Here is a 230686-nt window from a genome sequence, read left to right on the forward strand (position 1 = left end):
TAAGGCATGTTGCTGGCAAAACTCAGTAATAGTTAAATCGCTGGCTTGTTGTTCTTCGATAATGTTACGCCACTGCTCAAGGCTACGTGTTTTTCTCATGGCTATCTCCTAATTGAAATTAAGAAATAGCTTAATCGGTTTGATGAGCTATTGGCAGGTGCACTTTGCTAGACGCTTACAAATAATTCAAGTTGATGAATATTTACAGTTAGATTTAAAAAATGATGCGTACGCCGGTGTATGGATGCCTTATCGACTTAGTAAAAAATACCCAAGCGCTAATAAGTCATTACAATGGCAGTTTCTGTTCCCATCACATAAATTAAGTACAGACCCTGAAACAGGAGAAATAAGACGCCACCACTTAGATCATTCAGGGGTAAGAAAGGCAGTAAAATTGTCTTCGGCAAGAGCACAAATTAATAAACACGTTACTCCGCATACCTTACGCCATTCTTTTGCAACACATTTACTACAAAGTGGTGCTGATATTAGAACGGTTCAAGCGCAACTAGGCCATAGTGATGTGCGAACAACTCAGATATATACGCATGTTTTACAACAAGGTGCAAATGGCGTGATTAGTCCATTCTCTAGGTTATAAAACAGGTAAAAAGGACAGCCGTATATTTTTGTCAAATAAATTTAACGCGTTAAAGCACATTATATGAATGTGCTAGCAAAAGTTTACGAAAAGCTACCTTTTTTCGTCTTCTATTTTAAGTAGTAGCTTTTTAATGTCGTTTTTGGCACCCAATATATGTTTTTTCAAAAAGTCACAGGCTTTTTTAGTATCTTTTGCGCGGCAAAACTCTAGTAAAGTACGGTGCTCTTCTGGCGCTGTGGTTAGGCCACCGGCTAACAATATATGCATACGAACATAACGCTCTGAATTTTTACTATACATGTCAACCAGCTCACGGGTTTGTGGTCTCTCTGCGCGGCTATAGAGTTTGCCATGAAAACGGCTATTTAAATCGCCCGTTGCTAGGTGGGTATCGCCTGCATCCATGGCGCTTTCAAGCTCAGTTAAAATAAGCTCTGCGTCGATTAAATCTTGAGCTGTTAAACCACCTATTGAATGGCTTAGTAGCTCGGCTTCAAGCAACGCTCTTAAATCAAAGATTTCATCAATTTGTGATGCTGAAAGCTCTGTGGCCGTGGCTCCTTTGTGTGCTTCGAAGTTAACAAGCCCTTCGGCTTCAAGCTGCAATAGAGCTTCACGTACAGGAATACGGCTTACGTTCATCTCTGTTGCCAGTGCCGCTTGACGTAAAGGTTCGCCGGCTTTAATTTCACCAGAAAGAATTTTTGCGCGAATTGCTTCTGCGACTAATTGGGTACGGGTTTTGTGCTCGATAGCCATGGTGATCCTCTTATACCAATCGTGTTAAGTTACTGACCAATTATAGCGACAGGTAAATGGAGTGATAACAAGGCATAAATTTTGACATGATGTTGCTCTCGGCAATTGCTCCTGCATCCATGCAGTCGTACATGAAAAATTTATAACGCAGTTAGCGCTTTATTTAGCTCGCTAGAATGGTTAAATATTTAAGTCGATTGGTATTATATTGCATTTGGCATACATTATACTCAAATTCACTCATATGCCAAGTTAGAATCTGCCTGAACCCTCTATAAATAGGGGATAAGCGGGAAAATACAATCTGTAAATCCCGCCCAATAAATCTTATGCTTGATAACAAATTGGTCGCATAAAACGTAACATTGCATTTGTGCCCACAGAGGTGCTGCGTACATCGGTTGAGCTGGGGAATGGCCCACCGTGGTTCATTGAACCGCACACTTCAACACCTGTTGGCATCTGATTTTTTATCAAACGGCCTACTTTATATTGCAGCGCTTCGATAAGGCTATCGGCTTTGTTTAAATCAGCTTCAGTGCCATGAACACTGGCTGTCAGCTGCCCTTGTAATTGGTTTATCAATGTCATGAGCTGGGCTTCACTGTCGTAGCGCACCACTAATGCAGCAGGACCAAACACTTCATCTTGCAAAGCAGGGGTTGTTAAATAATCATCGGCATTGCACGCGAATACATGCGCATTGGCATGAAACGCGTGCTCAAGCTTGCCTTTACCCAATACGCTTAGCTGATCAAGTTGGCAACGTTCTGCTATTTGCTGTTTAAACGTGTTAACAATTCCTGGTGTAAGTAAAGTGTCTGACGCGGCATCATTAATGCTCGTGGTAATGTGTGCTTCAAGCTCATCACATCCGGTTGGTACTAACCAAAGCCCAGGGCTGGTACAAAATTGCCCGTTGCCCATAAGCATTGACTGGCAAAGTGACTGTGCGATTTCTTTGCTGTTTTCAATCGCTTTATTGGGCAAAATAACTTGTGGGTTAATACTGCCTAATTCGCCATAAAATGGGATGGGCTCTTCACGCTTGGCGATCGTTGCTTGTAGTTTACTTGCCACATTAAATGATCCGGTAAAACCCACCGCTTTAATTGCTGATGCTGCAACTAGCTGATGCGACATGTCATACGCTTTGCTTTGTATCATTGCAAATACCCCTAAAGGCATCGCACATTCTTTTATAGCGGCAAACGCTGCACGTGCCATTAGCTCACCTGTACCAGGGTGCGCTGTGTGGTTTTTTACAATCACTGGGCAACCTGCTGCCAGTGCTGCTGCCGTATCGCCACCCAGTGTTGAAAAGGCGTACGGAAAATTAGATGCACCAAATACAGCAACAGGCCCCAGTGGTAAATAGTTAAGCTCAGTGTGTGGTTTAGGCAAAGGCGCTCTTGTGGCATCGGCCTCATCCACTATTTTTAAACCCAGTGGTGATGCAGGGTTTTCGCGCAAGGCACTGGCAAACGCTTTAAGTTGATTTACGGTGCGCATGCGCTCGCCTTGTAAGCGTGCAAGCGGTAGGTTGGTTTCTTGATGTGTTTGCTCAAGTAACTCATCCCCAAGCGCTAGAATGTGATCAGCAATACACGTTAAAAAATCAGCTCGTTGTGCAAAACTGGTTTTACGGTACTCATAAAATGCCGATTGCGCGGCCTCTATGGCACCGTCTAATTCAGTGGCACTGAGATTAAAAAAGCGCGTTGGTAGTGGTTCATTGCGTGCTGGAGAAAATGCGTTAAATTCACCATTCGCTGAATCACCAACCCATTGCCCTGCGACTAAACTTTGTCCTGTTAATGTCATGCTTTGCTCCTCATTAAATTACTTGAAACCCAAATGCGTATGGGTCATCGTCATCCACAGTGATCGCGCTTGTGCCCGTCACCCTAGACCAGCCTTGAATACTTGGTAAAATAGCTGTTATTCCTGCGATTTTTGTTACGTGTTCAATGCAACCAATAAACTGGCTGCCAATATAACTTTCGTGAATAAACTTTTGCCCTTGAGCCAACTGCCCTTTGGCAAATAGCTGTGCCATACGCGCGCTGGTGCCTGTTCCACATGGCGAGCGGTCAATGGCTTTATCGCCATAAAAAACAGCATTTGCTGCATCTGAATTGGCACTTTTTGGTGTGCCTGTCCATAAAACATGGCTTGCACCTTGAACGGTTGGATCAAGCGGGTGAGTACATTGAACTTTCGCGTTTATGGCATCACGCACCAGCGGGCTATACTGCAAAATTTGCCCAGCGGTTAAGTGTTCAATGCCTTTATAATTACACTGTGGCTCAACAATAATGTAGAAGTTGCCGCCATAGGCGATATCTACTGTCAGCTCGCCTAATTCAGGCACTTCAATAACGATCGACTGGTGTGCTAAATAGGCGGGAACATTATAAATTTTTACCCACTGCACTTTGCCATCAGTCATTTCATAATTGATTTGTACACGCCCAGCAGGCGTGTCCAACAGCAGGATTCCGGGTACTTTTGCATGTAATAATCCATGCTCTAAAGCAAACGTGACTATGCCCATTGTGCCGTGGCCACACATGGGTAAACACCCTGATGTTTCAACAAATAAAATGGCTGCATCACCATCTTCTGTGGTGGGTGGATATAAAAATCCTCCCGACATCATGTCATGACCACGAGGCTCAAACATCAGTGCTTGGCGTATCCAATCATGATTTTGCAAAAAATCTTGACGCTTTTCACTCATACTCAGCCCGTTCAATTGTGGATGACCACTGGTTATGAGCCTAACGGGGTTACCACAGGTATGCCCGTCAATACAAAAAAAGGTCCCTTTGAGCATAACTTAGTCCAATTTAAATTTTGTTAAGTTAATAGAGCTTGCCATCACTTGACTATAAAGCGGGACGTCAGCTGCTTGCTCCTTTGCCATTACAATCATGCCGTGAACACCTTCGTTATTAAGTTCATCGATCATTTTTACTGTTGTTGCACAATTAATGGCGTCGTCTGCATAAAACTGAGTCGTTACTGCTGCACAGACACCTTGCCAAGTTACTGTCATTTTAATTACCTGATTGATGTTTAGACTTGATATAGTAAGTATATTGTATACAATAATCAATATCCCGACTTAAAGTTTGTTAGAAGGTTTATCTTTAAAGGCATTTTAAAAGTTGGGAAAAACCATTTAAGCAGCTGAAAAACAATGCTTATTTACTGATTTAAAACAGCAGGATTTTTTTCATAAATCACGGTTTAAAGTGAGATGCAATGTATACGCGCCTGTAAATCAAGTGCTTAGTATTACTTTTATAGAAGAGGTAAGTTATTTTGGCGGATAAAAAAAAACAGCAAGTCGCCGTTATCGGCGCCGGTATTATTGGTATTTGTAGCGCATTACAATTACAGCGCGCAGGTTTTGCAGTCACCTTATATGATGAAAGTGGTTTAGCGCAAGGGTGCTCAAAGGGCAATGCAGGCCACTTTGCTACTGAGCAAGTGTTTCCGCTTGCGCACCCTTCTCTATTAAAAAAGCTACCCGGTATGTTATTCAATCCATTAGGGCCACTTCGGATTGATTGGCGTTATGGGTTTAAAGCCCTGCCTTGGTTTTGGCAATTTGTTAAAAATATGCCAAGTACAACTTACCGTGCTAACACACAGGCACTTAAGGCATTAAACCAACTAGCGATCCCCGCTTATGAGCGCTTACTCAGTGAGTATCATTTAGGCCATTTATTAACTAAAAAAGGCAGCTTATTGACCTTTGAAACCACTCCTCTTAGTAAAATTGAATCCATGCTAGACAGCTATCTTGATCAGGGTATTGCAGTGGAGTTACTTGATGACGAACACGTACGCCTACTAGAGCCCAATTTGGCTAAAACAATTACCTACGCTTTATTATTTAAAGACGTGGCCCACAGTGTTGATCCGCATTTATTTTGCCTGCACTTAGCTGAGCAATTCTGCGCTTTGGGCGGCCAATTTTGCCAACAAAAAATAACCGCGATACAACCAGTAAAGCAAGGTTATACACTCAGTTATCATGATCAAAAAGTCACAGCTGATAAAGTAGTCATCGCCGCAGGCGCATGGAGTAAAACACTCCTTAAACCTTTAGGCTATAAAGTCCCCCTTGATACTGAACGTGGTTACCATTGTATGCTAGCCAGTAATTACGGCCTTTCACGCCCTGTGGCCTCTGCCGAACGTCACTTTATTATGACCCCGATGAGTCAAGGCCTGCGTATTGCAGGCACCGTAGAATTTGCCGGCACCGAGCGTAAAATGAATAACAAACGCGCATTGGCATTATTACCTAATGCTAAAGCACTCCTTAATAAGTCAGCCATTTCATTACATGCTAGCAGTACCTGGATGGGGTGTAGGCCATCGCTACCAGATTCATTACCTATCATTGGCAGCGCTCCAAACCACGATAACCTGTATTTTGCTTTTGGCCACCAGCACTTAGGATTAACGCAAGGCGCTGTAACCGCAGAATTAATAACCGCACTGTGTTTAAACCACCCGCCGCAAATAGATATACACCCTTATTGTGTTAGCCGCTTTTCAACGCAACCCGCTTGCAGTAAAGCACAGCCACACGCACAATAGCCGCATATAAATAAAGGAGAGCACCATGACAACATTCGGTATTGGTACGCAAAATAAAGAACAAGCACTCGCAAGCCTAAGCGATATGACGGGCGATTTAACGCCTATTCAAGCTGATGAACACCTAGCACGTATTGCCAACGCACAAACCTACATGCAAACTAATGGTATTGATGCAATTTACCTAAATGCAGGAACTAACCTAACCTACTTTACCGGCATGCGTTGGTATGCCAGTGAGCGAATGGTGGGTGCAATATTACCGGCTAAAGGCGACGTACAATACATAGCTCCGTTTTTTGAAATTGGCTCACTTAATGGTTTTAAAGTTATTGATGGGCCTATTCGCGGTTGGCAAGAGCACCAAAACCCTTATGCCTTATTTGTTGAAATACTCGCAGAAATGGGCATTGCTGCTAATGGCACTGTTGGCATTGACGAAAGCGCACAGTTCTTTATTTTTGATGGTATAAACAAAGCACAAACCGGCTTAAAACTGGTTAATGCACAACCCGTTACCGCACATTGTCGTATGCATAAATCAGCCAACGAATTAGCATTGATGCAACGCGCTATGGACATGACTTTAGCAGTACACCAAGCAACAGCCAGCATGCTACATGAAGGCATTAGCACGAGCGAAGTAGAAGCTTTTATCAAGCAAGCGCATCAAAAAGTCGGCGCGCCAGGCAATTACTTTTGTATCGTATTATTTGGGCTGGCAACGTCATTTCCTCATGGCGTAAAAGACCCACAAATTCTTAAAAAAGGCGATATGGTATTGATTGATACGGGTTGTAAAGTGCATGACTATCTATCAGACATTACGCGTACCTATGTATTTGGTGAAGCAACGCCGCGCCAACGCCAATTTTGGGATTATGAAAAAGCCGCGCAAATTGCCGCCTTCAACGCCGCAAAAATTGGTGCGCCTTGTGAAGCAGTCGATGCCGCCGCGCGCAGTTACTTGGCTGCCCAAGATTTAGGCCCAGAATATCAAACGCCAGGTTGCCCGCATCGCACTGGTCACGGCATTGGTTTAGACATACATGAATGGCCTTATTTAGTGGGTGGCAATAAAACCCCACTCGCAGCAGGCATGTGTTTTAGTAACGAACCTATGTTAGTTGTACCTGATGAATTTGGCGTACGCTTAGAAGATCATTTTTACATGACTGATAACGGCCCTAAATGGTTTACCCAGCCGAGCCACAGCATAGAAGACCCATTTGGTTTAGCTAATTAATTTACTCTCAACTATCCTATCATTATTCACTGCACGGTAAATTTTTACCGTGCAGTTTACGCACTTATTTTTATAAATTGAAAATCACGCCACTTGAATTAACCCCTTGACGCCTGCATATAGACCTGTACACACTGTAAAAAATAAGCTCACCGATGAAAAAGCTAAAAATCGACATCGTTTCAGACGTAATGTGCCCGTGGTGCATTATTGGTTATAAAAACCTTGAAACAGCCCTTAAGCAATTAAGTGACGAATTTACAGCTGAGATCAGCTGGAAACCATTTGAGTTAAACCCGGATATGCCAATCGAAGGGCAAGATTTAAACGAACATTTAGCACAAAAATACGGCCTGAGCGAAGAGCAAGGCGAGGAAAACCGCAAGCGTATTTTAGAAATGGGCGAACAAGCGGGTTTTGCCTTTAACTTTGATGGTAAACGCATTATGATCAACAGCTTTGATCTGCACCGCTTACTCACTTGGGCTGCCAGTGAAGGCAAACAAACCGAGCTAAAACTGGCATTATTTAAAGCCCACTTTACCGATTTAGTCTTTTTGAACGAGCAAGAAAACCTACTTGATGTAGTACAAAGTGTTGGCCTTGATAGAGCCCGCGCAAAAGAGATTTTAGACTCAGGTGAGTATTTTCAAGACGTTCGCAGCGAGCAAAACGCGCTACAGCAAATGGGTATCACCTCAGTGCCAACGTTTATTATCAACGATCAATTCGCGCTTACTGGCGGCCAACCAAGCGACGCATTTGTGCAAGCATTTAAACAAATAACCGAGCAAGAAGCGCAACAACAGCAGTAAAATAACAAGCCACGTAATTCAGAAGGTCACCTCTTAACTTTACGTGGCTGTTTTAACAAATGATAAATTTTTATTCTAAGTTTTACTTCTTATTATCTCTTTGTAATTACTAAACTCGCTCGGGCTTGGCTCTTCAAAATACTGGGTAACTTGATTAAACACTGCTTTTGTATCAAAGTTAGCTCTTGCGGGCTGCTCAATGCATCGTTGCGCTATTTGCTTAAGACATAACTCATTACTGACTTTTAAATAAGTAAACTCAATTTTCGTATCAGTCGTAGTTGCTAAACTTTTTAACCAAGCTCGCTGCTTTGTGGTATTTGCGGGGAAGTCCATAACGACACTCGCCCCTGTTTGCAAAATATTTTTTACATGGATTGTGAGCAAAGGCCTGAGTAAACGTGAAAATTTCATGTAATCGTTAAACGATTCGATTTGTTCTGGGTAAAGTGCTGCTAACCACTCATCTTCACTGAGTAGTACTGCATTTTGCTCTGCAGCCACTTTTTTAGCGGCAGTCGATTTACCTGCCCCCATTTTTCCACAAAATAAAAATAACTTTCCTTTCACCAGCATAAACGTTCCTTAATTCATTACTGTACTTAAATTCAAGTATTATGTTTGCTGCACACAAAACATAGCATGCACCATAAAATCACAATACAAATTTAAATACCCACTTTAGGCAGTACTTGTTATCAGAATTTAGGCTTCTAGTATGAAGTAATATCATAAGATTAGCTTATCAGCCTAGTGAATAAAACTTTAATTACGCTAATATTAAAGGTTGTATTAAACGCATCACAAAAACACACTCTAACAGCGAACAACTACCTCTAAGTAAAACCAGTAATGCGTGTTCTTTCTTATTTTTAAATAACTTATGAATAGTTATATAAAATGTAAATGAATTAGCAAGTTTACTATTTCTGACTAGACTTAGTTAAAAGTAATGAGTTAAATTTAGTCAAGGCAATCAATGAGTACCAAAAAACAGTCCATCGCCACCCGCATTAATATTTTATTAGCCGTAGTTTCCTTAGTGATTATTACTTTTTCTACGACAGTGATCTATTTAAGTTCTAAAATTAGCAGTGCTACTGAACGAGTCGCTAATAATGACTTACCTGAAGCACTAAATACATTAGCGATGCTTGAAGAGTTAGGAGATATGAACTCCAACTTATTAGAATACTTATTAGGGGAAGAAGAAGAGCAGCAAGAGTATTTTGGTAACTTTGATGAATTTATTCGCTTTCATGCGCTTATCCCAAATACCACAAAAGATTATAATACACTTGAACAAGTCGTTAGGCTTGTTGAGGGTCATAAAAAACAAGCCATATCACAAGTCTTTGAAATATATCATCCTGAAAATGAGCGCCGTGCAACAAAACAAATTAATGATTTAATTATTAATGTGGGTAAACCATTAGAAGCATTGCTTGATGAAATGAAAGAAGAAGAAATTGCTGATGTAGGCTCAGGTGATGACCCAACCGATATTATTAATGATGACTTGCCTGGCGTACAGTATTACCTAGAGCTGGTGGACGAAGCTGGCGATATGCTCGCTGATTTAGATCGCTTTGTATTAGATGATACTGGAGCAAAACGTAGTTTTTATGAAAACGCACTACAATTTGAAAGCTATTTTGCTAGATTAAAACCGTTAGAACAAAAACCACAAGAGTTAATTCGTATCAATGAAATAGAGCGACTATTTTTTGAATTGAAAAATGGTGGTACTGAAATTTTTCGAGTTTATCAAACCAACAGTAAAGACCTGGCAACCAAAGCCATTGACAACTTAGAGCATCAAACTTTCAGCGTCGCTGAAGATTTGCTAGATAAACTCTCAAACAATGCCCGGGCTGAAGTTCAAACATCAATGACTGATTTAGGGGGTATTTCGCAAGAGATTTCACTCGTCTTATTTTTTGCAACATGTTTACTCGTCATGTTAGTCGTCACTGTTATTTTTTATACTCGTAGAACTATTTTCACTCCCTTAACGCAAATAACCACAGCCATAGATAAATTACGTAAAGGTGAGCGTAATTTTGAATTGACCGACTATGGTCGCAATGACGAACTAACCGATGTGTTAACGAGTTTAAAAGAGTTTCAACTCGAGTTAATGGAATTAGATCAGCTGCGTTTAAATGAGCAAAAAATAAAACAAGAGCTACTCATCGAAAGAGATAACGCGAATCAATCTTTAAACCAGTTAAAGGATACGCAATCAAAACTAATAGCAACTGAAAAAATGGCTTCATTAGGTACGTTAGTCGCGGGAGTCGCTCATGAAGTTAATACTCCATTGGGGGTTGGTGTAACTATGTCGAGTGCTTTAGCGAGTAATTTAAAACAGTTTTTAAGTAAAGTGAAAACGGGGGTATTAAGTCGACAAAATTTAGATAGTTTTGAAAAAGAATCAGAACAATCTCTTGATCTACTCGAAAGTTCGTTACAGCATGCAGCAGAATTAATTCATAGCTTTAAACAGGTCGCTGTTGATCAAACGAGCAGTAAACGTAGAGAATTTAATTTACTAGAAACTCTCAATGAAATTGTGTCAACTTTACACCATAAAATTAAACGTACCGGTATTTCTTTATCTGTTGATGGGCCAGAAAACATCAAATTAGATAGCTTTCCTGGGCCTCTGGGGCAAGTGATCACTAACTTATTTAATAATGCAATTTTACACGGTTTTGATAATAGATCCGATGGTGAAATACACATACGCTTTAATCTAGTTGGTAACGAAGTCCGTATATTATTTGCTGATAATGGTGTTGGCGTACCCGAAGAAAATATTAAAAAATTGTTTGATCCCTTCTATACCACTAAGTTAGGTAAAGGAGGTTCGGGATTAGGGTTAAATATCGTACATAATATTGTTTGCGACCTGATGGGTGGCAGTATTCACGTGGAAAGTCGAATTGGCACCACCTTTGACATTAAATTACCGTTAATTGCACCAGCTCAAAAGGAGGAAACCAATGGGTGATTTTTTCTTAAACCTTATTGATGATGACGAGTTAGAAACAGTAGCAGACCAAAATCAGCGTCATTGGTTAATCGCTATTATTGATGATGAGCCATCAGTGCATGATGTGACTAAATTAGCACTTTCAAAAACAAAAATTCAAGGGCGCGATTTAAAATTCATTAGTGCTTTTAGCGGCAAAGAGGGCTATCAGTTATTAAATGATAACCCTGAATGTGCCGTTGTGCTACTTGATGTGGTAATGGAAACAGCCGACGCAGGTTTAGTTTTAGCGAAGAGTATTCGTGACGAAATGCACCGCGCTAATTTACAAATAATACTGCGTACTGGGCAACCAGGTTATGCACCAGAAGAAAAAATCATCTCAGAATACGAGATCAATGACTACAAAACAAAAAGTGAGCTAACTCGAGACAAGCTATTTACCTCGTTAGCAACCGCTATTCGTTCTTTCAGTCATTTGCAGGCATTAGAAGAATCTAGAACGGGGTTAAAAAATGTCATTCATGCTTCTGCTAGCCTGATGAAGGAGCGCTCTATTCATGAATTTGCATGTGGTGTATTACAGCAAATGAATGCACTCTTTAACCTATCATCACAAGGGATTTTTTGCGTTTCACAAAGGCCGCTTAATGGCCCTTTTTCAATAGAAAAATCAAAGAACGACAGCTTTTTAGTGGTTGCTACAACAACTCAATATAATGACTTTTATGGCAAAGACATTTATGACGATCTATCAGGCGTTGCACCAGATATAGCACAGCGAGCACTGGCGGCGAAAGAGCATATATTAGAAACAAATATAAGTGCATTGTATTTAGCTACACCATCACAATGGCAAGGCGTAGTCGTTATTGAAGGTAAATTAAACTTATCCGATATAGATCAAGAGTTATTGAAAGCATTTTGTTTAAATATTGCTATTGGATTAGAAAACGCAAAATTCTTCAGCCATTTGAACCGTTCAGCTTACTACGACTCGCTAACCGAAATGTACAATAGAGAAGGTTTAATCCACTTTGCGCGAGAAATTCGCTCACAAGCAAAGAGATCCCTAAGTTTATACATTATTGATATTGACTACTTCCATGACATTGTTGATAGCCTTGGCTTTGAATTTGGTAATGAAGTGCTCATATCTATGGCATCAGTACTTAAACGAATATTCTTAAAAAATGCCAGTATTGCGCGCTTACATTCAGATGTATTTGCGGTTCTGATTGCTGATTCTCAGTGGCGACTTAAAAACCTCATATTAGAATGCTCTCGCCCTATAACACTCTCAGGCAGCTCCATGCGTTTAGGGGTCACGCTTGGTGAGTCTAATTGTTCTGTTGACGAGGAGTTTGATGTCGAGTTACTTGTACGCCATGCAAAAATGGCATTAAAAGTCGCTAAAGAAAATAAACGCGGTATGGCGCAAGCTTTCGAGCCCAAGTTTGAAGAGGAAACTATTAATCGTTTAGGCATTTTAGCTGAGTTTAGAAATGCACTGGCTAATAATGAACTATTTTTAATGCTACAACCTAAAACATCCATGAAAACTGCCGAAGTCGTCGGTTACGAAGCGTTAATTAGGTGGCAGCACCCTCAAAAAGGTTTAGTTCCTCCTAATGCATTTATCCCTGTTGTAGAGCAGGCTGGATTATATTTTGAGTTAGATATGTATGTGTTTAGAACGGCATTAAACATCATTAAAGAATACCCACAAATAAATAAGCCTATATCTGTAAATATCTCAGCAAACTCACTGCATCATCATGACTTTATCGATGAACTAAAGAAGATAATTAAACAAGAAAAAGCAGATTTAGGCAATATTGAACTAGAAATAACAGAAAACTCATTGGTACGAAGTGATATGGCTATTTTACATTTAAATGCGCTAAAAGATTTAGGTTTTACTTTATGTCTTGATGACTTTGGTGCAGGTTACTCGTCATTAGCGTATTTACTAAAACTGCCTTTAGATGTAATAAAAATAGACCGAGCTTTTATTAACTACATCACGGAAGATAAGAGTGCACGGGTTTTACTCAAAGGCATGTTACAAATATGCAAAGACCTAGATAAAAGAATTGTAGTTGAAGGAGTCGAAACGCAAGAGCAAGTCGATATGCTTACAACGTATGATGTTGATGTTGCACAAGGCTTTTTTTACTACCGGCCTATGCCTATTACACAAATACTTGAAAAAGCATTATAGCCGACATTTACTCTCAATTACGATCGTTAACCTGAATTTTGGGTAATAAACCTCTCTCCACAAGCTGTTTTGACACCGATATAAGTAAATAAAATCCCTTATATCGGTGTCAAAAGTGGCTGTAATTTAATTTTGATCGACTAAAAAGTTTTAATTTAAAATCCTCATAGATATTTTGAGCTAACTTTCTTGGGTATATTAAACGCTTCTCCAACCTCTGCCTCATCATCCGTGTAATAGCGTGTAATAGCGTGTAATAAACATTTTCTTAACATTCTTCTACAGTAGATTGTGAAATACTCAACAGGAGAAAACTATGAAAACATATTTCAAAAGGAAACGTTTTTTAACATCTCAGAATAATTTCATAAAAAACACACACAAAAAATGTAAGCTTGTGTTGCTCGCATTAACTGCGGTTATTGCATCGTCATCGCAGCTGGCAAGTGCGTCTACTTATCAAATGGCGACGCCTGCAAATGATGATGGGCAAGGCAATTTTGTTTTTTTTGATCGACACATTGTCGATTGTGGTAGTGATGCCATCAATTCGCTCCATCTGTTTAGGCCTACAGCAACACAAATTGCGTATGAATACGGATGTACTAACCTCAATAGCGCAATAAATAATGATGTATACACCCCCGCTAATGATGACGGCGGTGGTAACGTTATATTTTTAGATCGCCACACTGTAAATTGCGAAGGAAAGGCACTGCAATATTTGCATTTACAAAGAGCAACCGCCAGCACTGTTCAGTACCATTATCAATGCAGTGACAAGACACTTAGTGACGTAAGCGATTACTTTACTCCTGCCAATGAAGATGGTGGGGGTAATGCCGTTTACCTTGATAGACATCATGTAAACTGCCCAGAAAATGAGGTACTGAGCTACCTTAGACTTGAAAGACCCACGGCAACCACGATGCGCTATCACTACAAATGTGGTACTTACAATGAGGCAACCACCTATGGATTTACAGACTCTTTTGCTGCTAGTAATTGGAGTATAACAGGCGTTGGCACTGCAAATATGTCTGAATCAGCTTTAAGTGCGTCCGTAAATTACGGTGGGGGTGGTGTAACAGCTTCAATCACAATGCCAGTAAGCGGCGTTGTTAACTTTGATTGGGATATTGCTATTAACTCAGCGGGTCAGTATGGCGATGTTATCCGTTACGTTATCAATGGCGTTAACTTCGACTTATCTACAGCAGGGAGTGCCTCAGGTGCTGCGCAAAATATCACAATCAGCGCTGGCGATGTATTTGAATTTTTGACCTGGGGGACAACCAAATCATCAAGTTATAATGCGACGTTTGATAACTTTAGTTTTACCCCTGACAATACGATAATTGCTCCTCAGTGCGCTTTCTCTGGTGATAATCAAGGTCGTAATGATCCAGGCTTTACCGGGCAAACGTTTGTATATCATAACACCAGTTATGGCACAGATAGATTTATGTGGGATGGCGTATCTAAAGGCGAAGTACCGATTGGCACGGGCTCTGTGACCGATGCTGAGGGTAATGTATTTACAGCCGGGGCGCTAGTATCTCATCCATACTCAGATTTATGGTATTACGAAATTTGCGTAAATATGCAGTAACGCTTACATATTTAGTAATGTATTTTTATATATTATTTAAAAAGGTTAACTCATTCGGGTTAACCTTTTTATTTTAATCTGAACTACCTAAATCAATAAAGTAAGCTTGAAACACGCTTAGTGTCTACAAGCCGTTACAATCCTTTACAGATAACTGTCCCTATTATTATCTCGTTTTAAGCAACTCGTGATATTCTTTGGAAAAAAGCAGCACTTCTTTTTTGCTGTGCAAATTACATTTATGGAGAATTTATGAGTAAAACACTCAAAGTCCCTCATACCTTAATTTTACTATTGGGTATGATGGTCACCGCTTTGATTGCTACTTGGTTAGTACCACAAGGTTTTTTTGATACTACATTGTCTGAGTCTGGCCGTGAAATGGTCGTAGCGGGTACCTACCAAACAGTTGCTGAACGCCATTACCTTACCCCATGGGATTTACTTACTGCAATTCCGCGTGCCTTTGCCGCTGCGCAAGATGTGATATTTTTTGTATTAATTGTTGGTGGTGTACTTGCCATAGCGCGTGCAACAGGCACCGTTGATGCGCTAATTGGCCGTTTACTCGAACGCCACGGCAAAAAACCACAACGTTTGATTTTTATGGTGGTCTTTTGTTTCGCATTAGCCTCTAGCAGCATTGGAACGGCGGGTGAATATATTCCGTTTGTGCTAATTTTAGTGGCTTTGTGTAAAGCAATGCGCCTTGATGCAATGACTGCGGTAGGCATGATTGTAGCCGGTTACGGTATTGGTTATGGCGTATCCGCTTTTAACCCCTTTACTGTATTGATTGCGCAACAAATTGCTGAAGTCCCTGTTTATTCTGGTTTATGGTTACGTTTAGCTATATTTGTGCCATTTGTACTAATTGGTTTTCATCATGTGTGGCAATACACTCAAAGAGTTGCAAACGATCCAAGTCAATCAATGATGCTTGATGTGCCTTGTCCGCTCAAAGATAAAGCAACTCCACATTACCCTGAACTTGCAATGCGCCATAAGCTTATCCTTGGTAGTTTCATTGTCACACTAGGTGTTGCTGTCTGGGGCATTGCAACCAAAGGCTGGTACTTATACGAATTAGGCGGTGTATTTATCGCATGGGGCGCATTAATTGCGATACTTGGGCGCCTATCTGCTGATGAAACTGCAAATCGCTTTATTGAAGGTGTTTCAGACTTAGTTACGACTGCTATTTTAATAGGTGTTGCTCGTGGTATAGCATTAATTTTAGAAGATGGACAAATACTTCACAGCTTAGTACACGGTATGTCACTGCCATTATCTTATGTGAGCGCTGAAATATCAGCGATTGGCATGTTAGTAATTCAAACAGTGTTAAATACCTTTATCCCATCAGGTTCTGGTCAAGCCTATGTCACTATGCCACTGATGGCACCACTGGGTGATTTAGTGGGTGTGCCACGCCAAGTTGCAGTACTTGCTTATCAATTTGGTGATGGCTTTTCAAATATGATTATCCCTACCAACGCAGTATTAATGGGTATTTTAGGCATGGCGGGTGTGCCTTATGGGCATTGGTTCCGCTTTTGTTTACCACTATTAATTAAGCTAATGGTTGCCGCATCAATTGTGTTAGTGCTTGCTGTTATGTTTGGTTACGGCTTGGATGTACAACCAAGTGCCGTTGGCAGCTAACTTACTGAATACTTGAACGTAAAAACCACCTTTTTTAGGTGGTTTTTACGTTATAAGCCACTAAAATTGCTAACCGCAGTCGCAAGCTCTTTCGCGCTAAAGCGTGGCCTACAGCGCCATTATCGCTAACTTGCTGCTGGCTGTATTTTTAAGTTCTATAAAGCACTTTTATCACGTGCCAACCAAATTTAGTTTTTACTAAATGTGGTTCTAATATTTCTGCACCAAAGGCTACTTTATCAAATTGAGGAACCATTTGACCGCGCTTAAATTCACCTAAATCACCGCCTTTTTTACCTGATGGACAAGATGAGTGCTTTTTTGCGAGCACTTGAAATTTAGCACCTTTTTTTAACTGCTTGATGATATCTTCGGCTAACTCTTTATGTTTAACCAAAATGTGTAATGCGTGTGCTGTGCTAGCCATTGCTTATCTCTTCTATTTTAACTGCACCAATTTTAACACAACATCATACCCACATTATAGACTGAGGTAACTATATCAAAATGGATTGATATTTTATAAGTAATGCTGATCATAGTCAGCATTGGGTATAAGGCAGTAATCATATTTACCAAATAATGCATAACGATTAAACGCAATGCGATCATACGCCCAATTGCGCACGCGCTTAGGTATTATTCGTAATATTTTAGCCATACGCCACGGCCAACCAAGCTGTATTACAACATCAATAAACGCATCACTTTGCACAGTGCACATACTTTTTTCAATATAGAGCATGGTTTTAAAACTATCCGTTGGATAATTAAAGTACTTAAGTATCGCCTGGCCTTTTGAAGATTGCACACTGCATAATTTAAAACACAGTTTTTTGTCATGCTTTATCATAAAATTACACCACGCACTGCAAAGCTTACACTCTGCATCAAAGAGAATTATTTTATTACTCTCGATTATTTTTTTTGTATCAATTTTAGGCATTACTTACTCCATCTCATCTGAATAAAATGCCTTAAACGTACACATTAAGCAACGCTTTGTTGCTTAATGTAACTCACACCAACGTCCTTGTTGCTGTGTTATTAGTAACAAATGTGCGGCGCTCCACGAGAAATTAGGCGCGCCTTGTTGCTCGCCCGTCAAAGGGTTATAATTTTCACGAATAGGGGCACTTGCCAATAAACCATCTGCATGACTAAGTAACTGTTCACTTAGCTTTTGTGCCTTTTCACAGTAGCCGTAATGGCTCATGCCCACTAAACCAAAATACAGCTGATCAAGCCATACTCGACCTCGCCAATAGATATCAGCACCAAAAGCAGGGTTGCTCAAAGCCGCGCTGCCAAGTGGTACATAGGTATTAAACTCTTGTTCATCAAGCATTACATCAACCACTTGCTGCGCTTGTTCAACACGTGCTACTTGATTAAATAGCGGCGACCAGCCTTCAGGGCCTTTACCGCGCTTAACTAACGGCTTGCCTGCGCAACCATTTGCTAACGGTTGTGGTGCTATTTCAATGTCATAATAATAGCCCGTTGCTTTATCGAACATACATCTATTTATATACGTTCTTAGTTTGGTAGCTTGTTTTAAAAAGTAACTCGCTTGGCGAGGATAATTAAGTACCCGCGCCATTTTACTTAAATAGCGATTATCTGCTGCCATGTATGATGCCTGATCAACGGATTCTTGTAATAATGAATAACCGATCAAACGTCCCGTTTTATCAAAATTTGAGGCAAAGCCTACGTGCCAGTCACTCGCTTTACCGCCTTTTTTTACATACTGCGCCAGTTGTTGACTATCAATAAAGCCAAATACCGCAGCATCATCTCGCCCCGACTCCCAAGATGCCGCCGTTTGTGCAGGGATCTTTATTTGTTTTTGCGGATGGGCCCTAAGCTCATTTTTATAGTTTTCAAGACCGCTTCGCTCAGCCCAACCCGCTGCTGCTAGCACCTCGAAGCGTAATTTACCGTCATCCGTTGTATGGGCTTTATCAACTGTTGCGCCATACTCGGGCACGCCATTGCCATTGTGATCTCGATTAGTTAGCCACCAGTTTCTATAGCCAACCAACTTTGGGAATATTTCAGCAAGCCACTGTTTATCATTGGTATATTTGTATACTTGCCACACAGCCCAGGCCGCTAAACTGGGTTTAGTATTACGTTCGTTCCAGTTAGTACCATCGCCACCACGTTCAGAACTGACATTGTAAGCCACTAAATCAGGAATAAAACCCACATCCCACGGCCTAACTTTATCCGCTGCCGTTATTTGATGCTCAAACACCGCATTTAAGTTCTGTTTTGCAAGCGCTGAGTTAAACGTTGCCAATGCAAATGCCTGTTTATAGCTGTCCCATGGCCAGGTTTGATTGCCCGAAAACCAACGCCCAGTTACCGCAGGGCTTACGGTATCAAAACCAACAGCACCTGCTTTACCTCGCCAATTACCGAGTAACGTTTCAACGCTTTTAACAGCTAACTTTTTATGTGTGTTGTCTGCACTGGCTAACGGGCGCAGTGCGTTATTAATATAGCCCTGCCAACGCGCAGCACTGCTGGCTAAATATTGCTCGGGTTGTTTTAAAATATCTTTTATAATAGCCTGCTCGCTTGCCACTTCTTGGCTATTTAATAAGTACGAATAAGTTGTATAAAACGTGGTGTCGGTATCAATCGTTGTTTGGCTTACATAACTTAATGCATCGTGCGTGGTACTGACTGATAACGTTTTGTGTAATTGTAACTGCGAGCTGCCAGAAGTTAGCAACTGGCCATAAGCGCGTACTTTGCCAAATAATAGCGCGATAGCGTTATTACTCACTTGCCATTGAGGTAGCAGTTGCGGGTGCACTTCAAAAGGTGAACGCGCATCTTTTACAGTACCGTCTTGAGCTGTTAAGTTACTCACCAACCGCCCTTCCCATCGTAAAGTGAGTGGTTGATTGGTTGTGATCTGTGTTTTAACTAACGAAGTGCGATTGCTTACAAAACGTAACTCCATGCGAATACTTACGCCATCCCCCATTAATTCTTGTACTAAAGCGCCCGGCAAGCTGTAACTATTCATGGCGAGTTTAACTTTACGACCTTGGTCTTTATATACACTGAGTTTTTCTAAATAAGGGGCGATAAAATTAAGGTATTCTTCGGTAATAATTGCAGGCCCGGTAAAGCCCCCCATATTATCAACACTTGGTAGTAAATGACCATGCCATGCGCCTAAGTCAAATAATGGACTAAACCGTTGATGCCCGCCTTTAGCAAAATCTTGCATGTAATATGGACTACCAGTACGATCAATTAAGTTTTTATAATGACTATTTGCATCACTCACTGGTTCATTTGCTGTGGCTTGCAAACTCAAAGCCATCATGGCAGCCATTAAAACAAGTCGCTGTTTAAGTTTCACTGTTGGTATCCTTATTATTTCGCGCTAGAAGGTAAAAACCAAAGCCGGTGATAAGCGCAATCACTGCAAATAATAGCCACATGAGTGCCGGACGTTGCAGCTCTTTCACTAAGTAACCATAGCTCCACCCTGATAAAAAACCAGCAAATAAAAAGCCCAGCGCCATAGATACAAAATAGTAACCCATGAACATCGCAGCGCTATTTTTAGGGGCAATACTGGCTACATATTCTTGGCTTTTTGGGGAGGTGAGCATTTCGCCAAAGGCGATCAGTAAAATAACCGTGATCATTACAGCTCCGCCCAGTTGCGTCATTAATAAACCCGCGCTCATTAGCAATAACAATAAAAAGGCACCCGCAGTAACAATCAAGCCACTGATCAAAACCGATATCACCTTAAATCCTTGGCATTTTAAACTAACGATTATTTGTAATAATACAATGGCCGCAAAGTCTAAATTAATCAGGTACTCGGGGTTAACTTGCCGGTAAACCAGCCATTGCTGGGCAAGTTGTTTGCTTTGTTGCTGAGTAAAATCGCTAGTTGCTATTTGCTCAATAAAAAGCGCTATTTCACTCACTGGCACGTTTACTTTTAGATGCACTAATTCAAGGCGTATTGCTTCAAGCTCAGTGCTCGTTAAAGGTGATGAAGATGTATAATTGACTGACAAAAGCTGAATTTTTTCACTCAATGCCCCACTATCAACAAACGCAAAAAAATCCACCGTTGATTGACCAAAATAACTGAGTAAAACAACCAAATCTTGGGTGTTTGTATAATCACGTATAAACAACGGTAAAGTGTAAAATAGCTGATTATACACAGTCCAAAATCCAGTCAATATGGCTAAGTACAAGGCAAAATTACGGTTACTTACCCGCACTGGCTGTAAATACCAGTTATGGCTTTGCTTAGTGCTAACGCTTTTATCCCACAACCAGTTTAATCCTAGCCATATTACAATTAATACAAAAGCTTGCGTATAACTGAGCCAACTCACTCCTGCGGTCATTAGAATAATCACGCAAGTAAATAACAATAGTGCAAAGCGGCTATTGCCCAATACTTGTTGAGCTTGTTGTAATACCTGTTTAAAGCTGGTATTTACTTGTGAAGATGGTGTGGCTTCGCGATAAAACAACAGCGGAATAAAGTTAAGCAATATCCACACGGCCGACATTACAAATACCGCATCCCAGCTGATCGCACGCATATAACCGGCGACTAATGGACCAATAAAACCGCCCAAATTAACCATAGTGTAAAAAATACCAAACCCTAGACCACGGTTAGTATCGTTAGTACTGCGACTAATCGTGCCAACCACGACAGGTTTAAAACACGCTGCGCCAAATGCCACCAACATTAGAATCATAAAGAACGAATTAAAGTCAGTTACTTGACCTAAAAAATAGTAACTAGGTGCCATAATTATAAATGAAATAATAAACAGCTTTTTATAACCATACCTATCGGCCAAAGCCCCGGTTAGCACAGGCAGCAAATATAAAAAGAAGGGAATAATACCTTGCACTGCGCCACGTTGTGCATCATTAAAACCCACCCCACCTTGCTCAACTGGGGTAGTCATATAGACAGATGAAACCGCAAAAAAACCATACCAAGCTAAGCGCTCAAAAATCTCCATAGTATTAGCAATATAAAATGCCAAACCAAAGCCTTTATTAGCTGGGGTTTGCTTACTCTGCTTTGCTGTTGAGTTAGTTGTTATTGGTATTTGATTATTATTCATAGTTTACTTTCACAATTAAACGCAGTATTTTATATTGCATACAATATACATATAAAACAACTATAATTATGAAAAAACTCTCACTCACTTTGTTATTACTGTTACTTGCCGCGTGTCAAAAAGAGCCGCAAGTTGATACTGCGCAGACCGTACAACTACAATCAACAACGTCAAGTGCTATGGTAACTGATCCACAACAGATGCAAGTAGACCTATCAGTACAAGGTTACACCAGTACTTTGCACAAAATGGACATTACATTCTTAGGGCAAACCATCCCCTATACATATAGCGATGGCAAAATTGGTAATAGCCGGGGCTATAATTGGTGGGTAAGTAAACATTTTGCACTGAAGAGCGATTTACCAAAAGAAAAAGTAACGCTGTATCTAGAGCTTTTAGAAATGGCTTACCCACACTATGTTGCGTTATTCGGTATGGAGCCACCTAATATTGAACGCCAGCGTATCGCTGTAGTGTATGGTAGCAGCCGCGATAGAGTGCGCGAGGCCATGCTTGATGATGGCTTTTTACGAGGCGTACATAAAACCGCAGGCGGCGAAACTATGTTTTACAACCGCGCTGGATATAACTTCCCAAGCCATCGTGAGCATCACCAACGCTATATTGTCATTCACGAAACCATGCATGCTTTTCACATGGCTTTAAACGGTCATTCAACCTGGGCGCCTAATTGGATCACCGAAGGCTTAGCCGACTCGGTCGCTCACCATGTTTACGATGCCAAGCAAAAACAACTGACTGTGATGGTGTTTGATCGCGCGCCCATGAATTATATTGAGACCGGTTTAAAGCAATATTACAGTGCCAATAAACCTACTATTGAGCAAATAAACGATGATCCTGCACTTAAACGCGGCCTTAATTTTTTCATCATTCATTACCTTTTAAGCTCCCCAGAACGCGCACAATATTTTGCATATTTTGTGCAGCAGCTTAGACTTGCCAACCCGCACAGTGACGCCACGCTCAGCACAGCCAATTCACTCCTTAAACACACTTTTAAAGATTGGCAGGCAATAGAGCAAGGCTTTGCAGATTTTGTGCAAACTATTAAGCCGAGTTTTCATATTGTATCAGGCCCGTGGGAGCAAGATGGTAATGCTTATTGGCTACGAAATACAGACTCAAATACCTTATCTCGATTGGATATAAACCCAACAAGCAATGCGACTCACCCTGTAATAGACTTTCCCGCGCCGCAACCAAGTGCTTTAATTAACCTAAATAATGAGCACCAAGTGGCTGCTTTAATTAAATTTGAACCAGCACAACTGCAGCGCGGTGAAATAGGCATCGCCATGCAAGGCAAACTCAGTGAACAAACCCAACGATACCGCGCTACGTTTATGGGTAATGAGCAAGCAAATGACGACCAATTACTTAAACTATTAATAGTAGATGCTGAGCGCATATTAATCAGCGAAAATAATATCAGTGGTTTTAACTCGGTGCAGGTTGCCCTAACAACTGAATTAAAAGCAGCTTTGACCACACATAAAGAACTGGGCTTGAATATCACGCTAGATCACAACCAGCTGAGCGTTAACTTAAAAGCAAATAGTGGCACTAAAATAATTACGCAAGTGTTTATCATCCCTTTCTCTGGTGACTTTACACACTTACTCAATACACAAAAAATCAGCTTATTGAGTAAAAATAATAACCATGCAATCACACCCTATTTATTTCCCCATAAAGACGATGATGATTATACATTCGATAAATCTCATACCCAATTACCTAACCCTTGGTTATTCGAAGAATACAGCCTGTTAAGCCGCTTATTTAAGACCTGTCAACAATATGGTGCGCAGTTAGTCGGTTGTGATGAAAAACTCAGTAAGTTGATGAAAAAACTGCCCATAAAGGCTAATCATGCAGCAATTAATTCAGAGCTAATAATACTTCTCAATCGCTACAAAACCCTATTAGGAGATAATGGCTTTAGCGTGCTTTCTGGTATCAGTGCTAGCGTACACTATCATCAAGGCGAGGCTTTTTTAAGAGTGGTCAATCCAACTAATTTTAATCTCACACTTACAGCAAAAGTTAGCTTTAACAATAGTAAAGGCCTATTGCTTCATAACCAACAACTCAACCAAGCTATTAAACCCGGCATTCACAATATTGCTTTATTCAAAATACCCGATACAAAGACTATTACTATTGAGCAGACGCTTAATTGGCAAGGTTTAAATAACATAAGCCAATTACATGCCTCAGCCACCCCATTTAACGGCGTTGAGCTTTCCCTTACACAAAGTAAAGGCAACAACGGACACTGGCTATTTAAGGCACATCTTTCAGGCCCGTACTCAGGTAGAACCAAAGGGGTACTAACGCTTACAACAACACCGTTTACTCAACCTGAGATCATCAAAACACAACAGCATAATGTTGAGATCGCACCTTATGAGCAGAAAATTCATGTATTTGAACTCGCACCAACAAAACAATCACAGCTTATTACTGTAACCGCATTGTTAGATGTCGATGGTGAAGAGATCCGATTAGTGAATAAGATAGTTATGAGGTAGAAAGCTTGCTAAATAAGACTGCCGCACATTGTGTGGCAGTCTGTCATATTTTAAAACTTATAACTTAACGCTAAGTCAACTGAACGAGGTTCGCCCGGCTGTACCCAAATTTGCGTGTATGAGTTAGGGAAATATTTACGGTCAAACAGATTATGGACCTGTAGTTTCACTTCAAATTGCTGCGTTAAATCATATTTAGCAAACATATTTGCCACAGTATACGATGGTAAGTAAAAGTCAGAACCACGTTGACCTAAACGCTCATCCACATAATTAGCGCCAACACCTACCGTTAGTGCACGATCAGCCACTGAGAATTGCTTGCTGATTTGTAAGCTTGCGCTATTTTTTGGAATATTAAGCAGCTCATCTCCTCGTTTTAAAGCAACACCTAAGCCTGTATCTTTTGCATCTTTGTCTACTTGCGCATCAATGTATGCGTAAGAAAACCACATATCAATATCACCTGGTAACTGCCCTGTTACATCAAACTCAAAGCCCTTACTGCTGGCTTGACCAATTGCAGTGTGGAAGCCCGGATTTGCAGCATCTGCGACGATGATATTTTTTTGCGTGCTATCAAAATAAGCAAACGTAACGCCTAGGTTATTATCGAGCAGATTAAATTTAGTACCGATTTCGGCCGATTTTGTTTCATTTGGTTTAAAACCTTGGCCACTTGCATCTGTGCCAAAGTTCAGACGATAACCTTCGCCATAACTTGAGTATAAAGACCAGCTATCGCTTAACTGATAAACCACCCCAGCTTGAGGGCTAAAATGAGTTTCAGATTGTTCAGCATCAAAATTTGTAATTTTATCATCAAGCGTTTGCTTTAAACGATCAATCCGCCCGCCAAGCCTAACATGCAGGTTATCAGTTAAGCGCATTTGATCTTGCAGGTATAATCCAGTTGCGAATTGCTTTTGTACTCTTACAATCGCAGGCACTGGTGTTGGTAATGCATGTTGCCCATAAAGAGGCTGATGAATATCAATTGCATGCAACTGTTCATTCGTTGGATTTGTAGATAACGCTGGGGAGCGGTAAACGCGGTAATCACGGTCATAATCAAACAAATCGTAGTCAATACCCACTATTAGCTCATGCGCAATTGAGCCGGTATCAAACTGCCCTGAGACTTCTGAGCGGATCACAAACTGATCGGTATCGTAGTCACGCTGGCGTCTTTGGCGTGTTAGCGTACGACCATTGTAATACAGCTTTTGTCTCGCGGGAGATACCTCAGCGTCACTCGATGTGCCTGTTAAGCGTGTTGAGCGATAGCTTAAGCCTGAATTTAAGTACCAATCGTTAGAAAACTCATACTGCCATTGTAACTGATGCCCCAGTACTTCTGTTACTGTGGCGCCATCGCCTGGTTCACCTAAAAAGCGTTCAATAGGCATCATGTCAAAATTGCCACCAATCGCAAGAATACCCCGATCGAATGGGATCTCTTGACGTGCAGCTTCTAATTCATATTGCCACACAGAGCGATCGCTTTGCTCAAAGTATACAGAAGCCATTACGCCTTTTTTATTAATTTCTATAGTATCGCGAAAGCTATCACCCGTTTCATAATAGCCTATAACACGCGCAGCTGCTTGCTCAGTTAAACCACCGCTATAGTCAGCCTCAAGGCGGCGTTTATCACGGCTTCCAACTTCTAGAGCTATTTTTCCTTGCTGCTCGAATGTTGGTTTTTTAGTGACTAAATTAATTGTCCCTCCAGGCTCTCCGCGACCATAAAGGGCTGCTTTTGGGCCCTTTAATATTTCAACTCGCTCAATACCAGATAAGTCTCTGGGCCCTGAAAAGCCACGCCCTGCATTAAAACCATTAACTAAATAGCCGCTTGGGACATTTTCATCACCAAAAAAGCCGCGTATAGCAAAGCTGTCCCATAAGCCACCGAGGCTATTTTGTCTCGATACTGAAGCTGATAAATCTAACGCCTCAGTTAACCCTGCCACACCGGTATTTTCGATTAACTGCTGGTTTATCTCCGAGATGGCCTCAGGTGTTTCCAGCACATCAAAGTTACCACGATAAGCCTGTCGCTTTGCAGTAACTTCTATTATTTCGAGTGATTCATCTTTTTTTGCGTAGGCTGCAGTTGAGCATAAGCTAAGTGCAACCCCTAGGTGGATAGAGCAAAGTTGGAATGAGCGAAGAGAAAAGTGCATTGTAGTTCCTTTAACAATATGACATTCAAGATTTGTTATATCATAACACTTACTGTACCCATATTGTAAAGAGCTTATTTATAGATTAATTCTTTCGCTGTTTAAAATTAATATACTTACACTTCATTTTAAAGGCACCATAAAGCTTGCACTGCCAATAAACGCGCCAGATTCAACAATTATTTTTGCATCTTTGTAATACACTAAATCCTCTGATAATTTCTTTTTACAGTGTTTAGGGAAAAAACCTTCAAAACTCACTTGCTCTGTTTTATTAATCGTACGTTTAAACTTAAGATCAATATCTCTCAAATACACTTCACCTGCTTTTGTCTCTAATTGATTATCCCAACAGCCATATATTATCCCTAGCTGCGAAATCCAAATCATTGCGCTTTGCGCACTAAAATGAAACTCGCCATCTCCTGGCATTTGAAAATATTTAACATCTATTAAGCCTTTGATATAACCAGGTTCAAGGTGAACGGATGAAAACTCCATCACTTCTTGTTTCCAGCCTTTTTGCAAGTAATCAGACATCAGAGCCTGTTGTTGCTGTGTATTTAACTGTTGCATAAATTATCCTTTTAAGTGTTGAATGTGTTTAGGGCGTGTTGACCTTTGTGGATTGAAATTTGTTCAATCTAGGGGCGATTTAATCGCGGCGCGAGGTTTGTAACCTAGCGGGCTAAGTAAAAACCGAGCAACAAAGAGTCAATCGCCCCTAGGAAGAACCCTTTGGGCAGCGCATGTTTGGCATTTATACTGCGTTATCGCCTATTTATGGGGAACAACCACACTGCATAGGCGCTGCCTTGCCTAAATACCAAACATACTGCTGCAAAATTAATCACGAAAGGTCAACACGCCCTAGCTTTTCTTCTTTATTTGGCGAGCTTAAATATAAATGTGCAAGTGCGCTTACTCCTCCTATTAAAGCAAATAAATACCAAATTAAGCCCGGTACTTGTTGCTCTAAATCTAAGGCATAACCAGCTAAAGCACTGCCTATGATTAATCCAAAACCTGCAAATAAGTAAAAGAATCCATAGTGAGTAGACACCGTTCCTGGCGGTGCCGAGTTCGCAATTTGTTTCATAATAAGCGGTAAGCTCATTGCAGTTGCTACACTAAAAAATAAGGCTAACAGCCCCAATTGAAGGTATAGCTGCCACTGACTCTGTACTTCAAATAACATGACTAAAAAACCACTCCCCATCAATGTAAGCCCTGCACTAATAAACAGAGCATCTTTATTAATACGCTCGGTCAGCGCCGTAATGGGTAGTTGTACTAGGATTGAAATCAATGCGCACACACTTAATAACCAAGTCACACTATGCAGCGGCATATCTAATTGACCTAAAAAAATGGGCATCGCAAATGAGATTTGGTTGATCAGCATAAAGTAGCCAATCATCACTGCGCAAAGTTGTAAAAATGCACGATTACCCAACACTGTTTTAATTAAATCACGAGTATTAAGTCCTGCACTTTTTTGTGATTTTTTTGCTGTTGGTAAATAATAAATAAACGCGATACCAAAACATAAAAAAGGAAACGCAGCTACGCCGCACAGTAAACCAAAACTCATTGAAATTAATAATAAACCGCACACAGGACCAAGCAGCTCGCCAGCGTTTCTTGCAACACCAACGAGCGCAAACATGTTTGCTTTACTGATCCCTTGCGCATGTGCAAAATAGGCTTGGGCAGCAGGTGTAAACAATGCCCCCGCAAAGCCCGTCAAAAATGCAGCTAAAAACAACACAACAATGTGATCGGCCCATAAAAACAGTAAAAAACCGACTGCTCGTAAAAAACATCCTCCTATTATCAATCGCTTAACACCAAGCTTGTCAGCTAACACACCACCGACTAAAAACAAACCTTGTTGACAAAACGAGCGAACTCCCATGACTACGCCGATCAATGTGGCGCTCAAAAGTAAGTTCTCTGCTAGATAATGGCTCAGTAATGGGATCAACATATAAAAACCTAAGTTAAATACAAATGCAGCAAACAGCATCAATTTGTACTCAGGGGTTAATCCACGAAAAGGTGCTAATGCGTGCATTAAGGTTGCTCTTCAAACGGCTTTTGCGCGATCAAAATAGAATGAAAATTATCGCTATAGGTCTGAATTTTTAATTTAGGAGTAAAAGGCATTAAATCACTCAGCTCAATACTGGGGTAAAGTAGCTGACGTAAATTAAATGCTGTTCTCACGACAACAAAGCTTCCCGCTCGCATGCGCGTAAATAAATGCGATAATATTTGCCTTTTTACATCGCTTGACCCCGCTAATGCAGCCAGCCACACTACATCAAACTGTTCAAGGTCTTCAAATTCACAAATATCTGCACAACTAAATTTTTGATTCTGCTGTGGGTAAACATGTTTTTGCACACGCTCACCAACGGTTAATGCCTGTACGTCAATGTCTAGATTGCTCACCTTCATACCTTGCTGAGAAAGGAGCATTGACGTAATAGGCAGCGGCCCACTGCCAGCCATTAATACGTTTAAATTTTGCTTACCTGATAAGGCATAAATAGCATTTGACTCTAAACCAACCGCTCTTTGGTAATGACTAAACCAAGGGTAATCAGACTCTAAGGTCGAGATAGGTGCGGTAGAGGCAAGTACTTTTTGCGCCCAGTAATGTTCATAGCGCCCCGACGCGGCTGCAAAAAGTGACGCTATATCACTTTTAATTGTATTGAGGCAAGGTTCAGCTAAAACTTGGCTAGCAAATTTTTCATCTTGTTGATTAGACAGTAAAGCCATAAAGCGCTCATACAATGCCATGTTCGGCGCTTCAAAAGAATCCATCTTTATATTTTTGATCATTTGAAATACATCACAAATTTGCGACGCATGTTGATAGGGTGAAATTGTTTGAGACATACATACCTAATTTAGGAAAAATTGTTACACATAATTAACTAAAAATGTTATAACATATCAAAATAGATAATTACAAGCATTTCCCTGTATTTAATAAGGGTCCTTGATAATAAAAAAAGGAATGAATTTTCATGCTCAAAATGTTTTACGGCATCAAAGGACGATGGTTTTTAACACTCTTAATGATTATATTAATCGTGTTGGCTGGCTATTTTATTACACCTTCGTCAAAGGCAAACTCTGAGCCAACTAGCTCTTCAGCTAAGCCTTTGCCACTTATAAGTGTAACGCCCATAACGCCTAAATTGATGAATACTAAGCTTGAATTATCAGGCGTTGTAAAACCAATCGAAAACACTGATATTGCTTTTGAAGTTGCAGGGAAAGTAATCTACTTACATCCGAGCTTTATTGATGGCGGGATCGTTAAAAAAGGCACTGTGTTGATCAAACTTAATCCATTTGATTTAACGGCCGCAGTGACACTTGCAGAGGCTAAAGTTGCAAAAGCCAGCGCAGAGCTTGAAGAAGAAAAAGCCAAAGCAAGCGTTGCCAAAGCCACGCTTTTACTTGCTAACACGCCTTCTACCAACCCCCTTGCAAAACGAGAGCCGCAAGTTAAAAGTGCCAAAGCTTTATTACTTGCCGCACAAACGCAATTGCAAATTGCACAAACAAACCTTGCCCGTAGTGCATATAGGGCACCTTACGACGCACTTGTTCAAAACCGCGCAGTAGGCCTTGGTCAGGTTATCAGTCAAGGGCAAACGCTGGGGCGTTTAGCTAATGTTGCTAAAGCCGAGGTTCATGTTGCCATTGCAGATAATAAATTAAGTGTGTTGCCTAGTTTACCAATAAACAATGTGATTATTAACCATCATCATGTTATTCATACTGGCCGCTTAACACGCAGTATTGGTACGCGCTCTTCTTCAACTCGTAGCGCTATTTATATTGTTGAAATTACGGATCCCTACGGATTACTTAATCAAGGAAAAAGGATCGAATTTGGTGAGTTTGTACACGTCTCTGTACCAACAAGACACTTTAAGAATGCAGCAGTTGTGGCACAACATATGGTTACTAATAGCCGTATATGGGCTTTGTCTGCAAACAATACCTTACAGTCAATCCCCGTTGAAATCTTAAACATGCAAAAACACAATTTAATGATTCAACTACCTAGCGATGAATCAATTATTTTAGTCGATAAACGCCCTGAAATTGTAAGAGAAAACATGGCAGTAAATGTCATTAAATCAGCTCTAGCGACAGCCCCTCTTGAGGGCAACTCACTATGACGACACAGCACACACCAGCAGCACCTTATAAAAACAGTGTGATCGCTTTTTTTTGTCATCGCCCGTTGGTTGCTAACTTATTGATGTTATTTATTATTGCGATGGGATTGTTAAGCTTTAACAGTATTCAAAGACAAATGTTCCCAATAGCTAAAAACCCTGAGATCCATATACAAATTCAATATTTTGGTGCCTCTGCAAAAGAGCTTGAAGAACAGGTCGTAGCCAAAATAGAGCACGCCCTCAATGGCCAAGCGGGCATTAAACGAGTTCAAAGCCAAGCTAGGCAACATAGCGCCAGTATGACCATTGCTTTATACGCAGATCAATCCAGTGAGCAAAGGCTAAATGAAATAAAACACAAATTAGATGCCATCGCTGATTTACCAAAAGCAATGGAACCTATCATTTTACAAAATAAGCCGCAGTTACAAAATGCAGTAAGCTTAGTACTAACCGGGCCAGACGATAAACTCGCTTTAAAGCAGTTTGGCGAACATATTAAAAGAGAGTTGTTAGCACGTGACCTAATTAGTCACGTACAAGCAACAAACTTACCCGATGTTGAGTTTTCAATAGAGGTAACTCGCTATCAATTACAACGCTACGGATTGTCATTACAGGACATTGCTAATCTTATTAGTCAACATTCGCAAAATATCAGCGCTGGTCAAATTGCTACTAAAAATGGCAAAATCAATCTACAAATGCCAGCCCGAAAAGAAACAATAGCGAGCTTAAACTCCCTGCCAATATTGAATACTGAGCATGGCGAATTACTCACATTAGGCAATATTGCCACTATAAAAAAATCACTCACTGAGCAATTGCACCTAGCAAAGTTAAATGGCAAAAATGCTTTTTATATGCGTATTTTAGCCGATGAGTCACAGTCAATTACCGCTGTGGCGCAAAGTGTACAATCTTATTTAGCGTATAAAACCCCTCTGCTGCCTGCGGGGTTTTCTTTGTACCAATTAGTCGACACCACCTACTATTTAGAAGGACGACTTAATATGATGTTAAACAATTTAGCCCAAGGGGCATTGTTAGTTTTTATTGTATTGAGTTTATTTTTACGGGTGCGCTTGGCCATGTGGGTAATGCTTGGCTTGCCAGTTAGCTTTTTAGGCGCTATTTGGTTAATGCCGTTTATCGGCGTAACGCTTAATGTTGTATCACTTTTTGCGTTTATTATGGTGTTAGGCATAGTGGTAGATGATGCCATTGTTATTAGTGAAAGCGCTGCGAACGAAACAACCGATTACGGCCATAATGTTGAAAATATAATCACAGGGGCTAGTAAGGTCGTTGCCCCTGCTACATTCGGTGTACTCACCACAATGGCTGTGTTTATGCCATTTATGTTTAGCACAGGCCCTAACTCAGGGCAATTTATCGCCATTGCGGGCGTTGCTCTACTGTGCTTATTTTTTAGTTTGATAGAATCCAAAATGATTTTGCCCGCACACCTTGCTCATAGCCCTATCAAGCCTCTTTCTAAAACCCACTGGAGAACAAAGTTTGATCACGCCTTTAATCAATGGCTAGCGGATACATTTGTGCCAGTTTTAAAGCATATTATTCACTTTAGGTATCCAGTATTAATGCTCTTTATTGCATTTTTAGCTGGCGCTATTTTACTTGTAAAAACAGGTTTAATTGGCTTTACTGCCGTACCTAAAGTTCCGCATGATTTTCCATCTATTCATATTCAAATGGATAACAATGCGTCGCATCAACAAACATTGCATGCTGTTAAAAGTATAGAACAAATGGTTTTACAAGTAGAGCAACAAACACAGCAAATCTCAGGGCGTTCGCTTGTAAAAGACACCTACATTTGGCTCGATAATGATACCGAGGGCGAAGTGCTCGCCCCCTTGGTTGATGAAGATAAGCGCCCCTTTGATGCATTTGAATTAGCACGTCACTGGCAAGCTGCGATGCCGACGCTACTTGGCGTTAAAGCAATTACCATTGAATCTGATGTTATTGATATTAATCAAAAGCCTGAACTAAGCTATCAATTATATAGCGATAATTTAAGTATGCTAACTGCTGCCACTTTAGATTTGAGTACCGCTTTATCTGAACATGAGGCCATCACACAATTAACATCAAACTTAAACACAAATCAGCAAGAATGGAAAATTCAGCTAACACCTAAAGGACGCCATTTGGGGCTAACTTCAAACCAAGTTGCTAAACAGGTATTTGCCTACTTTTATGGTATTGAGGTACAGCGAGTTGTTACACAACAACAAACCGTCCGATTTATGGTTCGAGGGGATTTAAACGAACGCCAATCTTTTTCATCTTTAAATAACCTACCTATTAGTGTAAATGAGCACTCACAAGTGTTTTTTTCAGAGATAGCAACACTCACTACAACGCAAAGCAGCCATGAAATTCATACAGAACAAGGCAGAAGAACATTTAATGTCTCTGCGTTTATTGTTCCAAGTAAAAAGCCGCAAACAAAAGCGATACATTTAGCAATTGAAACCCAAATATTACCCGCTATAAAAGCCCGCTACCCTGATGTGTCTTTTGATTTAGGTGAACATTTAAAGGAGCAGCAACAAGAACAAAGCCAAGTCACTTCGTTTGCTATAATCGCGTTATTAATGGTGTATAGCTTATTAGCAATACCACTGAAGAGCTATAGCCAACCGTTCCTGATTATTTTTGTTATACCGTTTGCCACGGCAGGCGCGTTGTATGGGCATTTACTGCTGGGGTATACACTAAGTATGATGTCGATTTTTGGCATAGTTGCCGCATCTGGCGTCGTTATAAACGATGCTCTCGTACTATTAACACGAGTCAACCAACTGCGTAATAAAATGCCTCTAAATGAAGCAATTTGCCAAGGTGCTGCCACTCGCTTTAAAGCAATTTTAATAACATCACTCACTACATTCATTGGTTTATTACCCTTGATGTTTGAAAGCAGTTTACAAGCACAGTTTGTGATCCCAATGGCTGTTTCATTAAGTTTTGCTGTGCTATTTGCCACACTAACGTCTTTGATTCTTTTGCCTTGCTTACTTTATATTGCGAATGAGCTTAAAACCATACCGCAGCAAGGTGCAAAAGCAATTAAACTACAGCTATTAAAGGTATTTTAACTATTTAAAAAATCTACAAAAAAGCCCATTTACATGGGCTTTTTGTGGATTTTTATTACATTATTGGTTTCACTTTAACGGCAACCACCGCTGTTAAAGTCAACGACTAGGCTTGCACCTGTGCTATTGCCTGATACTTTTAAATAACCCCAATATTGACTCTGGTTGCTAATGTAAATACATTCGCCATTCCCTGTATTGCTTGACTGTGCTTGTTCATTCACACCATTTGGCCAGCCACTATTTGAATAGCTAAGGCTAATATCACCACTGCCATTTGCGGTCGTGATCGCCACACCATTTTGTCCTTGCACATCGCCAATACTAAACCACATTGGGTCGTTGTTACCTAAACAAATCACATCGCCATCATTTAAACGCCCACTACTGCGGCTCCCTTGTGTTGCACATACATTTGGTACGTTACTCGCAGCGCCAGTGTAAGACGCTGTAAGTTGCACGTTATCAAACATATTATAGCCCCGAACCATGACTTGATATGTACCAACTTGTGCAGGGTTTATTGCACATTGCTCACTGTTACCACCCACATACGGACGACAATCGTAGCTATTTACAGTTGGGGTAGCTTCATAACTGACATATAAATCAGCATCGCCTGTGCCACCATTTAAGTTAAACACTAAATCAGTCGCACCTAGTGGTACATCAAAACTAAAATACAGTAATTCGTTCTGAGCACCACTTATCATTGTTGGCTGACCATTAACTAGTTCACCATCTCCAACACTTGTATCTGCTTCAACACTGGTAAGCGTTGTTACTGTTTGGCTACTACCTTGATTATCAACAACCGTTAGTGACACTGTATATTCACCCGCAGTCGTGTAAATGTGTGCAGGATTTGCTTCATTAGAGCTACTACCATCACCAAAGTCCCACTGGTAGCTTGCAATTGACCCATCGCTATCAACACTGCCATTGCTTGTAAAACTGATTTCACTATTTTGCATGCCAGCATATGGGCCGTTGATCTGTGCTGTTGGTGGATTATTGGTCGGTGTACCTGCAACTAAATCATCACACCATTGCACAAACTCATTTTCGTAACTATTTGCCCATTGAACTGTTTTAGCTTTGTATCCATTCCAATCGCCAACACGAGTATGAGCAAGCATGGCATTGATTTCGCTATTATGGCGCTCAAACATAAAACGCACTGCTAAATAACCCCAGCGATAAATGCGGTCTTGATCAAAACCGTCATAGTTAGTGGCAAACACTTGCGCTAATGTATAACGAGAGCCATCACTAATGGTATTTTTAGCGGCTTCATTATTATCTAAATTAGCAACGTATTCTGCAACGCCTTCAGACCACCAAACAATATCTTGCGTTGGTGAATTAAAGTTACCGTATAAATCAAAGCGGCCATCAAGATAATGTACATATTCATGCTCTAAATTCCACACGTAATGCTCTGCATTGGCGTAACTTGCTTCATAAGCAATAAAATTTGCTTGATTACCCACAACAGAAGGGTCACCTTCTAAATACATCCCACCATTATTTGTATTAATACCAAAAATAGCACCCGCATATTTACCATAATCGTCGCTGCTATCAAATATATTTACTTGTAAAAAACTGTTGTTATCATCAGCTACTGGAGTGTTATTTGTTGCTAGTTTATTATGAAATAAGCCCTCTTCCGCCCCCATTGCATCACATGCCGCAGCGTGTTGGATTGCAGTCATATTTTGCGAGCGAATTTTAATGGTGCTGCTACAACTGTAGCTTTGCGAAAGTGCTTGCTGGGTAAGTTGCTCCACAAACCCACAAATACCATAATCATTACAATCCGCGTAATAGCTGACAGAATCCGCTGTCGCAAGCCATACCGCATCGCCATAACCAAAACTGTTATAGGTGCTGAAAATAGCTTTAATGCCTGTATCTACCGTCGCTTGAATAACAGTGCCTGAATATTTCTTAAGCCGCGCTAGTTCACTTGCCGCATTAACAATTAAGTATTGTGCATCTGATCCAATCATCCATTGCTGTTGCGTAAACGTATTCAGTTTAACTACCAAGTCGGTATCTTTGCCTACAGCAGTAACAAACGCATCATTCCACTGACCACGATAAAGTAAGGTAAATATACCATTTACGGCACTGCGCATATTCCATTTTGCAGCATAACTTTCGTTAAAACGTGTAAGCCACCCCTTAACCACACCTAAGTAGCGGTGCTGTTGTTCTGCACCATCCATAGTAATTATCACTTCTGAAAGTGTTTTACCGTGGCCGTCATTATCATCATAAAAATGGGTATTATTAACAAATGCATCAATTGCACCTACAACCGCTGGCGTAACCCATGTCGCAAAACTAACACTATCGTTATAAAACTCGGCATAAAAGCCTGTGCGAAGGTATAAAAACAGCGCCTCTAACTCAACATTACCACCGCCTGCATAAGTCTGTGAGAGTGACTTTGCATGGTTAGCAACAGCGAACATTTTATCAGACGTAAACACCTGACTTTGTATTGATGCTGAGGCACTAAATAGTTCATTAATGCATTGTGAACCTTGGTTTTTAACTTCAGTAATAATGGTTGATGTACTCGCCGTTGCTAATGCATCCAAATCACATGTAACAGCCGCGGCTTGCATTGTCATCATACGTGCGCTCAAAAGCTGCGGTTGGCTCTGCACTTTAGCAATTGGTGCTTTTTCGTTATGGTTTTGTTCAACACCATGATGATGCACACGCTCAACAGCTGCTGACTTAGGCTTAAATGTACGCTCCCCTACTTCCTCAGCCAATGCCATTGTACTCATGCCCAATATTGGTAACGCCAGAATCAGTGTATTAATTTTCATACTCTACCTTCAATTATTAGTGTGTTCTCAATTCAGAACGGGTTATTGAGGTATGTTTTGTAACATTTTATTATCATTGTATACAATATATTTTATATAACATTAACGAATATTCATATATTGGTTTTAACAAAATATTAAAAGGCAGTTCTTTTGGGTTGTTTTTTTCAAAGGGGTTGAATAAACATAGACAGGAACCCTAAACCGGCGTTTTTCATAGAATTAGTGCTTTGATTTAAAGCCTAGTATGGTAATTTACTCTTTCAATCAACATCCTCGTTTGAGTAGGTTATATGAGTACAAAAAACCATTGGACACTAAAAAGTATTGCAAAAGAATTAGGTGTTTCAAATGCCACAGTGTCAAATGCGTTTAACCGCCCGGATCAATTATCTAAAAATCGCAGAGAATCAATTTTAGCGGCATGTAAAGAGTTGGGATATTTTGGTCCGAACAAAGCCGCTCAGTCTCTACGCCGAGGTAAATTTAATATTATTGCGTTAGTGCTTCCTGATAGCGTTGAATATATGGTGTCAGATCCGGTGGCGAGTAGTTTTATGAGAGGGGTCGCGTCTGTGCTAGAAAAAAGCGGCAATAATCTTTTATTGTTTTCTGGCAATAGTGACAATTTAAACAGTGTGGTTGATTTTGTTGATGGCTTTATTTGCTATGGCCGCCCACGAAACCAGCTCTTAGTAGAACAACTAAAAACTGTGCCTAAACATGTGGTGACTGTTGACTTTGACATAGGCCGCAATGCCTCTGTAAATATAAATAATGAACAAGCTAGCTACGAAGTTGCAAAACATGCCCTGCAACATAAAGATGACCAAGTCGCTATTTTAGGCCTGCGTTTGCTCGATGAAAATGTATTATGCCGCGTATATGAACACCATGAATTTGAAGCTGGGCAATCAATCGCGCACCAACGATTACGCGGCTATCAAAAAGCCTTAGCAGAACAAGATATTACCATTGGGGAAGATCGCATTTGGAATATTCCTGAAAGTACTGAGCGCTATGCAAGTATTGCTGCTAAAGAGGCGCTGAGCTGCCTACCTCGCCCTTCAGTCATGCTGTGTATGAGCGATCTTATCGCCCTTGCGACAATGCGAGAAGCGATTAAAATGGGCCTAACAATTCCTGACGATATAAGAATTGTGGGGTTTGATGGCATTGATGAAGCGCAGCGATTCGTACCCAAGTTAACTACAATCCACCAAAACAGTGAAGAAAAAGGCGCATTAGCTGCTAATTTGTTTATTACCAAAGAAGAAAATAAAGCACTCATTAACCACGAACTGCAATTGGGTCAAAGTGGCTAGGGGTTGTTGACTTTGGCGGATTAAAATTTGCTCAAACTAGGGGCGATTTAACCGCGGCGTCAGGTTCGTAACCTTGTGGGCTACATCAAAACCAAGCAAAGCTTCCGCGTTCTGTTCACGCCTTTTACCACCCTCCATGTAGGCAACAAAGAGTAAATCGCCTTAGGCAAAACCTTTTGAGCAGCGCCTGTTTGACATTAATGCTGTGTTATCGCCTATTTATGGCGAATAACCACACTACATAGGCGCTACCTTGCCTAAAGAACAAACAGACTGCTGTAAATTCAACCTTGAAAGGTCACATACCTTAACCTTTCAAGGTTAACACCTGTTTAATTTTCAAAGGTAACCACACGCACTGTCTGAGCTCTCATTAAGCTAATAAATCATTTAACGAAGTAAGTACTTGCTCTGATGAGGTATGCTCAATGATGAGTGCTTCACGAGTTTCAAAGTTTATTTTGAATTCAATAGCATTGTCATCTTTACGCCATTTTAGGCAACAACTATTTGTGTTTCCTGTAACACTAAACTCGCCATTAAATGCGTTATGTGTATTGCGAATAGTAATCAATTTAAGAAGCCCTTTAACCACTGGCTTTGCTAATGATTCACAGATGATATCGGCATCTAAATACGGGCGGTTAATATCGCGACCCACGTTTGATTCTGCCAATAATGTCATATCATTTTCACAAGCAAACAGTCCGCTATAATAAACTTGGGGCACACCTGGGGCAAAAAACTGGATTGCTCTTGCAACTAAGTAATCAAAATCACTCGCGCCTAAGGCATTATAATAGGTGCAATTAACTTGATATAAATCGACATTACTCGCAGCAGCCCCAGTCGCTTGGCGACTTTGGTTATTACTATTTGCGTGAATAGTCTCGACTAAGTTATCTATTTGCGCCGCATTTAAAAGGCCCGGCTTCTCGCCCATAGGACCGGCATCGATAATGCCAATGCCATCGTGTGTATCAAGCACGGTTAGGCAGTTTCGAGGTGAAATTTTAAGCCATTGCACTAATGCATCGCTATTATTAGTAAATAAGCTATGCAAAATCAGCGGTGGTAATGCAAAGTCATATACCATATTAACGCGTTTAGCGACTTCAACCTGTGTTTGGTAGTGGCTATGAATTTCAGCAATAGTTTCCATGCCTAAATCATTAGCCTGTGCTGATAACTTATCTAAATAATCAAAAGTTTGATCTAGCATAAAACAGTTAGTTCCAGCTTCTTTTATCGCATAACCTGCGGCATCTAAGCGGATGATATTGACATTATTCTGCGAAAACTTTGTCAAAACATTATCTAAATACTCAATACCTGGCGTTGACTTTACATTGATATCTATTTGATTATCAGTAAATGTTGTCCAAAACTCATACGTTTCCCCATCTTCACAGGTAATAGCCGTAAAACAACTCCCTGGACGTGGACGGTAGATTGCTTTTTGCTCTTGTTCACTCATACCACCAGGGAATACATCTTCTTTTGTTAAGAATAGATCCCAGTAATCTGATTTCTTACCATTTTTTAATACATCTTTAAACTGAAAAGACTGTGCTGAAACATGATTTACAATTAAGTCAGCCATTAAATCATAGTGTTCACCTAACGCTTGAATATCTTGCCATGTGCCAATTCGCTCATCAACAGCACTATGGTCTATCGGGTCAAACCCCGCATCACTGCCATCTATTGGATTATAAAAAGGCAGTAGATGTACACCACCAAACACATTTTTTAGCGGGCCATTGAGTAAATCGGATAAAGCATTGATGCCTTGTCCTGTGATGCGATCTGCATAGGTGATCAGTTGAACTTTATTCTTCATCATGTGTAAATACCAAGTTGAATCTTAATCGATTAAGATATATCTTTAACTAGGAAACCAATTTTTACAAGAAGTTTTTACAACTTTGATACAAAAACGGGATGGTTAAACTATCATTTTATAATTAATGTACTGAGTTAATTATAAAAATGCTTAATCACCTAACGAGGATATAAAGATGAATAAAACGCACACTCTCGTTAGCAATACTTCATTGCAACACATACGTTGGCTCACATATATGATGTTCTTTATGTTTGCTATGACCTCAGATGCAGTTGGCATGATCATCCCTGAGCTTATAAAAGAATTTAACCTAACGATGACACAAGCCAGTGCATTTCATTATGCTCCCATGGCTTTAATCGCTCTAAGCGGGCTTTTCCTTGGGTTTTTAGCTGATAGCTTTGGCCGCAAACAAACTATTATGTTGGGCTTATTACTATTTTCTATCAGCTGTTTTTTGTTTGCCGTTAGCAGCAGCTTCATTATTTTTGTATTACTTTTATGCTTAATAGGCTTAGCCATCGGTTTATTTAAAACAGGTGCACTGGCGCTACTTGGCGATATTTCACAAAGTAATAACGAGCATACAAAAACCATGAATAAGGTAGAAGGGTTCTTTGGTATAGGCGCTATTGTTGGCCCAGCTTTAGTGAGCTTTTTACTAACCCAACAAGTAAGTTGGACTTATTTATATGTCATTGCAGGTATTATGTGCTTAATTTTAGCTGTACTTGCTTGGCGTGCTGACTACCCACCCGTCGTAAAAACCACAGCAAAACCAACCTCACTTGCAACCACCATGAAGATGGTGAAAAACCCTTATGCACTGGGCTTTTCATTAGCTATCGCACTGTATGTGGCAACTGAAGTGGCTATTTATGTATGGATGCCGACCTTACTCGCAGATTACACAGGATCATGGACACTGATGGCGACATATGCTCTGACTATCTTTTTTATCCTGCGTGCCGCTGGCCGTTTTATCGCCGTGTGGTTACTTAACCGCTTTAGCTGGCAAAGTGTCATGGTTTGGCTAAGCTTAGGGATAGCTGGTTGTTATATCGGAACATTGATAGGAGGCGTCAATGCAGCAGTCCTGCTGTTGCCTCTTTCAGGCTTGTTCATGTCGATGGTATACCCAACACTAAACTCTAAGGGTATTTCATGCTTTGCGGTGCAACAACATGGTGCCGTTGCGGGTGTTATTTTGTTTTTTACCGCCTTGTCAGCGGCTTTAGCGCCTCTGTTTATGGGTATGATTAGTGACATGTTTGGACATGTAAAATATGGCTTTATTCTAGCAACAGGCTTTGCAATATTGCTCTTTGTCGCTATGTTATATAACTACTTTAAAGACCCTTCAGCGCAGGCATTGCATCACATTAACGCACAACACGATTAATTTGGTGCAAAAAAGTAATATAAAAAGTCGTTTAAAAACAATGAAAGAGCAAAAAACAAACATTTAAATACAAAAATAAGTTGCTTAATGTAAAATCTTTGTTATTTTTACTTAATCGATTAAGTAAAAATAACAAGCCCATTGGGTCAGTAATCAACGAGGCATATTATGACAACACACAACACAACACTTTATTTACTAAGCACACTTGCTTTAGCTGTTAGCCAAGGTTTATATGCGCAAGAAGCACAGCAAGAGACCGAAGCTAAAAAAGGCCTTGAAACCATTGTCGTAACCGGTGTACCAAGACGCACTACTATCATGGCTTCAAGCGTTTCAGTTAGCAGTGTTTCTTTGAATGAGATTCAAGTTGCAACTCCTCGTTCAACAGCAGAAGCCTTTAGAATCATTCCGGGTGTTCGTTCAGAATCGACCGGTGGTGAAGGTAATGCAAATATTGCTGTTCGTGGTTTACCTGTTGCCTCTGGGGGCGCAAAATTTTTGCAACTCCAAGAAGATGGCCTTCCTATTATGCAGTTTGGCGATGTTGCATTTGGTAACGCCGACATTTTTATGCGATTAGACAGCACAGTACAAACGGTGGAGTCAATTCGTGGCGGGTCAGCTTCTACCGCGGCCAGTGATGCCCCTGGCGGTATTATTAATATTATTTCAAAAACAGGTGAAGAAGAGTCTGGCTCTGTTGCGACCACAATTGGACTTGATTATGACTCGTTACGAACTGATTTTGAATACGGTACTTACTTAAACGACAGTGTGCGCTTTCATGTGGGCGGTTTTATTCGTCAAGGTGAAGGCCCTCGTGAAGCGGGTTATACCGCTAACAAAGGCGGTCAAATCAAAGCAAACCTGACAAAAGAATTTGATTCAGGCTATGTTCGCCTTTATTACAAGCATTTAGACGACCAAAGCATTGGCTACTTACCAATGCCAATGTACGCTGATGGTAGCTCAATTAAAGGGTTCGATGCACAAACAGACACGCCACATTCAGCACAGTTTCTATCTACCACTCGCTTAGATGGTAATAACCAAATTAGCCGCGGTGATATGCGCAACGGCATGAACCCGCAAGTCGACGCAGTTGGCTTTGAAGCCGTGTTTGATTTAGACAACGATTGGCGTATTGAAAACCGCTTTAGAAAATCATCCGTTAGCGGTAACTTTACTTCTTTGATCCCCGCAGAAGTTGGTAACGCAGGTGATATTGCCGCAAGTATTGCGGGCAGTGGCGCAACATTAAACTACGCAACGGGCGGTTCAAAAGGGCAAGCCTTTACAGACGACCTTGCAATGCGTATTCATACCTTCGATGTCACCATGAATGACTTTGGCTCAATCGTCAATGACTTAAAACTAACCAAAGAGCTCAGCGACGATACCAGCGTAACCCTTGGCTATTATGCATCGAGCCAAACAATTAGTATGTCGTGGCTTTGGAACTCATACCTTATGGAGCTAAAAGGCGATAATGCAGCGCTCCTTGATGTTTTTGCACAAAATGGCGATAGCTATTCTGATAGTGGATTATATGCCTATGGCACTCCTTTTTGGGGTAATTGCTGCCAACGTAACTACGACACTGATTACGAAACCCGCGCACCGTATGTTGCCTTTTCAACCAAGCTTGGTGATGTAAGCATTGATGCCAGCGCTCGTTATGACAGTGGTGAAGCACGAGGTACTTATGCTGGCGCTGTAACATCAACCGTTGATATGAATCGTGATGGAGCGATTTCAATCCCAGAACAAAATGTTGCCGGTATTGATATCAGTAATCCAAGTATAGTTGATTACGACTGGAGCTACACTTCTTACTCTGTCGGCGCTAATTATCAAATTGACTCAAGTCTTGCTGCATTTGCACGTATTAGCCAAGGTGGCCGCGCCAATGCTGACCGCTTATTGTTTGGTAAAGTTCAAGCAGATGGCTCTGTTGCTGATGAAGACGCCGTTGATGAGGTAAACCAATACGAGTTTGGTGTTAAAAAGCGTTTTGATTCACTCTCAGTATTCGCAACCGCATTCTATGCTGAAACAGAAGAACAAAATTTTGAAGCGACATCACAAAAGTTCTTTGATCGTGAATACGAAGCAAAAGGGATTGAGCTTGAATCCACCTACTTTTTAGATGCGTGGGATTTTCGCGGTAACTTTACGTGGACCGATGCTGAAATTGCAAAAGATGCGCTAACACCTGAAGTTGTGGGTAATACACCACGCCGTCAAGCTGACTTTATTTATTCATTGATGGCCCGTTACAACTTTAACAAAGGTTCTGCTGGCATGAGCTTTATTGGCACCACTGACGCCTATGCTCAGGATAATAATGATCTTAAATTTGACGGCTACACGCAGGTCAATGGCTTTGTAAGCTACGATCTAACTGAAAACCTTAACCTTGCTTTGAACGTAAACAACCTGTTCGATACTGTTGGAATTACTGAAGCTGAGGAAGGCAGCGTTCCAGATAATAATATTATTCGTGCCCGCGCCATCAATGGTCGTACAACGTCATTAACGTTAAAGTACTTATTTAACTAAACGAATACTCTCTCCCTTGTTGAGTGCCCAGCTATTTTGCTGGGCTTTTTAAGGTATTAACACATGAAAAAATTATTGAGCTTTGGCGAACTACTGATAGATATGCTGCCGGTTGATAATGACAATAGTGCCTACGCACCTATCCCTGGCGGAGCACCTGCAAATGTCGCTGTTGGGTATCAAAAATTAGGCGGTAACGCTTATTTTTGTGGTGGCATGGGCGATGATCATTTTGCACGTCAATTGCGACGCTCACTCGATCATTATCAAGTCGATACCGAGTATTTATTTACCATCGAAAAGGCACAAACAGCGCTTGTTATTGTCAGCCTGGACGAAGTGGGTGAACGTAGTTTTAATTTTTATCGTCATAACACTGCGGACTTGTTAGTAACTAAAGCACATATTGATAAAATAAATTGGTCAGCATTGAGTACATTTCATTTTTGTTCTAACACATTGACTCACAGCAACATTAACACGACGACATTGAGCGCATTACAGGCCGCTAATACCAATAACATATTAGTGAGTTTTGATGTTAATTTACGCTACAGTTTGTGGTCAGACACTGCTGATATAGCAGATCGTGTGTTTGCTTGTTACCGTTTTTGCGATGTTGTTAAATTGTCTTATGAGGAATTAACGTTTTTAGCAAAGCAAGCTGCTATTTCGCCATTAGAATACACTCAGTTACTGTTAGATGAAGGCGTCACCTTAGTGTTTTTAACTGACGGTGCTAACCCAGCTAAAGTCTATCATCAAACATTCGTTATCGAACAACCGGCCCCCCAAATTAAGCCTGTTGATACAACTTGCGCAGGCGATGCCTTTATTGCAGGCGTGCTCTATCACTTAAACCATGTCCATACAGCAGTTGAATTAACTGAAAAGTTAAACCACAGTCACTATGTGAAAGAAGCGCTGAGTTTTGGCCTTAAATGTGGCTCGAAAGCCTGTTTAATCAAAGGCGCTTTCCCTGCATTACCCTCTAAGCAGACTTTAATCGACTAAGTTTTTACCTAAAAAGGCCTGATGAGGCCTTTTTAATTACACAACCTTCGTAGTTATACATTCAAAATACAAATCACACCAATCTAAACAATCAATTTTACCGAACGACGTTCATTACATACACTGAGCTCAGTTAAAAAGCTTGCGAGGCGCAAGCGCTAAAAATACATGAGGTCGACTATGAATACTCAATTAAACAAAATTAAAAATAAACCAGCACTAACACTGAGTGCACTTGCTTTAGCCATTGCGCTTCCAACAAGTGCCAGCACAACATTAACCAAAGACAACGGTGCGCCAGTTGGCGATAATCAAAACTCTATCACCGCCGGTGAACACGGCAGCGTATTACTTGAAGACGTTCAGTTAATTCAAAAACTGCAACGTTTTGCTCGTGAACGTATACCTGAACGCGTAGTTCATGCACGTGGCACTGGTGCGCATGGGGTATTTGTTGCGAGTAAAGAATTAGATGATTTAACTATTGCAGCCCCATTTAGTGAAGCGGGTAAAGAAACTGACGTATTTGTACGTTTCTCATCGGTTATTCACTCAAAAGGAAGCCCTGAGACACTGCGTGATCCACGAGGCTTTGCTACCAAATTTTACACTGATGAAGGGAACTGGGATTTAGTGGGTAATAACCTGCCAGTATTCTTTATTCGAGATGCCATTAAATTTCCAGATATGGTGCATTCATTAAAGCCATCTCCTGTTGATAATATTCAGGATCCAAATCGATTTTTTGATTTTTTTTCGTATGAGCCAGGATCAACACACATGCTAACTTGGGTTTACAGTGATTACGGTACGCCAGCAAGCCTGCGTAAAATGGATGGCTGGGGCGTACATGCTTACAAAATGATTAATAAATCGGGCGATGTAAAATACGTTAAATTTCATTGGGTAAGCCAGCAAGGTATTGATAATTTAGACGCTAAAGCCGTGGCAAAAGTACAAAGCCAAGATTTCCAGCATTTAACCCGTGATTTATACACCGAAATAGGCAAAGGTAATTTTCCAAAATGGGATCTTTACATTAAAACATTAGATCCATCACAACTTGATGACTTTGATTACAACCCATTAGACGCCACTAAAATGTGGTTAGATGTCAAAGAAACCAAAGTCGGTACTATGACCTTAAACCGTATGCCAACTAACTTTTTTCAATCTACTGAACAAGTTGCAATGGCCCCTGCCAATATTATTCCGGGTATAGAGCCATCTGAAGACCGTTTATTACAAGGGCGTGTATTTTCGTACTCAGATACACAAATGTACCGCTTGGGTGCTAACCACCAGCAATTGCCAATAAACCGTGCAAAAGTGAATGTAGTTAACTACAACCAAGACGGCGCAATGAACTACGGCAACACAACAAGTAATGTGAACTACCAACCAAGCCACGAAAATGTAGCTGAAAACCCAATTGCCCGTAGAAGCCAAACGCAGCTGAAAGGTTATGTACAACAGGCCGCGATTAAAAAGCAACAAAACTTTGCTCAAGCAGGTGTTTTATACCGTGGTTTTAGTAAACAAGAGCGTACAAATTTAATTAATAACCTAGCAGGCGATTTAGGAAAAGTGCAAAACAGCAGTGTTAAACACAAAATGCTTAGCCACTTCTACAAAGCAGACAGTGAGTACGGTACACGTTTAACAAAAGCTGTAAAAGGCGATATTAAAATGGTTAAACAACTTGCAGCTACCTTGTAAATAGCCTGTTGTTTAAGTTAGTCCCAACTAAACGAACACTTATATAAGCAACCACAACTATGAGGAAGGGAGTAAACTCCCTCCTCTTTTTAAAAGGCGACTGTTATGCGTAATTTATTAATTATAGCAACTGTATTAATAAGCTTTACCAATAGTGTTAATGCTCAAAATACAACAGATACACAAATAACGAGTACGCAAGCTGAAAACCACAACTCGCCACAAGCACAGTACGATAGTTTACTCGCTTACTACTTTGCCGCAGCACGTACCAACGATACCGACGTAATTGAACAATTTGTAGAGGCTGGTATTCCTATCAATAGCTATAACATTAAAGGCTACACCGCGTTGATGATTGCCACTTATCATGGCAATAAAAACACTGTCAACACGCTTTTACACTTAGGCGCTAATGCCTGTTTAGAAGATAACCGTGGTAACACAGCGCTTATGGCTGCAATTTTTAGAGGTGAATTTAGTATCGCTAAAACACTCGTATCACTTGATTGCGACAACGCACACCAAAACAACGCAGGTCAAACAGCTGAACAATTTGCACATACCTTTGGCCAACAACATGTAATTGAACTATTAGCAGCAACTAATGACAAAAGCCAACCATAAAAAAAGCCCAGCGGGGAAACTGGGCTTTGAACAGTTCAAAAGTTTTAGTTAAATGTAACTGTCACTGTGTTCGAACATGCTGACTCAGTAACACATACTTGATAGTCGTAACTATCTAATGTTGCGTTACGCTCAAAATCACGATAGCGACCATTGTCAGATACTGTGTCTAGTAACTCACCATTACGGTATATGCTCACTTGCTCTGCAGCGACTGTTGGCCAAGTAAGATCAACTCGCATCGTACCCAAGCGTGTTTTATTAGCTCGTTTTAGTGACAGCTCAATTTCAACATCAGTTACTACCACTGTTTGTGTGAATGTATCGGTGAGTCCTTCACTGTCAGTGGCTGTCAGTTGCACTTCATAGCTACCAGCTTGTGCAAATGTATGTACAGGGCTGCTGTCTGTTGATGTATCACCGTCACCAAAATCCCATGCCCAACTAACAATATCATTATTGCTGTCAGTACTCGTGTTGTTAAAAGTCACCATCAGGCCTTGTGTGTCAAACTCAAAACCTGCTTGCGGAGGTTGAGGGCTCACTTCACCAATGGCACTAAAAGTAATAGACCAATTGTTTAATGTGCCAGTGTCTGCTGAAAGCGTATCTTCAACATGGAGAGTCCAATCACCTGTTGCTACTTCACCATTAAAATTAGCAAGTGTATAGCTTTGTACTAAGTCATCAGCTCCGCCTCCGGTTTGACTATGAAGCGTTGTTGCAGTACCTGCAGGTGAAGTCAGCGTTACAACCAAATCACCGATATATGTGTGTGAAATATCAATATTCGCTTGCGTTGCAAATACCGTTAATGGGTCAGCAACGGTGATCACGGAATCTATCCCATCAACATTACTATCAGGAATATCAATAGATGTGTCGTTACTGTAAGTAAAGTCATTTAAACCAACAGGATCAACTAATAAACTTACCGATTTTTGCTTCGCCAGTTCGCCTGAAGACGCATTCACAGTAAAGCTATAGCCCCCCCATTGCGTCGACTCTTGAGTAGGTACTGACAATGTAATAGCTTCACCTGGCATAGCAGTATTAGCAGATAAACTGGCACCAGCTAAATCACCCACAAGTTCAAGGTTAACAACACCATCCCACTGCGCGATTGACCCAATCTCAAATGTATAGGTTGCCACATCACCCGCGGTTATTTGCTGAGAACTTGGCGTAACTGATAATTTAAAGCTCGGCGTAGGATCTGCCTGCTCTAACGCTTGGTTCGCGTTTAAGCGTTTACCCGATACGGTTTTACCTTGCAGTTGTGCATTGTCATCACCACTGTCCATTAACAGTTGTTTGAGCTCACTGGTTGAAAGATCTGGATTGATCGATAATACCAATGCAGCCACACCCGCAACATGAGGTGTTGCCATTGACGTACCTGAATAACTTGCGTAACCATTACCTGGGACAGTTGATAGAATGGCGCTACCTGGCGCGCCTAAATCAACAGTAGTTGCACCCCATTGTGAAAAATCAGACATATTATCGCGGCTATCAGTACTAGCTACGGATAACACACTTTCGTGCTCATAATTTGCCGGATAGCTTGGGTTTTGATCGTTATCAACAGCATCATTACCCGCTGCTGCAACAAAAAGGATGTCGGCTTGTTCACTGGCTGTGATCGCATCAGCAAGTGCCTGACTAAAGCCACCACCGCCCCAGCTATTATTAAGCACACGAATATTTACACCGTCATTTTTTAAACCCACCATGTAATCAATACACTTGATTGCATTAGAAGTTGAACCACTACCTTGTGCGTCCAAAAACTTACAACCAACAATTGCAGCATCATGGTTTACACCCACTACCCCGTTATTGTTATTACCTGTGGCACCAATAGTACCTGACACGTGCGTACCATGGCCTTGATCATCCATTGGATCACCTGCACTAGTAATCGCATTAATACCATAAATATCATCAACATAACCGTTATTATCATTATCAATACCATCACCTGCAATTTCACCTGGGTTAACCCACATGTTTGCAGTTAAATCACTGTGACTATAATCAACACCAGTATCAATTACACCCACAACAACATCTTTACCACCCGTGGTAATAGACCATGCCTCTAATGCATCAATATCGGCATCAGCAGTACCACCCGTTTGTCCTTCATTATGGAGGCCCCATAATTGTGAAAAATCAGGATCATTGGGTGTATTAGCAATACTTACACGGTAATCGGGCTCAACATACTCAATCGCGCTATGCGTTTGTAGTAGCTTGATAGCCTCTTTGGTACTCATTCCTGTTACTTCAAACTTAGCTAAACGCCCTGACAAAATAGACGAATAATTATCATCAACTCCATCTTTATTCAAATCACTGATTTTAGCCTTTACCAAACTACGCGCTTGTAACCGAATAGCCTGTGACGTACCTTTTTTATACATGACTAACAATGAGTCTTGGCTCGCTTGAATAGAAGACTGCGCAGAAATATTCGTTACTTGTGCTGCTGCAAGACATGGCAAAATAGCCAAGCTTAAAATAGATAATTTAGTTTTCATTTACTGTATCCATAGTTAGAAAAATTAACTCAATGCAAAAGTGCAACTAAGTTTTGTTAACTTCACTACTTTGAAAAATATTACATGGCAAGATCAATAAATGACCACAAAAAAGAAAACACACAAGAAAAATTATGACCGCAACTGTAAAACCATTCTTTAACATGGGTTTTACCCATAACCTTCAAGAAAACCCATTCATTTTTACTGGTAAATCTATAGCTGCTCGACTACGCCAGTCTCATCATTTTTTACCAGTTACCAACAACAAAAACTTAACAAATTAGCAACATCAAATTAAGTCTTTGAAATTAAATGAAAATAAAAACCCTAAAAAAAGATGATTTAAGTCATTTCGATAACACAATACAGTAAATCGTCAGTTGATTTCGGCTCGCTTTTAAATAACACACAATACAGCACCGCCATCAACATAACTCTTCACCTCTTTGATGAATGAGTATTTTGCTCTTGATATTACAAAACTTAAATCGGCAAGGCATGCCGAACACAATGCAGGAATTGGCGGTATACCCATCAAGTCACTGCGCTAATAATTATAAGTTAAGGAAAAATCATGACATTGAAAAAATCTTTATTAACATGTGCAATCGCAGTTGCGTTGAGCTCAAGCTTTGTTGCACACGCAAATATAGAAGATAAAAATCAATCAACTTCGGTACTAGCAAGCCAAGTCTCAAGTACTGCGGTAGGAAATGTTCTAACAATTGAACAAACATCATTACAAGGTATAGGCAATGATGCCACCGTAACACAACAAGGCGATGGCCTTGAGGCTAACGTAAAAAGTTTAGGCGATAACAACAGTATTGCGGTCGATCAAAAACAAATTCAAAATCTATCACTAACTTATACTGTCGGTGACAACAATACGTTAAGCCACAGCCAAGACGGTGAACTCAATGGCGCATTATCAGACGTAACAGGTAACGACAACACGATTGATGTCGCACAATATGGCAGTGGCTTTTTTGGCATTAATAATGAAGCTATCAACATCATCCAAGGTGATAACAATGATGTTGCAGTTACGCAACAAGACGGTGGCCATTGGTTCTATAATCTAGACTTACAAGGAAACGATAATACTCTTAGCGCATCACAATCAGGGTTATTAAACGAAGCAAAAATTGCATTGATCAGCGGTGATGAAAACTCAGTTGAAGTCAATCAAATTGGTCTGTTTAATGCTTTTGCAATTGACGAGCTTGTTGGCAACGAAAATGAGCTTTCAATCGACCAAGATGGTAATTTCAATGACGTTACAATCACTTCACTGCGTGGTGATGATAACCGCTTAGAAGTAGAGCAAGCCGGTGATTCTAACAAAGCAACTTTCGCTGATGTAGAAGGCGATGACAATAGACTCTCAATAGATCAAGAAGGTAATAACAACGTATTTACTTCTGATTTATTTGCAGGCACTGATAATGAAGTATCAGTAAATCAACAACAAAATGACAACCAAGTTGGCGCTGATGTTGTTGGTGATAATAACGAACTCACCGTTGTACAAAACGGTTCTACAAATGAAACATATTTAGGTGTTATTGGTTCAAATAACGAATTCATGAGTAACCAAATTGGTAATGAAAATAGCGCACACATTGCCAACTTTAATGGCGAAGGTAATGATGTAGACCTCGCTCAAGCGGGTGATATGAATACCGCGTTAATTCAGTCTTCGTACCCAGATACTACAATTGCATCAAATAACAACGACATCAACATTTACCAACTAGGCACTGCGAATGAAGCAGTTGTTACTTTTGGTAGCGTAATTGATAGCAATAACAACAGCGTTGATTTTTCTCAAAACGGTGAACTCAATGCGATTGATTTAGTAATGGAAGGTAATAACCATTCAATCGATATTTCCCAAGAAGGCGACATGAATATGGTGGCTGGAATTGGTAGCGGCGCATTTATTATCGGCGGCGATAATATCAATTTCGAAGTTACTCAAGTAGGTAACGGTAACCTTGTTGAAGGATCAATCATTAACTCAAATAGTTCTGTGATCATCACCCAAGTAGGTGATTTCAACACAGCAACCATTACACAAGAGTAAGGATATAGGGGGGTTATCGCCCCCCTATACGTTATACCATGTTAATTAAAACACTTATGACTTCATTTAGCTTGCTGTGTGTATTGACCTACAGCGCTTTTTCACATGGTACTGATGAATTAGAAATAGATGGTTTGGTACTTGATCGCAGTATTAGCCGCTTTGGTCATCAATTTTATTTTGAATTTTCTAACTTATGGCGCGATCTCCCTTCAACTGCGGGTTTTAACGTCGAAATAAAAGAAACTGTGTTACCTCGCGCTGGCACTCAACTTACCCTTATGATGAATAATCAAACTGTTTACGTAACCTATTTAGGACGTCGACTTGAACCAATTAGTGATCGCGTTGAGCACGCACTCTATGGCGTTATGGATGCAATGGCACGCTCAAATTTACACAAAGCTTCGCCAGATATGGCAAAAAACGGATGGTAAAATGACTCCCAATTTTATGAAATATATAATAACAATTATTACAACGGTTTTTTCTTTCACCTTGTGTGCAACCGAGCTTGTCTATACCCCAATAAACCCTAGTTTTGGCGGTAGCCCATTAAACGCTAATATGTTGCTCAATAAAGCGCAATCACAAAATAAACATAAAGCCCCGATTATAGAGCAAAGTTATGCTGAAAAATTTCAAGATTCCTTAGAGCGTACGTATTTAAATCGTATGGTACGTGAAATCACAGATATTGCTTTTGGCGAGGATATTGATGACAGTATTTTTAATCAAGATTCTATTTTCTTAAGCGGGGATTATGAGATTCAAGTGATCACTAGTACTGTTGATTCAATAACAGTACGTATTACCAACACCACTGATGGCAGCATTGTAGTTATTGAAGTCCCGAGGTTTAGCTAAATGAAAAAATTATCAATTACAGCATTTGCCATTGCATTATCTGCTCTTTTATCAGCATGTAGTAATGTGGGCCACTTGATCCCACCATCTAAAGAGTTAGCCGCTACTTTAGCACCTACTGATACCTTTACAGCACTGCAACAACTCCCTAAGCCAGCAGGTAGCATTGCCGTTTCTGTGTATTCGTTTCGCGATCAAACAGGTCAGTATAAACCACAAGGGAATGTGAGTTCATTTTCTACCGCCGTCACGCAAGGTGCAAATTCAATTTTAATGCAAGCACTGCATGAGTCTAATTGGTTTATCCCTGTTGAACGAGAAGGCTTACAAAATATACTAACAGAGCGAAAAATCATTCGCGCTTCTCAAGCAGATCAACCCAATGCTGTTGAACTCCCACCTTTAACGACGGCAAAAATAATCTTAGAAGGGGGTATTATTAGCTACGACACCAATGTAAAAACAGGTGGATTTGGCATGGAATATTTTGGCATTGGCGCATCAGAGCTATACCGAGAAGATGCAATCTCTATTTATTTACGTGCCGTAGATGTACGTACAGGACAAGTTTTACTTTCGGTTGCTACAAGCAAAAAAGTACTTAGCCAAGAAATGCGGGCAGGCTTTTTCCGTTATGTCAGCTACAAACGTTTAGCCGAAGCTGAAGCAGGCTACAGCGATAACGAGCCAATGAGTATTTGCGTCACTCAGGCAATTGAAAAAGCCCTCAGCGATTTAGTCATTAAAGGCATTGATAAAGGAATATGGGCAACAAAGCGTAGTTAATCTTTCCCCAACAACAGCCTTAGTAAATAGTTAAATCTATTGCCAAGGCTGTATCTAAATAGATAATCTTCGCTAGTAATTATTACCAACTGCAATGCATAATCCTGCGATGCAAAAAAAGAATATCCACGAAAAATGCTTACCTCGGGTAAACGTTAGCGACATAATACCACTTAGGATAAATACCACAGCAATAATGTGCAGAATATCAATGCTATAATTGCCACTTGGGTACAGTATAAAGTAGATGATCGCCGCAAATCCCCACCAAGCAATGGTAGTTAAATGCCAAGCGAAACGTAATACACGCTTTGTAAACCAATCACTGCCAAGTAATTTTGGTAAATTGTCGCGTTTAAATAAGCGGATCAAAATATACTTTTCACCCAAGTATGAGTGAACTATTCCGCAAAATAACAATAAAAGTGCAGCTGCCTCTAACATAATGATCCTTCAGTAATCTAACAACTAAAACGTGGCACATGATCTTAAAGTAACTTGGCTAACACAGCAAGTTCGCTGTCATCAGCACGCTCGTAATCATGAGATGATAAATAGCCTTCATATTTTTCTATAAAGGGCCCGAATGTTGGTTCTATATGATGAAATTCAGATCCACTTCCCGTACCATGCATAGGTGATAATTTACTATGTAGATGATCAATTTCATAGCCTTCTAAAAACATACCTGTTCGCCCTACTCCATCGAGTACAGAGTCTAAAATAAGCGCTACTTTTTTAGTTGCGACTATAAGTTTTTCAAGAACTTGATCCGGTTGTGCAAAGGCATAACTTGAAAGGTGCTGTTTAGGGATCACAACCGTGGCCCCTTTCGTGTTTGGGTAAATAGTTAAAAAAGCCAAATGTTCATCGTCTTCCCACACTTTGTGGCAAGGTTCTTTGCCAGCGACAATATCGCAAAAAATACACGTATTCATGCTATTTCCTATCTACTCAATAACTATAAAAAGCATTTAATCATGCAACGGCAATCTAACCGCCATATAACGCTGTGCCCAATTAGCAAGTTCAATACGATTACGTGAGCTGGTTTTTTTAAACGCACTATACAGGTGCGTTTTCACCGTGTGATCACTGATATTTAATCGATCAGCAATATCATGATTACTGGCACCTTGAGCTAGTAAGTATATAACTGATTTTTCACGTTTAGTTAAATTAACTAATTGCTCGTGTGTGCTATCGATATTGAGGGTATTTGACTGTTCATTATTTGTGACCATCGCGAGGATTTCAATGAAAGTAGATGAAATGATCTTACGGCTAAACCACAATTCATCATTAATTATGCGGACTAATCCTTTAAATACATTTTCTGGTGCGTCATGATCATAAAACACACCTTTAAAATTATTAAGCAATAGGTTTTTTTCACATGTTGCATCAGGATTAGCATTAAAAACAATAACAGGGCGTAATTTTGCTAGCATAATTAAATCAGCGGGCACTAAATCTTGCCAATTACTGCCGGCACTGTCGACTAAATAAAGGTCAAAATCATGGCGCTCACTCGTATGCGGCAAGCAGTCTTCCATTTTAACCTTGCCAAAAAACGCCTCTAGTATTTTTATCAAGTAAGAGTAGCTTTGTGTTTGAGGGCGTACGTTTTGAACTGTTTTTATAAATACAGAAGTCGGTTGAATCATCTGCTTTCGTCCTTGAAATATTTTATTCACAATACCCAATTAAATAACAACATTCAACCGTTATCTATTGATTAATACTATGATATATATAGTGTTTACAAGGATAGACGTCTAGCTATTTAGATTGAGACCGCAAAGTAATATACTCTACAAATATAGTTTATTAAGAACCAGCCAAAAAGACTAACCTATAAAACCGCGAAGTCACGCCATTTGTCCAGCCAAACCTTTGCTGTACACTGTATTCACCGCCACCAGCACGGTTATCTGGTTCGCATAAACTAGACAGCCACTTTAATTGAGTAAATAAAACTGCGCTACTAAGTTTACTCTTTTGGGCTAAAAGTTTATCTCTTCTTGCATTCAAGTATCAAACTTTAGGATGGGTGTCATCTTTGTTTGTTTATTTTCCTGCTCTTTAACGTTAGCGTTTGCATCCATACACGCATTTCGCCAAGCCGATACTTGTTCCACATAAAGACCTTTACTTCGGCAATATTCCGCTAACTCAGCTTGATTTAAAGAGGCTGTTTCCAACACGACTGAAAATTTATTTGCTGATGACCACTGCTCAGCATTCTTTCCATTACCTGGCACTAAATGCCCCTTATCGATTGCTTGTTTTCGCCAATTATACAAGGTTGATTCACCAATACCCATCTCGATAGATAATTGGGCTATTGCTATATTATTTGGAGGCATCATCTTCTGAAGAGCCGACTCTTTGCTTTGCGCTGAATAATGTTTCATTGTTACTCCACACCCTCTATTTAATGGTTAAATATTAAGCGCGACAACTAGTCTGACAGAGAGGGGTATGTACTCTTTAGTATTTTTTAACTAACATTTCGTAAAGCAGGTTATTTTAATCTGATTTGAAAAGTTCTCTGAACATACGGTCTGGATTTTTTAAAAAAGCTTGTGTTATTTGATACGCTTCAGTGTCCTTATAATCAACGCACTCAAAACCGGACTCAGATATTTGATAAATACTAGCTCCTGGATAAGCAAGGAGAATAGGTGAGTGTGTAGCAATAATAAATTGTGAATTATTTTTAACTAGCTCATTTATAATTGCCATAAAAGTCATTTGTCTAGTCGGTGAAAGTGAAGCTTCCGGCTCATCCAAAATAAACATACTATTTCCTGAAAACCTGTTCAATATTAAGCTTAAAAAAGATTCGCCATGAGACTGTTCATGCAATGATTTCCCCCCATAACTAGGTAACAATGATTTCAGACCATACCTATTCAATTCGTCAATATTTGAAGCTACGTTATAGAAACTTTCCGCACGATAAAAAAAACCATCTTTAGGCCTTGAGAGAAAAAATTTTAGTTTTAAATAATCGTGTAATTCTGAGTGCGTATGCTGAGTGGAAAAGTTAAAATTCTTAGTACCACCTTCACTGTTATACCCCAAAGCAATAGCAATAGCTTCTATGATAGTCGATTTCCCACTTCCATTTTCGCCAACTAAGAAGGTTACGTTTGCCCTCTCTGTCAGACTAGTTGTCGCGCTTAATATTTAACCATTAAATAGAGGGTGTGGAGTAACAATGAAACATTATTCAGCGCAAAGCAAAGAGTCGGCTCTTCAGAAGATGATGCCTCCAAATAAATTTTAACCACAAACATAGCGGTATTAAATATATAACCCCTCACCAAAGACATTCTGGGGTGGCAAGTGAAGTGTTGGCAAAGAGAAAAGAAGTGTATCAACGTGCTAAGGAGCAAACGCCTGAGCGATGGAGTGGTGACATCCGCAACTGGGATTTACCAGAAAAAGTGCACCTAAACCCCGAACGTGAAATCGTCAACGTGGAGAGTGCATAACGTAGTGATCGCGACAACTAGTTTGACAAACACCGTTTGACGGAAATGTTAATTTACTAAAATTAGATATTGAAGCAATATTGAATGGATATTGATCCCAGTTTTTGACCTTTTCGCGTTCGAGGATTATTTCATTCAAAAACAACTGTTAAATTCCTATTTTTGTAAAAGCAATGAGCACTTAATATATATCTAAACTATAACATATAATAATTATTCGTAATTAGCGAAAATGCCTTTTTAATACGAAATAAACTAGACCGCCACTTTAATTGAGTAAATAAAACTGCGCTACTAAGTTTACTCTTTTGGGCTAAAAGTTTATCTCTTCTTGCATTCAAGTATCAAACTTTAGGATGGGTGTCATCTTTGTTTATTTCAAAACTGCGCTACTAAGTTTACTCTTTTGGGCTAAAAGTTTATCTCTTCTTGCATTCAAGTATCAAACTTTAGGATGGGTGTCATCTTTGTTTGCAAAAAATACAAACTTTAGGATGGGTGTCCTTTTTATTTTTTTTTTAGGATGAGTACAATCTTTATTTCTCAACGTGAAATGCAGTGATAATACTTTGTATCAACCAAACTTACTTGGCGCTTTCTTGCAGTTGCCATGCATCAACCTGTTCATTTCTAATACTAATTAAAAGCCAGTAAAAAATATGAAAAATACAAACTTTAGGATGGGTGTCATCTTTATTAATTTAGGGCGCGGCAACGAAATAGCCATTAGACGCCGGATATATGTCATAGGACCGTTACCTTTATTAGTAAAAACTCGCTGGCGCGGTGATCATCATGTAATAACAAAAATGTACTGTAAAAGAATAAAAAACCACCTGAAAATTTGACTCAGGCGGAGTGACCATATATGTCATCTTTATTTACATTAAAACTTTTTAAATATTTCACCAAGACATTCGGAAGATACTCCCCTTCCTCCACCAAGGTTTGTAGATTCCCCAGCTTCTACATTGGTTAAAATATACTCAGCCCCCAGAGCAATCTCACCTGAGGACAATTCTGCATAAGAAATATTGTGGATCGTATTATCTCCAATAAAGCTAACTACTTCCCAATTCACCTCTTCTCCAAATCGGTAGTTAGGAATTTTAGTCATTTCTGACAAACAAACTTCAACCTCATCAAGTATAGTTGTATTTCTCGTTGATCTAAGACTATTGCCTTTCATGCTAGCCTTTAAAGCTACTTCTTTTAAGTCCATTTCCTTCAAATCGGAAATAGCAGCATTTTTATCAAATGAACTAGATAATGTTTGATATCCAATTAAGCTTGCAACAGTCAAAGCTCCAACAACCTTTAATATTTTTGTATCTTTATCATTCATACCGAAGTTATTTACATCCCCATATCTATATCTAGTCCTTCTTGAATATTGGTGGCGATAGCACCCATAGTAGACTGTATTGCTTGACCTGCGCTTTGCAAGCCATTACTAACATCTTGCCCAGTTAAGGAACCTACCACTGTGGCTTGCCCTGTACCAGTGTGGATAAACCCGTTAGCTTGCGGTGTTCCTTCTTCGAGAGATAATTGCACACCAACCTCAGGGGTTGGCCCCAATGTTGTGTTACCAGCTACTGTACCAACAGCTCCAGCACCACCTTGTCCTCCTGCAATCATATACTCACCATTTAACGCGGTTTCATATCCACCTGTCATTGCCCCCATTTCAAAACCAGCGCCAGCTGACGGTGTTCCAGTAGAAGAACCTATTTCATGCGAGGTATAAGTTCCAAATTTGATTCCGTCAAACGAAACGTCGAAGAAAACACCACCGGCATTGTCACCGCTAACCCCAGCATTTCCGCCTCCAGTAAATCCAGCATAAATAACAGCTTCCCCATCAGGATCTACGTACTTGTATGGGTTATTATTTGCATATGCGTATCTGTTAAATCCGTGAATACCACCTAACCCAGATAAATGCTCTAAAGTACCAACCGGATCACTACTGTAAAACCGACCTATAACTGGATCATAGTATCGTGCCTGCATATAACTCAACCCTAAGTCGGTGTCGAATTTATGCCCTGTGTACCCTACTTAATCTTTGGGTGCTTCTATCGATTCACCAAATGGGCGGCTGTGCTGACGGCTTTCATTCACTGTTTGCGGTGTTACGTCTCCGTACTTGGCAATCAGTTTTTTACCTAAGTAAATATAGTTAGTGCCGTTGCCTGTTATGGTCTCGCCTTTTTCTCTGTACAGTAATGTACCACCTTGGCTGTACATTGAATAGCTGGTGCCATTGCCATCGCTCTGTTTTACGCGGCGGTTGTGACCATCATATAAATAACTATTACCTTTCGCTGTGGTAAGTTGATTGGCCGCATTAAAATCTAAACTATATGCGCCGTTGTTAGTAATATTTCCGCGGGTATCATAGCCTATTGAGCCATACCGACCACTCACGCCGGTTACACTGCTTAAGCGATTTTATAAAATAACATTTTTAATCAATTGTTTTACTTAAATAAAAATGACAAGTATATATTTTTAGCTGCTAATTACTCATCAGGAATAACATTACCCCTTGCGCGCTGTTAACTGTATTACTCAGAGTTGAGCTATCTAACTGGAATATCAGGCGGATACAAAGCAAACCTAGTTGAGTAATTGAGTCGCAATTCGTATCGCAAATTGCAAAAACATTGATCAGCAATGCCACAACACTTTGAAGTATATAATAAAAAAAGTTGGCTTGAGTAATGCACTTCCAAAGTAGCTTACCCATTGGAGTCTTTATATGAAAACTAAACAACTTTATGTAGCTGTCACTTTGGCTCTATTGAGTTTGGATTTACACGCAGATCCTTTTACGACTTGTCCGTCAAAAGCTTTTTTAGTACAAGAGTCAGTTGCTAAATTATATGGTGTTAACTTAGCAACTGGTAGCAATGCTGTTTTAAGTGATAATTTAGGCACTACTGGCAAAATCAATGGGTTGGGATTTAATCTACATGACCGATATTTATATGGCTGGGGATACGACGCAGCAACCATAGTAAAAATTGGCAACGACTTTCAAATGATTCCATTAGCAGTTGCTAACACACCCGCAAGCACTAACTTTTATGTTGGTGACGTTTCTGTTCAACAAAATTATTACTACAGCTATAGAAAAGGCGCTAGCTATGGCCTTTATCGTACTGATTTAGATGAAAGTAGTAGCGACTACTTAATTATGAATCTGGTTGTTTCTGGAGATTTACTCAATTTAAACATCTTTGATTTAGCATTTCACCCTGATGCAGACTCAAACCCTAACGCAGACCGTGCTTATAGTGTTGATAGTAATGGTAATTTACATAAAATAACTATCCAAAAAGATGGCTCAACCGCAGTATCAACCAATTTAGGTAATGTGGGAGTGTCCGGTACATTTGGTGCAGTTTATTTTGATGTTGATGGTAATTTTTATATCAGCAGAAATAGTGATGGTCATGTTTTCAGAATTGATGTTTCAGCAGCATCACCTAATGCAACGCTGTTTGCTTACGGGCCAAGCTCTTCTAATAACGATGGTGCAAGGTGTGCAACAGCACCGATCATAGATGAAGATGACACCACGATTGATTTTGGTGATGCGCCAACTAGCTATGGCATTTCATTAGCTGATAACGGTGCAAGACATGAATTTGATGAAAATGGCATTTTTCTAGGTGATATTGTCAATGGCGAACCTGTACCTAAATCTACAGATGATAGCGATGATGGCGTTCAATTTGTCACAGCCTTAGAGGCTGGCCTTGATAGTTTAATTATTGTTAAAGCATCAAAAGAAGGTTATTTAAACGCTTGGTTTGATTGGGATAACAATGGCAAGTTTGATGATACGCAAGCGATAAGCCAGCACTTATTGGTTGAAGGGTTAAATGCAATATTAGTAGATATTCCAAGTAATGCATTTGTAGGTGATACATGGTCAAGGTTCAGAGTATCAAAAACAGCTGATATAGGCTCTATTGGCGGGGTATCTGATGGTGAGGTTGAAGATTACCCAATTAGCATATCAGATCCAGGAATTACCAGTATTAGCTATCCAGGGGCAAATGATTGGGTTGCATTGGCTTATGAGGATTTATGGCCTGAAAAGGGTGATTATGACTTTAATGATGTTGTTGTTAATTACCGTACAACCACTGATTTAGTGGGTTCTGATGTTGTGAGATTTACAGTAGAGGGCACGTTAAATGCTGTTGGGGCAAGTTATCATAACGGTTTTGCTGTGCGCTTAGATTCAATATTGTCTAGTAACATCAATGAAGATTTAATTCGTTATGAAATAAACGGTGTGCAGCAAACTAGCTCTGCGATCGAGCCAGGGCGTAGTGAGGCTATCATAATCGTTATGGCTGATACTAAGAGCTGGTTTGAAACCTCAGCGTCATGCACATATTTTAGAACACAATCCGGGTGCGAAAACAGCCCTAAAGTTAGCTTTAAAGTGACAGTGCCTTTAATTACACCTGTGGCAAGTGAAAGCGCTCCATCCGCATTATTTGACCCCTTTATTTTTGCTGTAAATGGTTTTTATCATGGCCCATTTGTCGATGTTAACAATGCTAGAGGTTGGGAAGTACATCTTAAAAACCAATCTCCCACAGAGGCTTTTGCAATCTCATATGGTCAAGCCGATGATAACAGTGGTTCAGAAATGTATTATCAAACAGCACAAGGGTTACCTTGGGCATTAGAAATTGGTGTGAACTGGTCTCATCCTAAAGAGGGCGTTGATCTACTGAGTGCTTACCCTGATTTTTCCGAGTTTACACAATCATCAGGATCAGAAAAAACAACGTGGTTTAATACCTTTAGTGAATCAAAAGTCATCAATAATTAGGAGTTTAATATGAAAAATTTAATCATGACTATTTTGGCGGCAACAGGGTTTATGTTACAAGGCTGTGGTGGTGGATCGGATGATACAAATACATCAACTCCTATTCAAGGAGAAACGCCTGCACCAGTTTCACCACCAGTTGTTACGCCGGTTTCAACAGCTGATTTAGTCGCAACACCCGAATTTGATTTTTCGACGCAATTTGAATTACTAATAGACGTTAAATTGACTGAGATATCTCAACGAGCGTATTTAAATGTATGTGTTAAACCTCAACTTGAGCAACCTGTAGACTATAATAACTGTATTTATAGAAGCCCGATCAGCAGCTTAGGCATTAAACAATCTGTAACAATCGCTAATAGTGAAACAGAGTTAGTCGCATTGATATGGTTTTATGATGGCAGCACTGAACCTCTCACTTACCAATGGATGTATGAATCAGGCCAAACAGAGCAAAGCTTTATTGTTCGATAAACTCTAAGGCGCGTTGCTACTATTTTAATTTAGTCACTAATTAAAACAGCCCGCCTTAAGTAACCTGAGTATTGGTAAATAAGCTCAAATACAGCATTTGCTAGCTTTTTGTGCTCTGTGGCTGGTAAATGAATTCCCTCGTTTTTACAGGGTGTTATTAATGTGTGACCGTCTAAAAAAAGGCAGTTGTGTGCGTGTGCTATACGCCTACACTCGTGAGATAATTGCACGGCTTTAACCTGTGCGCCTGCGTAAATACGTTGGTATTGGCCTACTTCAAACACTGTAAATGGGCTAATAATAACTAAACGCGGTTGAGGTGTTGTTTGATAAAACAACTCAATTTCATTAATAAATTGCGCTAAACCTTCAGCAATTTTCTCTGCTGTTAACGCAAAGCGTGCTTTTAGATCATTCGTACCCAGTTGTATGATGATTACATCAAGCTGATGCGCTTCAAGATAAGGCTTTAAGTACGTAACCCCTGATTTGTTCCCGGTAAATGGTGGGTTATTTACAAGTGTGCGGTTAGGTTGCCCTGCTTCAATTACTTTATGTTCGTCCCCGATCGCTTGTTTAAATAATGTAGGCCAACGTTCAATTTCAGATAAACGCGAGCCATCTATTGCTGAAAGCCCAAAGGTATTTGAATCACCAAAACACAAAACATTCATTTAAAACGGGTTCAAGGTATAACCTTGCTGCTGTAATTTTGCGTGAGCGGTCATTGCTGATAGCGACATTTTAACACCTTGGATAAGCTGCTTTTTAGCTACTTTCATATGCGTTGCCGACTGGCCGCATACATAAATGTCGGTGTTATTAGCAAGTAATTGCTTTATAAGTGATTGGTTTTTGTTACCCACAGCAAAACGCTGCATGTAAAAACTATTTTCAAGCACATCAACACTGGCACTGCCATGAACAACCAAAGCAAGCTTGATATTGTCAGGGTTAACACCATGCGCCACATGCATATTAATAAAACGCGCCAACGAATTTATATGGTTATTTTGCTGACCTTTTTCAGCTCCCTCACCTACATCAAAAGCTATTTTAAACTGCGCCTGCTTTAGATCAGATGTGTGCTCTAGAACATTATAAAAAAAGCCAAAATCTTTAATAACAGGCTCGGGTTCCTGTGCTGATACTGCGAGGCTTGTTAAAAGTAGGCTAAAACCCATAAGTAACGTTTTCATAAATTACCCTTTTTTGTTTTAGCCTACCCTGTTTAAAACAGTTTAACTAGCTTGAATATGTGAATGTGCTTTAAACGTCATGCCTAAATAGTTAAAGGTATGTTTAAACATATCTATAAATGCAGATGGGGCCTCTGCTGAGGCTGCATTTGAGAGTAAAGAGTAATGCTTTTGGCGCAATGTTCTTAACTTTGGCTTTAGCGCCTCATCATCCATGTAATCGGTTATTCTATCCATAAACGCTTTCATTTGTGGGGTCGTGTTGTACCAGTAAACGGGGGATGCAAATACCCAATGTTCATAACGTAACAGCACTTCGAACAAGTTATAAAAGTCGTCATTGTTATATTGCTTATCATATCGGTAAGGGGCAATAACATAATCATCTAAACAAAAAACAATGCCGCTTTTTTGTTTACTGTATGCGTTCACCTGCGCTGTTGTATTACCATTTTTTCGGCCACTTGAATAAATAATCGCTGTATTATGTACTGATTTTTGTTGCATTGGGTTAACTCCTTTTTAATGATGCAACCAAGCATAAAACCTCAAGCTAAGTTAAGGTCAACAACTATTTTTTACCTTTTTAAGGCTCTATTTGTGATCAATTTTTTACTTTGATGTACCTATATTAACTATTAGCGTATTGTATTTACGAGAATTATAGATAAACTGGCGCTATTAACCTTATTCCACATTAGTAATGTAGTAGGCGTTTTATCATGGAAGTATCCGACACGCTCGTGCAAGAGTTGGCACCCGATCAGCCATCAATTAATGCCGCAAAAAAATTACTCAAACCCGCCAAGTGGCCAGTGCTTGGGCAAGCCCAAGACGTAAATACAATTTGGGGAGAGTGTCAGGGCTCAGGCTCCACACCCTACTACACTATGGCTGATGTGAGCGATCACGGCTATAAATGTACATGCCCGTCGCGTAAGTTTCCGTGTAAACATGTGCTTGCGCTATTTTGGCAGTTTTCTGACTTGCCTGATAACTTCGCTAAAACGGCACCGCCACAATGGGTGAATGACTGGTTAGGCAGACGCAAACGCTCCACCAGCACAACAGACGAAGCCTCTGCGCAGGACAACGCAGCAAAAATAAGTAAATCCGCCGCCCCCCTTTCATTGCATAAAACCAATGTTGAGAAAGTACTCACCGATGAAGAGCTCGCTAAACGTGAAGAAGATAAAGCTAAACGCGCAGCGCAAAATCGAGCCAAAACTCTCGATTCAGTGGCACAAGGGCTGACTGAGTTACAACAGTGGATAAACGATCAACTTAGCAGTGGCATTGTACAGTTTTTAAAAGACAGCCGAGATAAGTGCCGCCAAATAGCGGCGCGTTTAGTTGATGCCAAAGCAGCAAACTTGGCAGCAAGAATTGACGAATTACCAGCAAAAATACTGGCTCACCCGGTGCAACATCAACCCAGCGCGGCGCTCCAAGAGCTCGCTAAATTAGCGTTACTCAGCGAAGCATGGCTAAGTAACCCGCAAGACATTGATGCCTATCGCAGTGTTGTTAGCAGCGAAAATCGTGAACAAGTACTCAGCCCCAATACTGATGAAAATAGCACTCAACCGCTCACTATCAATGGTACGTGGCAAGTTATTGGTGAAAAATCACAAATGCGCCGTAATGGCTTACTAACGTCTATGCGCTGGTTAAAGTTACTCTCGCCAAGCGATGAACAAACATCGACTCCTGCAACTGCGATTGCTATGTTGCTCGATTTTATTCCTGTAAAAAGTGGCAGTAGTAAAACGCAAAGTGCGCTGGGGAAAACCCTAAAAGGTAAAGTAACTTTTTATGCTAGTCGTATGCCATACAGGGCTATTTTAGGTGAGCATGAATACATACCCCAAAGCCCAACTAATCAGCAAATGAGCCACACACAAGAACCACTTCAAGATTGGCGACTACATTTTTTGCAGCATCATGCCCAATTGCCATGGCTTGAAGAAGTGCCTTTTATTACCCCTGCAGGGCGTATTAGCCAAGACAAGTCAGGTCAATACTGGTGGCAAAATAACACTAAAACAGTGCATTTGCCTTTAATAAATGAAGTGCTAGATCCTTTAATATTGGGAAGCCAGCTTGATACGGCCTTTGTATTACTCGATGGACAATTTGCTGAGTTAATAAGTGTTGAAACAGCATCATGGGGCGTTATTTTATGTCAGTAACTATCATCGACACTCATGCTAACGAAATCGAAGCGCGTAATGAGCAGCTTAATAACGCATTGCAAGCAGCTCAAAAGCTCGAGAAAAAATGGCTCGTTGGGCATGATCAAATCAACCTAGCTGAACTCCCCGATGATTGGCAAACATTACTAAGTGCGATCACACCGAGCAAACAAAACATGTATGCGCTGATACTTTCTCAGCAACAACAATTGATTATGCACTACCCATCACCCGAGGCGGAGTTAGTATCAGCACCTGATATTCCAACACTTGCACTCCCGTGTATTACAACCTCATTGCGGCCTCTATTTAGCCGTGTAATGACATTTTGTAAACAACAAACAAGCTCAGGGTTTGATGCCGTACTTAATTTACTTGCTAGTCGTGGCGTATGTGCCCATCCAGCCGATTGGATGCCAACAAAACACTCAGACTCTGTGCCCAGTATTTATTTACCTTGGGTATATTGGTCTAATGATCAATTATGCCAATGGCAAGCGCAGCAAAATACAGCACTTGAACAACTACAGTGGGACGACCTTTACCCAGCAGAAAAACGTGCCCGCTTAACCCAACTTAGGCATACAAACCCACAACTAGCAGCGCAGTATATTCATCAGGTTGCGAAAACTGAGTTAGCAGAAAATCGGCTGCGTTTGTATCACATTTTAAGCATTCATTTAAGCCATCAAGATCAACCCCAATTACAAGAATATTTGACCGATAAATCAAAAAAGGTGGTGGCCTTTGCCAAACAATTACTCGCACGTTTAGCTGTGGATGTTGACGATACCCAAAGTGATCAACACGCACAAGAGTTAGCACCTTGGCTAGAAGTAAAAACCAAAGGTTTGTTTAAAAAAACCACCATAGTATTGCCCGCAAAACTCAAAAGTAAAACACAACAGGCCATGCGAACCGAGTTTATTGCTGAGGTTTCATTAGCAGCATTAGCAAAAACACTTAACATTTCGGTTACACAGCTATGCAACGGCTGGCAATTTGATCAATACCGTGAGCAAGATAATATTGGCTTTATTAACAATGCGTTTGATTCCCTGCCAGAAACAACACTCAATGACTTTATAACCCGCAGTTGTGATGAACTCTTCACGCACAGCTTGTTATGGTATGTACTGCGTGGCGTTAAATCTCGTTTATCACCGCAACATGTTGCCACTGTTATTTATACGCTGCTTGAAAAAAAGCATATGCACTTCAATTTTGGCAATTTGCTGTCGCTCATTGATTCGCCATTAACAGAGCTAACTTGGCAACAACTAAGCCACACTCAAGCTTGGGCACAATTACAGCAAGATATTAAACAGGAGCTCACTGATAAACATTACCTTGAGCATTACGCCATAATGAGTGAGTTATTAGCACTTGGGCTATTTTTACCCCAAGCACTGGCACAGCGAATTTACGATGGCGTGATTGCATTAGGTGTGATGCCTGCAGATCCCATGCTAGACGCACTTAAACTTAATGTTTGCTTAGTCGCTGTAAAGGCACAAACACCATGAAATTTAATAAAAGCCAAGCCGCACAGTCATTTTACAACCCTTTATTAGCCGCCCTAAATATAAACAGGACGCGCAACACACATTATTCAAGGACACTATAATGAGCGATATCCTTCGTTTACCCGTTGAGCAAGTATACCAAAGTGAATTAGATGCATTAAAAGCGGACGACACCGGTAATAAACCCTATAACTGGGCAATGTCGCCACAAGCAGTGGTTACTTATTTAATGGGTGGTAAAACTGCATCGGGCGTTGATATTTCAGCAAAATACATTGGCCACCGCCGCATTATAGAAACCGCCGTTGCCACGTTGGCGACCGATCGCGCATTATTACTTTTGGGCGTACCTGGTACAGCCAAATCATGGGTGTCTGAACATTTAAGCGCAGCCATCTGTGGCTGTAGTACCCAAGTTATCCAATGTACCGCTGGCACAGACGAAAACCAAATTCGCTACGGCTGGAACTATGCGCAGCTATTAGCACATGGCCCGAGTAAAGAAGCCCTCGTTGCAACGCCACTATTGCGTGCAATGGAAAATGGCAGCTTGTGCCGCTTAGAAGAGCTAACCCGTATGGGCTCTGACGTTCAAGATACCTTGATCACCGTACTATCAGAAAAAATGCTCCCAGTACCAGAGCTAAACGATGCCATATTTGCACAGCGCGGTTTTAATATTATTGCCACCGCGAATAACCGCGATAAAGGCGTTAATGAACTATCATCAGCGTTAAAACGTCGCTTTAATGTTGTGGTACTGCCGCTGCCAGATTCGGTTGATCAAGAAGTCGAAATTATTAATAAGCGTGTTGCTGAAATGGGCCAATCGTTAGATTTACCAGTACCGAAAAACACCGCTGACGAAATTGCCAAGGTTGTTGCCATTTTTAGAGAGCTACGTGGCGGCGAAACGCTCGACGGTAAACTCACATTAAAAACCCCAACCGGGAACCTATCAACCGCAGAGGCTATTGCCGTTATGGTTGGCGGGCTCAGCCAAGCAAACTGGTTTAGCCAAGGCCAGTTAACCGCTGCCGAAATTAGCCAAAGTATGCTTGGTGCAATTGTGAAAGACCCCGTTCAAGATCGCGCCGTATTAGAGGAATACCTTGAAACTGTGCTCAAAAAGCGTAAAGGCTATGAAGACTATTACCACCATTTAAATCAGGTGCTATAAGGTTAACTAATGGCACATTCTGATATTCATTATTTTGGTATTCGACATCATGGTCCGGGCTCAAGTAAACGATTACTTGCCGCCCTTGAGCAGCTGCAACCGCAGTATATATTGATAGAAGGCCCCGCTGATTGCAGTGATCTTTTACCTTTATTAGCGCATCAGCAAATGAAACCACCCGTGGCATTGCTAAACTATGCGGTAGAGCATGCACAAAGCAGCATTTTTTATCCCTTTGCTGAGTATTCCCCTGAATACCAAGCCAGTGTCTGGGCAAAGCAACAGCAAATACCCAGCGCGTTTATTGATTTACCCATTGCAGTGCGCTTAGCACAAATGCAAGCTGAGCAACTACACAGTGAAGATGAAGAACACACCAACGCTGAGCAACTCACACCAAATAATAATCAAAGCGATGGCAAAAGCGATGATCAAAGCAATAACCAAGAAAATACACCACAGTTAACCGCACTCTTACGCGATCCCATTGGTGTCTTGGCAAACATTGCAGGCTATCAAGATGCAGAGGCTTGGTGGAATGACCTTATCGAGCAAAATCGCGATGACAGCTTAGCTATTTTTGAACAAGTTGAACATGCAATGACTGCACTAAGGCAGCCTGTCGCACAAGATTCGCCAGAGCTGGCACATGATCATCAACGCGAAGCATTTATGCGCTTAGAAATAGCCAAAATAGCTAAACTATGCGACGGCCCCATTGCCGTAATTTGTGGTGCTTGGCATGTACCCGCACTTAAAGCCAAGCATAGCGCTAAAGATGATCGGGCATTAATAAAAGCCCTCCCTAAAAAGCTTGCAGCCAGTAAACATAAATCCACTTGGATCCCGTGGACTTCAGCACGTTTAGCCACGCAAACAGGCTACGGCGCAGGTGTTGCTGCACCTATGTGGTATCAGCATTTATGGCAACATCGCCAACAGGATGATCATATTGCGCCTTGGTTAGTGTTTATTGCACAAAATTTACGAGAGCAAGGGGCGGTTATTTCAACTGCATCAGTCATTGAAGCCCAGCGACTTTGCCTAAGCTTAGCCGCAGTAAGAGACAGGCCACAACCAAGTTTTGAAGAAATCACTGATGCAGTTATAAGCTGCATGTGTTTTGGTGAACACGCCTTGTGGGAACAAATACATAACACTGTTTTACTGGGTCAACAGGTTGGGCAAATTCCTGATGATACTGATTTGGTGCCACTGCTTGAAGATTTACAAAAGCGCCAAAAAAAATACAAACTCAAACCCGAAGCCCTCGCACGCGAACATTCACTCGACTTGCGCAGTGATATTGGCCAAAACAAATCTATTTTATTACATCAACTGCAGTTGTTAAATGTGCCATGGGGCGAGCTACTTGACTCAGGTAGCAGCCGAGGTACGTTTAGAGAAAAATGGCGCTTAACCTGGCAGCCTGAATTTGCTATTAAACTCGTTGAACATATTGTTTACGGCAGCACCATAGAGCAAGCCGCCAATAACAAAGTGATGGCGTCACTAGCAAAAGAGCAAAACTTAGCCGTGCTCGCCGACTCAGTGCTTAACTGTTTAACTGCCAACCTTTCGCAAGCCACTGAGTTTGGTTTAACCCAGTTAACACTGCGCGCCGGCCAAGTCAGTGACTGCAATGATTTACTTACCAGCATTGCGCCCCTTATTGATATAAGCCGTTATGGCAGCGCTCGTACGCTTTCTTTGAGTCAAATAGATGCACTGATCGAGCGTTTAGCAATTCAAGCAGCGCTTGCTTTGCCTTACGCGTGCCGTAACTTAAATGATGAAGAAGCGCAGCACGTTCAGCAAAATATTAACAGCGCACATCGTGCCTTAGTGCTGCACCTTGGTGATACCGACATTTTAGCTAAATGGTGGCAAGCAATAGAGGCTATTGCTCACAGCGATCAATCCAGCTATTTACTCATTGGTTTATGTGCACGATTACTTTATCAAAATGAGCGTTTAAGCCGTGAGCAACTAAGCACCATGCTTGATAAAATGCTCTCCCCTGCGTTGCCACCGGCTCAAGCTGCACGATTTTTTGATGGCTTTTTTACAGATTCGGTCGACCAACTACTATACGACTCACTGTTACTCAACGCCATAAATAATTGGTTACTCCAATTAGAAGAAACCACCTTTGTTGAGTTTTTGCCTTTGTTTAGGCGGGTATTTTCAAACCTTGATGCAATGGAGCGTAAACGCTTGTTCGATACGCTTTTTAATAACAAAGCACACGCCGAGATAGTTCAAAACATCGATACAAATCAACATACATATTGGCAGCAACACATGGAAAAACTGGCTAAACTCGCTCAACGCAATAAGGATTGGTTGGCATGAACGATAAAACAACCTTAACCGAGCCAAACTCAGTGACAGAACAATCATCAACTACATTGATAGATGAAAAATCACGCCGCTGGCAATTAGCACTGGGGGTTGATGACGATCAACAAGGCACATTAAACGACAGAGATAAGCGTTTATCTGGCGCACTTTCAGCCCTTTATAACGCAGAGCAAAGTACAGCGCGTGGGCGCGGGAGTTTAAGCCGCTCAGCCCCTAAAATTTCAAAATGGCTTGGGGATATTCGTGAGTTTTTCCCAGTTCCCATAGTCCAAGTGGTACAACGCGATGCATTTGAGCGACTCGGCCTAAAAGAAATGTTAATGGAGCCTGAGTTTCTTGCCGCCATTGAAGCTGATGTGCATTTAGTGGCTGATTTAGTAAGCTTACGCTCAGTCATGCCTGAAAAAACCCTTGATACAGCGCGTCACGTGATCGATAAAGTGGTTAATCAATTACTCGCCAAGCTTGAACAAAAAACAACCGAAGCTATTCGTGGTGCAGTTAATAAATCCAAGCGCAGCTTTCGCCCTCGTTTTAGTGACATAGACTGGCCGCGCACTATTAACGCTAATTTGCGTCACTATCAACCAAAATACAACACTATAGTCCCTGATAAACTCATTGGATTTATGCGCCAACAACGTCGTTTAGCCGATCTTGATGAAGTGATTTTATGTGTTGATCAATCAGGCTCTATGGCAACGTCTGTGGTGTACAGCTCAATTTTTGCCGCTGTTATGGCCTCTATCCCTGCGGTCAAAACAAAACTGATTTGTTTTGATACCAGTATTTTAGATTTAACTGAAGACTTGGCCGATCCCGTTAGCGTATTATTTGGTGTGCAATTAGGCGGCGGGACCGATATAAATCAAGCTATTGCTTACTGCGAAAAACAAATTGAACACCCCAGTAAAACGCATTTGCTGCTTATTTCTGATTTATATGAAGGCGGCGACGCAAGTCAATTAAAACAACGTATTGCTCAATTAATAAAACAAGATGTTAATGTCATCACCCTACTTGCCTTAAGTGATGACGGGCGGCCCGCGTACGATAGCGACATGGCAAGCGAGTTTGCAACATTAGGTAGCCCGGTATTTGCCTGTACGCCAGATCAATTTCCTGATCTAATGGCCACCGCCTTAAAGCGCGAAGATGTTATGGCATGGGCGGCAGAGCAAGATATTAAAGCCATTAGGCCACACGAATAGCAATACACTGTGTTTAATTTGAACCAATAATGAGTAAAAACACGATGCCAACAACGACCACCACAAAAAAAATCGTCGACGCCAATTTAAGCGTTGGCTTTGTTGCCAAACGCAGCGGTGTTAATGTCTCAGCCCTACATTTCTATGAATCGAAAGGGCTAATTCGTAGTTGGCGTAATAACGGCAACCAACGCCGTTACAAGCCAGATGTATTACGCCGTGTTGCGGTGATCAAAGCCGCTCAAACTATGGGCATTACACTTGATGACATTAAAAGCACACTTGACACGTTGCCAGAGCAACGTACTCCTACAAAAAAAGATTGGTCTGCCCTGTCTAAGAAATGGCAAGCTCAGCTTGATGAACGAATTGCCTATATGCAGCGTCTTCGCGATAAAGTTGATGGCTGCATTGGTTGCGGTTGCTTATCAATGAACAACTGCCCAATTTACAATAAAGATGATCATCTAGGCGACGAACAAAGCGGTGCTGTGCTTTTAAATACCCCTCAAAAATAATTCCTCCAATAACATCAATACGCTCAATATTAAAAATACCTAGCACGCGTAATTGCACTAAAAAACAAGCGCGCGTTAGGCTCATGATAAAGCGACAGAAAAACCTAAAACAGTCACACTTGTTTACATATCTTTACATTTAAGTTAAATAAAGGTTAATGGAATGTTTACTTATTGCTATTCAGGGCTATCTTTTGGAGTGCGTTTCAAACAGTAACCATCCAAAAAGGATTAAACAATGCGTAAATTAAGTACTCTAAGTTTTGCTGTATTAGTCGGTTTATCAGCTGGGCAAGTTCATGCCGCAGAACTTATGTCTGTCGACACAAGCCGTGCGATTGAAGGTAAATATATCGTTGTATTTAAAACTCCCTCGGTTTTAAATATTCAAAGTAGTGACGCAATAGCAGACTTTGCCAGTTCACAATCGGCCAGTTTAAGTAACCTATACAACATCGACGTGGCTCAGGAATTTGGCGGCGTTTTAAATGGTGTTGTTGTCAATGCATCGGATAAAACAATTCAACAAATGCTTAGCAATCCGAATATTGACTATATTGAGCAAGATCAAATGATGTCGGTTAACCCTTTAGCACAAACAAACGCAAATCAACCAAATGCAATCTGGGGCTTAGACCGTATTGATCAGCAAGATCTTCCTCTCAATTCAAATTACTATTATGACTTTGATGGATCTGGGGTAACAGCCTATGTCATTGATACTGGTGTACGTATAAATCACAATGAATTTGGCAATCGCGCATCTCATGGTTATGACTTTATCGATAATGACTCAGATGCAACAGACTGTAATGGACATGGTACGCATGTAGCAGGCACGATTGGTGGTGGCGCTTACGGGGTTGCTAAAAATGTAAACATTGTTGGCGTGCGTGTACTGGGCTGTAATGGTTCTGGCTCAAACTCAGGGGTTATTGCAGGTATTAACTGGGTTAAAAATAATGCATCGGGTCCTTCTGTAGCCAATATGAGCTTAGGCGGTGGAGCTTCGCAAGCAACTGATGATGCTGTAAATAATGCCGTAGCCGCAGGAATTAGTTTTGTTGTAGCTGCCGGTAATGACAACAGTAATGCCTGTAATTATTCACCAGCTCGCGCAGCTAATGCCATAACGGTTGGCTCAACAACCAGCGGCGATAGCCGTTCAAGTTTTTCAAACTATGGTAACTGTTTAGATATCTATGCACCTGGTTCAAGTATTAAATCAGCGTGGTATAACTCAAATACAGCAACAAATACCATCAGTGGTACATCAATGGCCTCACCTCATGTTGCTGGTGCCGTTGCACTATACCTTGATGAAACACCTTCTTTAAGCCCATCACAAATCGAAACCATGCTCAGCCAACGTAGTACTAAAAACAAAGTATCCGATGCAAAATCTGGCTCACCAAATGAGTTACTTTACACATTAGAAGGTGGCATTATTGTACCGCCAGAAGAAAATGAACTCACCAATGGACAAAGTGTTACCGTATCAGGTGCTCAAGGTACAAACACCTTTTATAAGCTAGTTGTACCTGCGGGCTCTGAATCGTTGTCATTTGATACAAATGGTGGTTCTGGCGATGTTGACATGTATGTACAGGTAGGGCAAAAACCTTCAACGAGTAGCTACAACTGTCGACCATATAAAGATGGCAACACAGAAAACTGCACGTTCACCAACCCACAAGCTGGCGATTGGTGGGTGATGCTCAATGGCTACAGCCAATACAATGGAGTAAGTTTAACTGGCACTATTGGCGGCGGCACTAGTTGTGGCAGTAATTGCTTAACAAATGGTGTACCAGCCACAGGGCTTTCTGGCGCACGTAATCAAGAACTCGTTTACACTATTGATGTACCCGCAAATGCCACGTTAAATGTCAGTATGTCTGGTGGCACGGGCGACGCTGATCTATATGTTCGTAAAGACGCTCAAGCTACAACGAGCGTGTATGACTGTCGTCCATATGCAAACGGTAATAATGAAAGCTGCAACCTAAACTCAGGGCAAGGCGGTAAATACTACATTACATTAAGAGGATATAATACATTCTCTGGCGTTAGCATTGTCGCATCTTACTAATTTGCAATAACCATTGAGTAAAAACACGGCCTATTTTTATAGGCCGTATTGTTTATTGTTACCCTGAGCACTTATGTTATTAATAAAACGGCTATAAATAGAGAAAATGAATTGAGCTGAAAAATAATAAGAATATTTAACTAATATCTAACTGCACGCGTCAAAACGTTCAATCCTGGTTTTATTTTTGCCGCTGTAATACTGTTGAGTACCCGCCAGCTAAACATTTTTCCATTGCAAGATTGGGGTTTGCTTGGCTTTGAAAACCAAATTGTTGATAAAGTGAATGAGCGTCTTTTGTTGCTAGTGTAAAACGGCGCAACGATTGCAATTCAGGGTGACTCATTACATGATCCATCAGCTTTTTACCCAGCCCTCGCCCTCTAAATGCCTCTAACACAAATACATCCAGTAAGTTTGCAAAAGTGGCTTGGTCAGTCACCACTCGTGCAAATGCCAATAGCTGGTTATTTTCAATTAATGCAAAGCACAGCGAATGTGCGAACGCTTTTTCTAACCGTTCGCGACTAATGCCTTGACTCCAATAACTTCGCTCAGATAAAAACTCAAACGCTTGGGTAAATTGTTGTGGTGACAATTGGTGAGTAAATTTCATTTTATACCCAAACCACCTCAATATACGAGTTTCAGTTGGAATTAAAAGCGATTTAGGCAAGGCATTGATTGCAAGTAATAGTGGTTCTATTATTAAAATCAATAACGCAGTATAAATCGCTTTTAAACCAACCCGTTGGGCGTTTCACAGAGACTTACTCTCATCGTTGTTCCTTCTTAAAAGGGACGGCCATTCCTACAAAGTAACGCCTTGATATTAAGCCTCTGTGAAACGCTGAATTCTGCATCTTGAGGTGGCTTGGGTATATTCCCCTACTGGATGCTTGTATTGGAAAGAAAAACTAAAGGAATTGATGCCGCAAGAAACAGTGACATAATCAAATTAAAACGTTTAAAGGTATTTGGCCTATTTAAAAATTGGCGCATGTATTTACCAAAATTCACCCAAAACAAGCCTGAGCAAGCCGCAACAAGGTTAAAAATAATCACGCCCAAAATTGCAGAAGGCCAATAAGCACCTTCAGGTAAAGTAAGTGCAGTACAAAGTGTCATTAACACCGCATATGACTTAGGATTGATCAACTGAAAAAGCATGCCTTGAAAAAAACTCAAAGGCTTCACCTTGGCATTTACGCCGTCTACTTGGGTTGAATTAGCCACTTTATACGCCAGATATAAAATATAACCACTGGCACAAAGTTGTAGAAAAAAATGCAGTTTTGGCTGCATTAAAAACAATTTCCCTAACCCCAATAACATTGCCAAATGCATTATCGTCATGCCAACACGAATACCTAATAAGTGCGGTAGGGTTTTGATCACGCCAAAATGTGTGCCTGAGTGAGTAAGCAAAATATTATTAGGCCCAGGCGTAATTGACGCCGCAAAACAAAATAAAATGAGAGCCGGGGCAAGCTCAAAAACAGTAACTGTATTCATAATGGTTAATTGTATTGATACAATATTGTGGTTGTTTAATAACTATTAATTGTCATACTTATACAAAATCATCAATATTTTTATTGTTATGGATACAATTTACAAACCTGATCGGGCTCTGTTTAGCAACTTATGTGACACACAACCCAAATACCGTGCATTAGCTGCTTTGATTGAGCATGCTATCGACAACAAAATGCTGGGTTTTAAGCAAAAGTTACCAGCCCAACGACTACTCGCTGACAGCCTAAGTGTTACACATGGTACGGTAACGCGTGCATACGCTTTACTTGAGCAGCGAGGGTTGGTTACTGCAAAACTAGGGGCTGGTACCTTTGTAAGTAAAGTTATTGAGTTAAGTCACTTTGAGGGCGACACCGACTTTGCTTCGAGCATGCAACCTATGATGGGGCAACAACATGTTATGACCAACGCCCTGCAATCGCTATCAAAGGATCAAAGTGCATTAAAAGATGTGATGATTTATAAACTCAACGGGCTTACCTCACATCAACATTTTTTTAAGCAATGGCTAGCGGATAAGGGCATTGATTGCTTAAACCATCCGTTGATATTTACCCAAGGCGCTCAGCAAGGAATATTCACTACGTTAGCAACCTTGTGTGAAAGTGGCGATACTGTCATTGCAGAGTCGATGTGTTACCCCGGTTTTTATCATGCGTGTCATTCGCTTAAACTTTCATTAGCGCAAGTAAACGTGTATAGCGAAGGGATTGATCTTGCGCAAATTGAAGCTCTGTGCAAGTCACGGACAATCAAAGCAGTGTATATCACGCCAAACTGTCAAAACCCGACCAATATTTGCTACAGCAGTGACAATTTAGATGCTCTACTGGCGCTGAGTCGCCGATATAATTTTTTCATTATTGAAGATGACGTAAATTACTGTTTGCCAGAGCATTGGCGATTACCATTATGGCAACAAGCTCCCGATCGCGTTTTTTATATCTCAAGTTTTTCAAAATACTTTGCCGGCGGGCTACGAGCGGGTTACTTATTACCTCCACGACTTTGGGAACAACCAATTTTAAAACAACTGCATAGTGAATGTTGGGCGGTGTCCTCAATGAACTTTGAGTTAATAATGCACGCTATTAAAAGTAACGAGTTTGCTTATAATCAAACCAAGCTTGCCGATGAAATCAGATATCGCATTGAAGAAACTAAAAAACGACTCAAAGCCTACGAAATAGACGCACATTTTGCCAGTTTAAACGTGTATATCCCCCTAGCTCCGTCGCAAAATATGTTTGAATTTTGCGGCGTATTAAAAGCACATAAAGTAATAGTGAGGACATTAGACGCTTTTGTCCTCGACGATCCCACCAGCAAAGCGAATTGCCAAAATGGTGTACGCCTCACCCTAGGCGGACCAGCAACTCGGGCTGAATTCGATTTAGGCATAACTCGCGTAGAAGCCGCATTAAAGCAATTTAATCAAACTTTTGAGGTAGTTATTTAAATAATTAGATATACATAAGTTTCATCAGCTTTAGGTCAGTTTATTGTGAGGGGTTGGGGTTGGTTTTAATGATAATTAATTGCCCCCCCGAAGCGCCAGATAGCACCACTTATCAAAAGTAAACTATTTACCTATTCCCGACAATGTAAATAACCACTGTATTCGGGTAACATAATACCTCTAAACAATATAAATAAACCTATATCCCTTGTATTTCCTTCTAATTCAAAACACATTACATAAAATATGAAACAAATTAACAACAACTGATTGTTAAAACCAAAAAATTCAAGTAGCCTATCGCGCTCAAAAAGGAAGCAATCGCATAAGGAATAAACACGTGGAACCAACACAACCTACCTCTGAAGATAGAGCACCAACACCTAAACCTAAATTGGCTGAAGCATTAAAAACGGTTGATAATAAAGAATTAAAAAGTACCGGTTTTTGGCTAAATCAGGTATTTCTTGTGCTTTCAACAATTTTTGGGGTTTACCTAGCCGCGCAAAGTGGTTTAGAGCAAGCGCTTAAATTTGATACATATAGTAAAATGGAAGATAATTTTTATCTTCGCACCTCACTTTATGACGAAGTAAAAGACAACGCAGCAAATGTACGTGCTTATGCAGAGCGACTCGCTAAAAGCCCACCGAGTTCAGAAATGCAATATCACAAACCAAATCTTGAGCAATATATTTGGCAAACAATGCAATACTCACCCACAACACTTGAAACGCCGAGCATATTTTTAACTCAAATACGCCGCTTTTATAGCCGTGCTGAATTTGTGATTGAAGCGGCGTTAAAACGTCAAATGTCTGCGCGTCAAGCTTCGCTAGAACTCAATAAAATTGCTGATATTATTGAGTTACAAACACTGCCTAAGCTTCAGGCGAGTGCATTAAACTTGCAAAAAGAATTAAAGAAAAACGATATAATTATTGGTTCATTAAAGGACACTAATAATGCCAACTAAGCGCTGTCCACATTGTATTACCCATCCATTAGAAGTGACGCATTATCAAGGTGAAGAAATTGATATTTGTCGTGAATGTGGTGGACTATGGTTTGAAAAAAACGAAGTTAATAGAATGATTGCCGAGATCAATGAAGGCCCTATCGGCGATAAATACGAAACTCATTTTGGTGAGTCGTTGGGGATCTCCAAACTAGATTGCCCTGATTGTAATAAAAATTTAGAGCGTTTTCATTTACTCGAAGATTTCCATACAGAAATTGATGTGTGCCGTCATTGTGATGGTAGTTGGATTGAAAAAGATCAATTAGAAAGCGTTGAAAATAGCCCTGAACTTAAAGCGAGCTTAGACAAGCTAAATCAAAAAGTTAGTTGGAAAACTTACCTGTTTCAATTTTTAACGCAAATGCCGGTTGAATATAACCTAAAACCAAAACAAACGCCGTGGGTAACACGCAGTTTAATTGCTCTCAATGCCATTATTTTTGCCTTGTATTTTTTTAATACCACCGCATTCAGCACCACACTCGAACTGTTTGCCATGAACCCAAGTAAGATTTCTCAAGGCGAACATTTATGGAGCGTGATTACCTGTGTGTTTTTACATGGCTCAGTAATGCACCTTATCGGTAATATGTACTTTTTATACATTATTGGCGATAACCTAGAAGACGTATTAGGCCATAAAAAGTTTTTAATGTGGTATATGGTCTGTGGCTTGGCGGCGTCTTTTGCTAGCTTTATCGTTGATCCAAGTTCAGCAATTCCAAGTGTAGGAGCAAGCGGCGCTATCGCAGGTTTATTTGGTATGTATTTAATGTGGTTTAGGCACGCAAGCTTAACCTTTATGATCATCATTTATCAGAAAAAGTTATCTGCGGTTTGGTTTTTTGTAATTTGGTTAGGGATCAATATTTTTGGCATGATCTCTGCGCCAGATGGTGTTGACTATGGCGCTCATATTGGTGGCTTTATTGCAGGCTTAATTATTGGCTTTGCCTTAAAATCAAAAATAATTGAACAAAATCCAGTTATTAATTTACTAAACCAGCCTGAGGCTCAGCTAAGACGTTGATTTAATTTCGTAAATTCGTTCCTGCAATTTTCTCTTGCAGGAACGACGCTTCTTGCCAAACTCATACGCTTAAAGCCTATTACTGACTTGATTGCTGAGTTAATTGCAGAACAATTGCTTCACATTGTGAATGACTCATAAATACTGGCACGGGATAATCTGGATGCGCTTCTTTCATTGCCGCTTGTGAAATACCCGATATATCGTTTACTTTTATCTCAGGTAACATTTTCGGTATGGCTAAAGATGCTAATAAATCATCAAACGTTTTAAGTAATAACAACGCCTTTTGCTCAGTACTTTGCTGGGGCTGTGTCAACTTACAATAATCCGCAATCTCAGCCAGTTTAGGGTATATTACTTTGCCATAAAACCTCAAAACAGGCATTAATAGTACACTATTAGCTAAACCATGTGCGGTGCCATATTGCGCGCCAAATTGATGCGCGATAGCATGTACATACCCTACCGATGTACGGGTAAATGCCTGTCCAGCGTAAAAAGAGGCCAGTAACATTTGCTCTCTGGCAACTAAGTTATCACCTTCGTTATAAGCAACTTTAAGGTTTTTTAAAATAAGATCTATCGCCTGGAGTGATTTTTCATTGCTAAATGCTAAGCCAATAGTCCCTATATACGCCTCGATGGCATGCGTTAACGCGTCGATACCCGTTGCAGCTGTAATAAAGTCAGGCACACTTTGTGTCAGTTCGCCAATTAAAACCGCATCACTTGGCACCAATGAAAAATCAGTTACGGCATACTTTGTTTTGGTATTAGGGTCGTTAACAACGGCTGCAACAGTGGTTTCTGAGCCTGTTCCTGCTGTTGTTGGAATAGCACACAAAGGCGGTAAAGATTTAAGTACTTTAAAAAGCCCTTTTAATTGTTTTACCGATTTACTAGGCCTCACGGCACGTGCTCCAATCAATTTAGCGCAGTCCATTACCGAGCCCCCACCAATGGCAATAATGCCTGTGCAATGATGTTCTATATACATTTCAAGGCCATGCTCAACATTGTCTATGGTAGGATTTGGAGCAACATCAGTATATAAATGCCAAGTTATTTTTTTCTCGTCAAGTTGCGCTAGTGTCTGCTTAAGCACGCCAAGCTTTTGTAAGGTCGCGTCACTGACGACTAACACAGGTTTTTCGCTATTCCATTGGGCTGCCCATTGCTCTAGCCCCGAATAACCTTGATATAAACGTGGGTGAGGTATACCAATGAAAATGACAATACATTTTAAAATAAAGTGATAACAGCGGTAAAAAACATGCATAATATTTAGCTTTTTTATTTTTATATAACCTGATAATGCAGCAATTTAAATAAATTGCCAGTAATACGCCGCACCTAACACACTAATATTTAGAAAAATGGTTAGCCACAGCACAACAATAAATGAACGCTTTTGTGATTTATGCCGAAACCATTGCTGTGCAATCAATGCCCCTGGCCAGCCGCAAACTAACGCTAAAATATGCAAACTACGTTCAGGTACTCTTGTTGATTGCTTTGGCTTTGCCATAGCTAAATGCTTATCCCATTTATAAACACAAATAGTTATAACCGTCATTAGAACATACGCACAGCTTATAATTGCAGCCCAATAGCCAAGCAAGCCGCCTAGTACTAACACACACAAAAAACTACTCGAAAAAATAACTAAGATTTTTTTAATCAATGAACTATCGCCTATACTATGCAAAGAATAACAACTAAAGGCGCTAATTATGTCATATATAAAAACACTTACCTTAACCTTTCTTCTCACTTTGGCGTTTTTTGCTCACGCCCAACCTAGCGAGCTAGCCCATGAGCTAGCAGTATTTAAACCTTACCTTGGTACATGGCAAGCTGATTTCAAGGTTGCTGATAACAAACCAAAAATTCAAGATGTAGGTATATGGGAACGTGCGTTAAATGGGCAAGCAATTCATACCAAGCACTCGATAAACGAAGGTGAGTACGGTGGCGAGTCGATGATTTTTTGGGATCGTGAGCAACAGTCACTGGTATTTTATTATTTCACTACTGCAGGCTTTTACACTAAAGGTACTATGAAGGTATTGAGCCCAACACAGTTTGTTGCATACGAAACTGTAACAGGATCAAAAGAAGGGATTACTAAAGTTAAATCTATTAGTGACTATAAAGACGGCGAGTTTATAGTGTCGACTTCTTATTTAAAAAAAGGTGAGTGGACTAAACCTGAAAAGCGTATATACACGCGTAGTGATAAGCAGGTTATTTTTAAATAACTTTAAATACTACACCCAAGCCACCTCAAGATACAGCGCAGGAAAGTCTGCGCTGTAAAAGCAACTGATTATTTTACAAACTTTTTGAATGGTGCATCGATTGGGGTATCTGCCAGATGATTTGTGTAATTACTCATTACTTTTTGTGATAAACCTACAATAATTTCCAATAACTGTTGCTTAGCATAACCTGCAGCAAAAAAGGCAGCTATTTGCTCATCACTTATTACGCCACGACTACGCGTCATTGCCAACGTTGTCTCGCGAAGTGCTTCAAGTTTAGTGTCTGCTAACGGTGTTTTATTTACCAATGCATCAACAATACTTTGATCAACTTTCATGCCCGCAGCAATCGCACTGTGTGCTGGTACGCAATAATGGCAATCATGTTCGACATTTATAGATTGCCAAACCACGGTTAACTCTTCAGCATTAAACGACGTATTTTGAAATAGTTCATGCAGTACTTGGTAGCCCTCAAGCAAAGTTGGCGCCTCTGCCATGACAGCATGTAAATTAGGTAACATACCAAATGCAGCGACTGATTTAGTCAGTAAAGGTTTTGCGGCTTCAGGTGCGTTATCTTGAGTATATAAAGTAAAATCGGTCATTATTTAACTCCAAAGTTGTCATTTAAATGTATTTACCTGATCTAGACTATTTGATTTTGAGCGATTGTTCAAGTTAAAATTGAGCATTCGTTCAAGAAGGTGATGATGATGGTCAATAAAGTAAAATTCGAGCGTGATGCGGTTGTCCGCACTGCCAGCCAATTATTTTGGCAAAAAGGCTTTAACACCACTTCAACCCGTGATCTACAAGATGCAATAAACATGCGCCCAGGTAGTATTTATGCTGCGTTTGGTTCTAAAGAGGGTCTATACTGCGAAGCATTAAAAGACTACGCATTGCAAATGCAAAACAAGTTAAATACCTGTTTAGCTGCACACTCAAAAGTGCTTGATGGGTTGACAATGTTTGTAACGCAGGTATTGATTGAAGACCAGCATCATGCTCCTAGCAACTTATGCATGCTTATTAAAGCAAATAGCGAATTTGGTGACGATCAACCAACGCTAAAAACATTAAGTCAAAATTTGTTAGGTCAATTCGAAGAGTTCTTAAGTATTATTTTTACAAAAGCACAGCGCCAAGGTGAGCTCGCTGAGGATTTAACAGCACTTGAATATGCGCGTTTTTTTCAAATACAATTTACTGGCTTGCGTAGTTATTTAAATAGACCAAATTCAAATAGGCTAGCTGCGGGACTAATAGCGCAAATGTTTCTATCTTTACAGCTGTTAAAATAGCATAAAAGCAGTGTGTTTTAGATCTCAACATTTTTGTATTAAGATCTAAAACACCTGTTGGCGGGTTTAAGTCTTTAATTTATTCAATGCATCATCTTGCTGTGCAACGAGTTGATTCAGCATTTGACTACCGTCTCCCGCTTGCGTTGATAAATCAGCTAATTGTGATGCTGCATCAGATATAAGCGTTAAATTCCGATTGATTTCTTCAGTCACAGAGCTTTGCTCTTCTGCAGCTGTCGCTATTTGTGTAATTTGGTTGGTTATTTCTTCAACCTTAACAACAACACTGTGCAATGCATCAAATGCGACTGTCGTTTCATCAACTGCCGTTTGGGCACGAATTACCCCTTTTTCAATTACGGTTGATGCATTACCCACCTCTAACTGTAGGTTATCAATTAGGCCACTTATGTCATCTGTTGATGCACGCGTTTTCGATGCTAGCGCACGAACCTCATCTGCAACTACAGCAAACCCTCGGCCTTGTTCACCAGCACGTGCAGCTTCAATTGCGGCATTAAGAGCAAGTAAGTTTGTTTGCTCCGAAATAGTCCGAATAACATCTAAAATTTGTGTAATATCGTTACTTCTTGCCGCTACTTTTTCAACTGCTTGGTTAGCCTGCTTGATTTCTTCAGACATTGTTTTAACTTGCGTTACTGCAGACGACAAACTTGTTTCACTGCTAACAACTAAGCTATTAATCTCATCAGCTTGCTGAGCCGATTGCTCAGATGCACGGGCCACTTCCAATGCCGTGGCGCTCATTTCATTCATGGCAGTCACTACGCTTTCAATTTCTTGAAATTGCGCTTGTACATTTTGCTTTGTATCTACGGCAACATGCGCTGCAATTTGTGCTTGATCTTTTGTTTGGCCTGACACATCTTTGAGCTGAGCAATCATATCGCGTAGCTTTTCTAAAAATGCATTAAAGCCAGTTGCTAAGGCCATTAACTCAGCATGAGTATCGACAGATAATGTTTGCGTTAAATCGCCCTCAGCGCTGGCTAAATTATCAACTCGCTGTTGAATTTGCTTAAGTGGCGCAACAATACTTTTGATCACTAACGTCATGATAATAAATGCAGCCCCAGCAATCACTAAACCAGACACGAGTATAAGCCCGCCTAACGTATTAGCATTATCTTGCATACTTGCGCTAAGCGCTTGCGGCCCTTCTAAGGCAAGCTCTATGGGTACTTCAACAAGCAATGTCCACTGGCTACCCGCAAGCTTAATGTCAATTGGGTAGTTAACTAAATATTCATCACCTGACTTTAGTACGCCTGCATTCTTTTTCAGCGCAACGTAATCATCTAAAATATTCCCAGGAACCGCTTCTTTAAGTGGACGACCTAACTTGTCTTTGTAGTGACTACTGCCCACAATCAAATCGAGTGAACTTAACAAAGTAACCCGAGCTTGACCGTTATACAGTTCTTTTGATAATTGCTCTGTCATGGTTTGAAAAACAGGTAAGGTAATATCCACCCCACTGATCCCAATAAACTTGCCCGAGCGCAGGATAGGTACCGTTAACGAAGTCATCATTTCAGAATAACCCGGTGATATTTCGTATAGGTATGGTTCCATTATGCAAGCTTTTCGATTGTCTTTTGCACACAAGTACCATTCAGCTTCACGTAGGCCAAATTCATTTTTAGTTGTGACGTATTTTTCTGATGCGTCATCGACAATTTGTTGATCAATCACGCCTTCACGGCTGCGAGTAAAATATATCTCTAAAGTACCTGAACCTGCGACCGAATGATCAAAACCGTTTTTAAATTGCTGATCATTACCATCAAAACCGTTCGCCTCAAATTGCGAATAAATTGATGAAAGTATTGAATTACCAGCAATAATGGAACGGTTAAGTTGTACAACAGAATCACGGGTTAGTGTTTCGTCTGCCGCTTCGTTACCAAGCGTAGCAGCCAATGAAAAAGGGACACGATAAGCCTCATTAATAAAACCGGCTATTTTTTCGCCGTATGCAGCTGCATTTGTTGCTAGCTTTTCTTCTACTTCAGCCACTATTAACGTCTCAGCCTGTGCTGAAAGTACCTTATTACTACTTGAAAGTTGCCACCAAAGCACACTTGATAGCACTAAAACGGTTATAAAAATACTGCCTAAAGTAAGCCATAGTAACTTTTTCGCCAACGCTAATTGCCGCATTCCACTTATCCTTTAATTAAAACTACGTCTATATTCTAGTCTAATTACAAATAATTTAACTACATTTATTGGGAAGATAGTATTAATTAATGATTTCATACCATAAATTAGTAAATATTTTATATTAAATCGTGGATAACGGCTTAGGTAATGCCCATACGCTGTCTTTAGGCCCGTACAGAGCACGATGTTTTGTAATTTTATAAAAATACATAAACGCAAACCCCGCTAAAAGCGCAACAATATCAACACCGATACTCGTAAAGTTAATTACAACGTATAAACCTAGTTGTGGCAGTAACATTGCTACAAGTGACGTAGCAGTGATTGCAAAACAACTAAACATACATACTTTTAATAATGTAATTGCCGCTTTGGCAGCTCCTTTGTAAAAGCTGTAAAACACAAATGAAAAAAATACACCGTAGTAACTGTATAAATACGCATGGTTTATATTATCTACCAACGGATACAACCACTTTGCTACCACCATCGTGATTGCTACACCCGCTATCGATCCTAAACACATCCCCACAGTAGCTGCAGCCATTAATCTACAAGCACGTGTTTGTTTTACATTTTCAGCACTTTGTTGTTTAACACGACGTTTTTCAAGCCACAATAAGTTACCACTGTAAAATAAAAATGCGCCGCCCAAACCAAGTATAAAATAGCTCCAACGGCCAATATCACCACCAAAGCTACCAAAGTGCAGCGCATAAAAACTGGCTACAATGCGATTCCATATTGCATCATCCGCTGTACTGGCTGAATTATTACTTACTTCAAGTGTAAAAGGATGCATAAAAATATAGTCGGTGGTTGGCCCGCGCATCAACGCTGTTGGGTTATAAATCCCCAGCTGTGCAAATGGCCATGCTGTATCAAGACCAACAAAACGAAGCTCTTTGATAATATAGCCAGGGGCTTGCTCATCTACAATTGCTTGAAATTTCGCTACCGGTGGTAACTCTGTAAATGGATAAACGTGAGCTACGGTGTTGCTCCTTGGAAATAATGGCTGATCGCCATATACCGCTGTACCTAAGCTTGCATAGATCTGGCTATTAAAAGTAAAGACCACAACCGTTAAACTAATAACAAGATGAAACGGTAAGCTGGTTATACCCACTAAATTATGGGTATCAAGCCAAAAACGTTTTTCGCTTTTATCTTTACGGATCGCAAAAAATTTTTTAGTTAAACTGGGTAGTAAAAATATGATGCCTGACACAATTGCCAAAAAATACACGATTGCGGCAGTGCCTAATACGTATTCTCCCGCTATACGGTAACCAATAGCTCCTGCTATTCCTGCACTACGGTGTAATTGATCAATAAGCTCAGCCAATACGCCTTGCTCTGCTCGGTGTGTTATCAGTTGTCCTTGTGCATTTAAACTTGCATGCTGTCGTTGTTTATCTAACGCTAAACCTCGTGCAGTACCCTTCTCGTACCACATCATTGGCGAACGAGTTGTATCATTTAAATAGAGGCTAAACCCGCTACGGGCTTTGTCGTGGCTGCTGGTTGCCTGACTGATCAAGCTGTCTAACTGCGTAAACTTTACTGGCGCTAATACATGATGAGGCGGGGTAGCCCATTGCGCTATCTGATCTTTAAACATAGTTAATGAGCCCGCAAAAAAACCAATAAACAGTATGATCCCTGCGAATATGCCAGTCCAACTATGGATTAATTGATAAATGCGCAAAACATCGCTGCGTATCTTCATCTACATACCTTAATAAATAAACTATTTAAATAAATACAGCGCGCCATACACCACACAATTACTTGCCGATAGCCATAAAAAAGCACGTAAACCACTTTTAAACAAAAAGCTAAAACTTACAATTAATAACCATATTAGTGGCGTTAGCCATACATTAAATTGTACTTTACTCTTTGCGTCTATTCCTCCGGGACCAAACCAAGCAAATAGGCCAACTAACCCCAGTGCTAATAAATACCCTAGTAATGTGGCGGCAATGGTTTTTGTCCACCAATCAGGTGCAATTCTGTTGCTTTTTTTTATACGCACTTATTTTGCCTTACTACTACGGTTTATTAGCAATGGCGCACAACCCAGTGTGACCATATTAATTACAACCCAAGTAAAAATTGCGTTACTAATCGTAAACAACCAAAGCCACCCCAGTAGTGATACGAATAGAAAAAAATAACCTAAAATTCGCCACGGTTTAACAGCCAATGTATTAATTAAAGCACCTTGATGTTTATTCGTTAAGTAGAGAAAGCAACACCCAAGGATTGAAAAAATCAAAAAAACACACTGCCACATGGCTACCACCCTTTATTTGTTGTACGTAAAACGCCCTGGATTATAAACTAACGGTCGTAAAAAAGGCGCATTTTGATTTAAAATGCGCCTTTTTAAAATTAATTTAACAAAACTTAGATCACCGATAATTCAATTGCGATATTACCACGAGTGGCATTTGAGTATGGGCAAACTTCGTGCGCTTTAGCGACTAATTCTTCAGCGATGGTTTTATCTAAATCACCAACAAATACAGCCAGTTTTACAGCAATCCCAAAGCCCCCTTCGATTGGACCAATTGATACTTCTGAATCAATACGGGTATCAGCAGGTAATTTAATTTTAGCCTGGCCCGCTACTAATTTTAATGCACCAATGAAGCATGCGGCATAGCCTGCTGCAAACAATTGCTCAGGGTTAGTACCTTGACCATCATCGCCACCTAAGCCTTTAGGGGTTGAAAGCGCGACATTTAAACGGCCATCGTCTGATTTTGCAGACCCTTCACGGCCACCTGTTGCAGTTGCTTTAGCTGTATATGCGACTTGTAGTAATTCTTTCATGGTCTTTTCCTTATTTAAGGTTAAACGTTAAAGTATTTTGTATGCAAAATAATAAAGCAGAAAAATCATGATTGCAAATACTTTGTGTGCAAATTAAAATGTATTGTCTAGCCGTATAGAGAGCATTCATGAAATACCCACAATTAAAATTAGAGAACCAAATTTGTCATCGCTTGTATATGGCGTCAAATTCAGTGGTACGTGCTTATCGAGATGCATTAAATCAACTGGATCTCACTTATCCTCAATATGTGGTTATGATGGCGCTTTGGGAAGAAGACAAAGTCAGTATTGCGCAACTATTAGAAAAAACGATGGTCGATGGTGGCGCAATGACACAAATTCTTAAAAAAATGGCCGATAAACAGCTCTTAGCGGTGGTCAAAGGTGAAACTGATAAACGTAAGCGAGTCGTTAAGCTGCAACCTCACGGCCTACAACTACAACAACAGGCTGCTGATATTCCTGAAAAAATTCGCTGCCAATTCCCATCTATTAATGAGCAAGAAGCAGCCCTGCTAATCAGTTTGCTTGATAAACTCAATACTGACTTAAGCTAACTATCAAAAAATATTTGATAGTGTTTTAGATACAACCCTCTTTTTCATATAAATTAATTAGCTATAGTAGGTTCATAAACACATTAAGGAGTTACCTCATGAAAGCCATTGGATATCTAGCAGCAACAAAAACACTTAACGAACAATCTTTTGAAATTATCGAGTTACCGACACCAATGGCGCATGACCACGATTTGCTAGTCGAAGTAAAAGCCATTTCGGTCAACCCTGTGGATGCAAAAATTCGCGCTAATGTAAGTCCTGATGAAGGTCATAAAGTCATTGGTTGGGATGCGGTGGGTATTGTAAGAGCAGTCGGCGATAAAGTGAGTTTATTTAATATTGGCGACCGTGTTTATTACGCCGGTGATTTAACTCGTTCAGGCAGTAATGCAGAGTTTCAACTGGTTGATGAGCGCATTGTTGGTCGTGCGCCTACCACTTTAAATGATGCCCAAACCGCAGCATTGCCACTGACCAGTATTACTGCATGGGAATTGTTGTTCGATCGCTTACAAATACCTCGCTCCAGTGATGCAAAACCCGCATCTTTATTAGTAATTGGTGCTGCTGGTGGTGTAGGTTCTATCTTAGTGCAACTAGCTAAAAAGTTGACCAATTTAACTGTTGTAGGCACCGCAGCACGCGCACAAAGTGTTACTTGGTTGCAAGAATTAGGTGTTGATCAGGTACTTGATCATTCACAAAGTTTAGATACACAAAGAGCGCAATTAAAGCTTACTGAATTTGATTATGTAATAAGCCTTACCCATACAGAGCAACACCTTGATGAAATTATTCAAGTGCTAAAACCGCAAGGTAAATTAGCGTTAATTGATGATCCAGCCAGTTTTGATATTTTAAAACTTAAACGTAAAAGTATCTCGCTACATTGGGAGTTTATGTACACCCGTTCGATGTACCAAACCGACGACATGATTGCGCAACATCAGCTACTTACTGAATTAGCAGAGCTAGTTGATAACGGCACCATTAAAACTACCTTAGGCCAACATCTAGGGAAAATCAGCGTTGAGAACTTAATGAAAGCGCACCAAATTTTAGAGTCTCATCAATCACGCGGTAAACTAGTACTCGAAGGGTTTTAAGCAAATTTCTTTTTGCACGAAAGCCGGCCATTTCGTGCAAAAACCCCCACACAATTTAAATTCTAATGCTCCAGTATTGTGCAATTTAGTCATTACTTTTCACTATATTAGTGCTTACACTCAAACATTTACTCTCCAAAAAACCTAATTATTTGATTTTAATATCATAAAAATAATTTTCCGTACTGGCATAGATCTTCCTTATATAAAATTAACTCACATAAAGTGTGAGATTTAACTTTATCACCTCGTTAACAAGGAGCGGGCTATGAGTAACTTTTTGTATTTATTATGGCACTTAGACATCAGCGTTTGGCATGTTCATGATGCTAATGATGCACACACTATGTCAGAAAAGGAGCGTAGAGATGTTAAATAACTATCCGCACTTAGACTAAGCGCTAAAAAGCTATCGGTACATCAATTAACGATCAGTGAAGCATCTGAACACTATGATTAACCTGAGCGCGTTATTTATAAAGCATAAAATTAGCTCATTTTAATTAAACTATTACTGGCTATTTTATGTATAGTTTTAATACACAAGATATTAAAATTACGAGATGACAATGAAATCAGTAGAAGTGAATTTTGACGGCCTTGTTGGCCCAACTCATAATTATGCCGGTTTATCATATGGTAACGTAGCTTCGCTCAATAATGCAGCTAGTTACTCAAACCCAAAAGAGGCTGTGTTACAAGGCCTTGCAAAAATGAAAGCAATGCATGATTTAGGGCTGACCCAAGGCGTATTTGCACCGCATGCCCGCCCTGATATCAATGTGCTGCGCCGTTTAGGATTTACAGGCACTGCTGAACAAGTGATCAGTAAAGCATTCAAAGCTGATCCGGTGTTAGTTCGTGCATGTTATTCAGCATCATCAATGTGGACAGCCAATGCCGGTACAGTGTCTCCATCAGCCGATACACTTGACGGCAAAGTGCATTTTACGGCCGCTAATTTAAATAATAAATTTCATCGCTCTCTTGAGCCCCAAACTACTACTCGCTTGCTTAAAGCCATGTTTAATAACGATGATTATTTTAGTCACCACACTCACTTGCCCGATCAAGGTTTTTTTGGCGATGAAGGCGCAGCTAATCACACACGCTTAGGCGATGAGCATGGCGAACAAGGACTTGAGTTATTTGTGTATGGTGCCAGCGCATTTAACAACGCATTACCAAAACCAAGTAAGTTTCCGGCACGCCAAACTCTCGAAGCATCACAAGCAATTTGTCGACTGCATCAGCTAAAACCATCTAGCCAATTGATGATCCAACAAAATCCTGACGTGATTGATCAAGGTGTATTTCATAATGATGTGATTGCAGTTGGTAATGCCAATGTTCTGCTATGCCATCAACAAGCTTTTTTAAATCAATCGCATGCATTACAACAAATAAAAAATGCCTATATGGGGAATAAAACGCTGCATATTATAGAAGTACCCACCGCCAAAGTAAGCGTGCAAGACGCCGTTACCAGCTATTTATTTAATAGCCAACTCGTTAGTCTAAAAAACGGAAAAATGTTATTAGTCGCCCCACATGAATGTAAAAATAACCAAGCCGTTAACTCCTATATTGAAGAAATGATCATGGCTGACAACCCCGTTGATCAAGTGCAATTTTTTGACTTAAAACAAAGCATGCAAAATGGTGGTGGCCCTGCTTGCTTGCGTTTGCGTGTTGCGTTAAATCAACCAGAACTTGCGGCCGTCAACCCTGCTGTCATTTTAAATGATAGCAAGTACCAACAATTATGTGATTGGGCTAATAAACACTACCGCGACAAACTCAGCAATGATGACTTTGCGGATCCTAATTTACTTATCGAAAGCTATAATGCACTTGATGAGCTTACCCAGCACCTTGAATTAGGCGCTGTTTACCCATTTCAACTAGAAGGTTAAGCAATGCACGATGTCGCCGCTGGCTACTCTCAAGTTTATAAAATAAATTCACTGCATGAATTTAAAGATTCGCTGAGTAATTTACTCATTGATAGTGTTAACTGAGGGGCATCAATTGGTTTTATCGCGCCATTAACCCACAAAAATGCTGATCAATATTGGTACAGTATTGAAAACGATTTACTAGGGCGTGCTGACCTTTGTGGATTGAAATTTGTTCAACCTAGGGGCGATTTAATCGCGGCGCGAGGTTTGTAACCTAGTGGGCTAAGTAAAAATCGAGCAAAGCTTGTGCGTCCTGCTCACGCCCCTTACCTACATCCGTGTAGGTAACAAAGAGTTAATCGCCCCTAGGAAGAACCCTTTGGGCAGCGCCTGTTTGGCATTTATACTGCGTTATCAACTATTTATGGGGAACATCACACACCATAGGCGCTGCCTTGCCTAAATACCAAACATACTGCTGCAAAATCAATCACGGAAGGTCAACACGCCCTAAACAACAACCGTGAGTTATTTATTATCACGGTTGGAACTGAGGTGATTGGTGCTGTGCAATTATCGTTATGTAGTAAAGCCAATGGCACACATCGTGGTGAAATTGAAGAACTCATGGTGCACAGCCAACATCAAGGTCAAGGGTTTGCCAAACAACTGATGAATACCCTTGAGCAAAGCGCGTTACAGCAACAACTAACACTGCTGGTGCTTGATACTCGTTTAGGTGATGTAGCCTCACGTTTATATCATAAATTAAATTATATAGAAGCTGGGCAAATACCACAGTTTGCACTGAGTTCATCAGGTGAACTTAACGCTACTGTGTATTTTTATAAACCGCTACTTTAAAATGCCATCCACTTTAAAATCATTGCGTTTAAAATAGCAACGCAATGATTTACAAACAAACGTAACCTATTCCTCATTAAGTCCCTATTGCCCACACCCTAAGCGTGCTTTCTTTAAACGGTTAATTGATGCGATAACTTGGGGAATAGTGCCGTTGTTATTTTTCACTAAATGCTGCTTAGTCAGCTTATCGTGTTGCTTGAGTGCAAGGAGTATTGCCGAGTAACTTGCTTGCCATTGTTGAACCGCTAAAAACAGCGGCTGCTCGCGTTCTAGTAATTGTTGCCACTTTAGTAGTTTGCTGTGTAGTAACAATAATTGCTGATCGTCACACGATTGCTGATAGTCATCCACCGCATAGTCAAATTGTTTTAACGTCAGGCTCTCTACGGGCAGTACATCCACAAGTTTATCCAGTGGCGCTAATTGATGATATTCATCACGTAAAAACGCTAAATGATGCAAAGTATAATAGTGCGCAGGTTCGATCAGCTGGCTAAAAGTAACGAGTGCATTAAGATCGTCTTTTGAACTAATTGGTAATTGCTTTAAACGCTGAATAAATTGTTGCTGATGTTGTAAACCAATTTTTTCAATCGCATAACGGTTCATAACATCAAGCCTGTTATACATATCGCGCTCATCTATTACACTCGCAGGTGACCAGAAACGCTCACCTATGGCATAAAGCCTTGGCCAAATGCGTGAATCTAGATTATCAGTGGTGATCAGTTCAGCCCAGATTGTCGCTTCACCACCGAGTACATTGCCTGATTTAACCCGTTGCTGCTCATGTATTAACTGCTGGTTTAACTGTATAAGCGATACCTTATCTGCGCCATGACTGGTAAACGCATAAGGCGTGTTGCCCACATATGCCGAGATACTAGCAGTATTTGATAAATTAAAGGTCAGTTGCGTAGGGCCAAGCCAAGTGTCGATTAACAGCTGATAGTTATCTGCCGTTTTAGTCACGTTATCGGTAATAAATGCCCCTTTACCAACAATGTTTACAATTGCGTGTATGCCGGCATGATCATCGTCACTTTCAAATACGGTAATGTCGCCCGTTACCGCACTGCCTTTTAAACGTGTTAGCGTAAAATCAACATGTCCTATCACAGCGTTTGCCGTTACGCTGGGCTTAACCGGTTGCTGCGGGTGGTTGCGATAGTGATAGCTACTCCACTGCGGTTGATCAATATAAAAACCACTCGATAGCAACCCGTCGTAGCCTGCTTGGGTGATCGCCGCGAGTGAATGGTGCCCGCGCCATGATTGCACTAAGGTATTTTTAGGTAAGCTTGGGTGCAGTACTTCATCCCAGCCAATCATTTTTTTATTGTACTTTGCTAATATTTTCGCAACCCGCTGATTAAAATAAGCATGTAGTGCATGGCTGTCAGCCAATTTTTGCTCGCGCATAAAAGCCTGTATTTTGCTGTTTGCTTGCCAATCTGTGTCGTCAATTTCATCGCCACCAATATGTAAATACGGATCAGGAAACAACCCCGCAAGCTCTGCCACTATTTCATCAACAAATTTATACACCTTAGGATTACTTGGATCGAGTAGCGGTTTAAATACCCCCCAACGTCGCTCCAGCTCAGTTAAAGTTGTACCGCTACCAAGCTCTGGATACGCCATTACAATGCTGCTGGCATGCCCTGGCACATCAAACTCTGGCACCACACGAATACCTAACATTGCAGCATACGCAACCACGTCTTTGATTTGCGCTTGGCTATAATACAAACCATCTGAAGCCTGTTGATGCAACTTGGGGTAGCTATTTAGCGCTATTCGCCAACCTTGATCATCAGTTAAATGCCAGTGAAATACATTGAATTTTGCTGAGGCCAAGCCACGTAACGTGCGTTTTACGTCTTCGATGGGCAAAAAGTGGCGCACACTATCAAATAATAAACCACGCCATGGATAAGTAGGCGCATCCGTTATAACTAAATTGGTCAGTTCGCGGGGCTTTTCGGCACTAAATATTAACTGCGATAAACTCGCAAGGCCACGTAAAACGCCATACTGATTACGACTGCTGAGTTTAATTGAGTTATCTGCAATCACAATTTTATAGCTTTCATCCATACCCAAATAAGGCAGAGCTGAAGCGCGTTGGCTGATACTTATTTGTAACTGTGCGTTTTTAACATCACGCCAATCAAGCTTAGTAAACTGCTGCGCAAACGTTGAATTCAACACCAATGGCGTTAATAACGCTTGATGCTGTTTACTAATATGCACACCAAGCTCAGCATTTAATTGGGTTTTACCTGTCATCATGATTACCTTTGCAGGCTTTGGCATGAGCGCAGGTTGAGCGCTTGCAGTTCTGGGCAGCACTACGATGAGCATGATTATGCCAATCAAATAAATAAACTTATTCATAATCAGTGTCCTGTTCGGTGGTGCTAAGTAGATTACTCGTTACTGTTGTAAGTGTTGTGCTCACAATTGCGCCGTTTGCAGCAATAACCTGTGCAGCAAGTTGTTGCGCCGTATCAACCGCAGCATCACACTGTTGCGATATTAAGTATTCAGCCAAAAACCCTGCGGCAAACGCATCTCCAGCGCCAGTAGTATCAACAATACGTTTTACAGGCTGCACGGGGTAACGCCTTAACAGCTGCTGTTGTATTACCAAGGTATCGTTAACCCCTTGTTTAATAATCACCAAGGTATGTGCGTATGCTTGATAAAAATTTACCAGTTGCTGATGCGAAACAAGCCCAAAAACACCAAAGTGATCATCATCCGTGACCAATAAAATATCGGCACACGCGTAGGCTTGCTTATAACTACTTTGCGCTTTGGCTTTATTTTGCCAAAGTACTGCACGGTAATTGCTGTCAAAAATAACCTTGCCACCCGCATTTTTATAAACCGCAATCGCGGCCATAAATAGCTGCCTACTTTGATCGTCCAAAATAGCGAGACTAATCGCCGAAAAGTACACGTAATCAAATTGTTTATCCTCAAGATCCGCTAAAAAAGCCTGCTGTTGATCTAGTTTAAAATATTCTCTGGCAGCACTATTTTTACGGTCGTAATGAAAGGTCCGCTCGCCGCTATCATCAAGAGAAATGCCATATGAGCCTAAAGTACGTGCATCACTGCGTAATAAGTACTGTAAATTAAGCCCTTGGTTTTGCCAGCGAGTGTAAGCCTGTTTACTTAATTCATCATTGCCGATTGCCGATGCAAAATATACCTCAGCGCGACTCATTAATAACCGCTTTAAATACACCGCACTGTTATAGGTATCACCACCAAAACACAGTGTATTATTTAGCGATAACTCGCGCATCGCTTCACCAAAAAACGCTATTTTAATCATGCTGCATTTCCTCGCGTTGCGCTTGTAAAATAGCCAAAGCTTGTGCTGATGTACACGTTTGTACAGGAGTGAGTAAAGTGACGATTGCCGCTAACGCAGCGGATGCTAAGGTAGCTGGAATAATAGGATTACTCCAATAAGCCAGCCAATTGGGCATTAAGATAATCGCCAGCGATACACACAGCGAAACAACCAAAGCGGTGATCGCGCCTTGCCAATTAAAACGCGGCCAAAAATGGCCAAATAACACACAGACACATAAGCCGGACATCAAAGTAGCGATCATATTGGTAATGTAACCAATCACGTCGTTAGTCAGTAGCGCCAATAATAAAGCAATACCTATGGTCATCACTAAACCGATACGCGACAGCATCACCACGTCTTTGGCGTGGGGCATACGTTTAAACACTAAACTATAAAGGTCGCGTATTAATACACTCACTGCGGCAATGGCATCAGAGCTAGCACTGGAAATTGTCGCCGACAGGCCCGCAATAATGACCAGAGCCGCTAAGCCAAACGGTAATAATTCAAACGCCATATACGGGAACGAAAAGGCGCTGTTTTCTAATGCGGGGTTAAGTGCATAGGCCACCATGCCAATAATGGCAGGCACAATAGCAAACACTAAATACAACCCGCCTGATAAATAAAACGATTGGCGAATACTTTTTACATGTTTGCCTGAGTAAATTCGCTGGCGAAATGATGGCGCCACTAACACACCAATCAATACCGCAAAAAATAATGATAAACCATGTACGTAACCAATTTTATCGAGTGATAAAAAGCTTTGATTAACAGCTGGCTGCGCACTTGCCATCTCTGCTAAACCGCCTATCTCGTACAGCGCGACTCCCGCCATCAAGAAAAATCCAACAAATAATATCAACGCCTGAATCGAGTCAGTCCATACCACTGCAACATAGCCACCAATCACCACATAAATACTAAAACCTAAGGCAATAATCAGTTTGGCTGAAAACGGTGATAGCCCAGTCAGCCACGCTAAATACATACCACCGCCAAGAATATGTGCCCCTAACCAGCCAATACTGGCGACAAAAATAAACACGGCAATGGTATTTTTGACTAATGGGTGGGCTCCAACATAGTAAGAAACTTCTTCACTCATGGTCATAAATTGATGCTCGCGCACCGGCGCAAATAACTTGGCCAGCAGCAAAATGCCACACGCGCCGCCAAGGCCGTAAATCATCCCTGCCCAGCCATTTAAGTAAGCAAACCCGACCGCCCCCATTGACGAGCCGGTGCCAACCATAGTGGCAACGGTAGTGCCTAACGTAAGAAAAAACGGTAAGTTACGTCCACCCAGTAAAAAGTTATCTCCCCCTTTAGAATTGCGGCTTACCCACCAGCCAAACCAGATCATAAAACCTAAGTAACCTAAAAAGGCCATTAATAATTGCCACTTCATAAGACACCCTGCTGCACCAATCCACGTTGTACCTTACGGCACTTATCATTATTAATTACGAGGTTGATGTTAGTTATTATTCTGTTGATTAATATATCTAAGCCACCTAAGAGCCGTTATTATTTTTTATGCTCTTAGGTATAAATTTTGATGTTGGCAGGAGAAGTTAAGGTGCTTTATAACACGTCACATCCACTTCAACTTTACAGTCGACCACTAAATCCGCCACAGCACAAATACGTGCTGGTGGATTAGCACCAAAATACGCTTTAAATACTTTATTAAACGACTGAAAATAACGTGAATCGGTTAGAATAACGGTAACGTGAACCACATCTTCGAGGCCGTAACCTGCTTCTTTCATAATATCGAGGCAATTTTCAATCGCTAACCGAGACTGATCAATAATGCCACCTTCAACAACTTCGCCATCTTTCATCGGGGTTTGCCCTGACACCATTAACCAACCACCCGCCTCTACTGCACGTGCAAACGGTAAATGTTGACCACCCGTGCCTTTACCGCCCTCAATACCAATTCGTCTAATCATGTTTACTTGCTCCTAAGGATGTTAAAAATTGACCCGAATACGCGGGTAAAACTCGTTTATCTTTAAATGTAGTTTGGCCATTAGTCCAGACTTGGTGAATACCTGAGGCCGGTAATTCTGAATCGACAAATGTTGCGTTATCAATAACCTCATCGGCATCAAATAGCACTAAATCGGCAAAGTTACCGACTTTGATCACGCCACGATTTGCCAACCGATAATTAGCGGCACTGAGCCCGGTCATTTTATGAATAGCGGTTGCCAGTGAAAAAATCCCTTCCCCGCGGCTATAATGTCCCAGCACACGAGGGAATGATCCCCATAACCGTGGATGCGGATGCGGGTCGCACGGTAAACCGTCAGAGCCAATCATGGTTTTATCAAACGCTAAAATAGTTTTTACATCGTCTTCGTTTAAACCATGATACACCGCGCCCGCAGGTTGCAATTTTTTAGCGGCGTCAAGCAAACTCATGCCCCATTGCTTAGCTATATCTGCCAGTAATTGCTCTGCCATTTCTGGATGGGCTTCTGACCAGGTAATAAAAATATCAAAGTCATCGGTCACTTGGTTTAAATCTAAGGTGCTGGAGCTGGCTGCATACGGATAAGCATCACAACTGCATTTTGAGTGCTCACCTTGCGCTATAAATTTTGCCAGTAGTTCAGGGGCACGCCCCCAATTATTTTTACCCGCACACTTTAAGTGGGAAATAATCACTTTAATACCAAACTCTTGCTCCATTGCAAACGCTTCATCCATTGCTTCAAGTACGGCATCAAATTCGGTGCGTAAATGGGTGGTATAAAGCGCATCGTGCTTTTTTAAAATACCGCCAAATGCGTATATTTCTTGTTCGGGCGCACAATGTGCATTGCGATAGGCAAGGCCCGTGCTAAGACCAAGTGCGCCTTGCGCTATGGCTTCATCTAATTGCAATTGCATCGCAGTAATTTCATCAGCGGTTGCTGGGCGCAGTAAATCAGTCATAACATTGTTACGCAGCGTAGTGTGCCCGACTAAAGCGGCCACATTCACATTGGCCTTTTTACGATTAAATGCATCGATATAATCGCGCATCTGCGCAAAGGTAAATTCGCTTTTCTCGCCCAATAAATTCATTGGATCTGGCGCATCGGCGTTTAATTTTGCAGGGGCGGCACTGATCCCACAATTGCCGGTGATCACTGTAGTCACTCCTTGGCTTATTTTTGCGGCCATATTCGGGTTTCTTAGCAGCTCAAGGTCATCATGGGTATGAACATCTATAAACCCAGGCGCGAGGCACAAACCATTGGCCATTATTTTGTGCGTCGCCTGCCACTGTGATAACTCGCCCAGAGCAACAATGTACTGCCCTTGTATTGCGACATCCATGCGCTGGGGATCATTGCCTAATCCATCAAACACGTTTGCTTGATAAATAATTGTATCTACTGATTGCGAGGTATCGTGCATCATTAATCTCCTAGTGGCGCTCTATCTGGTCCTTCACGGTACTCATCTAATTCATGCTTAATGCGACGCAGTTTTTCTCGAGATTTTTTCTGAGTCAAAATAGCCACTTCACTGGCCAATATGTCTACGGCCGCAAGCATGGCGTAGCGCCCTGTACTTGGCGTAAAAATATAATCTGACTCATTGGTTTTTATTGGTAAGTGAATCGTTGCGATATCAGCAAGGGCACTGTCTGGGCAAATGGCAATCACTTTAGCACCGTAATCTTTGGCAATACTTGCCGCGTCAATTAGGTCATTTGGTAAGCCAGTAAGCGATAACACCACCACCACATCACTGATATCAACACTTGCTGCGGTCATGCGCATCATCACCGGATCGCTATAGGCATTGCTTAGTACATCAAGGCGAAACAACCGGTTGTGGCACTCTTGTGCGACCACCGAGCTGCCGCCGCCAACGCCAAAAATTAAAGTATGTCGGCTCCCCGCAATACAACGTGCGGCTTCTTCCACCAGCGATTGCTCAATAAGCCCGGCATTAATATCTAAAATATCGTGTATTGCTTGATAAATGGCCGGAATATCTTCACGTACTGAGCTGCTTTCACTAATAAAGCGCTCACCTACTGCCAGTGATTGCGCAAGCTGGAGTTTCATATCACGTACATTATCGCAACCTAATGCTTTAGCTAAACGAGTAATTGATGCATGGCTCACTTTAGCGCGCTGTGCTAAATCACTTATACTTGCGGATGCTGCATATTGCAGATCGGCTAAAATTAATTGTGCAACAAGCTGTTCTGATTGGCGTAAATGACCTAAACGCTCTTTAATTCGCGAAACAATATCCAATTACTTATTCTCCTAAAAATACGTGTCAAAGATATCAATAACGTTATAGTTATCGTCTATGACATTAATATAACGCCATTTATCAAATGTAAGGCAAGGATGCGAAGTCCCAAACGCAATAATATCACCGACTTTTAAATTGCTATTTTGTTCAACACGGAGCATGGCATGCTGGTCCATTATTTTTTCAACTTTCCAATCAGCACCCGCTTTAGTAACAACACCGTGTTGATCAATATGTAAATTGGCAATGGGCAACCCAGCATCAAACGCTACATCGCGCTTGCCCATTCCTATAATTGCACGCCCAGGTTCAGGTATTGATTGCACATACGCCCAAACTTCTAAGCATGACTGTAAATCACTGCCAATATTACACGCTAATGGATTACGCGCTAAAACCTGCTGTTGGGCAGCATCATAAATTCCCTGATCATGAGCCACATAACAGCCAGGACGGATCACCGGCACCATATTTTCAAGCATATTGGCAGGGGCAAAGGCATCACAGACTAAGTCGTACCATGCAGAGCCGCCGGCGGTGATCATCACTTGATCGGTAGCAAATGCATTATCGGCAATCAACTCTTTACACTGCGCAACAGCATCACTTAAAAACGCTGCAACTTGGCTTTGAGTATTTAGTACGCCTTCATACACTTCAATACCCGCAAGCTGTAATGATGGAAACTGACTAATATGTTTAGCCAACTGCTGTAGTTTTTTACTATCAACAACACCACAACGCCCACCGGGCACACCCAATTCAATTAACAGTTTGAGTGTTACACCTTGCTCGCAAAAAAACTCAGCCAGTGACGTCACGTTATCAACATCATCAACTAAGCAGTAAAAATCAATTTCAGCACTGTGCAATAAGTTTGCTAAGTGCTGACAGTTAGCTTTGCCGACCAACTGATTTGCCATAATAATACGCTTAGCACCGGCCTGCGCTGCTACAACCGCTTGATGCACCGTGGCGACCGTAATCGCATATGCGCCAGCACTGAGCTGCTTTTTAAAAATGCCCGGTGCCATCGTTGTTTTACCATGGGGTGAAAACGCCACCTGACTTTGTTTGGCAAACTTTGCCATCCACGCAATGTTGTTATCCAAGCGTGTTTGGTAAATACATGCACAAGGGAGGCTCACTTGTTGCTTAGCAACATTGCAATCACCTTGTATGAGCGCATCGTTAGTGCCTAAGCCTTTATTCACAGTATAAATTTTTGCGGCGTGTTGCATGACTAACTTTCCTATAAATAAAACTCTTATTTTAAATCATTACCTTAGATAGCAACGTTACATTAAAAATCAAAAAATTATCAAATGTTAATGTAATTGTTATTGCATTTTACTTGAAAGTAATGTTAATTAATAACAAACAAAGAATCAACATATGTTACAAATTAACGGGGGATAATAATTAACGTCTAAATATACAGGATGAGGTATATCAACATGAGCATTAAAAACCGTCGCTAGCCTACTCTAAATAAGAGCTTAACAGCGAAAGCAGTCGCCGCTATCATTTGTGGATACGCCAGCTTTGGCGCTTTTGCCGCTGATCAAGCCCAAACAGCAAGTGACGACATAGAAACTATTGAAGTACGGGGCATTGCCGCCAGTAAAAAACAAGATATTAACAACAAGCGTTTTAGTACCGGGGTAATGGACTCTATCACCGCTGAAGATATCGGTAAATTACCCGATGTCACTATTGCCGATACCCTGCAACGGATCCCGGGGGTGCAAATTCGCCGCTCAGCAGGTGAAGGTTCAACCATTAACGTACGTGGTATGCCCCAAGTTACCTCATTGCTCAATGGCGAACAATTTTTAAGTGCTGGCTCTATCACACAGCTACAACCTGATTTTACTGATATTCCAGCCGCACTCTTATCCGGTATAGATGTGCTTAAATCGCCACAAGCCGACACTTTAGCTGGTGGTATTTCTGGTACTTTAGATTTAAAAACACGTCGCCCATTCGATCTTGACCAAGGCAGTACATTGTCATTGACTGGGGAAGCAACACGTGGGAGCTTATCGGAGCAAACAGATCCTAAATTCGTCGCCTTTGCTGGTTACAACAACGATATATTTGGCATTATTGTCACTGCCGCTTACGACGAAAGCACCTTAGCAAACTACCGCAACGGCACTATTTTAAACTCATCAGAAGTGCGAGGTGAAACGCGCACAGACCTTACAACTGACAGAGACTTTAACGGTGATGGTGATTTTAATGACAGTTTTTACAGCCAGCGATTTTATGGCGTAATGGACCGTGAAACCGAGCGTGATCGCCTTGGCTTAAACACCACCATTCAACATCAAATAGCTGATTCACTGACATTCACCGGTGATTTATTTTATACAAAAATGGATGACGCCGACCGTAAACAAGGGGTGATGGTTGATAGCGCGCGAGGAGATATCTGGGCTTACTCAGATAATTTCATCCCACGTCTAGATAATGGTAAAGGTGGGCAAATATACACTGTTAACGATACAAACTTAAAAGTACGCCGTGTTAGTGCCTACTCTGAAAGTTTAACGAACGATCGCGAATCAACCAACGCCAGTTTTTTATTCGAATACCAAGGTGATGGCCCATTATCTGGCGAGTTTAAGTATATTCATGGTTCAGCAGAGCGCAGCCATACAGAAAACGTCGCCCATGGCTTTTTAACCTCTGGTGCACAACATGGTTTATTAAAAAATCACGGTGATGGCATTACGCCTGTTAACCCCAATGGTTACGGCCCTGAAGAAGTGGATGTAAGTTTTTCTCGCAGTGGCGAATACCTCACGCTTGGCTTTGACGAAGGGTTTGGCAACGACATAAACCAATATAATCTGGTCTCAACCTACTCTGAAAATAACTTTGAAGAAGAAGCGACCCTTGATGTTGCCCGTATTGATGGTCATTATGCCTTTGAGACAGATCATCTACAGAACGTTGATTTTGGTCTGCGCGCATCAAAACGTGATGTAGAGCGCGAAACCTATATTTTAGTTGCACCATTTACCACTGGGGATATTACTGCCGATGTGATGTGGAAGGATTCAGGCGCATCTTTGGGTGATACTAACGGTGATGGCGAAAACAGCGTAGCAGGTGGTGATTTAACGATAGGTAAAACCAACTTCTTTAGCGATATGCCTGCCGGTTGGGTAAACCAAGTAAATGGTTTAGGCCCAGGTGGTAGTGGGCACAGTTTTTACTTAATCGACCCAAAAGTGATGGACGACCCAATGGCATTTCAAAATGCCATTTATCCGGGTAACAAACGTTTAGCTAATCCCTCACGTACCTATCAAGTAAAAGAGCAAACCCAAACCGCCTACTTTAAAGCGAACTTTGCCGGCGAATTAGGGGATTTAAGTTACACCGCTAATATCGGCGCGCAATACATTAAAACCGAACTCGACATGCTGCAAAACCAGTTAGGCTCAGCACGCCCTTGCTCATTATGTACCGCCAGTGAAAAAATCGGTGAAAAATGGTTAAGCAGAGATTACTCAGACTTTTTACCATCAATGAACTTTAACTTAAACCTCACCGAAGAGGTTATTTTACGTGCCGGTTACGGTAAAACCATGACCACTTTAGATATTGGTAAGCTTGCTGGTGGTATTAGTGTTGGTCGTACCCGTGCTGGCGATGTACTAGCCGCAGAGCTTGGTGTTAGCCCTGATTTAGAACCGTGGCGCGCAACAAACTACAACTTATCGGCCGAGTGGTATTTTAACGACAGCGGCTTACTGAGTATTTCAGCCTTTTTAATGGATATGGAATCCTTCATTCAAAGCGGTATAGTAATGCAAGGCCTGCCCGATATTGATGGCGTGGTGCGCCGAGAAGTGCCCGTAAGCACAGAAATAAACGCCAAAGGCGGAAATATCAAAGGCATTGAAGTGGTTTACCAACAAGCGTTTGATTTTTTACCTGCACCATTTGATGGCTTAGGGACGTCAGTTAACTTTACCTATGCGCCAAGTGACAGTGCAAATGTGGATGTTTATGGCAAAAGCTTACCGATTCAAGATAATTCAGAAAAATCAGCCAATGCGGTACTTTGGTACGAAAAAGGCCCATTACAACTACGCCTCGCGGCTAACTACCGTAGCGACCGTTTAGATAGCCTAAGCTCGCCGATGGGAGAGGGAGTAATGCCATTTTGGACCGACAGCACTTTGTACTTTGATATGTATGCCGGCTATGAATTTGCCGAAGATATGAGTATTTATACGTCGGTGAGCAACTTAACTGAAGAGAAGGAAGATATTTATGCGCAGTGGTCAGATCATGTGATCACTCAAAATATCTTTGAGCGCCGTATAACCTTTGGTATTCGTACTCGCTTTTAATTGTAAGTCAATTTGATAGCACCAAATTTGGTATACTTCTGCCCAGGAGATGAAAGACTTAGCACAGTTATTTAAATAAGCTTTTTGCCAAATACCAAACCAGTACAGCCTATAAAGTTGTACTGGTTTTTTTAACAAGCTTACTGAGTTGATTGCCTATAATGATCAACAGCAAAACTAAACAATACTTTAATCATAAAAAATACACTAACCATTAAAAACCACGTAGGAAGAGATAAGTAAATTAGTAAAAAAATCCCGTAGCACATTAAGTTTGCAGCAATAAAACCCTGTATCGATTTACCGTGTAATGCATTTACAACACATGCTGTCACTATCGTATATGTCCAAATAATCAGCGCAATATCCATTGGCTGCGAAAGTAACCATGCAATTGCTACTATATGAACATGAATGGCAATAAAGATAAGCCGGTTTTTCGGGCGTTTTGCATAAAACGCATTCGTGCCAAGGCTAAAATTAGCAATACAGCCCGCTAATACATCAGCGATTAATATAAACGCTAAGATTACCTGCCAATTGTCGAGCTTGATGTCCGCAACAAAATAAACAAGCCAACTTCCTACCAGCGCAAATAATACAGTGCAACTCACCTCTAGCATCGATTGCTTTTCACCAAATACCTCATGCAAAAATTGAGGGGTTTTAAAGTACGCCATTGGTTATATAACTCCTTTTAAAATTTAATAACATTCCTTTAACGCACTAACTTCGCACGCTTTGTTTGCTTTAATCACGACATCAACATGCCTCAATAAGCCACATGCGCGGCGTAAAGCTCACCTACACAAACTTATAATGAATGCTGGTATATATCTATATCAAACCCTCGAAATACAGAGGACTCAATAAACGAAAACCCAGTTCGATTAGCCACTTTAACCGAGTTCACGTTGTCAGGCTCAATCAGCGCATATACCCAGCTTAGCGCAAGTGTATCCTTGGCAAAAGAGAGTACCCCTTGCGTCGACTCAACTGCATAGCCTTTACCTTGCTGCGAAGTGGCCAGCCGATAATTAATGTGTACAAGCTCTTTGTCACCTACTTGATGCTTATTTAGCCCGCACACACCAACAAATTCATTGAAATTGTTATAAATAATCCAATGACCATAGCCGTTTATTCTATACAGCTGCTGGCAGTTTTTTATAAAATCATTTATTTGCAGATCAGAATGCACACCCACTGTTGAGTGTTTCATTACCAGCGGATCCGCAAGCACAAATGCTAAATCCTCAGCATCACTTGGCGTGATTTCACGTACACTAAGTCTTTGAGTTTCAAAAATAAATGCCACATCATTCCCATTATGTTGTTAGGCTAGCGCAAACCTACCCTTGCTGTTGAATATATTCCAATCATTAGTTAGTTGTAACGGCTTCAACGGCCATTGTTAACTGATCATCTGCAAAGGACGGTTTAAAGCGAAAACCAATTCGATACAAACAAGTCATTAACTTATCAATGCTGAATTTATCAATTCGGCCATTAACCAGATCACTTACGCGAGGTTGGGTTAGCCCTAATTGAATCGCTGCATCGGTCTGTGACCAATTTTTAGCATTGATAATGTCACGAATAACAATCATCAGATCTGAGCGCGTCTGTAATTCAGAGGCTTCTGCTTTATCTTCTGTAATTGCATCAAAGATATTTGAGTATTCAAGAGTCATCTTAATAACCTTATTGATTAACTTATAAACAATATATATCAACATTGATATATATACAAGTGCTGATATATATACAAGCAATGATATAATTTTATTTATTCAATTCTTTTTGCATGAGTTTGTAGCGCTTTTTCGCTGTGTCCATTGCCTGTTTTTCTACCCCGTTAGTGGTTTTGGTAAATGAGTGCAAAATAAAAACAGTGTCAGCAAACTTTGCAACGTAAATCGTTCGATATGCTGGTCTGCCGTTCTCTATCAGCTCAACCGCACCAATACCTACACTCTCCTTTAAGTGCTTAAACTTGCTAAATGGTTCTTTGTTTTGACAAATAGCGTTTAAATCATTTGCAAAGCGCTTTTGAATTTTATCAGGCAACGCTAGAAACTCTTTTTTTGATTGATTGTTTATAAACTTAAACTTTTTCAACTTCCTAATGTCCTGTCACTTTAATTCTTGAATACACGCTATTGATAGCGTCCGATAATTGCAACAAGTTACCGTTGTACTTATCTGTTACTACTTGTCTTGATGCGTAACCAAACAAGTCAGCTACAACACCATGATCTACGTTTTTTGCTAAATGGATTATGAGCGAGTCCTCAAAGGTTTTAGCTGTAGCCCAATCTAAACCAGCCTTTTTAAGCAGTGTATTAACTTTGGTTCTTAAGTTTGTTGGTTGTTTATTAATGCCCTTTTTAACGGTTCGCTCACTCATAGCAAACGCAGTTAGGCGGTCATTAAGTAAAGCAGGGGCTTTTTGACTAAACCCCCTGTACGTTCCTAAGTTATGCCTGTATTCAACTGGTAAATCTTGTTGCTGTGCGTACCAGTCTAAATATTGCTCTAGTGCTTGGCAAAAAACTTCAGGCACTTCGATAATGCGCTCATTCTTGTTTCGACTATATTCTGCTGGCAAAACCCACTTGCGATAAACTTCTCCTTTGTCACTTATCAGCTGATGTAGTTTTAATAAATTATGCTCTGTAAGTGACAAGGGGACGCAAGCAAGTTGGGTTATTAGATACCTATCTTTAAGTGAATACTTACCAGTACACGCGTCATTTAGAAGCGAATTTATATCGTTATCGACTAATATTTGTCTTAGCATTTTATTGATTGCATAATTTAAATGTTATTTAATGCAACATAGATTAAACTATCACAGTCTATTAACAAGGAAATTCGGTTAATTAGGCTGGGATGATATTGGAATAGTCTTTTATATTTTATGCGCTCGCGCATGGTAAGCTTTACTTAACCACTTTTGATAAACCAGTTACTTGTTTATACTTCCGATTAAGTCAGATTAATAAATAACAAGGATGATATTTTGAGCACACTAATCCCTTTTGCATTAGATAAAAGCACACAAAAAATAGTGTCTATTGACGAAGTGGCTCAAGGTAAAAATTGTAATTGTATTTGTTTGAGTTGCAATCTTGATTTAGTTGCTAGTAAAGGCGAAGTCAACGTACACCACTTTAAACACAAGAATAAAGATACCACTGAAGATGCTTGTGAAATTAGCTTTGAACGGTGTGTATTTTGGATGTGTAGAGAGGTATTTGAATCTACAGACTCAATTGCTTTACCAGCTTATAATGTATTTGTAACCGATCCAGAAAGTGATATTGACGTCGAATTAAACGTTATTCCTGAAGAAACAGCTTCTTTTTCCTACTCGTATTATAAAACCTCAATCGCTTTAGATCAGTCTTGCACTTTTTTTGTATGTATCAACTCTCAAAAAGTCGCTATAACCGTAAATTTCGACCCTGATTTTAATAGTAAGACACCGTATGTAATTGATGGTGAAAAATTAGCTCATATAATTGTTGATCTTGAAGGTTCAAGAGAAATATTTGAACGTCACAATATATCTTTTAGGCAGGTTATTATTGATTTATTAACGAATAACCTCACTAACAAAAAATGGCTTTATCACCCGTTTGAAGAACAAGTAAAAAAGTCATTTTATGACCACAAGTTAGAACAAACTAAAGCTTATGCTGCAAAACAAGTTGAGCTTGAGTGCGAAAGACTTGCAGCTATAGAAAGGGCTATAGAAGAACAAAAAAAAGAAGATGCTAAAACCCAAGCTGAGCTTGAGCGTGAAAAACTTGCAGCTATAGAAACCCGAAAGTTAAAAGAAGCATTAAGATTACAAGCTAAAAATAATAAGGTTGATTTTTCAAATGAAGATAAAGTAAAAAGAATTGGCCTGATAGAGTGCTTTGATTCGTTTTTGCTTCGCAATAATGAAATAAAACGTTGTAGTCGCTGTCACTTTCCACAAATTATTACATTAAGAAAATGTGATTGCTGTGGTTACTCATTTTTTGAGTCAAATTATTTTTCAATAACTCCTGATAATTTAAAAATTATCCTTGCTCATGAATCTTTACGAGCTATAAGTGATCAAGAACTACATAACAAAGGCTTGCTTGATCTCCTTATTTCTACTTCTGATTAGAAGATTAGAGCAGTCTCGGAAGTAGACAGCCCTTTAAAAATAACAACTTTTGCTTTGAATTACTTTATGTTTGATCATGGCCTTAAATTTCACAAAAGACCAGGCATTAAAAAGCCTCAACTGAAGAGCATGTTGAGGCTTTTTAATTTGTAACATTACGGTTGAAATTTAGTCCTTAAATGTAGAATCAATATATTCCAGTGCGGTCATTTTTTTATAGCTCACATTAGGGTGCATAATGTGTGCAGGCTCAGGGTCGACTACCTCTACAGGAATAGCATAACTGCGTGCGACCTCAAGTGCCATTTGAGTAATGTTGACACTAAACGAAGTGCCCATAAAGACTATTTTGTCAGCATCCGCCATACGTTGCTGCGCTTCACTAATACGGTAAAGTTCGGTGTAGTATTCGTCAAATAACAACACAAAAGGTTTGAAAGACTGGTTCAATACTGGCTGTTGATTATCGATTTTAAACAACTCAAGTAATGAGTCGTGTAAACAGCTTTCGTCTACATCATCCCACGGCGTAGTGTGCGGTGTTACGTCATCGCCCTGATGATGAAATACCGTCATTTGATCAAGTCTGCCATGAATAGCAATGTAATTTTTATTACCTGCTTTACCATCGAGTCCGTCTATATTTTGAGTGATTAAGTTTTTATCGCTAAGCCAGTGATGTACTTCATTAGGTCCATGATTACGATAAGTGGCAAATCGATGGTAATACCACGCTAAAAACTGCCGTGGGTTGTTTTCATACATTGCCCGAGTAGCCATTTCCATCGGTGTGTAGTTTTTACTGCCGATAGTCCAGTAGCCGTCTTCGCCCCGAAAAGTCGGGATACCACTGGCGGCACTGACACCAGCGCCAGTGATGTATAGAGTATTCATAGTTAATCCTTAACCATATGTGCTAATACTAAGTTAGTAACTTGCTGATTGTTATCCATTCCACCGATTCGATAAAAAATACCATCGTGCTCAAGTAAACCACGGTGATCCATGCTTGAGGATTCAGCCGGGGCAAGCACATTCCAGCGATTACTTACAATATCAAAACGCCACACGTGGTTGCTCGCTGGTGCTGGTTTACCGTTGTACCCCATGCCATCGTAATTATAGGGATTTGGCGATCCTGCAAGCATATAAATAGCACCGTTAAAGCGGGTGGCCGCCATACGATAATGTGATGTTCCCGTTGGATGTGGCAACGTGCGCCAATCAATTTTTAATGGGTTATTCTCATCAATAGTGCCTTTTAAACACTGAGCAACGCTTGCAAATGATCGACGTTTATCAACGTTTGCCTGCGTTTTTACGCCATCACACACCACAATTGTATTCCCACTAATTGCAGCGGCTTGACCAAATACCGGTTCACCTAAAAATGGCGATGCCTGTTGCCATGTATCGGTTTTTATATCGTACACTTGCACAAGATTTACATTGCCATCGTTATGCCAACCGCTGACTAAGTAGATATAACGCTGCTGATAAGTGAGTGCTACGCTGTCGTCAACTGGAACCGGCATTGTACTAAGCTCAGTGTAGCTATCGTTTTTTAAATCATAACGGTATACATCAGGGCTGGAAATTTCGCTATGATCTGCGCTTAGCGTATAACCACCAAATACATACGCATATTCACCTACACCAACGGCTGTACTGGCTAAACGGCCTTTAATTGATAAGCTACTGGGAACGGGTGCTTTAGCGTGCCATTTAGCGTCGCCTAGTTTTAATGCCCACACTTTATTGTGCACACTGGTATGATCTTTACTCGCGCCAATGCCCATAAAACTTAAAAAATAGGGCTGCTCATTCACAATTACTTTTGCTACTGCATTATTTGCAACTGGTTCGGGTAATACTGGAAGCGCGCTAAGCGCAATCGACAACAATAAACTCATTAGACCTCATTAAACCTCATTAAGCACAAGTACGGTTTTTACCACTATTTTTTGCTTGATAGAGTAAAGCGTCGGCATGTTGAATGTCGCGCTCAATTGCAGATGAATCTGTGATCTCAGCAATCCCCATACTCACGGTGATGCTTATAGTATAACCGTCAATATGCAGCGGCTGTGATTTAAGTGCGCCATGCAACGTATCTGTTAATTGTAACGCTTTTGCTTTGTCTTTATTTGGTAAAACAAATAAAAACTCCTCGCCGCCCCAGCGTGCCACTAAGTCGTTATGTGTAAGCTGCTGCGTAAAAATACCAGCAAGGTGGGTTAATGCATGGTCTCCTACAAAATGACCATACTGATCGTTTATTTTTTTAAAATCATCTACATCAAGCAATATAATCGAAAAGACAGGATTAATATCGTTACTTTTTAATTCCGCCAGCTTTGCCATCATACTGCGTCTATTGGGTAGGTTAGTTAGTGGGTCTATAGTGGCAAGTAATTCATTTTTTTGCGCTAAAAGCGTCAATTTTTCACTGTGGTGTTGCCTAAAGTGTTCATATAATCCACTTAGTGCAGCCACTATAATAAACGTTAAAATAATACGGGAAGGAAAATGTAAAGTACCGTAATCGGTAAATTGAAAAGTAGACGCTAAATAAAAGGCATACAACATTACTAATACAAAAAAGAAAATATCAACAATGCCTTTTTTAAAACCACGAATAAAAAAGGTGATCGGTGCAACAACATAAATCCACAATGGCCCAGTTCCGTGACTCCCTCCGGTTAAAACCAAGTAGAACATCAAAATATAAATGGTGTATAAAATAGTGGTCGAAGCAAGTAATAACCGCTTATGTAAAAATGCAGTAACAAAAAATGAAATTACAAAACAGATGGACGCTATAACAAGTACTAAACTTAGTACCCCTAAGCCGCCCCAAAATGCCATAACAGACATAAAACTGGTAGTTAAAAAACCAATTACGGAAAATAATTTTATTATTAGCTTTCGTTGCGCTAAATCTGAATAGTTACTCACTGATAAATCTACACCATATAATTAAATCAAATACGTACCTAAATCCTAAAAGCTCCGCCGTTAATGCTGTGCAGGGGGATTTATTTGCTAATACGTTATGGCCATTTATAAACTTTAAATTATAAATATGCTACTAAAAACGATATATATTATTCCATTTAGTTTAGTACCCAAGAATTTTAGGGACATAACCATAATTTAAGCTTTAGCGGCATTTAAAGCATCATGATTTAATATTAAGCGCCCATCGACGCAGTGATCTCTTCTTTTTGAACTAAAACACCCTTTAAGAGATTACCTATTACAAACTTTAAATGTGATTTAGCCAACGTTTAATAATATGCAAAAACCCGACAAAATAGCTCTGTGTAGTATTTGGATATTACCCGCTCCGGATCCACATATGTTTTACTAGACTCTCTTATATTTTTGTATTTGAACGCACTTAAAGCAGCGAGCAAATACCTATTAAATTTGGAGCACAGCATGGCTAGAGTACTAATGATCACCGGTGATTTTGTCGAAGACTATGAAAACATGGTGCCTTTTCAAGCTTTATTAGCAATGGGACACGATGTTGATGCCGTATGCCCTGATAAAAAAGCAGGCGATACAATCGCAACGTCAATTCATGATTTTGAAGGCGACCAAACTTATACAGAAAAACGCGGCCATAACTTTGCATTAAACGCGACATTTGCCGAGCTTAATGTAAATGACTACGATGCGCTTTATTTACCCGGTGGCCGTGCCCCTGAGTATTTACGTTTAAACCCTAAAGTAATCGAAATTATTCAACACTTTGCAACGGTAGATAAACCCATTGCTTCTATTTGCCACGGCCCACAATTACTCACCGCTGCAGGAGTGCTTGAAGGTAAAAAAGTATCAGCATACCCTGCTTGCCAGCCAGAAATAAAAATGGCGGGTGCACAATACGTAGATTTACCGATGGACGGCGCAATCACAGATGGTAAATTAGTAACGGCCCCGGCATGGCCTGCACACCCTGCCATGTTAAAGCAATTTGTGGCATTGTTATAAGCACTGCTAATACAGCATCGAGAGGTTAATTTTTATGTGCCAACTTTTTATTAATGCCGACAGCCGCTTATGGACCTGTCGTACCAAATCTTTGCGTATTGATGGCGTTGTTACCTCAATCCGTTTAGAAGAGTTTTTTTGGGATATTTTAGAAGAAGTCGCATTTCGTGATCAAATGACCGTAAACCAAATGATCACTAAGTTGTATCTTGAGTCTCTTGATGCTGATCACGACATAGGTAACTTCACGTCATTTTTGCGTGTGTGCTGTTCGCGCTATTTATCGTTGGTTGCCGATGGTAATTTAACCCGAGAAGACGCATTACCCTTAAATGATATAGACGCAACGCATTTGTTAGAACAAGAAAAACTACGTACCAGCGTGCGTAAAAACCTATTTAATGACACATCATTAAAGCCTTCACTAAATTAGAGCTCTTATGTCACAGTCACAGTTAGTCGCATCATTAAAAGAAATCGTTGGCGTTCGTTATGTATTAACAAGCGACCGCGCCACAGCGCCTTATCGTACAGGCTTTAGAGAAGGCCATGGACCCGCGCTTGCGGTAGTAAAACCTGCCACACTATTACAGCAATGGCATATTTTACAAGCCTGTGTAAGCGCTAATGTCATTGTTATTATGCAAGCGGCCAATACCGGCTTAACGGGCGGCTCAACCCCAACTCAAGGGTGTGACCGTAATACGGTTATTATTAACACAACACGAATTAGCGATATTCAAGTACTGCCCGCGCAACAACAAATTGTGGCATTTCCAGGGGCTAGCTTATTCTCACTAGAAAAAGCCCTCGCCCCGTATGGCCGAGTGCCACACTCCGTTATCGGCTCCTCGTGCATTGGCGCATCGATTGTTGGCGGCGTATGTAATAACTCAGGTGGCGCATTAGTGGAACGTGGCCCAGCGTATACTGAGCTTGCCTTATATGCACAAATAAACAGTGATGGTAACCTTAGTTTAATTAATAATTTAGATATTGACCTTGGTGATACACCAGAGCAAATACTCACTAACTTACAAAATAAGAAATACAGCGAACACGATGTAAAAACAACAGCAAAAAAGGCCTCTGATCGAGAATACGCTAACTGGGTGCGTAAAACGGATGATGATACCCCTGCACGCTTTAATGCTGACCCACGGCGCTTGCACCAAGCCAGCGGCTGCGCAGGCAAACTCGCTGTTTTTGCAGTACGTGTAGACACCTTTGCCAAAAACGAACAAGAACTTACTTTCTATCTTGGTACTAATTCATCGACCGCATTACAAGCTGTACGCAAAATATTGCTAGAGCAAGCCACCAGCTTACCTGTTTACGCTGAGTATTTGCACCGCGATATTTTTGAACTTGCTGATAACTACGGCCGCGATACGGTTTTACTCATAAAAAACCTAGGCACAAACTGGCTACCTAAGTTTTTTAATATTAAGCGCCAACTTGATGCTGTATGCCAAAAGCTGCCTTTTTTACCAAAAAACACCATTGATAAATTAGTTTATCGCCTTGCTAAGCTGTTCCCAAGCCAAACGCCAAAGAAACTCCAACAATGGAACAAGCAATACCAACACCAATTAATTTTGACTGTCAAAGGGGATGCTCACCAGCAAACTCTAGCACTGCTTGAGCAAGTTAAAAAAGACTACCAACTTGATTTTTTTCAGTGTAGCGAACAAGAAGCAAAAGCAGCGTATTTGCTGCGTTTTGCAGCCGCAGGCGCAGCAGTACAATATGCAAAAATAAACCATAACGAAGTTGAAGATATTCTCGCGCTAGATATTGCACTCAAGCGTAACGACAACGAATGGTTTGAAAAGCTACCACCCAGCATTACCGATAAACTAGTGAGTAAACTTTATTATGGCCATTTTTTGTGTCACGTATTTCATCAAGACTATTTAGTACGTAAAGGCGAAGACTGCAAAGCCGTAAAAGCGGCTTTACTCGCACTGTTAGAGCAACGTGGTGCCGAATATCCTGCAGAGCATAACGTAGGGCATCATTATCATGCCAAACCTGCCTTGGCCGATAATTACCGACACTTAGACCCAACCAATACCTTAAATGCAGGCATCGGCGGTATGTCTAAAAAGCGTGATTACGCAGAGTAACGTATAGCTGCGGGCTTACCGTGTGTAAGTCCGCGTTAAATCCACGCTAAATCATTGCAAGCCCAATAAAAACAACCAACTCAATTTTGCAGACACCGTCTGCAAAATTTAAAACTCGATCATAAACTTGTCTATATTTGAGTTCGGGTAATAACTAGCAGTACTTATTTTGCACAGTAGTAAGATGAGTTTGGTTGTTAGCGCGTTAGTACAGTCAGCTTTTTATAACCAACCGTGGCTCTTTAATTGATCCCACGCAAAAGTAACATGCTCTAAAGACATTAAGCCCTTTTTTCTGTCATTCCAATGTTGGATTGCTTGAAATGCTTGCTCTGGTGTATTGGCTTGCTCTTGCTTCACCACCCAATGAACTGTCGCTAATAACTCTACACCATATGGTGATTCATACCCTTCTATCAAATCTGAAACACGAGCAATACGTGAACTAATTTCAGGATTAGAACTTGCTAAAAATAATTTAGCATCTTCAAGTGTACTTTCAACAGCGCGGATTTCAGACTCAACAACACCATCGCCTACACCTTGAATATAATGACCGTCCATCGTATTTAAAGCGTGTCTTAGCGCATCAGCGTAAGGACCAAACTTATCTTTAACAAAGTTAAGTCGCATATCTTCGCCAGCGGCCTGCAAAAAGTAGGCAAGCTTTTGCACTTCAATTTTTGATAAGCCATAACTAACTGATTGGTACGATTCTAGCAGAGCTAAAATTGCAGCCCTACCTGGAGTCATTTTTGGCTTAGGGGTACTTGTTTGCATATCTTGTGCTTTTATAGAATCTGTCGGTTCATATAAATAAACATCCAGTTCTGAAATATCAGCCAGATACCTTAACATTAAAGGTTTTACTATTTCCCAATCGAGCCCACCATTACCACAACCTAAAGGTGGTATAGCAATAGATTGAATATTTAACGCTTTAATACGAACAACTAAATCTTGTAAACCTGTTTCAATATCTTTTAAGTGAGAATCACTGCGCCAATGGCCTTTTGTTGGGAAATTAATAATAAACCGAGGAGTAGCAAGTGCACCCAGTTCAAAAATAAACATTTTACCTAGGGCAACGTCTCCAGCTTTACAGGCTGTCGCATAAGCTTTGTAGTTACTGGGCCATTTCTTTTTAAACTGTAACGCAATACCTTTACCCATAACGCCAACACAATTAACGGTATTGACTATGGCATCAACATTTTGCTGTTGTAAAAGATTGCCCTCTACTGATTTAATACTCATACAGCCCCAAAATAACTCTTAAAAATACCAAGCTGGCATAACAACTACTGGCAAGTCTAACGCAAAGCGCCTCAAAATAGCATTAACTTCTTGCGCTTTTGTTTGGTTGGCAACACCAATTCGTACTCCCCAATTAAGTGGTACTTGCTCTTTTATCAAAAACTCAGCCATTCGTTTTTCTAGCCTTTGTGTATATCGAGGATTAGTAGGCACTGCATGAAAAAATTTACAATACCCATCTAAACTAGGCTGTTCTGTTAGAAGTTCCCAGTCAATTAATGTATGTAATTGTTTTAAGTCCGTACTTGATTTGCTATACGCAATAGTCGCATTTCGATCAAAAAATATATACTCACGCATACCTGAGCGATAGGCTCCCTCTATTGTTAATTCAAAATAAATAATATCCGTTTGACTATACTTACAGCCCCCTACTCGCCCATTATGAATTGCAGATAACATTGGTGAACGTGGTGCAAAATAAAAAGGCACATAATCATGAATACTTCCACCAGGAGGGTTAATCACCTCTTTGTTAGCACGAGTGCTTTGCGCGCCTTTATGTGCAATATTATTGTATGTAATGCCTAATCCAGTTGACTTCGCTTTACTCCACAATGCTTCATGCTGACAAATTATCGGCAAGTTATCAATCGCAGTAATATGGAATATTCGTACAGGTCTAGGCATGGTCATAAACGATTTGTCCTTTGTAGGGCTAACTTTATCTATATGTGTTTTATAAGCAGGGATTAGAAACTCATAGCATCCTTAAAATGGGCTGACCAGCCCATTTAGAGCTCCATCACTGTCGGTTATTTACGCGTCATGCCAAGTTTTAAAATTAGATTAGTATCGTAGCTGTAAGCGTAACGCTTAGTTAAAAAAGCACGTAAACTTTAATTATTAAAAACACTCAGGAAAGTATTCTCGCAGCAGCTTCATCATATTACGTTTTTGTTTAAAGCTTTTAGCGAGTGTACCAATCATGTCATACAATAGTGTGCAGTCAGCGTTGGTGTCTTTTAAGTTTTTTTCTATTTTAATTAATAAATTAGTTGCTTCACGGTAAGCGTCATTATTGGTTTGTCCAATTATGTTGCTAAGTGATTTGTGATACAAGTCAATCGACTCTTGTGGATATTGCGCCATAATTAAACCAGCCAACGTTATCAATTGGCTCGACTTAACCTCATGTTTTGCAGCTAATGAACGTGCTTTTGCAATGTCGTTTTGATCAATATAAAAATCCAGTAACTCACTCGGATAATTAGTAAAGCGATAAGCACCTTGGTTTGATTTTGCCGCTTTATCTGACAAAGAAAGTAATAATTGCTCTACCTTTTGCGTAAACTCTGCATCAATGATACCGGTTTTTAGTTGTAGCGTTTGTAAGTTTTTAAAGCCATTAAAACTCGGGCTATCAACAAATAACTGCCACGCTATTGCCCATGCGGCCTTAAATTCTGATAACTCAAGGCGAAGTGCTATTTCATCACGTTTACATGCCAACACTTCATGGGGCTTATTTGCCCGTTGATACGCTTGCTTTAAATAGTACTCGGCATCTAATAAGTCATTACGCGCTTTGCAAAGTGCAGCTATTTTTAAATAATCATCTGAATCATGGGCTGTTAGTTTAATTAAACGCAGTTGCTCTTGCCAATCATCCTGTTCTTGCGCTTGTTTTATCAATACCGAGGTAAGGCGTGTAAGTGCGTTTTTTTGTCTCCAGTCATCAAAATCAACGCCTGCTTGCAGTCGTTTTTCTATTGCCGCTGTACACTGTGATAAAAACAAGGTATTTACACTTGGCGTTATGTCAAAGTCATGCGGCACACTCGGGAATACATCGTATTTATAATCTTCAAAGTGCTCAAAAATCCACTGCGCTTTTTGTTCATCAGACCAAGGTAGTTGATTAAAAAGTTCGCTCAATTTTTGATTAAGACTCCCCTCTATCTCAAAGCGAAAGCCGCCCGAGTCATCTATCCCCTCAAGCACTGTATTTAAACGTACCAAGGCTTTAAGATTCAGCAGCCATTGCTGATCAACGGGCAGTTTTTCTATTGCAGGGAATATCATTTCAAACAATGAGTCTGCCTCAGCAAAATAGCCTCGCACTTCACTCCAGCCCCATATTTGCTTTTTAGGCAACGCCTTGGTGATAAGTTTACTTAGCTCCCCTGCGCCCATTGCCTGTTTATCGTTTGCCATTATAAGTACCCATTTGTCGTACTCATGCTCTGACTCGTCTAAAAAAGCCATGATTATATCGGTCAGTTCAGTAGTGGGTTTATCTAAAAACCACGCGATGAGTTCACTGCGCTCATTATCTTGCGCTGTTTCATCATTAGCATTTGCATCAGCGAATTCAGCAGCGGATAAACTATTTACTTTGAGCGCCACGGCAACGCCATGTTTGCATATCTCTTGATAATCGCCTGCAGGGCATGTACAACTAGCCAAAAATTGCCCTGCCGTGTTATTTTCTAAAGTGACTTTGTATTTAAACTGCCCCGCCACGGTTGCCATTGCCTGGTTATCAATAATAAGCAACTTGCTAACATGGTTTGACGCAAACAAGCCATAACCAAGATCGTACGTTTTGCTCGATGCGCGCTGTATTATTTCGCCTAAATCAAACATGGTAATCAGTCCTTATCCACATAATTAAAATGCATTAATTTTTTTCCAATTCTTACTAAAGCATAATCTAATTGCGATACTAGCCATAAGCTGTTTACCCCTCTTTATTCGCTTTCACGCTCTGCGCTTGTTCAAATATTTCTTTGTATACTTCATCGCGGCTGATTGGTGGGTACTTAAATTTAGCCAGTATTAAAATAAGCTCTACTCTTAGGGATGATTCATAGCTTAGTTCTTAAGGAACATTGATCGCGTAACTTCCTATTTTAAAACGGCAAATGTCACTCTCTTTTTCAATGGATTGACGCTTACAATTTTCCGCTAGTAGCTTTAGTACACGGTGTATCTTGTGGCTGCACCGTGTTTGCTCCATGCAACCTAGAATATCATCCAACCAAAGATAACTGCACTTGCTCGCTCTAAATGTCGAGATCGCACACTTAAACATCGTCGCTGCACTATGGCAGATAAAACGCTTGATCAGTGTTTGCAGTATGCTCAACCAAACCAGTGATTCGGCAATATGTAGGTCTCGTGTGATAAATCCCTTAAGGTTGTTCCATGACTTTAGCTCTTTGAAAAGTAACTCAATTTGCCAACGAGTTGCGTATATATCGAGTAACTCGTCAAAGTTAAACTGTACTTCTTTTAAATTAGTAACAAGAAAAACGGGGCGCTTTTCATCCGGTAAATAGATAAGTCTGTACTCGGGTCCATTTTTCTTCCAACGTACTGTTAATTCAAGTGGTTGACTTGCGAATTTATCGAGTAACGTTTTGAGTTTAATATTCTTCTCTTTGAGTTCTATACCCGCGCAATAAGCTGATGTAACGATTGGGTTGATGTTTTTATTTGCTCTGACCAAAAAGTGGCCGCCATCTTGGGATACTTGCTCAAAGTAATCTAAGTCAAAATACCCTGCATCCGCAAGTAATAACGTATCTTCAAGTGTGTGACTACCCGGTAAAAAGGCTCGCTCAGTTTCAACATCAGGACGGATATCTATTTCGCAGGGTTGTTCATTAAATAGGTCATAAGTAACATGCAACTCAATTGCGGCAGGACTTATAGCAGTAAAACGACCAGCAAAAACCTGAGCTAGTTCATCATGTAGAGCAAATGAAGAGCCATCTTGTAATAACACGCGTTGTATTCCACGCTGGATAAAAAAGGTTTTATCCAGCGTGTTTAGAGTTAATTTAGACATCGTTTGAATAACGAGTTCACGGAGTAATTCAGTCAAGGCTGGTTTTCGGATTTGGTTATGAAAAGGTTTATAACTGATTGTGCAATCAGTCTGCGTTTTAAGGTTTTTTGATGGATATCTGACAAGTTAGCGTCTTGCAAGCAAGATAAGCTTTTGAATACGGCTTTGAGTAAAGAAACAATCGACAAACATCGATGGCGGACTTGAAACCCAGAGGTTTTTGCAAGCGCGATTAGGTGCTTTTCTGAGATGAGGGCTTTTAATTGATTTGAAACTTGGTTAATCTGCATGTGAACTCTGTTTTTAGTCATTTTTTTATTGGCGTAACTATTTGATCATTAACAGAGTTCAACTTCAAGTTTCTTAAGATCCAACCTATGAGGTGTCGTTAGCTATACGCTTACTTTCATTATCGCTAAAATAAGCGGTGCTTTACCTAACTGTTCTCCATTGAAGTTATATTTATTATAAGTTGGCATATAATTCCTTTTTAAATGATATTAAGTATTTAGAGGTTTTAATTATTTTTCAGATAACTCATTCGTAGAGCAAACAGACCGATGGCCTTTATATCTCAGCCTTTTCTTTGGTTCTAATCTGCCATCTGCAGTCCATTGCTTCGATTCTTCCTGTACTAGCATTAAAACTACACCTGCCTTTTCATCATCTAACCCGATTTCTACAGTTTTATTGGGCTCGCTCCATAAAGAGATCACGTTACTTTTAGAAAACTCACCACCATTTGTAGAGCGTTCAACTATCCCATAAGGTGAAATAGTAAGGACACTACTTCCCGGCTCATCGACTAAAGTGTGCGAGTAATGCCCTGGCCAGCGACTTTTAAGTTGAGGTCCATCTAAAAGAAGAGCAACAACTAGATGAGGGGCTAATGATCTCAGTACACCTGAGATCGGCTCTTGCCTCGCAAGGTCTTCACATATTAATGGGCATATATGAGTTGAGCTTTTTTCAAATGAAAGTAATTTTCTAGATCCAATTAAACAGTCTTCCCACCACTTTACTTTTTTACCTTCAAAAACCTTCTGCAAGCCATAATTACTTACTTGTTGCTGATCAATAGCCCAGCGATGGTGCTTTTGTTGAGTCTCCACAACAAAGCAACTCGTGTTTTCGTCCCAAACTAATACCGATAAGCTATTCTCACCGTATGTACCGCCCGTTCCCTTTTTAAAAACACCAAATATAAAAGTCGGAACTTTTAAATCCTTGCTTTTAAAGTACCTACCTAATTCTGAAATAATAGTTTGCTTATTTACACTATCAATTGAACACTCTGGAATTACAACAAGATCTAAAGGGCTATCAGAACCCTCTACTGCATATATAATTTTTTTTGCTGTAATTAATTCTAAGTTAGAATATGAGAAGAACCCAAATTCATCATCCATTTGTAATAGTGGTTTTACAGCTGTATTGAAAAAATTATCTTCTACTTTCAATGGCCAAGGCAAAAGTAAAATATTAAAGTCTTTTTGCTCATTTTTGTATTCGACTTTTTGGGGGAGTGAGTTTATCTCTACACCTGCTTTTACATAAGCTAAATCGTGGCTCAAACTATTTAAGGATATACCTGATTGTGGTGTGTGGGTTTTATAATGGACACTGCCGTAACTGGAATTACAATTTGAAAAGCTCAATATCGCTGAACTTTCTGAACGTGCTAGCTTTTTAACCTGGGCTGCAATGTATGCGCGAGCGCCCTCTGAAAATAAAGTATTTTTGATATTAAAAGCACAACTATCGCTTGCATTAAATAACTCTATTAACTGACTAAAATAAGTTCGGTTCTGGAGCAAATCACTAACTTGTTGACTCGCATTAGAACTCTTAAATAAATTGTACAAAAGCTCATAAAAACGGTCGGTCACTTCTATTGTTTTTTCATTTTTACTTAATAATATAGATTGTCGCCACGTTCGGTCATGCCTTCCTGTTGAGCTTTTATAGGGGAGTTCACTATAGTTTTTTAAAGATACTACGTTTTGATACACATCAAATGTATCAAGCATTCGAGCAATGATATGAAATGTATTCATAGGCCAAATGATATAAGATAGAAAAGTACCTTCTTCTAACGAAATAGCAATAAGACCATTTTTACTATTATTCTTTGGCACTTTAACGAACTCAGTAGCACGCCCCTATGCATCATCACCTAATATTGTATTTCTTAAAAAAGTAGCTAATTGCATATTATAAGGCCTGTTCGACTATGGCGTCGGTTAGGTGGACTACTTCGTGCTTATTGGCTTTGGCCTCAATGACAGCAAGTGGCATACTGGGTTTATGGTAAAGCACTATCTCGGCCGATTTAACCGTTTTACGTACACCAAGTTGCCCACTAACGATTACTTTACCGTCACGAAGTTTAACCTCTTGGCGTATTTGGGTAATGTAGTCCCACCCTGAGGTTTTAACTGCGGGTAGAATAAACTTATTGATTATATCGGTTTCGCTGAGCTTTCTTTTATCCATAACTTAAATCATCCCTAAATACTGCGCAATGAGTGCGCACAACTCGTTGATTCAACGTGTTTCATGCTGTTTAGTGATGCTATATAAAATAGGGTTAATAAGCAAAAATAAAAGGTAAATTAAAAACGAGAGACACTGTCTCTCGTTTTTAATTTGGGGTTTACTTTTTAAGACGTACTGCGATCATTCATTGGCTAAATATAAACACTTAACACTATAGATATTTACATTTATTTTCCGCAGCAATTTTTATACTTTAAATTAGAGCCACACGAACAAGGTTCATTTCGTCCTAATTTAGTGGTTTTAGTACAACATTTTTGTGGTCCTATTTTTACTTTGGCATCTTTAATTTCATCTAGCAATCCAGAAAATAAATTGCGTAGCTGCCAGTACTTTTCATCAAGGTACAAAGCTGCATCTAAGTTACCAGTAGCAATTGCTTCGCATAAGTATTTTTGAGCTAGTCCGTCATCTTTTTTAACTAACTCACCTTTGTAATAGATTTTTCCTAATTCAAACATTGATTTATTACAGCCTAGCCTTACTGCTTTTTTAAAAAACTCAACGGCTTTATCACCATCAATTGGACTAGCTTTGCCTGAAGAGTATAAAACACCTAACCTTTGATATAGAAAAACAGTATGCTCAGCCTTTTTGTGGGTTAGGTATTTATGTGCTTTTTTATAGTCTTCACTTAAGTAATGGCACCAGCCCAAATAAGCGTAAGCAGCGTAAAAGCCTCTTTTTGCTAATGCATTTAGTAATATTGTTACCTCAGTAATATGTAGGTTATCTACTTTATTATTAAGACATAAAAGAGCATATTTAAATACAATTTGATGGCTTTGCTGAGCAATACTAATTTGTTTATCATCAGCGCTAATAACATCACTTATCGTTTTTTTTGAGCAAAGTTGAAAAGCACTTTTATAAGACTCAGCGGCAAAAGAATACATAGCCTGCGCGCGCGCAGTGAAAGATTTGTCATCTAAGGCTTCGTTTTCAAACACTTTGCCCATTTTTTCGTAAAAAACACCTAAACTTAAATACTTTTTATAATCACAAGAGATTAAACAGTTAAACCATAAGTCTTTATGTTCTTGGCCTCCCACATCTATTAACTCATATTGAGGTAAACGCTCACCAAGCCCTAAGCTCAGATAAGCACTTTCCAATAAGTCTAAGATTTTTGTTCTTGAGGCTAACGCCTTACTCAGTAATATTTCGTTACTCAACTCCTTATTATGTACTCCATCATTTGTTAACTCTCTAACAGCATGAAATAGCTCTCTATCAGCTCCATGAATTGCGCTGATATTTGCAAGTTCATTTATTTGCTCCCATAAGTTTTTATTAGTAAATTCATAACTATTGTGTTGCGCATATAGTAAGCATAAGGTCTCTAGTATCTTACGAAATTTAAACAAACTAACATCAGGGCTTACATTCATCAGTAATAGTGCATTTTTGTAATCTGACGCAATGGACTCTTTAAACAATGCTGCGAATTGTTCATCATTATTTATAGTGCTCATGCTGAGACTCCCTGTTTACACGCGGCGTTATTTTTAAGCTGATACTCGCTATTACTAATGAGGCTAACTGTATTATCCTTTTTATATCGGCTAGTAAACGTCTCCCAGTTTATTTTACAGACCTCTAATGCTTGCTTCACACCAACATCTAAAATTAAATCACCATAAACATATCCATTTTGAGTTGCGCTATTTTGATAAAAGCGTCCTTGAGGGTTAATCATTAAATAAGAATTTGTCATTGCTTCGTTATCTTCTGCCACCATGACTTCTTTTAATGAAGCGTGGTTTTTTACAAACCCAGAAAATTGATCATCAGAAACTAATAAGTTGTTATTTAACACAGGCAGCACCTGAAACACCTTCCATTTTTCGGGTTTTATATTTGCTATTAGCTGCTCGAATGATTCTTGGTAATTAAGGCTATTAACAACGGTGTTTACCTTTATTGTAATGGATGGATTAACGTTTCGAAGCTGTGTAACTGCTTTAATTAAATCATGGCTTCCAAAAGACTCCCCTTTACGATCTATTCGGCCAATATCTTTACGCGCAGTTAAATATTGGCTATCAAAACTGATCCCAATCATTGAAAACATCGCACCATAGTTATCTATAAAAGAGTCTGTTAGGTAATGACCATTCGTAATGAGCGATAAGTTAAAGCCGAGTGACTTTGTTTTTATAATTAACTTTGCAAAACGTTTTTTAAGAATTAACGGCTCGCCTCCTGCAAAATTGATACGCACACTTTTGTAAGGGAAAACTGCTTTTACTTGGTTGGTATTATCGTCAAAAAAGTAATTGGCTAACTTTTCAAGCATTAACTCTGCGTCTTGGCCATTAGCTTGTATTTCGTTGGGACGATCCCACTTTGCATAGCAAAATTTGCATGAGTAGTTACATACTTCTGTAACGTGATAATTAATAACTAATTCATCAATAGAGTTATTCATGCGAACCTCCTAACACAAGGCTCAATAGTGTTGTTTTAATAGCTGAATCAGCTAATGAAAGTTCATTGGTTTCATTGAGTAATGAAAAAAGAATTAAATGATACATAATAATCTCCTAATATCACCGCAGTGTGCGGTGACTTCAGGAGCAAGTATCAAACTGTGAAATTCACAAAAAAGGGAAGTCAGTAAATTTTTTAATATTTATTTAGCAATAAACTATATTCTTCGTACTCTGCTTTTTTAGCGCTGTATAGATTCACTAGCCATTGGCCATGTTCGCTAATAAACGCATCTGGGTTTTTAGTAATTAGTTTACCTAGAACACCAAACTCGCCTTCGATCACAGCCTTAAGAGCTAAATCATATGGGCTCGATTGCGTATCAAATTCAATAGAATTAGCAATCATCTCCAATGAACTATATTGACCTTCATTAAATGGATATGGGATTTCATCTTGTGACCAATCTATATTTTCATCTGATAGAAAAAGCCTTAAATCACCAATACGCTTATCAAGTGCTTGAAAGAGTAATTTTTTAGCCCTCCACTCCTTGGCAAACTGCTCAAAACTTGCAGTATTGATTTTTTCGCCATTGAGCCACTTTACAACTAATTTTTTATCTTCAAACAACGTATCTAGAATAACCAGATTACGGATAAATACATGATTACCTGCTTTAATAGGCTTTGGCACATAATCGACTGACTCTGATTTTTTATCTGCCTCATCAAGTAGTTTTGCTTTGAGGTTTTTATCTTTAACGTAATAATTTAAACGACTTCTCAACCGCTCTGGTAACAAGTTGCGGTCAATTCCTAAGGCTTGACAGGCAACTGCTGCAATACTTTTATTTTTACCTGCCATACTGTTCACCATAACAACCAAGGCGTTGCTCTACTTTATGGACAGTTAGCGCTCCTCTAGCAATGAGTGCGTAATTAATGTTGTAAGTATCTACTTTACACCGTTTTGCTACTCTATAAATTGCGCCAATACACATGCCTGCCAAATTAGCCTCTTTGAGGGATGTACTTAAAGAACTGAGCAGCGATTCTTTTTGCTCTAAAAACTCTGAGCAAGACTCTTTAAGATTAACCTTGTAGTACGAATCATACCCAGTGCATTGACCCGCTAAATGTGCTTCAGTCACAGAGGTTGAAAGCCTTTCTAATAGGGAGCGCTGTTGCTCTTTTTTTTCTTTACATGCAAGCTCTATATCAACGTTTGCAAAACTACTTGAGCTAAAAAGAATGAATACAACTAATATCAATCCTTTAAACATTGGCTGTGCCTGCTTCTGCTAAGTCTTTTTCAACTACTTGCTTTGATGGTTTTTCGTCAGGCTTAAAGTTAATTAGACACGAAATAAATAAGCTAATTATTATCACATCATCAATCCAATAAGCGTTATATTTACTCACAATAAGAAAAGGAATAATGCCTAGTAGGCTTACTTTTATTAGTACGTTTAGTGACTGAATACCTAATAAGCTGACACTAAATCGAAAAGGAGTGATAGCTAATTTTTTATATTTCCCAATTAAATTGCTCGCTGTTTTAATATTTACAATCCAAAACCAGCCTACTAGTAACTTAACAAACAAATTATCCTGAGTTTTAACCAATACTAAGAGGCTAATAACCCCAAGCACTAAAGTGACGATTAGCGTGATTAAAAAGTGAGATAGCGAGTGAATCCAATGGCTTGGTTTTGATAACTGCTCTATTTTTTTTGCTCTTGAAGTGAAATAAAACTTTGGTGGGTTTTTCTTAAGATCAGGCTTTTTCAGCTGTGATAAATATTCAAAAGCAATCATGTGTTTGGTTTTATATGTTGCCAAGCCATTGTCCGATAAATGAAAATCTTCGTTTTCGTCTAATAAAGTATTTTTTTTATCTAAATACGCTATTGCATCTAGCGCAGTAGTTACCTTTTCATCACTTTTATCAAGTTCCTTAGGTACTTCAAACCCTGTGTCTTTTTTTAGGGATGCAAGGTTTACTCGCCATTGCTGTATTAATTGATTCTGGGAGAGAGGGTTATCTTGAGTTTCTGCTTCTACTGTTTCAGCATTTTCACTGGTGATCGAAGACTCATTATTACTTTCCATATTTCTTTAAACATCCTTGTACAAATAACTAAAGCTCAGAACTGAGTCACTTTTGCAAACCGCATACAAATTACATAACTAGTAAATTTAAAAAATCAACTAACTAATGATATCGCAAAAATAAAGATTTAATGAAGCTTAATTTTAATAATACTGAAACGATCATATTGCGGGATCATTTTATTAAAATACTGAGCGCGCATTTTTCACCTACTAAACTTTGATTTTTATCTAGGGCTCTTTAGCGGCACTTTATTGTTTTAACTAGCTAACAACGTCCCTGCGGCTCGTTTTTCAAAGGCGAGATAAAAGCGGTGTATATTAAATAGGCTGGTAATGTCAAACCTTTTGCCATAAACTGCGCGTGCTTGGCCTCGCTGGTCATCTTCTACAATTAAGCGCCGTATTTGCCAATAAGCTTTCGCTTTGAGTAGACGGGTGAGTTTCATTAGTGGCCACTTCCTTTATTTATCATCACGTTCTTCACCCTAACCCAGTGCTGCTAAATTCATGTAAATAGCTTAAAGACCATATGTATTATTCACGCATAGTTAGCATTACCAGTAAGCGATGTTGGGTAGCCAGCCCAACAAGGTCTTCTACGGTTTAATTGTTTTGGTTTGCGATTGTACCTATGTTATTTGTGCTTATATTCTGCAGATACAATACTGCCGCGTAGCTTATTGGCGGCATCCAAAAGCGATTATTCAAACCCGACTTGTACTTGTTTTGTAGCTTTTTAGTTGCAGCGTCCATCGGGTCTCTCTCAGACCAGAATATCAATACAAATTATTGAGTTATCATACCGTAAAGAGCGCGAATTATTGAGACTTAATTAAAAATATATGAAGGGATATTTATCGATCACAATACGCAATATGCGAGCAGTTTGATTGCTGCGACAGTATCGCCACTTTCGCTTCGTAGTAACCCATTAAGCATAAAAACCAACCGACAAACTACCCCGTTAACCTCACATATTTCTCTGCCAGCTCATCTATACTTTCACGGTGATTAGGATCGGGCTTTATGCAGTCAATTGGGCATACACTCACGCACGTAGGTTTGTCGTAGTGGCCTACGCATTCGGTGCATTTTGCAGGGTCGATTTGGTAAATTTTAGCGCCCATATAAATCGCTTCATTTGGGCACTCTGGATCGCACATGTCGCAGTTAATGCACTTACTATTTATTAGTAAAGCCACTCTCTAACCTCATTTATTAAAGCTAGTACTTCTAGCATAAATTTGCAGTCGCAAATTATGCATTTTATGCTGGGTTTTCTTGTTGATCTCAATCAATAGAAATCATATTAGTTAATTCGCATTCAACCATTAACTTTACAACCCAAAAATGGACACAGTAATGTCCAATCAAGTTCGCGAGGTTCTATCATTAATTATTAAGCGAAAGTGATGTGCAGCTGGCTTTTGCTGAGCATTTAAAAGAGCGCCGCAAAAAAGCAAAGATGTCACGCGAGGCGTTAGCAAAAAAAAGCACAGTACCTGCATCTACAATAAAAAAGTTTGAGGTTACAGGGCTTATTTCATTCAGGCAGCTATTGCTTTATAGAGCAACAGCTTGATAATACGTACGCCATGAATAAGCATTTAACGGGTAGTTAATTGCCTTAGGTTAATTGTATTGAGCGATTAAATTAATAATAAATGATACTCAATAGCGCTCATAAGGAAATATCATATTTTCTAGCGCAAATCCCAACCCTATAGAATGCATACTTGTTCTTTTAATTTTACTCAACGAATACACTGGGAGCCCTTTATTTATACCGAGTTATATAAAGTTAGCCCTCGCATTTTTGGCTGTTTATTTTTCCATCACTGATTTAACGACTAGCAATACCATGCCAACAGAAAACGTTCATAAATACATTTAACCCACTAATTATATTGATGAAAAAATATTCTCGGATGACAACATCTCCTCTTCAGCGCTGAATAATTTAAATAAAGCAGTTTCAATCGTCTGTTTGCAGCTAAATTTAAAACAAAAGCAAATTGACAAGCTAAACTAAGAAATGTAATTTACCAATTAGATTAATTTTTTTACCAACTTTTTTACCAATTTGTGGAGTGATTTAGCCTACTCGGTTCGGCTTAATTATTATCCACATCAAAGCTGTGCATCTACCGTTTACTAAACTTGGGGAATATAAAATGAAAAGGCGTAGACGTTTTTGGAACGTTGTTGATAAGTTAGAAGCCGCAATAGATCAAGGTGTCTATCATGTTGGAAGCCGTTTACCTGCAGAACGTGAATTAGCAGAAACTCATCAAGTAAGTAGGCCTACAATTCGAGAGGCTATTATTGCGCTTGAAGTCAGAGGCCGTGTTGAGGTTAAGACCGGCTCGGGTGTATTTGTTACAGACACTAATAAAGTAGAGGCTAGCGATAAGCCTATTAGTGCATTTGAACTAACACAGGCCAGAGCACTCATTGAAGCTGAAGCTGCCGCCTTAGCAGCGGCAACAATTCAAGATCACGAACTGGCCGATTTAAAGCAAAGTTTAGATGATATGCAAGTGCCAAAAATGGCGATTGAAGCTGATCAACGCTTTCATGAGATCATTGCTAAGTCGACCCGTAACAACGCAATTTTCATGTCAATTCAAAACTTGTGGAAGTTAAGACGCAGCGAGCCACAAATCATCGCGGCCTATGACGATGTGTGTTCACAAAGCGACGAGCAGCGTTTACAAGAGCACACATGTATTTATGATGCTATCGCCAGCCATGACTCATCGGCAGCCCGTAAAGCCATGCACAACCACTTTAACCGTTTAATTAATTCACTCTTTGCCGCAAGCGAGAAAAAGGCCCTTGAAGAAATAAAACGTAAAACAAGTGAAACGCGTGGCTTGTATTCTATCTCTCATTTAACTCAATAAATCTTACTTTTCTATTCCCTAAAAGGCACATAACTGTGCCTTTGCTATGTGTGTTGTCTTATTTTTTAACGACCCCGCCTTCTGCTATGATTATTTAATAAAACGGCTTTCAAATAGGCTAAACAGCCAATATACATTTTATTAAATGTACGCACACAAATGTTTTAAGCGTTGGGTACACCTAAAAATAATGCAAAAAAAAAGCAAGCCTAGTGGCTTGCTTTTATACCAATTACCAATTGGTACTCACACAATTAACTTATTAAAAACGGTAACTTGCACCAAAAGTAATACGACGATCTGTTAAGCCTTGATAACACAGTAATGATCCTTCGTTAACACAAGACTGACTCACATCTGACTTCGTTAAGTTCACGGCTTCTATACCAACACTAAATTGCTCGGTTACATCATAATTAACACTTGCGTTTAACTGACCACGGTCCTCTTGAACAACTGGGAAGCCCCATGGGTAACTAGATGTACTGCCAAAGTCTTCTGAGCGGTAACCTTCTCGCCACGTGTATCTTGCACGCGCTGAAAAACCATATTTTTCATAGTACAAGGTAAAGTTATATGCGTTTTCAGAAAGATCTAAAAGCGGCTGTTTGGCAGAGACATCAATGTTCTCAATGCCCGTTGTTAATGCAAATACGGCGTTTGCACGGCTCGTTGCATTATCAATTGCTTCACCTCCTGATGATTTTTGATACGTATAGTTAGCCATCACGCCAAAGCCTGATGCCCAGCCTAAGTCGCTTTCGAATTCAGATAAGTCATATTGAAATGCCAACTCAATACCTTGTTGGGTGCGTGAATCAGCATCATTAACTGTCGTTTGAGTAGGCACACACAAACCAACACCAGGCTCTGGCCCAAAGACATTAATATCAGCAATGGGGTTAAATGTGCCACCAGCTTCACAGATTGGTCCTACAACATCACGAAATCCCGTGGTTGGGTCTTCATAGGGGTCAACTTGCTTTGTGACATGCAGGTCTTTGCGCTTTTTATGAAAATAGCCCACGCTTACTAACGCTGAAGGAGCGAAGTACCACTCGGTTGAAATATCAAACGATGTTACCTCTTCTGGCCCTAAGCCTGGGTTACCAATGGCAACCGCTGAATTAGGACTTGTGCTGTATGACACGGACGTAGATAAGTCGTCATAATCAGGGCGACGAATATCTTTAGACCAACCCAAACGAACTAACACATCTTCAGACACGTCTGCGCTGATGTTTATACGTGGTAATACAAAATTATAATCCGCTTCAGACACGACTTGTGAAACGACTTGATTCCCATCATCGTCGGTTGTTACTGAGTTACCTGTTGACGTAATGTCCGTTTGTAAATATCGTACGCCAACATTACCTCGAAACATTTCATATTCGAAATTTGCTTGTGCGTACAATGCATGCGTTGTTTCTTCAATGTCAAAAAATGCACTCACCTGAGATGTAGGCGAACTGATTGGCGCACGATCAGAACCTGTAAGCGCATTATTTGCTGTAATCGCATCATTTAATACTTCAAGTACATAGTCTGGGTTTGAGCCGGCAAGCTCAGGGTTAACTAATAAAAAGTCTTTTATAAAGAGTGTTCGCCCGTCTGCTTTGTTAAAATTATCAGGCCCGGCCACCAGCAGCTCTGCAAATAAATCACCTGATGGGCTATCTGCCATTTTACGCAAGCCCACATTATTACGTACTTGATCTGAGGTGCTGCTTGATCTGTTATAACGGTACCCAAAATCGACCGACGTGATCATGCTGTCTAAGTAATAATTAAAATCAGCTCTGATCGCATCTTCTTTATTTTCTGTCGTATCACGCCCTTGGTTTACATCGCGTAATACAACATTTGCAGGGTCTAGTAACTGTGCACTGGTTGGCGCATTTGCTTCACCTTGGGCAATACCAAATGCAAGCGCTCCCCCGCTCAAGTCATATTCAAAAGGGGTGCCATTTTCGTTCGAGTCATTGGTTGCTACATTAGGGTTAATGAAGTTCAATGTTGTATTGAAGCTTGGTGTATTTGAATCAGAGCGTGACGATGACGCTTCCATACTCACAAATAACTTATCACCCTGCCATTGCCCACCCAATCGAAATATTTGGCTATCAGTTTGACGTGCATTTGTATCACTTGAAAAGCGTAAATTAGGATCTGCTCCCCCGTCTTCAACAGGGATAACACCTTTTAACGCCGCTTGAATACTTCCTAAATCTTGGCCGTCTAATACGCCAAAATCAACCGTTTCAAATTCGCTAGGAGCTGCAACATTACGAAGGTCACTCACGCCAGAGGCTTGAACCCGTGAGCTTTCTTGACGTCTGTCTTGGTCGTTCATCACGGCATCAAAAAAGAACTTGGTGTTCTCATTAGGTGCCCATTCTAGCGTACCAGCAAAGTTAACCGTTTCTGACTCGTAATTATCATAATCCTGAATCAAGAATTGAATAGGTAAAAAGTCAAAAGACTGGGCACTTGCTGCATCACTCCCCGCTGCGACGGAGTTATCGCGATCAGCTCGAGGACGAAATGCTGTTACGTCTTGCTCTGCATAACTTGCGCTAAATACAGCGCCAAACTCGCCACCAGAATCTAGTTGCCAATTGTCACCCCAAGAACCCGATATTCTTGGTTTAATGCTATCAGTGGAGAGGCTGCTGTCTTCAGCTTGTACGCGAAAAGCTGCTAACGTATCATTAAGTTGCAATGGGCGGATTGTACGAAGGTTAATTGTGCCTCCTACAGATCCTTCTATTGTTTTAGCTTCTGGTGATTTAATCACTTCAACACCAGAGATCATCGATGCCGACACATCTTCAAAACTGATACCTGTTCTACCAGAGCCGGAACCCACTGTAGAAACACCATTAATTTCTGTACGATTCGCATTCGTACCACGAATTTGTACCCCCGTACCGACACCTGCTTGACGCGTGATCTGTACACCGGTTACATTTTCTAATACTTCAGCTAAATTTTGATCCGGTAACTTACCAATATCTACGGCTTCTATCACTTCTACAAGGCTTGCGGCTGAACGTTTTTGTGCTAATGCATTAGTAAGCGACTGCCTGATACCTGACACTTCAATTACTTCAAGTTCATCCACAGATTGCTGCTTTGCTTCTTGCGCTGATGCAACATTCAATGCTGTAGCTGAAAGTATCGCTAATGTAACGCTAGATAATTTATGCTTCATAGTGTTTCCTGTGTGTTCGAATGCTTTGGTTTATATTTGTTGTCATTGGCCGTTCGCTTTCACAAAAGGTTAACCAAATAATTACACTTGAACAAAAAAAGATCAACCCTTTTGGTAATAACATTTAATAAAAAAGTCGACCAATTTACATTACCAATAAGTCACCGTGCAGATATAAAAGTAAGGCATTGATAAATAGCAATTTAAATAATTACAGGATTAATTCTATCGCTGAATTAATTTACCTTTAAGACTAATGTAGCAGTAGTAAAATTCAAAAAAAACAAATTGGTTAACCAAATAATCAATTCATAACGGGCAGCTTGCCAAATATGAGCACCGAGTTGCGCACCAAAACTGACACCCGTTTATCATTGGTCGTATTCATGCCAGTAAAGAAGATCTCGTTAAACTTACACTGGGGTTTGCTGTATCTGATTAACACCTGTCATAACGCATCGCCTCAAAATACACCACTGTTTTGTTATGACTCATAAACAGTCCGATTAAAAAATGCCACAGCAGAAGATGACCCCATGACAACCGCTACTCGCTGGTGAAGACTGTGTGGCTCTATGGTTAAAATTCGCTGACCACGAGAACTGGCTTGTCCTCCTGCGTTTTCAATCAACATCGACAGCGGATTGGCTTCATAAAGTAGCCTTATTTTGCCATTGTCATTACCCGCACGTTTGTCCTCTGGATACAGAAATGTGCCGCCTCTTGATAAAATACGGTGAATATCCCCTACCATAGCGGCACTCCAGCGCATTGAGCTTTTTTCAAACGCTTGGCTCGCATACAGTACGTTATCGAAATAAGTCTGAATAGTTTCATGCCAATAGCGGTAGTTAGCCATATTCACAGCAAACTCTTTACTTTCGTGCGCAACGGTCATTTCAGGGGTTGTTAGCAAAAAGCCGCCATGAGTTAAATCCAGCGTATAACAGCGTGTTGGGCCACCTGTGCTCATCACTAACAAAGTGGAAGGGCCATAAAGCACATAGCCTGCGCACAGCTGTTTTATACCAGCTTGAACAAACTGTTCATCACTGTCATGGGGCACATCATCACGCTTCGCATAAATGGTAAAAATAGTGCCGATTTGACCATTTACATCAATATTTGAAGAACCATCGAGCGGGTCAAAAGCAACAATATAGCGACCATCGGGATTACCTGGCACAGCATGATCTTCTTCTTCGGAGGCAATAGCAGCAACCGAATCTTCCTCAAGTAACATATCTTTGAGTAACTGATTGGCAATCACATCGAGCTTTTTTTGTACTTCACCTTGGATATTTTCATCTAGCGTAGAGCCTAACACCCCTGCAAGTTCTCCTTGGCCTACACGAAATGCAATCTCTTTACTGGTCGCTAAAATAGTGCGGATCAACATAATTAAATCTGTTTCCACACCATCATTTTTTAAAACTGGGATTAGTCGTTTCATTATGAGTACCTATTAACGCAATTAAGGTCGGTAAAACACTGTAATAATCTCATCGTCATGTTTTGCTCTGAATGGCTTAACCACACTCGCGGATCATAGTATTTTTTATTCGGCTTATCGTTGCCATCTGGGTTACCTATTTGACTATGTAAGTAATTTTTATTGTTTTGATAATAATTAAGTACGCCGTCCCAACACGCCCATTGCGTATCGGTGTCAATGTTCATTTTTACAACGCCATACGTTAATGACTCTGTTATTTTTTCTTGCTCTGAACCACTACCACCATGAAATACAAAATTTAAGCTATTGTGGGGCAGGTTAAACTTTTGCGAAACATAGGCTTGTGAGTCTTTTAAAATACGGGGGGTTAAAACAACGTTGCCCGGTTTATAAACGCCGTGAACGTTGCCAAACGAGGCTGCAATAATGAAGTTAGCACTGACTTTACTTAACCTTTCATAGGCGTATGCTACTTCTTTAGGTTGCGTATAAAGGGATGCGCTATCAAGGTGGCTATTATCCACGCCATCTTCTTCGCCCCCAGTACACCCTAGTTCAATTTCCAAGGTCATGCCCATTTTTGCCATACGCGCTAAATAACGCTCACAAATTGCTATATTTTCTTCTAATGGCCCCTCAGAAAGATCGATCATATGTGAGCTAAAAAGAGGCTGCCCTGTTTGCTGAAAATAACGTTCGCCTTCATCTAACAAGCCATCAATCCACGGCAGTAACTTTTTCGCAGCATGATCCGTATGCAACATAACCGGCACGCCATAATGCTCAGCGACACTATGAACATACTTAGCCGCACTTACAGCACCAAGCACTGCACTTTGTTGCTCAGGTAAGAAGACCTTTGCCACAAAAAAATTGCGCGCCACCGTTCGACAGTTGAATAATAACAGGCGACTGCGCTTTTTTTGCTGCATTCAAGGTTGCATTAATAGATGATGTACCAATAACATTAACCGCAGGTAACGCATATTGGTGCTCTCTGGCATGCGCATATACTTGTGTAACATTATTTCCAACAATTACGCCGGGGTTAACTTTGGCTAGTAAAGATCCCATTATCTATCCCTTATACTTTGTTTGCCTCAACACAGGCATCGGTAATCGCCTGCCAGTTTTCTTGTTCAACCCACTCTTTAGGCGCAACCCAAGTACCTCCGACGGCAATTACATTGTCTAAAGCAAGGTACTCATGTTTATTTTGCGCATTGACCCCACCTGTTGGGCAAAATGTAACGCTTTGAAATACGGTTGACACTGCTTTCAAAAATGGTGCGCCCCCTGATAATGAAGCAGGAAATAACTTTTGCTCAGTAAAACCTGCTTCTAATGCAAGTAAAATATCAGCGGTGTTAGACACACCAGGCACGACGGGCACTGAGCATTGTTTTAATGATTCAAGTAGTAAAGGTGAAACCGCCGGAGTAACAATAAAATCAACACCCGCATCAAGTGCCTGCTGTAAAATTTCAGCATTGATGACTGTACCTGCGCCCACTTTTAATGAAGGTACGGCTTCCTTGATAGCCCTTATTGTCGCTAACGATGCATCCGTGCGTAACACGACTTCCACTAAACCTAGTCCTGCCGCCGCCATTGCTTTGGCTATATTCACCCCTTGATCAACACTGTCGGCTTGAATTAAAGGTAGCAGTGTTTGTCCTGACATGAGTTCAGTAAAACGAGTCATAGTTGTATCTCTCTTAATAGTTATTATGTGTTGAGACAAAAAGACTCAGGCATTACATTGGGGCCTTTTTGTTTAAGTTACATATTACGAATCAGCCATAGCCTGATTGAAAACCGCTTTTGCGGTAATTGCGCCCGGCTGTTGGATTACGACCGCAGCAGCTTTTGCGGCTTTACTAACCGCTTCACACACTGGCAGCCCAGATAACCGAGCTCCTAGGTAAACACCATTAAACGCATCGCCTGCTGACGTTGTATCAACAACATTATCTACCGGTGTAATTGTGTGGCGTTGTAATTGGCCATCAACCATGGTTAATACTGATTCGGGGCCATTTTTTATAACCACTTCGTTGATGTCATAATCACTAAGGTGCGCAAGGACATCTTCAACCGAATCCACCCCATACAAAGCGTGTAAATCTTCTACGCCCGGTAGCGTGATATCTGCACACTGAAAAGCAAGCGCATACTGCTGCTTAGTTTCTTCAACAGACTGCCATAATCTCGCTCTATAATTAGGATCAAAAACAACCTTCACACCGGCAGCTTTTAAAGTATGAATGGATTGCCAAAAAATAGCGCGAGTATCGGGCTCTATAACAGCAAGCGATATTCCTGAGAAAAAAAGCATGTCGCCTGACGCAAGCTCATCAATAACTGTGGGATTATAAAAATCGATCACCTTTCTTGCCGCTGAATCATTACGCCAATAAGTAAAGCTGCGTTCTCCTTGATCATCTGTTTCGATGTAATACACACCGGGCACTTTATCTGAATGAGCAAACACTAATTGTGTACCTAGTTGTTCTTGCACAAAGCAGTGGCGCATTTTTTGACTGATTGCATCGGTGCCCAATGCGGTCACAATTGCCGAGTTAATACTGTTAAAGCAGCGCTTAAGGTACACGGCAGAATTATATACATCACCTGCGAATGATTGGTTGAGCGTACTCTCATCAATCGCTCTAAGCTCGAGCATACACTCGCCTAAAAAAAATATTTTTTTCATTTATTAACTTACCCTTGTTGTAAGTAAGCGGCAGGATTTTGGTTGCTCTGCCGCTAAACACGCTGTTACTTGGGTGCTTTTAAAGGCTCAATTTTTGGAATCAAAATCCAGACGGCCAACATTGCAGTAATAGCCAAAGAGGCACCAATAACAAACGCAGGCGTATAATTTCCGCCAGCGGTTAAATAAGGAACTAAAGAGGTGAGGCCAACAGCGCCGAGTTTTGCCGCCATGCCTGAAAAACCAGACAAGGATCCGACGGCTTTTTTGCCAAGTAGATCACTTGGTAGAGTCTGTACATTACCTATCGCTGTTTGAAAACCGAATAGAATAACGGCCATGATTAGAACAGCGACAACAGGCTCGCCAGGGTTCGCCATTGCAAGCAATGCAGGCAACATGATCAAACAGCCTAAGGTGATCGTTAGCTTACGAGTTTTATCTGTACTCCAACCAGCTTTTAAACGATTTTGCGCTAACAAACCGCCAAACCACGCGCCAAACATGGCTCCCACATAAGGCACCCAACCGTAAATACCAATAGATTTAACATCCATGCCATACACTTCGTTTAAATAGATTGGGATCCAGAACACAAATAACCACCAAATAGGGTCAATTGCCGCTGATGCGATGATCACCCCCCAACTTTCCTTTCTGCTTAACAGCTCTTTAGTCGAAGGGTTATATTCTTCCTCTTCTTGTCCTTCATCATTCACTTCACGACGCTGGCCAGATAAAATGTAGTGCTTTTCTTCTTCACTAAGCCACGGGTGTGATCCAGGTGGTGCTTTAACTAACACTAACCAAGGCACTAACCACAAAAAACCCATAATACCCACAGCGACAAACACCATTTGCCAGCTAAAATACACCGTTAGATAGGCAATAAGGGGGATCGCTATAATACCGCCAATCGCTGCACCTGAATTAAATATACCTTGTGCTAATGCCCGTTCTTTGGTTGGAAACCATTCTGCATTCCCTTTTGCGGCGCCCGGCCAGTTGCCCGCTTCTGCTACACCTAAAATGGCGCGAAAAACACTCAAGCTAAGAACGCCCTGTGCAAATGCATGTGCAATGGTGGCAAGTGACCACACACCTATCGACAGAACAAAGCCAAAACGCGTACCAACCCAATCAAATATTTTACCAAAAATAGCTTGGCCAAACGCATAAGCAAATACAAACACGATAGAAATGTTGGCATAAATTTGCTTACGCTCAAGTGCAGATTCGTTGGGGAATAATTCTTCTACTATATCAGGCCACAGCACACTTAAGGCTTGACGGTCGATGTAGTTTATAATGGTTGCCAACGCAATTAATGCAATGACCCACCAGCGCAAACCTTGAAGTTTCATGTTATTTATCCTCTAAAAAATCTTCGCGCGCAGGGCTGAATGTATCAATTAAAATTCCCCCCGTCGGGCACGTTGCGCCGTGATCAGCATACGGAGGAATGAAACAGCTATCGCCCGTTTTTAAAATTTTAGTTACACCGTCAATATTAAAGTGAAACTCCCCTTCTACAACATAAGTCACTTGAGAATGACGGTGTGCATGGTTATAACCAATTGCCCCCTCTGCAAACCAAATCTTGACCGCCATCAGCTCTTCGTTATAACCCAACATTTGGCGCTTTAAGCCATTACCTAAGTCTTCAATTTCTACTTCGTTAGCAAATGTAAAGTGATTGCTTTGCTTACTCATAGCAAATACTCCTAAATGTTGTTCATTAAATAAACGCCTAAACGGCCGTTTAATGAATATGATTGATGTTGATATTTAAATGATTTTTTACTCGCAAGCGTCGCATTATTAATCGCGATCAAATAGTGCTTTTTAGCTATTTCTAACTCAACAAGTACCATCTCACCCTGCTGTGAGTGCTTTAAGTTTGTCACTCTGCTTTGGGCCATTAAGGTATATTCTTTACTGGGGTTATATTCACCATGCGGTTCAAGTACTGAAATAAACTGATGTTGCTTAGTACCTGATACGCGGCGGATAAAACCGTGCTCATTGCGTAAGTTGAAGTTAGGATCAGTCGCACCAATCTGAGTGAATAAGAAGGATTCATCACCATTAACAAGTGATGTTGATGTGTAAAAGCGGCCATTGTCGTTCAGCCATGATACCTTTGCTAATCCTTGCTTAGGTGTTGATCCTGCTTTTAACCAAAGATGCTGATAACCATTTTTGTCACCCAGCGCCGATAACTGTTTAGTATTGGCTTTGAGCTTAAAGTTGGTATCAATAAGCTGTCCTTTATAATGAAGCGGTAAATCAAGTTGATGCGCTTTATCTGCCACTACACTAAATAAATCTAGAGCGACTGTACTGTTCAACTCTTTTAGATTCACTAGGGCTAATGTGCGTTCAAGCTCAACACCTTTATAAGCGGTGCTAATTTCACCACTTGATACTGTGCCGTATTTTGACGTTTCAAAAAAGTTAAGTGTTGGCGCATTTTTATTGCCTACTTCTACGTCACCATTGAAGTGGCTCGTTTCATCAACCACCACGGTATTGTGAGCAACCGTTTGTTTAGCGTAACTATTATTTTCTGGCAAGTACCGGCCACCAAACTTAGCTTCCACATTTAAAAACCGCGCGGCACCGTAGTCAGAGACAATCTCTTCACCTTTATCATAAAACTGCCATGTTAATTTATCGAAATGGCCATGCCCTAAACCTTGTGCTGCAGGCTTAAATAACAGTGTTTGGTCGCCATCAAGTTGGCTACGCATAATAACTAATGCGCCTTCTTTACCATCACTGCCGTCACCAAATGCCACTGATTTAAACGTGTAAGGTGTTGCTAAACCTTTATCAAGCGCCTGTGCTACTTTTAGGCCATCACCTGATAGAATGATTTGCCCTTGCTGCTTTGCAATATCTAAGTAGCCAGTATCATTAGTCAGGCTGTAGGCAACCGTAACACCATGTACAAGCTCAATGGTATCAATGCCTTTACTCTTGATAGCATCATTGATAGGAAAAAATAAGCCGTTGTAGCTCAATTGAATGGTAGTATCTATTGCTTTTAACAACACGCCATCACGGTGCTCAGCAATTTTTCGTTGTGGCTCATTGTGTGCAATCGCTTGTGCAAAAGTAACAAAGGGCAATAAGGCAAAACGTTGGTAATAAGGCCCTTCGTTATAGTAACCTTGTGGAGAGAACAGCATATCTAGCTGCTTTAAAAACCCTCCTTTACCTGACTTATCTAGGTCATATAACGCTTTTTCAACCCATTCGGGTTCGTTCATAACGTAACCCGCCATGCCTACGCCAGCAGTTGCCCACGTACCATGGTTGTGCACTTTATTGAATGTTGTTGGTTGCCCTTGCGATAAGAATAAGGCAACAGGACGAAGTAACTGTTGCTCAATAATATTAGTTTGCTGATCTGTCAGCGCATCATGAACCAAATCGTATGCTTGGATAGTATAAACTAACCACATTGCCTCATTTAGGCTTTGCCAAAACAATTTCCCTGGGTTTTGTGATTTCACTTTACGTTTCGGGTGTACATCTAAGCTAGGATAAAGTGTTGCGTACTCAAGTAACATATCGCGAACATAATTTGCGTATTTTTGTTGTTGGCTAAGCTGATAAATAATCCCAGCACGATACATTAATTGATAATTCTTTTTATGGCGCTCATGAGTGTAACCACCGCCACCATCTTTAGGCACGGGCACCACAATTGGAAATGCAATTTCTTTATCAACCTGCGCCTTTAAACTGTGATAGCGTTCACTAAAGTAGCCTTGACTATCAAGTGCGCCACGCATTTTGACAACATCGCTTTGCGTGATCACTAAATTAGGATGCGCAGCCAACGAACTAAATGAAGCGACAGCAAGCACAACTGACATAGCACCCGCTTTTAATTTTGTTTGTAAGCTCGATAATGACATCAACAACACCCCACTAATTCTTAATTACTTTATTGTTTATTAATGTGGCCGTGTGCGGCCCTGCAACTCTAAGCTCAGTAACACTTGGCTGTTCAGTACTATCGAAGGTATTGTTAATGATCATCGTGTTTGGCTCACCCACTGTATGCTCAATAATAATAGGTGCTGATTTAACAAAGGTATTGTTATCTATATTCGTAACTTGCACACCATGGAGGTAAACACTCGCATTGCTTTTATTGCGTTTGCCAAGGCCTACATTTGTTAAGGTGTTACCTGTCATGCTCAAGTGGGGACCAAACGTGCTTTCATCAGTGCCACCACGATAAAGCTTAATTAAACTGCCATTGATATTGCTAAAGCGATTATCAACAAGCGTTACATAATCCGCGTTATAGATACCTAAATCTTCAATTTCACTGTCTAAGCGGAGGATATCGCCAGACACTTTATTAAATGTGTTATTCGTGAATGTTATTTCATCAGCAAGCGCACCTTTACCGGTTTTAAAAAAGTCAAAAGTATGGTTTATATCAAGGTCTGTTATCTGGCTATTCATCATCATTAAGCGATAATTATTAACCATGCCCCACTTTTTCGTCCTCACTACACTGTTGCCAGCGGAGTCTGGGCTGCTTTTGCCTGAAATAATTAATCCATCGAGCTTTAAGCTGCCACCATCATGAATTTCAAATAATGTTGAGCGCTCAAATGTCAGTGTTGTCTTGCCTTTTTTGTGTGCTTTAATAGTGAGTACTTTATCAATCGCAACAAGCTTAGATACATCGTATTGCCCGCCAGTCAGTTCTAACACATCGCCAGACTCAGCCGCTTCAATCGCGTTCAGTAATGCGTTTGCAGAGCCTTTAACTCTACGTGTTTTACCTGAGTCAAAAGCGATAATAGCGGGCACTTTTTCATACCAAGTAACACCCGTTTGGTCTTTAGCCAATACAGTTAAATTAGCTTTTGCACCTGCGTTAAACTTATTTGTGTTTGGCAGAAGTAACCCAGCTTTATTTCGCTTAAGTGATATGGCTTGTCGCTTTACACCGTACGCTACATCACTAAGCACCTCAGTATTGGTAAGATTACCAGTAAATTTAATGCCACTTACGTCGTCAAACGCGGTAAAAGGTTGCTGGTTATTTTCATTAATAATGAGGTTGTTTTTCATTACACTATTAATTGGCACTGCACTGCGCTCAGCATCACTGCCTGCCGCTAGCTGAATATGCCGCACGTTAACAAACGTATTGTTTTCTATTTGTGCGTTTTCTACTTGGTGATATCGATTAATCGATGAATTAGGCACGCCGTTCATCACAGTAAAGCCACTGCCAAAACGAAAGCCAGTTAATCCTTCAAGGTAATTATTACGGATTATTTGATCTTTATTGATAACCCGAATCCCACCGGTATGATCTACACCATTACCAAAAAAGATATTTTCTTCAATTAAGTTCCCATTACCATGGCGCATGGTCAATGTACCCCGGGCTTCAAAAAACACATTGTTACGGACAATGTTTTTACCTGATTTAATCGAAATAATTTCTACTTCACCATTCGTTTGCTCAAAATAGTTCTTCTCAACAAGCGTGAATGAGTCCGTCAAAGAGTAATGGCTTGTACCAATGCGCAACGTTTCCCCTCCGTTTGAACCAAACGTCGGGCGATAACCAAAGTAGTTATGGTCTATCTGATGGTAGTTTTCTTGGCTTTGTTTATTATTCAAACGTACAGCAACCGTTACGCCTTTATTGCGTTTACCCACTAAATGGTTATGATCAAAGCGATTATGTTGGCCATACAATGCAACCCAATAATCTGATTCTCGCTTATCGGGATTGTTATAGTTATCGATTACAACTTCTGAAACTCGTGAATGACGAGCTAGCTCATTTTTATTGCGGCGAAACTCAATAACTGCAGAAGTGGGGGTGAAGCCATTTTTAAATACCAAACCGCTGGCATGCAGATACTCCCCAGCAAGGCGAAGGTTAGACTGACCAGTTAAAAAAACCTTACCTTTGGTTTGTGCAGTCAACTGAATAGGGGATGTTTCTGTGCCTTGACCTTGAAACAAAATCTCAAAATCTGTCCACGTACCATTTTTTAAAATAACTGTATCGCCCGCTTTTAAATCTTGGGCAATATCAGTGTAAGCTTGCTTATTATCAACAAAGTAGTCTTTGGCTGTTGCTGCTGTTGAAATACAACCAAGGATAACTAGGCTAAATTTTATTATAGTTAGATTGATCAATCGCATAGTTAACTCGTTTGACTGGATTATACTGTTACCCGATTAAGATAACTCGCTTTCCCAGTGTTTATATGTGTGTGTAAAGGTGCTAAACATCTTGCCTAGCACCTAAAATTAACCAGAATTATTTATCTAGTGTTTTAAAGTAATCAAAAATTTCAGGTACGTTGCCTTGCCCCATGCCTGCATCAAACGCTGCTTGTAAATTAGCTGATGAACCTTCTGCAATTTTCGATTCAGTACCAAGGTCAGACACCATTTGCAGGAAGTAACCCAAGTCTTTATTAGCATTTGCGATTGAAAAACCCAAATCACTTACATTATCTACAGCGTAATTTTTGCAAAATTGCATAAACGGCGAGTTAGAAGGGCCCGTTGACATAATGTCAAACAATTGTTGACGATCAACACCTGCACGATCCGCCACTGCAAATGCTTGCGACATTGCACACACTGTTGTCATCCCCATAAAATTATTAATTAATTTTGTTGTGTGACCAGCACCAAGTTCACCTAAATGAAACACATTCTCGCCTTGCTCTGCTAACACAGGCTTCACTTTATTGAATGTTTCTAAATCACCTGCGGCCATAATATTCAACAACCCGTCTTTAGCGTGTGCTGGCGTACGGCCCAATGGCGCATCAATCATACCAACGCCTTTTTCAGCGAGATCTGCACCAATTTTCTTTGTTGATGATGGAATTGATGTACCAAAATCAATAAGGACTGAGCCGGCTTTAAAACCGGCAAGCAAACCATCTTCTGCGTATACGACTTTTTCAACAATTGTTGATGTTGTTAAACACAGCATGACAATGTCAGCTGCGGCTGCAAGCTCTTTTGCTGTGGCCACCGTTTTCGCGCCACGCTCAACACATTTAGCAACAGACTCTTTATTAAGGTCCATTACAACCAGCTCGTAGCCTTTATTTTGTAAGTTCTCGACCATATTGCCGCCCATAAGGCCTAGCCCAATGAAACCAATTGTTGGTTTAGACATGAATAACTCCTAAATTATTGAGCGTTTATTTCAACGCTATTTATCAGCTAAGTATCAGTGACACAGCTTCGCTTTATTGAACCTCTGGAGTTTCCCTAATAGTAGTAAAACTCTGAAAATTTGCTGAGAGGTAAAATACATCACTCGTAAAAACTTACCAATCAACGTATGAAAACAGTATTACCCAGCAAGCATATTGTCAACCAATTTGTATATCAATAATTTAAATAGGTAATAATAAAACTATAGTGTTTTCATAATTAAAAAAGCTACAAGTAAAAAAAGCGGAGAACAAAAACCAATAAAGTACTGATAAATATAAATAAAAGTAGCAAGCAAAACCAGGATCAATAGATAGGAGATAAAACCAAAGAATTGGTAATAACAAAATTACAAAGTGGTAAGGTGGTAAGTTCTTAAATCTCGATTGTGTTTGAACTTACCAAATACGTTCAGATCAACAAAAGAATCATGTATGAGCTTAAAGGTAAATTGTTAACCGAGAAATAAGGGATCGTGAAAGTAGGGATTAGCTTTAATAGATTGATACATTTTTTTACAGAAAGAGGTGAATTAATACAAAGAGTTAAATCGTATTGCCGTGGTTAAACCACGGCTTTTTTAAACGGATTACGGGTATCTTGGTTTTCATCCAAGTTACGCATCAAAATAGCATGTTCTAAGTTTATGCTTTCAGGTAATAGGATACTAACGATGTGGCCAGAGCCTTTGGCGTCAGTAATATTCTCACCTTTTTTGTTCTGCATCGCTTGCAGTGTAAAGTTAAAGTTACCCAGCGGGGTCATTAGCTCCAGTGAGTGGCCCACGCAAAACTTATTCTTCACATCAATCTGCACTAACCCGTGCTCATCTCGACCAAGCACTTCGCCAACAAACTGTTGTTTGTCTGACACTGAATGGCCGTATTCGTAGTTTTGGTAGTCTTGGTGAGCGTGGCGTTTTAAAAAGCCTTCGGTATACCCTCGATGTGCTAGACTCTCAAGTGTTTTAAATAGGTTGGCATCAAAGGGTTTACCTGCCACGGCATCATCAATGGCTTTGCGATAAACCTGTGCGGTACGCGCTACATAATAAAATGATTTAGTACGCCCTTCTATTTTTAAGCTGTGCACGCCCATTTTTGTTAACTGATCTACGTATTGTACGGCGCGTAAATCTTTTGAATTCATGATGTAAGTGCCGTGCTCGTCTTCAAACGCGGGCATATATTCACCAGGGCGGCCTTGCTCTTCAAGCATCACAATGTCGTCGCTCGGTGCGCCTTCGCCAAGTGTCGGGATCACATCTTTCGGATCAATTTTATGTACCATCTCACCGGTTTCGTTCTCAGTGCCGGGCTTTACGTCGTACTCCCAACGACATGCATTAGTGCAAGTACCTTGGTTAGGATCCCGCTTGTTTATGTAACCCGAGAGCAAGCAACGCCCTGAATACGCCATACATAGTGCGCCATGTACAAATACTTCGAGCTCTGTTTCTGGGCACAGTGTGCGAATTTCGCTGATTTCTTCAAGTGATAATTCGCGCGATAAAATAACGCGTTCTATGCCCTGCTTTGCCCAAAACTTAACGCTTGCGAAGTTTACCGCATTCGCTTGTACCGATAGATGAATGGGCATATCGGGCCACTTGTCACGAACTAGCATGATTAAACCAGGATCTGACATGATCAACGCATCCGGTTTCATAGCTATCACAGGTTCAATATCACGCAGGTAAGAGTTAACTTTAGCGTTGTGCGGCGCGATGTTTGATACCACATAAAACTTTTTACCTTGTGCGTGAGCTTCGTTAATGCCTATTTTAAGGGTATCGAGATCAAATTCATTATTTCGCACCCGTAAACTGTAACGAGGCTGCCCCGCATACACGGCATCTGCACCGTAGGCGAATGCGTAACGCATATTTTTTAAACTGCCTGCTGGCGATAGCAACTCAGGCACAAAAAGATCTGGGGTAGATGAATTAGGGGTAGAAATAGCTGACGGCATGCGCGCTCCATACATCGAACTGAGTGCAAATCAGTTGCATGAAAATTGAGATTAAATGAAGCGCGAGAGTGTATGGCGTTTAAGGTAGCTTTATGTTGATCAGAATCAATCAAACCCGTCTTATTCTTTTTTAAATTATCTCAGCTGCAATAGCAAGTGAGCCTTTACAGCTGAGATGTTAACCATACAGTGAGGTGTGCCAGTTAGTTAGAAAGTAAAACCTCAGGGGTCTCTAGTAAAAACTGCTTACCGTTGTCTAAACTAATTTCGATATAAAACACATGGCTGCTTTCAAATTCAGGCGCTGTATTTAGTGTAAAATTAAAGTACCTTTGCATCATAACGGGCAGTAACTCTTGCACTTTTGTAACTGTAACCGCTTCTTGACTATTCTCAATATTAAATTCAATGACACTAAACACATCGTTTAAACTGCTGCCAGCTGTTAAGTCAGCACTAAAGTCAGCGGACGAATAAACATTAAGCTTGGTTAATTTATTATTAGCCGGGATAACAACAGGCAAGGTTACGCAATTTTCAGCATACGTTTTGTTTTCATCGAATTCGTTACCGGCACTGTAAACATTGGTGCCTGAGGCTTCAAATGATACGTTGATTTTGTCGTAAGAAATTAAAGTGTTCGCTTGGTACTGGCCATTATTAACCGCTAATTCAATGTCATTTATATCAATTGCAATCGCTGTAGGCGGGCATTCTAATGCAGCCTCGTTGTCTGAACCACACGCTGTAATAAAGCTGGCTAACAGCGCAATCACTAATAACTTTTTCATTTTTATCATCTCCTTGGTGTAAGAAAAAAATCCTATAGAGCGACTAAACTTACAGTACATTTTTACCCCCAGCAACAACTCACCTTAAAATTAACAAAGCAACACAAAAGGTAACAATAATTAACAAAACGTCATCAAAATCAACCTAGAAAACTAAAATCATTTTCCTCCTATTCTTTGAAACGGTCTAATTGTCATTTTGCTCGTTTTTAATAATACTAGGCATTACCTCCTAAAGCGCGTATAATTCGTGCCCGTTAATATTCACACTTTTACTTAAAATTATTGGAGCATAAAGATGGCTTTAGAGCGTACTTTCTCAATCGTAAAACCTGATGCAGTTGCAAAAAACCACATTGGCGCTATCTACAACCGTTTCGAATCTGCTGGCCTTAAAATCGTTGCAGCTAAAATGGTTCACCTTTCACAAGAGAAAGCTGAAGGTTTCTACGCAGAGCACAGCGAGCGTCCTTTCTTTGGTGCTTTAGTATCTTTCATGACATCTGGTCCAGTAATGGTTACAGTTCTTGAAGGCGAAAACGCTGTTCTTAAAAATCGCGAAATCATGGGTGCTACTAACCCAGCTGAAGCACTAGCTGGCACTTTACGTGCAGACTACGCTGATAGCATCGACGAAAATGCTGTTCACGGTTCTGATGCTGTTGAATCTGCTGCTCGCGAAATCGCGTATTTCTTCGCTGACGAAGAGCTTTGCCCACGTACTCGTTAATTCGAGTTTCACAGCTAACCCTGTGATGCAAAGTATGAAAAGGGCTTTCGAGCCCTTTTTTAGTCATTATGTAAAGTATTAAACACTCTATTTATGATGTTTTACTTAATGATTAAAGTGTGTGAATTGTGTACAATTCGCCCTTGTAAATTTTTATCACCACCGTCACTGATTAAGGTTGTTTCATGACCACCGAGCAAAAAAAGATTAATTTATTAGATTTAAACCGAGAAGCAATGCGCGAACTATTTGCATCGTTCGGTGAAAAACCGTTTCGTAGTGACCAGGTGATGAAATGGATTTATCATTTTGGCGTTGATAACTTTGACGACATGAGCAACGTAAACAAAAAGCTAAAAGAAAAACTTAAAGCTGAATGCGAAATTGTTGCACCTGAGATCACTGTACGCCAGCAAGCCAGTGACGGCACGATTAAGTATGCGCTTATACTTGAAGGCGGCCAAGAAGTTGAAGCTGTTTGGATCCCTGAAAAAGAACGCGCAACTTTATGTGTATCTTCACAGGTAGGTTGTGCGCTTGAATGTACATTCTGCTCTACTGCACAACAAGGCTTTAACCGTAACTTAAAAGTATCTGAGATCATTGGCCAAGTTTGGCGCGTTGCTAAAGATATTGGCCTTGATGGTCATAGTGAAAAACGCCCTGTCACTAACGTCGTAATGATGGGTATGGGTGAGCCATTACTTAATCTTAAAAACGTTGTGCCAGCAATGGAATTAATGATGGACGATTGGGGCTTTGGTTTATCTAAGCGCCGCGTTACGTTAAGTACGTCTGGTGTTGTACCTGCACTTGATTTATTAAAAGAAAAAATCGACGTTGCATTGGCAATTTCTCTGCATGCGCCTGATAACGCGTTGCGTGATATTTTAGTGCCAATCAATAAAAAATACCCGATTGAAGAGTTTTTAGCTGCATGTCGTCGTTACATTGATGGATCTAAAGCTAATAAAGACGTAACCATTGAGTATGTAATGCTAAACGGTATTAATGACAGCACAGATCAGGCCCATGAGTTAGTTAAAACGCTAAAAGGCACCCCGTCTAAAGTGAACCTTATTCCGTTTAATCCATTCCCGGGTAACGAATATACACGCTCAAGTAATAGCCGTATTGATCGCTTTTCAAAAGTGTTACAAGCAGCGGGTATTACCTGTATTGTTCGTCGTACTCGTGGTGACGACATTGATGCAGCCTGCGGCCAATTAGTGGGTGATGTTGTTGACCGTACTAAACGTTTAGCGAAAAAGAAAATGCGTGACGATAATGCTATTTCGGTGAATATTCACCAAGCTTAACTTATCTAAAAAACCAAAAGCACCTGTGTTGAGTAAATAATTGATGCAACACGAGTGCTTTTAGGTAAGATAGGCACAATATATGGATAATAATAAAGAGATTAGGAAATGCGATCCTTACTTGCTTTAACTGTCAGCGTACTTGCTCTAACAGGCTGTGTGACTGAGAATAGTTATGATGGCAATGACAAACCCGTTGTCGAAAATAAAATCAACAATGTCGGTGCAGCACGCACGCGTATCGCTCTTGCTCTTCAATATTTAAATACTGGTAATAATTCACAAGCAAAGTATAACCTCGAGCGAGCCGCATCTTTCGCGCCAAACTTACCCGAAGTACACTATTCATTTGCTTATTACTACCAGCAAGTCGGTGAGAATATACTTGCTGATAAATCCTACCAAAAAGCACTTGAAATAAACCCTGATGATCCAAATACACGTAATAACTATGGTGTATTTTTGTGTGGCATTGATGAATATGACCGCGCCACAGAGCAATTACTTAAAGCAATTTCGATCCCGAGCTATATTCGGGTTGCTGAAAGTTATGAAAACTTAGCATTATGTGCAATAGAATTTGACGATTTTGATAATGCCGAGAAGTATTTCATATCAGCGATAAAACATAGTTCAATGCGTGCATCGTCACTCATTAGTTTAGCTGCTTTATATTATGCCAAAAGTGACTTACATAAAGCACAAGCACTCCTTGAACGTTATGAAAATTCAGGGCAAATATCGTCTCGATCGTTGTTTTTAAGTTATTTGATAGAACAACGTATGGGGCATATCGAAAAAGCTGAAACCACTGCCGCAACGATACTGCAAACCTACCCTACAACAAATGAAGCGGTGCTTATTCGTGAACAACGAATCAAACGCAGTGAATTTGAAATATTGCGCTTACAATATCGGCAAGCAAAATTAGACGAGTTAAAAGAAAATAGCCCAAGTGGCACTTTTAACTCAGCGCCAAAAATGCGCATTGTAAAAAAGAAAAAAGCGCCGCCAAAAACCACAGCGGCGCAGGCAATCAATAAGCCAACAAGTATTGACTCTGTAACAACGCAAAAAAATGACGTTGTACGAGCAAGTTCTAATGACTTAAATTCTGCTTTATTAACTGTGCCTGCAGAGCCCACAAAGGCCGAGCCTGTTACGGAAGTTGAGCTGAAGTCTACTGAAACAATTACCAAGCAACCGGTTAATATTAGCAGCCCTCCAGTTGATACAGGTGCTGTACTAGCAGCATTGGCGATTATAGAAACCAATGTAACCGAAGAGCAGCCTGCAATAGTGACGCCACCAACGCAGGTTGTTAAACAAGTACAAAAAAATAATGATGCCGCTGCTGTCATGTCTGCATTAGCCTTAACACCAGACAAAAATGAGACACCTGATACGCCAATAGAACACACAGCTACTTCTGTAATAATACCAGACGTGATTGTTGAGAAAGCACCTGAGCCAACATTAGCAGTGCCAACGGTGCATTTAGCCGCTAATCAACAAATAACACAGCCAGTAGTAAATAAAAATGTCCCTACTGTTGTAAGTGTCGATACCAAGCCTGTTACAAAAAAAGAAACGCCCCCTCAAGATGGCATTAAAATTGTTTCTTTTGGCGCACCCAGTACCAATAACAACACGAACAACAACTCAAGCCAAGCTGCACCAACCAACCAAGTTCAGTTTTCAAGTGAATTGAGTGAAGATGAAAAGGTGGTATTTTATCAACCGCAGCGTAATGAAGCTGTATTTGCAGGGCAAAATGAACGTTATAGCAATCAACCTGAAGTACGCTTCTCTGGCACTGAGCAATACAATCAAGCACCTATGCTCAACTCTCGCGTCCCTCAACTAACAACTCCTTACCATGTTCTACAAGATGGTGAAAACCTATTTAGCATTTCTGTACGATACAATGTTAAACTACAAAAGTTACTCCAATGGAATGGTCTAAGAGAATCTGATCGGGTGGCCAATGGGACTAATATTTACCTCAATGACCCCAATATTTATTACAAAATTAACACTGGTGATACCTTATACAGTATTGCCACTGAGCGTCGTTTATTAATTGATCAGTTAATGCGATGGAATAAATTAAGCCCGGATGTTGCACTTAAACCTGGGCATAGACTGTTACTAGTGGATCCTGAATCATACGCTTTATGAATGATGAAAATACTGAATCAACGCCGATCACTCTTGGTCAGACTTTAAAAAATGCCCGAGAGCAGGCCAATGTTAGCCGTGAAGAGCTAGCAAATAAATTAAAATTATCCGTATTGCAATTGCAGCACTTGGAAAACGACGACCATCTTCTTCTTGGCCCTGCAACCTTTACTAAAGGGTATGCAAAAAGCTACTGCCGTGAATTTAATTTAGATAAAACAGCAGTGATGAATTTGTTTCCTGAACAACCCGAAGTGCTTAAAAAAAGCAATATGCAAAGTTTTTCAAAACGCACAGAAAAAGAAGCAAACGATAGCCGTCTAATGCTGGTTAGCTATGCAATTTTAGCCATTGTTATTGGTTCTTCTGCACTTTGGTGGTGGCAAAATGCCACTCCCATCAAAGAGTCAGTGGTTACACCATTATTAAATAATACACTCGGTAGTGATGAAGAAAACCAAGTACCAAAAAACACAACTGAACTTAAAGAACGTGATATTACCAATGCTGATTTTACAGCCGATGACGCTAATGAGGACAGCGTTTTACCAGATGACGAAAAACGCACTAAAATAGAACAAATGAGGCTTTCGGCATCACAAGTATCGTTTCCAAGTAGCAAAGCGACGCAAACAGCGACAGCTGATAAAGAAAATGCTTTAAGCACAATTGTTATGCGCTTTAATCAAGAGAGTTGGGTAGAAATACACGACGGTGAAGGCGATAAAGTCGCCTTTGGTGTGAAAAAAGCAGGTTATGTGATGACGGTATCAGGAAAACCACCTTTTTCTGTCGTCTTGGGCAAACACCAAGTTATTGATATCACATTAGACGGTGATGCTATTGATATATCACATTTTCCACAAAACCGTTTAGCCAAATTTAATTTACCACTAGCAGAGTAGTCGCTATGTTTTCAGAATCTCCAATCAAACGCAGAAAGTCAACGCGTATAAATGTAGGTAATGTACCTATAGGTGATGGTGCCCCGATTGCCGTGCAGTCAATGACCAACACCGATACTATGGATGTTGATGCAACCGTTGCACAAATTCAGGCAATTCAAGATGCGGGCGCAGATATTGTGCGCGTATCTGTGCCAACCATGGATGCGGCCGACGCATTTAGAAGTATAAAAGAGCAAGTAACTATCCCGCTTGTCGCAGACATTCATTTTGACTACCGTATTGCGCTCAAAGTAGCGAAATATGGTGTAGATTGCCTGCGTATTAATCCGGGCAATATCGGCAGCGAAGAACGTATTCGTGCGGTCGTTGACTCTGCTCGTGAGCACAATATTCCCATTCGTATTGGTGTTAATGGCGGCTCGTTAGAGCGCGATTTGCAAGAAAAATATGGCGAGCCTACACCAGAGGCTTTGCTTGAATCAGCCATGCGCCATGTGAATATTTTGCGCCGCCTCGATTTCGACCAATTTAAAATATCAGTAAAGGCCTCTGACGTATTTTTAGCGGTTGGCGCATACCGCCTGCTCGCGAAAGAAATTGACCAACCTTTACATCTTGGTATTACAGAAGCTGGCGGCATGCGTTCTGGCTCAGTTAAGTCTGCAGTTGGCTTAGGTATGTTACTTGCCGAGGGCATTGGCGATACTTTACGTGTCTCCTTAGCGGCTGATCCTGTGCAAGAAATCAAAGTCGGTTTTGATATTCTAAAATCATTACGAATTCGTTCTCGTGGGATTAATTTTATTGCGTGCCCAAGCTGTTCTCGCCAAGAGTTTGATGTGGTTAGCACCATGAATGCACTTGAAGAACGCTTGGAAGATATCATCGAGCCGGTGTCGGTATCGGTCATTGGTTGCGTAGTAAATGGCCCAGGTGAAGCACTTGTCAGTGACATTGGTTTAGCCGGTGCAAACCGCCGTTCAGGCCTTTATATCAATGGTGAGCGCCAAAAAGCCCGCATTGATAACAACAATATTGTTGATCAGCTCGAAGGTTATGTACGTGACTTTATCGCCGAAAAAGAAAAACAGACCCCAATTGACATAAAAATCGTCGAATAAAGTCAATATAGTCGGCAAACTGGGTGGTTTGCCGCACGCATGCCAGCTATAATGGCGGGTCAATTTTTAGCATTCTTGTTGTGTAGTCTTTTATTTATTACACAAAAACAGTTTTTAGGATTTATCAGTGGCAAAACAAATTCAGGCAGTTCGCGGTATGAACGATTGTCTGCCAGGCGATACACAAGTTTGGCAGAAAGTAGAAAACATTTTACGCGAGACGGTAGCATCGTTCGGTTATCAAGAAATTCGTTTTCCAATTGTAGAATCAACCGATCTTTTTAAGCGCTCTATTGGTGAAGTAACCGATATTGTAGAAAAAGAAATGTATACCTTTGCAGATCGTAATGGCGACTTACTAACCTTGCGCCCTGAAGGTACTGCAGTGTGTGTTCGTGCAGGTAACCAAAACGGTTTACTGTATAACCAAGAGCAACGCCTTTGGTATATGGGCCCAATGTTTCGTCATGAGCGTCCGCAAAAAGGCCGTTATCGTCAATTTCATCAGTTTGGTTTAGAAACGTTTGGTATTGCCAGTGCTGATATTGATGCAGAAGTGATATTACTAACTGCACAATTATGGCAAGCATTTGGTATTAATGAACACGTTCGTTTAGAGCTTAATTCTTTAGGTTCGAATGAAGCGCGCGCTGATTACCGTGATGCATTAGTTGCTTATTTAGAGCAACATATTGATGTACTCGATGAAGACTCAAAACGTCGTATGCATTCAAACCCTTTGCGTGTACTTGATAGTAAAAACCCAGACGTACAAGCCATCTTAACTGATGCGCCTAAACTGTCTGAGCACTTAGATGCTGAATCAAAAGCACATTTTGAAAATTTATGTGAACGTTTAGACGCAGCTGGCGTCATATACACGGTTAATGAAAAGCTCGTACGCGGCCTTGATTACTATAACCGCACTGTTTTTGAGTGGGTAACAGACAGCCTAGGTGCACAAGGTACTGTATGTGCAGGTGGGCGTTACGATGGTTTAGTTGAACAGCTTGGCGGTAAAGCCACTCCTGCTGTGGGCTTTGCTATGGGACTTGAGCGTTTAGTACTATTGTTACAAGCTTTAGAATGTGTTGGTGACATTCGCCGTAATGCTGATGTATATTTGGCGGCAATGGGCGATAAAGCAAGTATTCAAGCGCCACTTATTGCGGCTAAATTACGTGCTGAAGTACCTGGCCTGCGAGTTATGGTTCACGCAGGTGGTGGTAACTTTAAAAAGCAATTAAAACGTGCCGATAAAAGTGATGCAGTGGTTGCACTGATCATTGGCGATGACGAATTAGAACAAGGCGTTGTGACTGTTAAATATTTACGAGAACGTAAAGAGCAAGTCACATTAGAATTAGAACAAATTAAAACGCTGTTAGCTGAGCTTGTGCAAAGCTAAATAGTATAAGAGGTAAGAATGGATATTTATTCAACAGAAGAACAACAAGCTGAAGCAATTAAGCGCTTTTTCCGTGAAAATGGCCTATCACTTGCGCTTGGCGTAATTGTTGGTTTAGGTGGTTTGTATGGCTGGAAAGCCTATAACCAGAATCAACTAACCACGGCTGAATCCGCATCAGATGCCTACACTCAACTAGTCGAAGGTGGCGAAGTTCTTGGTGCTGCTGATCAGTTTATCGCTGATAATAAAGATACTAACTACAGCGTACTTGCCGCTTTTGTTGCTGCAAAAGAAGCCGTTGAACAAGATAAATTAGATGTTGCCAGCGAAAAATTAAACTGGATTATCAGCAACGTTGCTAATAGCGACTTAAAAGCAACTGCGACGACACGTTTAGCACGAGTTCAAATTGCACAACAGCAATATGACCAAGCATTAACAACATTAAATACCACGCTATCGCCTGCATTTGCAGCTGCAGTGGCTGAGTTACAAGGTGATGTTTACACAGCTCAAGGTAAACAAGAGCAAGCTCGTACGGCGTATCAAAGTGCCGCAGATGCAGGTGGCCTTGAGAATAACCCATTATTGCAAATCAAACTTGATGACTTGGCAGTAACTAGCCCAGCGGCATAAAGGGGTTACCATGAAAAAATTAACAGCAGCAAGTATCGCTTTATGTATGGCTACCCTAATGGGTTGCTCATCTAGCGATGACGAAGAAGAACTCGTATTACCTGAAATCGTTAATCAATTTGAAACCGACGTAGTGTGGCAAGAAAGTATTGGCGATGGTGTAGAACATTATTTTTCTCGTCTTACGCCAGCCATTTACAATGATCGTGTTTTTGTAGCAAACCGTGAAGGTGAAGTCGAAGCTCTATCACTGGTTAATGGTGATACTATTTGGCAAACTGACGTACGTGAAAATACAACATTTTGGCCATGGGAAAGTGACGTCAGTGCAAAACTCTCTGGTGGTATTTTACAAGCTTATGGCAAAATATTTATCGGCTCTGAGCACGGCTATTTAACAGCGCTTGACCGTGAAACAGGTGAAATTGTTTGGCGTAAAACAGTCCCTGGTGAAGTATTATCTAAACCAGCGGCAGGCGATGGCCTTATTTTTGTTAATTTAGGTTCTGGTAAATTACTTGCCCTACACCCTGATACTGGCGAAGAGCGCTGGAGTCATGAGCAAGAAGTACCAGCACTAACATTACGTGGGCAAAGCTCACCAACCGTTGCTAACGGTGGTGTATTAGTTGGCCTTGAAACAGGCAAACTAAGTGTATTTATTTCTGAAAGCGGTTACTCAGCATGGAGTTCTGAAATAGCAACAGCAAAAGGCTCATCAGAGTTTGAACGCCTAGTTGATGTTGACACACAACCACTGATCAGCGGACCTTACGCGTATGCTATTGCCTATAATGGTAATTTAGCCGCTGTTGATATTCGCTCAGGTAACGTTGTATGGAAACGCGAGTACAGCAGTTACCGTGAGATGTCTATGGATGGACAAACTATCTATGTAGTAGATAGTGACGGCGTTGTATATGCACTTGATAAAAGCTCTGGCATTGAACGCTGGAGTCAACCGGCCCTTCGTGGTTGGTATTTAACAGGGCCTGCGGTAGCAGGAAATTATTTAGCATTAGGCGACCAAGAAGGTTACTTACATTGGCTAAATAAAGAGTCAGGCGAGCTTGTATCGCGTGAAGACTTCGACAGTTCAGGTTTCTTTGTTGAGCCAGTTGTTGCGGACGACAAACTGATTTTATACACCCGAGATGGTGAAGTAAGTGCGGTAAAAATTCCGAACTAACTTACTAATACTAAATGTATTTTTTTAAGGCTTCGCACTGCGAAGCCTTTGTTGTTTTTTTAAGAGGTAGTTTATGCTTCCCGTGATCGCTCTAGTTGGGCGACCCAATGTGGGCAAATCCACATTATTTAACCGTTTAACACGTACTCGTGACGCACTCGTTGCCGATTTCCCGGGCCTTACACGAGATAGAAAATATGGCCAAGCTAATTACGATGGCTATGAATTTATCGTGGTAGACACGGGTGGTATCGATGGCTCAGAAAAAGGCATTGAAATCGAGATGGCTGATCAATCGCTACTCGCGATTGAAGAAGCTGACATCGTATTATTCTTAGTTGATGCGCGCGTAGGTATGACGGTGGCTGATCAAGCCATTGCAAACCATTTACGCAAACAAGAGAAGAAAAGCTTTGTTGTTGCCAACAAAACCGATGGTATTGATGCCGATTCAAACTGCGCTGAGTTTTATCAATTATCGTTAGGCGAAGTACACCATATTGCTGCAGCACATGGCCGCGGTATCACTTTGTTACTTGAGCAAACTTTGCAGCCCGTGATCGCTGAGTTATCAGCATTAAATGATGATGGCACTGGTGATGACGAAGAACTTGTAGATTTATACGCTGAAGATGGCGAAGAGATTGAGCAAGAAGCGTTTGCTGATAAGCCAGTGAAATTGGCTATCATTGGTCGCCCTAATGTTGGTAAGTCAACGCTAACTAACCGTATATTGGGTGAAGAGCGGGTTATTGTTTATGATATGCCAGGCACAACACGCGACTCTATTTACATTCCAATGACGCGTAATGAAAAAGAGTACGTATTAATCGATACCGCTGGTGTTCGTAAACGTAAAAAAGTAAGTGATGTCGTTGAAAAGTTCTCAGTGATCAAAACACTACAAGCAATCGAAGATTGTAACGTCGTGTTATTGGTTGTTGATGCGCGTGACGGTATTTCTGATCAAGATTTAAGCTTACTTGGCTTTGCTTTAAACTCTGGTCGTTCACTGGTTATTGCCGTGAATAAATGGGATGGTCTGGATGACTACGTCAAAGACCGTATCAAATCTGAGCTTGATCGTCGTTTAGGCTTTATTGACTTCGCACGCTTACACTTTATCTCTGCTTTGCATGGTACGGGGGTTGGCCATTTATTTGAGTCAATTGACGAAGCTTATGCCTCAGCAACTAAACGTATCAGCACCGCTATGCTACGTCGTATCATGGATATGGCACAAGCCGATCACCAGCCACCGCTTGTTCGTGGTCGTCGTGTGAAGCTTAAATATGCCCATGCAGGTGGTTATAATCCGCCACGTATTGTGATCCACGGTAACCAAGTACATGATTTACCTGATAGCTATAAACGCTACCTGATGAACTACTACCGTAAAGCACTAAAAATTATGGGCACGCCAATCAAAATTGAATTTAGAGAAGGCGAAAATCCATTTGCAGGACGTACTAATAAAGTAACGCTTTCGCAAAAACGTAAGATCCGCGCGTTTAGTAAAGAAAACCGCAATAAATAGTAAGCTGTAAGCTGTAAGCTGTAAGCTGTAAGCTGTAAGCTGTAAGCTGTAAAATTAAACCTTGTAGAGTGCGTCTCTACAAGGTTTTTTTATGGCTCACTATAATTTTTACTTACCATTTCATTTTGATCGCGATAAGAATGAAAAATGCGGGCCTCTTGCTGGGTGAGCTGTAATGGCATTTAAAAACGCCTCTAGCGCTTTCATTTCTTCTGTGGTCAGTAATAAAGGCTGCAAAATGGGTGATGTTTCAGGGAAAAACACATCATTTTTGTCCTTAGGGATCCGTACGCCTCCTGCATTATAAATATTGATAATACCTTCCATGCTTGCAAATAAACCATTGTGCATCCAAGGTTTAGTGTTCATCACCCCACGAAGACTAGGCGTTTTAAATTTACCTACATCATCAGGCATACCGGTGATGTTAAATAATCCAAGGTCTTCGTACTCCCTTTTATAGTAAGTAAGACCGATATTGTGAAATTTGTTATCTGAAAAAAGTGCGCCAGAATGACAGTTCATACATCGCGCTTTGGTTCTAAATAAGTGCATCCCCCACAACGCTTGATCGCTTAATTTTTTAGCGTAAAAGTCCTTCTTTTTGGGGTCCTCTTGCGTAATTGCATGCATAAAATAATCAAAGTCTGCATTACGTGAACGAATAGTCCGTTGAAAAGTCGCCAACGCTTTTGCGACATCACTCACTTCAATTATATTTTTGCCAAACACCTCATTGAACTTACTTTTATAGTACGCGTTAATATTTAACCTTAGCCCTAACTCAAACAGCCGAAAGTTCATTTCGTTGCTATCTTGTATTGGCATTAACGCTTGTTGCTCTAATGAGCTTGCTCTGCCATCCCAAAATAAGGTTTCCCAAAGCGCTGCATTTTCAATACTGGGCGCATTACGTTTACCAAAACGACGGTTATGGCCAAACGACACTTCACGACCATCTGCCCAACCTAAATCTCTATCGTGACAACTCGCACAGGCTATATGCTTAGATGAAGATAAAATAGGATCGTGAAATAGCGCTTCCCCTAGTCGCATTTTAGCCACTGAAAAAGGGTTTGATTCAGGAAATGTGATCGCTGGTAATAAACCAATCTCATGATGCGCAATACCAGGGTCTAAAAAAGGCTTTGGCCACTTATCGCTAGGTTGAAGGTATTGCTCACGTAGAGATTCAAAGTTAATAGGCTGAGCACTTAAATTAAATGCCCCGCTTATTAACACAACTAAAAATAAATAAGCGGGTTTACACATTACTTATTTTTTTCTAATGAGAAGGTTTTACCATCAGCTGCAACAAGCTTTTTTACTTCATCAATGTGTAATTCATTTATATCAATACACATATCTTCGCGTTTTTTTCTTGCCGACAGTAGCGCTGCAGGTTCAGAAATAAACCGCTCGATTTTAATCGCGTGCGTGTCAGCGTCTGCGTTATAGCACAGCTGCGTAGCCGTAAGGGTTAATACAAGTAGTGATGTCATAATAGTTTCCTCTTAATAATCTAAATTAATGCCTAACCAAAAGCGTCGTCCAAGTTCGACACCTGTTGTATAAGGGCTAACTTGATGCGTGCGTTTGTTTAAAATATTTTCACCTTCAAAACTTAAAGTCATCGTGTAATCACGTGCTACTACTAACGAGTATTTAACGCTACCGCTGAGTAACCAAAAACTTGGCCGTTTTTCTATTCGATACACGGGGTATTCTTTTCGGTTTGGTGCACAGCCATCGCAGATAGAGGTAGCTTCATTGACTGATTTTGTGGTGCCTGTTGCGTAAACCACATCCTGCGCACCATTAAAGCGCGCATAGACAGACAGCTGCCAATTACCAAAATCGCCACCCCAACTTAAATTAGCGATTATTGGACGGTTAAAATCTTGTTTTTCAAGCTCCATATCATGACGAGTAATTAAGTGATAAGTATCCTTCACACTTCGACTACTCAATTCATAATTATCAGATCTTAAATAAACCAGTTCATTATCGTCATACGAAAAATTTAGGAAATAATCGTTGCTGTTAATATAAGTGCGCGTTTCGCCATCGAATTGATCAGCGCTTGTGGTATTACTTGCATGTGATACATTAAATTCAATATGTTGATTATCGTATGTTGCCATCCATGAAAGGCTATAACGTTGATACTCGCTACTGCCTGAGTTAGCCCCATATAATATTGCCTCACCTAGGTCATTGGTTCCTCTAACGCGATTTATACTGTCTTGTTGATCACGATACAGCCACTTTAACTCGAGCGTTCCACCGAACAGTTGATGTCGATAAGCGGCTGTGAGTTCATCACTAAACGGGGTTTCTAAATCATTATAAACATAGCGATAACCACTGTTCGTAAGTGAAGCTTGCCATTGCTGAGGCCGATGCTGATAAATAGCCCTCACTTCACTGTGGGTTGGGAGCATCGCTTCATTTAATTTATAATTAATTGCATCACTTGCGTAATAGCGATTTGCACCAAATACAATTTTGCCATCTCCTTCAAACAGCGAAACAGTGCCGCGTAGACGAGGTGCTAAATTATGATTAGTAAAAAAGTCATTGTAATCGTACCTAAAGCCCAATGTTAATGAGTAGTTTTGCCACTCAAGTTGATTCTCAAGATAGGCTGAAAACACATTTACTTGCGCTTCTGCTTTAGCTTTTGGCGTTACTTGGCGACTTTGAAAATATTGCCCTGTTTGTTGAATATTACTTTGATACAGTAAAAAATCGTCATTGTTTTGCAGATCAAGTGGACGTCCTAGCTCTTTTTCTAGATCAGCGATAGATCTGTAAAGCTGTGTTTCTACGCAATCAAGCTGATACCCTGCACAATCAACCATCGGGGAAATAATTGACCCGTTATACACTATGGCATCTTCTAAACGATCAAATACAGATGTTTGCTGCTCTAGTGAATAACCTATTGAAAGCCTATAATCACCGTCCAATACTTTTGCTAAAGGGATTTCAAAATCCTGTTTAGCGCTAAGTGTTTGTTGAGTTTTCTTGATATCGCCAAAGCCACCTTCCAGACTGTTTATAGACCCATCATATTCACCCCAACTTTTACCTGCGGTATTTAACCAGGTGTACCATGCTGAATTCGCATTTTTTGAGTTTTCACTGCTGCGCCAGCTTAATTGAGAGTTAATATAGCCCCAGCTTCTATCTGCTTGCCAAGTAAGTGCCGCATTTGTGCCCCCACCTTCAATGGTATAATCGCTATTACGCGCATTAACATCAAAGTAATTTCCCTCATAAGGCGCGAATAAATAGCTCAGTGAAATATCATCATTTGCAGTTAAGGCATAATCAAATTTAATAAAACCATTGTGGTTAATTTGTTCTTGCAAGCTTAACGCACCTAATTGCTCTAAGCTTTCTTGCGATTCTAGGTATTGAAACTGTGCCACAACACCGAGCTTATCTGTAACTGGTGCTGAAATATAAGTACTAAAATCGCGTTTTTGAAACACCGCATTGTCTAAGATGTCTGAGCCATCAAAATCAGGTGAGTAATAATTATGATACTCGACCCAGTCATCAGCCGTTTGCCGATAGCTTACCCCAAACGATAACTTATCAAGCGCTTTACGAGTTTGTGCTTGTACTAAACCACCGTTAAAATTGCCGTATTTGGCAGGAATATTACTATCGTAAACCTCTATACTTTCAATTAGGTCAAGGTTCAAAAACACTTCTTGGCTATGACCTGCAACATCTTGGAGTAAATTTCTATCGGTGTTCCCTGCTACATTGTTTAAGTTTGAATTATTCGAAACACCATCAATGAGGTAAGCAGTTGCACGACCATTAGCGCCTGAAATAGACACTTCAGCGGGTTTAATATTGCTTACTTGTTCAGCCGTGTAAGCAGACTCTCCATATTGCACGCCGGGTAAAACACCTAAAAGATCATTTAAATTACCATTGCCAAAACGATAATCTTTAATTAACTTACGATCTAACGTATATACACCCTGAGCCCCCATAGAGATAGGGTTTAACTTTTCTCCCTTAACCTCTATAACTTCAATATTTTTAACACAATGAGAATCTTGACCATCGCATGTTTCATAACGACTATCGGTAATCTCTTTCTCATCACTTGCGCTTTGCTGTGCATAAATAGGCGTCGTTAGCGCAAGGCTAACAACACCTAGAGTAAAGTTTATAAAACTCATTACTGACGTGTCTTATCTAATGGGTAAGCATCAGTTAGATCATCAACACCATCGTTATCACTATCTAAATCAAGTTCAATTGTAGACTCTTCAATCATTTGCTCACTTGCATACGGTAAGAAGAAGTTTGCTTTACCATCGTTATCTGTATCTACGGTGGCAATGTTATCCCCCGTAAACGCATCAAACTGGCTTAGGGATTCAATCACAGAAGTCAAAATAGAGTCGTGCTCAACCACCCCAAGTGAATCTTTGTCTTTTAGCTCAATTGCACTATCAAATTGCCCAATTGCCAAGTATTGCTCAGCAAACTGTGGATAATATTGTAACTGCGTTTGTAGTGAGGCTTCATCTAAACGAGTGATATTCCATTTCACTAAATCTGCCCATAAAGTTGCCGACTCTTCACGAAGCTGCTGATAATTATCAATTTTCCCAGCTTGTCTAAGCAATAACCTATAGTAGGATTCAAAGCGGTAATCATCTTTTGTAGTGGTTGCTTCAAAATAGTCTTGTGTCACTGAAAACTGATATTCACTGCTTACCAACGACTCTATTTCTTTAATTAGTTCTACATATTCAGTGTAATGAGTCAGCGCTGTAGCAAAGTCACCGCCGTAGGCAAAAGCAGCAGCTAGTTTACCTGTGTCTCTTAATTTTTGCGTAATTTGACTGTCATCGTATGCTGTAATAAAGCTTTGTGCTTTTTCAACTAGTGGGCTTACTAGTTCAGCTTGTCCTAATAAATAATGGTATTTAATCAAATCAATACTTGAATCAACAATGTGGTTAGCGGTTACATCTGTACCACTGACTTGCCCATATTTTTGCAATGAAATTTCGCGGCACACCGTTAAGGTTGATACGGCTTGATCGATGTACTTTTGCTCATCCGTAAAGTTGATTATTGTTGATAGCTGATTCAGTATAAGCTGACACCCCGTGACACCAGTAACAAATGCTTGTTTTGCTATATTTTGCGCTAAATATTTTTCAGAACTTAAAACGCTTAAACCCTCTGCGATGTATTTTGCTGCATCGGCGTAACGTCCTTGCTCAATCAAAATTGCAGAACCACCAGGGTTAGAACTATTAAAAGACGTAATTGTTGTAAATAAATTTCTTAAATCACTCTCATCTTTTTGTGCAAGAATTAGCGCTAAACTTTCATCTGCATCTTCAATGCTGCGCACATATGCAAATAAACGTGCTTCCTCTGCATCTTCTTTAGCCCAATTATAGTGAAAACTATCTTTGTCAAACTTACTTAATAGTACTGTTTCAATATCTATTTCGGGATAAAGTGTCACCAAATGCTTGGCGTAGTCTATTAATCCAAAAGGGTACTCGGTAAGGGTAACTTGCGCATATTCATCTGCTTCTCGAGGGTATGTATTATCGTAATTAACAACGCCATTTAAAGCTAATGCGTCCGCTATTGCATTTTTTGCGTCATTTATTTCATTTAATGTTATGTAGTTTTCTACAACATTAGTTAATGCTACAAGGCGTATACTGTAATATTTTTCCCCTTCATTGCCATTTCTGTCGTTCGACACATAGCTGTAACCTATTTTATTGGCAAATGTATATAGTCTATCCGCCATATTTTTAGCATACTGAAAATCTTGCTCAGTACGGGTTTCAAGCCAAATATTTATTACATCTTCAACCGTATCTCTAAATCCAAAAAATAATCGCAGCGCTTGAGTAGTCTGTTCTTCATCAAGGGCTGAGCTTAATAAAATATCTAGAATATTATAGCTTTGTAGTGCAAGTGTTGGCTCACCCGCGTTTAGGTATGACTCAGCTAAAGAGTAGAAAAAGTCTTGGTCGTCTGCTGTAAATGCAGAAATGCCTTTGGTCGCAATATAGGCAGAGTATAAGTTACTTGCCTCTAATCTAAGCTCATTCGCTCTTTCAAGTTTACCTAATAAAGTGTATTGATTAGCAACATTAATAAGTGCTAAAGCGCGTATTTCATCACGAATAATGCTGTCTTGTGTAATTAAACGCTCTGCCTCGTTCTCTAAACCAGCTTCTGCGTACCCTATTGCCAAAGCTGAGTTTACTTCACCAATATTAATGTCATTTTGTAACGTAGTAGTAAGCTGCTCTGAGCGCTTTAAATGTGATTGTTCTGACGCGTAATAATAATAAGCACGATCTGAATTAGTCGATAAATTAGCCGATATTTCGAGTGTTTTACTTACAATACCACCGTTTCCATCATCAACAGTTAGTTCAAAGTTATCAACTGCATTGGTCAAAGCAGTCGGCGTATAGGTAATTTCACCCGTGTCTGAATTAAGCGTAAGCTCACCATTAACAGCTTGTTTTGAAATTGTATATTTAAGTGTATCTGCATCGATATCTGTAGCGGTTACCGTTCCAACTTTTGTCTCGCCGCCACTAACCTGAACTTTATCTATACTAATAACAGGGGTATCATTCACTGCTAACACGTCGATTGATACTGTTGTTGTTGCAGAGCCTTTGCCATCAGACACCATCACTTGAAACGAGTCAGCGCCGTTAAAGTTGCTATCCGGTAAATACGTCACCTCGCCGGTGCTGGTATTAACATTCACGCTACCATTACTCGCAGCATTCGCTAAAGAGTAACTAAGTTGATCATTGTCTACGTCTGTTCCATTTACCGTTAATGTCACGTTTGAATCTTCATTTAATGATGAAGAATACGTCGCCTGAGAAAATTGTGGTGCGGAGTTTGACTCAGAACCTGAGCCGCCACACCCACTTAGAAGTATTGTGCTTATTGCTATAGATAAAAATTTTAATTTCATGTCAATCCCCTGTCAATTTGACGCAGATCCTAATGCAACTCATTATCATTTTCAATGGCAATTTGAGTATTAATTCTAATTTTTTATTTGCGCTCAAATAATTTATTAAAATAGCGTCAATAGGCTATGTTTAATGTATGAAGGTGATTTTAGGAATAATATGCAATTTATGACTAACGTTATCTATGTTGATAACGTGGAAGAAACATTAGATTTTTATTATCAAGCGTTTGGTTTTATTACTTTTTCATTAAGTGATAATGCTGAGTACGGTGAACTTGATACCGGCAATGTAAAAATAGCATTTGCTAATCACCCCTATGCGCAAGCTCATTTTAAACAAGGCTATATTCGCGCGCACCCAAAGCAGCCCGCATTGGGGTTTGAGCTGCGTTTTACATGTAATAATTTAAGTGAAAGCTATGATAAAGCAGTATTAGCTGGGGCTGAACCACTTTGTCCACCCTGTCAAAAAGAATCTCTCCATTATGCTTACGTGCGTGCAACTGAAGGCACTTTGATCTGTTTAGTGCAGCTTTAAGGCGTTCATCAAAACACCATTAAAGTTTAACAAAGCAGCAATATAAGCCACACGCTGCTGTCATCAAATTTCCTTATCTTAGCGGTAATTTAAATAAGGAGATGAAAATGAATACGCTACTACTTACACTAATGCTATTAAGTCCAAATGAAGCTCAATTAAATGAACAAGTAAACCTGCAAACAACGCAAGTATTAAACGCTCTACAAAAACAGACAACTATTGAACTGAAAAATCAAATTAAAGAAACACTGGAAAATATGGAATTGACCCTACCGCTGGCTGTTAATAAACTAACTGTAGCCAAACTACATACTGAAAAAAAGCAACTTAGCGAAGACTAAGTTGCTTTTTCACTCATAAGAATATTATTTTCCTGACAATGCTTTTTCAATCAATGGCACTAAAGGTTGAGGTAAAATCACATGCCCCCCGAGTACAAATTCATGTGCTTCTATAGACATTTTTTGCCACGTACGCTGCAAAATACCTATCCATTTTTGCTCGTCGTAATCTGGCTTTGTTTGTGCAAATGCCCACATGTAGTGCTCAATAAACACCAGACTGGCAATATCTTCCACTAATTGGCTATCAGGATTACGTTTGATTTGCTTTTTAGCCACCGCTTCATACACGCGCTGTTGATCAACCTCAGAGCACCCCACTTGTTGCATGAGTTCAACCACTGTTTTTGCATGAAAAACATACAATGCACTGCGCCACTGATGATAACCCTGCTTATCCATAGGAAAATCACTGCGCGGCGAACACCAACGTTTAATATGCTGAGCTCTAACGGCAATATGCATTAACGGATCAGCATCAACGTTAAAACGGTTCAACATCTGCGTCATACGCTCTGAATACAGTCGCTCTTTAGGCCAGTTTTTTCCTGCAAACTCTTCACAGTTTGGATCTTCGCTATTCGCTTCATCAATTAACGCTATCACATGTTCAAACATTCGGGTGGTCACTACGGTTAAATTTATAGACTATTTTAATCAGCTCATTAGTAATTAGCTAGTTGAAAGAACAGAAGATCTTCCATGCGGTGTAAAAATTATTAAACTGTTACGGGTTATTTATTGTGACTTTATTACTAAGAATTAATGAGTTGGGTACTAAGTGACGACAACCATCTGTTTTTAAGGTAATGTATCTGAGGTTTAAATCAACAACCACGCCTTTGCAGCTAGCGACTTCGATACTATCACCTAATTTAATAGGCCGATAAAGCACAATCATAATACCTGCGACTAAGTTAGATATTGCATCTTTAAGCGCAAATCCCAGTGCAAACCCCGTTAATCCTAATCCTGCTACTAAACCCGTCACATCAAAGTCGAGTTTTGATAAAGCCAGAACTGTACCAATAAAAATCAGAATCGCTTTTTGTGAATTTGAAATCAACCTGAAGGATTCCGCTGTATTACCATCAAAACGGCGTTCAATTTTTTTTAATGCAAAGTGAATTATCAAACTCACAAATAAAAAAACCGCGAAGACCGTTATCGCTGCAATAATTTTATCACTCATTAAGTCAGTTACTCTTCATCAAAATTTGTTAAATCGATAACAAGGGAGCTTTTAGGTTTTTCAACAACACGGCTTAGCTCTTTACCTTCTTGCATGACGATCATTGTTGCCGTGTATTTTAGTTCATGTGCCGATGCAACACCTGCAGGGTCTTTCTTGTTATACCCCACTGCAATTAGCTGCAAACTATTCACGGCCACTTTTGATTTTTCTAATAATTTGAGTAAACGAGGCACTTCACGCTGGCTATCATGACACCAAGTACCAAATAGCACCAAAATGTCTTTTCCTGCTAATTTTTGGATTAATTCGAGTTCATCTGACGTTGCTGTAAAGCGCTCATACTCTTGGCTAAACTTATTGTAATCTGCCAATAAAGTAGACGCTGAAATATCACCACTAAATGGCGCTTCATCACTGGCGCTGGCGCTCCAAGACAAACACACCAAAGTACATAACATGAGTAAATTTTTAAGCATAATTAAATTCTTTTATGAGTTAATGCGGTGACTATACCCAAACAGTAAAATAATGCGAGTGTCTAAAATAGATAGGCATCATTTATAATCAAAACCTTCAATATCAATTAACCCTTCATGCCATCCATAACCGCGGGTAAATCACAGCAATGTCGACAATAAAAGCTAAAATAAAATATTTAACTTGAAATGAACAAATTAAAATAATACATTGTCGACAATAACTTCAGGGAGATAATATGTGGTATAACTTATTTGGAACAATCAACACACTCTTTATTTTTGTTAGTCTATATGGCGTTTTTTTGCAGTTAAATAAAATTTGGGCAAGAAAAAAAGATGGAGAACCTAGTGCGACTAATGTTTTATCTCAAAACCAGTTCACAATGAGCTTTCTAGCATATTTTTCTTTTTTTATATACGGATACAGCATAGAGCCATTAAATCATTACATCGTGTGGCCAAGGCTTATTGCTTCAATATTGGTTACTTTAATATTATTTGAAATGTGGCTCGACCGAAAATCAAAAACTTCATATTTTTGCATTTTATTCATCGGATGTAGTTTTATCTTTGGCATTACAGGGTTTATTTTCAAAGACAATTTTTCTGGTCAAAGTGAAAATTTGTCTACAATCTTGATTTTGGTAATAACCTTTTTATTAGCCCAAGGCTATATCCACCAAATAAAGTTAATTATGAATACAGGAAACACTGGCGCAATCGATATCCGAATGAGTCAATTTATTTTAATGATGGACGTTTCCACTATAGCATTCGCGATATCAATGGGCATCAGTCAAGGTTGGCCTTTAATTGTACTTGCTTTAGTGAGCGGTATAACTAAAATAATTATCATGTATTTATTCAGATGGGTTCGCATTAGTCCACTAGCTGAGTTTCGCAGGGCCTACAATAAGTCACTATAGCTTTTAAGTTAAGCACTCAAGCAACCTCAAAATGGAGCGTCACTTTTAAACCAAACAACTGGACGATAGATAGGAGCCTATTCTCATATACCCTGATTAAGAAAGGTAAGATTTTGAAGATCTGAGCTTATAGTGACAGTAACTATCCCTATTTGAAGCTAGAAGTAACTAATTTTCATAAATGTACGTTTAAATAATACTGTTTTAATCAATAGTCATAATTCTGTAATTTAAATAGTGGATACTTTCTATCCGATATAATTAATCACGTACAGACGACACACATAAATGACAGCTCCCATGGTGCAACTTGCATTTGCACTGCAATCTTATGAAGATCCATTATCAGCAGCTATGGCACATACCACTGAGTATGATCCGTTAATATTGCATGCAAATTCAGATCATAAAATTAGTTTTTTATGTGTATTACCTGATGATGCCCATGAAGGTGACATAATTTCGTTAAGTGCAACACATTTAGCGGCTAGAAATGCACGCTATTTTGTGACGTATACGTTAAAACAAGCTGATTTAGAACAAGGCACAATCATTTTAGCGTTTGATAAAGTAACCTGTAGCGATGATTACGTATTACAAATGATGTTACATGGCTTACATGCAACGCTCAAAGACAGCGCTCAATTTGACGTCTCAGTGAATGCTTTTAAGTGTGGTTACGTATCTGACGATCCTACACCACTGGCACTCACTAAAAGCCTTTCGTTTCGCCAGTATCTAAGCAGCTTTAGTAGCTCATTTTTATCTTTTTTTTAATCTGCAAAACTAATTTTACCCATTGTAATATTGGGGATCCCTTGTGTTTGATTGCCAAAACGCTGTTTTTCCCCCGCAAGACACTCGTTCGCTAAAATCGCAAATAATACCGCTTCTTTTGCATCAGGGTTAATACCTAGTGCCTGAGTATTCTTGATCTCGTCAAGTTGTGGGCATAATGCCAAAATATGTTTCATGAGTAATGGGTTATGAATTCCACCGCCACTTGCGTATACCTGGACATTACTTAGGTTAACGCTACATTGATTAATGGCATTAGCGATAACCTGCGCTGAAAAACGATTTAAAGTTGCCATCACATCAAAATGGCTTAAATGCGTTGTCTCACTTGCTGCCTGTGCTGTCGCTAAATACTGTAAATTAAAGACTTCGGGCCCGGTAGTTTTGGGAAAACCCAATGCAAAAAATGTGTTTTCACATAATGCATCAAGTAATCGTTGATTAATTGAGCCTTGATTTGCGACTAACGAATCACGGTCGTAATGCAGTGGTGCAAAGAAACGCTGAATATACGCATCCATGATGGTATTACCTGGACCGATATCTGAACTAAAAACCGCCTCTGGATCTGCACTTTTAGGCAAGTATGTTAAGTTCGCAATTCCTCCCATATTAAGTAAAATGCGATTTTCTGCGGGGCTAGTAAAAAACAAATAATCACCATATACCGCCAGTGGTGCGCCTTCGCCTCCTGCTGCAATATGCTTTTGGCGAAAATCACCGATTGTAGTGATGCCTGTTGTGACTGCTAGATGGTCGCTATCTCCAATTTGCAAAGTACCATGCTTAAAATCAGCATGTTGATGCTGACTTTTAGGGCAGTGGTATATTGTTTGCCCATGACTTGCTATAACGTCTATATCCTTTGCGCCTAGCTGCCACTTAGCTAGGCATTGGTTAACTATTTTTCCATGTAAAACGCCAATCCACGGATTTAATAAAGTAACGAGTTCAAGGTCGCAGTCGCGCTTTGCGAATACGGTTTTTATTTTTTGTTTGTAATCATCATCATAATCAACTGTTTCAAAAGCAAGCAACTCAATCTGAGTATTCATTCCATTGCCTGACATTTTACATAATGCGACATCAAGCCCATCTAATGATGTTCCGCTCATCAAACCTATTATTAGTTTTTGTTGTTTTTTTGCGCTGTTATAAAGCGCTAATATGTGCTGATGCATTTTATATGCCCTTGAATATCAATATATAAATTAGAATAAATACAAACCAACCCAAGGAATACTTTATACCTTACAAGTTAAGAATGAAAGAATAATTATTGCAAACAACTATGAAATGCTTTAAAACTAGGCATTCTATCAATTGTATTAAATAAGTAACCAGTGAGAGCTGCGAATTAACAGCGTGCAACATTGAATCGTATTTTAATGCAAAGATATTTTACATGCTTAGCCAATGCATGTACTGACAACAACCCATGGTAACAACATTACATAATAACGGGAACGACAATGAAACACTGCAATAACCGCTCAATGCGCCCTCTCATGTTACTTTCACCTATTGCGCTTGCTATAGTCACAACCACTAGCCCAGCATTATTCGCTGCAGAACAAACCACTGCAAAAAAGCAGCCTGAGGTTATTACTGTTACTGGTTCGCGTATTCAGCGCACAGAGCTGGTATCAAGTAGCCCTGTTATGAGTGTTGACGAAGTACAAATTCAACTCGACCGCGCTGTTAATGTTGAAGATATAACTGCAAAACTTCCGCAAGCCGCAGCGGGTGCAAATAGCACTGGGGCAACAGTCGGTGATTCATTTGGTTCATCAACAATCGATCTTCGTGGCCTTGGGCAAAACCGAACATTAGTGTTAATTGATGGTACCCGTGCAGTTCCTTTTAGTTTTCGTAATTCGGTTGATGTAAATATTATTCCTGCTGGGCTTATCAAACGTGTTGATGTACTAACCGGTGGTGCCGCGGCTGTATATGGCGCCGATGCAGTTGCTGGCGTAGTTAACTTTGTTCTCAATGATGACTTTAATGGCGCTGAGTTTTCAAGCAGTTATGAAACGGCGGATGGGGGGAATGAAAAACTCAATTTTGAAGCCATTTTTGGTGGCGATATCGCGGATGGCAACGGTCACGTTACTGGTTACTTAGGCTATTCAGAACGTAAAGAGTTACTTGCCGGTGAGCGCGATTTCGCTCTAAAAAATAGCGCAACGATGATCAATAGTGGTGGTTTTTATACCGATGTAGCCTCAGGAAATAGCATCGCTATTAATGATGCAGGGCAAACAGTCGCTGAACGTCAAACCAGTGATTTCACCCGTCAACGTTACTTAACCCAACCAATGGAAAGACTTTCAGCTGGGTTGCTATTCGATGTAGATGTTGCTGATAGCGCCATTGCTTATGGCCGTGCGATGTATTCTAAAGTCACAGTGAATGGGGCTGGTGCCAGCGGCCAGACGCCTATATTTGTTAATGAACAGGTTACGCTCAGCCAAGATAATCAATATATTCCTGCTGCATTACGCCAACAATTAACATTTGATACCGAAGGTAATGCACTCGTCAATGTAGAGCGAAACTTAGGGCTCGGTGTACAGCACACTAAAGCCGTACGCGACTCTTTACAATTTCAATTAGGCTTAAAAGGCGATATTACTGATTATTTACGTTACGACATTTACGGCCAGTATGGTCAAACTGATGAAGTAGCTACGCTTTATAATAATGGCTATAAAACGGATAGTAACGGCAATAGTCGCTTTGCCAGTCTTGCTAATACTAAGGACATTTTTGATCCTAACCTTGATTTGAGCAGTTTTAGCGACCCACTTATATACACTACTCGTGAGCGCACACAAAGTGTATTTGCTGCAACACTATCAGGGGATTCAAGCCCTTTATTTGAACTACCAGCAGGCTATGTTGATTTTGCAATTGGCTACGAATACCGTAAAGAAACCGGTAAACAAACCCCAGGGGATGCGTTTAGAAACCGTACTAGCTTTGCCGCTGTAAGCGCCTTCGATATGGATGCCAGTTTTAGCAGTGAAGAATTTTATGCTGAAATTTTAGTGCCTATTTTAGCTGATATGCCCTTTGTAAAAGAATTAAGTTTTGAAGGTGCTTATCGTATTTCTAATTACTCAAATACCGAAGCAGAAGACACCTACAAACTCGGTATTAATTGGGCAATCAACGACGACATTCGTATTAGAGCAAACAAACTCACAGCCTTTAGGGCACCAAATTTAGGTGAGTTTGCCAGCCCAATCACTGCGCTTTCACTGGCCTTATTTGATCAAAATAGTGATCAATTTGTTCCGCGTTTGGCTGGCCGCTACGATGGCGATCCTTGCTTACTAGGCACCGGTGACGCTACGCAATGCGCCGCTTTTGGCGCGCCAGCAGCAGGCTCTGTGTTTGATACCAGCCAAGCCGCTTATACTTACGGTGGTAACCCTGATATAAAACCTGAACAAGCCGAATCAGATACCTTAGGCGTTGTATACACCCCGAGTTATATTGAGGGCTTTGATCTGTCATTAGATTATTACAGCATTAGAGTAACCGATGCAGTAAGCCAAATTCAGCCAGGTGCTGCGCTACAAAGCTGCTATATTGATAATCCAAACCCAAATAACCCACTGTGTAATGCCGTGCTTCGCGACCCTAATACCGGATTTATTAGCACTGCGATCGTGAATGACTTTAATCTTGCCGCTATTGAACAAACGGGCTTTGATCTTGCGGCTAACTACGTGTTTGATGCACCGATGGACTTAGGTGGGCGTTTTCGATTTTCTTATCAAGGTAATTTTATTACCGAGCAGACTCGCCAAAATAACAGCACAGTAGCTGAAGTTGACTGTAAAGGTACGTATGGGAGTGCCTGCTCAGGCGACTTTGCCAGTATTTTACAAGCTGACTATAAGCACAGAGCAACATTTGACTGGCAACTTGATACTATGAATTTTCAGTTAGGCTGGCGCAGAATTGGAGAAGTAGACTACGCTGTAGATAGATCAGAAACAATTTCAGCACAAAATTACATGGATTTTGCTGCGTCGTGGCAAGCAACTGACGATATTGCCGTTAACTTTGGTATAGATAACTTGTTTGACAAAGCACCACCAACACCGGAGGTGGGCGCAAACCATTTTAATACTGTCAGCGATTACAGTGTAATTGGCCGTACAGTGGGTATTGCAGTTCGTTACTCACCACATTTTTAGTTAATCCAAAATTGCGACAGCAACACAGGATTAAACTCTAAAAGCGCACCCTGCCCGGTGCGCTTTTATTTATATTAAGCTACTCATAGTAAAGTGGGTTTTAAGTGAATTATTCACAAAGAGGTTATGAAACGCTGCGCTGAAGAGGTAAATACGCTAGGTTCTAGAATTGTTCCGCAGTACGTCGCGCGAAACACGCAGCATTTTTGGTTTCTCATTTACTCTCATTCACTTCTCTTTGTGCAAATAGGTTTTATAATTTGGGTTCAACCCAAAATACCTCACCACAGAGCTGACTGAGAAAATAGTAATCGCAGCTAAGGTCAATAAATGTCACCCAGCTTTGCTATAAAGCGAGCACTTCTATCGCGCCGCGTTTTTGCATTGTTACATAAAGCTTTGTCTGCTCTTCATTAAACGCAACGTTCGTTGGGTGCTGGCCTTTTAATGTGTATGTGTGGAGCACTTTGCCAGCAGGGCTTATTTTTAATATAACTCCTGCGCCATAACGGGCTACAAATACATTTCCTTGATTATCAACCCGCATACCATCCATACCATGATCGTCAAAACTGATCAGTAACTGTTTATTGCTGATATTTAAATCACTATCAAGGTCATATTGCCAAATATTGCGCTGTACGCTTTCGTTCACATAAAGTTTAGTATTGTCGTTATTGACCGCTACGCCGTTGGTAGTGCCCATTTTATTTTCAAGCAATACTGTTTGGCCGTCGGCATTTATTCGCCATAATTGCCCTGAACTATTTGCCCAATTAGGGTCGCTGGCAAACAGTGCACCGCGTTTTGTTATGGCTATATCATTAGGCTGGTTCATAGCGCTGTTGTGCGCAAATACACTAATTTGTTTCGTGTCTGCAGCTACTTTGAGCACATTATGATTTACGTAATCAGCAACATATAAATTACCTTGTGCATCAAATTGTAAACCATTACCAACGCTGTCATTAGGTAGCTTAACAAATAACTGTGTGTTGCCTGCGTTATCTACTTTGCCTATAGTCCCTTGCTGCGCAAAATTTACAGCGTATAAATGGTTTTTATAAAAGGCTGGTCCTTCAACACCTTGAGTGAAGGTGTTGTCGGTCACAAGATCGGTGCTTTGCTCGGCCAAAACGTAAGTACAACTTAATGCACATAAAAGTACAGGGAAACTATATTTCATGTCTTTCCTAATTAAAGTTTTTGCTAGTGTAAATGGCTAAAATTGGATAGTCGGCTTCACCGAATGAGACTGTCACAGAGCGTAGTTCGCCATCATCGAGTTTAATCCCGTCAGTTAACGACGAGGGTCCTTTACGTGAGCCATCAGCAAATAATGCCATTAAGTGCGATCCTTCTAGAATACGCGAACCCGACGCATCATTGCGCACAGTAATAACAGCCAAGCGTTTCCCCGCTTCGCTACTCATAAAAACAGAGTTAACTACACTAAAGTCACTATTTTTTGGCTTAATGCGAGCATCGTTCTCAAAGGCAAACTGCATTCCTTGTAGCCCAACTTGATCGACAGATAAAACATCGTTCGCCGCCGCGGAGATAGGTAGTAATAGACTACACAAAAACAATAAATGCATGTTTTTCATTTCAATCCTTTGTTCTTTACGTTTATTCTTTAACCACCATTTTTAACATACCTAGTCCCTTTTTTCGAGCTAAATCTGTAGTAAAGCCCACTATTGCAGATATGCAAAAATCATTACCTGTACAGAGATAAACATACCATTGAATTTGTACACCGCGCCCTAACTTCATATCTAAACCTGCTGATTTACTGCTAACACCGTGAATGACTGAGCATTTAGATTTACAGTTTTTACGAATAGCATTTCTTTATAGAACATGGAGCCTTTTTATGCAATCAATTGAAAATAGACAATTCACACTCGCATCTCGCCCACACGGCGCGCCTACCGATGAAAATTTCACGTTAAAAACAGTACAATTACCTGCACTTGAACAAGGTGACGTGTTGCTACGCACTATTTATTTATCGCTAGACCCTTACATGCGCGGCCGTATGAGTGATGCTAAATCATATGCTGAGCCTGTTGCGATTGGTGAAGTAATGGTCGGTGCGACTGTCTGCCAAGTTGAACAATCAAAAAATGATCAATTTACGCAAGGCGAATGGGTATTGGCCTACACCGGCTGGCAAGAATACGCGATAGTAAAAGGTGACGGTTTAATGTCGTTGGGCCATGCCCCTAGCAAACCATCTTATGCGTTAGGTATTATGGGTATGCCTGGCTTTACAGCTTACATGGGATTATTGGATATCGGTGCCCCTCAAGAAGGTGAAACCGTTGTTGTTGCAGCTGCAACAGGACCCGTTGGCGCAACGGTAGGCCAAATAGCGAAACTTAAAGGCTGTAAAGTAGTCGGTGTAGCAGGTGGCAGTGATAAGTGCCAATACGCTGTTGATAAACTTGGCTTTGATACCTGCATAGACCACCGAGCTGATGATTTTGCAGAGCAGTTAAACAAGGCGTGCGACAAAGGTATTGATGTTTATTATGAAAATGTGGGCGGAAAAGTATTTGATGCAGTACTACCTTTACTTAATACCGCGGCCCGCATTCCTTTATGCGGACTAGTTTCACAATATAACGCCACCGAGCTACCACAAGGCCCCGATCGCTTAGGCATGTTGATGGGGCAATTACTCACTAAACGTATAAAAATGCAGGGCTTTATTATTTTTGATGATTATGGCCACCGTTATGATGAGTTTGCAGCTGATATGCAAACGTGGCTCAGTGAAGGAAAAATTCACTATCGCGAGCACCTCGTTGATGGGTTTGAAAATACCCTCAATGCATTTAACGATATGATCTCAGGTAAGAACTTTGGTAAAACTGTAGTTCAAGTAAATCAACCGCTTTAATATTATTTGCGCAGCAATTAATTGCTGCATGTTTAAGGACACACATGATTAAATTACATCACTTAAATAAATCACGTTCAAAACGTATTATTTGGTTACTAGAAGAGCTAAATCTGGATTACGAGATTGTTGCATATCAACGTAACAGTGACACTTTTTTAGCCCCTGATGAGCTTAAAAACATTCATCAACTTGGTAAATCACCTGTAATCGAAGACGAGGGTTTAATTGTTACTGAGTCAGGTGCAATAACCGATTACTTGATCACAAAATACGGTAACGGTGCATTAGCACCAAAAGCGGGCACAAATGAATATGTAGATTACCAACAGTGGCTGCATTTTGCTGAAAGCTCTGCAATCTTACCGCTGCTCTTAAAAATGTTTGTACTAAAAGATGGCGCTAAAACGCAATTTTTAGAAGGCTACGCAGACGCTGAATCAGCAAAAGTGATCAGCTACTTTAACGACCGCCTTGAAGGTAAACGCTACTTAGTAGGCGACACTCTCACCGGTGCAGATATTATGATGTCGTTTATTGTCGAGATTGTTAAAAATACAGGTCAATTAGCACATTTCCAAAATCTTGTACGTTATGATGAGCAACTACAAAGCCATGAAAAATGGCACACATCACAAGAACTCGAAGCTAAATACGATTAAAGCGTAATAGCTAATTATTTGCCAGTAAAGGGGTGTAAAGCCCCTTTACGTTTTATTTAGTCATTAACGTTATGTGAGCTTTTATACCCAAGCCACCTCAAGATGCAGAATTCAGCGTTTCACAGAGGCTTAATATCAAGGCGTTACTTTGTAGGAATGGCCGTCCCTTTTAAGAAGGAACAACGATGAGAGTAAGTCTCTGTGAAACGCCCAACGGGTTGGTTTAAAAGCGATTTATACTGCGTTATTGATTTTAATAATAGAACCACTATTACTTGCAATCAATGCCTTGCCTAAATCGCTTTTAATTCCAACTGAAACTCGCATCTTGAGGTGGTTTGGGTATACTTATAAGCTTGGTGAACAAACTAAAAGTTATAATACCTAAAATATCCGCAAGTAAATCAAACGCATCTAATGTTCTATTAGGTATGTAGTACTGACTTAACTCCTCCACAAGAGCAAGTAAAAATACCACCGTAGAGCCAACATATATATTGCATGAAATGAGTGAATATGACTTTAGTTTAAAGACAAAGTTAATGCCTAAGGTGAGCAGACCAAATAGACAAAAATGTCCGACTTTATCGCCGTAGGGAATGCTTCTGACAAGTTCAAAAAAAATGCTATTTTGTCCTGTGTTGGCTAAATATATTACCCACGCAATAAACCCGAGAAAGGCAACTGACAAACTAGAGATTAACTTATGCATAAATCGTTTTTAATATATCGTTATCGTTCAACAAACAATAACGGAGTAACATTTTAAATTCAATAACCTAGCCTAAATCGAGTGACTATTTTTATTAACACGTTAGCTTATTATATACCCGCTAACTCGCGTTCGGTAATACATTCGCCAGAGGCCATTTCAAACTCACGACACACCAGTGGTCGGTTTTCATAGATTGAGCACATTAAGGTGTTGCGATCGAGAGCTTGGCACCAGCCATCATCGGCGCGTTTCATCACTTCGCTGCCCCATTTATCATATTCAATATAATGAAATGGCACACCGGTGTCGGTCACTATACGTACCTCTAACTGACAACAACATGCTTGGCAATTAGCGCATGTAACAGGCTCTGGTGTGTTAGTAACTGTTTCGATTGGGGTAATAGGGATGACGGTTTGAGGCATAGCGGCTTACTAAAATAACGTTAGCCGCTTAGGATACACGAGCAAAACTAACGTGCCAGTAGTTTCGCTTTTATTTCACTGTAGCGTTGCTGCTCGCACAATCCAAAACCACTCAGTTGCCGTACTTTATTACGGGCAAATAATGGCACGCTCATACCCGCTAAAAAACGACATTGGGTTTCTATACCGATATTGTTAAAACCTTTTGCGGCCAAGTGGCTCAATAATTCATCCGTTCTTTGATAAATCACATCATCTGCAACATTGGTAGGCGTAATAGAGTATTCAAGCGTGACTGCTTGCCCACGACACACCGAGCAATGCCCGCATTGCTCTGGCGCTTTGTTGTCATCAAAATAGCGAGCCAAGTTATAACTTAAGCAGCTTTTTAGCTCAAAAAAGCGAATAAGTGCCGCTATACGCTTGATCTCTGCTTGCTCCTTATCAACAAAGTAATTATGTAATTGCTGAGCAAGCTCAGGATTATTAATTACCTCTGTATGCACTTGATACACCTGAGTAATGCGTTTGGTTTCAAGCGCGATTAAGTTTTTCTCTGCTAAATAATCAAGCGCCGCAACCACCCGTTTTCTATCAACTTGAGCGGCTTGAGTGAGCGTATCAAAATTAAGTGCGCCCCAGACTTTCTTAAACTGGGTGTGGCTGAATATTAAGTTTAAAAATGCTTGTCGTGTCGCATCAAAGTGACCAAGTAGCTGCGCTTTATCAACCAAAAATTTATATTTAAAATCGGCGTAATATGCGTAAAGTGGCGTAATAGCACCTTGCATTTCAAGTTGAACGAGCAGTGTTTTAAGTGCAAGTTGACGAATATTACTGTCGCTAGATAGGCTATATTCTTGCATTTCCCAACGCTGTTGCTGATCTAAATGTTGGCGAATATCATTAATAACATGCTCTATACCACTAAGCTCTGGCGTATCGCCATAAACAAAGTTTTCAACCGTGTTTAAACCATCTAAATTAGCCAGCGTAAAGCACTGCGATGGTTGTCCATCACGCCCTGCCCGGCCTATTTCTTGGCTGTAGTTTTCTATCGACTTTGGTAAATCATAGTGAATAACAAAACGAATGTCTGATTTATCAATGCCCATACCAAAAGCAATAGTGGCAACAACGACATTGATTTTACCGGCCATAAAATCATCTTGAATACCATAACGTAGCGTATCTTCAAGCCCTGCATGATAAGCGACAGCGTGTAAGCCTTGGCGGCTAAGCTCTGCAGCAACTTGCTCAGCGCTGTGTTGTAGCGTCACATAAACAATACCTGGGCCTTGTTGATCGCGGACAATATTAGCAAGTGTACTGGCTTTATCAGCCGTTTTAACACTCAGTACCGATAAATCTAAATTAGCGCGATAAAACCCCGTTTGCACAATGCATTCTGGGGCTATTGCAAAACGTTCGCTCATATCGCGTTTTACTTTTTTAGTGGCCGTTGCTGTTAACAATAGCACTAAAGGAATATTCAGCTCTTCACGGTAACGTGGTAGTTTTAAATAATCAGGCCTGAAGTTATGGCCCCATTCAGAGATGCAGTGAGCCTCATCAACAACCAACATTGAAATAGCAACTTGATTAATAAATTCCCTAAAACGCTCATTCTTAAAACGCTCTACCGACACCATCAGTATTTTAACTTTACCCGCGCGTACATCACTCATCACGGTGTGGCTTTGCTCACTGGTTTGGCTGGAATCTAAGCTTGCTGCATAAATACCTTTACTGTTTAAAAAACTAATTTGATCTTTCATCAAGGCCAATAATGGCGACACAACCAAAGTGAGATTGGGTAAATGTAATGCGGTTAATTGATAGCACAACGACTTACCAGAACCTGTTGGAAAAATAGCCAGTGAAGATTGCTGATTGAGGAGTTGCTCAATCGTTTGCTGCTGTCCTGAGCGAAACTGATTAAAACCAAAATGTTGCTCAAGCGAAGTAATTAGCGAAGCCGTCATGTTATTCCTTTGTAGTAAATTCCCTAATAAAGGAAATAATAGCCGTAAATTTAACAAACTGCCATGTTACCTTTTTTGTGGCTTGATTTCTTTGCCTTTTTTACTGACAAATATATTTAAAAGGCGCACAATTAGCCTGTTGCCAAGGTATAGCCATACCTAAGTAGTTTACCCAGACTATTTAAGTATAATTCTTTTGAGGGCAACGTAATGATAACCACACATCCTAAAATAGTGATCATCGGTGGCGGCGCAGGTGGCTTAGAACTGGCAACACAATTAGGGCATAAATTAGGAAAGAGAAAACACGCAGATATTTTACTCATTGATAAAAACCGCACTCATATTTGGAAGCCGTTACTTCACGAAGTAGCAACAGGCTCTATTGATGCCGATTTAGACGGCGTTGTTTACTCAGCGCATGCAGCTAAACACCACTACAATTTTCAACTTGGCACCTTTTGCAACCTCGATAATACGCAAAAAACTATTACTCTGAGCCCATTAAATGATGAGCTTGGTCATCAAATACTTCCCCAGCGCATAGTGCATTATGACTACCTAGTGATCGCCATTGGCAGCGTAAGTAACGACTTCAACACGCCAGGTATTAAAGAGCACTGCTTTTATCTTGATTCAAACCAACAAGCTGAACGCTTTCAACATGCATTACTGGATAACTTTACTCGCTTACACCAAGACGACGACCCACAACATGCTTTAAATATTGCCATTGTTGGTGGTGGTGCTACGGGGGTTGAGTTAAGTGCTGAGCTTTACCATGTCTCTGATTTATTAAAAATCTATGGCTTGACGAATATGTCGGCTAAACGTTTGCATATTCATTTAATTGAAGCGGGACCACGTATTCTGCCCGCATTATCCGAGCGTATTGCCAGCGCAGCTAAGCGAGAGCTATTAAAGCTCGGTGTAACGGTGCGCGAAAATACGCAAGTTAAGCAAGCAATTGAGCATGGTTTTATTACCCAAGATGATGAACAGATTAATGCTGATATCATGCTCTGGGCCGCAGGTGTAAAAGCACCTGACTTTGTTAAAGAGATCGACATTTTTGAGCTAACCCGCAATAATCAAATTAAAGTGAACGATTATCTACAAAGTAACAATGATGAATTTATCTATGTGTTAGGTGACTGTTGTGCATTTACACAACCTGATGGCAGCTTAGTCCCACCACGTGCGCAATCTGCTCATCAAATGGCGCAATGTATTGAAAAAAACCTTATTGCAACTTTGCGCCAGCAGCCATTAAATAGTTTTAAATACAGCGATCATGGCTCGTTGGTTAACCTATCTCGCTACAGCACAGTAGGCAGTTTAATGGGTAATCTCACCAGTAACAGCTTTTTTATCGAAGGTAAAATAGCCCGTTTTATGTATATTTCACTGTACCGAATGCACCAACGCGCGATTCATGGCAGCGCGAAAACATTTGCACTGTGGATAAGCGAAAAAGTGCTGAGAGTTGTTCGTCCAAAAATGAAGTTGCACTAAAGTTAACCCGGTGAACTTTAATGTTCACCGGGTTATCATACTAATCGGCATAAATATTTGAACAATTTAACGAATTAAATTGACCCCATATCTACGCGGATTGGTATCACTGTATACTTTCGATCGTGATTTTTTATTTTGCATATCTGCGAAAGCGCCTTGTTATTACAAGCGGTGTCTTTAGCTAAAGTTGTTAGACAAAATAATTTAGCAATAACTGTCTTCAATTTTTAATATTTGCTGTGTAAAGTAAGATAAACCACATAAAGGAATGATGCTATGGCGCCCAAAACGCTGATTTTCAATTTTGATGGCACGGGAAGTGAGCCTCGTGATGCAGAGCAATTTAGCTCTGATCACTTTAAAGAAGATGCCAGCATTTCTAATATCCTCAAACTGCATTTATTGTTAGGCGGTACGCTAAACACTGAAAAAGCGGTGAAATTCGAATCACAACATAGTTTTTATTATCAAGGCATTGGCACTAAAGGCAGCAGGCTAAAGCGCGTTCTAAACCAAACATTTGCCCCGCGAGATGACGATGTAGCCAGTATTTTAAATCATGCGATAAGCGATTTTAAAAAATATTATGTTGGCGGTGACACCGTTTTATTAACTGGTTTTAGTCGTGGCGCCGCCTTAGCTCGGCGCTTTGCTAAATGCTTAGAAGCTTTGATCACACATCATGTTTATTTATGTGTATTTGATACTGTTGCTTCCATTGGGTTATCTAAAGTCACCAAAGCAACACGAGGTGCTGAACACGTTATTTTTGAAAACCACACCTTAGCAAATAATATTACGCAAGCACTGCATTGTGTTGCGCTGGACGAGAAACGTCGTGCTTTTGAGCCCACTTTAATCAATTATCAGCAAAACGTACAAGAAGTGTGGTTTGCAGGTGCGCATTCTGATATTGGCGGCGGCTATTATCGTGATGGATTGGCTGATATTTGTTTGCGCTTTGCGATAGAGTGGCTCTTAGAACAACCCCTCTCATTGCATTTTTTAACCAGCCAAGCTATTGACTACCAATCATTATTTGCCCAAGGTCAACATGCTTTAATTGCACAAGATGACATGACTGTTACCCCAGACCCTTTTGCATTAAGCCACCAGCAAAATTACTTTTGGTTTAACCCCTTCTTTAAATTAGTTGATCGTGAATGCATAGTGCTGGTAAACGATGAAAAAAGTGAATTATTACCTCATGTTCATCATAGTGTTGCTAAACGTATTCATCATTTAACTAGCTATCGCCCTGAGTCACTCAAAAGCTTACCGTATCAATTGCTATATGCAGATCAACGTACACTTAACTTTATTGGTTTCAGGGATCATATTGCACTGGTTAATCAAAATATGACGGTACTACAAATTGGTCAACACCTTGATGTGATGATTTATGCCGCAGAGCAATATAACGCCACAGGGCTAATGCTCGAACAAGGTGCAACCTATCGTTTTCAAGCCTACCCTGAGCAACAATGGTATGACGACGGCATTAAGTGTGGCCCTCAAGGCTGGCATCGAGATGGTGTTAGATTAGGTGTAAAAGAAATATCGATGGCGATATTAGAACCATTTCGTCGCTTAGCGAGTGCACAATGGTTTGCATTAATTGGCGCGATTAATTATACAGATGATGATGTGTTTGAAATATCCGCAGGCGGCGAATTTAAAATGACTAAATCAGGCGAGTTCACGCCATTTGCAAATGATTTAATGCGCTTTTATGGTGCTAATGCGGGGCATATTAGGCTTAATGTGACGCGCTTAGGTTGAGTTACCCAAAAATGGTCTTGATTGGGTATAACTCTCGATAATTTGCTTTATTGCTGCTTGGTTATTGCTGATAGCAATATTTATTTTTTTTAGCTCAAGATGAGACAGGCTTTTACGACTTAACATAAAATGTATGGGATTATCATGCACAACATGAGGGTGAAGTGTCACACCCGCTATTTTCTCTTGTTTAATTAAATACAGACCAGAGGTCTCATCATCAATCATAAAATCAACTCTTTTTGCTTTGAGCATATAAAGGCGTTGTTTAATCATTGGCACGCGCACTATCAACTCTTTAAACTGCTCCTGACTGCTGAGTGATTCAAACTCTTTCCCGTAATACCCTCCGTTGTTGACCACAAAGGTTTGTCGTAAATTCATTAAGCTCTGTAGGTTGTGATTAAATAACTTAGCGTCTTCATACCAAAAAAGACGCATCCTTTCACGCCTATAAGGAATAGAAAAATAACTATATTGCGCCCTTTGATGACTAAAGCTTGCTGCAGGTACTAAATCGACATGCCCTTTTTTCAATTCTACCAACCCTCGAATTGAAGAGGGTAGAACTACGAATTCACTGCAAAACCCCGCTTTATTTAATATAAGACGAGTTACTTCAATATCTATTCCTGATAACGTTTGCTCTCCTTCAAAGTAAAATGGCGGCCAAGGTTGCCCTAACCCTATTTTCATAGTTCTTTCACATGCAATACTGACTTGCGCAATCAAAGCGAACAGAATAAAAATATATTTGATAGGTGGCATACTCATTTTAAAACTCGTTAACTATTAGTATGGAGTATTAGAATGAAAACACAAAAAAAAGCAGCTCAGAAGCTGCTTTAAAAGGTATTTTTCACATTAATTAATCACCCAAGAGTAGGCTTGGGTGACGTATTAATTAAAGTGATTTCCATACGTTTGCTTTGCCTGGCTCTTGTCCTTGAGTCCACCACTTAGCTTGGTATTTACCACCATTGTGAGAAACTTGGTCACCACTGTTATAAACAGCTGATGATTGCCAAATTACATTACCGCCACCATCAACTGGTTTTGTAGTTGCTTCCCAAACGCCACCTAAATCAGGACGGTTACCTTGAGTCCACCATTTAGCTTTGTATGTTACGCCGTTAAATACAACAGTATCACCACCTGTGTATACTTTACTCGCATCCCACGTGTCACCTGGAGGAGTTGTGGTGTCTTTGTTAGTCACTGTTACGGTAAAGCTGCGTGTTGTTGCAACTTGGCCATCACTTACTGAAACTGAAACAGTTAAGTTTGTGTCGGCGTCAACTGCACCAGCTGTAAGGCTTACATTTGCGCCATTACCTACAAGTGTTAAACCAGCAGGTACATTCCAGTCATAAGTAAGTGCATCATTTTGTGCATCCGTTGCTACAACAGCTACTGCTGCAGAAGCACCTTCTTCAACTGTAATGTTGGCAATTGCATCTACAACAGGAGCGGTGTTGTCGCCACCCGTTACTGGTGCTATAACGTTAACAACTACATCTTTACTTACTGTAGCTTTACCATCTGATACGCTTACAGTTGCAGTAAACTGGCTATCTTGCGTTACGTTTGGTGCAGTGATTGCAAGTGTGCTTGTTGAAGTACCTGTTACAGTAAGTTCAGCAGAAGCAACCCAAGAGTATGTAAGTGTATCGTTATCTGCATCGGTTGCTGTTGCGCTAACAGATACTGACTCACCCGCATTGACTGTTACAGCGTTTGTTACAGATAGCACAGGTTTTTTGTTAATTGGTGCAACAACACCACCTAAGCCATCATGCATTGCATTAAGAATATCGCCGTTATCTGCATCAATTTCCCATGCAAATAGGCCACCTAGGTTATATTGGTTTACATATTGACCTTTAGCAATCACTGAACGAGGGCTATCATAAGTGATTAGTTTACCCGTTGAGCGGTTCCATACATATGCCGCCTCAGCTTGTTCGTCATAACCAACTTCAAAGCCATTTACACCATTACCTGATGCGCCAACCATATATGCTTGAATGCCTTTATAATCAATAACGCCTGCTTCCCACACACCTTGTGCTTTAGTGCCGGTAAGCTTGCCATTACCTGGTGCTGTCATTGGGTTATTTGCAATTGTAGCATTACCCGGTGTTACACCTTCCCAACCACGGCCATACATTGCAGTACCTACAACGATTTTCTTAGATGGTACATTTTGCGCAAGTAATAGCTGCACTGCGTTATCAATTGTATAAGCAGGGCCTTTACGTGGTTCACCATTTTCATCAACACCTGTGCCATTACATTCGCCAGCACTGATGTGCTCACCACAGTAAATACCTGTTTGATGACCTGTTACATTATTCCAACCACCAAAGAAGTCATAAGTCATCGCAAAGATGTAATCCATATACTGACTTGCTGCTTGGTAATCAACGTCTTGTATTTTGTCATAGCCGGTACCAATTGCAGAGCTTAGCTCATAAGTACGACCTGTTTCAGCTTCTAGCCTATCTAGCATCTCACGTAATTCTTTCATTAACGCAACATAAGCAGGACCATCTTTTACAGGGTCACCTAGATTTGGATTAGGGCCATCACCACCTGGGAATTCCCAGTCAATATCAATACCATCATAGAATTTCCATGTTCTTAAAAACTCCTCCATTGATGCTACAAACGTGTCACGGTTTGCTTTTTCAGTAAACGAGAAAAACGGGTCAGATAATGTCCAGCCGCCTACTGATGGTAAGATTTTAAGATCAGGGTAACGTTGCTTAAGTGCCATTAACTGTGAATAAGTACCACGAATTGGATCTTTTGCATCAACACCTGGAAGTGCTTTTTGTACTGCTGCCCATGGATCATGGATAACGACTTCAAAGTCGCTAGAACCCGCACATGCTTTTTCTAGTGCACGCCAGCTGTTACCGTTTTCGATTTCTTTTAATGATTCATTAGGGCCACAAATTGGAATGAAACCGTACAATAAATGCGATAAATTTTGCGCTGGAATATTTGATACATCGTAATCACGACCATAAATACCCCACTCAACAAAGTAAGCACCCGTCACTAAACCTTGTTTAGTACCGATGTTACGGTTGTTAGGGTTAACATCCATAGGTAGTGGTGCTAAATGGCCACCGTCTGTATCAGCAATTACAATTGGTTTACCTGCGCTGCGTGCACATGTTGCGCCAGCTTCACATAATTCAATATAAAGCGTATGACGACCAGATTTATCATACGGGAAGCTAATAGTGCCGCTTTTTGTGCCTGCAGGTAAAGCGCCCTCATTTACAAGCATGTCATCAAAGTACACTTTATAGCTATCGCCACCAGTACCACTCCATGCATTCCACTGTAAGTTGATGTTAACAGTGTCAACACGCTTGACCAGTTGCTTATAAGAGCCATTACTTTCAAGGTCTACTTCAACAAAAGAATACTGTTGAGGTTCCCAATTTAAGCTAGGTGTTGATGGCGCAGCTGTAGCCGTACCTGCGAATAATGCAACACCAATGGCTGCTGTTAAATGTTTAATATTCATATTTCTCTCTTATCCATGTTTTAATTATTGGGTAATAAGTTTGAACTACAAAACTTAGTAATAAAGTTATAGTTTTTTCCATACACTGGCTTGTCCAGGAGTATCACCTCGAGTCCACCATTTAGCGCTATAGCGCTGTCCTTGATACGTTACTTCTGCGCCACCTTGATAGGCTTTTCCTGCATTCCAATCTGTACTTGTGCCCGGATTAGATGCTGCCTTCCACGCATTTGAACTATCTGGCTGTTGCCCTTGATTCCACCATTTAGCTGTATACACAACGCCTTGGAAGGACGCCTTATCGCCAGCTTGATATGTCGCTGAGCTATCCCAAGCTGGTACTGTTGGATCAACTGGGTCGACAGGATCAACAACTGTTATGTCGTTAACTGTCACTTTAAACCGAGTTTGTGTAGTAAGTTCACCATCCGATACAGACACTGATACCGTATAATCGGTATTAGCTGTTACTTCTGGTGCACTAAGTTCAATATTTGCATCGCCACCTGTAAAGCTCAGCGGTGCAGGTACTGACCAGTTATAAGTCAACACACTTTGCTCATCATCAAATGCGTGTAAGTGCACTTTTGTTGTGGTGTTTTCGTCAACGACTAAATCAGCAGGTGTATGAACAATAGGCGCTGTATTAGCTGGTGCACCTTGCACACTTAGCGCGTAGGTATAATTAGCATTGCTGCTATAAACTTGGTTAATCAAAGTGTCGGCGTCATTAAATACAACATCGCCAGCTTGGTTTTGCACACCGATTTGTACTAAATGTGCATAATCAAGATTTAGCTGTGTTGCAAGTGCTTGTTGCCAATTTGATTGGTTTTGCGTAGTCACTTTTAGTTGTTGATTAATAACCTCTTGGCCATTTTCATCAAATAAACGTGCCCATACGGTATCACCCGCGATTGCGTTTTGCCCTTGACGAACAAAGTAACCAACGCTGGTCCATACACTTGGATCTGTTGGAGTTGCGTCATTTACTATATTGATATCGCTACAGTTATAAAAACCTTCGCCAACTACATCATTACGCTGCCAACGGCTATACAAAATCGCATCACCGCTACGATCTTGCGGGATCGCAACGTTCATTTCGTAATAACGCTTACCATCTGGATCTTTAACAAAATCAATATTAGCGTGCTCTTGCACTAGCTCTAAATCAGCCCATGTCAATACATCAGTTGCTGCATTAAAGCTTGGTTTAGTTAAATAAAATTGCCAAAAACTCGGATTGTGGGGCGTTGCAGCAAGGTAACGAATTTGGATTTCACCATTAGCATTTGGCACCACATCACTGCGCTGCCAATGAGGCGATGGTAAATCCATACCGCGTTTTGCATTATCACCACCGGCACATAGCAACCCATTTGGTACCTTAGCTTCTACGGCTGCTTGATTTAGGTAATCAGGCGTATTTACAGAAAATTCAATATCTTGAACGAACTGCACTGTACCTGATTCTAAAAAGGCAGCACGACACGCTAGATTTGGAATATTGCTACCATCTGTTGGCCACCAATAACCTGCATCTGCCTGACAAAATGCTTGGCGAGCTTTAGGGGTATCCATATACCCATGCGCACTCACCTGTGCTGGCATTAATGTAAGTAATAAACCACTTGCTATTGCACTTAGTGATAATGTTTTAAATTTAATTGATGTCATTGCTCTGTCCTTTAAAAGACTCAATGTTGGGGCAAGTAATTACCTACCCCTTATTGTTTTATTATTACTTACAGGCTACAGCTCTTAGTCCAATCAGCCGTCGAACCAGGTGCTGAACTTGTCCACCACTTCGCTTTATAAACTGCGTTATTGTGAACCATTAGATCACCGCCTGTAGCGTGACTTGGATTGCCTGCCCAGTCTTTTTGAGCAAAATTTGGATAAACAGGGATTGCTGTAATAGCGACACCTTCACATGTACCAGATGTGTCACCACCGCCGTTACCTGGATTACCTGGCTCGCCAGGATTACCGCCTGTTGTTCCATCTGGAAGTTTTGGATACTCAAATTTGAATGCGTATACTTTGCCATCTTTTTCAATAGTAAAGTTACTTGGACCTGTGATTGGCATGTAGTACATCACTTGTGCATTTACAGTTTTACCTGCACTGAAGTCCTTAGGCTGACCGCCCCATTCGTTATTAAGCGTGATTGAAAAACGGTGGAATTCATTTTCATAACCACCAATATTATTACCTGCTGCATTAGAACCATTTACTTCTACTGCCATGCCCAGTTTTTCTTGTGCATTCCAGTTAGATTTAAAAATAGCCGATGTTGATACAGGTACATCAAATGAGATTTTCGCACCGCTTAGATCAATATTTGAATTATTAGTAAACGCAAATGTTGGGCTAATTGGGTAGTTATCATCACCAATTGGGAAGTCTTTTGCTTCAAACGTTACATCAACAGCTTCAGTTGGTACTGTGAAACTTGGGTTACCGCCATGTACATCATACGCAACACCACTTTGATTAAACTTGTCATACGCTAATGAAGTAAGTGTTGAACCCATGAAGTACTCGCCTTTAGCTGCATCGTAATCAAAGTCACCAGCAAGTTCCCAGAACATGATACCGCCTAGGCCATTGTTGATTACATAATCAACTTTAGTCGCCATAGACTCTTCATCTTCAATTGAAAGGAATACTTTTTTCTCTGCGTTCCATAACCAAGGTGCTACGGCAACGTTGTCATAATGGCGAGTATAAGTACCTGTTAGTTGATCGTTAGGATCTGTCTCTGGCGTTAAACCATAAACACCTAAATACGAACCAACAATACCGTTTTCTAAGTTTTTAACATGCCAAAGTGGATTAGACCCTGCAGGCATTTCTTGACCTGCGTCGTTCTTGTCATGCCAAAGGTTATCAATACCTAATGCACCGTTACCACATTTATTCTTCTCACCAACGCCTGTACCTTTAGCACAATCAGCTTGATTAGGAAGTGCAGCTTGACCCCAAAGACCATTTGTACCGCCACTTACATCTTTAAAACCACGCGTGTAATATGGAATACCGATATTAATACGACCAGCTGACATAGCACCACGGAAGTAACGCACAGCCCAATCAGTGTTTAAATAACCAATACCTTCAAACTCTTTAGTACCGTATACATTCCACTGTGCAAGTTCAGAGTCTAGCCCTGTATCGAATAATGCAGCGTTATGACCAACGTGTGAATTCCATGCACCGTGCAAGTCATAAGACATAATATTTACATAATCTAGGTACTTAACAGTTTGGAATGTTTCCATACCACGTAGTAAATAACCTGAAGATGGAGATGCGATAGTTAACAGATAATGTTTACCTGCTTTTTCACCCGCGCGATCTAATGCTTCACGTACTTTTTTCATCAGTACTTTATAAGACGCGTTTAAACCACCACGACGTGCATTTGAAATGGGGAAATCATCTGGATGACCAGAGTCTTTCATTGATGAAGGGTATTCGTAATCGATATCAACCCCGTCAAAACCATATTTCTCAATAAACTCAACTGAGCTTTGTGCAAATGCATCAATACCTGCATGGTTAACTGATCCATCTGCATTTGTTGTCATGGTGTAAAAACCACCACTTGCAACACGACCAGTTTCATCGAAGTAACCGCCTGTTTCAGCCCAACCACCAACAGAAACTAATGTTTTTACATGTGGGTGCTGTTTTTTGTATTTATTTAGAAGGTTAAAATGACCTTTATAAGCAAAGCTAGGGTCCATCTCAGCGCCACTCACACCAGGCCATTCCATATTCGTTGCAGGGTTACCTGCTGAATTTGGATCGCCAATTGATACCTTATTGTTTGCATCAACATGTGCGAACGCATAGTTAATATGAGTGATTTTGTCCCACGGAATATCGTTTACTAAATAACTAGGCTGACCATTTGCGCCATTTCTCCAGCTAGTAAAGTAACCAATTACACGACGAGGATGATCTGCACCCATGATCTCACGACCATCGGCATCATATACGGTACAATAAGGCGTATTTACACCAGGTGTTTGGTATAAACCCTGAGGACGACAATCAGTGCCTGTACCAGGAGGAGTGCCCGCTTCAACAACATTAAGTACTTTTGTTGTTTGTGACGTAGCGCCTTCATTATCTGTTGCGGTCAAGGTAAATGTGACTTGTCCAAGTGCAGTTGCTTGCCATGCATAGCTACTTGCAGCTGAGTTTGCTTGATGAACATCTGCGCCATTAGCTGCAAAACTCAACGACGTTACTTGACCATCGCTATCTGTGCCAGAAAGTGCAAATACAACTTGTGAACCAACGATAAGCTGCTCAGGTAATGTACTGAATGAAATAGATGCTACAGGTGCCTGGTTAACTGGGTCAACTACGCTGCCTTGCACGCTAATCATACTAATGACTTCGCTCGACTGTGCACCTTTATCATCTGTAGCAACAGCACTAACTTGATGTGAACCAACGATGGCTTGCCAATTTGTACTAAATGGTGCACTGCTATCAGTTGCGACAAGAGCACCATCTACAAAAAACTCAACTTTAGTAACTGTGCCATCAGCATCAGATGCTTGCGCACTTATGACAACGCTGTCTTTTTCGTTAAATTGAGAATTATTTGCCGGTACTAAAGCTGTCACAGTTGGTATTAAGTTCTCTGTGACAGCGCTGTCACACAAACCCAATTTTTTCCATTCTTGCCATTGGCCAGAATTCTCTGCTGGATTAGATTGCGTCCACCACTTCGCTTCATACGCATTATTTTGCGCTTGAACTTGGCTTCCACCAGTATGTGTTTGACCAGCTTGCCATTGTGTTAACGCACTGCAATCAACTGCAGCTTGCGCACTTAAGCCAATAAAACTAAGTGACAAAGCACTTAGCTTAAAAGCATTTTTTATTATCATTGATGAGCTCATATGCTCCTCCGCCCAGGGGTTAAAAATAACATTTAATTTACAAATCGTCATTAAAGCTATCATAGTTTACACGCACGTCAACTTAATTTAAAAAAGACACGTACATATAACAGGTAAATTAGTAACAAAAAGTAATGATAAAGTCTAGTTTTTATATAGGTTATAATTGAAAATTGTATACCCGTATAAAGTTTGGGGAATTTTACGCATTAAACATGAACGCAAGGTTAATCTAAAGTTAACCAGCATAATCAGTGTTTACAGAGCTTTTTATTGCCCTTTACGGGCACGTAAAGTGATGGAATGAAGACGTCAGAAATATAATTACAGCTATATAACCACAAAACCCCGCTTAGAAAAAAATTATCTAAGCGGGGTTTATATTTTTATTCAGTAGGTGAAAGTTGTTAAACGAAAACAGCAAAAGCCCTATTTGATCACAACTATATTATGCAGCGATTAAATAGGACTCTTGTCCAGCATGTTTTTTGTTGCGCTTAAAAGACCCTTTGCCTTTTTTAGCTGATACAATTTGTGGTTTAAATATTTTAGATGTGACTAAAGCTGCCAACGCATTATCACGAATAACCCCTCGACCAGTATCAACACTGTTATTGTGAGATTTTTGACCTTTTTTATGTTTTTTCATTAATATTTCCAGTTCATAAAGTGAATAAATTAAGTAGCAAGTACCATGGTACTTGCTGCGGATTGTAGGACTTACTAGCTAATTAGCAAGTGTTTTTAATACTATTTTAAAGATATATTCTAGGGCGTGTTGTTCTTTGTAGAGTGAAATTCGTTCAACCTAGGGGAGATTTAATCGCGGCGAGAGATTTGTAACCTAGCGGGCTAAGTAAAAACCGAACTACAAAGAGTTAATCGCCCCTAGAGAACCCTTTGGGCAGCGCATGTTTGGCATTTATACTGTGTTATCGCCTATTTATGGGGAGCAACCACACACCATAGGCGCTGCCTTGCCTAAATACCAAACATACTGTTGCAAAATCAATCTCGAAAGGTCAACACGCCCTAGCCTTTAAATTAGCTTAAAATCCCCCTGCATAATTGCAAAATGTCCTGGAAAGGAACAAAAGAATTTATAAACAGTGCCTGCATTCAAATTCTCTGTTGAAAACTCGATAGACGTAGTCTCCCCACCACCAATAACCTCTGTAGAGGCCAGCACTCGAGGGTCATCTTTTGGAAGGTAACGATTCTCAAGCCCTGCTTGCATACCTGCCATCGCCAGCTCTTTAACATCAGCAGCCACACTAAGCACCCAATTATGTCCCATAACATTGGCGGGTAATTTACCGGTATGATTAAGTGTTAATGTTACAGTTTTACAGCTTTTATCAACTTCAAGCTGTTTAGTGGAAAATGCCATAGCATCATTAGCAGAAATAGTGACTTCGCATTTTGCAAAAACACCTGTAGATAAAACAAGGGAGGCTAAAAGAAAAAGTGGCTTGAACATAACAACACCTATAATGAGAATAATTATCAATACTATATATTGATATTAATTCTCATTCAATAAATATTTTTATGTGCGCAGTGAGTACTTCGCATATATTCTAAGTACTTATATCCGAAGTACCTAAAGAAGCAAAATTCGCTTTTTAAGGCACTTCGGTGTGCATCAGAAGCTAAAGCTTACTTTTGCATAATACGTCATACCATCAAACCCATATGGCAATGCTCTAACTGGATATTTAAATGCACCATTTGTAATAAAATCAAGGGCCTCATCTTTCCCTAATTCATCAGGTGTTACATCAAACACATTATCAATACCTAAGTTAAAAGTCAGTGATTCACTCAGTTCATACCCAAAATTAATATCAACTAATACCGCAGATTCAACAACACTGGTGTCTTTAAATTCACCTGTTGGCGATAAAAAGTCAGGTAAACCGATATGATCATTACCAAAGTACTTAACGTCGGTTTCTCCAAAATAATTAAAACGTACCATTGCACTCATTGCATCACGCTCATAATCAAACGTTAACGTACCACGCTCACCTGGCTGTCCATTTGTTAAAAAGCTGCGTTGAGTATCATCTAAAGCTATCTCTTTAGGGACGCCTGTGGGGGCGTTTACTTTATCAATGTATGTGCGATTAATATTACCCGCAAATGTTGCAGAAAAGTCACCATCGTATAAATCTGTGCGATAAGAAAGAATGACATCAACACCCTTGGTTGTTGAATCGACTGAATTTGAGAAATAAGCGGCTTGATCTGCTCCCGTAGCATTAAGTGCAGCAACAGCCGCAGGGCTAAACGCAAGATCTTCGGCCTTCATAAAGTTACCCAAAGTAATACGATCTTTTATTGCTGTATGGTAAAAATCAACGGTTAATGACAACTCGCTACTTACATCATAAACAAAACCAAAACTAACATTTTTAGAGCTTTCTAGTTCTAAACTTTCAACACCTAAAGCGACAGGAAGATCTGATCCTGCTTTAGCAATAAATGATTGTTCCAGTACACCACCATCACCTAAGTTTGTTGTAAAAGCTGTATATGCACTTTGTTGTAATGAAGGTGCTCTAAAACCACTAGAAATCGCACCACGCACAGCAAAATCATCATTCAATTCGTAACGAGATGCAAGCTTACCAATAATATCATCACCCGCGTCTGAGAAGTCTTCATAACGAAGTGCGGTACTGATATTCCACGCATCCGTAATCATCGTCTCTGCATTAACATAAAGTGCATGGCTATTACGACTTTGGCTATTTGATGCCTCAGGGCGTAAACCATTGTAAGCTTGGAAACCACACTCAGCCGAGGTACTTGGATCATTTGCTGAAGGGTAAACAATATTCTGATTCGCTAAACCACATGCATATGATGCTTCATCACCAGGCACTATTTGATAGTTTTCTTTACGGTATTCTGCACCAAAGGATAGGTATATAGGCTCACTTCGACCAATATCTATAATCCCATTTATATCGGCATTAACGGTTGTTTGATCAAAACGAAAACCACCCGAATATCCCCCATTTGGGCCTGAATTTGCTGCGATATCAGCATCAGTCGCATTAGGATTATTTAAAACATACTCGGCTGCATACGATGCATTTAGTGTGTTACGTGAAGTAAAATCATATTGATTTTCACCGTACACGGCTGACACATCGTACCCCCAGTCGGTATTAATGTCGCCTTTGATGCCCAACGCTAGCGAAATATCCTGCGCCTCATTATAAATACGTGGTAAAAAGCCATCGCTGTATACTTGAGTAACATTTTTAGAGGCCGCATCAAAATTACGATAAAAGCCATTACCTAACGCTGTACGTTCAGAGTAACCACCAAACGAATATAATTCTGCATCATCAAGTGGTAACGACATATTATAAAATAAAGACGTAAACTCACTTTCTGAATTCCCTTGCCCCCAACGTACGGTATCAGATAATGTACCTGCAGATACCGCTGCAGAGCCACCGGTATCACGTTCAGCACGGTTAGTTCCGTCAGCATCACGATACTCAGCAGAGACGTTTATAAAACCGCCTTGATCGCCTAAATCAAAACCACGGTTTAAACCAAGCGATATGGTATCACCATCGCCCTCACCCGTACTGCCAGCTTGAAAATAACCTGTTGTAATACCTGTTGAATCATTCAATGATAAGTTAATAACACCTGCGATTGCATCCGAGCCATATTGCGCAGCTGCGCCATCACGTAACACTTCAACCCCTTTAAGTGCAGATAAAGGAATCGCATTCATATCAGTACCGGCAGCACCAGCACCAACGGTGCCAACTAAGCCGAAAATAGATTGATTATGACGACGCTTACCATTTACCAACACTAGCGTCTGATCTGGCTGTAAGCCACGCAGTGTTGCCGGACGAAATAAATCTGAACCATCTGATACTTGCGTACGCGAGAAATTAAAAGAAGGTGCCGTTGCTTGTAAGCTTTGACCAAGTTCTGTGAAGCCACCTTTGTTAAGTGTATCAGCATCAATTAAATCTATCGGAGAAGAAGATTCCGTTACAGTTCGGTTTGATACTCTAGATCCCAAAACTGAAATTTGTTCAATGTTTTTTTCTGCTTGGACTTGTGCTTCTTCTGCAATAACCGAAGAGGCACTAAAAGCCAGTCCCACTGCAATAGCCAGTGTATTTAAACGAAGTGTTGTCATGTGTGTTCGACCCTGTTGACTCATTTCTGCTTTTAAGCTCGCCTTAAATAACAGTTGAGTTCATATAAAGATTATTAGAATTATTAATTTAATAGCTCGTCATTTACATAATGACGTCCTCCCAAACATCCTAGCAACATCTATCAACAAAAAGAAACATATTTAGCTACTACTATGGTCGAAATATGCAATATTTAGCTATTATTTATCTTCATAACTATTTTTGATTGAATTTTGGACAAAAAAAAAGCATGATTATTCAAATCATGCTTCTCGAATCATTCTTTTTAGGATATACCCAAGCCACCTCAAGATGCAGAATTCAGCGTTTCACAGGGGCTTAATATCAAGGCGTTACTTTGCAACAATGGCAATCCCTTTTAAGAAGTAACAACGATGAGAGTAAGTGCCTGTGAAACGCCCAACGGGTTGGTTTAAAAGCGATTTATACTGCGTTATTGATTTTAACAATAGAACCACTATTACTTGCAATCAATGCCTTGCCTAAATCGCTTTTAATTCCAACTGAAACTCGCATCTTGAGGTGGTTTGGGTATAAAAGTTCTAACCTTCCTCTTCAAACTGTGATAACTTTTCATCTTCAAGCATCAAAGCCATTGATGCAATTGCCGTTAAACTTTCATCCAAGCTTTTATATAGCAACGGGAAGTTAGCACTAAGTTTGTCTGGTTCGGGCTGCTGCGTTAATGTATTTTCCCATGCAGAAAACGTTGCCAATAAATTCAACGTAGCTTCAAAATTATCAATGAATAATTGCCCATCAGCTTGATTCGTAACTTGTTGCTTATCTGCACTGACCAAAAAGCTAAAATCTTGCTCCCACACAGCTTGATTTACTTCATAACCTGCCAGATAACCCTTGCACCAATGCTGCAAGCGCGGACTTGGCATTGTATCTGAGTCTGAATGTGGGTAAATTTCAGCTAAAAAATGTCTCTGTTCAACCTGTGCCTGCGTAATATTGTCGAGCAAGGTAATCATTGCATCTCGTTCTTGTGACTCCGTCATCATAATTGCATAAGCCGGATCATTTTTATCCGCGATATAACCCACTATTTCTGACTCCCCATAAAATTCTGAGCAAGCAAGTAATCCACAAATAAAACCAAGCACACTATCAATGTCTGTTACTTTAAATTCAGCATGTTGACTAAGATAGTCGCTAAATATGATGGTACTTTTTTCATTAAGCATAAGTCACCCTGAGATTATTATTTAAGTTTACAATTACACTAGCTAACTATTGAGCAATTTAAAAGCAATTATTAATCACTGGAAATAAACACCGTACATTCGTCCCTTGATTTGCATGACTACTAATATCAATTGCGCCTTGGTGATCGCTCACCATTGAATACACTAAAGGCATCCCCATGCCAGTTCCTTTTCCCACCGATTTTGTAGTGAAAAACGGATCAAAAATACGCCCTTTAACTTCCTCGCTCATCCCACAACCATTATCTTCAACACCTATGATAATGTGCGGATCAGAAAACTTAACTTCAATATAGATTCGACCTTTCTTCTGCATTAAATTTTCGCATGCATGTTTCGCATTAATCAGTAAATTAACAACTATTTGATTAATAGCTGATAAGTTGCAATACGTTAACGGGATTGGCTGAAATTTAGTTATCACCTCAACCCCCTTGAGCTGACTCTTTAATAATTTAAGCGCATTATTTACACCATCGGTCATATCTACTAAAATTTTTTCATTATCTGACGGGCGTGCAAAATTAAGTAAATTGCGGACAATTTGATTTATCCTTCGCAAACCTTCAACACTATCATCAATCAGCTCGACAATATCTTGATTAATAACGTCAAAAGCATGTATTTCATTCATCTTTACTAGGAATTCTCGAAACTCTCGCTCACTCACCTCTCCCTGAGCCAACTTTTGGCTTAGCTCAAGTAACTTAAACACTGACTGGTTAATGTACTGAAGGCTTTCTAAATTACTCATCGCATAGGCTAAAGGGTTATTGATTTCATGGGCAACACCCGCAGATAATGTCCCTAAAGTGGCCATTTTTTCCGCATGAACAAGCAGTGCTTGCTGATGCTCCAAAGCAGCTACTTTCTTTTCTAACTCTTCATTTAATGCAAACAATACACGGCTTTTATCTTCAATCAGTTGCTCCGCTTGCAAGCGTGCTGACTGTTCACGTAGATAAGCTTGTTTATAGTCTATATCCATTGTCATTTATTTAGCCGGCTGGTAATAAATATTCAAAGTGCAGCGTTCATCCTCTCGAAGTAAACATTGCTCATGCTCAATCGTTACATCCATTAAAAAATACTCACCAGCGCCATAAATTAATCCTTCAGCCAAAAAACATAATTGCCGTGGTGATTGGTAATGCATCACGATATGCCCAGGACAGACCATCATACAATCCATAGTAGGTAAATTTGTATTTTGATAAAGCTTGCTCACCTCTTTATGAATAACACTATCAATATTTAATATTAGTGCTTCAAAATGCGAATAATGACCTACAACAACACTATAATGCTTCATAAAATAATTAAACAAATAGCGACCAAATTGATTCAACACCTTAGCCCTGCTAAGTTGTAACTCAATACAAATATCACTGACCAGAGCATTTAGTTCTTGATCAGGGTAATTATTAACTGATACATAGGCACGATCTTTCGGTGCATTTTTAGCGAGTAATTGATTCCAACAAGCCATGTCTCTATGAGTTAACACCAACCCTTCAAGCGACTGAAAAATAACACCTTTCATATAGTTACTAACTCCTGTATTAAAACAACTAAATCGAGATTTTCTAGCGCCTGAACATCACCTTCTGTTAATTCAAATTCAGGTGTTTGAACCACTTCTCGCGCTAAAAAATGTATTGCTATTATGGGATCCGTTATTTGGGATAACGTTTTTGGCAGCAACATTGCCTGGGTAATTTGCTCTGAAAAACCCCACAAATTTAATATGTATACAGATATAAGCTCTTCAGAGAGCAACGTCTGCTCACCTTCATTCAATTCTTTTACTAATACATAAAGCGCCATAGAGCCAACACCGCTTAATAAATCTAAAAGAAAAACAATATCTTGTGATTGAGAGGAAAGATGCGCTTTTTTTGCAAATACTTTGGCTTGCGTTGCTCGTGCAAATGAATGATCTGAAATAGTCGCTAGCAGCTTATTTGATAGTATTTTTTGATAATGACTCTGTACCTCACTGTTTACCACAAGTGCCCTACATAAACTTGTACCCACACGTATTAAAGCTTGCTGCAAATTGGTTGTTTCACTTGCAAAGCCTAATAAAGCTGAATTAGCTGCTTGAATCAGCTTACTACTTAAAAGTGGTTCATGTGAAATTAACCCTATGAGTACTTCAAAATTAACTGGTTTTTGCGAAAGTGCATTCGTGATTTGTATAACTTGTTGGCGTATTACTGGCAGCCCTTTCATTTTCCCTAACAAATTTTTTAGCTCTGGTGCTATTGCTAAATTAAGCAAACGTTGCGTGCATTGCATAACATGACGCAGCTGCGTATAAGTGAAAGGTTTTGCCAAACAAAAATGTGCCATTTCATCAGCTTGCCATGGTAAGTCATCAAAGCTAGTACCTTTTAATATGCAGCGAATTGTTGCAGGACTATGCTGCTGAAAACAGATAAGTGTTTCTTGAGTAACACGACTACTCATCCCTACTCCACATAAAACAATTTCTATACTTTGAGTATTAATTATCTCGATACATTTATCAGCATCAGTTAAGGCAGTCACAACAATGTGCGATCCTACTCTTACAAGCGCTTTTGTTAGGGCCCTCAAGATTAAAGGCTCATCGTCAATAATCAGCACATGAATAGCTATTTGCATACCTATCTCAAATAATCTTGCCATTACTTAAAATTAGCACAATTAATTTCTATCGTATGTTTATATTAGAAAAACCCACATCAACCAACTATGCTTACAGAAAAGAATGCAATGAGGCATTAAGTGGATCAACTATCAAAAAAAAATGAATTACAAACAGTTCAAGTACTATGTGTTGATGATGATGAGATTGTCTTACGCTCATTATCAAGGCTGGCAAAGAATAATCAACTTTCAGCCATCACGTGTGACTCACCAGATAATGCATTAAAGCTATTAACGCAATATGAGTTTGACGTAATTATCTGCGACATGCGTATGCCAAAAATGACTGGCGCGGAGTTTTTAGAACAAGCACAAAAACTTGCACCTGACACTCAACGCATATTGTTAACTGGCTATGCCGATATAGAAACCACTCTAGCCGCCGTTAATCAAGGGCAGATTCATGGCTATATACAAAAGCCATGGCAAAATGACCTGCTACTTAGAAGTATTGTTGGAAGCATTGAAAAATACCAACTCAAAAAGCAAAACAAGCTACTACAAGAGCAAGTAAATAAACACAATACCGCACTTAAAGAACTCAATAACTCTTTAGAGCAAAGAGTCGAAAAACGTACAAAACAAATCAAACAAGTATTAAAGCAGTTAGAAACCGCCAATGCCCACGAAATAAATGAACATAGATCGACTGTCGAGTTACTTTATAATTTTATTAATGCCAATCCCTATTTAGATAGTAATAAAGCACAAAATATTGCTAATACCTGTACCTTGATTGCTAAACAGCTACAACTTCCTGATAAAAATGTAGAAATGGCCTCTATGGCAGGCTATTTAGCGCAAATTGGCTTACTTGCTATGGATCCTGAGCTATATAAAAAACCGGTCCATCAACTAACCGAACAGCAACGTAAAATTTTTTATACTCACCCAAGTACAGCACAGTTAATGTTAATGCCTGCCACACATCTACATGATGTGTCTGATGCAATCTATCATCAGTACGAACGCTTTAAAGGTAACGGATTACCAAAAGGATTACGCGGTAATGATATTCCATTAAGTGCATTAATATTAGCACTGGCGCGTGATTATTGGGAAGCCTATGAGCAAAGTAATGCGACAGCAGAACAGCGTCATCAACATGCATTAGATACAGTAAAAATGTATAGCGGTAATTTCTATCATCCCAAATTAGTTAAAGCGTTAGATGCATCAGGAATCGCTAATTTCAAACAACAGTCGCAAGTCGGCTCGATGCAAATAATTAATGCTCAAGCACTAAAACAAAACATGATTCTCGGCCATGCTATACATAGCCATGCAGGTATTATGTTATTACCAAAAGGCCATGTATTTAGTATCAAATCAATCGAAAAACTACAGCAACTCGAATCTAAAAAACCGAGCCCTTTTAGGATCATGATCAAATCTACGTGAGAAAGTGATCACAAATCACCGTGGGTTCGTTACAATACCCATTAAAGTACCCATTCACAATTTTATTTGCTCAACAAGGAGCTTTGCGTGTCGCGATTTTCAGCCGTAACCGATAATCCCCATGATAGTCGTTTTAATCAAAAAACAGGTATTCTGCTTACTAACTTAGGCAGCCCTGATGCACCGACAGCTAAAGCACTACGGATATATTTAAGAGAGTTTTTATCAGACCCTCGGATAGTAGAAATTCCACGTATCGTGTGGATGATAATACTACATGGTATTATTTTACGTATTAGACCAAAGCGTTCAGCTAAACTATACGAAAGTATTTGGACTGAAAATGGTTCACCTTTAACGCACATTACACGCTTGCAACGCGATAAACTTGACGCTTATATCAAAGCCCAAGGATATACTAATACTGAAGTAGTGATGGCAATGCGCTATGGTAATCCATCAATTGAAGCGGGCCTTGAACAACTAAGAGAGAAAGGCTTGACGCGTATTGTTATTTTGCCTTTGTACCCACAATACTCAAGCCCTACTACAGGGTCCACATTTGATGCTGTCTCAAATGTACTACGTAAGTGGCGCTGGGTGCCAGAGCTACACTTTATTAATGGCTATCACAAAAACAGTACGTATATTGAATCTTTAGCTAACAGTATAAGCGAAGACTTAAAAGCTCATGGTATGCCGCAAAAGCTCGTATTTTCATACCATGGCATGCCAAAACAATTTTTAGATAATGGCGACCCATACCATTGCTTATGCCTACAAACCACGCGTTTAGTGGTCGAAAAACTCGGGCTTGATAAAGATAATGTTATTTCTACTTTTCAAAGCCGCTTTGGTAAAGCTGAATGGCTTAAACCCTATACCGACGCCACACTTGAGGGTTTTCCTGAACAAGGTATCAAAGATATAGCAATTATCAGCCCAGCTTTTAGTGCAGATTGCCTAGAAACTCTTGAAGAAATTGAAGGCGAAAACCGTGAGATTTTTGAGCATGCTGGCGGCGAAAAATACCGTTATATTGCCGCATTAAATGACCGCGATGATCATATCGAAGCATTATTCGAAGTACTCAAACCTAATTTATAATTTTACACTGCCGCGCAGCGCTTTGGTGTTGCCGTGTTTGGTTTTTTTATCCATACGCCTGCGCTGCGAATTTCGTGTTGGTTTTGTTGCTCTTCTTGCTCGTTCTACCTTGGTAGCCGATACTATTAACTGTTTTAAACGTTTTAATGCATCTTCCCTGTTTAATTCTTGTGTGCGATGACTTTGCGCCTTGAGCACAATAACGCCATCTTTTGTAACGCGACTATCATTTAGAGCAAGTAAACGCTCTTTGTAAAATTCAGGTAACTTCGAGCGCTTAATATCAAAACGTAGATGAATGGCGCTAGCCACTTTATTGACATTCTGACCCCCCGCACCTTGAGAGCGAATAGCTGTCAACTCAAGCTCCCACTCATCGATTGTTACGGTATTTGAAATAATTAACATGACGTTCAGCTCGTTTTGGTAAAAATACAGTATATCATTATTAGAATTTTAAATAGCGCGATACTGATTTTTAGACTTTAATCCAAAATAGCCATATAAAAAAGAGACCACACTATGAAAAACATACTTATCTCACTTAGTTTATTAGCAATCAGCTTCTCAAGTTTTGCTAAAGATATTACTGAAAATGAATTACAAAGCTACATGAAAGCACTCCCTGCTGTAGTGGACTGGTCACAAAACCAAGACTCACTGCAAAGCATGGACTTTGGGAGTATGCTCGGTGGCTCCGAAGGCGGCACGAGCGCACTGGCATTAAGTGCATTAGGTATGATCAAAGACAACGATCTTTATAAAGACTTTGCAGCCCTTACTAACGAATACGGTTTTACACCTGAACAACTTGTATCTGTCGGTTCAGAGGTATCAATGGCCTACTTAGAAAATATCAAAGGCGATTTATCTCCTGAGAATAAAGCTAAAGTAAACCAGCTAATGGGTGGCTTACAGTCAATGAGTAGCACGAAAGATAAAGGTGCAAGCGCAATGATGGGTACAATGGGTCATTCTGCTAATGCAGCGCAAACACAAGCAGAAGCCCCTGTAGTAAGTGACAGCAATTTAAACTTAGTAAAGCAATACATGCCACAGCTACAAAAGCTGTTTTCTATGGTGCAATAAAAACTATAAAACACAATAAAAAAGCGGCATTAAGTCGCTTTTTTATTGCTTGTTATAGTGTGATCTTTATACTCATTGTATTGTTTTAATTACTTTAGTTATTTTATGTCTTTGACTAACTTGCCTCGCGTTCAAACCGAAGATGAACAAAAACAATTATGTGTCTTGCTCGCTGTATTATTAGCCGCATCATCATATGGTTACCAAAACTCAATTCAACAATTCTCGCAGCGCCTTTTTAGCCATGTTAAAAAAGGCTATTCTTTTTCAAACGCGCAAGTCGCTAAATACGCTAAGCAATTAGAACAGCAAGAACTTATATGGAAACTCCCCTACGGCCCGCATTATAAAATATCGATCAATGCGGTCGCATACATCTGTGTGAATATTCTCAAGCAGCAACCAACACTGATACGTCCTTTTCTTGTTGAAGCATGCCAAAATTACTATCAACAAGACAAAGCATTAAATTTTTTAGTGGTACTCCTGCATTATTTTGATGATAAAAATAACAACAGAAAAACCGCTTTAATTAATATTGAGCGAGACTTAGACCCTCACTTTGTGAACTTATTGGGCCAGTCTCGATTTAGTAAACAGTTGTGGGAAGTGCTTCCAGAGCAGTGGCAACAGGCTTGCTTAGTGCATTTTATTCGTGGTCAATTTTTTAATTTACATGAAAGTCAGAGCTGGCCGTCATTGCTTTCAAATCCCACGTTAGAGTGTGAGCGAAAGCAGCGTGTTTATCTGAATGAAAGCATGGCCGTTTTACTGCAAAAAAACGATTATGATGAATTACTCATTGATAAATCAGATCAACTTTTAGCCACCTTTATTGAGCCAAATATCAATGCAATTAATGGCAATCAATTAGATGTAACAATAGCTCAATATAAAAGTGCACTCACTGTTTTTAGAAAACAACACGGTAAAGGTGTCTATCCAGGGGAGATCACCGGCTTACTGTATATGACCTGCTTATTTGCCAGCGGTACTGCAACCGATCTTAAACAGTTACTCACAATTAAAAAGTGGTATCACAAGCACTTCGGCGAACTTAGCTATATCAGCCAAGCAAGTGATTACTTACTCGACAGTGACCCTATAGTGCACTTTAAAGATTATCGCATTAGCAGCACACTTGAGTATTTATTAGCTAACCCAAACGCGTTACCGGCACTTTTTAGTTTATTACTTGCGCTCGTTAAACACAGTAAAGACGAACAAATAAACGAGCTAAGAGGCAACACTGCGCTACTTACAAAACTTGTCAGTTACGCCCAGCAGCAATCACACTGGCTAGGCGAGCAATGCTTAACACTCGCTAATTGGTTACGTGACGACACGCCACTGCCTGATCAAGGCCTACTTCAACACTTTAAACGTGTGCCTCAGTGGCAACGCTGGTTGGATGAAGTGAGTCAAATTGAGCCACCAAAACAAAACCAGCGAGTTGTTTGGCAACTAGACTTAACACATTTAGATTTGCCGATTATTCAACCCAAAGTGCAACAACTTAATAATAAAGACGAATGGACTAAAGGGCGCAAAGTTAATGTTCACGATCTTGATAACGCGCAATACCTGCCTGCGCTATCAGAAGCTGATCGCAGTTTAATTCAAGTTATCTACAACCATGCAGGATTTGGCTATAAAGAAATACAAGCCACTGGCGCCGTTTTACAGGCATTAGTTGGATTTGTAGGTTTAGAAGATCACCACGGCGAGCCGCTTTCGCTTATCAAAGGTGAATTTATTATTGAGATTGCTCAAGATAAAAACGAATGCTATCGGTTAATTTTACAACCAGAGATCATCGACGAAAATGATGACTTTATACTCATCCATAGTCACTCTAATTGCTATCAAGTTTTTATTTTTGATGACAAACAACGTAAACTTGATGCGCTACTTTGTGAGCAACCAAATAATTTAACACAAGAAAAACTCCCTCAACTCAATGCAGCGCTTACTGCATTAGCCGCAGATCACCATATCAGTAGCCAACGTACAGAGTTTGCACAAGTGAATAATGTTCGCCAAGGGCTATGTGATTTCAGTGCAGTGATAAAACTAACGATGATGGGAATTGACGTTAATTTTTATGTCATGCCATTTGGTCTCGACGGCCCTTGGCTTGCCCCCGCACAAGGCGCAACAACCTTGGCACACAACGACGACACGCAAAACAACAGCATTGTAATTAAACGTGACCTGAAAGCAGAAAAACGCGCATTTAAAAAGCTACTTAAAGCATTGAGCGGTGTTTTTATCAATAAAGAATATCAACAGCACAGCGATCATCATCAATTCTTTGTGCCACCCGATATAAGCCAAGCAATCGAAATACTTGAAAATGCACAAAAAGACAACGCCCTCACATTAAGCTGGGACGAAAACACGCAAGGCGTGAAAGTGGCTAAAAGTCAGCATTTATCACTTAACTTAAATGATGATAATGATTGGTTGAGCCTCAGTGGTAATGTTTCATTACCAAGTGGCGATGTTTACGCATTGCAAACACTACTCAAAGCCCCGCGTAGAGGCAGTATTATTAAGTTTGATGAAGATAACTCACTTTTATTGGATCAACGTTTAACTAACTTATTAAACCGCCTTGAAGGCATGAAAATTGACGATAAAAATACCCCTGATGACCAACTTCGTATCGCTAATGCACGCGCTCTGCCACTGTATCAAAGCGTCGCTGATTTAGGTGATGTTACTTTTGGTGAGAGTTGGCAAACACGATTAGCTAAATTCAATCACACAATAGAACCAATCCTCCCCGTTCACCTTGTAAACATTCTGCGTGATTATCAAGTAGTGGGAGTAAACTGGCTAATGCAATTGGCTAATTGGGGCCTAAATGCGTGTTTAGCTGATGACATGGGACTAGGAAAGACTTTACAAACGCTTACCGTATTACAAATGCGTAGCAGCCTTGGCGCAAGCTTAGTTGTAGCACCTAAATCAGTGTGTCATAACTGGCGTGTTGAAGCAGATCGTTTTGCACCAGCACTCAATATAAAAACCATAGATAATGCCAGCACATGTGAGCAGGTACTCGCAAACGCCGCAGCAGGTGATATCGTGGTGGTAAGTTACGGGCTATTACCGCTAATTGGTGAACAACTGGCAACACATGAATTTGCAAATATAGTGTTTGATGAAGCACAAGCAATTAAAAATCCACTCAGCTTGCGAGCCAAAGCCGCGTTTGCATTAAATGGCCATTTTAAAATCGCGTTGTCTGGCACGCCTATCGAAAATCATTTAGGCGAACTGTGGAGCTTATTTAACTTTTTAATGCCCGGCTTTTTACACACACTACCAGTATTTAAAAAACGCTTTGGCAACGCAGATAAAAACCAACAACAAGCTGATACTCTCAAAACCTTGGTATCACCCTTTATTCTGCGCAGAACAAAACAAACGGTGCTCACTGAATTACCTGAAAAAACCGAGATCAACCTTACATTTGCGCTGAGTGAGAAAGAACAAGCCTTATACGAAGCAACCCGCTTAAATGCATTAGAGCAAGCAAACCAGGAAGACAGCCAATACATTACAATTTTGGCATCACTTACTAAACTACGCCGCGCGTGTATTGCACCGCAATTATTACTTGCTAACAGTAAGCTGCCTTCGAGTAAACTCGACACCGCAGAAGCGATTATTGAGGAACTACTACAGAACAATCACCAAGCGCTTATCTTTAGTCAATTTGTGGATGTTTTAAAACTGGTCGAGCAGCGATTGCAAAAAAGAGGCATAAACTATTGCTACCTCGATGGCAGTATGAGCAGCAATAAACGCAAACAACAAGTTGATAAATTTCAAGCCGGCGACGCACCACTGTTTTTAATTAGCCTTAAAGCCGGTGGCACAGGACTGAATTTAACAGCCGCAGATTATGTGTTGCATTTAGACCCTTGGTGGAACCCCGCGGTTGAACAACAAGCCTCAGATAGAGCACACCGCTTGGGGCAAACGCGCCCAGTGACGGTCTACAGATTAATTGCGCAAAACACCATTGAAGAGAAAATCTTGAAATTGCATGAACATAAACAAGCCCTTGCCGATAAAGTACTTTCTGGCACCGGTGATGCTGGGCAAATGTCTAAAGATCAACTACTGGCGTTATTAAGTAATACTGAGCTGTGATGTGATGGTTACTCTTGGTGCGCCAAAGTAACCAAAAATGCACTGCCGTCTTCTAATGCCTCAAGCATTGGCGGTGTCGGCAGGCAAATATCTTGCACAAAATGCAGCACATCGGGCTGTGGTTCACCAAATAAAATATCTAATGCGAGCCTATCTTTTCCGTATAGGCCGCGGTGAATCATATTCGCCGAAAAAATTAATAAGTCGCCAGCCCGCATTTCTATTACGTGCCCACTGTCTAAATCATCGCTTGGGTTATTATGCTCAGTAGCCAAACGTTTAGCTAACTCAGTCGGCGTATCCCAGCGCCTATGAGTCCCTGGCACAAGTTCAATACCAGGCTCATCCTCTAGTGCCACACGACAATGTATAACTTCAGGCCCGCCTAGTGCTGCTTGTTGCTCTTCTAAGTCTAAATGGTACTGCATATCCCGATGCCAATAATTTTCCTGCTCAGGGTTAACAGGATTAAAAAATAGCTGAGTATTCATAAATGCCGAAGTATTAAGCACGGAGTCAACTTGTGCCATCAGTTTATGCCTTGCTATAAACTTAAATAACACCAAACGCTGCGCATCATTTAAGTACGTATTGGCAGTTAAGTAAGCGCTATTAACAGCTTTGGTGTGATAAAAATTATGATTATCTTTAATCCATTGTTCATGAAAACAATGGATTACTTCCCTCACTTGTGCAAGTTCACCTTCTGTATAAAACTTTTTCACATGAAAAAAGCCATGTTGCTCAAATTGCGTATTTATCATCACTTAATCACCCTGACACTCTAATATAGTGGCTACTCGTTGTGCTAAATGCGGCAGAACGTCTTGTTCAAACCATGGGTTTTTACTCAACCAAATATTATTACGCGGGCTGGGATGTGGTAACGGTAAAGTAGATGGCCAATAGTCACGCCACGATTTTACCAACTCAGTAAGCGGTAAATACTTAGTCTCTGGTAAGTGATACGTTTGCGCATGCTTTCCCAGTACAATTGTAAGCTTAATATTTGGCAGCGCCCTTAAAAGTTGTTCACGCCAAGCTGGCGCGCACTCTTTACGTGGCGGTAAATCGCCCGACTTACCTTTACCTGGGTAACAAAACCCCATGGGTAAAATCGCAATTTTAGACGCGTCATAAAATACCGCTTCAGATAAGCCTAGCCATTGACGTAATCGCTGGCCGCTGGCATCATCAAACGGCACACCACTTTGGTGTACTTTAATTCCCGGCGCTTGCCCTGCAATTAATATTCGCGCTAGCGGATTAAACTGCACCACAGGACGCGCACCTAAAGGGAGCTCAGGTTCACAGATCACACATTTACTAACTTGATTCAGTAACAAATCAGCTTTCATTATTATTTTGACTAATTCGCCATAACACACCACTTGGATCGTAGAGAACAAAATCAATCATATTCCATACCTGTAAGCGTGGTTCGCTCATCTTAACGTCATATTTTTCTATCAAACCAGCGCTTTTAAGCTGTGCATGCCATGCATATACATCCTGTACCAATAGATGCATCATAAAATTATTAGCGTGCTCCGCATTATAAAAATTTTGTAATAAAAAACTGCAATCACCATGATAAAAGTAAGCCATTTCAGGGCTTTCCCATGCAATTTCAAACCCCATGTCTTTATAAAAATGGTTGCTAACTATAAAATCCTTTGCTGGGACGAATGCTTTAATCTCTTCGCAGGCTAAATTTGCCACTATAATCATTTCCTTTAGTTAGTAAAATAATGATCTATATCCAAGTCACCTCTAGGTGCAGAATTTAGCTGATTTTAAAGCAATTTATACTGCGTTATTAATTTTTATAAAGGAGTAAACAGTGTTTGCAATTAATCCTTGCCTAAATCGCTTTTAATTCCAACGACGCTGACATTTTGAGGTGACTTAGGTATATGCACTTTACTCTGACCACACCGCAAATTCATTACCGCTAGGCTCTGTAAAATGAAACCGACAGCCACCTGGAAAATCAAATAGCGGCTTAATCACTAATCCACCGTGTTGCTCTACCTTTGCCAGTGTTTGCTGGATATCAGCGCTATAAAATACCAGCAGAGCTGAACCATTTGCTGTTAATGCGTTAAGCGGTGCTTTATAAAAACCACCATCAAGGCCTGCTTTATCTGCGCTAAAAGCCGTATATTCAGGGCCATAATCAGTAAATTGCCAGTCAAATACCTGACTAAAAAATGCTTTTGTTGCCTGTAAATCATTTGCTGCAAATTCAACATAATTAAGTTGTTCATGTACTGCCATAACGTCTCCTTTTAATAATGCCTATAACAATCATTCATCTTGCTTAATTAAGCATACAAGCAGTTGAAAAATTTGCGAACTTTTCTATTAAAAACAGTCATCACCAGCTTGCATACCCAAACCACCTCAAGATGAAGTCTGCATCTTTAGGTGGTTTGGGTATGGATCACTATTTTACTAAGTATAACGGGTTAGCTTTTAAGATTATAATAAAACCCAGCTATAATCAGGTAACCCTCCTTTCGAACGACCGCCTATAAATCAATCATAAAATATTCGCATTTAAATATTTAAATACGAATCACTATCTTTTCAGAACCTAAAATATATAATAGCCTTTTATTCACTCCCTTTGCAGGGGTTTTAAGGGACTATCTATGCATACTCAACCTATAGAAAATAGCCAACCACTCATGGAACGGGCTAAGTTAAGTCAATTTTATCAAACGCATAAATACCGTTTTGCTGTTTTCTCTCGCTTTTTGGCTGCCATTTTAGGTGGCTACGTTTTTACGGCTGTATTTACTTCATTATTGAGTATCATTTTACCGCTAAAAAAATCTGATGCCGTGTTGCTGAGTATCTCGTTAACTATTTTGGTATACAGCTGTGTATTTATTTGGGTATTTGCTATTAAGTCTCTCAAAAGAATTTGGATCACTATTTTACTAACAACTACTGCGTGTGCATTGTGTATTGCAATACTTAAGGACTGGCTATGAAAGAGAGTTTTTTCCGTTCAATGACCTGGATGCATACTTGGGTCGGATTATTGGTATGTTGGCTGCTTTATTTAATCTTTTTTGCAGGCACGATTAGCTTCTTCCGTGATGAAGTAACGCTTTGGAACCAACCTGCATTACACCAAATAGCCACGCCGTCAAATCGCATACAAATACAACGAGAACAAATCGTTGCCGGCTACGATTATCTTAAAAACACGGCGCCTGACTCTAACCGTTGGGGGGTTTATTTACCTTCAGAACGAGAGCCGCAGCTTAATTATGCTTACGAAAAACCACGCCCAGAAGGTAAACGCTTTGGTGGCTGGCAAGACCATTATATAAACCCAGTAACAGGCCAAGAGCTTGATCAACCAAGAGAAACTCAAGGAGGAAATTTCTTTTACCGCCTACATTTTGACTTGCATTACCTCGATACACGTACCGCACGCTGGATTGTATGCTTAGCCAGTTTATTTATGCTGGTTGCATTAATATCTGGTGTCGTTATTCATAAGCGCATATTTAAAGATATGTTTAGTTTTCGTAGTAATAAAGGCAGCCGAAGCTGGCTTGACGGACATAATGTATCGTCGGTTTTAGCCTTGCCATTTCATATTATGATAACTTATACAGGTCTGATCACGCTGATATTTATGTTATTCCCCTACCCTGCGATGACAGCGTATGATAATGGTGTTAGTGGCTTATTTGATGATGTACAGCCAACCAGTGTTCGCACTAAAAGCAACCCTGAAAAAGCATCGTTAGCCCCTATTGAACATGTTTTAGATCAAGTTTATACCAACTGGCCAGATGCTGATTTAACACAAGTAACAATTCGTGACCCAAATAAAGCGTCTGCAACTATCACTGTAAGAGCAAACACTGGTTCACTGGTTCAAGATCAAAGCCCCACGATGCTTTTTAATGGTGTTGATGGCAGCTTAATAGCGAAAACTAATCAAGAGTTCAGTGCCAGTGAAACAGTCTTCGATTCAATGACTGCCCTACATACGGGTCGCTTAGCAAACCCATTACTGCGCTGGCTATACTTTTTATGTGGTATTGCTGGCTGCGTCATGATTGCCAGCGGCTGTATTATGTGGGCTAAACGTATTCGTGAACGAATGAAAAAACAACAAACAGCCTCATTTGGCTTAAAGTTGGTAGAAGGGCTAAACCTAGCCACCTTAATGGGCTTACCACTGGCGACATGCGCTTTTTTTATCGCTAATAGATTACTTCCTATTACAACAGCTGAGCGTGCAGACAAAGAGATTTTGGCCTTTTTTCTAGCCTGGTTAGCTGTGGCATTATTTGCATTGTTTAAACGTGGTAAGCGCCAATGGATTCAATTGGCATGGCTCAACTGCGCAGCCTGCTTTAGTGTGCCACTCATTAACGCTATAACAACCGAAGGTAACCTAATTAGCTATCTAATCAACGGCCAATGGGCATTGTTTAGCTTTGATTTGATCTGTTTAGTATGCGCAGCTTTATTTATTGTTCAGGTCAAAAAATTACGTACTGCAACAAGTAAAACAGCACCAGTAAAACGTTCAAGCCGTTCACCTAAAAAACAGCTTGAGGAGCAAAAAGCATGAACGAATTACTGCAATTTAGCCTCTGTTTACTGGCATTTAACTGTTTTGCATTAGCAAAATTTAACCATTACCGCGATGTGTTTAAAAATCGCCCAACACAAAAGCAAAGTCAGCGCTTTATCATCGCCGCTTGGATCAGTATTTTACTAAGTTTAGTGCTCAGTGTCGCTCAAAATAACGGCTATGGTACTTTGCTTTTTTGTGGGTATATGGCGCTAAGCCTTTTAATTTTAATGATTTTTTATAGTTTCAAGGCATCATGGGTAAAAATAATGAGTGCAGTAAATATCACGGTATTAATGCTTAGCGGGCTATTTTTAAGTGTTTTTTAGTCCAGGTTAGTAAAAATGTGATCTCAAATAAAATGTAATAAAAAAGGCAAGCTCATGAAGCTTGCCTTTTAAGGTTAATTCCACTCTAACTGCATATCCCATACATACCGCTTTTCTTCTTGCAGCGGAGCTTGTGACTCATCAACAACCTCAAGCACATTTTTAGCTTTGATCAACGTTGCATCTCGGCCAAATAAATAACTTTGCTCTTTTACAATGGTTAAATACGCTTTATTTAATTGCTGAGCACGCGCTTTAGATGGCGTAATTAATTCATACAAGTTCTTAGCACTGCGCACTTTTTGTTTATTAACCGTACCATCTTGATTAAACCAACGCATTAGCATTTCTTGATTTTGACGAAACTCATCTCCCCCGCCAACACGTTCAAAATACGTTAAAAACTCACCTTGTTGTTCGCCTTTATTTGGCACATCTTGCATTGCTCGTAAGTCAATGTAACCCCAGCCTTCCCGGCCTTCTACCTTACGTGGGAATGAAAAACTTTGGTCATATGTTGAGCCCACCGTTTTATGACACCCATTACAAAAAGCCAATTCTTGTTTATGTTGCGGCCTAAGATCACCCTCACTATCTTCAATGTAGCCATTGATAGTCCAACCAAACATGTTGTTGATCCCTTCATCACCGAGGTATCGTGTTTGCGGTAAGTTTTCAAAGTGTTTTTCTTTTGCCTCACTGTAATAAGATGATGCTAAAAGCTGCTTAGATTTAAACGCATGCTTTTTCATATAACGCACTTCTTTCATACGAGGTGCATTATAGATTTCTCCATTCTCATCTACGCCAATGTAGCGCACAGTGTGCAAAAACTCAGTATCTTGCGGGTATAACTGATAGCTTAACTGGGTGTTTTTCGCATCACCCACATAATTTGCTTGCTTAGTTATTTGGCTAATAACAGCACTGAGTTTGCCATCACCATCTAAATCTTGGCCGATTTTTTGTTCCGATATATCTGGCGTTGTAATTTTATCTAAATCTTTTACGGCCATTTCAACCAAGCTTAAGTTAGCAATGTAAACATCTTGATTGTACTGCCCTTCAAGCTGACGGAAATTATCACCTAAGCGGATCATCACATCCCCCGTAGAACCATTTGTTGGCCAAAACGTACTTGGAAAAGGCTTATAATTGAACGCGACCCAATGGCTGCCATCTTTTGCAAAACCCTGTGCATCAAATGCCTGTGCCGGGTAAGCTAGATTTTTCACTTCAGCAACTTCGCCTTGCCAATCTGGATTCGCTTTGAGCTTTTTAATAAAGTGGCTGTAATTATCTTGGTTTACCCAGCTGCTAATTTGATCATCTGAAATTTTTTCAATCAGCGCAGTGCGATCGATAAATAAATTTTTCCAATGATTTTTAAGCCCTAAATCAGAGAATTCATACACTCCCTGTAAGTGGCCATCGTTCATGGCATTAGGTCTATTTTTGTTTTTCTTATCGGTTTGATGACACGCATAACACGGGTTATTTGTGCCCTCTGTTTTTGTATAACATTGCGGCGGAATAACTGATTCAGGATTGTATTCTTCATCATGTTGCATATAGGCAAGTGCAGGAATATCATCCCCAACCTTGTAAGGGGGAGACTCTACTAACAGCTCAATATCTTCGCTTACTAGACTTTTTGTGGCCGAATCAAAGCAGCCACCTATTAGTGCAAAGTTAACTAACAGGAATAAGGGAATAAAATACTTCATTTTTATGACTCTGATTTTTTTTGCAAAAAAATGGGCAAGCGTATTGCTTGCCCTAAATATTACTTAGTTTTAGGATCATACATCCATAAAGTATTGTTCTCTTGGAAACCATCTTCACCGATAATGATACGGCCATCGCGCATAACAATAACGTTATCTGGCTGCGATAATTGCTCAACATCACAGCGCTCTGCACCGTTTAAGCTTGAACGGTAAGTACCGCCCATCACAACAGGTTCAATACGCGTTAAGCTGTAGCTTGTATCGATATGAGCACGGTAAACACCGCCACAATCTTTAACTCTACGTGATAACTGAATATCACCTTCGTCATCAATCATCGTGTTATCTAAATCTGCAATACCTATGTACATATACGCTTTAGTAACCACTTCATCTGCAATCATATCTTGGCCAGTAATTGCTTCAAGAACACGGTCGTGATTGATGCTAATACCTTCAAGCTTGCGCCATTCAGCTGTTGCGCCTTTCATTTTGGCCGCTTGACGTGACTCTAAAAATGCAGCGCGATCATCCATAGCTTTACCCGCTGTAACCGGGCTACCGCCTTCGGCTTCTGTAGGGTATGTTGCTTTACCATCTGCCCATGCTTGTACGTCAGCCAGTGTCATGTAACTGGTTTTACCTGCAACATAATCGCTGGTATCAATACCATCGTACTCACTGATCCACGTTTCGATGTTTGCATTTGTACCACTTGCAATTTCAACCCAATCAACATCAAAGCCAGTAACCGTTGGTTCGCTTAAGCCTGCATCTTGAGTTAGTTTGGCACCGTATAAAGTACCCGACGATAAATCTTCTGGTTGATCAGCAATAAACTTAAACAACACACCACCGGTATCATCCTGTGATGAATATACAGTGCGCTTGTCTGGCATAACGACTGAGTTTTCATGCTCATAACGACCAATCGTGTAATGTTTAACAACATCTGGTGTATCTGTCATTGGGTTTTGAATTTCAGCAATGTAGCCATAGCGGTAAGGATTAGGGAAATCGGGGGCTACTAGCGCTTCAAGGTTGTCTGTGCTGGTATTTGCCGGATCATTCCATGATGCATCTGTTGTTGAATCAACCGTTGAACGCACTATCCACTCTTCAGATGTTAACGGTGTGCCCCAAGGTGATACCGAGCCAAAGCAGTTAGCCGCCGTGCCTTTTACACCATCAAAATTAATCATCATCGCATCTGTCACTGACCATGCGCCTTCGGTATTTTTAGTCATTTTTAAACGACTTACACCACCTGGGTAGGACTCCCAGTTAGTAAATAAATAACCTTCGTTATCACCTGAAGCAATAAAGCCATTAAAGTCAGGGTTATCATTATCTAGAATATGTTCATTTGTGCTAATACTATAATGAACACCTAAACCACCCGCTAAACCTTTCTCGCCTAAATCAGCAAATGTATCGCCTGTTTGACCCAGTATTTGGTATTCGCCCAAAGCTGCAACAACCGTTTGGCGTTCAAACTCACTTTCAGGAACCGGCGAGTTCACAACATTACGAGGTAAGTTATTAAAATTAACACCGCGCAACACACCAACAGTACCGCGATTAATTACTTTACCATTAATTGAATCTTGCGCTGTATTGGTATCTGATGGATGCTGAACGTTGAAGAACAAATCACCACCATCACTTAAAAATATACCCGTTACCTCAGCACCGGCAGGCACAGTTGCCAAGCGTGTTAAGCCACTGCCACCATTTTGACCTGATGCACCATCAGCGCCATTTTGGCCGTTACTACCATCAACGCCATTTTGACCATTCGTTCCATCAACGCCATTTTGACCAACTGAACCCTGTGCTCCGGCTACGCCTTGCTTACCATCATCACCATTACAGGCTGTTAATGCTAAAGTGACGGCTCCAGCGATTAAAGAAAATGCTACACGCTTCATTATAAACTCCAGTAAAAATATTTTATTGTTAGGTTAACGCGCAGCATAGTCTGAGGTGTAACTATGACAATTGCCTTACAGATATATTATTATTTAGAGTCAATGATTTAGGAGGGTATTAAAGCGATAAGATCATATAAAATAAGAGGCGGTGTCACCCAGAAGCATTATAATATGCTTCTGAGCTTTAACATGAAGGAGATTAAATTTGATGATCTATCGTGGCTCTGATTGTCGCTAAGCTTACTTCTTTAATAAGTTTACCGTCCTCAAAAACCACTTCCAATAAGCCCGTTGCTTCCTCTGCTTGTGTTACATCATCAAAAAGCACTAATTCTCCGTCAACACGCTCAACCTTTAACAACCCTTTTGCTGATTTTTTCTTACTATCCGTTTTAGGATCTTTAAAAATCGCTACTCGCTCGCCATTTTTAACCACACTCGTTGCTTTGACAGCTGATCCGTGTGTATCACGTGTCACATATTGATAACTGTAAGAGCCAATCCCCAATACCACCTTTGAGGCAAACCCTTTATCAAGCAAACGTTGTAAAATTTCGCGTTGGCGAACTAAGGTAATTGCATCACCATAAATCGCGCCAATATGTTCATCAAGCAACTTAAAGCCTTTATCTGTCATTGTGCCGCCAAAAATATCCCACAAGCATTCAATTAACCCTTTGATTTCGCAAGCCATCAGCGTGATTGTGCGCTCGCCTTCAAAACCAAAGTACTGACCATTAAAGCAATACGCTTCGTAGCCTTGTTGAATTACCTGCTGCTCTGCTTCTTGCTGAGTTTCAAAAAGTGCGGCATGATCAGCAACAGGAGACACCTTATAACCCGTTAAAATTTTAACAGGATCCCCAGAGTCCGGACGAATAACTAACGTGCCATCTCGCGCCATTATCTCATTTTTTAACTGGGGTAAATAATCCGTTACTAAAGTCCAAAAATCCCATGTATCAGATACAACACTTAACACACCCGTTGGCGATTGTTCTTTCATTAAATACTTAAAAAACTCAATCTCACCTTCCATAATCCAAGAACATGTTACTGAGTGCTCAGTTGCATCCACAGAGCAACCAACCAATTCCTTATCTACATTAGCGCCATAATATTTTTCAGCAAAAAGGACTGCCGTAATTGTATCTGTACCAACCAAGCCAGATGCCAAATGACCAAAACCACTCATTGCAGCCGCATGTTTACCAAACATCCCTCTAAAACTAAAATCATGACCTTGAAAAGGCACAAACTCTAAAGGCAACCCTGTTTTAAGTGCAAATTCTTTAAAGACCTTCAAATATGCAACGGATGTTGTGGCGCTCGTTTGGATAGGCCAATTTTCGCAGCTTAATACTGTTTCAATCATATTGGTTAACCACTGAAAGCCTTCTTTTGTATTCACAATGGTGATCGAAGGGACTAAATAAGGCACGAGTGTTCCCTCTGGCAATGCCTTTATTCTTAGCGGTAAGTAGCCTAAATCATGTAAATCTTCGAGGTATTTAACATCGACCACGTACCCAAGCATCGCGCTTAAAATACGCTTATGCTCGCCAACAGCCGAGGCTTTATCTGCACTAAAAAATGCGCCCCATTCTTGTTCTAAATAACTTTTTATAAAATATTGTAGACCTACAAACGCTACTTTATTGTTATTTTCGACATTGCTTAACTTGCCACTTCGTGATGTAAAATTAGCGTACACCTGAGATACATCAGGGTGATAAGCGCGGCTATGAAACTCTTTATAAACGTCTTTTTGCATACTTGCTGCGGTAATAGTCATTATCGTTTCCTTACATTTCAATTATTTGTAATTTTATAGTGGTACTTGGCTTAAACTCGTTAACAGGCCTAAATGAATCCGTAGTGTAAATAGCATCTATCAGCCCTTCAAACACCGCCAACCCCTTAGAAAAAATACCATGCGTTATAAATAATGATATTTCTGCGGCCCCTTGGCTTTTTAATACTTTTGCAAGTTCAATAAACGTACGGCCCCCATCGCAAATATCATCCGCTATCAGCACACTTTTACCTTTCACATCACCCAAGATTTGCGTTTCGATGATGTTGCCTGTTTTTAAATCTCTGACCTTTTGCGCTTGAATAACGTCAAGCTCACTGTTAAATGTTTCAGCTATTTTTAAGGTTTTTTTACTCGCGCCAGCATCGGGTGAAATCAACGTTAACTCACCTTTCGCTAAACGCGTACTCAACTCCTCACAACGGGCAAGTAATGCCATTTGCGGTACATTGACAACATTGTTAATTAGCGCGGGTGAAACATCACTGTGCGCATCCCATATGGTCACTTTTGATAAACCCATATTATTAATAAACTGAGCCATTACCGCAGCGCCAAGTGCTTCCCCCTCAACGCATACACGATCTTGTCGTGCGTATGGAAAATATGGAATCGTTAATTCAATAGGTATAGCACCGTACGTTAATCGCTTTAATGCATCAACAGCGAGCATTAATCGTATTAATTTTGATGAATCAGTCAGGCGTTCAAATACTTCGATTTTTGTAGTCTCTGCAAAATCACTGGCATTAAATCGAATATGTTCTTCACCACCAGAAAATGTAAAGCAATCAAAATTGAGTAACGTTTTATGGCCCGTACTGGTATGACTAAATATTTCCATTTCATTCTTCCTTATTTACAATTAATGTCCCTAGGACACAATTAAATTTAGCAAAGACTAATCAATAACTCAAGCGCTTTGTGTCAAAAGGACACTATTTTATATACCTGAGCCACACGAACCATTCTTAGCCGTTTATAATAACGTTACCCAACGAATATAAGTAACCTTGATTTGCTTAAATATTGATATAAATGTAAAACTGCTTTAACGTGTCGTTAAGACATTAAGTTTATCTGACACTAATTAAATGACCGACTCTTACAATATTAATGAATACAAACACCCACTTTTTACCGTAGACAGTGTGCTTTTTACGATCACCGATAGTGCTTTAAAAGTACTTTTAGTCAAACGCGCAAATTCACCTTTTGAAGGAAGTTGGGGACTGCCTGGCGGGTTCGTGGATATTGACTCAGATAGCACCACAGACATCACCGCGCTGCGCAAATTAAAAGAGAAAACCAATGTAGAGCCACCTTACTTAGAACAATTGCAAACCTTCTCTGGCGCGCACCGTGATCCAAGAGGTTTCAGTGTTACATTGGTATATTTTGCACTTATTGCTGCACAAAATGTCAGTACCCACATAAAATCTATTGATGATGTACAGTGGGTAGACATCAACACTATTCAAGATTTATCTATTGCCTTTGATCATAAACACCTTATTGAACATGCCAAACAGCGGCTGCAACAAAAAACGCTGTATTCAATGGTGCCAATATATTGTTTGCCAGAATATTTTACCGTAGGGCAGCTAAAGTCTGTTATCGAAATAATCCTAGGAAAAACAATTCAGCGTAAAAGTTTAATAAGACGACTTGAATCAACAAATATTGTAGAAAAGAGTGATGAAAAAGTAAGTTCTGGTGGTCGTTTAGCACATTTGTACACGCTAAAGTCAGGGGTTGATATTGTTAATTTTGAACGAAACCTGAGCGCATAGCTTAATATGTCAGGCCATCTAGCGATGGCCTGACATATTAACCTATAAAGCCCCTTTACAGCAGCTACAAAGGTGTTTGTGTTACCCAAATTAACGAATCAGTATCAAAACCACGTGTTTTTGCAGCATTAATAAAATCTACTTTGCGTTCATTCGTAATTGTTGGTGTACGCGACAGTAACCATAAATATTCATTATTGTAACCAGACACATAAGCGTAATTATAATTTTTTTGATCAAGCCCAAACACCACATAAGAGCTATAAAAAGGGCCAAAAAACGACACTTTTAAATGCCCTGTATTTTTGTCGTCTACAAATTTAGCTTTGCCCTCAGCATCACTCCATGCTTGTTCTCCTTGATCAAACCCACGGTTTAAAACTTTTATGCTCCCGTCATTGTTCAAAGAGTAATCAGCGGTGACATTTTGCAAGCCACGCTCGAACGAATGATCTAATCGGGCAATTTCGTACCACTTTCCTTGATATCGCTCAACTGAAAATGGGCTTACGGGGTTAACTTTATCTGGCATACCTGTGCAACCAATCAACGCACTGGTAAAAATGAGTATAAGCACAACAAAAATTGCATTTTTCATATCAAATCCTTCTATAATTTTTTCTTAATACGCAACAAACATCAAAAAAGTTCACTAAACACTGGTTGTTATAAAAAGCTTAGGTTAGGATCATTTTTTTACTAACTATTCGAGCTAATAATGAAGATATGGGTTGATGCAGATGCTTGCCCTGTGGTGATCAAAGAGATTTTATTTCGCGCCGCTGAACGTACACACACACAGACAATTCTAGTCGCCAATCATGCAATGCGCATTCCGCCTTCTAAATATATTAGCCGTGTGCAAGTATCGTCTGGTTTTGACGTAGCCGATGACGAAATTGTAAAACGTATTGAAGCAAACGATTTAGTGATCACCGGTGATATTCCGCTGGCCTCAGAAGTAATTGATAACGGCGGCCAAGCTCTTAACCCTCGCGGTGAGTTGTATACCACTGAAAATATTCGCTCGTTGTTAAATGTACGTGACTTTATGGATACCATGCGCTCAAGTGGTGTTGAAATGAATGGCGGCCCGCCTCCATTGAGCCAAAGTGATAGACAAAACTTTGCCAATAACCTTGACCGCATACTCGCACAAAATAAATAATGCATCAGCAACCTATTGGTTTTGGCGATCAACCCTTTAACGTCGCAGTGTATATTGCCAATATTCCTAACATGCCGCAGTACAGTGAAATTAGCTCGTTACAAGCGATGATAGATGGGCAAATAGATACAATAAATCAAGCCTGTGGCAACGGTTGGCGCAAGGTATTTAATGTTTACGCTAAAGTACTGTTTGCATTGCCTAGTGAATATTATCACTTTGCTAAATTAGCCCCCACTTGGCAACACTACCGTGATACGCAGCTGCTGCAAAAAAATAGCCATACAGCGCTACTATTTAGCCCACCTATATTAACGAGCAATAATACTTTGCATATTATTGCCGGGCGCACGTATGCTAAAACACTGATCAATCAAGGGCAATTAACTGCGCAACTCGATTGGCTTGATGACGAATTTGCCATAGACAAAACAAACAAGGTTATTGTTTGCCCCTACTTTGATTACCGCCAATTAAGCAATATAAAAATAGCCCGACTAAGTGAATTAGTAGCGAGTATTCAATTTATTAACTAACCTTAAGGCTTTTATAGTCAAGTCACCTCAAGCCGCCTATTTCAGTTGAAATTAAAAACAAAGCATTGATTGCAAATAATAGCGGCTCTATTGTTAAATTAGTTTTGAGGCAGCTTGGGTATAGCACTTGCCACGGAGGCTTTAACGGTTATGAAAATACTTGTAGTAGATGATATGCCACTAATGCGCCATGTTTTAATCAACATGCTGCGAAAACTGGAGTTTAAAGATTTAATTGAAGCAACGGATGGCGTACAGGCTTTACAATTATTGCATCAACACTCTTTTGATTTAGTGATAACCGATTTACACATGCCTAAAATGGATGGTAAAAGCTTACTAAATCGCATTCGTGATGATCAGCAGCTACAAAACACCCCTGTGCTAATGGTCACCTGCGAAGACAATGCCACCGAAATAAAAGAAATTATCGCCGCTAAAGTATCTGGCTTTATTATTAAGCCCTTTAGTTTAAATATTTTAGCCAAACAATTAAAAAAAATTGCTGAGCTTGTTTAGCTCTTTAATTTTTATAGCTTATATTACTGGCAGCCCTAAAAATGATGCGCCCTAAAAGGGGTTTTTAACCATTGCATATAATCATTATTAAGATCAGGAAAATGCGCAGCCAATGCACTTTGCAACTGCAACGGCGTTAATTGCACACAGGGTGATTTTTGCTGTTCTAGCATAATACTCTTTAAAAAATCTTTACCTTGTTTAGAATCCATTAAAAAGTAAACGCCAGCCCAGCTACTGGCATAAAGTTTTGTACTCTCACCTCGCTGCCAATTATCCTGTTGGTTTAATAACTCATTTAACGTCAATATGCTTGTCGATAATGTGTGGTTTTTTAGCCATGTCGTGCTTGGCTCTACGCTGACAGTTTGCATGGTATTGTTTGTATGCTCAAAATACTCAGCCAACCCTTCGTCTAACCAGCGGGGCGTACTTCCTAATACAGCTTTATTAATTGCATGCACCGCTTCATGCACTGCCGTGCGCATTGCACTTTGCTCGTTGTTATAATTTATAAAAGCCGTGTTACTGGAATTAAAATAAATACCCTGCGTATTGGTTGGATCTCCACCACGTCGCCTTACCGCATTTTCATAGTCAGTTTGTGTGGCTAAAACCCTAAGATCTAATTTTACTTTCCTCAGCGAATCAACACCGATAATTTGGCCATATACTTTAAACACAGCATTGAGCTTAACCCGTAATGCTTGCTTAAATGACGCTGGTAAATTAGGTGTACTTAAAGTCAGCTCAAAGTAATCGAGGGTATCTACAAAACCTGTATTGTAAGGCGTTGCATTAAGACTTGGTTTTTTATCACTAAAATGTGCAATACCCTCACTATCTGTCCAGCTATAAATATCGCCTTGTTGGGTATATTTAACCTCACCGAGTGATACATCAACACAGCGGGTTGTATCAATTTGCGGCCTATGATGTTGTTTAAGTATTTGAAGAGAGATGGGCTTAACAACAACTTCGTTCGTCTGAGCGTTTTTAACTGTATCGCCATGATAAATGTACGTCACTAAATCAACGTATAATTCATTTGCACTGCCTACCAACCCTTTATAACTCAATTGCCGACCTGATAAATACTGAGCCAGTAAAGCCGATGCAATTAACATGGCAATAAACAGCAAAACATTCCGTAGCTTGGTTTTAAACACACTCAATCCTTGAGCTAATTACTCTGCGTAACTAACTGATATTTTAAATTAAAAGTAAATATAGGAGATTGACACTCAAATAACAACAGACGCTTTCAAACTTATCACACTCCCATTTGATTACTATTCGCTTTTGTTTAATCACTGCGGTAGTATCTTAAGCGGGTAAATAATCAACAAGGAAGGCAGTATGTTTACAACTAAATTTATACGCAATATATACTCAACTTCCCTGTTGCTACTGCTGTTTATAAGCTACAACGCTAACGCTGATCCCGCCGTATTAAATCCTAATTTGAATTCAGATCTAACCACATTAGAGCTAAGCGCTGGTGAGTGGCCGCCCTTTATGAGCGAATCACTTCCTCATCAAGGTGTTGTTGCTCATTTGATCAGTGATATTTTTGCCCAGGCAGGCATTAAAGTTAGTTTTACATTTTTACCTTGGTCACGGGCATATCACGATACTGTAAATGGTAAGTATGCGGCAACCGCAGTATGGATGTTAAGTGAAGCAAGAACGAAAATTTATTTATATAGCGAGCCTGTACTCAGTGAAAAATTTGTGTTTTTTTACCAAAAACAACACCATTTTGACTGGAAAAATATAGCTGATTTAAAAGGCCTTTTACTTGGTGGCGGGCTTGGCTATAGCTACGGCACTGAGTTTGATAACGCACTAGAAAAAGAGCTTTTTGAAATGTCACGCGTTGGCAGTACAGAGCAAAACTTTCGCCGTTTAGCCATGGGCCGAATCGATGCCTTTGCTGAGGAACAAAGTGTTGGCTACTATGCACTCAACAACCAACTACCTGAGCTTGCTAATGTTATTAGTCATCACCCTAAACCATTATTAATAAATAAAAGCTTTTTATTATTCCCAAAGAACTCCGTTTATAGCAAAGAGCTATTAGCCATATTTAATCATCATTTATTGCAGTTTAAACAAACGGGTCGTTACCAAGCCTATTTTGAAGGCTTAGGCAAAGGCGACTATCAAAATAAGTAACCCCCTTAGCACTACGTAAAACCTCACCTACGATAAGCCTGCTACTTATTATACAGGTAAACATTTTTTTCAAACCAATTGAAAAAATCACTGTTTAACATATTTTCCGGATCGAGTAGATCGATAGTATTTTCTTCGTTCACCGTTGAGCAACGCGGCAACATTTCATTATATAAAAACGAAATAAAAGGGTTTTTATCTTTTGGTAAACTACTAAAATACTGCGTATACACAAGGCTCGATGCATACAATATGGCTTCATCTTCTTGCCAAGATTTATTGGGTATAATCAAATCATCCATTACAAAGGGCTGACTCATAGAGCCTGTGCGCTTATCCCACTCATCAATTCGCAAAGAGGCAAGATGTTCGCCACTTTCAGAACGATAAGCAAAATATTGAGCCAGTCCCTCTTGTGCCCAACGCTGCATATACCCAAATTGTACAAAGTTAATGGCATGTACGGCTTCATGTGTAAGGATATCTATAAACAATGTGCGATTTAGGTAACCATTATCATAACGAGGTAAATTAATATAAGCCTGATGAATCCAAGGGATATACACTCCAGGGTTATTTACTGAACTTTCGGCACCATGCTTAACTAACTCATTAAAATATTGCTTATCATTAAGCGTTACTTTTAAATCTATAACACTTTTGGATAAGTTCTCTGGTTCAAACCAATCCATATACTCCTGATAAACAAACAATAAATTTCTGCGCAGTTCCCACTTAAGATCATCAACGAATTGTTCTGAAAAATAGTGTTCAAGTGGCCGATATTCTCCGCGAAATAACACCGAAATATTAATTTCAAAAAAACCGTAATACCTATTCATATAACGCTTAGAATCTGGGTCGTATATTCTTGTAAATTTAAGCGGCGGGCGCTCCAATAAACTACATAACCGTTTTTGTTCTGATGTAGGGTTAACCGCCAGCCATTGGTGAGGAGTATGCTCTATATGCGGGGGAGCTTCATGCTTTATAGTGTCAATGTTACGCCGTAAACGCTTTTCAACGTGCTCAGGTTTTATTTTATTCACGATCGGGGCCGCTGCAGGCTTAAAACCCTCATAATTTACATACACATTTTCCACAAGTGCTTCAATTGGCTCTGCATATACTCGCGTGTCTTGTGAATCGAACGAGTTAATAAATAAATTAACTCCCACAACCAAAATTAACACCGCCAAAAGTACTAAAAAAATGACCTTCGACCTACCCGCCTGTCTTTTATACACTTACACCTCTTAAACAATACTTGCAGAAAGCGACGAAGGCTTTTTTGCATCACCAAATCTTTGAATATAAAAACAGTGTAGCGAGTTTAAATACAATAAAGTACTCAAAAGAGGTCTAATCAGTTACTAGGCATCGAATTGGGGTTGTTAACGAGTGAAAACAAAACCCGTAGGCGGGAGTTTACCTCGCGCTGTTTTACATTTTATGGTGCTTTATTTGCGTGGCATAAAGCCCCGCGATTTTGTAGGTCGTGCTTTAGCGCGACAATAAATACACAAAGCAATAATCGCAGCTAAAGCTCGCTCCTACCAACAAACCCATGAACTAACCAAATATCGTAGGAACCCGCTTTAGCTGTGATTTTTGTAGAGCTAGTTGATGAACAATAAACCAAACCCGTAGGCGGGAGTTTACCTCGCGCTATTTACATTTTATGGTGCTTTATTTGCGCGGCGTAAAGCCCCGCCCACAACAAATTAATGGTCTTTAAATTAAATTTTGATTAATCGCTTTTATTACCGCTTGGGTTCTATCTTTTACATTAAGCTTGGCTAGAACTTGCGACACATGGTTACGAATTGTTCCTTCAGAGTTATCCAACCTATTAGCAATCACTTTATTCGACATTCCCAAAGACATACACTGCAGCACAACTTGCTCTTTTGCCGTTAAACATTGTTGGGGTGTTAACTGTTGTTGTAATAAATAATCAGTCACTGCACTTTGCAGCACACGTTTACCCGCAATAACACGTTTAATCGCATCTATTAATTCTTCAAGCTCTATATTTTTAAGAACATAACCACGCGCGCCCAAATTTATAGCTTTAACTAATACGTCACAATCCTCAAAGGTAGTAATTATTAGTACCGGCGTGTTGTTTAAGCTTTCACGCATTTTCTCAAGAACACCGAGTCCATCAAGGTTTGGCATTCGCATATCTAACAGCACAATATCAAAGCTACGCTGCGTTAATTGAGTAATAGCCTGTAAACCATCCTCAGCATGGCCATCAATAAATATATCCTCATCTAAATTAAGTAAATTAGCTAAACCAAGGCGAACTAAAGTCTGATCTTCTACTAGTAGGCACTTAATCATTATTCGTCTCTATTAAAAATCAGTGGCAAAGCAATAGTATTTATAAGCACACCTTGCTCAATATACTGGGTAAAATCGCCATTATATTGCGCCATGCGCTCCTTTAATCCAGCTAAACCATTACCTTGTTTTGGTAACTCTGTTTCTGGTTGGTTGTTGTATGCCTGTGCGATAAGCTGTGTTTGTTGATCAATATGAGTGACCTTTGCACTCAATGTTATATGGTTTGCTTGTGTATGTTTAAGCGTATTACTGATCATTTCTTGGCAAAAGCGTAGCACACATAAGCCATAATCTTGGGGTAATTGTTCTGTTTGTGTATCAAGCTGTAAATCACATTGTAAGTTAGGGGTTAGCGCACAGAGGGCTTCGAGCGCATTTTTTAATATGGTTTTATTATTACGTTGGGTCGATACGATTTCTCGTACCTCTTCTAGTACTTCTTGGCTTAATTGATGACAACGAGTCAACGTTTCGACAGTTTCAGGGTTGGCTGTTCGTTTAGCAAAATCTAAGTTAATACTCAGCGCAGTGAGCTTATGACCCAAAGAGTCATGTAATTCTCGTGAAATGTTCTGACGTTCCTGCGCAGCACTCATCGCTCCCATCATTTGTTGCGTAGCTTTGAGTTCTTTATAGTTTTGTCGCGATTGATAATGCATATTAAGACTCTCCACAATACGCCTACTTACAAACCAATTCATCACACAAAAGAAAAACCATACTACAAACGTCACCCAGGGCACACTCGTTTCCCAGCGCGTATAATGTGTTGCGCCATATACAACCATGGCGCTCACCACCGCACACAGTATTTTAGGTAATGAAAAGTGAGGACTGAAAGTTGCCGTAAACATCACTAAATGCAAAAACACGAGCGAAGTCGACGTAAGTTGCATGAGTCCCAAGGTCAGCAAAAAATAAGTTAACGCAATTATATAAACGTGTTTATTTGGCTGCTTTAAAACATAAAATAGCAGTGCCAAAATAGCACCACTCACACCACCTTGTAGCAACAAAGCAAGTTCAGAGTTAGCATAATATGCGCAGGCTGAGGTTACCCCCAACCAAGAGGCCAACGTTGAAAAACGCCAATCCGTTGTATGTCGTATATTTGGAACCATTGAATAACCCACATTTTTTACTAATTATTACAGAATCAAAAAGTTAAGAACAGTGACATATGTCATAGCCCAAGCTATGAGGTTTGTGACTAGAGGGCTCAAGATACAATCACGTATGCTTTTAATACGAACTACACCACCCGAGCACTTAAAATGAATATGAATAATAGACTACATTACATTGATAATTTACGTAGCCTAGCGCTATTACTAGGTATTGTATTTCACGCAGCGCTGGCATACAGCCCCTTTTTTAGTAATCTTTGGTTCACAGCCGATCCAAATACACATTTCATCTTTGATTATATATCGCATGCATTACACTTATTTCGTATGCCACTCTTTTTTATTATTGCAGGTTTTTGCAGCGCCCTGCTTATAGATAAATCTAATACTAATCAATTTTTACGTCATCGAGCTAAACACATACTGTTGCCCTTTATGATCTTTTTGCCTTTAAGCTTTGCCATTTACTATCATGCCCTTAGCTTTGGTGCGAGTATTGCTAAACCAACGCCGCCCATTTTTGCTGTTTTTCAGGTCATTAAAGAGCCTGTAATCAGCACAATGCATTTATGGTTTTTGTGGAATCTATTTCAGTTTTGCGTCATCTTTTGGCTACTAAATAAGAGTAAGTTAGTAAGCAATAAGCTCGATAACTTCATAACTCACCCCGTATTTTTATATTGTATGCTACCCATTTTATTAACAGTCTCATTAATTGCACAGCCGATACCATTCCCAGCCCCCGATAAACTCACGCCTCAGCTTTGGTCATATGGCTTTTACGGCAGCCTTTACTTGGTCGGTGCAAGCCTTTTTAAAAAGCAAAACCTACTTTCAACGTATCAAAACTATATATGGCCTCTATCAGGAATAGCCACAATATCTATTGCGGCTTATTTTTATCTACTTCCAGCAGCGCCTACACTTGAAATGGTTATAACCGCCGCCTCCGCCGGAGAATTCACCCCAACAGGCCATCAACACTTTTTGCATGTAATGGTACAAACGAGCTGTATTTTATCGTTGACCGCAGTGTCTATTTTACTCGGCCACCGCTTTTTAAATAATGCAAATCGCGTAAGTCGCGCCATTTCCGATGCTTCGTATTGGGTTTATTTAATCCACGTACCAGTACTTATTTATATTCAAATGCCACTGATCAACACCGCACTCCCCGCACTGAGTAAATTTATTATTTCCGTATTCTTAACCTTATTGATTGGCCAAGTCAGTTACTTGCTATTAGTAAAAAGAACATGGCTTGGCTTATTACTCAATGGCAAAAAGCATTAAAGGAAAGCTACCCAGTTTATAAGTTGTGCATTAGCTTTATTTGCGCGGCATAAAGCCCCGCGCTTTTGTAGGTCGTGCTTTAGCGCGACAATAAATGCTAAAGCAATAATCGCAGCTAAAGCTCGCTCCTACCAACAAACCCATGAACTAACCAAATATCGTAGGAACCCGCTTTAGCTGTGATTGTTTGTAGAGTTACTGAAAAATAAACCAAAACCGTAGGCAGGAGTTTACCTCGCGCTGTTTGCATTTATGGTGCTTTAATTTGCGCGGCATAAAGCCCAGCTTATAAAATTTAAACACCAGTAGCAACGGGTTCACACCGCGCTTTTGTAGGTCGTGCTTTAGCGCGACAATAAATACACAAAGCAATCATCGCTATTAAAGTACACTGCGTTTATGTATCCCCAAGCCCCAAATATTAAACACTACCTGATTACAAGTACGGTTTAAACGCCTCATCATCTTGTTTAAATTGTGACAACAGCCATTCTTTAAACGCAATGACCTTTTCCCATTTAAAGTGATCTTTCGGACCCACTAAATAATATTTATAACTACACGCATACTCAAAACCAGGAAATAAAGCCAGCTGCCCTAATTTAATATGCGACTCAATTAAACGCCGCCTAACTAAAGCAACCCCCTGGCCAGCTAAAGTAGCTTGAATCACTAATGCGGCATTATCTATTTCTAAAAATACAGGAACTGATGCTGGACAAACTCCCAAGCTAGTGATTAAGGTTTGCCATCCTTGCTCAGCATCGGGGCAAATATCCATAATAATGTTTTGTTTAAGCAACTGCTCTTTAAGCGGCAAATTAACATCAAGTAGACCAGGCTTATAAGCTAAAAATAAGCTGTCATCAGCCAGCAGTTCACTATGTACATCACTGTAATTACCTAAACCAA

The 230686-nt window shown here is 40.2% G+C and carries 188 protein-coding genes and 10 pseudogenes (1 of these 198 cut by a window edge); 78 read left to right on the forward strand and 120 right to left on the reverse strand.

Translation table 11 applies throughout. The features are described 5' to 3' along the window. Positions 1-99: IS66 family insertion sequence element accessory protein TnpA (gene tnpA / locus ACJJVX_RS02175; RefSeq protein WP_405630301.1), on the reverse strand; the 99-nt coding region annotated here is incomplete at its 3' end. Positions 100-172: 73 nt separating this feature from the next. Between tnpA and ACJJVX_RS02180 the strand changes: the two are divergent. Beyond that, positions 173-604: pseudogene (locus ACJJVX_RS02180) on the forward strand (tyrosine-type recombinase/integrase); the annotation flags it as partial. Positions 605-697: 93 nt separating this feature from the next. Here ACJJVX_RS02180 and ACJJVX_RS02185 read toward each other — a convergent pair. From ACJJVX_RS02185 to ACJJVX_RS02200, 4 genes are all read right to left on the reverse strand, one after another. Next, positions 698-1366 (reverse strand): GntR family transcriptional regulator, encoded by a 669-nt coding sequence (locus ACJJVX_RS02185; protein WP_405629866.1) that lies wholly within the window; start codon positions 1364-1366, stop codon positions 698-700. 327 nt (positions 1367-1693) lie between these two features. Beyond that, positions 1694-3190, reverse strand: a complete 1497-nt coding sequence (locus tag ACJJVX_RS02190) for an aldehyde dehydrogenase (NADP(+)) (RefSeq protein ID WP_405629868.1) — start codon at positions 3188-3190, stop codon at positions 1694-1696. A 13-nt stretch (positions 3191-3203) separates the two neighbouring features. Beyond that, positions 3204-4205, reverse strand: a complete 1002-nt coding sequence (locus ACJJVX_RS02195; protein ID WP_342883103.1) for a 4-hydroxyproline epimerase — start codon at positions 4203-4205, stop codon at positions 3204-3206. 3 nt (positions 4206-4208) lie between these two features. Next, the gene (locus ACJJVX_RS02200) at positions 4209-4427 is read right to left on the reverse strand and encodes a hypothetical protein (protein WP_405629871.1); all 219 of its coding nucleotides are present in this window, start codon (positions 4425-4427) and stop codon (positions 4209-4211) included. A 269-nt stretch (positions 4428-4696) separates the two neighbouring features. Between ACJJVX_RS02200 and ACJJVX_RS02205 the strand changes: the two genes are divergently transcribed. The 3 genes from ACJJVX_RS02205 (at position 4697) to ACJJVX_RS02215 (ending at position 8047) form a co-directional block, all read left to right on the forward strand. Then, the gene (locus tag ACJJVX_RS02205; RefSeq protein ID WP_405629873.1) at positions 4697-5986 is read left to right on the forward strand and encodes an NAD(P)/FAD-dependent oxidoreductase; all 1290 of its coding nucleotides are present in this window, start codon (positions 4697-4699) and stop codon (positions 5984-5986) included. A gap of 25 nt (positions 5987-6011) precedes the next feature. Next, a complete protein-coding gene (locus ACJJVX_RS02210; RefSeq protein ID WP_054452180.1) occupies positions 6012-7232 on the forward strand; it encodes a Xaa-Pro peptidase family protein in 1221 nt (406 codons plus the stop codon). 155 nt (positions 7233-7387) lie between these two features. After that, positions 7388-8047, forward strand: a complete 660-nt coding sequence (locus tag ACJJVX_RS02215) for a DsbA family oxidoreductase (protein WP_170173641.1) — start codon at positions 7388-7390, stop codon at positions 8045-8047. A 75-nt stretch (positions 8048-8122) separates the two neighbouring features. Here the strand turns inward: ACJJVX_RS02215 and ACJJVX_RS02220 are convergent, their stop codons facing one another. Continuing rightward, positions 8123-8623 (reverse strand): ATP-binding protein, encoded by a 501-nt coding sequence (locus ACJJVX_RS02220; RefSeq protein ID WP_054205912.1) that lies wholly within the window; start codon positions 8621-8623, stop codon positions 8123-8125. Positions 8624-9026: 403 nt separating this feature from the next. Between ACJJVX_RS02220 and ACJJVX_RS02225 the strand changes: the two genes are divergently transcribed. From ACJJVX_RS02225 to ACJJVX_RS02240, 4 genes are all read left to right on the forward strand, one after another. After that, positions 9027-11063 (forward strand): ATP-binding protein, encoded by a 2037-nt coding sequence (locus ACJJVX_RS02225; RefSeq protein WP_405629877.1) that lies wholly within the window; start codon positions 9027-9029, stop codon positions 11061-11063. After that, positions 11056-13269, forward strand: a complete 2214-nt coding sequence (locus ACJJVX_RS02230) for an EAL domain-containing protein (protein WP_054205910.1) — start codon at positions 11056-11058, stop codon at positions 13267-13269. The genes ACJJVX_RS02225 and ACJJVX_RS02230 overlap by 8 nt, the downstream gene beginning before the upstream one ends. 397 nt (positions 13270-13666) lie before the next feature. Next, on the forward strand, positions 13667-14881 hold the full coding sequence (locus ACJJVX_RS02235) for a hypothetical protein (RefSeq protein WP_405629879.1): 1215 nt from the start codon (positions 13667-13669) through the stop codon (positions 14879-14881). Positions 14882-15133: 252 nt separating this feature from the next. Next, positions 15134-16546: a YfcC family protein gene (locus tag ACJJVX_RS02240; protein ID WP_054452188.1), complete on the forward strand. Its 1413-nt coding sequence runs from the start codon at positions 15134-15136 to the stop codon at positions 16544-16546. 148 nt (positions 16547-16694) lie between these two features. Here ACJJVX_RS02240 and ppiC read toward each other — a convergent pair whose 3' ends face one another. From ppiC to ACJJVX_RS02260, 4 genes are all read right to left on the reverse strand, one after another. After that, on the reverse strand, positions 16695-16973 hold the full coding sequence (gene ppiC, locus ACJJVX_RS02245) for a peptidylprolyl isomerase PpiC (RefSeq protein WP_054205907.1): 279 nt from the start codon (positions 16971-16973) through the stop codon (positions 16695-16697). A gap of 93 nt (positions 16974-17066) precedes the next feature. After that, the gene (locus ACJJVX_RS02250; RefSeq protein ID WP_169328307.1) at positions 17067-17492 is read right to left on the reverse strand and encodes a thiol-disulfide oxidoreductase DCC family protein; all 426 of its coding nucleotides are present in this window, start codon (positions 17490-17492) and stop codon (positions 17067-17069) included. A 63-nt stretch (positions 17493-17555) separates the two neighbouring features. After that, a complete protein-coding gene (ygjK, locus tag ACJJVX_RS02255; protein ID WP_405629882.1) occupies positions 17556-19934 on the reverse strand; it encodes an alpha-glucosidase in 2379 nt (792 codons plus the stop codon). Then, positions 19924-21693, reverse strand: a complete 1770-nt coding sequence (locus tag ACJJVX_RS02260; RefSeq protein WP_405629884.1) for an MFS transporter — start codon at positions 21691-21693, stop codon at positions 19924-19926. Before ACJJVX_RS02260 ends, ygjK begins: the two co-directional genes overlap by 11 nt. Positions 21694-21761: 68 nt before the next feature. Here ACJJVX_RS02260 and ACJJVX_RS02265 point away from each other — a divergent pair, with 68 nt between their 5' ends. Then, positions 21762-24254, forward strand: coding sequence for a hypothetical protein (locus ACJJVX_RS02265; RefSeq protein WP_405629886.1), 2493 nt, complete (start codon positions 21762-21764; stop codon positions 24252-24254). Positions 24255-24304: 50 nt separating this feature from the next. Here ACJJVX_RS02265 and ACJJVX_RS02270 read toward each other — a convergent pair whose 3' ends face one another. The 4 genes from ACJJVX_RS02270 to ACJJVX_RS02285 form a co-directional block, all read right to left on the reverse strand. Then, the gene (locus ACJJVX_RS02270) at positions 24305-26443 is read right to left on the reverse strand and encodes a TonB-dependent siderophore receptor (protein WP_054452197.1); all 2139 of its coding nucleotides are present in this window, start codon (positions 26441-26443) and stop codon (positions 24305-24307) included. Positions 26444-26566: 123 nt separating this feature from the next. Further along, the gene (locus ACJJVX_RS02275) at positions 26567-27019 is read right to left on the reverse strand and encodes a hypothetical protein (RefSeq protein WP_054204175.1); all 453 of its coding nucleotides are present in this window, start codon (positions 27017-27019) and stop codon (positions 26567-26569) included. A 274-nt stretch (positions 27020-27293) separates the two neighbouring features. After that, positions 27294-28520, reverse strand: coding sequence for an MFS transporter (locus ACJJVX_RS02280; protein WP_405629889.1), 1227 nt, complete (start codon positions 28518-28520; stop codon positions 27294-27296). Continuing rightward, positions 28520-29353, reverse strand: a complete 834-nt coding sequence (locus ACJJVX_RS02285; RefSeq protein WP_405629892.1) for a nicotianamine synthase family protein — start codon at positions 29351-29353, stop codon at positions 28520-28522. The genes ACJJVX_RS02280 and ACJJVX_RS02285 overlap by 1 nt, the downstream gene beginning before the upstream one ends. 131 nt (positions 29354-29484) lie before the next feature. Here ACJJVX_RS02285 and ACJJVX_RS02290 point away from each other — a divergent pair, with 131 nt between their 5' ends. Continuing rightward, positions 29485-30654, forward strand: coding sequence for an efflux RND transporter periplasmic adaptor subunit (locus tag ACJJVX_RS02290; RefSeq protein WP_405629895.1), 1170 nt, complete (start codon positions 29485-29487; stop codon positions 30652-30654). Continuing rightward, positions 30651-33788, forward strand: coding sequence for an efflux RND transporter permease subunit (locus ACJJVX_RS02295; protein WP_405629897.1), 3138 nt, complete (start codon positions 30651-30653; stop codon positions 33786-33788). Before ACJJVX_RS02290 ends, ACJJVX_RS02295 begins: the two co-directional genes overlap by 4 nt. Positions 33789-33862: 74 nt before the next feature. Here the strand turns inward: ACJJVX_RS02295 and ACJJVX_RS02300 are convergent, their stop codons facing one another. Continuing rightward, a complete protein-coding gene (locus ACJJVX_RS02300) occupies positions 33863-36637 on the reverse strand; it encodes a collagenase (RefSeq protein ID WP_405629899.1) in 2775 nt (924 codons plus the stop codon). A 293-nt stretch (positions 36638-36930) separates the two neighbouring features. Here ACJJVX_RS02300 and ACJJVX_RS02305 point away from each other — a divergent pair, with 293 nt between their 5' ends. Beyond that, positions 36931-37962: a LacI family DNA-binding transcriptional regulator gene (locus ACJJVX_RS02305; protein ID WP_054452207.1), complete on the forward strand. Its 1032-nt coding sequence runs from the start codon at positions 36931-36933 to the stop codon at positions 37960-37962. A 373-nt stretch (positions 37963-38335) separates the two neighbouring features. Here the strand turns inward: ACJJVX_RS02305 and gtfA are convergent, their stop codons facing one another. Continuing rightward, the gene (gtfA, locus tag ACJJVX_RS02310) at positions 38336-39808 is read right to left on the reverse strand and encodes a sucrose phosphorylase (RefSeq protein WP_405629902.1); all 1473 of its coding nucleotides are present in this window, start codon (positions 39806-39808) and stop codon (positions 38336-38338) included. A gap of 175 nt (positions 39809-39983) precedes the next feature. On the opposite strand from gtfA, the gene ACJJVX_RS02315 reads away from it, so the two are divergent. The 5 genes from ACJJVX_RS02315 (at position 39984) to ACJJVX_RS02335 (ending at position 47138) form a co-directional block, all read left to right on the forward strand. After that, the gene (locus ACJJVX_RS02315; protein ID WP_054452210.1) at positions 39984-41213 is read left to right on the forward strand and encodes a sugar MFS transporter; all 1230 of its coding nucleotides are present in this window, start codon (positions 39984-39986) and stop codon (positions 41211-41213) included. 168 nt (positions 41214-41381) lie between these two features. Further along, a complete protein-coding gene (locus tag ACJJVX_RS02320; RefSeq protein ID WP_135474357.1) occupies positions 41382-43778 on the forward strand; it encodes a TonB-dependent receptor in 2397 nt (798 codons plus the stop codon). A gap of 63 nt (positions 43779-43841) precedes the next feature. Beyond that, on the forward strand, positions 43842-44792 hold the full coding sequence (locus tag ACJJVX_RS02325; RefSeq protein WP_405629905.1) for a carbohydrate kinase: 951 nt from the start codon (positions 43842-43844) through the stop codon (positions 44790-44792). A gap of 180 nt (positions 44793-44972) precedes the next feature. Continuing rightward, entirely contained in the window at positions 44973-46511 is a 1539-nt protein-coding gene (locus ACJJVX_RS02330; protein WP_405629908.1) for a catalase, read from the forward strand. A 105-nt stretch (positions 46512-46616) separates the two neighbouring features. Continuing rightward, the gene (locus ACJJVX_RS02335; RefSeq protein ID WP_054452218.1) at positions 46617-47138 is read left to right on the forward strand and encodes an ankyrin repeat domain-containing protein; all 522 of its coding nucleotides are present in this window, start codon (positions 46617-46619) and stop codon (positions 47136-47138) included. Between the two features lie 44 nt (positions 47139-47182). On the opposite strand, the gene ACJJVX_RS02340 is transcribed toward ACJJVX_RS02335, so the two are convergent. Then, positions 47183-49684 carry a S8 family serine peptidase gene (locus ACJJVX_RS02340; protein WP_405629911.1) on the reverse strand — a complete coding sequence of 834 codons (2502 nt, stop codon included), beginning with the start codon at positions 49682-49684 and terminating at the stop codon, positions 47183-47185. A gap of 577 nt (positions 49685-50261) precedes the next feature. Between ACJJVX_RS02340 and ACJJVX_RS02345 the strand changes: the two genes are divergently transcribed. Genes ACJJVX_RS02345 through ACJJVX_RS02360 form a run of 4 tightly spaced genes read left to right on the forward strand, consistent with a single transcriptional unit; the run spans position 50262 to position 53429 of the window. Next, complete coding sequence (locus tag ACJJVX_RS02345) at positions 50262-51776, forward strand: curlin (RefSeq protein WP_405629914.1); 1515 nt, start codon at positions 50262-50264, stop codon at positions 51774-51776. Positions 51777-51832: 56 nt separating this feature from the next. After that, positions 51833-52213, forward strand: coding sequence for a curli production assembly/transport protein CsgE (locus ACJJVX_RS02350; RefSeq protein WP_405630302.1), 381 nt, complete (start codon positions 51833-51835; stop codon positions 52211-52213). Between the two features lie 16 nt (positions 52214-52229). Further along, a complete protein-coding gene (locus ACJJVX_RS02355) occupies positions 52230-52643 on the forward strand; it encodes a curli assembly protein CsgF (protein WP_054204189.1) in 414 nt (137 codons plus the stop codon). After that, entirely contained in the window at positions 52644-53429 is a 786-nt protein-coding gene (locus tag ACJJVX_RS02360; RefSeq protein WP_405629918.1) for a CsgG/HfaB family protein, read from the forward strand. 72 nt (positions 53430-53501) lie between these two features. Here ACJJVX_RS02360 and ACJJVX_RS02365 read toward each other — a convergent pair whose 3' ends face one another. The 6 genes and pseudogenes from ACJJVX_RS02365 to ACJJVX_RS02390 all read right to left on the reverse strand — a co-directional run bounded on the left by ACJJVX_RS02365 (position 53502) and on the right by ACJJVX_RS02390 (position 56624). Then, positions 53502-53873, reverse strand: a complete 372-nt coding sequence (locus ACJJVX_RS02365; protein ID WP_405629920.1) for a hypothetical protein — start codon at positions 53871-53873, stop codon at positions 53502-53504. 44 nt (positions 53874-53917) lie between these two features. Next, complete coding sequence (locus tag ACJJVX_RS02370) at positions 53918-54367, reverse strand: HIT family protein (RefSeq protein ID WP_405629923.1); 450 nt, start codon at positions 54365-54367, stop codon at positions 53918-53920. Between the two features lie 36 nt (positions 54368-54403). Further along, a complete protein-coding gene (locus ACJJVX_RS02375) occupies positions 54404-55096 on the reverse strand; it encodes a helix-turn-helix transcriptional regulator (protein WP_054204154.1) in 693 nt (230 codons plus the stop codon). A 163-nt stretch (positions 55097-55259) separates the two neighbouring features. Continuing rightward, a pseudogene (locus tag ACJJVX_RS02380) lies at positions 55260-55367 on the reverse strand (trehalase family glycosidase); the annotation flags it as partial. 128 nt (positions 55368-55495) lie between these two features. Continuing rightward, positions 55496-55846, reverse strand: a pseudogene (locus ACJJVX_RS02385) (transposase); the annotation flags it as partial. A gap of 115 nt (positions 55847-55961) precedes the next feature. Continuing rightward, positions 55962-56624 (reverse strand): AAA family ATPase, encoded by a 663-nt coding sequence (locus tag ACJJVX_RS02390; protein WP_405630305.1) that lies wholly within the window; start codon positions 56622-56624, stop codon positions 55962-55964. A 92-nt stretch (positions 56625-56716) separates the two neighbouring features. Between ACJJVX_RS02390 and ACJJVX_RS02395 the strand changes: the two are divergent. Next, positions 56717-56932 (forward strand): annotated as a pseudogene (locus ACJJVX_RS02395) (IS3 family transposase); the annotation flags it as partial. Between the two features lie 546 nt (positions 56933-57478). On the opposite strand, the pseudogene ACJJVX_RS02400 reads toward ACJJVX_RS02395, so the two are convergent. The 4 genes and pseudogenes from ACJJVX_RS02400 to ACJJVX_RS02415 all read right to left on the reverse strand — a co-directional run. Beyond that, positions 57479-57544 (reverse strand): annotated as a pseudogene (locus ACJJVX_RS02400) (Mobile element protein); the annotation flags it as partial. A gap of 274 nt (positions 57545-57818) precedes the next feature. Continuing rightward, complete coding sequence (locus ACJJVX_RS02405; protein WP_064435872.1) at positions 57819-58277, reverse strand: hypothetical protein; 459 nt, start codon at positions 58275-58277, stop codon at positions 57819-57821. 11 nt (positions 58278-58288) lie between these two features. Beyond that, positions 58289-58984: pseudogene (locus ACJJVX_RS02410) on the reverse strand (RHS repeat-associated core domain-containing protein); the annotation flags it as partial. A 12-nt stretch (positions 58985-58996) separates the two neighbouring features. Beyond that, positions 58997-59365 carry a hypothetical protein gene (locus ACJJVX_RS02415; RefSeq protein ID WP_405629925.1) on the reverse strand — a complete coding sequence of 123 codons (369 nt, stop codon included), beginning with the start codon at positions 59363-59365 and terminating at the stop codon, positions 58997-58999. 334 nt (positions 59366-59699) lie between these two features. On the opposite strand from ACJJVX_RS02415, the gene ACJJVX_RS02420 reads away from it, so the two are divergent. Further along, positions 59700-61796: an LruC domain-containing protein gene (locus ACJJVX_RS02420; RefSeq protein WP_405629926.1), complete on the forward strand. Its 2097-nt coding sequence runs from the start codon at positions 59700-59702 to the stop codon at positions 61794-61796. A gap of 9 nt (positions 61797-61805) precedes the next feature. After that, the gene (locus tag ACJJVX_RS02425; RefSeq protein WP_054452236.1) at positions 61806-62273 is read left to right on the forward strand and encodes a hypothetical protein; all 468 of its coding nucleotides are present in this window, start codon (positions 61806-61808) and stop codon (positions 62271-62273) included. Positions 62274-62302: 29 nt separating this feature from the next. Here ACJJVX_RS02425 and ACJJVX_RS02430 read toward each other — a convergent pair whose 3' ends face one another. The 3 genes from ACJJVX_RS02430 to ACJJVX_RS02440 are packed head-to-tail and all read right to left on the reverse strand — an operon-like array spanning position 62303 to position 63979. Beyond that, positions 62303-62947: a GDSL-type esterase/lipase family protein gene (locus ACJJVX_RS02430; protein ID WP_405629928.1), complete on the reverse strand. Its 645-nt coding sequence runs from the start codon at positions 62945-62947 to the stop codon at positions 62303-62305. Then, complete coding sequence (locus ACJJVX_RS02435) at positions 62948-63472, reverse strand: DsrE family protein (RefSeq protein ID WP_405629930.1); 525 nt, start codon at positions 63470-63472, stop codon at positions 62948-62950. 42 nt (positions 63473-63514) lie between these two features. Then, on the reverse strand, positions 63515-63979 hold the full coding sequence (locus ACJJVX_RS02440) for a flavodoxin family protein (protein WP_054204146.1): 465 nt from the start codon (positions 63977-63979) through the stop codon (positions 63515-63517). Between the two features lie 215 nt (positions 63980-64194). On the opposite strand from ACJJVX_RS02440, the gene ACJJVX_RS02445 reads away from it, so the two are divergent. The 7 genes from ACJJVX_RS02445 to ACJJVX_RS02475 all read left to right on the forward strand — a co-directional run bounded on the left by ACJJVX_RS02445 (position 64195) and on the right by ACJJVX_RS02475 (position 74558). Continuing rightward, complete coding sequence (locus ACJJVX_RS02445) at positions 64195-65664, forward strand: SWIM zinc finger domain-containing protein (protein ID WP_405629932.1); 1470 nt, start codon at positions 64195-64197, stop codon at positions 65662-65664. Next, complete coding sequence (locus ACJJVX_RS02450; protein WP_405629935.1) at positions 65655-67193, forward strand: DUF5691 domain-containing protein; 1539 nt, start codon at positions 65655-65657, stop codon at positions 67191-67193. The genes ACJJVX_RS02445 and ACJJVX_RS02450 overlap by 10 nt, the downstream gene beginning before the upstream one ends. Positions 67194-67293: 100 nt before the next feature. Beyond that, on the forward strand, positions 67294-68373 hold the full coding sequence (locus ACJJVX_RS02455; RefSeq protein WP_054452242.1) for an AAA family ATPase: 1080 nt from the start codon (positions 67294-67296) through the stop codon (positions 68371-68373). Positions 68374-68382: 9 nt separating this feature from the next. Next, positions 68383-70728 carry a DUF5682 family protein gene (locus ACJJVX_RS02460; protein WP_405629937.1) on the forward strand — a complete coding sequence of 782 codons (2346 nt, stop codon included), beginning with the start codon at positions 68383-68385 and terminating at the stop codon, positions 70726-70728. Further along, the gene (locus tag ACJJVX_RS02465; RefSeq protein WP_405629939.1) at positions 70725-71948 is read left to right on the forward strand and encodes a VWA domain-containing protein; all 1224 of its coding nucleotides are present in this window, start codon (positions 70725-70727) and stop codon (positions 71946-71948) included. Before ACJJVX_RS02460 ends, ACJJVX_RS02465 begins: the two co-directional genes overlap by 4 nt. A 29-nt stretch (positions 71949-71977) precedes the next feature. Continuing rightward, entirely contained in the window at positions 71978-72466 is a 489-nt protein-coding gene (gene soxR / locus ACJJVX_RS02470) for a redox-sensitive transcriptional activator SoxR (protein ID WP_231658988.1), read from the forward strand. 238 nt (positions 72467-72704) lie between these two features. Beyond that, a complete protein-coding gene (locus ACJJVX_RS02475) occupies positions 72705-74558 on the forward strand; it encodes a S8 family serine peptidase (RefSeq protein ID WP_405629942.1) in 1854 nt (617 codons plus the stop codon). Between the two features lie 181 nt (positions 74559-74739). On the opposite strand, the gene ACJJVX_RS02480 is transcribed toward ACJJVX_RS02475, so the two are convergent. Beyond that, positions 74740-75174 (reverse strand): GNAT family N-acetyltransferase, encoded by a 435-nt coding sequence (locus tag ACJJVX_RS02480; protein ID WP_054452251.1) that lies wholly within the window; start codon positions 75172-75174, stop codon positions 74740-74742. A 272-nt stretch (positions 75175-75446) separates the two neighbouring features. Beyond that, the gene (locus tag ACJJVX_RS02485) at positions 75447-76073 is read right to left on the reverse strand and encodes a LysE family translocator (protein WP_405629945.1); all 627 of its coding nucleotides are present in this window, start codon (positions 76071-76073) and stop codon (positions 75447-75449) included. 88 nt (positions 76074-76161) lie between these two features. Between ACJJVX_RS02485 and ACJJVX_RS02490 the strand changes: the two genes are divergently transcribed. The 3 genes from ACJJVX_RS02490 (at position 76162) to ACJJVX_RS02500 (ending at position 79607) form a co-directional block, all read left to right on the forward strand. Beyond that, positions 76162-77556 carry a PLP-dependent aminotransferase family protein gene (locus ACJJVX_RS02490; RefSeq protein WP_405629947.1) on the forward strand — a complete coding sequence of 465 codons (1395 nt, stop codon included), beginning with the start codon at positions 76162-76164 and terminating at the stop codon, positions 77554-77556. A 340-nt stretch (positions 77557-77896) separates the two neighbouring features. Continuing rightward, positions 77897-78532, forward strand: coding sequence for a hypothetical protein (locus ACJJVX_RS02495; protein ID WP_054452255.1), 636 nt, complete (start codon positions 77897-77899; stop codon positions 78530-78532). Beyond that, the gene (locus ACJJVX_RS02500) at positions 78522-79607 is read left to right on the forward strand and encodes a rhomboid family intramembrane serine protease (RefSeq protein WP_054204134.1); all 1086 of its coding nucleotides are present in this window, start codon (positions 78522-78524) and stop codon (positions 79605-79607) included. The genes ACJJVX_RS02495 and ACJJVX_RS02500 overlap by 11 nt, the downstream gene beginning before the upstream one ends. 79 nt (positions 79608-79686) lie before the next feature. On the opposite strand, the gene ACJJVX_RS02505 is transcribed toward ACJJVX_RS02500, so the two are convergent. Next, complete coding sequence (locus tag ACJJVX_RS02505; RefSeq protein ID WP_405629951.1) at positions 79687-80889, reverse strand: iron-containing alcohol dehydrogenase; 1203 nt, start codon at positions 80887-80889, stop codon at positions 79687-79689. A gap of 45 nt (positions 80890-80934) precedes the next feature. Then, entirely contained in the window at positions 80935-81294 is a 360-nt protein-coding gene (locus ACJJVX_RS02510) for a DUF1294 domain-containing protein (protein ID WP_405629953.1), read from the reverse strand. Positions 81295-81343: 49 nt separating this feature from the next. Between ACJJVX_RS02510 and ACJJVX_RS02515 the strand changes: the two genes are divergently transcribed. Further along, a complete protein-coding gene (locus ACJJVX_RS02515; RefSeq protein WP_405629956.1) occupies positions 81344-81871 on the forward strand; it encodes a hypothetical protein in 528 nt (175 codons plus the stop codon). A 68-nt stretch (positions 81872-81939) separates the two neighbouring features. On the opposite strand, the gene ACJJVX_RS02520 is transcribed toward ACJJVX_RS02515, so the two are convergent. Next, the gene (locus tag ACJJVX_RS02520; RefSeq protein WP_054204130.1) at positions 81940-82482 is read right to left on the reverse strand and encodes a carboxymuconolactone decarboxylase family protein; all 543 of its coding nucleotides are present in this window, start codon (positions 82480-82482) and stop codon (positions 81940-81942) included. A 108-nt stretch (positions 82483-82590) separates the two neighbouring features. Here ACJJVX_RS02520 and ACJJVX_RS02525 point away from each other — a divergent pair, with 108 nt between their 5' ends. Further along, the gene (locus ACJJVX_RS02525) at positions 82591-83181 is read left to right on the forward strand and encodes a TetR/AcrR family transcriptional regulator (protein ID WP_054204129.1); all 591 of its coding nucleotides are present in this window, start codon (positions 82591-82593) and stop codon (positions 83179-83181) included. Positions 83182-83247: 66 nt separating this feature from the next. Here ACJJVX_RS02525 and ACJJVX_RS02530 read toward each other — a convergent pair whose 3' ends face one another. The 4 genes from ACJJVX_RS02530 to ACJJVX_RS02545 all read right to left on the reverse strand — a co-directional run bounded on the left by ACJJVX_RS02530 (position 83248) and on the right by ACJJVX_RS02545 (position 88215). Further along, entirely contained in the window at positions 83248-85368 is a 2121-nt protein-coding gene (locus ACJJVX_RS02530) for a methyl-accepting chemotaxis protein (RefSeq protein WP_405629959.1), read from the reverse strand. A 124-nt stretch (positions 85369-85492) separates the two neighbouring features. Further along, entirely contained in the window at positions 85493-87103 is a 1611-nt protein-coding gene (locus tag ACJJVX_RS02535) for a PepSY-associated TM helix domain-containing protein (RefSeq protein ID WP_405629961.1), read from the reverse strand. A gap of 21 nt (positions 87104-87124) precedes the next feature. After that, on the reverse strand, positions 87125-87412 hold the full coding sequence (locus tag ACJJVX_RS02540; protein WP_054204126.1) for a hypothetical protein: 288 nt from the start codon (positions 87410-87412) through the stop codon (positions 87125-87127). A 374-nt stretch (positions 87413-87786) separates the two neighbouring features. Continuing rightward, entirely contained in the window at positions 87787-88215 is a 429-nt protein-coding gene (locus ACJJVX_RS02545; RefSeq protein WP_054204124.1) for an organic hydroperoxide resistance protein, read from the reverse strand. Positions 88216-88343: 128 nt separating this feature from the next. Between ACJJVX_RS02545 and ACJJVX_RS02550 the strand changes: the two genes are divergently transcribed. The 4 genes from ACJJVX_RS02550 to ACJJVX_RS02565 all read left to right on the forward strand — a co-directional run bounded on the left by ACJJVX_RS02550 (position 88344) and on the right by ACJJVX_RS02565 (position 92649). After that, entirely contained in the window at positions 88344-88775 is a 432-nt protein-coding gene (locus ACJJVX_RS02550) for a MarR family winged helix-turn-helix transcriptional regulator (RefSeq protein ID WP_054204123.1), read from the forward strand. Between the two features lie 98 nt (positions 88776-88873). Continuing rightward, a complete protein-coding gene (locus tag ACJJVX_RS02555; protein ID WP_054452267.1) occupies positions 88874-89884 on the forward strand; it encodes a zinc-binding alcohol dehydrogenase family protein in 1011 nt (336 codons plus the stop codon). 569 nt (positions 89885-90453) lie between these two features. Further along, positions 90454-91800, forward strand: coding sequence for an N-succinylarginine dihydrolase (astB, locus tag ACJJVX_RS02560; protein ID WP_054204121.1), 1347 nt, complete (start codon positions 90454-90456; stop codon positions 91798-91800). A 474-nt stretch (positions 91801-92274) separates the two neighbouring features. Continuing rightward, a complete protein-coding gene (locus ACJJVX_RS02565; RefSeq protein WP_405630306.1) occupies positions 92275-92649 on the forward strand; it encodes a GNAT family N-acetyltransferase in 375 nt (124 codons plus the stop codon). Between the two features lie 84 nt (positions 92650-92733). Here the strand turns inward: ACJJVX_RS02565 and ACJJVX_RS02570 are convergent, their stop codons facing one another. The 7 genes from ACJJVX_RS02570 to ACJJVX_RS02600 form a co-directional block, all read right to left on the reverse strand. Then, positions 92734-95052 carry a family 20 glycosylhydrolase gene (locus tag ACJJVX_RS02570; protein ID WP_405629967.1) on the reverse strand — a complete coding sequence of 773 codons (2319 nt, stop codon included), beginning with the start codon at positions 95050-95052 and terminating at the stop codon, positions 92734-92736. Further along, the gene (locus ACJJVX_RS02575) at positions 95045-96001 is read right to left on the reverse strand and encodes a sugar kinase (RefSeq protein ID WP_405629969.1); all 957 of its coding nucleotides are present in this window, start codon (positions 95999-96001) and stop codon (positions 95045-95047) included. Before ACJJVX_RS02575 ends, ACJJVX_RS02570 begins: the two co-directional genes overlap by 8 nt. Further along, complete coding sequence (locus tag ACJJVX_RS02580) at positions 95994-97442, reverse strand: sodium:solute symporter family protein (protein ID WP_405629972.1); 1449 nt, start codon at positions 97440-97442, stop codon at positions 95994-95996. Before ACJJVX_RS02580 ends, ACJJVX_RS02575 begins: the two co-directional genes overlap by 8 nt. 166 nt (positions 97443-97608) lie before the next feature. Then, positions 97609-97992: a RidA family protein gene (locus ACJJVX_RS02585; protein ID WP_054452287.1), complete on the reverse strand. Its 384-nt coding sequence runs from the start codon at positions 97990-97992 to the stop codon at positions 97609-97611. Beyond that, on the reverse strand, positions 97985-99454 hold the full coding sequence (locus ACJJVX_RS02590; RefSeq protein ID WP_405629975.1) for an amidohydrolase family protein: 1470 nt from the start codon (positions 99452-99454) through the stop codon (positions 97985-97987). Before ACJJVX_RS02590 ends, ACJJVX_RS02585 begins: the two co-directional genes overlap by 8 nt. Next, positions 99454-100305, reverse strand: coding sequence for a MurR/RpiR family transcriptional regulator (locus tag ACJJVX_RS02595; protein WP_054204114.1), 852 nt, complete (start codon positions 100303-100305; stop codon positions 99454-99456). Before ACJJVX_RS02595 ends, ACJJVX_RS02590 begins: the two co-directional genes overlap by 1 nt. Positions 100306-100317: 12 nt before the next feature. Further along, positions 100318-101550, reverse strand: a complete 1233-nt coding sequence (locus ACJJVX_RS02600; RefSeq protein WP_405629978.1) for an amino acid deaminase — start codon at positions 101548-101550, stop codon at positions 100318-100320. Positions 101551-101835: 285 nt separating this feature from the next. Between ACJJVX_RS02600 and ACJJVX_RS02605 the strand changes: the two genes are divergently transcribed. Continuing rightward, positions 101836-104682: a TonB-dependent receptor gene (locus ACJJVX_RS02605; RefSeq protein WP_405630308.1), complete on the forward strand. Its 2847-nt coding sequence runs from the start codon at positions 101836-101838 to the stop codon at positions 104680-104682. 140 nt (positions 104683-104822) lie between these two features. Here ACJJVX_RS02605 and ACJJVX_RS02610 read toward each other — a convergent pair whose 3' ends face one another. The 5 genes from ACJJVX_RS02610 to ACJJVX_RS02630 form a co-directional block, all read right to left on the reverse strand. Next, the gene (locus ACJJVX_RS02610) at positions 104823-105362 is read right to left on the reverse strand and encodes a hypothetical protein (protein WP_054452293.1); all 540 of its coding nucleotides are present in this window, start codon (positions 105360-105362) and stop codon (positions 104823-104825) included. A 134-nt stretch (positions 105363-105496) separates the two neighbouring features. Then, positions 105497-106000: a GNAT family N-acetyltransferase gene (locus ACJJVX_RS02615; RefSeq protein WP_405629980.1), complete on the reverse strand. Its 504-nt coding sequence runs from the start codon at positions 105998-106000 to the stop codon at positions 105497-105499. 64 nt (positions 106001-106064) lie between these two features. Then, positions 106065-106376: a helix-turn-helix domain-containing protein gene (locus ACJJVX_RS02620; protein ID WP_405629983.1), complete on the reverse strand. Its 312-nt coding sequence runs from the start codon at positions 106374-106376 to the stop codon at positions 106065-106067. A gap of 91 nt (positions 106377-106467) precedes the next feature. After that, on the reverse strand, positions 106468-106803 hold the full coding sequence (locus ACJJVX_RS02625) for a type II toxin-antitoxin system RelE/ParE family toxin (RefSeq protein ID WP_170173703.1): 336 nt from the start codon (positions 106801-106803) through the stop codon (positions 106468-106470). 4 nt (positions 106804-106807) lie between these two features. Further along, complete coding sequence (locus ACJJVX_RS02630; RefSeq protein WP_249118521.1) at positions 106808-107485, reverse strand: hypothetical protein; 678 nt, start codon at positions 107483-107485, stop codon at positions 106808-106810. Positions 107486-107707: 222 nt separating this feature from the next. Between ACJJVX_RS02630 and ACJJVX_RS02635 the strand changes: the two genes are divergently transcribed. Then, positions 107708-108850 carry a cell envelope integrity protein TolA gene (locus tag ACJJVX_RS02635; protein WP_405629985.1) on the forward strand — a complete coding sequence of 381 codons (1143 nt, stop codon included), beginning with the start codon at positions 107708-107710 and terminating at the stop codon, positions 108848-108850. A 168-nt stretch (positions 108851-109018) separates the two neighbouring features. Here ACJJVX_RS02635 and ACJJVX_RS02640 read toward each other — a convergent pair whose 3' ends face one another. The 3 genes from ACJJVX_RS02640 to ACJJVX_RS02650 are packed head-to-tail and all read right to left on the reverse strand — an operon-like array spanning position 109019 to position 111808. Then, a complete protein-coding gene (locus tag ACJJVX_RS02640) occupies positions 109019-109744 on the reverse strand; it encodes an SIR2 family NAD-dependent protein deacylase (protein ID WP_405629987.1) in 726 nt (241 codons plus the stop codon). Between the two features lie 2 nt (positions 109745-109746). Further along, on the reverse strand, positions 109747-110763 hold the full coding sequence (locus tag ACJJVX_RS02645) for a Kelch repeat-containing protein (protein WP_405629989.1): 1017 nt from the start codon (positions 110761-110763) through the stop codon (positions 109747-109749). Between the two features lie 19 nt (positions 110764-110782). Next, positions 110783-111808 (reverse strand): GGDEF domain-containing protein, encoded by a 1026-nt coding sequence (locus ACJJVX_RS02650; protein WP_054204107.1) that lies wholly within the window; start codon positions 111806-111808, stop codon positions 110783-110785. 486 nt (positions 111809-112294) lie between these two features. On the opposite strand from ACJJVX_RS02650, the gene ACJJVX_RS02655 reads away from it, so the two are divergent. From ACJJVX_RS02655 to dld, 3 genes are read left to right on the forward strand one after another with little or no spacing between them, the layout of a single operon-like run. Then, positions 112295-112852 carry a DJ-1/PfpI family protein gene (locus ACJJVX_RS02655; protein ID WP_405629992.1) on the forward strand — a complete coding sequence of 186 codons (558 nt, stop codon included), beginning with the start codon at positions 112295-112297 and terminating at the stop codon, positions 112850-112852. A 34-nt stretch (positions 112853-112886) separates the two neighbouring features. Next, positions 112887-113285 carry a ribbon-helix-helix domain-containing protein gene (locus tag ACJJVX_RS02660; RefSeq protein WP_054204105.1) on the forward strand — a complete coding sequence of 133 codons (399 nt, stop codon included), beginning with the start codon at positions 112887-112889 and terminating at the stop codon, positions 113283-113285. A 7-nt stretch (positions 113286-113292) separates the two neighbouring features. Next, positions 113293-114981, forward strand: a complete 1689-nt coding sequence (gene dld / locus ACJJVX_RS02665; RefSeq protein ID WP_405629994.1) for a D-lactate dehydrogenase — start codon at positions 113293-113295, stop codon at positions 114979-114981. A gap of 222 nt (positions 114982-115203) precedes the next feature. Here the strand turns inward: dld and ACJJVX_RS02670 are convergent, their stop codons facing one another. The 14 genes and pseudogenes from ACJJVX_RS02670 to ACJJVX_RS02735 all read right to left on the reverse strand — a co-directional run bounded on the left by ACJJVX_RS02670 (position 115204) and on the right by ACJJVX_RS02735 (position 128405). Next, complete coding sequence (locus ACJJVX_RS02670) at positions 115204-116238, reverse strand: macro domain-containing protein (protein ID WP_405629997.1); 1035 nt, start codon at positions 116236-116238, stop codon at positions 115204-115206. An 18-nt stretch (positions 116239-116256) separates the two neighbouring features. After that, positions 116257-116934, reverse strand: coding sequence for a DUF4433 domain-containing protein (locus tag ACJJVX_RS02675; RefSeq protein WP_405630000.1), 678 nt, complete (start codon positions 116932-116934; stop codon positions 116257-116259). Between the two features lie 210 nt (positions 116935-117144). Further along, entirely contained in the window at positions 117145-118887 is a 1743-nt protein-coding gene (locus ACJJVX_RS02680) for an SWIM zinc finger domain-containing protein (protein ID WP_405630002.1), read from the reverse strand. 94 nt (positions 118888-118981) lie between these two features. After that, positions 118982-119095, reverse strand: a pseudogene (locus ACJJVX_RS02685) (hypothetical protein); the annotation flags it as partial. A 27-nt stretch (positions 119096-119122) separates the two neighbouring features. After that, positions 119123-120190 (reverse strand): annotated as a pseudogene (locus tag ACJJVX_RS02690) (IS4 family transposase); the annotation flags it as partial. Between the two features lie 425 nt (positions 120191-120615). Further along, positions 120616-122232: a hypothetical protein gene (locus ACJJVX_RS02695; protein WP_405630004.1), complete on the reverse strand. Its 1617-nt coding sequence runs from the start codon at positions 122230-122232 to the stop codon at positions 120616-120618. A gap of 115 nt (positions 122233-122347) precedes the next feature. Continuing rightward, positions 122348-122590 (reverse strand): annotated as a pseudogene (locus ACJJVX_RS02700) (restriction endonuclease subunit R); the annotation flags it as partial. 230 nt (positions 122591-122820) lie between these two features. Then, positions 122821-124128 (reverse strand): DUF4145 domain-containing protein, encoded by a 1308-nt coding sequence (locus tag ACJJVX_RS02705; RefSeq protein WP_405630007.1) that lies wholly within the window; start codon positions 124126-124128, stop codon positions 122821-122823. Continuing rightward, a complete protein-coding gene (locus ACJJVX_RS02710; RefSeq protein WP_170174613.1) occupies positions 124125-125084 on the reverse strand; it encodes a viperin family antiviral radical SAM protein in 960 nt (319 codons plus the stop codon). Before ACJJVX_RS02710 ends, ACJJVX_RS02705 begins: the two co-directional genes overlap by 4 nt. Positions 125085-125281: 197 nt before the next feature. Then, positions 125282-125953, reverse strand: coding sequence for a hypothetical protein (locus tag ACJJVX_RS02715; protein ID WP_170174614.1), 672 nt, complete (start codon positions 125951-125953; stop codon positions 125282-125284). After that, on the reverse strand, positions 125943-126371 hold the full coding sequence (locus ACJJVX_RS02720; protein WP_405630011.1) for a hypothetical protein: 429 nt from the start codon (positions 126369-126371) through the stop codon (positions 125943-125945). The genes ACJJVX_RS02715 and ACJJVX_RS02720 overlap by 11 nt, the downstream gene beginning before the upstream one ends. Further along, a complete protein-coding gene (locus tag ACJJVX_RS02725; protein ID WP_405630012.1) occupies positions 126364-127200 on the reverse strand; it encodes a hypothetical protein in 837 nt (278 codons plus the stop codon). Before ACJJVX_RS02725 ends, ACJJVX_RS02720 begins: the two co-directional genes overlap by 8 nt. A gap of 260 nt (positions 127201-127460) precedes the next feature. Further along, a complete protein-coding gene (locus ACJJVX_RS02730; protein ID WP_212760730.1) occupies positions 127461-127649 on the reverse strand; it encodes a hypothetical protein in 189 nt (62 codons plus the stop codon). A 510-nt stretch (positions 127650-128159) separates the two neighbouring features. After that, the gene (locus ACJJVX_RS02735; protein ID WP_082355570.1) at positions 128160-128405 is read right to left on the reverse strand and encodes a YfhL family 4Fe-4S dicluster ferredoxin; all 246 of its coding nucleotides are present in this window, start codon (positions 128403-128405) and stop codon (positions 128160-128162) included. A gap of 212 nt (positions 128406-128617) precedes the next feature. Between ACJJVX_RS02735 and ACJJVX_RS02740 the strand changes: the two genes are divergently transcribed. Beyond that, the gene (locus tag ACJJVX_RS02740; RefSeq protein WP_405630015.1) at positions 128618-128785 is read left to right on the forward strand and encodes a helix-turn-helix domain-containing protein; all 168 of its coding nucleotides are present in this window, start codon (positions 128618-128620) and stop codon (positions 128783-128785) included. Between the two features lie 592 nt (positions 128786-129377). Beyond that, entirely contained in the window at positions 129378-130109 is a 732-nt protein-coding gene (locus ACJJVX_RS02745) for a FadR/GntR family transcriptional regulator (protein WP_405630017.1), read from the forward strand. Between the two features lie 262 nt (positions 130110-130371). Here ACJJVX_RS02745 and ACJJVX_RS02750 read toward each other — a convergent pair whose 3' ends face one another. From ACJJVX_RS02750 to ACJJVX_RS02805, 12 genes and pseudogenes are all read right to left on the reverse strand, one after another. Further along, the gene (locus ACJJVX_RS02750) at positions 130372-133326 is read right to left on the reverse strand and encodes a TonB-dependent receptor (protein ID WP_405630019.1); all 2955 of its coding nucleotides are present in this window, start codon (positions 133324-133326) and stop codon (positions 130372-130374) included. Positions 133327-133810: 484 nt separating this feature from the next. Then, positions 133811-134779 (reverse strand): class 1 fructose-bisphosphatase, encoded by a 969-nt coding sequence (locus tag ACJJVX_RS02755; protein WP_054204094.1) that lies wholly within the window; start codon positions 134777-134779, stop codon positions 133811-133813. Then, positions 134779-135856, reverse strand: a pseudogene (gene fbaA / locus ACJJVX_RS02760) (class II fructose-bisphosphate aldolase). The gene ACJJVX_RS02755 and the pseudogene fbaA overlap by 1 nt, the downstream one beginning before the upstream one ends. 10 nt (positions 135857-135866) lie before the next feature. After that, the gene (gene eda, locus ACJJVX_RS02765) at positions 135867-136487 is read right to left on the reverse strand and encodes a bifunctional 4-hydroxy-2-oxoglutarate aldolase/2-dehydro-3-deoxy-phosphogluconate aldolase (RefSeq protein ID WP_054204092.1); all 621 of its coding nucleotides are present in this window, start codon (positions 136485-136487) and stop codon (positions 135867-135869) included. 84 nt (positions 136488-136571) lie between these two features. Then, positions 136572-137498: a sugar kinase gene (locus tag ACJJVX_RS02770; RefSeq protein ID WP_054452332.1), complete on the reverse strand. Its 927-nt coding sequence runs from the start codon at positions 137496-137498 to the stop codon at positions 136572-136574. Positions 137499-137563: 65 nt separating this feature from the next. Further along, positions 137564-138862 carry an MFS transporter gene (locus ACJJVX_RS02775; protein ID WP_405630023.1) on the reverse strand — a complete coding sequence of 433 codons (1299 nt, stop codon included), beginning with the start codon at positions 138860-138862 and terminating at the stop codon, positions 137564-137566. Between the two features lies 1 nt (position 138863). Further along, positions 138864-139211, reverse strand: coding sequence for a cupin domain-containing protein (locus ACJJVX_RS02780; RefSeq protein WP_405630026.1), 348 nt, complete (start codon positions 139209-139211; stop codon positions 138864-138866). 11 nt (positions 139212-139222) lie between these two features. Then, positions 139223-141385, reverse strand: coding sequence for a heparinase II/III family protein (locus ACJJVX_RS02785; protein ID WP_405630311.1), 2163 nt, complete (start codon positions 141383-141385; stop codon positions 139223-139225). Between the two features lie 55 nt (positions 141386-141440). Next, positions 141441-143699, reverse strand: coding sequence for a polysaccharide lyase 6 family protein (locus tag ACJJVX_RS02790; RefSeq protein ID WP_405630028.1), 2259 nt, complete (start codon positions 143697-143699; stop codon positions 141441-141443). Positions 143700-143817: 118 nt separating this feature from the next. After that, a complete protein-coding gene (locus ACJJVX_RS02795; RefSeq protein WP_054204086.1) occupies positions 143818-144696 on the reverse strand; it encodes an NAD(P)-dependent oxidoreductase in 879 nt (292 codons plus the stop codon). A 605-nt stretch (positions 144697-145301) separates the two neighbouring features. Next, entirely contained in the window at positions 145302-146696 is a 1395-nt protein-coding gene (gene yegQ, locus ACJJVX_RS02800; protein WP_054452681.1) for a tRNA 5-hydroxyuridine modification protein YegQ, read from the reverse strand. 215 nt (positions 146697-146911) lie between these two features. After that, positions 146912-147499, reverse strand: a complete 588-nt coding sequence (locus ACJJVX_RS02805; RefSeq protein WP_054204085.1) for a hypothetical protein — start codon at positions 147497-147499, stop codon at positions 146912-146914. A gap of 298 nt (positions 147500-147797) precedes the next feature. Here ACJJVX_RS02805 and ndk point away from each other — a divergent pair, with 298 nt between their 5' ends. The 9 genes from ndk to der all read left to right on the forward strand — a co-directional run bounded on the left by ndk (position 147798) and on the right by der (position 158531). After that, entirely contained in the window at positions 147798-148229 is a 432-nt protein-coding gene (ndk, locus tag ACJJVX_RS02810; protein ID WP_054204084.1) for a nucleoside-diphosphate kinase, read from the forward strand. A gap of 185 nt (positions 148230-148414) precedes the next feature. Further along, the gene (locus ACJJVX_RS02815; RefSeq protein WP_054204083.1) at positions 148415-149548 is read left to right on the forward strand and encodes a bifunctional tRNA (adenosine(37)-C2)-methyltransferase TrmG/ribosomal RNA large subunit methyltransferase RlmN; all 1134 of its coding nucleotides are present in this window, start codon (positions 148415-148417) and stop codon (positions 149546-149548) included. Between the two features lie 108 nt (positions 149549-149656). Continuing rightward, the gene (gene pilW, locus ACJJVX_RS02820) at positions 149657-151729 is read left to right on the forward strand and encodes a type IV pilus biogenesis/stability protein PilW (protein ID WP_405630032.1); all 2073 of its coding nucleotides are present in this window, start codon (positions 149657-149659) and stop codon (positions 151727-151729) included. Further along, the gene (locus tag ACJJVX_RS02825; protein WP_064435515.1) at positions 151726-152634 is read left to right on the forward strand and encodes a RodZ domain-containing protein; all 909 of its coding nucleotides are present in this window, start codon (positions 151726-151728) and stop codon (positions 152632-152634) included. Before pilW ends, ACJJVX_RS02825 begins: the two co-directional genes overlap by 4 nt. A 5-nt stretch (positions 152635-152639) precedes the next feature. Continuing rightward, a complete protein-coding gene (ispG, locus tag ACJJVX_RS02830; protein WP_054204080.1) occupies positions 152640-153758 on the forward strand; it encodes a flavodoxin-dependent (E)-4-hydroxy-3-methylbut-2-enyl-diphosphate synthase in 1119 nt (372 codons plus the stop codon). Positions 153759-153885: 127 nt separating this feature from the next. Further along, positions 153886-155166 (forward strand): histidine--tRNA ligase, encoded by a 1281-nt coding sequence (hisS, locus tag ACJJVX_RS02835; protein ID WP_054204079.1) that lies wholly within the window; start codon positions 153886-153888, stop codon positions 155164-155166. An 18-nt stretch (positions 155167-155184) separates the two neighbouring features. Continuing rightward, positions 155185-155805: a tetratricopeptide repeat protein gene (locus tag ACJJVX_RS02840; RefSeq protein ID WP_054204078.1), complete on the forward strand. Its 621-nt coding sequence runs from the start codon at positions 155185-155187 to the stop codon at positions 155803-155805. 10 nt (positions 155806-155815) lie between these two features. Next, positions 155816-156994, forward strand: a complete 1179-nt coding sequence (gene bamB, locus ACJJVX_RS02845) for an outer membrane protein assembly factor BamB (RefSeq protein ID WP_054204077.1) — start codon at positions 155816-155818, stop codon at positions 156992-156994. Between the two features lie 73 nt (positions 156995-157067). Then, positions 157068-158531 carry a ribosome biogenesis GTPase Der gene (gene der / locus ACJJVX_RS02850; RefSeq protein WP_054204076.1) on the forward strand — a complete coding sequence of 488 codons (1464 nt, stop codon included), beginning with the start codon at positions 157068-157070 and terminating at the stop codon, positions 158529-158531. A 120-nt stretch (positions 158532-158651) separates the two neighbouring features. On the opposite strand, the gene ACJJVX_RS02855 is transcribed toward der, so the two are convergent. Genes ACJJVX_RS02855 through ACJJVX_RS02870 form a run of 4 tightly spaced genes read right to left on the reverse strand, consistent with a single transcriptional unit; the run spans position 158652 to position 165546 of the window. After that, positions 158652-159803, reverse strand: a complete 1152-nt coding sequence (locus ACJJVX_RS02855; protein WP_054452347.1) for a cytochrome-c peroxidase — start codon at positions 159801-159803, stop codon at positions 158652-158654. Next, positions 159803-160033 (reverse strand): hypothetical protein, encoded by a 231-nt coding sequence (locus tag ACJJVX_RS02860; protein WP_054204073.1) that lies wholly within the window; start codon positions 160031-160033, stop codon positions 159803-159805. The genes ACJJVX_RS02855 and ACJJVX_RS02860 overlap by 1 nt, the downstream gene beginning before the upstream one ends. A gap of 12 nt (positions 160034-160045) precedes the next feature. Next, entirely contained in the window at positions 160046-162739 is a 2694-nt protein-coding gene (locus ACJJVX_RS02865; RefSeq protein WP_405630037.1) for a TonB-dependent receptor plug domain-containing protein, read from the reverse strand. After that, positions 162739-165546 carry a cadherin-like domain-containing protein gene (locus tag ACJJVX_RS02870; RefSeq protein WP_405630040.1) on the reverse strand — a complete coding sequence of 936 codons (2808 nt, stop codon included), beginning with the start codon at positions 165544-165546 and terminating at the stop codon, positions 162739-162741. The genes ACJJVX_RS02865 and ACJJVX_RS02870 overlap by 1 nt, the downstream gene beginning before the upstream one ends. Positions 165547-165706: 160 nt before the next feature. Between ACJJVX_RS02870 and ACJJVX_RS02875 the strand changes: the two genes are divergently transcribed. Both ACJJVX_RS02875 and ACJJVX_RS02880 read left to right on the forward strand, forming a co-directional pair. After that, entirely contained in the window at positions 165707-166087 is a 381-nt protein-coding gene (locus tag ACJJVX_RS02875) for a VOC family protein (protein WP_054204185.1), read from the forward strand. Positions 166088-166194: 107 nt separating this feature from the next. Then, positions 166195-166431, forward strand: a complete 237-nt coding sequence (locus tag ACJJVX_RS02880; RefSeq protein ID WP_054204070.1) for a hypothetical protein — start codon at positions 166195-166197, stop codon at positions 166429-166431. Between the two features lie 24 nt (positions 166432-166455). Here ACJJVX_RS02880 and ACJJVX_RS02885 read toward each other — a convergent pair whose 3' ends face one another. From ACJJVX_RS02885 to ACJJVX_RS02895, 3 genes are all read right to left on the reverse strand, one after another. Beyond that, positions 166456-167049, reverse strand: a complete 594-nt coding sequence (locus ACJJVX_RS02885) for a DUF4202 domain-containing protein (RefSeq protein WP_082355571.1) — start codon at positions 167047-167049, stop codon at positions 166456-166458. Positions 167050-167158: 109 nt separating this feature from the next. Further along, on the reverse strand, positions 167159-167623 hold the full coding sequence (locus ACJJVX_RS02890) for a mechanosensitive ion channel family protein (protein ID WP_054204068.1): 465 nt from the start codon (positions 167621-167623) through the stop codon (positions 167159-167161). 8 nt (positions 167624-167631) lie between these two features. Next, positions 167632-168102, reverse strand: a complete 471-nt coding sequence (locus ACJJVX_RS02895; RefSeq protein WP_054204067.1) for a thioredoxin — start codon at positions 168100-168102, stop codon at positions 167632-167634. Between the two features lie 239 nt (positions 168103-168341). Here ACJJVX_RS02895 and ACJJVX_RS02900 point away from each other — a divergent pair, with 239 nt between their 5' ends. After that, positions 168342-169031, forward strand: a complete 690-nt coding sequence (locus tag ACJJVX_RS02900) for a hypothetical protein (protein ID WP_054204066.1) — start codon at positions 168342-168344, stop codon at positions 169029-169031. A 288-nt stretch (positions 169032-169319) separates the two neighbouring features. After that, positions 169320-169808, forward strand: coding sequence for a hypothetical protein (locus tag ACJJVX_RS02905; RefSeq protein ID WP_054452354.1), 489 nt, complete (start codon positions 169320-169322; stop codon positions 169806-169808). Here the strand turns inward: ACJJVX_RS02905 and ACJJVX_RS02910 are convergent. After that, entirely contained in the window at positions 169805-171010 is a 1206-nt protein-coding gene (locus tag ACJJVX_RS02910; protein WP_054204064.1) for an anhydro-N-acetylmuramic acid kinase, read from the reverse strand. The two genes, ACJJVX_RS02905 and ACJJVX_RS02910, sit on opposite strands and share 4 nt — an antisense overlap. A 315-nt stretch (positions 171011-171325) precedes the next feature. On the opposite strand from ACJJVX_RS02910, the gene ACJJVX_RS02915 reads away from it, so the two are divergent. Next, a complete protein-coding gene (locus ACJJVX_RS02915) occupies positions 171326-174043 on the forward strand; it encodes a TonB-dependent receptor domain-containing protein (protein WP_405630314.1) in 2718 nt (905 codons plus the stop codon). A 346-nt stretch (positions 174044-174389) separates the two neighbouring features. Here ACJJVX_RS02915 and ACJJVX_RS02920 read toward each other — a convergent pair whose 3' ends face one another. Genes ACJJVX_RS02920 through ACJJVX_RS02930 form a run of 3 tightly spaced genes read right to left on the reverse strand, consistent with a single transcriptional unit; the run spans position 174390 to position 175819 of the window. Then, a complete protein-coding gene (locus ACJJVX_RS02920; RefSeq protein WP_405630046.1) occupies positions 174390-175229 on the reverse strand; it encodes an SMP-30/gluconolactonase/LRE family protein in 840 nt (279 codons plus the stop codon). A gap of 7 nt (positions 175230-175236) precedes the next feature. Next, positions 175237-175650: a hypothetical protein gene (locus ACJJVX_RS02925; RefSeq protein WP_231658986.1), complete on the reverse strand. Its 414-nt coding sequence runs from the start codon at positions 175648-175650 to the stop codon at positions 175237-175239. Between the two features lie 22 nt (positions 175651-175672). Next, positions 175673-175819: a hypothetical protein gene (locus tag ACJJVX_RS02930; protein WP_157601472.1), complete on the reverse strand. Its 147-nt coding sequence runs from the start codon at positions 175817-175819 to the stop codon at positions 175673-175675. Positions 175820-175919: 100 nt separating this feature from the next. Between ACJJVX_RS02930 and ACJJVX_RS02935 the strand changes: the two genes are divergently transcribed. Then, positions 175920-176951: an NADP-dependent oxidoreductase gene (locus ACJJVX_RS02935; RefSeq protein WP_054204061.1), complete on the forward strand. Its 1032-nt coding sequence runs from the start codon at positions 175920-175922 to the stop codon at positions 176949-176951. Between the two features lie 44 nt (positions 176952-176995). After that, positions 176996-177613 carry a glutathione S-transferase family protein gene (locus tag ACJJVX_RS02940; RefSeq protein ID WP_054204060.1) on the forward strand — a complete coding sequence of 206 codons (618 nt, stop codon included), beginning with the start codon at positions 176996-176998 and terminating at the stop codon, positions 177611-177613. Between the two features lie 304 nt (positions 177614-177917). Here ACJJVX_RS02940 and ACJJVX_RS02945 read toward each other — a convergent pair whose 3' ends face one another. The 3 genes from ACJJVX_RS02945 to ACJJVX_RS02955 all read right to left on the reverse strand — a co-directional run bounded on the left by ACJJVX_RS02945 (position 177918) and on the right by ACJJVX_RS02955 (position 180738). Beyond that, a complete protein-coding gene (locus tag ACJJVX_RS02945; protein ID WP_405630050.1) occupies positions 177918-178325 on the reverse strand; it encodes a VanZ family protein in 408 nt (135 codons plus the stop codon). Between the two features lie 110 nt (positions 178326-178435). Beyond that, the gene (locus tag ACJJVX_RS02950; RefSeq protein ID WP_054452364.1) at positions 178436-178753 is read right to left on the reverse strand and encodes a YkgJ family cysteine cluster protein; all 318 of its coding nucleotides are present in this window, start codon (positions 178751-178753) and stop codon (positions 178436-178438) included. A 47-nt stretch (positions 178754-178800) separates the two neighbouring features. Continuing rightward, the gene (locus tag ACJJVX_RS02955) at positions 178801-180738 is read right to left on the reverse strand and encodes an ATP-dependent DNA helicase RecQ (RefSeq protein WP_054204057.1); all 1938 of its coding nucleotides are present in this window, start codon (positions 180736-180738) and stop codon (positions 178801-178803) included. A gap of 210 nt (positions 180739-180948) precedes the next feature. Between ACJJVX_RS02955 and ACJJVX_RS02960 the strand changes: the two genes are divergently transcribed. Together ACJJVX_RS02960 and ACJJVX_RS02965 are read left to right on the forward strand one after the other, a co-directional pair. Next, the gene (locus tag ACJJVX_RS02960) at positions 180949-182253 is read left to right on the forward strand and encodes an NAD(P)/FAD-dependent oxidoreductase (RefSeq protein ID WP_054204056.1); all 1305 of its coding nucleotides are present in this window, start codon (positions 180949-180951) and stop codon (positions 182251-182253) included. Between the two features lie 279 nt (positions 182254-182532). Then, complete coding sequence (locus ACJJVX_RS02965; RefSeq protein WP_169327500.1) at positions 182533-184038, forward strand: DUF2235 domain-containing protein; 1506 nt, start codon at positions 182533-182535, stop codon at positions 184036-184038. Here ACJJVX_RS02965 and ACJJVX_RS02970 read toward each other — a convergent pair. From ACJJVX_RS02970 to ACJJVX_RS03020, 11 genes are all read right to left on the reverse strand, one after another. Beyond that, positions 184030-184812, reverse strand: a complete 783-nt coding sequence (locus ACJJVX_RS02970) for an ABC transporter substrate-binding protein (protein WP_082916319.1) — start codon at positions 184810-184812, stop codon at positions 184030-184032. The genes ACJJVX_RS02965 and ACJJVX_RS02970 overlap by 9 nt on opposite strands. A 130-nt stretch (positions 184813-184942) precedes the next feature. Then, entirely contained in the window at positions 184943-187582 is a 2640-nt protein-coding gene (locus tag ACJJVX_RS02975; RefSeq protein WP_054204053.1) for a glycosyl hydrolase family 18 protein, read from the reverse strand. 66 nt (positions 187583-187648) lie between these two features. Next, positions 187649-189262, reverse strand: a complete 1614-nt coding sequence (locus ACJJVX_RS02980) for a lytic polysaccharide monooxygenase (protein WP_054204052.1) — start codon at positions 189260-189262, stop codon at positions 187649-187651. 68 nt (positions 189263-189330) lie between these two features. Further along, positions 189331-192510, reverse strand: coding sequence for a glycosyl hydrolase family 18 protein (locus tag ACJJVX_RS02985; RefSeq protein ID WP_054204183.1), 3180 nt, complete (start codon positions 192508-192510; stop codon positions 189331-189333). A 448-nt stretch (positions 192511-192958) separates the two neighbouring features. Then, complete coding sequence (gene arfA / locus ACJJVX_RS02990; RefSeq protein ID WP_054204051.1) at positions 192959-193159, reverse strand: alternative ribosome rescue factor ArfA; 201 nt, start codon at positions 193157-193159, stop codon at positions 192959-192961. A gap of 390 nt (positions 193160-193549) precedes the next feature. Next, positions 193550-193990, reverse strand: a complete 441-nt coding sequence (azu, locus tag ACJJVX_RS02995) for an azurin (protein WP_054452374.1) — start codon at positions 193988-193990, stop codon at positions 193550-193552. Positions 193991-194155: 165 nt separating this feature from the next. Beyond that, positions 194156-196693 carry a TonB-dependent siderophore receptor gene (locus ACJJVX_RS03000; RefSeq protein ID WP_054452376.1) on the reverse strand — a complete coding sequence of 846 codons (2538 nt, stop codon included), beginning with the start codon at positions 196691-196693 and terminating at the stop codon, positions 194156-194158. Between the two features lie 564 nt (positions 196694-197257). Next, positions 197258-197908 carry a UPF0149 family protein gene (locus ACJJVX_RS03005; RefSeq protein WP_405630056.1) on the reverse strand — a complete coding sequence of 217 codons (651 nt, stop codon included), beginning with the start codon at positions 197906-197908 and terminating at the stop codon, positions 197258-197260. A gap of 58 nt (positions 197909-197966) precedes the next feature. Continuing rightward, positions 197967-198923 carry a sensor histidine kinase gene (locus ACJJVX_RS03010; protein WP_054204047.1) on the reverse strand — a complete coding sequence of 319 codons (957 nt, stop codon included), beginning with the start codon at positions 198921-198923 and terminating at the stop codon, positions 197967-197969. After that, positions 198924-199472: a heme NO-binding domain-containing protein gene (locus tag ACJJVX_RS03015; RefSeq protein ID WP_054204046.1), complete on the reverse strand. Its 549-nt coding sequence runs from the start codon at positions 199470-199472 to the stop codon at positions 198924-198926. Beyond that, positions 199469-200602, reverse strand: a complete 1134-nt coding sequence (locus ACJJVX_RS03020; RefSeq protein ID WP_405630059.1) for an HDOD domain-containing protein — start codon at positions 200600-200602, stop codon at positions 199469-199471. The genes ACJJVX_RS03015 and ACJJVX_RS03020 overlap by 4 nt, the downstream gene beginning before the upstream one ends. Before the next feature lie 99 nt (positions 200603-200701). On the opposite strand from ACJJVX_RS03020, the gene ACJJVX_RS03025 reads away from it, so the two are divergent. Then, a complete protein-coding gene (locus ACJJVX_RS03025) occupies positions 200702-202024 on the forward strand; it encodes an HD domain-containing phosphohydrolase (RefSeq protein WP_054452383.1) in 1323 nt (440 codons plus the stop codon). An 87-nt stretch (positions 202025-202111) separates the two neighbouring features. Next, the gene (gene hemH, locus ACJJVX_RS03030; protein WP_405630062.1) at positions 202112-203131 is read left to right on the forward strand and encodes a ferrochelatase; all 1020 of its coding nucleotides are present in this window, start codon (positions 202112-202114) and stop codon (positions 203129-203131) included. On the opposite strand, the gene arfB is transcribed toward hemH, so the two are convergent. Beyond that, positions 203126-203539, reverse strand: coding sequence for an alternative ribosome rescue aminoacyl-tRNA hydrolase ArfB (gene arfB, locus ACJJVX_RS03035; RefSeq protein WP_054204042.1), 414 nt, complete (start codon positions 203537-203539; stop codon positions 203126-203128). The two genes, hemH and arfB, sit on opposite strands and share 6 nt — an antisense overlap. Positions 203540-203653: 114 nt before the next feature. Here arfB and ACJJVX_RS03040 point away from each other — a divergent pair, with 114 nt between their 5' ends. Further along, positions 203654-204220, forward strand: a complete 567-nt coding sequence (locus ACJJVX_RS03040; protein ID WP_054204041.1) for a hypothetical protein — start codon at positions 203654-203656, stop codon at positions 204218-204220. A 105-nt stretch (positions 204221-204325) separates the two neighbouring features. Beyond that, a complete protein-coding gene (locus tag ACJJVX_RS03045) occupies positions 204326-208387 on the forward strand; it encodes a DEAD/DEAH box helicase (protein WP_405630064.1) in 4062 nt (1353 codons plus the stop codon). 8 nt (positions 208388-208395) lie between these two features. On the opposite strand, the gene ACJJVX_RS03050 is transcribed toward ACJJVX_RS03045, so the two are convergent. The 4 genes from ACJJVX_RS03050 to ACJJVX_RS03065 form a co-directional block, all read right to left on the reverse strand. Further along, positions 208396-209151 (reverse strand): phytanoyl-CoA dioxygenase family protein, encoded by a 756-nt coding sequence (locus ACJJVX_RS03050; RefSeq protein WP_082355577.1) that lies wholly within the window; start codon positions 209149-209151, stop codon positions 208396-208398. A 3-nt stretch (positions 209152-209154) separates the two neighbouring features. Further along, positions 209155-209745, reverse strand: coding sequence for a uracil-DNA glycosylase family protein (locus ACJJVX_RS03055; protein ID WP_054204038.1), 591 nt, complete (start codon positions 209743-209745; stop codon positions 209155-209157). Further along, positions 209735-210109 (reverse strand): VOC family protein, encoded by a 375-nt coding sequence (locus tag ACJJVX_RS03060; protein WP_054204037.1) that lies wholly within the window; start codon positions 210107-210109, stop codon positions 209735-209737. Before ACJJVX_RS03060 ends, ACJJVX_RS03055 begins: the two co-directional genes overlap by 11 nt. Positions 210110-210310: 201 nt before the next feature. After that, entirely contained in the window at positions 210311-210667 is a 357-nt protein-coding gene (locus tag ACJJVX_RS03065; protein ID WP_054204036.1) for a VOC family protein, read from the reverse strand. A 377-nt stretch (positions 210668-211044) separates the two neighbouring features. Here ACJJVX_RS03065 and ACJJVX_RS03070 point away from each other — a divergent pair, with 377 nt between their 5' ends. From ACJJVX_RS03070 to ACJJVX_RS03080, 3 genes are read left to right on the forward strand one after another with little or no spacing between them, the layout of a single operon-like run. After that, positions 211045-211389 (forward strand): hypothetical protein, encoded by a 345-nt coding sequence (locus ACJJVX_RS03070; protein WP_054204035.1) that lies wholly within the window; start codon positions 211045-211047, stop codon positions 211387-211389. Continuing rightward, positions 211386-212996 carry a PepSY-associated TM helix domain-containing protein gene (locus ACJJVX_RS03075; protein WP_405630067.1) on the forward strand — a complete coding sequence of 537 codons (1611 nt, stop codon included), beginning with the start codon at positions 211386-211388 and terminating at the stop codon, positions 212994-212996. Before ACJJVX_RS03070 ends, ACJJVX_RS03075 begins: the two co-directional genes overlap by 4 nt. Further along, positions 212993-213328 carry a DUF3325 domain-containing protein gene (locus tag ACJJVX_RS03080; RefSeq protein ID WP_405630069.1) on the forward strand — a complete coding sequence of 112 codons (336 nt, stop codon included), beginning with the start codon at positions 212993-212995 and terminating at the stop codon, positions 213326-213328. Before ACJJVX_RS03075 ends, ACJJVX_RS03080 begins: the two co-directional genes overlap by 4 nt. Positions 213329-213402: 74 nt before the next feature. On the opposite strand, the gene ACJJVX_RS03085 is transcribed toward ACJJVX_RS03080, so the two are convergent. The 4 genes from ACJJVX_RS03085 to prs all read right to left on the reverse strand — a co-directional run bounded on the left by ACJJVX_RS03085 (position 213403) and on the right by prs (position 219652). Then, positions 213403-215055 carry a hypothetical protein gene (locus ACJJVX_RS03085; RefSeq protein WP_169327517.1) on the reverse strand — a complete coding sequence of 551 codons (1653 nt, stop codon included), beginning with the start codon at positions 215053-215055 and terminating at the stop codon, positions 213403-213405. 59 nt (positions 215056-215114) lie between these two features. Next, entirely contained in the window at positions 215115-216989 is a 1875-nt protein-coding gene (locus ACJJVX_RS03090) for an alkaline phosphatase PhoX (RefSeq protein ID WP_054204031.1), read from the reverse strand. 202 nt (positions 216990-217191) lie between these two features. Next, positions 217192-218787 (reverse strand): nicotinate phosphoribosyltransferase, encoded by a 1596-nt coding sequence (locus ACJJVX_RS03095; protein WP_405630072.1) that lies wholly within the window; start codon positions 218785-218787, stop codon positions 217192-217194. Between the two features lie 10 nt (positions 218788-218797). After that, the gene (prs, locus tag ACJJVX_RS03100) at positions 218798-219652 is read right to left on the reverse strand and encodes a ribose-phosphate diphosphokinase (RefSeq protein WP_170172946.1); all 855 of its coding nucleotides are present in this window, start codon (positions 219650-219652) and stop codon (positions 218798-218800) included. 250 nt (positions 219653-219902) lie between these two features. Between prs and ACJJVX_RS03105 the strand changes: the two genes are divergently transcribed. Beyond that, positions 219903-220601, forward strand: coding sequence for an NUDIX domain-containing protein (locus ACJJVX_RS03105; protein WP_054452396.1), 699 nt, complete (start codon positions 219903-219905; stop codon positions 220599-220601). 64 nt (positions 220602-220665) lie between these two features. On the opposite strand, the gene ACJJVX_RS03110 is transcribed toward ACJJVX_RS03105, so the two are convergent. Then, complete coding sequence (locus tag ACJJVX_RS03110; protein ID WP_054204027.1) at positions 220666-221199, reverse strand: lipocalin family protein; 534 nt, start codon at positions 221197-221199, stop codon at positions 220666-220668. A gap of 120 nt (positions 221200-221319) precedes the next feature. Between ACJJVX_RS03110 and ACJJVX_RS03115 the strand changes: the two genes are divergently transcribed. The 3 genes from ACJJVX_RS03115 to ACJJVX_RS03125 all read left to right on the forward strand — a co-directional run bounded on the left by ACJJVX_RS03115 (position 221320) and on the right by ACJJVX_RS03125 (position 222824). Continuing rightward, positions 221320-221769, forward strand: coding sequence for a YaiI/YqxD family protein (locus tag ACJJVX_RS03115; protein ID WP_054204026.1), 450 nt, complete (start codon positions 221320-221322; stop codon positions 221767-221769). After that, entirely contained in the window at positions 221769-222305 is a 537-nt protein-coding gene (locus ACJJVX_RS03120) for a DUF6942 family protein (RefSeq protein WP_054452399.1), read from the forward strand. Before ACJJVX_RS03115 ends, ACJJVX_RS03120 begins: the two co-directional genes overlap by 1 nt. Positions 222306-222455: 150 nt before the next feature. Continuing rightward, positions 222456-222824, forward strand: a complete 369-nt coding sequence (locus ACJJVX_RS03125; protein ID WP_405630076.1) for a response regulator — start codon at positions 222456-222458, stop codon at positions 222822-222824. A gap of 35 nt (positions 222825-222859) precedes the next feature. On the opposite strand, the gene ACJJVX_RS03130 is transcribed toward ACJJVX_RS03125, so the two are convergent. Next, positions 222860-223993, reverse strand: a complete 1134-nt coding sequence (locus tag ACJJVX_RS03130; protein ID WP_405630078.1) for a DUF1570 domain-containing protein — start codon at positions 223991-223993, stop codon at positions 222860-222862. Positions 223994-224183: 190 nt separating this feature from the next. Between ACJJVX_RS03130 and ACJJVX_RS03135 the strand changes: the two genes are divergently transcribed. Then, positions 224184-225002: an ABC transporter substrate-binding protein gene (locus ACJJVX_RS03135; protein ID WP_064435538.1), complete on the forward strand. Its 819-nt coding sequence runs from the start codon at positions 224184-224186 to the stop codon at positions 225000-225002. Between the two features lie 41 nt (positions 225003-225043). On the opposite strand, the gene ACJJVX_RS03140 is transcribed toward ACJJVX_RS03135, so the two are convergent. The 3 genes from ACJJVX_RS03140 to ACJJVX_RS03150 form a co-directional block, all read right to left on the reverse strand. Beyond that, complete coding sequence (locus ACJJVX_RS03140; RefSeq protein ID WP_152960572.1) at positions 225044-226249, reverse strand: hypothetical protein; 1206 nt, start codon at positions 226247-226249, stop codon at positions 225044-225046. Between the two features lie 487 nt (positions 226250-226736). Further along, on the reverse strand, positions 226737-227351 hold the full coding sequence (locus tag ACJJVX_RS03145) for a response regulator transcription factor (protein ID WP_054204020.1): 615 nt from the start codon (positions 227349-227351) through the stop codon (positions 226737-226739). Beyond that, the gene (locus ACJJVX_RS03150) at positions 227351-228475 is read right to left on the reverse strand and encodes a histidine kinase (RefSeq protein WP_054204019.1); all 1125 of its coding nucleotides are present in this window, start codon (positions 228473-228475) and stop codon (positions 227351-227353) included. The genes ACJJVX_RS03145 and ACJJVX_RS03150 overlap by 1 nt, the downstream gene beginning before the upstream one ends. Positions 228476-228634: 159 nt before the next feature. Here ACJJVX_RS03150 and ACJJVX_RS03155 point away from each other — a divergent pair, with 159 nt between their 5' ends. Next, positions 228635-229774: an acyltransferase family protein gene (locus ACJJVX_RS03155; protein WP_316244658.1), complete on the forward strand. Its 1140-nt coding sequence runs from the start codon at positions 228635-228637 to the stop codon at positions 229772-229774. Between the two features lie 436 nt (positions 229775-230210). Here ACJJVX_RS03155 and ACJJVX_RS03160 read toward each other — a convergent pair whose 3' ends face one another. Beyond that, on the reverse strand, positions 230211-230686 hold the 3' portion of the coding sequence (locus tag ACJJVX_RS03160) for a LysR substrate-binding domain-containing protein (protein WP_405630083.1). It continues 433 nt past the right edge of the window; 476 of the gene's 909 nt are visible here — the last part of the coding sequence; its start codon lies beyond the right edge, outside the window; it ends in the stop codon at positions 230211-230213.

Source organism: Pseudoalteromonas sp. Ld20, from assembly GCF_045064175.1.
Classification (GTDB): Bacteria; Pseudomonadota; Gammaproteobacteria; order Enterobacterales; family Alteromonadaceae; genus Pseudoalteromonas; species Pseudoalteromonas neustonica.

Excerpts from the sequence above, each read along its gene's own strand:
- ACJJVX_RS03090 (WP_054204031.1), bottom strand. The coding sequence starts at position 216,989 with ATGAAGCGTGTAGCATTTTCTTTAATCGCTGGAGCCGTCACTTTAGCA.
- ACJJVX_RS02450 (WP_405629935.1), top strand. The coding sequence starts at position 65,655 with ATGTCAGTAACTATCATCGACACTCATGCTAACGAAATCGAAGCGCGT.
- ACJJVX_RS03000 (WP_054452376.1), bottom strand. The coding sequence starts at position 196,693 with ATGACAACACTTCGTTTAAATACACTGGCTATTGCAGTGGGACTGGCT.
- ACJJVX_RS02965 (WP_169327500.1), top strand. The coding sequence starts at position 182,533 with ATGGCGCCCAAAACGCTGATTTTCAATTTTGATGGCACGGGAAGTGAG.
- ACJJVX_RS03075 (WP_405630067.1), top strand. The coding sequence starts at position 211,386 with ATGAAAGAGAGTTTTTTCCGTTCAATGACCTGGATGCATACTTGGGTC.
- ACJJVX_RS03050 (WP_082355577.1), bottom strand. The coding sequence starts at position 209,151 with ATGATAAATACGCAATTTGAGCAACATGGCTTTTTTCATGTGAAAAAG.
- ACJJVX_RS02785 (WP_405630311.1), bottom strand. The coding sequence starts at position 141,385 with ATGTCAGTTGTGCTTGCTGTCGCTTCATTTAGTTCGTTGGCTGCGCAT.
- ACJJVX_RS02220 (WP_054205912.1), bottom strand. The coding sequence starts at position 8,623 with ATGCTGGTGAAAGGAAAGTTATTTTTATTTTGTGGAAAAATGGGGGCA.
- ACJJVX_RS02890 (WP_054204068.1), bottom strand. The coding sequence starts at position 167,623 with ATGAGTGATAAAATTATTGCAGCGATAACGGTCTTCGCGGTTTTTTTA.
- ACJJVX_RS03040 (WP_054204041.1), top strand. The coding sequence starts at position 203,654 with ATGAAAAACATACTTATCTCACTTAGTTTATTAGCAATCAGCTTCTCA.
- ACJJVX_RS03125 (WP_405630076.1), top strand. The coding sequence starts at position 222,456 with ATGAAAATACTTGTAGTAGATGATATGCCACTAATGCGCCATGTTTTA.
- ACJJVX_RS02675 (WP_405630000.1), bottom strand. The coding sequence starts at position 116,934 with ATGACCATGCCTAGACCTGTACGAATATTCCATATTACTGCGATTGAT.
- ACJJVX_RS02880 (WP_054204070.1), top strand. The coding sequence starts at position 166,195 with ATGAATACGCTACTACTTACACTAATGCTATTAAGTCCAAATGAAGCT.
- arfA (WP_054204051.1), bottom strand. The coding sequence starts at position 193,159 with ATGAAAAAACATAAAAAAGGTCAAAAATCTCACAATAACAGTGTTGAT.
- ppiC (WP_054205907.1), bottom strand. The coding sequence starts at position 16,973 with ATGGCTAGCACAGCACACGCATTACACATTTTGGTTAAACATAAAGAG.
- bamB (WP_054204077.1), top strand. The coding sequence starts at position 155,816 with ATGAAAAAATTAACAGCAGCAAGTATCGCTTTATGTATGGCTACCCTA.
- eda (WP_054204092.1), bottom strand. The coding sequence starts at position 136,487 with ATGACTCGTTTTACTGAACTCATGTCAGGACAAACACTGCTACCTTTA.
- ACJJVX_RS02865 (WP_405630037.1), bottom strand. The coding sequence starts at position 162,739 with ATGAGTTTTATAAACTTTACTCTAGGTGTTGTTAGCCTTGCGCTAACG.
- soxR (WP_231658988.1), top strand. The coding sequence starts at position 71,978 with ATGAGTAAAAACACGATGCCAACAACGACCACCACAAAAAAAATCGTC.
- ACJJVX_RS02555 (WP_054452267.1), top strand. The coding sequence starts at position 88,874 with ATGAAAGCCATTGGATATCTAGCAGCAACAAAAACACTTAACGAACAA.
- azu (WP_054452374.1), bottom strand. The coding sequence starts at position 193,990 with ATGTTCAAGCCACTTTTTCTTTTAGCCTCCCTTGTTTTATCTACAGGT.
- ACJJVX_RS02860 (WP_054204073.1), bottom strand. The coding sequence starts at position 160,033 with ATGACATCACTACTTGTATTAACCCTTACGGCTACGCAGCTGTGCTAT.
- ACJJVX_RS02285 (WP_405629892.1), bottom strand. The coding sequence starts at position 29,353 with ATGTCTCAAACAATTTCACCCTATCAACATGCGTCGCAAATTTGTGAT.
- ACJJVX_RS02930 (WP_157601472.1), bottom strand. The coding sequence starts at position 175,819 with ATGAAGTTAGGGCGCGGTGTACAAATTCAATGGTATGTTTATCTCTGT.
- ACJJVX_RS02875 (WP_054204185.1), top strand. The coding sequence starts at position 165,707 with ATGCAATTTATGACTAACGTTATCTATGTTGATAACGTGGAAGAAACA.
- ispG (WP_054204080.1), top strand. The coding sequence starts at position 152,640 with ATGTTTTCAGAATCTCCAATCAAACGCAGAAAGTCAACGCGTATAAAT.
- ACJJVX_RS02570 (WP_405629967.1), bottom strand. The coding sequence starts at position 95,052 with ATGAATAAGTTTATTTATTTGATTGGCATAATCATGCTCATCGTAGTG.
- ACJJVX_RS02260 (WP_405629884.1), bottom strand. The coding sequence starts at position 21,693 with ATGAATAATAATCAAATACCAATAACAACTAACTCAACAGCAAAGCAG.
- ACJJVX_RS02375 (WP_054204154.1), bottom strand. The coding sequence starts at position 55,096 with ATGATTCAACCGACTTCTGTATTTATAAAAACAGTTCAAAACGTACGC.
- astB (WP_054204121.1), top strand. The coding sequence starts at position 90,454 with ATGAAATCAGTAGAAGTGAATTTTGACGGCCTTGTTGGCCCAACTCAT.
- ACJJVX_RS02590 (WP_405629975.1), bottom strand. The coding sequence starts at position 99,454 with ATGATGCACGATACCTCGCAATCAGTAGATACAATTATTTATCAAGCA.
- ACJJVX_RS02795 (WP_054204086.1), bottom strand. The coding sequence starts at position 144,696 with ATGTCTAAACCAACAATTGGTTTCATTGGGCTAGGCCTTATGGGCGGC.
- der (WP_054204076.1), top strand. The coding sequence starts at position 157,068 with ATGCTTCCCGTGATCGCTCTAGTTGGGCGACCCAATGTGGGCAAATCC.
- ACJJVX_RS03110 (WP_054204027.1), bottom strand. The coding sequence starts at position 221,199 with ATGAAAAATGCAATTTTTGTTGTGCTTATACTCATTTTTACCAGTGCG.
- ACJJVX_RS02345 (WP_405629914.1), top strand. The coding sequence starts at position 50,262 with ATGACATTGAAAAAATCTTTATTAACATGTGCAATCGCAGTTGCGTTG.
- ACJJVX_RS02935 (WP_054204061.1), top strand. The coding sequence starts at position 175,920 with ATGCAATCAATTGAAAATAGACAATTCACACTCGCATCTCGCCCACAC.
- ACJJVX_RS02435 (WP_405629930.1), bottom strand. The coding sequence starts at position 63,472 with ATGAAAACGTTACTTATGGGTTTTAGCCTACTTTTAACAAGCCTCGCA.
- ACJJVX_RS03095 (WP_405630072.1), bottom strand. The coding sequence starts at position 218,787 with ATGACTATTACCGCAGCAAGTATGCAAAAAGACGTTTATAAAGAGTTT.
- ACJJVX_RS02460 (WP_405629937.1), top strand. The coding sequence starts at position 68,383 with ATGGCACATTCTGATATTCATTATTTTGGTATTCGACATCATGGTCCG.
- ACJJVX_RS02225 (WP_405629877.1), top strand. The coding sequence starts at position 9,027 with ATGAGTACCAAAAAACAGTCCATCGCCACCCGCATTAATATTTTATTA.
- ACJJVX_RS02185 (WP_405629866.1), bottom strand. The coding sequence starts at position 1,366 with ATGGCTATCGAGCACAAAACCCGTACCCAATTAGTCGCAGAAGCAATT.
- ACJJVX_RS02490 (WP_405629947.1), top strand. The coding sequence starts at position 76,162 with ATGGATACAATTTACAAACCTGATCGGGCTCTGTTTAGCAACTTATGT.
- ACJJVX_RS03070 (WP_054204035.1), top strand. The coding sequence starts at position 211,045 with ATGCATACTCAACCTATAGAAAATAGCCAACCACTCATGGAACGGGCT.
- ACJJVX_RS02985 (WP_054204183.1), bottom strand. The coding sequence starts at position 192,510 with ATGAGCTCATCAATGATAATAAAAAATGCTTTTAAGCTAAGTGCTTTG.
- ACJJVX_RS03115 (WP_054204026.1), top strand. The coding sequence starts at position 221,320 with ATGAAGATATGGGTTGATGCAGATGCTTGCCCTGTGGTGATCAAAGAG.
- ACJJVX_RS02430 (WP_405629928.1), bottom strand. The coding sequence starts at position 62,947 with ATGAATGTTTTGTGTTTTGGTGATTCAAATACCTTTGGGCTTTCAGCA.
- ACJJVX_RS02805 (WP_054204085.1), bottom strand. The coding sequence starts at position 147,499 with ATGAAAAAGTTATTAGTGATTGCGCTGTTAGCCAGCTTTATTACAGCG.
- ACJJVX_RS02525 (WP_054204129.1), top strand. The coding sequence starts at position 82,591 with ATGGTCAATAAAGTAAAATTCGAGCGTGATGCGGTTGTCCGCACTGCC.
- ACJJVX_RS02355 (WP_054204189.1), top strand. The coding sequence starts at position 52,230 with ATGAAATATATAATAACAATTATTACAACGGTTTTTTCTTTCACCTTG.
- ACJJVX_RS02600 (WP_405629978.1), bottom strand. The coding sequence starts at position 101,550 with ATGCAACACGCCGCAAAAATTTATACTGTGAATAAAGGCTTAGGCACT.
- ACJJVX_RS02360 (WP_405629918.1), top strand. The coding sequence starts at position 52,644 with ATGAAAAAATTATCAATTACAGCATTTGCCATTGCATTATCTGCTCTT.
- ACJJVX_RS03080 (WP_405630069.1), top strand. The coding sequence starts at position 212,993 with ATGAACGAATTACTGCAATTTAGCCTCTGTTTACTGGCATTTAACTGT.
- ACJJVX_RS02895 (WP_054204067.1), bottom strand. The coding sequence starts at position 168,102 with ATGCTTAAAAATTTACTCATGTTATGTACTTTGGTGTGTTTGTCTTGG.
- ACJJVX_RS02465 (WP_405629939.1), top strand. The coding sequence starts at position 70,725 with ATGAACGATAAAACAACCTTAACCGAGCCAAACTCAGTGACAGAACAA.
- ACJJVX_RS02720 (WP_405630011.1), bottom strand. The coding sequence starts at position 126,371 with ATGTTTAAAGGATTGATATTAGTTGTATTCATTCTTTTTAGCTCAAGT.
- ACJJVX_RS02420 (WP_405629926.1), top strand. The coding sequence starts at position 59,700 with ATGAAAACTAAACAACTTTATGTAGCTGTCACTTTGGCTCTATTGAGT.
- ACJJVX_RS02520 (WP_054204130.1), bottom strand. The coding sequence starts at position 82,482 with ATGACCGATTTTACTTTATATACTCAAGATAACGCACCTGAAGCCGCA.
- ACJJVX_RS02670 (WP_405629997.1), bottom strand. The coding sequence starts at position 116,238 with ATGAGTATTAAATCAGTAGAGGGCAATCTTTTACAACAGCAAAATGTT.
- ACJJVX_RS02975 (WP_054204053.1), bottom strand. The coding sequence starts at position 187,582 with ATGAATATTAAACATTTAACAGCAGCCATTGGTGTTGCATTATTCGCA.
- ACJJVX_RS02505 (WP_405629951.1), bottom strand. The coding sequence starts at position 80,889 with ATGCATGTTTTTTACCGCTGTTATCACTTTATTTTAAAATGTATTGTC.
- ACJJVX_RS02655 (WP_405629992.1), top strand. The coding sequence starts at position 112,295 with ATGGCTAGAGTACTAATGATCACCGGTGATTTTGTCGAAGACTATGAA.
- ACJJVX_RS02960 (WP_054204056.1), top strand. The coding sequence starts at position 180,949 with ATGATAACCACACATCCTAAAATAGTGATCATCGGTGGCGGCGCAGGT.
- ACJJVX_RS02335 (WP_054452218.1), top strand. The coding sequence starts at position 46,617 with ATGCGTAATTTATTAATTATAGCAACTGTATTAATAAGCTTTACCAAT.
- ACJJVX_RS02425 (WP_054452236.1), top strand. The coding sequence starts at position 61,806 with ATGAAAAATTTAATCATGACTATTTTGGCGGCAACAGGGTTTATGTTA.
- ACJJVX_RS02825 (WP_064435515.1), top strand. The coding sequence starts at position 151,726 with ATGAATGATGAAAATACTGAATCAACGCCGATCACTCTTGGTCAGACT.
- ACJJVX_RS02280 (WP_405629889.1), bottom strand. The coding sequence starts at position 28,520 with ATGCACGCATTAGCACCTTTTCGTGGATTAACCCCTGAGTACAAATTG.
- ACJJVX_RS02730 (WP_212760730.1), bottom strand. The coding sequence starts at position 127,649 with ATGAAACTCACCCGTCTACTCAAAGCGAAAGCTTATTGGCAAATACGG.
- prs (WP_170172946.1), bottom strand. The coding sequence starts at position 219,652 with ATGGAAATATTTAGTCATACCAGTACGGGCCATAAAACGTTACTCAAT.
- ACJJVX_RS02855 (WP_054452347.1), bottom strand. The coding sequence starts at position 159,803 with ATGTGTAAACCCGCTTATTTATTTTTAGTTGTGTTAATAAGCGGGGCA.
- ACJJVX_RS02370 (WP_405629923.1), bottom strand. The coding sequence starts at position 54,367 with ATGAATACGTGTATTTTTTGCGATATTGTCGCTGGCAAAGAACCTTGC.
- ACJJVX_RS03135 (WP_064435538.1), top strand. The coding sequence starts at position 224,184 with ATGTTTACAACTAAATTTATACGCAATATATACTCAACTTCCCTGTTG.
- ACJJVX_RS02680 (WP_405630002.1), bottom strand. The coding sequence starts at position 118,887 with ATGTTTGATTTAGGCGAAATAATACAGCGCGCATCGAGCAAAACGTAC.
- ACJJVX_RS02945 (WP_405630050.1), bottom strand. The coding sequence starts at position 178,325 with ATGCATAAGTTAATCTCTAGTTTGTCAGTTGCCTTTCTCGGGTTTATT.
- ACJJVX_RS02200 (WP_405629871.1), bottom strand. The coding sequence starts at position 4,427 with ATGACAGTAACTTGGCAAGGTGTCTGTGCAGCAGTAACGACTCAGTTT.
- ACJJVX_RS02955 (WP_054204057.1), bottom strand. The coding sequence starts at position 180,738 with ATGACGGCTTCGCTAATTACTTCGCTTGAGCAACATTTTGGTTTTAAT.
- ACJJVX_RS02630 (WP_249118521.1), bottom strand. The coding sequence starts at position 107,485 with ATGCTAAGACAAATATTAGTCGATAACGATATAAATTCGCTTCTAAAT.
- ACJJVX_RS02775 (WP_405630023.1), bottom strand. The coding sequence starts at position 138,862 with ATGAAACTTCAAGGTTTGCGCTGGTGGGTCATTGCATTAATTGCGTTG.
- ACJJVX_RS02755 (WP_054204094.1), bottom strand. The coding sequence starts at position 134,779 with ATGAAACGACTAATCCCAGTTTTAAAAAATGATGGTGTGGAAACAGAT.
- ACJJVX_RS02840 (WP_054204078.1), top strand. The coding sequence starts at position 155,185 with ATGGATATTTATTCAACAGAAGAACAACAAGCTGAAGCAATTAAGCGC.
- ACJJVX_RS02365 (WP_405629920.1), bottom strand. The coding sequence starts at position 53,873 with ATGTTAGAGGCAGCTGCACTTTTATTGTTATTTTGCGGAATAGTTCAC.
- ACJJVX_RS03105 (WP_054452396.1), top strand. The coding sequence starts at position 219,903 with ATGACCGACTCTTACAATATTAATGAATACAAACACCCACTTTTTACC.
- ACJJVX_RS03015 (WP_054204046.1), bottom strand. The coding sequence starts at position 199,472 with ATGAAAGGTGTTATTTTTCAGTCGCTTGAAGGGTTGGTGTTAACTCAT.
- ACJJVX_RS02925 (WP_231658986.1), bottom strand. The coding sequence starts at position 175,650 with ATGAAAAACATGCATTTATTGTTTTTGTGTAGTCTATTACTACCTATC.
- ACJJVX_RS02900 (WP_054204066.1), top strand. The coding sequence starts at position 168,342 with ATGTGGTATAACTTATTTGGAACAATCAACACACTCTTTATTTTTGTT.
- ACJJVX_RS03005 (WP_405630056.1), bottom strand. The coding sequence starts at position 197,908 with ATGCTTAATGAAAAAAGTACCATCATATTTAGCGACTATCTTAGTCAA.
- ACJJVX_RS02750 (WP_405630019.1), bottom strand. The coding sequence starts at position 133,326 with ATGAAGCATAAATTATCTAGCGTTACATTAGCGATACTTTCAGCTACA.
- ACJJVX_RS02770 (WP_054452332.1), bottom strand. The coding sequence starts at position 137,498 with ATGAAAAAAATATTTTTTTTAGGCGAGTGTATGCTCGAGCTTAGAGCG.
- ACJJVX_RS02550 (WP_054204123.1), top strand. The coding sequence starts at position 88,344 with ATGAAATACCCACAATTAAAATTAGAGAACCAAATTTGTCATCGCTTG.
- ACJJVX_RS02815 (WP_054204083.1), top strand. The coding sequence starts at position 148,415 with ATGACCACCGAGCAAAAAAAGATTAATTTATTAGATTTAAACCGAGAA.
- ACJJVX_RS02315 (WP_054452210.1), top strand. The coding sequence starts at position 39,984 with ATGAATAAAACGCACACTCTCGTTAGCAATACTTCATTGCAACACATA.
- ACJJVX_RS02725 (WP_405630012.1), bottom strand. The coding sequence starts at position 127,200 with ATGGAAAGTAATAATGAGTCTTCGATCACCAGTGAAAATGCTGAAACA.
- ACJJVX_RS03055 (WP_054204038.1), bottom strand. The coding sequence starts at position 209,745 with ATGAAAGCTGATTTGTTACTGAATCAAGTTAGTAAATGTGTGATCTGT.
- ACJJVX_RS02445 (WP_405629932.1), top strand. The coding sequence starts at position 64,195 with ATGGAAGTATCCGACACGCTCGTGCAAGAGTTGGCACCCGATCAGCCA.
- ACJJVX_RS02240 (WP_054452188.1), top strand. The coding sequence starts at position 15,134 with ATGAGTAAAACACTCAAAGTCCCTCATACCTTAATTTTACTATTGGGT.
- ACJJVX_RS02190 (WP_405629868.1), bottom strand. The coding sequence starts at position 3,190 with ATGACATTAACAGGACAAAGTTTAGTCGCAGGGCAATGGGTTGGTGAT.
- ACJJVX_RS02780 (WP_405630026.1), bottom strand. The coding sequence starts at position 139,211 with ATGAGTAAGCAAAGCAATCACTTTACATTTGCTAACGAAGTAGAAATT.
- ndk (WP_054204084.1), top strand. The coding sequence starts at position 147,798 with ATGGCTTTAGAGCGTACTTTCTCAATCGTAAAACCTGATGCAGTTGCA.
- dld (WP_405629994.1), top strand. The coding sequence starts at position 113,293 with ATGTCACAGTCACAGTTAGTCGCATCATTAAAAGAAATCGTTGGCGTT.
- ACJJVX_RS02545 (WP_054204124.1), bottom strand. The coding sequence starts at position 88,215 with ATGAAAGAATTACTACAAGTCGCATATACAGCTAAAGCAACTGCAACA.
- ACJJVX_RS03120 (WP_054452399.1), top strand. The coding sequence starts at position 221,769 with ATGCATCAGCAACCTATTGGTTTTGGCGATCAACCCTTTAACGTCGCA.
- ACJJVX_RS02660 (WP_054204105.1), top strand. The coding sequence starts at position 112,887 with ATGTGCCAACTTTTTATTAATGCCGACAGCCGCTTATGGACCTGTCGT.
- ACJJVX_RS02250 (WP_169328307.1), bottom strand. The coding sequence starts at position 17,492 with ATGCCTAAAATTGATACAAAAAAAATAATCGAGAGTAATAAAATAATT.
- ACJJVX_RS03045 (WP_405630064.1), top strand. The coding sequence starts at position 204,326 with ATGTCTTTGACTAACTTGCCTCGCGTTCAAACCGAAGATGAACAAAAA.
- ACJJVX_RS03145 (WP_054204020.1), bottom strand. The coding sequence starts at position 227,351 with ATGATTAAGTGCCTACTAGTAGAAGATCAGACTTTAGTTCGCCTTGGT.
- ACJJVX_RS02940 (WP_054204060.1), top strand. The coding sequence starts at position 176,996 with ATGATTAAATTACATCACTTAAATAAATCACGTTCAAAACGTATTATT.
- ACJJVX_RS02480 (WP_054452251.1), bottom strand. The coding sequence starts at position 75,174 with ATGAAATTTACTCACCAATTGTCACCACAACAATTTACCCAAGCGTTT.
- ACJJVX_RS02705 (WP_405630007.1), bottom strand. The coding sequence starts at position 124,128 with ATGAGCACTATAAATAATGATGAACAATTCGCAGCATTGTTTAAAGAG.
- ACJJVX_RS02710 (WP_170174613.1), bottom strand. The coding sequence starts at position 125,084 with ATGAATAACTCTATTGATGAATTAGTTATTAATTATCACGTTACAGAA.
- ACJJVX_RS02885 (WP_082355571.1), bottom strand. The coding sequence starts at position 167,049 with ATGTTTGAACATGTGATAGCGTTAATTGATGAAGCGAATAGCGAAGAT.
- ACJJVX_RS02270 (WP_054452197.1), bottom strand. The coding sequence starts at position 26,443 with ATGCACTTTTCTCTTCGCTCATTCCAACTTTGCTCTATCCACCTAGGG.
- ACJJVX_RS02275 (WP_054204175.1), bottom strand. The coding sequence starts at position 27,019 with ATGCAACAGTTAAATACACAGCAACAACAGGCTCTGATGTCTGATTAC.
- ACJJVX_RS02475 (WP_405629942.1), top strand. The coding sequence starts at position 72,705 with ATGCGTAAATTAAGTACTCTAAGTTTTGCTGTATTAGTCGGTTTATCA.
- ACJJVX_RS02340 (WP_405629911.1), bottom strand. The coding sequence starts at position 49,684 with ATGAAAACTAAATTATCTATTTTAAGCTTGGCTATTTTGCCATGTCTT.
- ACJJVX_RS02920 (WP_405630046.1), bottom strand. The coding sequence starts at position 175,229 with ATGAAATATAGTTTCCCTGTACTTTTATGTGCATTAAGTTGTACTTAC.
- ACJJVX_RS02320 (WP_135474357.1), top strand. The coding sequence starts at position 41,382 with ATGACAACACACAACACAACACTTTATTTACTAAGCACACTTGCTTTA.
- ACJJVX_RS02530 (WP_405629959.1), bottom strand. The coding sequence starts at position 85,368 with ATGCGGCAATTAGCGTTGGCGAAAAAGTTACTATGGCTTACTTTAGGC.
- ACJJVX_RS02745 (WP_405630017.1), top strand. The coding sequence starts at position 129,378 with ATGAAAAGGCGTAGACGTTTTTGGAACGTTGTTGATAAGTTAGAAGCC.
- ACJJVX_RS03010 (WP_054204047.1), bottom strand. The coding sequence starts at position 198,923 with ATGACAATGGATATAGACTATAAACAAGCTTATCTACGTGAACAGTCA.
- ACJJVX_RS02210 (WP_054452180.1), top strand. The coding sequence starts at position 6,012 with ATGACAACATTCGGTATTGGTACGCAAAATAAAGAACAAGCACTCGCA.
- ACJJVX_RS02645 (WP_405629989.1), bottom strand. The coding sequence starts at position 110,763 with ATGAGTTTATTGTTGTCGATTGCGCTTAGCGCGCTTCCAGTATTACCC.
- ACJJVX_RS02215 (WP_170173641.1), top strand. The coding sequence starts at position 7,388 with ATGAAAAAGCTAAAAATCGACATCGTTTCAGACGTAATGTGCCCGTGG.
- arfB (WP_054204042.1), bottom strand. The coding sequence starts at position 203,539 with ATGTTAATTATTTCAAATACCGTAACAATCGATGAGTGGGAGCTTGAG.
- ACJJVX_RS02950 (WP_054452364.1), bottom strand. The coding sequence starts at position 178,753 with ATGCCTCAAACCGTCATCCCTATTACCCCAATCGAAACAGTTACTAAC.
- ACJJVX_RS02300 (WP_405629899.1), bottom strand. The coding sequence starts at position 36,637 with ATGAAAATTAATACACTGATTCTGGCGTTACCAATATTGGGCATGAGT.
- ACJJVX_RS02305 (WP_054452207.1), top strand. The coding sequence starts at position 36,931 with ATGAGTACAAAAAACCATTGGACACTAAAAAGTATTGCAAAAGAATTA.
- ACJJVX_RS02265 (WP_405629886.1), top strand. The coding sequence starts at position 21,762 with ATGAAAAAACTCTCACTCACTTTGTTATTACTGTTACTTGCCGCGTGT.
- ACJJVX_RS02620 (WP_405629983.1), bottom strand. The coding sequence starts at position 106,376 with ATGACTCTTGAATACTCAAATATCTTTGATGCAATTACAGAAGATAAA.
- ACJJVX_RS02485 (WP_405629945.1), bottom strand. The coding sequence starts at position 76,073 with ATGAATACAGTTACTGTTTTTGAGCTTGCCCCGGCTCTCATTTTATTT.
- ACJJVX_RS02905 (WP_054452354.1), top strand. The coding sequence starts at position 169,320 with ATGACAGCTCCCATGGTGCAACTTGCATTTGCACTGCAATCTTATGAA.
- ACJJVX_RS02640 (WP_405629987.1), bottom strand. The coding sequence starts at position 109,744 with ATGAATACTCTATACATCACTGGCGCTGGTGTCAGTGCCGCCAGTGGT.
- ACJJVX_RS02330 (WP_405629908.1), top strand. The coding sequence starts at position 44,973 with ATGAATACTCAATTAAACAAAATTAAAAATAAACCAGCACTAACACTG.
- ACJJVX_RS02580 (WP_405629972.1), bottom strand. The coding sequence starts at position 97,442 with ATGAAGTGGCAATTATTAATGGCCTTTTTAGGTTACTTAGGTTTTATG.
- ACJJVX_RS03085 (WP_169327517.1), bottom strand. The coding sequence starts at position 215,055 with ATGAAGTATTTTATTCCCTTATTCCTGTTAGTTAACTTTGCACTAATA.
- ACJJVX_RS02350 (WP_405630302.1), top strand. The coding sequence starts at position 51,833 with ATGACTTCATTTAGCTTGCTGTGTGTATTGACCTACAGCGCTTTTTCA.
- ACJJVX_RS02230 (WP_054205910.1), top strand. The coding sequence starts at position 11,056 with ATGGGTGATTTTTTCTTAAACCTTATTGATGATGACGAGTTAGAAACA.
- gtfA (WP_405629902.1), bottom strand. The coding sequence starts at position 39,808 with ATGATGAAGAATAAAGTTCAACTGATCACCTATGCAGATCGCATCACA.
- ACJJVX_RS03150 (WP_054204019.1), bottom strand. The coding sequence starts at position 228,475 with ATGGTTCCAAATATACGACATACAACGGATTGGCGTTTTTCAACGTTG.
- pilW (WP_405630032.1), top strand. The coding sequence starts at position 149,657 with ATGCGATCCTTACTTGCTTTAACTGTCAGCGTACTTGCTCTAACAGGC.
- ACJJVX_RS02290 (WP_405629895.1), top strand. The coding sequence starts at position 29,485 with ATGCTCAAAATGTTTTACGGCATCAAAGGACGATGGTTTTTAACACTC.
- ACJJVX_RS02980 (WP_054204052.1), bottom strand. The coding sequence starts at position 189,262 with ATGACATCAATTAAATTTAAAACATTATCACTAAGTGCAATAGCAAGT.
- ACJJVX_RS02870 (WP_405630040.1), bottom strand. The coding sequence starts at position 165,546 with ATGAAATTAAAATTTTTATCTATAGCAATAAGCACAATACTTCTAAGT.
- ACJJVX_RS02405 (WP_064435872.1), bottom strand. The coding sequence starts at position 58,277 with ATGAATGATAAAGATACAAAAATATTAAAGGTTGTTGGAGCTTTGACT.
- ACJJVX_RS02440 (WP_054204146.1), bottom strand. The coding sequence starts at position 63,979 with ATGCAACAAAAATCAGTACATAATACAGCGATTATTTATTCAAGTGGC.
- ACJJVX_RS02295 (WP_405629897.1), top strand. The coding sequence starts at position 30,651 with ATGACGACACAGCACACACCAGCAGCACCTTATAAAAACAGTGTGATC.
- ACJJVX_RS02910 (WP_054204064.1), bottom strand. The coding sequence starts at position 171,010 with ATGCATCAGCACATATTAGCGCTTTATAACAGCGCAAAAAAACAACAA.
- ACJJVX_RS02790 (WP_405630028.1), bottom strand. The coding sequence starts at position 143,699 with ATGCGATTGATCAATCTAACTATAATAAAATTTAGCCTAGTTATCCTT.
- ACJJVX_RS02610 (WP_054452293.1), bottom strand. The coding sequence starts at position 105,362 with ATGGCGTACTTTAAAACCCCTCAATTTTTGCATGAGGTATTTGGTGAA.
- ACJJVX_RS02575 (WP_405629969.1), bottom strand. The coding sequence starts at position 96,001 with ATGATTAAAATAGCGTTTTTTGGTGAAGCGATGCGCGAGTTATCGCTA.
- ACJJVX_RS02970 (WP_082916319.1), bottom strand. The coding sequence starts at position 184,812 with ATGAGTATGCCACCTATCAAATATATTTTTATTCTGTTCGCTTTGATT.
- ACJJVX_RS02455 (WP_054452242.1), top strand. The coding sequence starts at position 67,294 with ATGAGCGATATCCTTCGTTTACCCGTTGAGCAAGTATACCAAAGTGAA.
- ACJJVX_RS02515 (WP_405629956.1), top strand. The coding sequence starts at position 81,344 with ATGTCATATATAAAAACACTTACCTTAACCTTTCTTCTCACTTTGGCG.
- ACJJVX_RS02715 (WP_170174614.1), bottom strand. The coding sequence starts at position 125,953 with ATGGCAGGTAAAAATAAAAGTATTGCAGCAGTTGCCTGTCAAGCCTTA.
- ACJJVX_RS02585 (WP_054452287.1), bottom strand. The coding sequence starts at position 97,992 with ATGATTAGACGAATTGGTATTGAGGGCGGTAAAGGCACGGGTGGTCAA.
- ACJJVX_RS03065 (WP_054204036.1), bottom strand. The coding sequence starts at position 210,667 with ATGGCAGTACATGAACAACTTAATTATGTTGAATTTGCAGCAAATGAT.
- ACJJVX_RS02500 (WP_054204134.1), top strand. The coding sequence starts at position 78,522 with ATGCCAACTAAGCGCTGTCCACATTGTATTACCCATCCATTAGAAGTG.
- ACJJVX_RS02325 (WP_405629905.1), top strand. The coding sequence starts at position 43,842 with ATGAAAAAATTATTGAGCTTTGGCGAACTACTGATAGATATGCTGCCG.
- ACJJVX_RS03020 (WP_405630059.1), bottom strand. The coding sequence starts at position 200,602 with ATGGCAAGATTATTTGAGATAGGTATGCAAATAGCTATTCATGTGCTG.
- ACJJVX_RS03155 (WP_316244658.1), top strand. The coding sequence starts at position 228,635 with ATGAATAATAGACTACATTACATTGATAATTTACGTAGCCTAGCGCTA.
- ACJJVX_RS02195 (WP_342883103.1), bottom strand. The coding sequence starts at position 4,205 with ATGCTCAAAGGGACCTTTTTTTGTATTGACGGGCATACCTGTGGTAAC.
- ACJJVX_RS02535 (WP_405629961.1), bottom strand. The coding sequence starts at position 87,103 with ATGAAGATACGCAGCGATGTTTTGCGCATTTATCAATTAATCCATAGT.
- ACJJVX_RS02915 (WP_405630314.1), top strand. The coding sequence starts at position 171,326 with ATGCGCCCTCTCATGTTACTTTCACCTATTGCGCTTGCTATAGTCACA.